This is a genomic window from Streptomyces cinerochromogenes, assembly GCF_014648635.1.
Lineage (GTDB): Bacteria > Actinomycetota > Actinomycetes > Streptomycetales > Streptomycetaceae > Streptomyces > Streptomyces cinerochromogenes.
The window spans coordinates 1-226,159 of record NZ_BMRM01000012.1; the positions used below are offsets into that span (position 1 = coordinate 1).

Consider the following 226,159-nt stretch of genomic DNA (forward strand, 5'->3'; position numbering starts at 1 on the left):
TGCCGGCGACCAGGGGGGCGCCGGCGCGCTGGGCGATGTGCCGGGCGGCGACCTTGTCACCCAGGTCGCGGATGGCCTGCGGGGGCGGGCCGATCCAGATCAGGCCCGCGTCCAGCACCGCCTGGGCGAAGTCGGCGTTCTCCGAGAGGAAGCCGTAACCCGGATGGACGGCGTCCGCACCGGACTCGCGTGCGGCGTTCAGGATCTTGTCGATGACCAGGTAACTGGTCGCCGGGGTGTCACCGCCCAGAGCGAACGCCTCATCCGCGGCGCGGACATGCAGAGCGTCCCGGTCCGGGTCGGCGTAGACGGCCACGCTCGCGATCCCGGCGTCCCGGCAGGCCCGGGCCACGCGGACAGCGATTTCGCCACGGTTGGCGATGAGCACCTTGCGCACGATTGAGGCTCCCTCCTTGAAACAAGCCGAGTTTAGGGACTGCCGACACGGCACTTCGACCCGTCCCCAGTGGTGAGCTTGCCCACACGGAGCGTGATACGAGGCTCGCTCGACCCGCGAAAGCCCATGTCGCACCTCGGTACGCAGGACTCCTTCGGAAAACCCTAGCCCTGCCATGTGGCCAAGGTCTCTGTGAGGGCGTGCTGCGGCCCACTCTGTTTCTTTGTCGAGTCCCTACGAATGGCCCAACGATTCTTTGCTGCCGCACGAACCCTTGTCCCCCGGTTTACCCGTTAGTAGCGTTCGCGCTGTCCGGAACGTACCTGAGGTAACAGGCTGTCGGTGTGAGAGTGGGTGGGCCCGGTGGTGCGCAGACCGGTGGCATGGGTCGTGGCGGTCGTCCTCCTGGCGGAGGCCGTCTTCATCGCTGCGCTGAACTGGTTCCTCGGCATGGTCGTGGACCGGCAGGGCATGTCCCTGGCCGGCCTCGATCCGGACGTTATGGCGAGGACCTCGAAGATTGCTGGAGTGGTCTTCGGCCTGTACTTCGCGGTGTGCGCGCTGGTGGCCGTGCTCGTCGCGGTCCGCGACCGCGCCCCGGCCGGCCTCGGCCGCGTCCTGCTGATCAGCGCCGCCGTCGTGCACGGCCTGCTCGGCGCGTTCGCCTGGGGCCCGGTCGGCTGGAGGGCGTTCCTGTTCATGATGGTCGTCCTCGCACTGATCGTGCTGCTCCTGGTGACGTACGACCGTGTGGGTGGCGTGGACGGCGGGGTGCCCGGCCGTGGTGTGCCGAGGCAGGGGGGCGACCCGGCCGCGGAGCCGGAGCCGGGCGCGGCGCCCGCCGGCGTGGGTGCGCCGACGAGCCGCGGGGACGAGCCGCAGGACGGGGACGAGGAGCCGCAGGACTCCGTCCCCGCCCAGATCACCGTTCCGGCGCCCACAACTCCGTGATGCCGACGCCCAGTTCGGCGAGGAGCCTGCGGATCAGGGGCAGGCTGATGCCGATCACGTTGCCGTGGTCGCCGTCGATGCCCTCGATGAACGGCGCCGAGCGGCCGTCCAGGGTGAACGCGCCGGCGACGTGCAGCGGCTCACCGGAGGCCACGTAGGCGGCGATCTCCTCGTCGCTGGGCTCGCCGAACCGGACGACGGTGGACGCGGTCCCCGACACGTACCGCTTCGCCTCCGTGTCCCACACGCAGTGACCCGTCTGGAGGACACCGGCCCGCCCGCGCATGCTCTTCCAGCGGGCGGTGGCCTCCTCGGCGTCGGCCGGCTTGCCGAGCGCCTGCCCGTCCAGCTCCAGCACCGAGTCACAGCCGATCACCAGGGCGCCCTGCACCTCCGGCTTCGCCGCCACGACGCTCGCCTTGGCCTCGGCCAGGGCCAGCGCGAGCTCCGCCGGGGTGGGGGCGGTGACGGCGTCCTCGTCGACCCCGCTCACGATCACCTCGGGGGTGAGACCGGCCTGCCGGAGCAGGGCCAGCCGGGCGGGGGACTGGGAGGCGAGCACGAGTCGCCTGCGGTGTGTGGCAGTCATGCGGTCAGGTTAGTCAGGGTGCGCCGTGCGGCTCACCTCAGACCGCTGACGATCATGAACAGCACCATGGCCAGGGCCATCAGGAAGCCGAGCCGCCGAAGCATGTTCTGCGCGTCGCGCAGCTCCTTCGGCGGCTCGTTCTCCGGGTCTGACCACAGCATTCCACCAGCGTGCGGCCTCGGCCGGGGGGGACGCCTGAGTAGGGGTACTCAAGTTCGCGCCCTGAGCCGTCCTCCTGTGCGCCCACGCGGCGGAGCCGCACGTCGATGCGGCCCGCCGCCCCTGTGTTCCGCCTAGCTCGGCCAGTACGTCCGGGTCCAGGATGCCGGGCCCGGGGCCGGGACGCGGGCCGTCGCGATCCTCGACGGGTCGGACCACGCGTCCTTCGGGGGCTCCGCGCCGGACGGCGTCGCCGCTGCCGCCGCGGCGCGGGCGCGGACCACCGCCAGGGCGGCGGCCAGCTCCTCCGGAGTCGGGTTGCCTCGTACGACCTTGATGTTCATGACCGCTCCCGGGGTCCGCGGGGCCTAGAGGGGGATGTTGCCGTGCTTCTTCGGAGGCAGGGATTCCCGCTTGGTGCGCAGCTGACGCAGCCCGCGGACGATGTGCGCGCGGGTGTCGGACGGCATGATCACCGCGTCGATGTAGCCGCGCTCGGCCGCGACGTAGGGGTTGAGGAGGGTGTCCTCGTACTCCTGGATCAGCCGGGCGCGCACCGCCTCGACGTCCTCGCCGTTCGCCTCCGCCTCCGCGATGGTGCGGCGGTGCAGGATGTTGACCGCGCCCTGGGCGCCCATCACGGCGATCTGGGCGGTGGGCCAGGCGAGGTTGAGGTCGGCACCCAGGTGCTTGGAGCCCATGACGTCGTAGGCGCCGCCGAAGGCCTTGCGGGTGATCACGGTGATCAGCGGGACGGTGGCCTCGGCGTAGGCGTAGATCAGCTTGGCGCCGCGGCGGATGATGCCGGTGTGCTCCTGGTCGACACCGGGCAGGAAGCCGGGCACGTCCACGAAGGTCAGCACCGGGACGTTGAAGGCGTCGCAGGTGCGCACGAAGCGGGCGGCCTTCTCGGAGGCGTCGATGTCGAGGCAGCCGGCGAACTGCATCGGCTGGTTGGCGACGACACCGACCGGGCGGCCCTCGACCCGGCCGAAGCCGGTGACGATGTTCGGCGCGAACAGCGCCTGCGTCTCGAAGAACTCGGCGTCGTCCAGGACGTGCTCGACCACCGTGCGGATGTCGTACGGCTGGTTCGCGCTGTCCGGGACGAGCGTGTCCAGCTCGCGGTCCTCGTCGCTGACGGCGAGGTCCGCCTCCTCCGGGAAGACCGGGGGCTCGGAGAGGTTGTTGGACGGCAGGTACGACAGCAGCTGCTTGACGTATTCGATGGCGTCCTTCTCGTCACCGGCCATGTGGTGGGCCACGCCGGAGGCGGAGTTGTGGGTGCGGGCGCCGCCCAGCTCCTCGAAGCCGACGTCCTCGCCGGTGACGGTCTTGATGACGTCCGGTCCGGTGATGAACATGTGCGAGGTCTGGTCCACCATGACCGTGAAGTCGGTGATGGCCGGTGAGTACACCGCGCCGCCCGCGCAGGGGCCGACGACCAGGCTGATCTGCGGGATCACACCGGAGGCGTGGGTGTTGCGGCGGAAGATCTCGCCGTAGGCGCCGAGCGAGGCCACGCCCTCCTGGATGCGGGCACCGCCGGAGTCGTTGATGCCGATGACCGGGCAGCCGGTCTTCAGCGCGAAGTCCATCACCTTGGCGATCTTCTGGCCGTACACCTCGCCGAGGGCGCCGCCGAAGACGGTGAAGTCCTGGGAGAAGACGGCGACCGGGCGGCCGTCGACGGTGCCGTAGCCGGTCACGACGCCGTCCCCGTACGGGCGGTTCTTGTCCAGGCCGAAGTGGGTGGACCGGTGCCGGGCGAACTCGTCCAGCTCGACGAACGACCCCTCGTCCAGGAGGAGTTCGATGCGCTCACGGGCCGTCAGCTTGCCCTTGGCGTGCTGCTTCTCGACGGCGCGCTCCGAGCCGGCGTGCGTCGCCTCGTGGATGCGGCGCTGGAGATCCGCGAGCTTTCCCGCGGTCGTGTGGATGTCGGTCTCGTGGATCTCGTGACGCTCTTCCGGCTCGGACATCGGGATGCGGCTCCCTGCCTGCTCAAAAGGGGGGACGGTTACTCATCCGTAGGGTAGTGGCGGGCCTGCGGATCAGCAGTGCGTCGTTTACCACACCTAGGGTGGCTTGCATGACGCCGCAGAATCCATCAGACGACAGCCGCTGGTCCGACCTGGACCGTCCGCCCCTGAACGCCATGGCGCTGCGGCGCGGGCTGGTCCGGGAGGGGGGTCTGTACCGCGACGTCCAGGTCGTGCAGCGGACCGGGTCCACCAACTCCGACCTCGCCGCGCTGGCCGCCGCCGGGAAGGCCGGTGAGGGCGCGGTGCTGGTGGCGGAGGAGCAGACGGCCGGCCGGGGGCGCCTGGACCGCCGCTGGACGGCACCGCCGCGCTCGGGTCTCTTCTTCTCCGTGGTGCTGAAGCCCGCCGAGGTGCCGGTGGCCCGCTGGGGGTGGCTGCCGCTGCTGACGGGTGTGGCGGTGGCGACCGGGCTGGCGCGGGCGGCGGGGGTCGACACGGCGCTCAAGTGGCCGAACGACCTGCTGGTGACCGTGGGCGGCCAGGAGCGCAAGGCCGGGGGCATCCTCGCCGAGCGGGCCGGGGACGACGGGGTCGTCATCGGCGTGGGCGTCAACGTCACCCTGCGGGAGGAGGAGCTTCCCGTCCCGCAGGCGGGGTCGCTGGCGCTGGCCGGGGCGCGGGGGACGGACCGGGACCCGCTGCTGCGGGCCGTGCTGCGGTCGCTGGAGGAGTGGTACGGGCGCTGGCGGGCGGCGGGCGGCGATCCCGCGGCGAGCGGGCTCCAGGAGACCTACACGGCGGGCTGCGCGACGCTCGGGCGCGTGGTGCGGGCCGAGTTGCCCGGGGACCGGGCGGTGGTGGGGGAGGCCGTGGCGCTGGACGGGGACGGGCGCCTGATCATCGCCACGGAGGAGGGGGTTCAGGAGCCGGTGGGGGCGGGGGACATCGTCCATCTGCGGCCGGCCTGAGGGAAGCCCGCGCTGCCGCTGCCGCTGCCGGTGAGCGAGGGGGCGGGGAACCGCGCGACCAGCCACCGGGGGACCGTCGGCCGGGGACGGCGGGGCGCCCCGGACCTGCCCCGATGCGGGGGCCCGGGGGCGCGGACCCGGGGTGGTCGGCGCCGATGCCGCTCCGCGTACCCGGTGCCGGGAAGCGACCCGTCGGCCGAACCCTACGGAGTGAGCTGGCGCACACCTGCCGTAGAGTTGAGGCCGGTCGATACCTGACCGCGGCAGATCGGAAGGGCAGCAGGCGTGACCGTCGACGACACGGGCTCCGGCGCTGGCGGGGACGGCCGGGTGGACCCCCACGCCCCCGACACCGGCGAGGACCCGCTGGCCCTGCGGCTCGAACAGCTCATCCTGGGCGCCGAGCGCCGCTACACCCCGTTCCAGGCCGCCCGCAGCGCCGGTGTCTCCATGGAGCTGGCGTCCCGGTTCTGGCGGGCCATGGGCTTCGCGGACATCGGGCAGGCGAAGGCCCTCACCGAGGCCGACGTGCTGGCGCTGCGCCGCCTCGCCGGTCTGGTGGAGGCGGGGCTGCTCAGCGAGGCCATGGCGGTGCAGGTGGCCCGGTCCACCGGGCAGACCACCGCCCGTTTGGCGGAGTGGCAGATCGATTCCTTCCTGGAGGGGCTGACCGAGCCGCCGGAGCCGGGCATGACCCGGACCGAGGTGACGTACCCGATCGTCGAACTGCTCCTGCCCGAGCTGGAGGAGTTCCTCGTCTACGTCTGGCGCCGCCAGCTCGCGGCCTCCGCCGGACGGGTCGTGCAGACCGGGGACGACGAGGAGATGGTCGACCGTCGGCTCGCCGTCGGCTTCGCCGACCTCGTCGGCTTCACCCGGCTCACCCGCCGTATGGAGGAGGAGGAGCTCGGCGAGCTGGTCGAGGCGTTCGAGACCACCGCGGCCGACCTGGTGGCCGCGCGCGGCGGCCGGCTCATCAAGACCCTCGGCGACGAGGTGCTGTACGCCGCGGACGACGCGGGCACGGCCGCGGACATCGCGCTGCGGCTGGTGGAGACGCTGTCGAACGACGAGACCATGCCGGAGCTGCGGGTCGGCATGGCGTTCGGCACGGTGACCACCCGCATGGGCGATGTGTTCGGTACGACGGTGAACCTGGCCTCCCGGCTGACCTCCATAGCCCCGCGCGACGCCGTCCTCGTCGACAGTGCCTTCGCCGAGGAGCTGATCCGCACCGGCGAGGCGCCCGCCTCGGAGGCGGAGGCCGCGGAGGCCGCGGCGGCCGCCGAGAAGGAGGGCGAGGACCCGCCGGTCTACCGCTTCGCGCTCCAGCCGATGTGGCAGCGCCCGGTGCGCGGGCTCGGCGTGGTCGAGCCGTGGCTCCTCACGCGCCGCGACGACCGGCCCTCGTAGGACCTCTCTTCCGGATCATGCCGGGGTCGCGAAAGAGAGGCCCTGGACGCCGGTCCCGGACGGCCGCTCCCAGGGGGTTTCCCTTCGGATCAGCCGCGTCCGCGCTGATCCGGGAGCCCCCTCAGCCGCCGTCGGGCACGTCCACGCACAGGCCGATCACCGGGACGCACACCCCGCCCGGTTCCGGTTCGACCGGGGTGCGGCTCGGGGTGGGGGTCCGGGCCGGTGTGGGGGCCGGGCGTGGGGCGGACGCCGTGGGACCGGGCCGCGGTGTGCCGTGGGTGTCCGGGGTCTCGGCCGGTGCGGCCGTCGGTACGGCGCTGTGGCCGGGCGTCGGCGGGGCCGTGTGCGGTGCCGTGCGGGCCGCCGGGGATCCGGCCGGCGCCGGCACGAGACTCCGGCCGCCCATGACCGAGGTCGCCGAGGGCAGCGCGGTGGGGGCGGCGGCGAGGGTGGCCGAGGTGTTCCCGGAGTGGTCCGGGGCCGTGCCGCCCGCTTCGAGGCGGGGCTCGGCCTCCGCGGTGCCGGGTCCGCCGGCCCCCGGCTCCGGGGTGACCCGGACCAGACCGAGCACCCCGGCGGCCAGGGCCAGGCCGCCGGCCGCGAACAGCACCTTGCGGGGACGGGGCTTGCGGTGCCGCCCGCGCCGTCCTCCCGGCGTGCGCTCCGGCGCGGGGTGCTGCTCCGCGCCGGACCGTGCAGGTATCGGTGTCATGGGTTCCCTCCCCGCCGCGCGCCGGGGGCGCGCCGTGGCGGAGCGCACGCTATGCGCTCCTGTGGGCGATGTGCGGGGAGACGGTCGGGTTGTCACTCGAACGGGCGAACGGGCGTAGACCCCCGGGCTTCCCGGGACGGGGTGCGGCTGCGATGATCGGGCCGACGGTCAGTTAACCCGCGTTAACCGGAGGGGTGTCATGAGCGAGGAGCGGTTCGGGGAGTTCGTGCTGGTGCGGCGGCACGGGTACGTCGCGGAGCTGGTGCTGGACCGGCCCAAGGCGATGAACGCCGTCTCCACGGAGATGGCCCGCTCCCTCGCGGGCGCGTGTTCCGCGCTGGCCGGCGACCGGGACGCCCGGGTGGTCGTGCTCACCTCGTCGCACGAGCGGGCGTTCTGTGTGGGCGCGGACCTGAAGGAGCGGAACTCCTTCACCGACGCCGACCTGGTACGGCAGCGGCCGGTGGCGCGGGCCGCCTACACCGGGGTGCTGGAGCTGCCGATGCCGACGATCGCGGCCGTGCACGGCTTCGCGCTGGGCGGCGGGTTCGAGCTGGCGCTGTCCTGCGACCTGATCGTGGCCGACGGTACGGCCGTGGTGGGGCTGCCGGAGGTCTCCGTGGGCGTCATCCCGGGCGGCGGCGGTACCCAGCTGCTGCCCCGGCGGGTCGGCGCGGCGCGCGCGGCCGAGCTGGTCTTCTCGGCGCGGCGGGTGGAGGCCGCGGAGGCGGCCGAGCTGGGTCTGGTGGACCGGGTGGTGGACGCCGGCCGCGACCGCGAGGAGGCGCTGGCGCTCGCTGAGCGGATCGCGGCGAACTCGCCGGTGGGCCTGCGCGCCGCCAAGCGGGCCCTGCGGCTGGGGCACGGCCTGGACCTCCGGGCCGGCCTCGAGGTCGAGGACGCGGCGTGGCGGTCGGTGGCGTTCTCCGGGGACCGGGCGGAGGGTGTCGCCGCGTTCAACGAGAAGCGCAAGCCGCAGTGGCCGGGGGAGTAGGGCACCGTGCGCCGTGGCCCGGTGCGAGTGCCCCGGGGGCGCGGTCAGCCGCGTGGCCGGCACCCTGCACCCGCACCCGGGGACGCGCCGGAACCCGCCACCTGATCGCCGCACCAATGCCCCGTACCGGCACATTCCTCCCTAACCTGGAGTAATGGCTGAGGACAAGCGGCTAGCCGCAGTCGTGGCGCTGGCGCAGGGCATGGCGGCGGCGCACACCCCGCGGGAGTGCTGGCAGGCCGCCGCCCGAGGCGCCTGCCGCGCGCTGGACGGCAGCTTCGCCGCGCTGTCGGTGTGGGAGCGGGAGCTGGGCCGGCTGCGCGTCCTGGCGAACGTCGGGGACCGCGCCCCGGACGAGGAGGAGTTCCCCGAGTCGGAGACCTACCCGGTGCACCAGTTCCCGGAGATCACCGAGTTCCTGCACGAGCGGTGGGCCGGCGGCGGGGGTCCCAACGCCTGGGTGGAGACGGCCGCGGGTACGGCGAAGGGCACCCCCGGCTACTTCCACCAGCGCGTCGCCGCCCTGCGCCGCCGGGGCCGCGGCTGCTGCGTCGTCGCCCCCGTCGTCCTGCACGGCCGGGCCTGGGGCGAGCTGTACGTGGCGCGTGCGGTCGGCGAGCCGCTCTTCGCGCGGGCCGACGCCGACTTCGCCACCGTGCTCGCCGCCGTCGTCGCCGCGGGCATCGCGCAGACCGAGCGGCTGGAGGAGGCCCGCCGGCTCGCGTACACCGACGCCCTGACCGGACTCGCCAACCGCCGGGCCGTGGACGTGCGCCTGGGCGAGGCGGTGGAACGGCACCGCGCCGAGGGCGTGGTCGTCAGTCTCGTCGTGTGCGATCTGAACGGGCTCAAGCGGGTCAACGACACCCTGGGGCACGCCGTCGGCGACCGCCTCCTCGAACGCTTCGGTTCGGTGCTGTCGCTGTGCGGCGCGATGGTGCCGGGCGCGCTGGCCGCCCGGCTCGGCGGGGACGAGTTCTGTCTGCTCGCGGTCGGGCCGCCCGCCGACGAGGTGGTGAAGGCCGCGGACGAGCTGTGCCGGCGGGCCGGGGAGCTGGAGCCGGGGGAGGGCGTCGCGTGCGGGGTCGCCTCGACCGAGGACCCGATCGGCGAGGTGCGCGACGCCCGCCGGCTGTTCCGGCTCGCGGACGCCGCCCAGTACCGGGCGAAGGCGATGCGCCTGGATCGGCCGGTGGTGGCCGGCCGGGAGGGGCCGGACGACCCGGTCGTACGGCTGGCCGACGAGCCGCCGCCCTCGCGGGCCGAGCGGCGGCGGTTCCGCGGGCGCCGGCCGTGAGGCGAAGCCCACACCGGACGGTAAGGGTCACCCCCGGTCCCCACTAGTGACATCCTCGCATTCAATGCGTACGCTCCTGAATATGGATATGCACACTGTGGTGGTGGGGACGTCCGGTGTCACGGCGTCCGACGTTCTCGCCGTGGCGCGCGGCGGTGCCCGCATCGAACTGTCGGCTGAGGCGGTGGCGGCCCTCGCGGCGGCCCGGGAGATCGTGGACGCGCTGGCGGCCAAGCCGGACCCGGTCTACGGCGTCTCCACCGGCTTCGGCGCCCTGGCGACCCGGCACATCAGCCAGGAACTCCGCGCCCAGCTGCAGCGCAACATCGTCCGCTCGCACGCCGCCGGCATGGGGCCGCGCGTGGAGCGCGAGGTCGTCCGGGCCCTGATGTTCCTGCGGCTGAAGACCGTCTGCTCCGGGCACACCGGTGTGCGGCCCGAGGTCGCGCAGACCATGGCCGACGTGCTGAACGCCGGGATCACCCCGGTGGTGCACGAGTACGGCTCGCTCGGCTGCTCCGGCGACCTGGCCCCGCTCTCCCACTGCGCCCTCACCCTCATGGGGGAGGGGGACGCCGAGGGCCCCGACGGTGTCGTCCGGCCCGCCGGCGAGCTGCTCGCCGAGCACGGGATCGCCCCCGTCGAGCTGCGCGAGAAGGAGGGTCTCGCCCTCCTCAACGGCACCGACGGCATGCTCGGCATGCTGGTGATGGCCCTCGCCGACCTGGACACCCTGTACAAGTCCGCCGACGTCACCGCCGCCCTCAGCCTGGAGGCGCTGCTCGGCACGGACAAGGTCCTCGCACCCGAGCTGCACGCCATCCGGCCCCACCCGGGCCAGGGCGCCTCCGCCGCCAACATGCTGGCCGTCCTGAAGGGTTCACAGCTCACCGGGCACCACCAGGACGACGCGCCGCGCGTCCAGGACGCCTACTCCGTGCGCTGCGCGCCGCAGGTCGCCGGCGCCGGCCGCGACACCCTCGCGCACGCCCGCCTGGTCGCCGAGCGGGAACTGGCCTCCGCCGTCGACAACCCGGTGGTTCTGCCCGACGGCCGCGTGGAGTCCAACGGCAACTTCCACGGCGCGCCCGTGGCCTACGTCCTGGACTTCCTCGCCATCGCCGCCGCCGACCTCGGCTCCATCGCCGAGCGCCGCACCGACCGGCTGCTGGACAAGAACCGCAGCCACGGGCTCCCGCCCTTCCTCGCCGACGACGCGGGCGTGGACTCCGGCCTGATGATCGCCCAGTACACGCAGGCCGCGCTGGTCAGCGAGATGAAGCGGCTCGCCGTACCGGCCTCCGCGGACTCCATCCCGTCCTCCGCCATGCAGGAGGACCACGTCTCCATGGGCTGGTCGGCCGCGCGCAAGCTGCGCACCGCCGTCGACAACCTCACCCGGATCGTCGCCATCGAGCTGTACGCGGCCACCCGGGCGATCGAACTGCGCGAGGGCCTCACCCCGGCGCCCGCCAGCCAGGCGGTCATCGAGGCCGTACGGGCCGCGGGCGTACAGGGCCCGGGCCCGGACCGGTTCCTGGCCCCGGACCTGGCCGCCGCCGACGCGTTCGTGCGCGGCGGCGACCTCGTGGCGGCCGTGGAGAAGGTCACCGGTCCGCTCCGGTGAACCGCCCGTGAAGCACGCAGGGGCCCCGGCAGTCGCCGGGGCCCCTCCACGTTCACGGACGAAACGTCACTTCAGCTTGGCGGCCTGCGCCTTCACGACCGGAGCGGAGACCGTGTAGGCCTTCTTGCTCATCATCGCGCCGATGTTGATCGTCGTGTACACGGCCAGGTTGTTCCCGTGCCGCACGACCTCGGCGTGCAGCGGCAGGGAGCCGTCCTTGCCCGCGTCGTCGACCGCGGTGAAGGCGACGGACGCGTCACCGGTGCCGGAGGACTTCTCCTCGGAGACCTTGGTGAACTTGCCCTTCTCGCCGTCCTGCTCGCCGGAGAAGCCGCCCGCGCAGGCCTTGACCGCGTCGGAGACCGACTTCAGGCCCTGCTCGGCGCCGTCGCCGTCGTACGAGGCCAGGGTGACCACGGTGACGTCGAGGTCCATGGACTTGTTGATCGCGTCCTCGAACTTGCCGCTCTCCAGGTCGCCCATGGAGGTGGCGTCGTCCGTGGGGTCCTTCTTGTCCTCGGTGGCCATCTTGCTGGTGTTGGCCGCCGGGGAGCCGGGCGCGATGCCGGTGAACGCGCGCAGCACGGGGTCGCACTGGGCGTTGTCGGCCTTCACCTTGTCCGCGTCGGGGACCCCGCCCTCGACCGCGCCGACCTTCTGCCCGGGCACGTCGCCCTGGGTGATGATCAGCTTCTTCAACTCCGCGGCGCCCAGCGCCTTCGCGGCAGGCTTCGCCCCGTCCTTGTCCGAGGTGGCGCCGGAGTCCTTCGCGTCTCCCTTGCCACAACCCGTGATGAGGGCGAGCGACAGCGCGCTCACAGCTGCGGTGGCGCACAGCCGCACGCCCGATGATCTCTTCATGGGCGAACTATGTGTCCGCTGTCAAGGGTTCGTCAAGACAGATTAAAAACCCAGACGTTCCCGACGTACCGAATACACCACGAACCCGGCGCCCACGGCGAGGAAGAGGCTGCCGCCGATGACGTACGGGGTGGTGTCGAAGGCCCCCGTGTCGGCCAGCTCGGTCTCCTGCGCCGCCCGGTCCACGGTCTCGGTGGCCGCAGCCGTCACCGCTCTTGCTTGCGTCACCTGTGTGACCCGGGTCGGGACGGAGTCGGTCGCCGCCTCTCTCGCCGGGGCGTCCTGCGAGGCGTTCGCGGACGGGACGAACCACAGCGCGCAGAGCAGGGTGCCCGCGGCGGTGGCGGTCAGCAGCGGACGGCGAGCGGATGACACGGAATATCGATCCCCCTTGTGACGCTGGCGAATTGGCCGTGTGGGGCGATGTTAGTGAAAGGCGCGGGTCACAGGAAAGTCACGGGAGGTTTCGGCCGTACGCTCCCGCCATGAGTGCAGAAGACACATCACGTTTTGTACGGCTTCGCGTGGAGCTGGTGCTGGAAGTGCAGGACGACGACGAGGTGACCAAGGCCGCGCTGCGCCGGGTCGCCGAGGACCCCGAGCTGCCCGAGGCGGAACGGACCCACGCCGAGAGCGCTGTGACGGAGGACACCGCGGAGGCCCTGGCCTATCTCGTGGACCCGTTCGACCTGGTCGACGGGGTGCCCGGGGTGGAACTCCAGCAGGCCTCCTGGTCCAGCGAGCGGATCGACTTCGACCCCGATTCGCCCGAGTGGGACCTGGGCGAGGATGATGGGGCGGACGACGAGGAAGAGGACGGCATCGGCTGAGCGTCGCGGGGCACCCATGACCCCGGACGGCAACCGCCGTCCGGGGTTTCGTCGTCCCAGGGGGCGCACGGACCGGAACCCGCACCGCCCGCGACCGCGCCGCGCGGACGTGGGATGCCCCACAGACCCGCGGTCTGTGGAACGGGGAGGGGCGGCCGTAGCGTTGAAGGTTCTTGACGGGGACTCTCGGGGTTATCGCGACTCGGCAACGATGGAGAAGCTTGTGATGACGGACAGTATGCGGCGCAGGGGCCTGGCGGCCGCGTCCGCTCTGCTCGGCGGTGTGCTGGTGCTCACGGCGTGTTCCGGCGGCGACGACAAGGCCTCCGGCGGCGACACCTCGCAGGCCAAGGTCGACGAGGCGGCGGCCAAGAAGTCGTCCGAGGCGCAGATCACGATCACGCCCAAGGACGGCTCCAACAACGCCTCGATCAACAACTCCGCCGCCGTCACCGTGGCCAAGGGCACCCTCACCGGTGTCACGATGACGACCCAGGACGGCAAGACCGTCGCCGGCCAGCTGTCCGCCGACAAGAAGAGCTGGAAGCCCAGCGTCCAGCTGGAGCGCTCCACCACCTACAAGCTCGCCGCCGAGGCCAAGGACTCCGAGGGCCGCATAGCCCACGAGAACGCCTCCTTCACCACGGTCTCCCCGGCCAACAGCTTCATCGGCAGCTTCACCCCGGACAACGGCTCGACGGTCGGCGTCGGCATGCCGGTGTCGATCAACTTCGACAAGGCGATCACCAACAAGGCCGCCGTGCAGAAGGGCATCACGGTCAGCTCCAGCAGCGGCCAGGAGGTCGCCTGCCACTGGTTCAACGCCAACCGCATGGACTGCCGCCCGGAGGAGTACTGGAAGGAGGGCTCCACCGTCACCCTGAAGCTCGCGCTCGACGGCGTCCAGGGCGCCAGCGGCGTCTACGGCGTCCAGCAGAAGACGGTCACCTTCCACATCGGCCGCAACCAGGTCTCCTACGTCGACGCGAAGACCAAGCAGATGAAGATCACGCACGACGGCAAGGTCGTCAAGACCATCCCCATCTCCGCCGGCTCGCCCGACAACAAGACGTACGAAGGCCGGATGGTGATCTCCGAGAAGTTCAAGGAGACCCGGATGAACGGCGCGACGGTCGGCTTCACCGACGACGACGGCAAGGGCGAGTACGACATCAAGGACGTGCCGCACGCCATGCGCCTGACCACCTCCGGCACCTTCATCCACGGCAACTACTGGGGCGCCCCCTCGGTGTTCGGCAACGTCAACACCAGCCACGGCTGCGTGGGCCTGCAGGACAAGAAGGGCGCGAACGACCCCAGCACGCCGGCGGCCTGGTTCTACAACAACTCGCTGATCGGTGACGTCGTCGTCGTCCAGAACACCGGCGACAAGACCGTCTCCCCGGACAACGGCCTCAACGGCTGGAACATGGACTGGGCGCAGTGGAAGGCCGGCTCGGCCGTCTGACACAGCGTCGACCACAGCTCCGGTGCCGCCCTCAGGGGCGGCACCGGTGTTTTCGGGCCCGGCCGCGGCCTTCTCATGCTCCTCTTATGCCGGCCTTATGGTGGCATCACGGTCCGTCCCTAGCTTGCGGCCATGTTCTTCACCTACCTGAGGCGCGAACTGCGCCGCCGCAGAAAGGCGGCCCTCGTCGTCGCCTCCGGGCTCGCACTGGGCATCGCCCTGGTCATCGTGGTCGACTCCGTGTCCAACGGCATGAGCCGGGCCCAGGACAAGGTCCTCCAGTCGCTGTACGGGCTGGGGACGGACATGACGGTCACCAAGGCGGCGTCGGCGTCCACCGGCGACGCCCAGCGGCCCCGCTTCCGGTTCGACGCGCAGGGCGACGACGACTCCGAGCAGAGCAGCGACCGGGTCATGGTGCAGGGCTTCCAGACGCTGCCGGCCTCCACGGTCACCGAGGTCGGCTCGCAGTCCGGGGTCTCCGGCGCGGTCGGCGGACTGAGCCTTCAGGTCCTCAAGGTCAGCGGCCAGTTCACGCGCGGCCAATTCCAGCAGAGCGAGGGCGGCGGCGGGTTCCAGCGCGGCGGGGACGGCCGGCCGCAGGGCGAGGTGAAGGGCGGCGGCGCCGACTTCGACGTCAACACCTACTCCGTCTACGGCACCGACGTCACCGAGCCGGCGCTGGGCCCGCTGACCTCCTCGAAGATCACCAGCGGCCGTACCTTCAAGGCGACGGAGACCAACGCGAAGGTCGCCGTGGCGGACTCCGCCTACGCCGAGCAGAAGAAGTACAAGGTCGGCTCCACCGTCACCATCAAGGGCGTCACGTTCGAGGTGATCGGCATCGCCACCGCCGACAGCGGTGACGCGGCGGCCGACCTGTACATCCCGCTGCAGCGGGCGCAGACCCTCGGCGACGCGAAGAACAAGGTCACCACGGTCTACGTCAAGGCGGCCGACTCGCAGAAGATCGACGGCGTCAAGTCGACGATCCGGAAGAACGTCCCGGGGACGACGGTCACCACCTCCGCCGACCTCGCGGACACCGTCTCCGGCTCCCTGTCCACCGCCTCCTCCCTCGCGAGCGACGTCGGCACGTGGCTGTCCCTCGCCGTGCTGGCGGCCGCGTTCCTGGTGGCGGGACTGCTCACCTCCTCGGCGGTCTCCCGCCGGGTCCGCGAGTTCGGCACGCTGAAGGCACTGGGCTGGAAGTCCGGCCGGGTGACCCGGCAGGTGGTCGGCGAGGCCGTCGTCAACGGCCTGGTCGGCGGCGTCCTCGGCATCGCCCTCGGACTGGCGGGCGCCTACGCCGTCACGGCGATCAGCCCCAGCCTCCAGGCCCAGCTGGGCGGCGGCACGGGCGGCGGCTTCGGCGGCGGTGGCGGCGGTGGCCTCCCGGGCGGGCCCGGCCGTCGGACGGCGAAGACCCTGGAAGTGGCCCTCACGGCCCCGGTGAGCGTGACGACGATCGTCCTCGCGGTGGGCCTCGCGGTGGCGGGCGGCCTGATCGCGGGCGCGTTCGGCGGCTGGCGGGCGTCCCGGCTGCGCCCGGCGGACGCGCTGAGGCGGGTGGAGTAGCCCGGTCCACCGGTGAAGGCCGTCCGGCCCGGCCAAGGGGCGCGGGGAACCGCGCGCCCAGCCCCCACGGACCGGCGGCCGAACACGAGCGCGCGCCCACCCCGAACAGATCGCGGAGCCACCATGTACGAACTGAGAAACGTCACCAAGCGCTACACCCGGGGCAAGGAAACCGTCCACGCCCTCGACGGGATCGACCTCACCATCGCCGACGGAGACAGGCTCGTCATCCAGGGCCCCACCGGCGGCGGCAAATCCACCCTTCTGCAGATGCTCGGCGCCCTCGACCGCCCGACCTCCGGTGAAGTCGTCCTCGACGGCACGGATCTGGCCACGCTGACCGAAGCACGGCTGACGAAATTCCGCAGCGAGAACATCGGCTTCGTCTTCCAGTCGTTCAACCTCATCCCCACCCTCACCGCCCAGGAGAACGTGGAAACCGCCCTCGTACCCCTCGGCGTCAAGGCGAGGGAACGGCGGGAACTGGCCGCCGAGGCACTCCGGTCGGTCGGTCTCGGCGAACGCCTCGGTCATCTCCCCGGCGAGATGTCCGGCGGACAGCAGCAGCGCGTCGCCATCGCCCGGGCCGTGGTGAAGAAGCCCAAGGTGCTGCTGGCCGACGAGCCGACCGGCAACCTGGACGAGGGCATGCGGGACGAGATCATGGACGTACTGGAACGCCTGTGGAAGGAACACGGGCTGACCTTCGTCATGGTCACCCACGACTCCGCGCTGGCGAAGAAGGCCCCGCGCCTGGCCACCCTGCGCAAGGGCAGGATCACCGTGAAGGAGAACGCGGGGACCTGACGGCGTATAACACCGTGGTCCCACAGAGCACTTCGCGGTTCTGTAACGGTGTTCCGGCCGCCGCGTAACAGTTTCCGTACGCGCTTTCTCACCCTCCTCTCATCTATTGAGCCGTCTGATCACCCCCCGGCATACTGCGTGATCCGGGGGGTTGGCGTTCATACATGCGAGTCCACCCCCGGCCGGGTGAACGGCGAATTCGCCCGGTACTCCATCTCCAGGGGGAGAACTTGCGCAGACAAGTGAAAAGAGCAGCTGCAGCCACCGTGGCAACGGCCGCAGCGGTCGCCCTCGCAGCGGGTATGACCAGCCCCGCGTCGGCGAAGCCCGCAGGTGCCTCGGTGGCCGCAGCCCCGAAGGGCACCGCCCGGCACCACGTCACCCTGATCACCGGTGACCGAGTCGCCCTCGACGCCAAGGGCCGCATCGTCGGCCTGGAGCGGGCCAAGGGGCGCGAGCACATACCCTTCCAGGTTCGCAAGGCCGCCGGACACACCCTGGTCGTCCCGGCCGACGCGGCCCGCCTGGTCGCCTCCGGCACGCTGGACCAGCGCCTGTTCGACGTCACCGAGCTGAACAAGGCCGCCACCCGCAAGGCCCAGAAGAACGGCCTGAAGGTCATCGTCGGCTACCGCGGCGCCGCCACCGCCGCCAAGGCCGACGTCCGGGACGCGGGCACCCTGCGCCGCAGCCTGAAGGCGCTCAACGCGGACGCCGTGCAGACCCCGGCCAAGGCCACCGCCGAGCTGTGGGACGCCGTCACCAACGGCGACAGGACCGCCTCCGGCATCGCGCACGTCTGGCTCGACGGCGTCCGCAAGGCCTCGCTCGACCAGTCCGTGCCGCAGATCGGCGCTCCCACCGCCTGGGCCGCCGGCTACACCGGCAAGGGCGTCAAGGTCGCGGTCCTGGACACCGGCGTCGACACCAGCCACCCGGACCTGAAGAACCAGGTGCTGGAGTCCAAGAACTTCACCGCCGCCGCCGACGCCACCGACCACTTCGGGCACGGCACGCACGTCGCCTCCATCGTGGCGGGCACCGGCGCCAAGTCGGGCGGCAAGTACAAGGGTGTGGCCCCCGACGCCAAGCTCCTCAACGGCAAGGTCCTGGACGACTCCGGCTCCGGTGACGACTCCGGCATCCTCGCCGGCATGGAGTGGGCGGCCGCGCAGGGCGCCGACGTCATCAACCTCAGCCTCGGCGGCTACGACACCCCCGAGGTCGACCCGCTCGAAGCCGAGGTCAACAAGCTCTCCGCCGAGAAGGGCGTCCTGTTCGCGATCGCCGCGGGCAACGACGGCCCCCAGTCGATCGGCTCCCCGGGCAGCGCGGACGCCGCGCTCACCGTCGGCGCCGTCGACAAGAAGGACAAGCTCGCGGACTTCTCCTCCACCGGCCCGCGCACCGGCGACGGCGCCATCAAGCCGGACGTCACCGCGCCCGGCGTGGACATCACCGCCGCGGCGGCCAAGGGCAGCGTCATCGACCAGGAGGTCGGCGAGAAGCCCGAGGGCTACCTGACCATCTCCGGCACCTCGATGGCCACCCCGCACGTCGCGGGAGCCGCCGCCATCCTCAAGCAGGAGCACCCCGACTGGGGGTACGCCGAGCTGAAGGGCGCCCTGACCGGCTCCACCAAGGGCGGCAAGTACACCCCGTTCCAGCAGGGCTCGGGCCGCATCCAGGTCGACAAGGCCATCAAGCAGTCGATCGTCGCCGACCCGGTGTCCGTGAGCTTCGGCGTGCAGCAGTGGCCGCACACCGACGACAAGCCGGCCACCAAGAAGCTGACGTACCGCAACCTCGGCGACAAGGACGTCACGCTCACCCTGAGCAGCACCGCCACCAACCCCAAGGGCGCGGCTGCCCCGACGGGCTTCTTCAAGCTCGGCGCGACGAAGGTGACCGTCCCGGCGCACGGCAGCGCCGCGGTCGACCTCACCGTCGACACCAAGCTGGGCGGCACCGTCGACGGCGCCTACTCCGCGTACGTGACGGCGACGGGTGACGGCCAGACCGTCCGCACGGCCGCCGCGGTGCAGCGCGAGGTGGAGTCGTACGACCTCACCCTGAAGTTCATCGGCCGTGACGGCAGGCCCACCCCGAACTACGGCGCCGACCTCAGCGGCGTCGCGGGCCTGGCCGGCGGTATCTGGCTGAACCCGTACGACAAGTCCGGCACGGTGAAGGTGCGCGCGCCCAAGGGCACGTACATCCTCAACACCTCCGTCTACGCGGACCCGCAGGACGCCACCAAGGGCATCGACTGGATCGCGCAGCCGAAGCTGACCGTCGGCAAGAAGCAGACGATCACCATCGACGCGCGCAAGGCCAAGCCGGTGGACATCACCGTCCCGGCCACGGGCGTGAAGTCGCGGTTCGCCTCGCCCGAGTTCGACGTCACGCTCGGGGACGGCCAGTACGGCTACGGCTGGTTCCTGGACACGTACAAGAACTTCCGCACCGCCCACCTGGGCCCGCAGCTGCCCGCCGGCTCGCTGCGCCAGCAGTGGGACGGCCACTGGACCAAGGGCGCGACCGAGCAGTACGACGTCACCTCCGGCGGCGCCGTCAAGCAGCTCGCCACCGGCTACACCAAGCACTACAAGGCGAGCGACCTGGCCACGGTGAAGGCCCGGCTCGGCGCCGCGGCCAAGGGCAAGAAGGGCTCGATCGGCGCGGTGGGCTGGCTGCCCGGCAGCTCCAGCGGTTCCTCCATCAGCATCCCGCAGAACCTGCCCGGCACCCGCACCCTGCACCTGTCCGCCACCGGTGGCGCGCAGTGGCAGCTGGAGTTCGAGCAGGACGGCGGCGTCGACCAGGACGGCTTCCCGGTCACCGAGGCCGGCTACACCCTCGGCCAGTCCGCCTTCAAGGCCGGCCGGACCTACACCAGGACGGTCAACACCGCGGTCTTCGGCCCGCACGTGGGCACGGGCCTCGGTCTCTTCCGGGACGGCAACGAGATCTTCGGTTCGCTGCCGCTGTTCGCCGACTCCGGCAAGCACGCCGGGTACTCGCAGTTCACCTCGGCGAACACCACCCTGTACCGCAACGGCACCAAGGTCGGCTCCAACAGCGACCCGCTGTTCGGCGGGAAGACCTTCAAGGTCCCGGCCGGTGACGCGGCGTACCGGCTGACCACCTCGGTCAAGCGGTCCGCGAAGGTGGCGGAGGCCTCGACGCGCATCGACGCGGCCTGGACCTTCCGCTCCAAGAAGCCGGCCGACTTCACCCAGCTGCCCGCCTCCGCGCTGCACTTCGGCGCCACGACCGGCCTCGACAGCCGGGTCACGGCCGGCAGGACGGTCACCTTCCCGGTCACCGTCGAGGGCTCGGCCGCGGGCCGCAACCTGAAGTCCCTCGCCGTCTACGTCTCCTACGACGGCAAGAACTTCAAGAAGGTCACCGTCAAGAACGGCAAGATCACCGTCAAGAACCCGGCGAAGAACAAGGCGATCTCGTTCCGCGCCAAGATCACCGACAAGAAGGGCAACACGTCGGAGATCACGATCTACAACGCGTACTTCGGCAAGTAGGCCGTAGCGCTCCCAGGTGAGGGGCACACCGGAGGACAGCCTCCGGTGTGCCCCTCACCGCGTCGCCGCGCGGGTCGCGTCCGCGCCCCAGCTGGCCAGCAGACGCAGGGACTCGGCGGAGGGGGAACCAGGCTCGGCGTGGTAGGTCACCAGCGACTGGTCCGAGCCGTCCGTCATGCGGAAGCTCTCGAAGTGCAGGTCCAGGTCGCCCACCAGCGGATGGTGCAGCTGCTTGACGCCGTGGCTCTTCTCCTTGACGTCGTGCGTGGCCCACAGCCGGCGGAACTCCTCGCTCTTCACGGACAGCTCGCCCACCAGCGCCGACAGCCGGGGATCGTCCGGATGACAGCCCGCGTCCATCCGCAGCGCGCACACGACGTCGATCGCCTTCTGCTCCCAGTCGACGAACAGGTCCCGGTAGTCCGGCTGCAGGAACACCAGCCGCGCCCAGTTCCGCTCACCCGGCGGCAGCTGCGCCCAGTCACCGAAGACGGCCGCCGCCATCCGGTTCCAGGCGAGGATCTCCGCCCGCCGGCCCACCACGTACGCCGGTACGCCGTCCATCGTGTCCAGCAGCTGCCGCAGCGCCCCCCGCACCTGCTGCTGCCGTGCCACCGGCTTCTTCTTGTGCGCCTTCGGCTTCGCCAGATGGGTCAGGTGCGCGTGCTCGGCCTCCGTCAGCCGCAGCGCCCGCGCGATCGAGGCCAGCACCTCCGCCGACACGTTCCGCCCGTTGCCCTGTTCGAGCCGGGTGTAGTACGCCACCGACACCCCGGCCAGCTGCGCCAGCTCCTCCCGGCGCAGCCCCGGCACCCTGCGCTGCCGCCCGAAGCCGGCCAGCCCGACGTCCTCCGGCTTCAGCCGGGCCCGCCGGCTGCGCAGGAACTCGCTCAGCTCCGCCCGCCGGTCCAGGGTCCGGCCGGCGGTGACCGCTGCGTCCGGCTGCTCGTCCCTGCTCTCCATGCGTCCAGTATTCCTGGTCGTACGCATACGAGCCTGACCCCGCCAGTGGTACGCACAGCCGTCGTACGCAAAGCCGTGGTCTGGGTGGCCGCCCCGCCGCGCTGCAGGCTGGAGACCGTGCCCGGCGGAAGAGAGCCGGGCGCGACCCCCCTCGCTAGGAGATCCCCGGCATGACCACTGTTGCCGCATACGCCGCGCCCGCCGCGAAGGCCCCGCTGGAGCGGACGACCATCGAGCGACGCGCGGTCGGCGAGTCCGACGTCCTGATCGACATCAAGTTCGCCGGTATCTGCCACTCCGACATCCACCAGGCCCGGGAGGGCTGGGGCGAGGCGATCTTCCCGATGGTCCCCGGCCACGAGATCGCCGGCGTCGTCTCCGAGGTCGGCCCCGGCGTGACGAAGTTCCAGGTCGGCGACCGGGTGGGGGTCGGCTGCATGGTCGACTCCTGCCGCGAGTGCGAGAACTGCCTGCGCGGTGAGGAGCAGTACTGCCTCAAGGGCATGGTCGGCACCTACAACGCCGTCGGCAAGGACGGCGAGCCCACCTACGGCGGCTACTCCGAGAAGATCGTCGTCGACGAGAACTACGTCGTCCGCATCCCCGACGGGCTGTCCCTGGACGTCGCCGCGCCGCTGCTGTGCGCGGGCATCACCACGTACTCCCCGCTGCACCACTGGAACGCGGGCCCCGGCAAGAAGGTCGCCGTCGTCGGCCTCGGCGGCCTCGGCCACATGGCCGTCAAGATCGCGCACGCCATGGGCGCCGAGGTGACCGTCCTCTCCCAGTCCCTGCGCAAGAAGGACGACGGCCTGAAGCTGGGCGCCGACCACTACCACGCCACCAGCGACCCGAAGACCTTGGAGGAGCTGGCCGGCACCTTCGACCTGATCGTCTCGACGGTGTCCGCGCCGATGGACTTCGGCGCGCTGCTGTCCCTGCTGAAGGTCGACGGCGCCTTGGTGAACGTGGGCGCGCCCGAGGAGCCCATCGCGCTCAACCTGTTCTCGGTGATCGGCGGCCGCAAGACCCTCGCCGGTTCCATGATCGGCGGCATCCGCGAGACCCAGGAGATGCTGGACTTCTGCGCGGAGCACGGGATCGGCGCCGAGATCGAGCTGATCAGCGCGGCCGAGATCAACGAGGCGTACGAGCGGGTGCTGGCGAGCGACGTCCGCTACCGCTTCGTCATCGACACCGCGACGATCTGACCTGCGGCCCTGCCGGGCCGTGGCTCTGCCGGGCCGTGGCTCTGCCGGGCCGTGGGCCTGCCCGCCGTGGCTCTGCCGGCCGTGGTCCGGCCGGGCTGCGGCCGGCGGCGGATCGTCTGCCTGCTGCGGAGGTCCGCCGCCTGCGGGCCGTCGTGGTCGTTGGCGCACTTCCCCGCGCCCCTTCGGGGCACTCCCCAGCCCCACTAGCCCAGAGCGAAGCCCTCGCCGGCGCCGTACGCCCGCACCACCGCGCCCCCGTCCGGCGCGGGCCGCACCACATGCACCCGCCCGGCCCCGGACACCCGGGCCCCGTCGTCCCCGACCGCGAGCAGCGTGTTCTCGTCCACGGCGACCCCGTACGGCACCTCGCCCCGCGCGACCGCCGCGACCAGCCGCGGCAGCGTGCCCCACTGGGCCGCGTGCACGTCCACCGCGAACGGGACCAGCCCGAGCCCCGGCCGTACCGCGACCTCCGCCAGGTCCTCCCCGGTCTCCTCCGGGCACACCGGCACCCCGTCCACCAGCCACCCGCCGACCACGGCCCGCCGCGCGGCCACGGCGGCACCGGCGGAGAAACCGGCGTACGGCAGACAGCGCGCCGCCAGCAGTTCCGGCAGCCGCTCCAGACACCCCGAGAGGGCGTCCTGGTAGGCCGGCGTCAGCCCGCCGCAGACCAGCAGCCCGTCGATCCCGTCCAGCGCGGCCTCCGGCTCGAACCGGCCGCCGAGCGGCACCAGCAGCGGCACCGGCACGCACGCCGGGTCCGCCTTCCCCAGCGCCACCGCGTACCGCTCGAACTGCGCCGTCCCGTCCCCCTCGTCGAGGACCAGGCACCCGACGCGCCGCTTCCCGCGCACCTGGCGCAGGAACGGCTCGTACACCTCGGCGCGGTCCCAGCCACCACCGATCAGAAACACGGGACTGCCCATGCCCTCCCCTTCACCAGACGTAAGGGGCGAATGTACGGGGCGGAAGCGGGAACCGTCGCCCGAATTACGCTCAGCGGGGCAAGCGGAACACCTCGGCCGCGGTGCCGCCGAGCACCCGGTCGCGGATCTCGCCGGAGGCCGTGGCCCGCTCCACCATCACGCGGGCCACGACGGGGTCGCCGTAGGGGGCGTCGGAGCCGAAGAGGGTCCGCTCGGGAAGTTCGCGGACGGCCAGCCGTACGGCGATGACGAGGAACGCCGTCGACAGCTCCAGGTACATGCCGGGGGTGTCCCGCACCAGTTCCACGGCCTCCATCCAGTGCAGGCCGCCGAGCTGGCTGACGATGAGCGGGACGCCGGGGTGGCGGCGGGAGAGCGCGGCGAGCGTGCGCAGGTCCTCCGCGGTGGTGGGAGCGAAGCCGTGCACGACCACGGGCAGCCCGCCATGGTCGGCGGCGGCCCTCAGCACGGGCTCCAGCCGGCCGGCCCGCCCCGGCGCCGGCGTCAGTTCCCCGATCCCGCACAGTCCCCGGCCGACCACGTCCTCGGCGACGGCCCGCTCGACCTCCTCCGCCGGCAGCTCCAGCGGCACGGACCCGAACCCCACGAACCGCTCGGGATGCGCGGCGACCGCCGCGGTGACCTCGTCCAGCGCACCGGCGAAGGCCTCCCGGGTACCGCCGCGCCCGCCGAGCGCACCGTCCAGCACCGCGAACTCCCGCCGCAGCGACGGAAGGTCACCGGCGCGTTCGGGATGCGGCCGGGTCGGGAACAGGACGGCCCTGTCGACACCGGCGGCGTCCAGAGCGTCCAGGTGGAGGCCGACGGGGTCGTGCACGTGCCCGTGCGCATCGATGATCACTGTCTCTCCCTCGGTTCGCGGAATCCCGCTCTCCGGGGGAGCGTTGCAGCCTGACACAGTGACAGGGTCAAGCACGACAGGGAAAGACGGGACGGTACATGAGGAGCACACCGTGCTGATCGGCGAACTGGCGGCCCGCACCGGCACCAGCCCCCGCCTCCTGCGCCACTACGAGAGCACCGGCCTGCTCACCCCGCACCGCCGCCCCAACGGCTACCGCACGTACGAGGAGGCGGACGTCCAGCGCGTCCACCGCATCCGCACCCTCCTCGCCGCGGGCCTGCCCACCCGCCTGGTCGCCACGCTGCTGCCGTGCACGGCGGACACCGGGACGGGCCCCACCCTGACCGCCTGCCCCGGAGTCCCCGAAACCCTGCGCCGCCGCCTGTCCGAACTGGACGAGAAGGCCCGGCGCCTGGAGGCGGAACGAACGGAACTACGCCGCCTGCTCACCGCCCTGACCACGGGGCACGCCGCAGCGCGGCACTGATCACCTGCCGGACGCGCCCGCCTCCGCGGCATACGTGAGCAGGGTGGCGAAGCGCAGCCACACCAGCAGGTACGTGTTCAGGGGCGCGTAGCCCGGGTGGACGAGGCTTTGGAGGGTGCCGACCGCTTCGGCCAGCGCCTGGCGGGTCGGGCCGTCCGTTCGTCCGAGGTTCGTGAGGTAGGACCTCGCGCAGGCGTCGAGGCGGGCGTGCAGGTCCGCGAGCCGGCGCGCCTGGCCGACGGTGCAGAGCGTCGGGTCGGGGAAGGGGAAGCGGGTGAAGGACGCGTGGCGGTTCGCCACGGCGGCGACGAGGCCCAGCCGCGACGGTGCCGTGGCACCGGGCCAGCACGGTCCGCGCAGGAACGCCGTGTCGGCGGGCCGGGGAGTCCGCCGGCCGGATGCCTTCTCCGTGCGGCGGCGGGCGGCGAAGGCGCCCACCTCCGCGAGCCGGACCGCACGGCCGGCCTCCAGGGTGTCCAGCGCGCGCAGCATGGCCGCCGGGTCCCTGCGCAGGTCGGGGGAGGGGCACGACGTCGCGGCGAGGTAGGCCCAGGTCGCGTGGAAGCCGAGCGGACAGAAGTGCCCGACGGCGCACCTCAGGGCGGTGTGCCGCCGGGCGAGGGGCAGTTGCTCGTCCCGGACTCTGCGGGCGTGGGTCGTGAAGCCCATCCGGTACGTCAGCCCCGGGCCACCCCGACCGGGCAGGACACCCCGGTCCCGCCCAGGCCGCAGTAGCCCGCCGGGTTCCTGTCGAGGTACTGCTGGTGGTACGCCTCGGCCGGATAGAAGGGGCGGCCCTCGGCCGGGAGGAGTTCCGTGGTGATCGTGCCGTGGCCGGAGGCGGTCAGGACCTTCTGGTAGGCCTCGCGGGAGGCCTGCGCGGTGGCGGCCTGCTCGGGGGTGTGCGTATAGATCGCCGAACGGTACTGGGTGCCCACGTCGTTGCCCTGGCGGAAGCCCTGGGTCGGGTCGTGCGACTCCCAGAAGGTCTTCAGCAGGCGCTCGTACGAGATCCGCTCCGGGTCGTACACCACCCGGACGGCCTCCGTGTGGCCCGTCAGGCCGGAGCAGACCTCCTCGTACAGCGGGTACTCCGTGTAGCCGCCCTGATAGCCCACCAGGGTCGTGTACACGCCCGCCGGAAGCTGCCAGAACTTCCGTTCCGCGCCCCAGAAGCAGCCCAGGCCGAAGTCGGCGATCTCCAGGCCCTCCGGGTACGGGCCGAGCAGCGGGGTGCCGAGGACGGTGTGGCGGTCGGGGACCTCGAAGGCGAGTGCCGGGCGGCCCCCCAGCGCCTGCTCGGGGGTGGGCAGCCGGGGCGTGCGGCCGAAGAGCATGGGGTCTCCCTGTCGGTGCGGGGACGGGATGCCCGCCGCCTCGGCGGCGGGCACCCCCTGCAACGCCCGGACGGCCCCGCGCATTCCGGTCAGGCGGCCGCCGGCGCGGCCTGCGCCGCCACCTCGCCCACCACGGTGTTGCGGACCCGGCAGTAGTACCCGGCCTTGTCGTTCCGGTAGCGCCACGGCAGCGCGTGCACATACCCGTCGACCAGCTTGAACTGCTCCAGTGCCGCCTCGTTGCGGTCCTGCAGGTGGAGGTAGAACGCCAGCAGGTGACGCAGCTCCGGCAGCCGCGGGTGGGACGGGTCGGCCGCCGCCGCGTCCGCGAGGGCCGCCTCGACCCGGGCCAGCATCTGCGGGGTGTTGTCGGCCGCGGTGTCCTCCGAGTCGTCGTGCTCGAAGTGCGCGATGAGCGGCAGCGCCGTCAGCAGGCTGCCCAGCGGCGCGCCGGCCGCCGCCCGCTCGGCGAACTCCATGGCCTGCCGCGCCGAGCCCCGCCACTTCGCGCACCAGTACTGAAGCGCCGAGAAGTGGGCCTCGTAGTGGTGCGGGGCGCGGGCGGTCAGTTCCTCCCACAACGTGTCCATCCGGGCGTTCGGGTAGCCGAGGCCCAGCGCCACCCAGATCTCCGCCACGTACGGCGTCGGGTCGTCCGGGTTCAGCGCCGCCGCCCTGGCGACCTCCTCACGGGCACCGGCCAGCGTGCGGTGGAAGGCGTCGAACTGCTCCCCGGTCGTGTACTGGGCCCGCTGGCCGCCCCGCAGCTTCCAGGCCAGGATGACCGTGCTGCGTGCCCGGACCACGGCCGCGTCCGGATCGTCGCGCCGCACGGCCTCCCACGCCAGCAGCCAGGCGTCCTCCTCGGCCGCGCACTCGGCCAGCAGGTACGCGGCCCACGACCGGCGCTCCCAGTCCCGGCCTATCGACGCGAGCAGGTCGGCGGCCGGCAGCCAGTCACCGCCGCGCACCGCGGCGAGCACACCGGCCCACTCGGCGGGCAGGGGCGCGGCGAGGTCCGTGTTCTGCCGCTCGGCGGGCAGCAGGCCGAGCTTCTCCGCGGCCTGCGCGGCCTGCGCGGCTTCCGCGGCCTCCGCGTCCTCGTCGGGGCTCGGGTTGAACAGCTCCTTGAGGAACACCCAGGCCAGCCACAGCACGAAGAGGAGCGTCGGGACGGCCAGGACGCCCAGGATCCAGAACAGGACGGTCATCGGGGGTCGGTCCGTTTCCTTCTTGGGAGAGTTCTCGGGGGAGTTTCAGGGGGCGAGGGGGGGGGAGAGGGGGCGGGGGTGCCGGTGGCCGGGGTCGTCAGGCGTTCTGGGTGGCCGGCGGCAGCAGTGCCCGCAGCCGCGTGGTGTCGGGGTGGTCGGCGAGGGCCGCTTCGAGGGCCGCCTCCAGCTCGGCCTCCGGGCCGCCCTCCCCCGTCTCCGAGCCCCAGCCGGGCAGCCGCAGCGACGCCGGCCGGGACCAGGAGAACTCCCAGTGCAGCAGGGAACGGGAGCTGAACTCGGCCAGCACCATCGTGCGCAGCGAGCGGCGCAGCACCGGCCGTACGAACTCGCGGAACGCCCGCCCCTTCGCGGCGGCCGCCTCCTCCGACAGCGGCAGCTTCTCCGCCAGCCGCCACAGCCGGCCGTCGTCGATGACGTCCAGCAGCGCGGGCAGCGTCGCCGGCTGCCCGGTGTACCCGGCCAGCGCCCGGTGCAGCGGGGTCTGGGCGGTCGTCAGGCCCGCGGCCATCGAGGCGTCCAGCAGCTCCTCCCAGCCGGCCGCGCGCGGGTAGCGCAGCAGCTCGTCGGCGAGGGCGGCGTCCTCCAGCGCGGCCAGCGTGCGCGCGGGCTCGGACAGCAGGGCCAGGGCCGCCCCCCTGGCCTCGTCGGTGCGGCCGTCGGCGGGCAGCGCCTCGATCCGGCGGACGCGCTCGGCGATCGGCGGGTGGGAGTCGTACGGCCCGGCGGGCTCCTCCGGCAGCTGAGAGCGGAGGTCCGCCAGCTCCAGCTCACGGGCCGTCAGCAGCCGGCCGAAGCCGCCGAAGAACTCGCCGCGCGGCGGCAGCAGCCGGGCCTGGAGGCCGAGGGTGGCGTACGACTCCAGGTAGAAGTCGTGGGAGGCGGACAGGACCGGGATCTCCCGCAGCGCCGACGCGGTCGCGTCCCGCCCGGCGATCCGGGCGGCGGTCAGGTCGGCGGCGAACTCCTGGCCGCGCGCGGTGGAGAGGGAGGCGCGCAGGTAGAACTTGCCGTACGCGGTGTAGATCCGCGCCATCGTCCGGTACGTCGCTCCGACGCCGGTCGTGTCGACCTGCTTGGCCTTCTTGCCCCTGGCGACCCGCTCGGCGGACTTCCGCTCCTGCCGGGCACGGTCGGCGGCCACCTTGTCGTCCGCCTTCTCGTGGAACTGGCCGATGACCCGGCCGATCTGCACGCGCCCGCGCACGACGAGCGCGGACAGCCGGGTGTCACCGCCGGTGAAGTGCCCGAACTCGTGAACGAGTACGGAGCGCAGCTGAGCCTCGGTCAGGCCGGTCAGCAGCGGGACGCCGAGGTAGAGACGGCGCGGGCCGGGGAGCAGGCCGAGCAGCCGCGGATTCTCGCTGACGGCCGCGTTGACCTCGCCGGTGAGCACGATCCGGTCGGGGGCGCGGGTGCCGGCCGCCGCGGCGATGTCGCGGACCAGCGCCCACAGCCGGGGCTCGTCGGCCTCGGCGACCGGGATGCCGGGGCCGTCCTCGCCCTTGGGCGTGCGCAGCATCAGCATGCCGCGGACGACGGGGATGGCGAGCAGTACGGTGACGAAGCCGACCTTCGCCGTGAGCGGGCCGTGTCCCCAGCTGAAGACGAGGACATCGAGGCCGATCAGCGCGGCGAGCAGGACGAGGCTCAGCAGATAGAAGCCGAGCAGCAGGACAAGAGCGCGCAGCGCGCGCAGAGTTGCGCCCATCGGGCAGATCCCCCCACAGGACCTCAAAAAAGGGACATGACAAGGCCGCCGGGCCGTCGGGCCCGGTCGGTACCGGTGGTGCTTGCGGTGTCGTGCGGTGCTGCTGATGCTGCTGCAGCACGGGTGACGCCTGTGGTGTGGGGGGATGCGGAGTATGCCCTACCGCAGGTCAGAAGGGCAACGCCGGTCAGCCGGGGAGGCCGGCCGGGCTGCCGCCGTTGGCCTCGTAACCGGCCACCGCCAGCGCGCGGGCCACGGCGAACTCCGCGGCCGGGTCGGTGAACAGGGTCCACGGCAGCGCCCCCACGTGACCGTCGACGTGTATCAGCTGCTCCATGGCCTCCGCCCAGCGCTCGGCGCGGACCAGGAAGAACACCAGCAGATGCCGGACGTGCGGGAGCACCGGGTCGTCGGGGCGGGCCCCGCGGACCGCGTGCAGCGCGCCGTGGATCGCCCGGGTGATGACCTCGCTCTGCCAGAAGCTCCTGACCGTGGTCACCTCCGGGAGGTGCTCGAACACCGCGAACAGCGGCAGCGCGGCGAGCAGCGAGCCCTCCGGGGCGCGGGCGGCGGCGGTCTCGGCGAAGGAGTACGCCTGCTCGCGCGAGCCGTGCCACTTCTCGCACCAGTAGTGCAGGGCGGCGAGGTGGGCGCCCATGTGCTGCGGGGCGCGGTCGATGATCTTCAGCCACAGCTGCTCGAACTCGGCCCGCGGGTAGGCCAGTCCGCGCGCGACGGACAGCTCCGTGACGTACGGCACCGGATCGCCGGGGGCCAGCAGCGCCGCCTGCGCGCAGGCCTCCCGCGCCTCCTCCATGATGATCCGGAAGTCCTCCGTGCCCGGTGTCGCCGTCCGCCAGGCCTGCTGCACCAGGAACTCCGCGTGGACGGCGGCACCGCCCGCGTCCTTGGGCTGCTCGGCCCGCCACACCCGCAGCCACTGGCCGCCCGGCGTCTCGTGCATCCCGCCGGGCCGCTGCCGCAGTTCCAGCGAGGCGGCGCCGGCGAAGGCCTGCACCCGCTGCCAGCGCAGCTCGCCCTCGGACTCGGTGCCGGCCAGCAGCTGGGCCGCGGCCCGGTAGTCCCGGGTGCGCTGCACCAGCTCCAGGACCGCCAGCAGGTCCTGGTCCGGGCCGGGCAGGCGCACGTCCAGCTCCTCCTGGCGCACGAAGCCGTAGTCCGCCGGGTCGGCGGCGTCCGGGTGTCCCGGGAGGACCTGCTGGATCACCCCGCGCCTGCGCCGCATGACCGGGAGCAGCACGAGGCTCAGCATGAGCAGCGCCATCAGCAGCCAGAGAATCGCCATGCCCCAAGCGAACCAGACGCCGCCGACACTTGGCGAACCCCGCCCCGCGCCTGTGGAAAACTCCCGACTGGACCATGACAACGCCGGGCAGCGGCACGGGCGGGCTGGAGAGCGACGTGCGGCGCCGGGAGGGCAGCGGGCGGCACCGGAGGGGACAAGGCGGGGCAGAACGGGCTTGGCGGGCGTCGGGAGCGGGCCGGGCGGACTACGCTCGGTGCACATGAGCGACAGGCATATCAGTCAGCACTTCGAGACCCTCGCGATCCACGCGGGCAACACCGCGGATCCCCTCACCGGCGCGGTCGTACCGCCGATCTACCAGGTGTCGACCTACAAGCAGGACGGCGTCGGCGGACTGCGCGGCGGCTACGAGTACAGCCGCAGCGCCAACCCCACCCGCACCGCCCTGGAGGAGAACCTCGCCGCGCTGGAGGGCGGTCGCCGCGGCCTCGCCTTCGCGTCCGGCCTGGCGGCCGAGGACACCCTGCTGCGTACGCTCCTCAGCCCCGGCGACCACGTGGTGATCCCGAACGACGCCTACGGCGGCACCTTCCGGCTCTTCGCCAAGGTCGCCACCCGCTGGGGCGTGGAGTGGTCGGTCGCCGACACCAGCGACCCTGCCGCCGTCCGTGCCGCGATCACCCCGAAGACCAAGGCGGTCTGGGTGGAGACCCCCTCCAACCCGCTGCTCGGCATCACCGACATCGCCGCCGTCGCGACGGTCGCCCACGACGCGGGCGCGAAGCTCGTCGTGGACAACACCTTCGCCACCCCCTACCTCCAGCAGCCGCTCTCGCTCGGCGCCGACGTCGTCGTGCACTCCCTGACGAAGTACATGGGCGGCCACTCGGACGTGGTCGGCGGTGCGCTGATCGTCTCCGACCCGGCCCTCGGCGAGGAACTGGCCTACCACCAGAACGCGATGGGCGCCGTCGCCGGCCCCTTCGACTCCTGGCTGGTGCTGCGCGGCACCAAGACCCTCGCGGTGCGCATGGACCGGCACAGCGAGAACGCCGCGAAGATCGCCGACATGCTGACCCGGCACCCCAAGGTGAGCAGCGTGTGCTACCCCGGGCTGCCCGAGCACCCCGGCCACGACATCGCCGTCAAGCAGATGAAGGCGTTCGGCGGCATGGTGTCGTTCCGCGTCGAGGGCGGCGAGCAGGCCGCGATCGACGTGTGCAACCGCGCACAGGTCTTCACCCTCGGCGAGTCCCTCGGCGGTGTGGAGTCCCTCATCGAGCACCCCGGCCGGATGACGCACGCCTCCGTGGCCGGCTCCGCCCTGGAGGTCCCGGCCGACCTGGTCCGCCTGTCCGTCGGCATCGAGAACGTCGACGACCTGCTGGAGGACCTGCAGCAGGCCCTCGGCTGACGGCCCGGCGTCACCAGCCGGTGAGCGGCGGAGTCGTCTGCGCGGGCGGCTCCGCCCACGGCTGCGCCTCGGCCGCCCACACCGTGAACGCGACGGCCGCGGCGAACGCCAGCAGCCACAGCACACGGCGGACGAGCTGCCGCTGCCGCAGCAGACGGTCCCCGCGGCGCACCGCCTCCCCGTACAGGTCCGGCGGCAGGACCGCGCCGCCCCGCTCCATGATCCGCCGCACGGCGGCCTCCCGCTCACCCCGGTTCATCCCGGCCTCCCCGGCCGTCGGCGGCGTTCATGACGGTGCCACCTCCGTGTTCGCCGTGCGCGGGGCCGCCGGGCGGTCCGGGTGCAGCACCGAGGCCGTCGCCCGGTCGCAGAGGGCGTGGACGCGTTCCGCGGGCAGGCCGAGCAGTGCCGCCGTCTGTTCCTCGGCCACACCCTCGTACAACCGCAGGACGAGGACGAGCCGTTCCCGCGGTGTGAGCGCGGCGAGCGGACTGCGCGGGTCCGGCCGGGCCCGGCCGAGGACGCCGTACCGGTGCCAGGTGGTGCGGGCGAAGCGGGTGGCGAGGTACTGGCGGGCGCAGTCGTACGGGTCCTCGCCGCGCAGCCGGTCCCAGCGGGCGTAGGTGTGCGCGAGCGCGAGCGTCAGCAGGCGCCGCGCGCGCGGGCTGGCGTCCGGCGCCTCCGCGGTGAGCAGCACGGCGGCGTGCAGCAGGCGCCCGGCCGCGCCCGCGACGAACGCCTCGAACTCCCGGGCCCGGCGGGCATCACGGGCCACTTGCCGATCGCGCACCACGCCTCCCCCTGACGGGGTCCTGGTCGGGACCCGGTCTCATATGAGGCCAGCGGCGGCCCGGGGTCAAGAGGTGCGGACGCCTGCGGTGGGGTGTGCGCTCAGGAGACCGGCGGCTGCTCCGCCGCCGCGACGCCCTGCACCGACATCCGGGTGGAGAGCGCGACATTGAAGCGAGTGAGGAGCGTGCAGAACTGCTCGCGCTCCTCCGGCGCCCAGTCGTGTGTCAGCTCGGCCATGAGCTGACGCCGGGACGAGCGCACCTCCTCCAGCCGGGCGGCGCCCCGCGGCGACAGCTGGAGCACCACCGCGCGCCCGTCCTCCGGGTGCGAGGTGCGCTTGACGAGCCCGGTGTCGACCAGCGGCGCCACCTGGCGGGTGACCGTGGAGGAGTCGATGCCCATGCTGGCGGCGAGCGCCTTGACCCCCATCGGGCCTTCGTTGTCCAGGCGGTTGAGCAGCAGGTACGCAGCGCGGTCCATGGAGTTGCGCACCTGTCCGACGCCGCCGAGCCGCGTCTGTTCGGCGCGGCGGGCGAACACCGCCACCTCGTGCTGGAGGGTGTCGAGGAGACCGGTGTCACCGACGGTCGTCATGTCCATCGACATTTCAGGTGTTGTGGGCATGGCCGGAGGCTCGCTTCATGAAGGGCTGCTGGTTGGGGGACAGGGTACGCGGCCCGGCGCCGGGCCGTACCGGCGCTGCGCAAACCGGTCTCGCTGCTTGGTCACACCCGTCGTGCGCAAACGTGAACTGCGATGCTGGAGTCATGAGCTACCGCACGGCCGACTCCTTGCGCTCCGTCACCCTGGACGACGTGCGCGGCGCCCAGAAGATGCTCTCGGGCGTGGCCCGCGTGACCGCGATGGAGGGCAGTCGGCACCTGACCCAGCTGGTGGGCGCGCCGGTGCACCTGAAGTGCGAGAACCTCCAGCGGACCGGCTCGTTCAAGCTGCGCGGCGCCTACGTGCGGATCGCCGGGCTGCTGCCGGAGGAGCGGGCGGCCGGCGTGGTGGCCGCGAGCGCCGGCAACCACGCGCAGGGCGTGGCGCTGGCCTCCTCGCTGCTGGGTGTGCACTCCACGGTGTTCATGCCCAAGGGCGCGCCCCTGCCGAAGATCAGCGCGACCCGGGACTACGGCGCCGAGGTGCGCCTGCACGGCCAGGTGGTCGACGAGACGCTGGCCGCCGCCCAGGAGTACGCGGCCGAGACCGGCGCGGTCTTCATCCACCCCTTCGACCACCCGGACGTGATCGCCGGCCAGGGCACGGTCGGCCTGGAGATCCTGGAGCAGTGCCCGGAGGTCCGCACGGTCGTCGTCGGCATGGGCGGTGGCGGACTCGCGGCCGGTATCGCGGTGGCGGTGAAGGCGCTCAGGCCGGACGTCCGGATCATCGGCGTCCAGGCGGAGGGCGCCGCCTGCTACCCGCCCTCGCTGGCCGCCGGGCGCCCGGTGTCCCTGCGGAACCCGGCGACGATGGCCGACGGCATCAAGGTGGGGCGGCCCGGCGCGGTGCCGTTCGGGATCGTCGGCGAACTGGTGGACGAGGTGCGCACGGTCAGCGAGGACCAGCTGTCCGCGGCGCTGCTGCTCTGCCTGGAGCGGGCCAAGCTGGTCGTGGAGCCGGCCGGGGCCAGCCCGGTCGCCGCACTGCTGGCGGCGCCGGACACCTTCGAGGGCCCGGTCGTCGCGGTGCTCTCCGGCGGCAACGTCGACCCGGTGCTGATGCAGCGGGTGCTGCGGCACGGCATGGCCGCCCAGGGCCGCTACCTGGCCGTACGGCTGCGGCTGACGGACCGGCCGGGCGCGCTCGCCACGCTCCTCGGGGTGCTGTCGGCGGTCGACGCCAACGTCCTGGACGTCAGCCACGTCCGCACCGATCCCAGGCTCGGGCTGAGCGAGGCCGAGGTGGAGCTGCACCTGGAGACGAAGGGCCCGGTCCACTGCACCGAGGTCGGCCAGGCCCTGCGCGACGCCGGCTACACCGTCACCGACTGAGCCGGCGGCACCGCACCCGGACCCGTTCGCCGGTCATGACGAAGCCCCCGGACGCCCTGAGGGCGCCGGGGGCCGGAAGCGCGGCCGAAGCGGGCCGGGGCCGGAAGCGGGCCGCGGACCTGGCTCAGGCCGTGTACGGCTTGGCCTCCAGGATCCGCACCGAGGCCTTCTTGCCGTTCGGCAGCTCGTACTCCGCGTCCTCGCCGACCTTGTGGCCGATGACGCCCGCGCCGAGCGGGGACTGCGGGGAGTACGTCTCGATGTCGGCGCTCGCGTACTCGCGCGAGGCGAGCAGGAACGTCAGCGTGTCGTCCTCGTCACCGTCGAAGGCGATCGTGACGACCATGCCGGGGGCGACGGCACCGTCCGCGGCGGGCGCCTCGCCGACCTTGGCGTTCTCGAGGAGCTGGGTCAGCTGGCGCACGCGCAGCTCCTGCTTGCCCTGCTCCTCCTTGGCCGCGTGGTACCCGCCGTTCTCGCGCAGGTCGCCCTCCTCGCGCGCAGCCGCGATCTTGGCGGCGATCTCCGTGCGCGCAGGACCAGTAAGGTACTCAAGCTCTTCCTTGAGCTTGTCGTACGCCTCCTGGGTCAGCCAGGTGACGTTCTCGCTGGTCTGGGTCACAGGGTGCTCCTCGTCGGTACTGGGGATACAAAGCATCGCCCTACCCAGAAGAATGTTCCCTCTCGGGTGGGCGAAACCACGAGCCTAACAATTCAACGGCCCAAGGGGGAGGACATAAGCCACCAGAATTACATCAACGCAGGTCAGCGCCTACGCATTCCGGGTGAACCCGGGAGGTGTCACCCCCGGCCCGCACCGCACCTCAGTCGGTGTGGCAGCCCAGCAGCTCGGCCGTCGTCCCCTTGGCCGTCGTACGCAGCGTGACCACCTTGTCGATCCGCGTGGCCTGCCCGGAGAAGCGGAAGTCGGCCCGGCCCACCTCGGCGCCGTCGGCCGCCTGGGACCGCACGGTGCAGTAGCCCGAGGCGCCGGCGTCCTTGTGGACCTCCAGGTGCACCCGGACGGCGTCGTCGGACGCCTCGAAGGAGATGACCGCGGCGCTGATCTCGCTCTTCGCGACGTAGTGGTAGAAGAAGAAGCCGATCAGCGCGAGCAGGGCCGCGCCCAGCACCGCGCCGGCGATCCTGAGCCTGCGGTCGGCGCGCCGGTCCGAGGAACGGCCGTAGCGGCCCTCGGGCAGCCGCGTGCTCGCGGTACTCATGATCGTCCTCTCCGCGGAATTATTCGCCCCCCGATTCGGTCACTATAGAAGCCGCCCGCCCGCCACCCGACCACCGCCCCGCCACGACGTCCCTCCGGGACGACGCCGGTTTCATCGCAACCCGGAGGCACGGGGGCGCCGACTTACTGAGGATTGAGTCTTGACTGACCAGTTGCGACTGATGGCTGTTCACGCGCACCCCGACGACGAGTCGAGCAAGGGCGCGGCCACCATGGCGAAGTACGTGTCCGAGGGGGTGGACGTGCTGGTGGTGACCTGCACCGGCGGAGAGCGCGGATCCATCCTCAACCCGAAGCTGCAGGGCGACACCTACATCGAGGAGCACATCCACGAGGTCCGCCGCAAGGAGATGGACGAGGCCCGGGAGATCCTCGGCGTCAAGCAGGAGTGGCTCGGCTTCGTCGACTCCGGCCTGCCGGAGGGCGACCCGCTGCCGCCGCTGCCCGAGGGCTGCTTCGCCCTGGAGGACGTCGACAAGGCGGCCGGCGAGCTGGTGAAGCAGATCCGCTCCTTCCGTCCGCAGGTGATCACCACCTACGACGAGAACGGCGGCTACCCGCACCCCGACCACATCATGACCCACAAGATCTCCATGGTGGCGTTCGAGGGCGCGGCGGACACCGAGAAGTACCCCGAGGCCGAGTTCGGCCCCGCCTACCAGCCGCTGAAGCTCTACTACAACCAGGGCTTCAACCGCCCCCGCACCGAGGCGCTGCACCAGGCGATGCTCGACCGCGGCCTGGAGTCGCCGTACGGCGAATGGCTCAAGCGGTGGAACGAGATGGAGCGCACCGAGCGCACCCTGACCACGCACATCCCCTGCGCGGACTTCTTCGAGATCCGCGACAAGGCGCTGATCGCGCACGCCACCCAGATCGACCCGGACGGCGGCTGGTTCAAGGTGCCGCTGGAACTCCAGCGGGAGGTCTGGCCCACCGAGGAGTACGAGCTGGCGAAGTCTCTCGTGGACACCTCCATCCCCGAGGACGACCTCTTCGCGGGCATCCGGGACAATGCCTGACATGAGCGCAAGCGTGAGCCTCGCAGTGACGCACCTGGTCCCCCTCGCCAAGGAGGTCGACCAGAACAAGGTCACCCCCGGAGTCCTCGGCTTCATCGTCTTCGCGGTGATGGCCCTGGCCGTGTGGGGCCTGATGAAGTCGATGAGCAAGCACATGCAGAAGGTCGACTTCAAGGAGGCCCCGGACACCGAGGGCGAGAAGGCCGGGCAGAAGGCCGGCCCCTCGGCCCAGCGGGGCTGACCCGCGGCGGGTCAGCCCCCCGCCGGCACCGCCACCCCCATCACCTCCCGGGCGTGGCGGTCCGGAGTCATGCGCAGACGCCAGGCCTGCCAGCCGGCCTCCAGCTGGACGCCCCGCTCCAGCAGCAGGGCGTACGCCGGCACGTAGTCGCCCAGCTTCTCGTCCCGCAGCGGATGCGTGGCACGGGCCAGCTGGGCCAGCTCCTCCTGTGCGACCGCCGTGCCCACCTCCACCCCGCCCGGCGCCGCGTACGGCAGCAGGGTGCAGCGCAGGAAGCGGGCCCAGTCCTCGCCGCGCCGGTCGCCGTACGACGAGAACAGGGTGAGCGCCTCGTCGCACAGCGTCAGCGCCTGCTGCGTGCGCGCGTTGCCCGCGTCCACCACCGCCAGCTCCAGGCAGGTCCAGGCCTCGCCATGGGCGACGCCGATCCGCTGGAAGTCGGCCCGCGCGTCGACCAGGAGCTGACGGGCGAACCCCGAGTTGCGCAGCGATCCGGTCTGCGCGGCCCGCTGGTCCCGGGTCGCCCGCGCCGAGTGGTGCCGGGCGCAGGCCAGGCCGTAGACGTCCCGCATCCGGGAGAACATCGTCCGGGACCGCTCCAGCTCGCGCACCGCCTGGTCCAGCTCGCCGGTCTCCTCCAGCGCCTGCCCCAGGTAGTACAGCGTCCACGCCTCCCCGCGCGCGTCCTCGTTGTCCCGGTGCCGGGTCACCGCCCGGCGCAGCCCCTCCACGGCCGCCGGGGCGTCGCCGGCCACCAGCCGGGCCCGGGCCAGCTGGGTCAGCGCCCAGGCCTCACCGCGGGCGTCCTGCGTCCTGCCGTACCGCTCCAGGGCCGCCCGCAGCTCCGTCTCCGCGCGCGGTACGTCCCCCAGCCGCAGCGCCAGCTGCCCCAGCTGGAAGTGGGCCCAGGCCTCGCCGTGCACCGAGCCGCCCTCGCGGTGCAGGACCAGGGAGCGGGTGAGCAGGTCCAGCGCCTCCGCCAGCCGCGCCCGGTCCCGCTGCACGGCCGCCAGCGCGTGCATCGTCCACGCCCGGTCCGTCGCCAGCTCCGGCGCCTGCTGCAGGTCCAGCGACTCCTGGAGCCTGGCCGCGGCCTCGGTGAGGTTGCCCTGGTGGTGCAGCGTGATCCCGAGCGAGGTCAGGGCGCGGGCCGCACCCGCCTCGTGATGGGCCTCCCGGTACAGGTCCACCACCGAGGCCAGCGTGGTACGCGCCTTGTCCAGCTCGCCCAGCTGCCGGGCCGCGATACCGGTACGCCACTGCACCGAGCGCACCAGCAGGCCCTGGTCCACCGACTGCGCCAGCTCGCTGATCTCACCCAGCCGGTACAGGTCCCCGCGCAGCAGGCAGTAGTCGCACAGCGCGCCCAGCAGGTTCAGCACCGCCGCCTGGTCCACGCCCTCGGCGTGCCGCAGGGCCGCCGTGATGAAGCTGGACTCGTCGTCCAGCCAGCGCAGCGCCTCGTCGAGCGAGGGGAAGCCGTGCGAGCCGAACTGGTTCGACCGTGTCGACATGTTCCCGTCGACCAGGCGCAGCACCGCGTCGGCCAGCTCGGCGTAGTTCACGATCAGCCGTTCCTGCGCCGCCGCCCGCTCGGCCGGGTCCTCCTCGTCCAGCAGGCGGGCGTGCGCGAAGGCCCGCACCAGGTCGTGCAGCCGGTACCGGCTGCCGCGTACGTGGTCGATCAGGCCCGCCCGGGCGAGCGCCACCAGATGCCGGGTGGCCTCGGCCTCGTCGGTGGAGAGCAGCGCGGCCGCCGCGGCCGCGCCCAGCGACGCCCGGCCCGCCAGCGCGAGCCTCCGCAGCAGCCGGCGGGTGGGCTCCGGCTGGTCGGAGTAGCGCAGCCACAGCGCCCGCTCCACCGGCTCCACCGGGCCGTACGCTCCCAGGTCCGCGGCCAGCTGCCGGGGCGAGCGCGGGCCCAGCGCGGAGCCCGCGACCCGCAACGCCAGCGGCAGCCCCCCGCACAGCTCACGGACCTGCTCGGCCGACTCCGCGTCGTACGGCCCCGACGCGTCCTGTGCCGCCGCGCCCAGCAGCTCCTCGGCGCCCGCCGCGTCCAGCGCCGGCACCGGCAGCTCGTGCACCCAGGCCGGCAGGTCGGCGGGCAGGTCGAGCGGGGCCCGTGCGGTGACCAGGACCAGGCTGTCGGACCGCTCCGGCACCAGGACGCGCACCTGCTCCGGGTCCGAGGCGTCGTCCAGCACGATCGTGACCGGCAGCCCGGTCAGATGCCGGTGGTACAGCTCGCCGAGCCGCTTGAGCTGCTGGTCGGGGGAGGACCGCTCCCGGAACAGCAGCTGCTCGCGGGGTGCGCCCAGCCGGTTGAGCAGGTGCAGCAGCGCGTCCCGGGTGGACAGCGGCGCCTCGTCCCGGCTGCCGCCGCGCAGATCGACCACGACCGCGCCCCGGAAGTGGTCCCGCAGCTCGTGCGCCGCGCGCACCGCGAGGGTGGTCCGGCCGGAGCCGGGCTCGCCGTGCAGCACGACCACCGTCGGCCGCGTCTCGGTGGCCGCACGGGCCGCCTGCGCCCACTGCCTGATCCGTCCCAGCTCCGCCCGACGCCCCGCGAAGAGGCCGTCGGCCGCCGGGAGCTGGCCGAACGACTGCTCCAGCACCGAACGCCTGCGGGCCGCCGCGCTCTTGTCCGCACCGCGCAGCGCCGGGCCGCCGCCGGTCTTCTTCGCGCCCGTGGAGGCGCTGAGGACCCGCTGCTGGTCGAGGAACGGGCGGATGCCCCGCACCTCCAGCGCCGTCAGCCACTGGAGCCGCAGCTGCTCCGGGCCGCCGGGCTGGCCGGCCGCGCCCGCGCGGTGGTGGGCGGCGGGCAGATGCGCACCGGCCACCTTCACCACCGTGGCCGCGGCGCCCACCACGGCGGCGGTGGCACCCGCACCGAGGGCCGTACCGGTACCGGTGCCCAGGGACAGGTCGGCCACGGCGGCGGCGACGGCGGCAACGGCCGCCACCAGCAGGGCCGTTCCGGCCCCCGCACGCGCGTACCGCTGGCCGAAGGTCAGCCGGCCGGCCTCCGCCTCGTCCAGCGCGCGGACGTAGGTCTCGTACTCCTCGCCGGCCGCCCCCGCCATCGCCTCCAGCGCACCGCGCGCCCGTGACAGCAGCACCTGGCCGTCGACCCGCCCGCCCGACCGCCGCACCTCCTCCTCGACGGCCCGCACCAGCAACCGCTCGGCTTCCGCCCGATGACCGTCCCGCATGTCCCGTCCCCCTCCGGCGGCAACTCCGTTGCCTACGAGTGTCCTTCGGGGGAGGCGGGAGCGCGAGGGGGTGACGACCCGGGGGATGTGGGGGAAGTGTGCCGGGACCGCGCCCATGGGGACTCCACGCGTCCGGCCCCCTTCGCCAGGGCCAGCGCCACGCACACCCCCGCCACCGCCCCCTCCGCCACCGCGCAGGCGAGGGCCTGGAGGAGGGCGGTGGTCGTGTGGGCGGTGGTGATGTCGAACCAGGCGTCCAGGACCGCGACGCTGGCCGTCGCCGAGGCGGTGAGGCGGGAGCGGGGGTCGCCACGCAGGCCCAGGACGGCCGTGGCGGCGCAGCCGGCCGCCAGGAGGACGTCCAGGCCGATCCAGGCCAGGGACCAGTGGTGCACCCGGGTGCTGCCGGGCAGGGTCACGGCCAGCACCGCCATCCACGGCACCAGCAGGACCGCTGCCGCTCCCAGCAGGATCAGCGTCCACTTCCTCGTCCCCTTCACCCCGGGCCCCCTCATCGCCGTCACGAACCGCCGCGTACCCAACCCGACTGCCCCCACCGTAGACTGCAGAGAAAACTCTGCAAAGAAAATTCGGCGGATCTCAGGGATGTCTCAGGGTGGCTCAGGGATGTCAGGGGTGCGCGCGTTACCGTGAGCCCATGACCGACGGCCTGCCCGAGATGACCAGCCTGGAGCGCACCGCTCTCTACAAGTCCCTCGGCAATCCGCTGCGCCGCCGAATCCTCGACTACCTCGGCCGGCACGGCGAGGCGAACTCGACCGTGCTCGCCCGCGAACTCGGCGAGAGTTCCGGTACCACCAGCTACCACCTGCGCAAACTCGCCGAGCAGCGGCTCATCGAGGAGATCCCGGAGAAGTCCGGCGGGCGGGAGCGGTGGTGGCGGGTACTGCCCTTCCGGCACACCACGCCCGACCCGGCCACCATGGCCCCGGAGGAGTACACGGCGGCCGTCGAGCTGGCCCACCTGAAGATCGAGTTCGACACCGCGCTGTACCGCCGGGCCCATCTGGAGTACCGGGGTCCCGAGGGCTGGGCGCAGGTGCAGCGTCACGGCGCCTGGATGACCAGGGAGGAACTGCTCGCCTTCATGCGGGAGTACCACGCCCTGCTGGAGCGGTACAGCCACGCGCGTGACGAGGCGCCGGACGGGGCGCGCTCGGTCCTCATGCGCTTCTACGCCGTCCCCGAACTCGCGGACGAGCGGGTGGACGAGAAGAGCCGGCAGGCGGTCCTGCGGCAGGATGGGGTTCATGGCGAACCGACTGGCCCATGAGACGTCCCCGTACCTGCTCCAGCACGCGGACAACCCCGTCGACTGGTGGCCGTGGTCCGGTGAGGCCTTCGAGGAGGCCCGCAGGACCGGGCGGCCCGTGCTGCTGAGCGTCGGATACAGCAGCTGTCACTGGTGCCATGTCATGGCGCACGAGTCCTTCGAGGACCAGGCCACCGCCGACTACCTCAACGAGCACTTCGTCAGCGTCAAGGTCGACCGCGAGGAGCGGCCGGACGTGGACGCCGTCTACATGGAGGCCGTACAGGCCGCCACCGGACAGGGCGGCTGGCCCATGACCGTCTTCCTCACCCCGGATGCCGAGCCGTTCTACTTCGGCACCTACTTCCCGCCCGCCCCCCGGCACGGCATGCCGTCCTTCCGGCAGGTGCTGGAAGGGGTGCAGCAGGCCTGGACCACCCGTCACGACGAGGTCGCCGAGGTCGCCGGGAAGATCGTCCGGGACCTGTCCCAGCGGGAGATGGTCCGGCATGCCGCCGAGGCGCCCGGTGAGGCGGAACTCGTGCAGGCGCTGCTCGGGCTCACCCGTGAGTACGACCCGCAGCGCGGCGGATTCGGCGGCGCGCCGAAGTTCCCGCCGTCCATGGTGCTGGAGTTCCTGCTGCGGCACCACGCGCGAACCGGTGCCGAGGGCGCCCTCCAGATGGCGCAGGACACCTGCGAGCGGATGGCCCGGGGCGGGATCTACGACCAGCTCGGCGGCGGGTTCGCCCGGTACTCCGTCGACCGTGACTGGATCGTGCCCCATTTCGAGAAGATGCTGTACGACAACGCCCTTCTGTGCCGGGTGTACGCCCACCTGTGGCGGGCCACGGGGTCGGATCTCGCCCGGCGGGTCGCGCTGGAGACGGCCGACTTCCTCGTGCGGGAACTGCGCACGGCGGAAGGAGGGTTCGCCTCCGCGCTCGATGCCGACAGCGACGACGGCAGCGGGCGGCACGTGGAGGGGGCGTACTACGTCTGGACGCCCGCACAGCTTCGGGAGGTGCTCGGCGACGACGCCGAACTCGCCGCCCAGTACTTCGGCGTGACCGAGGAGGGCACCTTCGAGCACGGGCAGTCCGTCCTCCAGCTCCCGCAGACGGAAGGTGTGTTCGACGCCGAGAAGGTCGCGTCCGTCAGGCAGAGGCTGCTCGACGCGCGCACGCGGCGGCCCGCGCCCGGCCGGGACGACAAGGTCGTCGCCGCCTGGAACGGACTCGCCGTCGCCGCGCTCGCCGAGACCGGTGCCTACTTCGACCGGCCCGACCTGACCGAGGCCGCCCTCGGCGCCGCCGACCTGCTCGTCCGCGTCCACCTGGACGAACATGCCCGGCTCGCCCGCACCAGCAAGGACGGCCGGGTCGGCCCCAACGCCGGTGTGCTGGAGGACTACGCCGACGTCGCCGAGGGCTTCCTCGCGCTCGCCTCGGTGACCGGCGAGGGCGTCTGGCTCGACTTCGCCGGACTCCTCCTCGACCAGGTCCTCGCCCGCTTCACCGACCCCGCGACCGGCGCGCTGTACGACACCGCGTCCGACGCCGAGCCGCTCATCCGCCGCCCCCAGGACCCCACCGACAACGCCGTACCCTCCGGCTGGACCGCCGCGGCGGGAGCGCTGCTGGGCTATGCCGCCCACACCGGCTCCGAGACCCACCGGACCGCCGCCGAGCGGGCGCTCGGGGTCGTGAAGACGCTCGGACCGCGGGTGCCCCGGTTCATCGGGTGGGGGCTCGCCGTCGCCGAGGCGCTGCACGACGGGCCGCGCGAGGTGGCGGTCGTCGGACCCGCCCCGACCGACGGGCGGACGGCCGCCCTGCACCGTACGGCGCTGCTGGGCACCGCCCCGGGCGCCGTCGTCGCCTGCGGCACTCCGGACAGCGACGAGTTCCCGCTGCTCGCCGACCGCGCCCTCATCGACGGCGCCCCCGCCGCGTACGTCTGCCGGGGCTTCGTCTGCGACCTGCCGACCACGGACCCGGCGGCCCTGAGGACACGGCTGGCCAGGCCCTGACCGGGCCCCCGGCCGCGACGGGGACGGCACCGCCTGCGGGAAGGGGGACGTCAGGCGTAGCTGAGGATCAGCGCGGCCAGCAGCAGCTGGGCGCCCCACTGGACCAGTACGGCCCCGACCCTGGCGCCCGCCCACCGGGTTCGGGGCCACGCCAGCACGGCCGCACCGGCCACGAGCGAGGTCCAGAAACTGCCGTACAGCAGCTGGTCGGGCACCGGGGAGCAGTCCTGGCCGTAGGCGAGGCACCTGCCGGCCCGCTCGCTGGTGAAGGCCACGAGCGCGCAGAAGACCACCACCGGCAGGAGCAGCCCGAGCCCCCACCCCGCTGCCACGCGGACGTCGTCCCGCACCCGGTCGTCGGTCGTCCGAGCCGTGTTCATGCCCCCAGCAAACCCGCGGGCCGGGTCCTGCGGATCGGCCGGCGTACTCAACCGCCCTGGGTACGCATGCTCAGTGCCCGTTCCACGACCGCCTCCAGCTGGTCGTGGTGGGCGCCCTTCCAGTAGGCCCGGCCGCAGTCCGTGCACTGGGCGAAGACGTCGTACGAGCGCTGGGTGCCGTCCTTGAGCTGGTCGGCGACCTCCGCCTTGGTGGCCTCCTTCAGCAGGCCGTTGCAGGCGGTGCAGCGGGTCCAGGGGCACAGGTCGGGGGCGAAGCGGTCGAGGACGTCCTGGAGCTGGTCGTCGGGGCGGGTGCTGTAGACGAAGGCGCCGGCCCACAGTTCCCGGCGGCGCAGCAGGCCCCGGTCCCGGCTGAGCATGACCCGCTTCTCGGCCGCGGAGCGGGCGGCGAGCGCCGGGTCGCCGATGTCCGTCGACTCGTACGCCGTGTCCACGCCGAGGAGGCGCAGCCGGCGGGCCAGCGTGCCGAGGTGGACGTCGAGGAGGAAGCGGAGCGGTGCGCCGGGCACCCGCTGGGGCCGCTCCACCGGCCGGACGGCGACGCGCTCGGCCGGTCCCGGGATGTGCGAGGGCGGGACCGTGCGGCCGTCGACGACCAGCGCGCCGACCTCGGTGAGGGGGACCCCGAGGGACTCGATGACGTGCCCGAGCGTGGAGACGCCGTCGGTGACGAGCGTCCGGCGCGGCTCGCGCGGGACGAACAGGGACAGCTCGGGGGCGAACTCGACGTGGATCTCGGGACCGTTCACCCGGTCAGGATGCCACGGGAGCGGGCCGTGGCCTCAGGGTTTTCCGGCGGGGAGGCCGTGCTCCAGGACGTCGAGGGCGCGGTCCAGCAGGGCGCGCAGGTCGTCCGTGAAGCCGTTCTCCGCCCAGGACATGGTGGCCTCCATGAGGCCGGCGACGAGGGCCGTCGCGCAGACGCGCACTTCCAGGCCGTCCGGGGCGAGGGCGAAGCGCTCGGCGAGGGCCGTCCGGAGCAGGCGCCCGGTCTCCGACATGCTCTCGATCATCCGGGAGCGGACGGCGGGGACCTGGACCGCGAGGTGCGCCCGCATCCGGGCCACCTCCGCGTCCTCCGCCATCATCGCGTCGATGGCCCTGTGCATCACGTGCCGCACCGAGTCCGTCCACGGCTCCGCCGCGGGCCGGGCGCGCAACTCCTCCAGCATCAGGGGGTCGTACTCGTCCGTGAGGACGATGTCCTCCTTGGTCGGGAAGTACCGGAAGACGGTCGACGGCGACACCTCGGCCCGGTCGGCGATCTGCTCGATCGTCGTGGCGTCGTACCCCTGTTCCCTGATCAGCGCGTAGGTCGCGACGCGGATCGCCTCGCGGGTCTTGATCTTCTTGCGTTCACGCAGTCCCGGCTGGGGGCGGTCGGCGGAGGAGAGGGGGGAACGTGCGGCCGTCATGCCGGTCATTGTCCGGCATCCGCCGTGACCGGGACCACGGGCCGAGGGTCCTCCCCTTCCGTCCCGGCGGCGATCGCAAAGTGCTACGGAAGCGGCCACGGCTCGGGTGAGCCGTGGCCGCGGAGAGCGGGTCGGGCGGGGTCACGCGTGCTGGTACGCCACCAGCGAGATCCCGACGTAGTGGACGGCGAACGCGGCGAGGGTGAAGGAGTGGAAGACCTCGTGGAAGCCGAACCAGCGCGGTGACGGGTTCGGGCGCTTGATGCCGTAGATCACGCCGCCGGCGCTGTAGAGCAGGCCGCCGACGACCACCAGGACCAGGACGGCGACGCCGCCGGTGCGCAGGAAGTCCGGCAGGAAGAAGACCGCCGCCCAGCCCATCGCGATGTAGCAGGGCGTGTAGAGCCAGCGCGGGGCGCCGACCCAGAAGACGCGGAAGACGATGCCCGCCGCGGCGGCGGCCCAGATCCCCCACAGCAGCCACCGGCCCTTCCCGCCGGGCAGGAGCAGCAGGGCCAGCGGGGTGTAGGTGCCCGCGATGATCAGGAAGATGTTGGCGTGGTCCAGGCGGCGCAGCACGCCGTCCATGCGCGGGCTCCAGTTGCCCCGGTGGTACAGCGCGCTGACGCCGAACAGCAGGCAGGCCGTCAGGGCGTAGATCCCGCAGGCGACGCGGCCTCTGGTCGAGTCGGCGAGGGCGGTGAGCACGAGGCCCGCGATGAGTACGGCCGGAAACATGCCGAGGTGCAGCCAGCCGCGGAGCCTCGGCTTGACCGGATGCGGCAGGGAGAGCGCGACGGGACCGCGGCCGGCGGCCGGCGTGTCCGTGGGCGCGTCGGGAACGGGCGCAGTCATGCGCCGCATGGTACCGACGTCGCCGTGAGTCGTTCATTAGCGCACGGTGATTTACCGCGTCCCGGGCCGCTCGGGCAAAAAGTCCTTCACCTGAACCCAACGTGGACGCAAAGAGTCGAGGAAATCGTGTGATTCCTCACGCCGCTCACCTGTGATGCCCCCTGGACAGATGGGCACTAGACTCGGATGATCAAATGAGTGCGGTCGGCACCGGATGAGCGGGCTACGAAGCATCCGGGTCGCGGCCCCCACGGGGCGGACAAACACAAAAACCCTCACTTAGGAGCAATCGTGGCGCGCGACATCGCGGCTCCCACCGTCGTCCCCACCAACCACCAGGAACTGATCTCGTGGGTCAACGAGATCGCCGAACTGACGCAGCCGGACAGCGTGGTCTGGTGTGACGGCTCCGAGGCCGAGTACGAGCGGCTGTGCGAGGAACTGGTCGCCAAGGGAACGTTCAAGAAGCTCGACCCGGTCAAGCGCCCCCACTCCTACTACGCCGCCTCCGATCCGACCGACGTCGCGCGCGTCGAGGACCGGACCTTCATCTGCTCCGAGAAGGAGGAGGACGCCGGCCCGACCAACCACTGGAAGGCCCCCGCCGAGATGCGGGAGATCTTCGCCGGCGAGAAGGGCCTGTTCCGCGGCTCCATGCGGGGCCGCACCATGTACGTCGTCCCCTTCTGCATGGGCCCCCTCGGCTCCCCGCTCGCGGCGCTGGGCGTGGAGATCACCGACTCCGCGTACGTCGCCGTCTCCATGCGCACCATGACGCGCATGGGCCAGGCCGTCCTGGACGAGCTGGGCGACGACGGCTTCTTCGTCAAGGCCGTCCACACCCTCGGCGCCCCGCTGGAGGAAGGCCAGGAGGACGTCCCCTGGCCCTGCAACTCCACCAAGTACATCTCGCACTTCCCCGAGTCCCGCGAGATCTGGTCCTACGGCTCCGGCTACGGCGGCAACGCCCTGCTCGGCAAGAAGTGCTACGCCCTGCGCATCGCCTCGGTCATGGCCCGGGACGAGGGCTGGCTGGCCGAGCACATGCTCGTCCTGAAGCTGACCCCGCCGCAGGGCGAGTCCAAGTACGTCGCCGCCGCCTTCCCCTCCGCCTGCGGCAAGACCAACCTCGCCATGCTGGAGCCCACGATCTCCGGCTGGACCGTGGAGACCATCGGCGACGACATCGCCTGGATGCGGTTCGGGGAGGACGGCCGCCTCTACGCGATCAACCCCGAGGCCGGCTTCTTCGGTGTCGCGCCCGGCACCGGTGAGCACACCAACGCCAACGCGATGAAGACCCTGTGGGGCAACGCGGTCTTCACCAACGTCGCGCTCACCGACGACGGCGACGTGTGGTGGGAGGGCATGACCGAGGAGCCCCCGGCCCACCTGACCGACTGGAAGGGCAACGACTGGACGCCGGCCTCCGGGACGCCGGCCGCCCACCCCAACGCCCGCTTCACCGTGCCGGCCTCGCAGTGCCCGATCATCGCGCCCGAGTGGGAGGACCCCAAGGGCGTGCCGATCTCCGCGATCCTCTTCGGCGGCCGCCGCGCCAGCGCCGTCCCGCTGGTGACGGAGTCCTTCGACTGGAACCACGGTGTCTTCCTCGGCGCCAACGTCGCCTCCGAGAAGACCGCCGCCGCCGAGGGCAAGGTCGGCGAGCTGCGCCGCGACCCCTTCGCGATGCTGCCGTTCTGCGGCTACAACATGGGCGACTACATGGCCCACTGGATCGACGTCGCCAAGGACAAGGACCAGTCCAAGCTGCCGAAGATCTACTACGTCAACTGGTTCCGCAAGAACGACGAGGGCAAGTTCGTCTGGCCCGGCTTCGGCGAGAACTCCCGCGTCCTGAAGTGGATCGTGGAGCGGCTGGAGGGCAGGGCCGAGGGCGTCGAGACCCCGATCGGCATCCTGCCGACGAAGGAGGCGCTGGACACGAACGGCCTCGAACTGGCCGAGTCCGACCTGGACTTCCTGCTCACCGTCGACAAGGAGATCTGGCGCGAGGAGGCCGCCCTGGTCCCCGAGCACCTCAACACCTTCGGTGACCACACCCCGAAGGAGCTGTGGGACCAGTACCGGGCGCTGGTGGAGCGCCTGGGCTGACCGGTCCCGCCGCAAGACCCCACGGCCGGCCAGGATGTGCCCTGACCAGCGATCGTCACGACCGGCCGTGGAACACCCCGGGAAGGGCCCCGCACAACGGCGTGCGGGGCCCTTCCCGTGCGCGCCCCCTTGCTCACCGGATCTTCACAGCTGTTTCATGGCTGCACAGGTGTCTCACCGATGACGTGGGGCGCCGAACTCAGCCTGTGGGGGGCACAGTTGAATACAGCACAGCGATCCAGACGCCTCGCGGCCACGCTGCTCGCCGCCGCACTCGCCGGGACCGGACTCACCGTCGCCGTCGCGCCCGCGGCCCACGCGGCGGCGTCCGACGCCGTGGCCAAGCTGCCGATCTCGTCGTACTCCGGCCTGGCCGTCGACTCGGTGCACCGGCGCGTCTACATCGCCGACCAGCGCGACACCAACACCGACGGCACCGTGCTGGTCTACGACTTCCAGGGCCAGAAGGTCGGCACGCTCCCGCACGAGAACGCGGTCTCGGGCGTGGCGCTCAGCGACGACTCCGCGACGCTGTACGTGGGCGAGCGCGGCCGTGTCGTCGGCTACGACACCGGCACGCTCCAGCAGAGCGGCGCGTACGGCGCCGCCTACGACAGCTGCGGCCGGCAGCTGGCCTTCGCCGGGGGCACGGTGTGGAGCACGGACGCCTACGTCTACCAGGCCTACCAGTGCGCCACGGCCTCCACGGGCCTGGACATGCTCACCGGCGGCACGGTCGACCGGACCGGCTGGAACGACGTCGGCCGGCTCCAGCTGGCCCCGGGGGCCCGCGGCAAGAACCGTCTGCTCATGGGCCAGCCCAAGGAGAGCGGTGCCGCGAACCCGTTCCTCGCCTCGTTCGACGTCAGCGGCGCCACCCCGGTGCGGGAGGCTTCCCGCCGGTTCGCCGACGGCGACGGCAAGGGCGCCCTGGACCTGCAGGACATGGCGATGAGCCCGGACGGCGGCAAGGTCGCCGTGGCCGACGCGGGTGCGGGCACCCGGCTGCTGAACGCCGACCTGTCGGACGCGTCCGGACAGTACCGGGCGCTGCCCGCCGGAGCGACCGCCACCGCGGTCGCCTTCAGCGGCGACGGCACGTACATCGCCCGCGGTGCCCAGGCCCCCGGCAGCACGCCCGACCTGCTGGTGCAGAGCGCCGACCCGGCCGACGCCACACCGCCGCTGGAGTTCGCCTTCGAGGGCAGCCTCGACGGCAACGCGGTCGCCCCGCGGGGCCTGGCCTGGTCCCAGGACGGCTCCCGGCTCTTCGCGGTCACCCGGGGCGGCACCGGCCAGGAGTTCTGGCTGCACGTCATCCAGCCGCCGGCCGTCCAGTACGACACCCGCTTCGCCGGCGACCTCACCCACAGCCCCGCCGGGGCGGTGGCGGGCGAGCCGCTGGCCGTGCGCGGCCGGCTGGAGTGGGACGGGCCCGCGCCCGCCGAGCCGCTGAAGGTGAGCGCCGTCCGCAAGGACGCCACCGGCACCCACCAGCTCGGCACGGCGACCGTCAAGGACGACGGCACCTTCACCGTCCTGGACGAGCCCGGCCTGGTCGGCGAGGCCACCTACAGCGTGTCCTTCCTCGGCGACCTCACCCACCGCCCCGCCACCGACGTCACCCACACCGTGACCGTCGGCAAGGCGCCCAGCGCGATCGCGCTGACCGCACCGGACGAGGCCACGATGGGCGGCGGCGTCCACATCACCGGCACCTTCACCGCCCAGGGCAAGGCCCTGCCCGAGCGGGCCGTGCTCACCGTGAAGCGCACGGACCGGCTCGGCACCGGCACCCTGTCGTCGGTGACCGTCGCCGCCGACGGCACCTTCACCGTCGACGACCTGCCGCGCACCCGGCGCGAGGTGACCTACGCGGTCAGCTGGCCGGGCGACGACCTGCACACCGGCGCGACGGCGTCGGCCACGGTGTTCGTCAGGCGCTGAGCCCCGCCGCCGGCCGCTCGGCCCCCCTGCCCGGCAGCTCGGGCTGCCGGGCGGGCGGCCCGTGCCCGGTGGCCGGTGTGTGGCGCCCGGTCCGCGCGTCGCTGCGGGTGCACGCGGACCGGGGCCGTTCGAGGGGATCCCCGGAGGGATCAGCGGGCGGTGCTGTACGCCTTCGGCCCGGACAGTGCGGCGGTGTGCGCGTCCATCCGCTGGGCCGCGAGGATCGCCGCCGCCGTGTCGGCGCGCGACGCGGCGACCACGAGGGCGCGGCCGGCGAGGGTGTGCGCCCGCCGGTGCAGGGCGGCGGGGTCACCGGCCGGGGCCGGCGCCGCACGCAGCGGCGTACGTCCTCCCCGCAGCCTGGACACCTGTGCCGCGAGGCGCTCCGCCGCCGTGTCCAGGTCGGCGGACGGACTCAGGGCCCGCAGCTCGTCGGTGACCGCGAGCAGCGCGGCGAGGTGTCCGGCGAGCTGGATGTCCAGCTCCTCCTCGCGCGAGCGGTGCGGGAAGTCGGAGGGGGTGCCGGCCATCGTGCTGTGGACCGACTTGGTGCGGATCGGTTCGTACATGGGTGATGGCCTCCTGTGCTCTGACAGGAAGCCATCCTAGCTTGGATTTCGTCTAAAGTTGAGTCGGGTCACGGAACGAGGTCCGTCGACTACCGCTGGCTGTACCCGTCCAGGAAGTTCCCGATCCGGGTCACCGCGTCCCGCAGGTCCCCGACCGACGGCAGGGTCACCACGCGGAAGTGGTCCTGCTCGGGCCAGTTGAAGCCGGTGCCCTGGACGACCATGATCTTCTCCTGCCGCAGCAGGTCCAGGACCAGTTGCCGGTCGTCCCTGATCCGGTAGACCTCCGGGTCCAGCCGCGGGAACAGGTACAGCGCGCCCTTCGGCCGTACGCAGCTCACGCCCGGGATCTGGGTCAGCAGCTCGTACGCCGTGTCCATCTGCTCCTTCAGCCGCCCGCCCGGCAGCACCAGGTCCTTGATCGTCTGGCGCCCGCTGAGCGCGGCGACCACTCCGTGCTGCCCCGGCATGTTGGCGCACAGCCGCATGTTGGCCAGGATCGTCAGGCCCTCGATGTAGGAGTCGGCGTGCGCGCGGGGGCCGGAGATCGACATCCAGCCGACGCGGTAGCCGGCCACCCGGTAGGCCTTCGACATGCCGTTGAACGTCAGCGTCAGCAGGTCCGGCGCGACCGCGGCCGTCGGGGTGTGCGTGGCGCCGTCGTAGAGGATCTTGTCGTAGATCTCGTCGGAGCAGACCAGCAGGTTGTGCCGGCGGGCGATGTCGGTCAGCCCCCGCAGGACCGCCTCGTCGTACACCGCGCCCGTGGGGTTGTTCGGGTTGATGATGACGATCGCCTTGGTGCGGTCGGTCACCTTGCGCTCGATGTCGGCGAGGTCGGGCATCCAGTCCGACTGCTCGTCGCAGCGGTAGTGCACCGCCGTGCCGCCGGAGAGGGAGACGGCGGCCGTCCACAGGGGGTAGTCCGGGCTCGGAACGAGCACCTCGTCGCCGTCGTCCAGCAGGCCCTGCATCGCCATCACGATCAGCTCGGAGACGCCGTTGCCGACGAAGACGTGCTCGACGTCCGTCTCGATCCCGATGGTCTGGTTGTGCATCACGACCGCGCGGCGCGCGGCGAGCAGGCCCTTGGCGTCGCCGTAGCCGTGCGCGGTGGAGACGTTGCGGAGGATGTCCTCCAGGATCTCCGGGGGGCACTCGAAGCCGAAGGCGGCCGGGTTGCCGGTGTTGAGCTTGAGGATGCGGTGGCCCGCCGCCTCAAGCCGCATGGCCTCTTCGAGTACCGGGCCCCGGATCTCGTAACAGACGTTGGCGAGCTTGGTCGACTGGATCACCTGCATGTCCGTGAGCTTACGGCCCGGTAACGCCTCATGGCCCGTGTTTTCCGCCACGTGAGACTCGGAGGTTTGCCCGGATATCGATGCCGGCTGTCTCGGGAGTCACTTGCATCCCTAGAATCCGCTGGCATGTCCACGGAACGGGAGTACGAGGCGGGGGCGTACGGCATGCAGGCGGCGGGCGGCGCGTCCGGCGTCCAGCCGAACGTGTACCACCCGCAGCCGGCTCCGGCCCCCGCGTACGAGCAGTACGCCGACCCCGCCGCCGCGCACGGCTGGCAGAACGCCTACGACGACACGCGCGCACTCGTCCCTCCGGCCGAGTCGCCGGAGTGGGCCGACCAGGCCGAGCAGGCCGAGCAGGCCGAGCAGGCGGGGCCGCCGGAGCGGGCCGGGGTGCCGGCCGTGGCCGCCCCCGCGGGCTCGCGTGAGCCCGGCCGGGCCGGCCGGCGGCGGGCCGCGCGACGTTCGGGCGGCCGGCGCCGGATGGCGGTGGCCGCCGGCGCCCTCGGCGTGGCCGGTGCGGTCGCGGCGTTCGTCGCGCTGGGCGGTTCCGACACCCCGGACGGCGCGCGTCCCGGCGCCGGCCGGAGCGCGGGCGCCGAGTCGGCGTCCACGGGCCCGGACGGCGAGACCCCCTCGCAGGACACGGCGTCCCCGGCCGGCGTCGGCTCCGACGGCTCCTCGCCGTCCCTCGCCGCCTCCTCCCCGGACCCCGCCGCCCCCGCCACCGCCGGCACCCGGGACGCGACCGGCCCGACGGACGGCGGCCCCGGCCCGGCGACCTCGGCTCCGGCCCCCTCGGCGTCCGGTACCGCGAGCCCGACGGCGACGACCGCCGCGCCGACGGTGTCGCCGTCCGCCACGGCCGTCGGCAGGGGCCGCGGACGCGGCCACGGCACCACGAAACACCCGTAGGGTCGGGCGCCGGTGACGACGTGTTCCGTGCCGCGGGCGGTCGCGCCGCCGCCCGCGCGCACAGGGAAACCCCTATGACCTGACGCCGCGTCTTGTCCCCGCACCCCTCTGCTGCTGAGAATGCGCATGACAACCGATGGGCGACCGGAAGCAACTCCGGTCGCCCCAGTCGTAAGAGGGGACCCCCACGTGAACAAGCCTCTCCTTGCCGCGCTCTCCGCCCTGGCGATAGCCGGGCTGGGCGCGACCCCGGCGGTCGCCGCACCGCACACGGCCGCCAAGACCACCACCCCGCACACCACGAAGGCCGTCAAGGCGACCGTCACCTTCGCCGGCACCGTCTCGCTCAGCAACTGCTCCGGCTCCGTCATCCGTTTCCCGGGCTCGGCCGACACCGACCCGGCGCTGGTCCTGACCAACGGCCACTGCCTGGAGACCGGCATGCCGGGCCCCGGCGACGTCATCACCGGCCAGTCGTCCAGCCGTTCCTTCGGTCTGCTGAACTCCTCCGGCACCAAGATCGGCACGCTCCGCGCCAACCAGGTCGTCTACTCGACCATGACGGACACGGACGTCACGATCTACCGCACCACCACCACGTACGCGGCCATCAAGAGCACGTACGGCATCAGCCCGCTCACCGTGCAGGACACGCACCCGGTCGCCGGCACCTCCATCAAGGTGGTCTCCGGCTACTGGAAGCGCACCTACAGCTGCAACATCGACGGATTCGTGTACCGGTTGAAGGAGGGCGACTGGACCTTCAAGGACTCGGTCCGCTACACGTCCTCCTGCAACACCATCGGCGGCACCTCCGGCTCCCCGGTCATCGACACCACCACCGGCAAGGTCGTCGCCGTCAACAACACCGGCAACGAGGACGGCGAGCAGTGCACGGTGAACAACCCGTGCGAGGTCGACGCGAACGGCAACGTCACCGTCCGACAGGGCATCAACTACGCCCAGGAGATCTACAACATCCCGGCCTGCTTCACCACCGGCAACAAGCTCGACCTGAGCGCGGCCGGCTGCACCCTGCCCAAGCCGTAGGCGCGGTTCACAGCGGCGTACGGCGGACGGAACGCCCCGCGAGGACGTCCGTCCGCCGGCCGTCCTCGACGGCGAACCGTCCGTCGACCAGCACGTACGGGATCCCGGCCGGCAGCGTGCGCGGCTCGGCGAAGGTGGCGCCGGGCGCGACCGTCTCCGGGTCGAACAGCACCAGGTCGGCCCGGTAGCCCTCGCGCACCAGCCCGCGGTCCGGCAGCCGCAGCCGCGCCGCGGGCCGGGAGGTGAGGTGGGCGACGCACTCCTCCAGGCTCAGCACCCCCAACTCCCGCACGTAGTGCCCGAGATAGCGCGGGAAGGTGCCGTACGCCCGCGGATGCGGCTTGCTGCCCTGGAGGATGCCGTCGGAACCGCCGGTGTGCGCGCGGTGCCGCATGATCGCGCGGACGTTCTCCTCGTGGCCGACGTGCTGGAGGACCGTCGTACCGAGCCGGTCGTCCACCAGCAGCCGGCGCGCCGTCGTCCACGGCTCCTCGCCGCGCAGTCGTGCCGCCTCCCGCACGGTACGGCCCACCAGGCCGGCCAGGGCCGGATCGGTGACGCCGGAGATCTCGATCGTCTCCCACTCCACCGGCACCCCGTGGCAGCCGTCCGAGCCGGTGACCTCCAGGCCGTACCGGATCCGCTCGGCCGTCCCCGGGTCGGCGAGCCGGGCCAGGACCTCCTCGGGGCCGCCCTCGCTCGCCCAGCTCGGCAGCAGCGCGGCGAGGGTGGTGCAGCCGGGGGTGTAGGGATAGGTGTCCAGCGTGATGTCCGCGCCCGCGTCCAGGGCCCGGTCGAGCAGCGCGAGCAGCTCCGGAGCCCGGCCCCGGTTCACGCCGAAGTTCATCGTCGCGTGCGCGAGGTGCAGCGGACAGCCCGCCTCCCGGGCCAGGTCCACCATCTCCGCGTACGCCTCCAGGGCGCCGGCGCCGTAGGAGCGGTGGTGCGGGCAGTAGTAGCCGCCGTAGGACGCCACCACCCGGCACAGCTCGGCCAGTTCGCCGTTCCCGGCGTACATCCCGGGCGTGTACGTCAGCCCGGAGGACAGCCCGACCGCGCCCTGCTCCAGCCCCTCGGCCACCAGCCGCCGCATCCGGTCCAGCTCCTTGGGGGTGGCCGGGCGGTCCTCCCAGCCGACGACGAGCGCCCGGACCGTGCCCTGCGGGACCAGATAGGCCGCGTTCACGGCGATCCCCCGGTCCAGCCGGTCGAGGTACTCGCCGACGCTGCGCCAGTCGGCCTCGACGTCGTCGCCGTACCCGTTCCAGCCGGTGATCGCCCGCCGCACCTCCTCCAGCGTGCGGTCGTCCACGGGGGCGTACGACAGCCCGTCCTGCCCGAGGACCTCCAGCGTGACCCCCTGCGCGACCTTGGCGCTGTGGTCCGGGTCGCGCAGCAGGGCCAGGTCGGAGTGGGCGTGCATGTCGATGAAGCCGGGGGAGAGGACCAGGCCCTCGGCGTCGATCTCCCGCACGGCGCGCGGACGCTGGCAGCCCGCCGCCGCGGCCTCCTTGACGATCGAGACGATCCGTCCGGCGTCGATCACGACATCGGCGCGGTACGACGGCTCACCGCTGCCGTCGACCACCTCGGCGTCCCGGACGACCAGGTCCTCCACGCGGGCCTCCTAGAAGAAGGTACGGATGTAGTCGACCACCGTGCCGTCCGCCTCGGCCACCGGGATCAGCTGCCACTTGTCGAAGGACGTGCACGGGTGGGAGAGGCCGAAGCCGACCCAGTCGCCGACCTCGACATCCGCGCCGGGCCCGGTGCGCAGCCACAGGTGCTGGTCGGACAGGGCGGTCACCTCGATCCCGGTCGCCGCGTGCTCGCCGCCGTCCCGGCGTACCACGTGCGCCACCGGGAGGTCGAGGTCGTAGGCGGCGTCCCGCTTGCCCGCGTTGACGAACGCCTCGGCCGGGGACGGCCGGGACACCACCTGCGCCCACAACCGGAACGCGGGCTCCAGCGCCCCCTCCTCCGGCACCCGGTTGAACGGGGTCAGCCTGCTGTAGTGCACGTCGTCGTGCGAGACGTACGCCCCCGAGCGCAGCAGCTTCAGCACGGGCCGGGAGAGCCCCGGAACACCGGCGAAGACATCGGCGACGGCGTCGAACCACTCGCTGCCGCCGGCGCTCACCACGATCTCGTCCGCCTCGGCGAACCGCCCGTCCCGGTCGAACTCCACGGCGAGCGCCACCAGCCGCTCCAGCCATGCCCGCACCCGCTCCGGGGAGGCGTCCGGCACCTGCGCCTCGTACCCCGCCACGCCGACGAGCCGCAGCGTCCCGGTGGCGGCCACCGCGTCGGCGACCGCCCGGGCCTCCGCCTCCGACCGCACGCCGGTCCGGGCGCCCTCGCCCGCGCCGACCTCCACCACCACGTCCACCGGGCGGGCGGTACCGCCGAGGGCCGCGTCCATCAGCTCCACCCCGCGCACGGAGTCGACGTAGCAGACGAACCGGAACTCCGGGTCGGCGGCCAGCTCGCCGGCGATCCAGCGCAGGGCGGAGGCGTCCACCAGCTCGTTGGCGAGGAACACGCGCGGGACGCCGAACGCCCGGGCCACCCGCACCTGGTGGGGCAGGGCCAGCGTGATCCCCCAGGCGCCGTGCTCGATCTGGCGGTGGAAGAGCTGCGGGGCCATGGAGGTCTTGCCGTGCGGCGCGAAGGCCAGGCCGTGCCGGGCGGTGTACGTCTCCATCAGCGCGAGGTTGTGCTCCAGGCGCTCGGCGGAGAGGGCGAGGACGGGGGTGGTGAAGCCGTCGCCGTCCCGGAAGAGGTTGCGCCGCTGGGCGGTCAGTTCGGCGACGGTGAGGCCGTCGGCGTCCGGCGGCAGGCCCTTGAAGCGGTGGTCGACACGTTCCTCGGCAAGGCGGGTGAGCGCTTCGGTGCCCATGGAGCCCCTCTCTCGGCCGTTGCAATATGCGCAACGGCCATTGCGTGTACTGCTAATGGTGTCTAGCATCTCGCCGAACACCGGGTCAACGGAGCCGTCACCCGGACCTCGACCGGAGTCTCGACAGGAGTCATCATCGACGACGCTGCTTACGCCCCGGCCGTTGCGCAGCCGTGGAAGACCGCGGACGTGGCGACGCTCGGCGAGACCATGGTCGCCTTCCTGCCCACCCGCCCCGGCCGCCTGGCCGACGTCCCCGCCTTCGACCGGGCCGTCGGCGGCGCCGAGTCCAACGTCGCCTGCGCCCTGGCCGCCTTCGGACACACGGCACGCTGGGTCAGCCGGGTCGGCGCGGACGGCTTCGGCGACCATCTCGTGGAGCGGATCGCCGGGTACGGCGTCGACGTCCGCGCCGTCCACCGCGACCCGGACCGGCCCACCGGGGTGTACTTCCGCACCGCCGGGGACCGGGGCACGGGTGCGCACGAGGTGGCGTACTACCGGGCGGGCTCGGCGGCGTCGGCGATGTCCCCGGCCACCGTGGACCTGACGGCACTGCGCGCGGCCCGCATCCTGCACCTGTCCGGCATCACGGCGGCACTGTCGCGGGACTGCCTGGAGCTGCTGCACGAGCTGACGGCCCCCGCCCCGGGCCGCCCGCCGGTGTCCTTCGACGTCAACCACCGGCCGGGGCTGTGGCGCGACCGCGAGGGCGGCCGGCTGCTGCGGGAACTGGCACGGCGCGCGGACATCGTGTTCGTGGGGGAGGACGAGGCCGAGGAGGCCTGGGGCGTCACGGGCGGCCCCGACGCGATCCGGAGGGAACTGCCGGAACCGGGGGTGCTGGTGGTCAAGCAGGGGGAGAGGGGGGCGACGGCGTTCGTGCGACCGTGCACGGGCGAGCGCGGTGCCGGCACCTTCGAACCGGCCCTGCGCACCGCCGTCGTGGCCACCACCGGCGCCGGGGACGCCTTCGCCGCCGGATTCCTCTCCGCGACCCTGCGCGGCCTCCCCGTGCGGCATCGCCTGCGCCACGGCCACCTCTTCGCCGCGGCCGTCCTCACCGCCCCCGGAGACCTCGCCGCGCCCCCCGCCCGCGACCACGCCGACCGCCTCGCCGCCCTGGACGACGGCGCATGGGGGAGACTGCGACTCGGCCCCGGCTGGACGCAGGCCGATCGGGCCCCGGAGGAGGCGAACATCCCATGAGTCAGACCGTCGACCGCGCCCTGAGCATCCTGCCGCTGCTCGCCGAGGGCCCCGCCGACCTGGGCCGGGTCGCCGAGCGCCTCGGCGTCCACAAGTCCACGGCCCTCCGGCTCCTGCGCACCCTGCACGAACACGGCCTGGTCTACCGCCAGTCCGACCAGCGCTACCGCCTCGGCGCCCGCCTCTTCGCCCTCGCCCAGGAGGCGATGGAGAACCTGGACATCCGCGAGATCGCCCACCCCCACCTCGTACGGCTCAACGAGCAGTGCGGGCACACCGTCCACCTCGCCGTCCACGAGGAGAACGAGGTTCTCTACATCGACAAGGTGGACAGCCGCTACCCGGTCCGCATGTACTCCCGGATCGGCAAGCCGGTCGCCATCACCGTCGCCGCCGTGGCCAAACTGCTCCTCGCCGACCTGCCCGAACCCGAGCGCCGCGCCCTCGCCGAGCGGCTCGACTACCCCCTGTACACGCCCCGTTCGACCCCGAACGCCGACGCCTTCCTGAAGGAACTGGCCACGGTGCGCGAACAGGGCTGGGCCACCGACCTCGGTGGCCACGAGGAGTCCATCAACTGCGTCGCCGCCCCCATCCGCGGCGCCGACGGCCGGGTGGTCGCCGCGATGTCGGTGTCCGCGCCGAACGTGGTCGTCACCGCCGAGGAACTCCTCGCCCTCCTGCCGCTGGTACGCCGTACGGCGGACGCGATCAGCGGCGAGTACTCCGGACGAACCCCAGTGAAGGACCCCACCGTATGACCGACAAGACCGCGCTCACCCCGAAGACCCACACCACCCCGCCCGCGAAGTTCTCGCACGGCGTGAAGAAGGGCAACATCCTCCAGGTCGCCGGCCAGGTCGGCTTCCTGCCCGCCGAGGAGGGCAAGCCCCCCACGCCCGCCGGCCCCACCCTGCGCGAGCAGACCCTGCAGACCCTCGCCAACGTCAAGGCGATCCTGGAGGAGGGCGGCGCCGGCTGGGACGACGTGATGATGATCCGCGTCTACCTCACCGACACGGCCCACTTCGCCGAGATGAACGAGATCTACAACGCCTACTTCGAGGAGCAGGCCCTCACCCAGCCGCCCGCCGCCCGCACGACGGTCTACGTCGGCCTGCCGGCCGGCCTCCTCATCGAGATCGACGCGCTCGCCGTACTGGGCTGACGACCTCCACCGGACTCCACCGGACTCCCGCGGACTCCCGCAGCACTCCCGCACGCACGCCGTCCCCGGCGCGGCGCCCCCTGGCGCCGTGCCGCGATCCCCCCTGCCCGAAAGCAGCATGCACGTACGCAGAGGACCCCCGTATGTCCTACCCGATCGCTGCCCCCGTCCCCGCCCCCGCCACCCCACCCCACACCGGAGGCCTGCTCCTCCTCGTCGACGGCACGGCCGGACTGCTCACGGTCGCCGCCGTGGGCGTCGCCCTGCTCCTCTTCCTGATCATCAAGGCCAGGCTCCAGCCGTTCGTCGCCCTGCTCGCCGTCTCCATAGCCGTCGGCCTGCTGGCCGGCCTGTCGGTCACCGAACTCTTCGGCACGGTCCAGCGCTCGGACGCGGTGTCCACCATCGAGTCCGGCATGGGCGGCATCCTCGGCCACGTAGCGATCATCATCGGCCTGGGGACGATGCTCGGCGCGATCCTCGAGGTCAGCGGCGGCGCCGAGGTGCTGGCCGCGCGCCTGCTGGCCCTGTTCGGCGAGCGCCGGGCCCCTCTCGCGATGGGCCTGACCGGCCTGGTCTTCGGCATCCCGGTCTTCTTCGACGTCGGCATCTTCGTCCTGGCCCCGATCGTCTACGCGGCGGCGAAGCTCCCCCAAGAGCCTCCGACAGGCTCCGGTTCAGGGGGTACCCCCACCGGCAAGTCGATCCTCCTGTACTGCCTGCCCCTGCTGGCCGGCCTGTCGATGACCCACGCCTTCCTGCCCCCGCACCCGGGCCCGGTGGCCGCGGCCGGACTGCTCCACGTCCAGCTGGGCTGGGTGATCCTCATGGGCGTCGTCTGCGGCGTCCCGGCCGTCCTGGCCGCCTGGGCGTACTCCGCGTGGATCGGCAGGCGGATCTTCGTCGCCGTACCGCAGGACATGGCGGAGGCCGCCCAGGAGGCGCGGCGCGCGGTGCTGGAGGAGCAGCGTGCCCAGGGCCTGGCCTCGCGGGAAGAACCGGTACCGCTCGGTACGGTCCTCGCCGTCATCGGTACGCCCCTGCTGCTGATCCTCGCCGCGACGTTCTCCTCGATCGCCCTGGACCCGTCCCCCGCCCGCGCGGTGATCGAGTTCTTCGGCCACCCCTTCGTGGCCCTGACGATCGCCCTGCTCCTCGCCTACTACGTCCTCGGCATCCGGCGCGGCTGGTCCCGCGCCTCGCTGGAGAAGGTGTCCACGGCGTCACTGAAACCGGTGGGCAACATCCTGCTGGTCGTCGGCGCGGGCGGGGTCTTCGGGGCCGTACTGAAGGCGAGCGGGGTCGCCCAGGCGCTGTCGGACACCTTCCACGACGTGGGCCTGCCGGTGATCGTCCTGTCGTACCTGATCTCGCTCGTGCTGCGCGTCGCCCAGGGCTCGGCGACGGTGGCGATCGTGACGACGGCGGGCATCGTGGCCCCGCTGCTGACGCAGGATCAGCACTCCCCGGCCTTCACCGCCCTCGTCATCATGGCCATCTCCGCGGGCTCCATCTTCGCCTCGCACGTCAACGACGGCGGATTCTGGATGGTGGCCAAGTACTTCGGCATCAGCGAGCGCGACACGCTGCGGACCTGGACGGTCCTGGAGTCGGTGCTGTCACTGGCGGGGTTCGCGGTGGCGGCGGTGGTCAGCGTGTTCGTGAGCTGACTGGTTCCGGCACAGGGAAGTCGTCCATACTGCCGCCGTGGAGCAGCGCATAGGATCGAGCAGCAAGCCGTCGAAGGCCGAGCCGTTGAAGGCGGAGCCTGTCACGGGCGCCGGTTTCGACCCGGCGTACATCCCGGGGATCACGGGTCCGACGCCCAGGGAGCCGGTGTCGAAGGAGCCGGGTCCCGCTCAGGCGACGGCTGAGGAGCTGAAGGCCGAGACGGCGGTGGCCGAGAAGCCGGCACGGCCCGCCGACGAACGGGAGGCGGATGCGGACGGCCCGGCCGACGGCCTGACCGACGCCCCGGCCGACGAACCGGTGACCGACGGCCCGGTCTTCGAGGCCTCCGACCGCCGGGCGCGGATAGTGGCCGACCGCCGGGGTGTCCGCCTCAGCCTGGACGAGGAGGCCTGCGAGTTCCGCTGGGACGAGATCGCCGCCGTCGAGACGGAGTCGCCCCGCTTCGGCAAGCGCTACACGATCACCGTGCACACGCCTGACCGCCGCTGGTACCCGATCGAGATCGAGGCGGCGGCCAGGTCGCGGTTCAAGGAGTGGGACGAGCAGCTGGACGCGGTGCTCGACGCCTACTTCGAGGAGGCGTGACCCCTAGCTGCAGTACTGGTCGGCCTTCCCGATCGACCGGTACATACAGTCGGCGTTCTCCAGCAGCTGCAACACGGCGTCCTTGTTCCGGGAGGTCTCCCGCTCGATGACTTCGTCGGGCGGGTAGAACCCCCCGTCCCAGCTGGACGTCGGGTACATCTCGAAGGTGTAGTCGAAGATCCTGTGCACACCCCACAGGTAGTCGTCGATCGACCCGTCGGTGATGTACAGGTCGCTGGACTGCTCCGCGGTGTACCCGTTGCTGGCGGCCATCTTCTGTCCGACGGCCTTGAAGGCGGCGGCGTCGTCCGCGGTCATCCCGGTGGCGGTGTCGTTGTACGTCCACCCGAACGGCCACAGCACCAGCTCGCTGTAGGTGTGGAAGTCGATCCCGGCCTTGATCTGCTGCTTGCCCCCGACGACCCGGCTGCGCACGAAGTCGGAGACGACCTTCACCTCGGGCGCGGACTCGGCGGCGGACCCGCGGTAGGTCTCGGAGGACGCCGACCCCGACGACCCGCCGCAGCAGCCCCACTTGTAGTTCCAGTTCCGGTTGAGGTCCGTGCCGACGTACGAGGACCCGGAATTGGGCTGCCGGTTCTTCCGCCAGGAGCGGTACGACCCGCTGGCGATGTCGTACTCGCCCCCGTCCGGATTCAGATCGGGAACGATCCAGAGCTCGCGGCTGTTGACGATGTTGGTGATCCTCGGATCGCTCCCGTACCCCGCACCGAGTTCGCGCAGCAGGTACAGCGCCATCTCCACGGTCAGGTGCTCGCGCGCGTGCTGGTGGGCGGTGAACAGCACCTCGGGCTCGTCCTCGTCCGTCCCGACGTTGTCACTGACCTTGATGGCGACGATGTCCCGCCCCTGGTACGACTTCCCGATCACCCGCTTGCTCATGATGCCCGGGTAGGCGGCGAGCCGCTGGTCGATCTCGGCGTTCATCTCGGCGTAGTTGTGGTACTTCGCGTCGGCGCTCGGGAAGTCGTAGAGCCGCGCTCCGCCCCGCTGCGGCACGTCCCCCAACGGCTGTACGTCGTACCCCATCCGGCGCAGCCTGCTGATCTGCTCGGCCCGCCCGGAGACGACGACACTCTCCTCGTCGGCTTCGTCGACGGTGACACCGGTCGCCTGAATGGCCGTACGGGTGACGGCGGTCGTGCCCCGGTGAATCTCGTACTGCCGGACGTCGTCGTCGGCGGACCCGGCCCTGCGCACGCTGTCGGCACGGGCATGGCCGAGACCGGCCGAGACCGGAGCGGCGAGGGCGAGGGCCAGCAGCGCACCGAGCGCGGCGGTACGTCTGCCGCCGCGCGCGCCGGAGCCGCGGATGCGAAGTCGCATGAACTCTCCTTGTGGGGTGGAGGTGGGGATGTTCCCGTGCGACGTGCGGATGTGAACCTGGAGGGGCCTTCTTGGGGGGTCCCTGTGGGTTCGCCGTGCGGGTGGCGCTCATGGTGCGCCCTTGACATGATCAGGTCAAGTACATGTCAAGGCGCCCGACGGAAACCGGACGGAGCCGGTGGGGCGGGTAGGGCCAGGCCAGCCAGACGTCCTGCCCCACGTCCTGGACCTCGGCGAGCAGGACGCCTCTCAGCTCGTCCACGCCGAAGCCCGCGACATCGACGCGCCTCTCGGCCCGCCGGACCAACGCGGCGAGCCTGTCCGGCGATCCGCCCAACACGTCGAGAAAGCCGTCGTACGTGCTCTCGTACGCCCCGATGGTGCCCAGCACACCCCTCAGCCGGGGAGGCACCCGACCGCTCCGGCGGAGGGCATGGGCGCCTTCAGGGCGTCGAGGAAGGTGACGAAGGCGGGGGCGGGGAAGGTGAGGGTGGAGCGGGCGGGGGCCTTGGAGTCGCGGACGGATATGTGGGTGTCGAGGTGGGCGACTTCGACGCAGCTGTTGCCCTCACCTCCGCCGGAGAAGGACGACTTGCGCCAGTGCACGGCCAGGGTCATCGGGCGCCTCACAGTTCCTTGATCATGTGGTGGACGAAGTCCCGCATCATCTCGATGCCGGCTCCGGCGAACCCGTCAGCCGACCGAAGTCCCCCGGACGGGCCCCACCGGTGGTGATTGGCAGATCCATTCCAGGCAGCGCCTGGAAACGTACAGGTGGCGCTGTCGGCGCGGCTTGTGGAGTGGAACAGATCTGCCAATGCCTGCTGGCCGTCACCGGAACGGGATGGTGAGCCAGGGGCTGCCGGGGTCGGACACGAGGATGTGATGGGCCTTGACCATGTCCTGGTACCAGTCGCCGAACTCCTCGTCGTCGAAGTGGAGGCACCGTCCGAGGATGTAGCCGGCGGAGAAGTCCTGCCAGGACTTGTAGGACAGGGCGGCGGCCCGGCCGGCCTGGAGGACGGCCGCCTCGGCCTCTTGGAGGGTGCCGAGGCGGGCGCCCAGTCCCCACCGGGCCATCTTCGAAGCGCGGCCGAGATCCCAGGCGTCGACGGACGAGACGTACCGGTTGCCGTCGAGCACACCGTCGGCGCGCATCCGGGCCTCGTAGCGGGTGATCCGCCCGATGAGCCGCTGTACCCCCTCGACGTGCGCCTCCACCTCGGACTGGGGCCGGGGCTCGGTCTTGGTCACACCGTCCTCGCCGACGACGACCGAACCCTCGGACCTGGCACGGATGACCTCGGCGGCGGCCTGGCGCCAGTAGCCCGCGTCGACGTGTCCGCCGAAGTCCCGGGCGATGGTACGGCGCAGGCCGAGGGCGAAGTCCCAGACAGAGCTGTGCTGTTCGCAGGCGAGGAGGTCGCGGAGGTAGTACTGCCACTGCTCGCGGGTGGTGATTCCCCACCACTCGCGAAGCCGCTTCCGCTCACCCGGATAGCCGGTGCCGTGCCACGCCATGGCGTTCCAGAAGGAGCCGTTGTTCACACACAGGAGCGCGCCGCAGGCGAGACTGTGGGCCACCGGGCCGTGCAGGGGGCCACCGACGCGGAGGGTACGGAGCCGCATCGACCGGTTCTGCGGCGGGGCCTGCTCTCCGTACCGGGCCCAGGCCGCCGAGTGCGGTGGCGCGGAGGGCAGGAACGCCTCACAGGGGCTTCCCGGATTGACGACGATCATCGGTGGGTCCGTCGGCTGCCATACCTTGGCGAACCATTCCAGGTAGTTCCAGCCGAACACCCGGTGAGGCTCCGGCGCGGGCAGCATGCCCTCGGTGTACACGGCCCAGATCCGCCCGCCGGCGACGCGGGGGTCGTACCCGAAGACGGCGTACGTCGCGCTGGGTGTGGCATCCGCCTTGTCCTTCTGTATCTCGAAGAACAGCCTGCTCTGCGCGAGCGTTCCGAAGTACGCCGCCCAGTCCTCACGCAACTTGGCCTCGAACAGCGCCTGCTCGACCTCTGACGGAGGGGTCCAGGCGGCGGGCGGGGGAGGAGGAAAACCACCAGGTGGCGGACCGAACGACATGAGATTCCTGTCTTACGTCGGATCAGTTTTTCCAGAGGCTGGGTTCTGCTGGAGATGCCGAATGATCAGCTCCGAATCGGTGAACGGGATGTCCAGGCACACCAGACACGGCGAGATCAGCTGACCGGTGACCAGCAGTACGGGACAACCCTTAGCGAAGTCTCACCCGGCGGGATCTGGGCAAGGGCGAGCGAGAACAACGACGGCGCTAAGAGCTCCATCGCCTGCCAGGTGGATTTCGACATTTTCGCAGGTAAGTACGCGTGCGGTTTGATTCGCCGTGAATAGCAGCGTTGCTGTGTCGTCTCCTTTGAGGAAGGATACGGCCTCGCTGGATGTTATGACCCTGGATCGGAAATCTGAATAGTCCGGCTTCGTGGAATCGCCCCAAGGGGAGCAATCGAATACGGGGATTCCCGTGCCGGCCTCGTGGGGCAATTGAGGTAGCCCTGTGTCAACCGTTCTGGGGGGCTCATCGATGACGACCAGCTCCCGGATCGCTCCAGACTGTGGGTCTACCTTGATCTCCAGTTCGCCGCCAGCTTCCCCGGTGATCCGCCAGTAGAGGGGCTGCAGCCTGCTCTCATTGATCCAAGTGACAGTCAGGGGGATGTAGGGATCGCTCTCCGTTTCGACCGCCGTGCAATTTGTGACGCCGATAGCCTTGATCAAGTAACTTTCCCTTCACCCTTTGTATAGCGCGTGTACCAGCGCTGGAAGTGGATCCTCTGGTCGTTTATTGAACTTCAACTCCCAATCTCCCACCTCTGTCATCTTACCCAAGGGAATGCCGTCCCTTGTGGCTGCCGTCACTGCTTGTTGGAGGCTCTTGAGTTGGACTTGGTTGATGAGCCCGATCTTGTCATGGGTTGCTAGCTCGGCTATTCTCCCCTGGGCGTATTCGTTCAAATGCTTCGTTGCGTTGGCGTGCACCCATACGCGTTGCTCGCCTGCCTGCATCTCGAAAGACCTCGGAATCTCGGTCCCTGGATAGTTCGGCTGTGTGGGTTTGATGTCCTCCCAGACGGTCTTTTGGTTGCACCCTGGAGCGAGGCCAAGCAGGTCCGTCCATGTGTGAGGGTTGTGCACATATGTTGCCGGATTCGGGGCTGGCGTCAGCCCAAGAGGATCCAGGGTGAGGTATCTGGCAATTTCGGAATCGTAGTGGCGGAAGTAGTTGTAGTGGAGGCCGGTTTCGGGGTCGTAGTACTGGCCGGGGAAGCGGAGGGGAGTGTAGGTGGTGCCGTTCGTTGACCATGCCGTGGTTCCCCAAAGGGTGCTGCGAGTGCGCCAGGCGATCTCGCCTTGTTCGTCCACCAGCTCGGTGGGAGTCCCGACCAGGTCCGTGACGATTCCGAAGAAGCGAGAGTCAATTTCCCCTTGAGTGGCGTCTGTTGCGGTGATGCGTTCCGTTTGAGTAAGCGGGTGAATGCCCTGGTGGTCCCAGGTGAGGGTGACCGGGTTGGGCAGGCCGAGGGATGTCGTGGTCTGTTCGCAGAGCGTTGTGCCGTCCCAGGTGAAGTCCACCCTCTCTACGGCCGTCTCGCCGTCGTCCGCGAGTCGGAGTTTTGCCGTGCGACGGCCCAGCGGGTCGTAGGTGTAGCGCCAGCGGGTGCCGTCGGGGGTTACCACTGAGGTCAGGCGATCCTCGGTGTCCCATTCGTAGCGCCAGATGTCCGGTTTGCGGGACAAGCGGGTTTTCTGGCGGAGGGTGATGCGGCCGAGGGCGTCGTGTTCGTAACGGACGTTGCCGGCTCGGGTGATGCGGGTGCCCGTGTAGGTGCGGGGGCCGGTCGCCTCATGGCCCGGGTGGCTCCTCGCCCAGAACGCCTCAGTCTGGTTGCCTGCCTCGTCGTAGGCGTACCGCTCCGTCCAGTCGGCCGCGTGGACCGCTGTGACCCTGCCCGTCGCGTCCAGGTCGAAGCGTCGGGTGCCGGACAGGTGGTCGTCTATGCCGATCAGGTTGCCGTCGGCTCGGTAGGTGTAGCTCCGGTGTTGGATCCTGTGGCCCGCGGCGCCGGTCACCGCCTGGGTCGTCAGGCGGCCCATGGAGTCGAAGGTGTGTTCCAGGGTGATCGTTCTGCCGATGTGGCGGGTTAGTTCGCGGCCCGCTTCGTCGTACGTGAAGTTGATCGCCCGGCCTGAAGCCATCATGCGCGTGCGGCGGCCCGCTGCGTCGTACGACCAGGTCGTCCTGGCCCCGGTCGGGGTGGTGCGGCCGGCGCGGCGGCCGAGGGCATCGTAGGTGTACGTCACGGTGCGGCCGTCGACCGATTCCGAGCGCAGGCGGCCGTACCGGTCGCGCAGCAGCGTCAGTGTCGTACCGTCAGGGCCCGTTGCCTGGGCCAGCTGGTCGGTGAGGTCGTAGGCGTACGTCGTGATGCGGCCCGCCGCGTCCTTGCGGAGTACCTGGCCGAGTTCGTTCCGCTCGAAGGACGTCACCTCGCCGAGTGCGTTGCGTCGGGAGATCAGGTGGCCCGCCGCGTCGTACTCGTATGTCAGGGTGCGGTCGTCGAAGTCCGTCTCCGATACCAGACGGCCGGCCGGGTCGTACGCGTAGTCCCACGTCAGACCCTGCGGGTTCGTGACCTTTGTCAGGCGCAGTTCCGTGTCGTGCGCGAATTCGTAGCGGACTCCGTCCGGGCCCCTGCGGGCCGCCAGCAGGTCGAAGTGGGTGTACTCGAAGTGGGAGACGCCGCCCAGCGGATCGGTGTGACTGGTGCAGTTGCCTTCGCCGTCGTACGTCCACGTCTCCGTCGTGCCGTCGGGAGCCGTGCGGCGGGTCAGGTGGCCCTTGATCGACCACTCCAGGCGAGTTGTCGCGCCGGTGGGGTCCGTGATGGTGGTGGGACGGCCGAGGGCGTCCCGTTCGTAGCGGGTCACCGCTTCGAGCGGGTCCGTGACCTCCAGCGGTAGGCCCGCGCCGTCGCAGACGACCGTCGTGGTAGCGCCCAGCGGATCCGTCACCGACGTGAGATGGCCGGCCTCCGTGTACGTGAAGCGGGTCGTCTGGCCCGTCGGGTCCGTCACGGAGGTGCGGTTGCCCCTCTCGTCGTAGGTCTGGCGGATCACCGTGCCGTCCGGGTTCACCACCTTCACCGGCAGGCCCAGGTCGTCGTACTCCGCCCGTGCCTCGCGGCCGTCCGGGCGGACCACCCGCGTCAGGTTGCCTGCGTCGTTGTATTCGAACGTCGTCGTGTGGCCCAAGGCGTCTGTCGTGGACAGCAGGCGGTTGTAGCGGTCGCGGGCGTAGCGCGTGGTCGCGCCCACCGCGTCCGTCTCGGCGATGACCTGGCAGCGGCGGTTGATCCGGTAGTGGGTGCTGTGGCCGTGCGAGTCGGTGATCGTCGTGGTGTGCTCGCCGGTGTCCGCGTCCACCAGTCCGTAGGTGAAGGTCGAGGCCAGGTGGCCGGCTGCGCCGGACTGGTGGGTGCAGCGGTCCTGGGCGTCGTAGGCGTAGGTGAAGCGGCTGTCGTTGGTGTCCGTCCAGGAGACGATGCGTCCCTCGGCGTCGTACGCGAAGCGCAGGGGACGGCCGGAGGAGTTGACGACCTCGCTCAGGTGGCCGTCGGTGTAGCCGTAGCGGACCAGTTCCTGGTCGGTGCCGTCCGGCGCGGCTCCGGCCAGGTGCAGGGCGGTGACCCGGCCGTCGGCGGTCGACAGCAGCAGGCGGTAGCCGCCGCTGTGGGTGAGGGCGCGCGGGGCGCCCGCCGTGTCGTACTCGAACGCGATCCAGTTGCCGTTGCGGTCGTCGATCTGTTCCAGCACCGCCAGGTTCTCGGAGCGGTCGGCGAAATGCCGTACGTGGCCGGACTCGGGGTCGGTGAGGGTGTAGCCGTCGTCCGTGCGGTCCAGCGGCCAGCGGGGGCCGTGACCGGGGAGCGTCGGCACGCCGGGCGCCGGGTGGGGGTAGGCCAGTATCAGGCCGTCCTCGCCGACGAAGACCACGCCTTGCGCGTCGATCTCCAGGCGTTGGTCGAGCGTGGAGGACCAGGTCGTGCCGAACCAGCCGCCGAGCCGGTACGACGACTCGAACTGTCGCTTGAGGACCAGGGGAGGGGCGCCGGGGAGGGAGACGTCGGTCTGCGGCAGCACCATCCGGCCGGTCGCGACGTCGACCGGGTCCTTCTCACAGACCTTTTCGAGCGGTCGTCGGGAGACGTCCTCGGGTCCCCTTTCCACCGCGTTCCGGGCGGCGCTGCGCAGGCCCTGCTCGGCGCCCTCTTCCGCCGCCTTCCGGGCCAGTCCCGCTTCCAGCCCGGCGCCGTCGCCGAGGAGGAACTGGGGGGCCATGCGCCCACTGAACTCGGACGGGTCCTTGCGGAACTCCTCCCACATGGTCTTGGCGGTGCGTTCGGGGTGGGCGGCGGTGGAGGTCAGGCCGGAGAGCGTCATGCTGACGTTCTGCATGTAGGCGGCCGGGTGGGTGAGGTTGTAGGGGTCCGTCGGGTCCAGACCGCGGACGAAGTTGACCAGGCCGGCCGTGCCCTTGGCGACGCCGCCCGCGAAGTGGGTGAGTTCGATGCCGGTGGACAGCGCGCCGTCCTTCAGGTCGCCCTTGAGGCGGTCCAGGGGCGGGGGCTCGGCGGGGGCGTGGGCGAGCGCCGCCTTGACCTTGCCCTGGGCCTCGGAGGCGGCGGTGTTGCGCTGCTTGCGGGCCTCGGCCAGCTTGTGCTGGGCGGCCTGGACGGTGGCCTTGCCCGGGTCGTGGAACTTCCCCGGATCCGGGCCGGGGTCCTCGCCCGCCTTCGCCTTCGCGTTGTACGTCTCGACCTTGTCCTTGTACGTCTCGAACGCGGTCTTGGACGCCTTCACGCCCTTCTTGTAGAGCTCTACGGCTTCCTTGGCCTGGCCTTGCGCCCACTTCACGGTGTCGGCGTACGAGTCCAGCGCCTCCGCCGCCGACTTGCACGCCTCTGCCGCCTGGGCCCATCTGGCGGGGTGGACGCCGAACTTCTTGCGGAAGGCGTCGCCGCCCTCGCCCTTCCAGCCGGAGGAGTCGACCTTCTTCAGGCCCTGGCCGACCTTGTCGAACGCGTCGTGGAAGTCCCGCAGGTGCTTGGCGCTGTCCCGGATCTTCGCCGGGTCGCCGTGGACGAGTTCGTTGGCCTCCTCGGTCTGGCCGAGCTGCTGCTCGCCCGGGGTGGCGCCGAGGTCGGAGGCGATCCCGTCGCCCCAGTCCTCCACCACGTCGGCCCACTTGTGCAGGCCGACCTCGTCCAGCTTGTCGCCGACCTTGTCCGTGGCCCAGTCGACGCCCTCGCCGAGCTTCTTCTTGCCCTTGTCGTAGAGGTTCTCGGCACCGCCCAGCAGGGCGTTGGTCACATCCCCGATGCCCATCAGCCCTCACCGCCCGGCTCGTCACCAACCAGGTCACCCACGCCCACGCCCGGCACCGGTCCGATGGTGTGCGAGGTCGTCACGTCGTCCGCGGCCTGCTTCCAGCCCCGCTTGCTGTTGGCCCACGCCTTCTCGAACGACTCCTCGCTGTAGTCGACGTCGCCGCCGTAGGCACCGGATGTCGCGATGTCGCCGTAGCCCATCTTCTCGACGTCCTTCTCGGAGGCGTACGGGTTGCCGACGGCCGCGTTCTCCACGACCTTCACCGTGCCCTCGACGTACTTGTCGGTCTCGTAGTACGTGCCGGCCGCCAGGCCCGTCTTCTCCGCGAAGCCATTGCCCTCGGCGATCAGCGACCGCACCCCCCACTCCCAGCGCTCGCAGAACGACTTGAACTCGTCCGTCAGGCCCTCATGGCCCAGCTCCAGGCCCGACAGCGCGATCTCGGCGAAGCCGCGCCCGGCCCCGGACGTGCCGAAGCCGCCCAGCTCCTTCAGCTCACCCAGCGCATCGGTCAGCCCCTTGGCGATCAGGCCCAGCCCCTCGGTCGCCAGATCCTTACCGGTCACCGCTCATCCCCCGTCACACCCTCCACGTCCACCGCCACCGCATCCGGCACGATCCCCCGCACCGGAGGAAAGACCATGCCGTCCTCCCCGTCGGCGCAGTCCAGCGCCACCCCGCACGGCATCCCCACCGCCGGAACCGCCGCGTCCAGCAGGCGTGCGCCCAGCCACCGCTGGTAGGCCCAGTCCCGCGCACCCTCGCCCCGCGCCACCGCGAAACGCGCCAACGCCCCTTCGTCCGAGAACGCGTAGATCCAGCGGACACCGCCGAAGTCGGCCGTCAGAGGTGCCTCGTCCTCGTCCACCGGCACCAGTACGGCCGTGCGCCGGAACTCGCCCAGCAGGACGGCGAACTCCCGGCGCCTGTGGTCGGGATCGCCCGTGGTCTCCGGCCGCCGGTCCGGCACCGCGACGTCCGCGTAGTCGTACAGCCGTGACCTGCGGACATTCCCCGTCGAGTTGGCGTCGCCCCCGTGTTCAGCCATGTCCGGGATCATCACACCGACCTGCGACCAGGGGCAAAAGGGATAACGGCGGACCGCTCAAGTTCGGCCGCCGTACACACGGAAGCGCCCGGACCGCAAGGCCCGGGCGCCACGAACGTCTGTCCGTACAGGTCAGGTCACGGCAGCGCGTGCACGTGCGCCCCCACCGGACCCGACCAGGCGTTCCCCGACGCCGCGTCCCAGTTCGTGGACCACGTCATCGCGCCGCGCAGGCCGGGGTAGGTCTTGGACGGCTTGAAGGTGCCGCAGTTGGTGGCGGCGGTAAGGCAGTCCAGGGCGTTGTTCACGACCGTGGGGGAGACGTAGCCGCTGCCCGCCGCGCGGGTGGAGGACGGGAGGCCGAGGCCGACCTGGGAGGGGGAGAGGCCGCCTTCCAGCTGGATGCAGGCGAGGGCGGTGAGGAAGTCGACGGTGCCCTGGCTGTACACCTTGCCGTCGCAGCCCAGCATGGAGCCGCTGTTGTAGTACTGCATGTTGACGACCGTGAGGATGTCCTTCACGTTCAGCGCGGTCTGGAAGTAGGCGTTCGACGTCGACTGCATGTCGATCGTCTGTGGGGCCATGGTGATGACCAGGGACGAGCCGGTCTTCGCCGACAGGGCGCGCAGGGCCTGCGTCATGTAGGTCGCGTTGAGGCCGTTCTCCAGGTCGATGTCGACGCCGTCGAAGCCGTAGGTCTGCATCAGGGAGGAGACGGAGTCGGCGAAGTTGGTGGCCGAGGTCGCGTCGTTCACCGACACCGAGCCCTTCTCGCCGCCGACCGAGATGATGACCTTCTTGCCGGCCGCCTGCTTGGCCTTGATGTCCGCCTTGAACTGGTCGACCGTGTAGCCGCCCAGGCCGGCGGAGTCGAGGGAGAAGCTCACCGCTCCCGGTGTCGACGTCGCGTCGGCGAAGGCCACCGCGATGATGTCGTAGGCGGAGGGGACGTCGGACAGCTTCTGGACCGTCGCGCCGTTGTTGAAGTTCTGCCAGTAGCCGGTCACCGCGTGCTTGGGGAGGGAGCCGCCCCCGCCGCCGGTGCCGGAGGACGTCGTCCCGGTCACCGTCGCCGACTTCGCCGACTCGCCGGCCGCGTTGGTCGCCGTCACCTGGAAGGTGTACGACGTGGAGGCGGAGAGGCCGGTCACCGTCGCCGACGTGCCCGTGACCGCCGTGACCTTCGTGCCGTTGCGGTAGACGTTGTACCCGGTCGCGCCCGAGACCGGGGACCAGGACAGGGAGACCGAGGAGGAGGTCGTACCGGTGACGGAGAGGCCGGCCGGGGCCGCGGGGACCGTGGGGGCCGGGTCGCCGCCTCCGCCGCCGTCGGGGCCGTAGACCGAGAGGTCGTCGGCGTAGTAGGCGGCCTGGCCGTACCAGCCGTGGGTGTAGACCGTGACCGAGGTCGTGGAGGAGCCCGTGGTGAACGTCGTCGACAGCTGCTTCCAGGACGTCGAGTCGGGGGTCCACGTCGAGACGTCCGTCGTGCCCGTGCCCGTGACGCCCAGGTACGCGTATCCGCCCTGCACCCATGCGCTCAGCGTGTACGTCGAGTTGGGCTTGACCGCCACCGACTGGGTGCACTGGGCGTTGTCCTGGCCGGCCGGGGTCGCCTTCAGGGCCCCGGTGCCGCCGTGGACCGGGGACGTGACCGTCGTACCGCTGCCGGCCGTGCACGTCCAGTTGGTCAGGCCCGACTCGAAGCCCGCGTTCCGCACGTTGTTGACGTCCGCGGCGGACGCCGGGGCGGCCGTGGCGAGGCCCGCGGCCGAGAGGGCCAGGGCGCCGGCGGCGGACCATGCCGCGAGCCGCCGTCTGCGGGGTCCGGGTATGCCTGGGGCACGGTCCACTGAAGCCTCCGGAAGGGGAGAGGGGGAGGGGAGCCACGTCTTCGCTGCGCGTCCCAAGTTGGTCCAGACCAATCCGGGTGTCAAGAGGTCCAGACCGACAAGAGCGAAGGGTGGTCGCTCAACCTGTCCGGGTTTGGCGGGACTTGTGGCTGGAGAGTTCCACACCGGCTTCACGAACGCTGTTCTCCGGCCACAGGGCCGTGGTTACAGTGCTCAGGTAGTCACGCAATGAAGTCGTCCTGGCGCATTGGAGTTACACCGGTGGGCCGGCGGGTGTGAAGAGCGGGGAGCTGCGCGTGCCAACTGCCATTGCCGTGACCAGCGCCGACATGGCGCTGCCGGCGCAGGACGAGCGGACCATGCCCGCCGTCGTGCTCGCCGAGATCGACCGCAGGCCGCTGGACCAGGCGCTCACCGAACTCAACGCCCTGGTCGAGCAGTACGGGTACGTGGTCGTCGTCTGCTCCCAGGCCGCCCCCGAGCCGGTCGTGCGGCGGCTGTACACCCTGCGCTCACTGCTGGAGAGCGACCGGATCGCCCTGTTCCGGCCCGCGCTGCCGCCCCTCGGCATCGCCGTGCTGGCCCGGCAGCTCCGGCAGCTCGCCTCCTGCGACCTGAGCCCGGGCGTGCTCGCCTCCGCCGGACGGCTGCTCACCCACTACCTCCACGCCGGCGCCGTCCTCGGCTCCGTCGCCAGACTGGACCGGGTCCCGGTCGGGCTGAAGGCGCACGCCCGGTCCTGGGTGCCGGGCAGCCAGTTCGCCGTGCTCGCCCACCCCGAGCCCCAGCTGGTCAGGGCCGGCCCCGGGGTCACGCTCAAGGGGCCCGAGTTCAGCACCTGGCTGCTGGTCGCCAAAGGGCAGCTGCAGAGCGACTGGGCGGGCGGGCTCGGCGGCCAGTGGGGCGTGCACGGCGTGCGCGAGGTGCCGCTGCCCGCCGAGTCCCCGGTGTGGTGGGGGACCGGCCGCATGGTCGAGTTCTGCGGCTACCTCGCCGACCTGTCCGTCCTCTACCAACTGGTCACCTCCGTACGGCAGACCAGCTGTCACTGGTGCGGCCTCGACGTCATCGGCGACCGCTGCGTCTTCTGCTCCGCCACCCCGCCCGCCCCCGAACCGCCCCGCGCCCTGGAGCAGCGCACGCCCGCCTGACCCGACCGGACACCACCGCCCTCACAGCCCGCTCGACCGATTCCCCCAATGAGGTTGCACGGTTCATGAACTCCCGTCAGCGCCGCGGCGTGATACTCCTGATCCTGTCGGTCCTGTGCGCGCTGGGCGCGTTCGCCGGCGTGCTCTCCGTCATCCACGACGTGAACTCCAAGGTCGGGCCCGAGGTCGCCGCCTACCGGGTCAGGTCCGAGGTGAAGCCGTACACCGCGCTGGAGACGGACCAGTTCGAGAAGGTCGAGATGCCGCGGCGGTGGCTGTCCGGCAACGCCGTCACCGACCTCGGGCAGATCCGCGGCAAGATCGCCGTGACCACCCTGCACACCGGCTCCCTGCTCCAGACCGACATGATCGTGGACCAGCCCGCCCTCCAGCCCGGCCAGCAGGAGGTCGCCATCATGATCGACGCGGCGACCGGCGTGGCCGGGAAGATCACCCCCGGCTCGCGGGTCAACGTCTATGCCACCTTCGAGGGCAAGAAGGAGGGCGACCCCGACCAGTCGAAGATCATCGTGACCAACGCCCGGGTCCTCGACGTCGGCCAGATCACCGCCCTCGACCCGGACCGGGACAAGGACCAGCGGGCCACCGAGGCCGTCCCGATCACCTTCGCGCTGTCCACCATCGACGCCCAGCGCATCACCTACGCCGAGTCCTTCGCCCAGCGCGTCCGGCTCGCGCTCGTGGCCCCCGGCAGCGAGACCAGCGTCCCCGACAAGGACCGCACCTACGAACTCGCGACGGACAAGTGAGAGGCGGCCATGCCCACCAGGATCCTCCCGGCCGGCGCGGACCCGGACGCCGTCCGCTCCCTCACCACCCTCCTCAGCCAGCTCCCCGACGCCGAACCCCAGCCCCCGGTCACCGACTCCACCCAGCTGGTCGACGGCCTCGCCCGGCTCGCCGCCGAGTCCGTCGACGAACTGCCCGAGGTGGTGGTCGTCCACGAGCGGATCGGGCCCGTCCCGGCCCTGGAACTGATCCGCGAGGTCGCCCTGCGCTTCCCGGCCGTCGGCGTCATCCTCGTCACCACCGACGCGAGCCCCGGCCTGTTCGCCGCCGCCATGGACTCCGGCGCCCGCGGACTGGTCGCGCTCCCGCTGTCGTACGAGGAACTCGCCAGCCGGGTCCAGGCCGTCGCCCAGTGGTCGACAGGGGTACGACGGCACCTCGGGCACGGTGCCGAGCTGCTCGCCGGGGCCGGCGGCACCGTCGTCACGGTCAGCGGCGCCAAGGGAGGCGTCGGCGCGACCCTGACCGCCGTCCAGCTGGCCCTCGCCGCCCAGGCCTCCGGCCGCGCCACCGCCCTCGTCGACCTCGACCTCCAGACCGGCGACGTCGCCTCCTACCTGGACATCCAGTTCCGCCGCTCGGTGGCCGACCTGGCCGCCATCACCGACATCTCCCCCCGCGTCCTCGCCGACGCCGTCTTCCGCCACGACACCGGCCTCGCCCTGCTGCTCGCACCCGGCGAGGGCGAACGCGGCGAGGAGGTCACCGACCGCGCCGCCCGCCAGATGGTCAGCGCCCTGCGCTCGCGCTACGAGGTCGTCGTCATCGACTGCGGCGCCCAGCTCGGCGGGGCCGGCGCGGCCGCCGTCGAGATGGCCGACACCGCGCTGCTGGTCACCACCCCGGACGTCATCGCCGTACGCGCCGCCAAACGGACCGTACGGATGTGGGACCGGCTCCAGGTCCGCAAGGCCGAGGAGACCACGGTGGTCGTCAACCGGCACACGCGCAGCACCGAGATCCAGCCCGCGCTCGTGCAGCGCATCACCGGGACGGCGCTGGCGCGTACGGCCGTACCCGCCAACTTCAGGGAGCTGCAAGGGGTCGTGGACGCCGGGCGGCTCCACGAACTCGACGCGAAGAGCACGGTCAAACAGGCGCTGTGGGCGCTCGCGGGGGAGCTGGGGCTGGTGAAGGCGGCGGAGGGAGCCTCCCACCGCGGGAGCGGGCGGGGCCCGGTGGGTCTGCGGCGGCGGAAGGAGTGAACCTGCCATGAGAAGGCCGGACGGGGACCGGGGGCAGGTGAGCATCGAGTTCCTGGGCATGACCCCGCTGATCGTTCTGACCCTGGTGCTCATGTGGCAGGCCGTGCTGGTGGGATACGCCTTCACGCTCGCGGGGAACGCCGCGGACGAGGGCGTACGGGCGGGGACGGCGGCACCTCCGGGGGAGCGGTTCGGCGTGTGCGAACAGGCCGCGCTGCGGCATCTGTCGGGGGCGTGGCGGGAGGGTGCCGGCGTGGACCACTGCGGCGGGAGCGGCTATGTGACGGCCGACGTGGCCATCAAGGTCCCCGTCCTCTTCCCCGGCTTCGTCGACTTCCCCGTCACCGTGCACGGCCACGCCGGAGCCGTCGAGGAGGCGAAGCACTGACATGCCGTACCGCCATCCGGGACGCGACCGGGGCCAGGTCGCCGTCGAGTACCTGGGGTTCATCCCCGTCCTGCTCGTCGTCGGCCTGGCCGGCTTCCAGATCGGCGCCGTCGCCTACGCCGCCGAGCAGGCCGGTACGGCGGCCAGGGCGGGGGCGCGGGCGGCGTCACTGGGGCAGTCGTACGGCCAGGCGTGCGCCGACGCCGTGAGCGGCGGTCTCACGGTGTCCTGCGCGGCCGCCCCGGGAGACGACTCGGTCACCGTCACCGCGACCGTCCACATCCCCACCATCGTCTGGGACCTCGGCTCCGCCACCAAGTCCGCCACCATGCCGCTCGACCACTGACCGAGGAGAAGCGACCCCATGAGTCTGCGGGCACGCATCAGCACCCCGGAGGAGCACGGCAGCCGGGGCGAGGACGGGCATCTGGTCGCCTCCTACCGGGCCAAGCTGCTGGAGGAGATCGACCTCGCCGAGATGAGCTCGCTCGCCGCCGCCGACCGCCGGGCCCGGCTGGAACGGGTGCTCGGGCACATCATCAGCCGCGAGGGCCCGGTCCTGTCGACGGTCGAGCGGTCCCAGCTGATCCGCCGGGTGGTGGACGAGGCGCTCGGCCTCGGCATCCTGGAGCCGCTGCTGGAGGACGCGTCCATCACCGAGATCATGGTCAACGGCCCGGACGCGATCTTCGTGGAGCGCGGCGGCCGGGTGGAGCAGCTCCCCCTCCGCTTCGTCTCCGCCGACCAGCTGATGCAGACCATCGAGCGGATCGTGTCGACGGTCAACCGCCGCGTCGACGAGTCCAACCCCATGGTCGACGCCCGCCTGCCCTCCGGCGAACGCGTCAACGTCATCATCCCGCCGCTGTCCCTGACCGGCCCCATCCTCACCATCCGCCGCTTCCCGCGCTCCTTCACCCTCCAGGAGCTGATCGCCTTCGGCTCGCTGGACGAGCACATGGTGTACCTGCTGGCGGGCCTGGTGCAGGCCAAGTTCAACATCATCGTCTCCGGCGCCACCGGCACCGGTAAGACCACCCTCCTGAACGCCCTGTCCGGCCTGATCCCCGCCCACGAACGCATCATCACCATCGAGGACTCCGCCGAACTCCAGCTCCAGCAGACCCACGTGGTCCGTCTGGAGTCACGCCCGCCGAACGTCGAGGGCAAGGGCCAGGTCACCATCCGCGACCTGGTCCGCAACTCCCTGCGCATGCGCCCCGACCGGATCGTGGTCGGCGAGGTCCGCGGCGGCGAGTCCCTCGACATGCTCCAGGCGATGTCCACGGGCCACGACGGCTCCCTGGCCACCGTGCACGCCAACAGCGCCGAAGACGCCCTGACCCGCCTGCAGACCCTCGCCTCCATGTCCGACGTCGAGGTCCCCTTCGTCGCCCTGCACGACCAGATCAACAGCGCCGTCGACGTCATCGTCCAGCTCACCCGGTTCGCCGACGGCGCCCGCCGCATCACCGAGATCGCCCTGCTCGACAGCCACGGCTCGGAGCCGTACCGGCTGGCGACCGCCGCCCGCTTCGAAGCACAGCCCATGACCCCCGACGGCCGCGTCCACGGCACCTTCCGCTACTTCCCCCTGCCCCGCCGCACCGCCGACCGCCTCTACATGGCGAGCCAGCCCCTCCCGCAGGCCTTCGGCGTAGCCCGCTCCGCCGACCAGCTAGCCACCCGAGAAGCCAGGTAGGACCCCCGACCATGGAACTCCACACCCTCGTCCGGCTCACCACCGGAGTGACGCTGCTGACCTGCGTCCTGGCGGTGGCCGGCGTCCACGCCTACGCCTCCGGCCGGGCCCGGCGCGCCGCCCTCGTGGACCGCCTCGCCCACACCGGCCCACCACCCGCGACCGGCCGCACCCGCCGCTTCCGCGACCTGGACCGGCGGCTGCGCCGCACCCGCCTCGGCCGCTGGCTGGAGCGGCGCCTGGCGGCGACCGGCCTGGACGTCACACCGGGGGAGTTCTTCGCCGCCGTGCTCGCGGCCGTGGCCGCTCTCTGGCTGATCGGCCAGGCCACCCTGGCCCCCTTCTTCGGCCCGCTCGCCGGACTCCTCGGCGTCGGGGCGGCGGTCCAGTTCCTCAACTGGCAGCGCCAGAAACGCATCGAACGCTTCATCAACCAGCTCCCCGAACTGGCCCGCATCCTGGCCAACGCCACCCAGGCCGGCCTCGCCCTGCGCACCGCGATCGGCATGGCGGCGGAGGAACTGGAGGCCCCGGCCGGCGAGGAACTCGCCAAGGTCGCCGACCAGCTCTCCATCGGCCACTCCCTGGAGGACGCGCTCGGCGAGCTGGCCGGCCGCCTCCCCTCCCGCGAACTGGTCGTCCTCGTCACGACACTGGTCCTGTCGAACAGGGCGGGCGGCCAGGTGGTGTCGGCACTGCGCAACCTCACCGAGACCCTGGAGGAGCGCAAGGAGACCCGGCGCGAGATCCGCACCCAGCTCTCCCAGGTGACCATGACGTCGTACGCCGTACCCGTCCTCGGGATCGGCGCGTTGTTCCTGATGAACGGCGTCAAGGACGGAGCGCTGGACCGCATGACCGGCTCCCCGGTCGGCCAGGCCTGCGTGATCATCGCGTTCGCCATGTACGCCGTCGGCTTCGTCCTCATCCGCCGCCTGAGCCGGATCGACGTCTGAGGAAGGTGACCCGATGGCATACCTGCTCGCCCTGCTGATGGGCGTCGGCGTCTGGGGCGTCTTCGCCGGCATCCGCATGTACCGCGCGGACGCCAAGCTCCCCGGTGACCTCGCCGTCGCCCTGGAGGTCGGCGCCACCCGCACCGGCGCGGTCGGCTCGGTCGTCGACCGCCTCGGCATGCGCTACGCCCCCGCCGTGCTGCGCCTGATGGGCCCGCGCCTGGTCGCCAGGTACCGCCGCAGGATCGACCTCGCGGGCAACCCCGGCGGCCTGACCATCGACCGCTACGCGGCCCGCCGCGCGGTCTACGGCGCCCTGGGAGCCGTCGGCTTCCTGGTCTTCCTCCTGCGCGGCCAGTGGTTCGTGGCCGTACTCCTCCTCCTGTTCGGCGCCTTCTGGACGGAGGTCGGCCTCTGGTCGGCGATCCGGGTCCGCAAGGACGTCATCGAACGCACCCTGCCCGACTTCCTGGACGTCCTCGCGGTCGTGGTCAGCGCGGGCCTCGGCTTCCGCCAGGCCCTGGACCGGGTCGCCTCCCGCTACGAGGGTCCCTGGGCCGACGAACTCCGCATCACCCTGCGCCAGATGGACCTCGGCATGAGCCGCCGCCAGGCCTTCGCGGAGCTGAGGCGGAGAAACGACTCCGAGCAGGTGGCGATGTTCGTCACGGCCCTGCAGCAGGGCGAGGAACTGGGCGCGCCGATCGTCGACACCCTTGTCTCCCTGGCGAAGGACATGCGCCGCACCGACGCCCAGAACGCCCGCCGCAAGGCCGCGCGCGCGGTGCCCAAGGCCACGCTGATGATCACCACGTTCATGGTCCCGGCGACGATGCTCCTGCTGGGCGCGGGCCTCCTCCTGGGCTCCGGCGTGAACTTCGGCTCGCTCACGGGGGAGTGAGGGACGGGGTGGCGGTGACGGGGCTCGCGGGGCGTGGGACGTGGAGGGGAGGGGTGCGTCTTGGGGGGTGGCTGCGGGGGAGGGCCGGAGGGGGCGTCGGGGGTGGGGCGGCTGGTGTCGAGGCGGGGAGGGACGAGTCGGGCGCCGGTGGGGTGGGGGGTGGTGTCGGGCCGGCGGACGGTAGGGGCTCGGCGGACGGCGCCGACCCGGAAGCCGCGCCCGCCCCGGCCGTCCTCCCCCCGGCCGAGCCGTCCGAGAAGCTCCAGATCAGCGCGCTCCAGGCGATGTGCCGCCAGGTCTTCGGCTTCCGCCTGGCGATGATCGTGGTGTCGGCCCCGGCGGCCCTCCTCAACGCGGCGCCCGGCCTGGGAGCCCGCCTGGTCGGCGCGGCCGTGGTCGTCACCTTCATGGTGTCCTACGTCCTCTTCCGCGACTGGGAACGCTTCGGCCCCCTCCTCCTGCGCCACCCCAGCCTGCTGGCCGCGGACACCGTCTTCGGCTCCTTCCTCCTCGTCTCGGCGGGCCCGGACACCACCCTCGCCTACGTCAGCGTCTGCACCCCCCTGCTGGCCGGTCTGGTCTACAGCTGGCGCGGCGCGGCCTGCTTCGCCTCGCTGCAGTCCCTGATCCTGCTCCTGGTCCAGGCCACCCTGAAGGCCGACCGGCACGCACCCGTCGCCGAGGCCCTGCTGCTGCCCGGCCTGTGCGTCATCGCCGGCGCCATGGGCTCGACCCTGCGCAACCTGATGCTCCGCTTCGGTGCCGCGACCCAGGCCCTGACGACGGTCCAGGCCCGCCTCGCGGCGGCGGAGGCGGTGAGCGCGGAACGCGCCCGCCTGGCCCGCGAGATGCACGACTCGGTGGCCAAGACCCTCTACGGCGTCGCCCTGGCGGCGGACGGCCTGGCGGCCACGGCCTCGACCGGGACCCCCGACCCGGCCCGCCTCAGAGAACAGGCGGAACTGGTCTCCCGCTCGGCCCGCAGGGCGGCGGCGGAGTCCCGGGAACTGCTGACGGACCTCCGCCGGAACGGACCGCAGACACCGGACCACGCCTCCCCGCTGTGGCAGGAACTGGAGCGGGAGGCCATGAACCTCACAAGCCGAACCGGCCTCCAGGTGACGTGCCACTGGGCTTGGGGGGAGGCGGACGGGTCCGGGAGGGAGACGAACGGGCGCGAGAGGGAGGCGAACGGGTCCGGGAGGGAGACGAACGGGCGCGAGAGGGAGGCGAACGGGGACTGGGGCGAGGCCGGAGGGACAGTGCCCGACGGGGCTCCGCCTGTCGGGGCCGTGTCCGAGGGGGCCGCGTCTGAGGGGGCCGTATCCGAAGAGGCCGTATCCGAGGGGGCCGCGTCCCACGGAGCTGCATCCGACGTCGCTGCATCCGACGGCGCCCCGCCCCTCGCACCCCCGCCCCTCGCACCCCCGCCCCTCGCACCCCCGCCCCTCGCACCCCCGCCCCTCGCACCCCCGCCCCTCGCACCCGCCTTGACCCGTCACATCCTCGCCATCGCCACGGAGGCACTGGAGAACGCCCACCGCCACGCGTCGGCGACCCGCGTGGACGTACGGGCGTCGGTCGACGGTCACCTGCTCCGCCTGACCATCCACGACGACGGCATCGGCCTCCCACCCGGCACCACCCTGGAAAGGCTCCGCGGGTCCGGTCACTTCGGCCTGCTCGGCATGGCCGAACGCGCCGCGCAGGCGGGGGCCCGTATCCGTATCGGAAGGGGTACGCACGAGCGCGGTACGGAGGTACGCCTGGACATCCCCCTCCCCGCCCGCCACCCGTCGCCCCCGTACACCGGAAGCTCCTGAGAGGAGGCACCATGCGGCCCTCACGCGCCCCAAGGCCGTCCCACCGCGAACTCGACGTCGAGAGCAAGCCGTTCCCACCCTCGGCGCCGGCCGCGCCCCCGTTGCGGCTCCTGGTCGCCGACGACAATCCCGTGGTCCGCGCCGGCCTGACGGCCCTGCTGTCGGGACGCCCGGACACCACGGTGGTGGCGGAGGCACGGGACGGCCGGGAGGCGTACGAGGCGGCGGTGCGGCACCGGCCCGACGTCATCCTCCTCGACGTCCGCATGCCGGGAGTCGACGGAATCTCGGCGTTGCCCCACCTGGTGGGGCTGGCCCCCGTCATGATGCTCACCTACAGCCATGAGACGGAGACCGTGCGGGAGGCGCTGCGGCTGGGGGCGGGGGGATACCTGGTGCACGGCGAGTTCACGACGGAGCAGTTGGTGCGGGCGGTGCGGGATGTCCGGGAGGGGAGACCGCATGTGACGCCGGGGGCGGCAAGGGCGTTGCTGGATGATCTCCGAAGGGATGCACCTGCACATGCTGCGACTCAACACCCGGTAATTTCGGCGGATTCACCCCCCTCTAATCTTTCGCATCTGCAACCATCTGTGGGACAGTCGTTCCGGTCGCGGTTCCGGCTGAGTACGAGGGAGGCGGAGATCATGGACCTCATCGCGTCCGGCATGACCAACCAGCAGATCGCCGCCGCCTGCTTCATCAGCGAGAAGACGGTCAAGAACCACATCAACCGCATCTTCGCCAAGCTCCACAGCACCACGAGGTCCCAGGCGACGGCGAAGTGGCTGGGGGTGGCTTGAAATGCGGCGGCCGGGGAGGAACCCGGGGAGGAAATGGGCCTGGGGTTGGGTCCTTGGGCCCTCTGGCGCGAGTCGGCCCGGGCTTTACGTTGCCGGAGTCCGCAGCGAAGCCGGAGGGGAGCGCCATGAGCGACTGGATGCTGAAGTTGATGGTTGCGATGCAGCGTCGCACCGACGACAGGGGGCAGACCGCCGTCGAGTACCTCGGGATCATCGCGGTGGTGGTGGCGATTGTGCTGGCGGTCACGGGTACCAGCATCGGATCGGCGATCCTCGACAAGATCATGTCGCAGATCAACAAGATCGTGTGAGGCGCCTTCGCCGTCACGGCGATGCCGGGCAGGCCTTCCCCATCTACATCACGGTGGTGGCGGGCCTGCTCTTTCTTGCGTTCGCCTATCTCGCGGTGGGCCAGGCCGCGGTGAACCGCGGTGGCGCTCAGACGGCGGCCGACGCAGCGGTGCTGGCGGCGGCCCAGAACGGGCGTGACCAACTGGCGGCCGCATGGGCCACCGACCTGCTCGACCCGGACAAGTGGCAGGACGTCTTCGAGGGCAAGGTGCCTCTGGACAACCCGTGCGGGCGCGCGGAGCAACTTGCAGCCCAGAACGACGCGACACTGCAAGACTGCAATTGGCAGCTCCTGCGGTACACGGTCGATGTCGAAACCAACAAGTCGGTCGGAGACTCCGTCGTCCCGGGTACGGAGGACATCCACTCCACGGCTTCTGCCGCGGCCGTCATCGAACCGCGCTGTACTTTCGACCTCCCAGGTGAGCCCGATGAGGACGAAAAGCTGCCCCAACTCACGTGCGACGGCAAGCCCTGGGAGCTGGATCCGGAAGACGGAGCGACCCTGCCCGCGCCCGAGGACCTCTTCGATGTTCACCTGGCCGACGGACAAGCTCACGATGATTGATGAAGGAAACGGAGCGATGATCATGCGGTTCACTGCGAAGGCCCGCAGGGGGATGGTCGCGCTGACCGTTGCTGCTGGGCTGGCCGTTGTCGTTTCCGGTTGCGGCGGCGGAGGGAACGACGACAAAAAGCCGGAGACCTCTGCGACAGCTTCCAGGACCGATGGCTCCCAGCCGACTGCCCAGGAGGGACAGTCGGAGGAGCCGTTGGCGGAACTCAAGGGGCAGGACGGCCTCCTGCTCCAAATCACCGCCGCCCAGCGGGACTCCGGCGGATTCATCACTGTGAATGGAAACCTGAAGAACGAGGGCGCGCAGTCGGTGGTCATTCCGTCCGCACTTCGTGGTGACGAGACAGAAATCGTCCAGCACGGGACGTCTCTGGGTGGCGCGACCCTTGTGGACGCCAAGGGCAAGAAGCGGTACTACGTGTTGCGGGACACGGACGGGCGGCCCCTCACCACTACCGGTCTGACCACGATCCAACCGGGACAAACCATTCCGGTGTTCATGCAATTCCCCTCGCCACCCACGAACACCACCGAGGTGATCCTCCAGCTGCCCACCTTTTCCAGCGCCGGCATCCAGATCTCCGGGTGAGGCCCCAGTGACCACCACACCCCGCCTCGCCCTCACCTCCGCCGCCCTGCTGCTCATCGCGTACCTGCCCGCCACCCCCGCGACGGCCGACGACACCGGCCCCAGCGAACCCCCCGGCACCGAACCCTCCGCCGCCGCCCCGGTGAAGGTCGACCCCACGGATCCGGACCTGAAGCTTCCGGAGGGCGCCACGCTGGCCGAGGCCAAGGTGCTGGACATCAAGTCGGTCGTGGAGGAACAGAGCGGGGACGAGCGACGTGAGGACACCAACGCCGATGTGACGTTCGCCCTCCAGGCGGAGGTGCTGTTCGGCAAGGACAGCGCGAAGATCAGCCCGGAGGCCACATCGCGCATCGCCGGTATCGCCGAGGAGATCAGGAAGCAGAACGCCACCCGGGTCCGCGTCTTCGGCTTCACCGACAACCTTGGCTCCTCCGCCCACGGCGACACCCTCTCCAAGCAGCGTGCCAACGCTGTACAGGCCGTGCTGGACCAGGACCTGAACAGCCCGACGATCACCTTCGACGTCCGCGGCTACGGCGAGCAGTACCCGATCGCCGACAACGCGACCGAGGAGGGCCGCCGGAAGAACCGACGCGTGGAGGTGACGTTCCCCCGCACCCAGCAGTGACCGCAAGCATCGGTCAGGGACGCTTTCCAGCCGACTGTGCTCCGTAGCAGCGTCAGGAGTCCGTGACGCCTCGACGCCTCGGCTATCGTGCCGGTGTTGTCCGTGTTACGGACAGAGACATCATGGACACTGTGCGCAAGCGTCGAGGTGCTGACTGCATGGGAGAGGGCGGAGTGACCGAGGGCGCGGGGGCCCTGTCGGCGACCGCCGCAGCCGTGGAAGCCGCGGGCACGGGAAACACCGTTCTCATCGGCGCGAGGGCCGCCCCTACGGCAGTCCGCACACGTCGGCGTCGCGCCGAACCCGCCGGCCGACAGCTGGCTGCGCCGAACGGGCCGGTGCCCGGGAGCCGGCGGCCGCACGGAAACAGCAACCACGGGGAGAGGCCCTGACATGGCGTGGGACGAGTGGGAGCAGCTCAAAACCGGTGCGAAGGAACGCGGCTCCACACGCATGCAGCTCAACCACCTCGCCGACCCGATCGACACGGGCAGCAGTACCTACGGCGACCTCAAGGTCAGCAACAGCGATCTCGTGGCCATCGGCAAAGAGGCCCACTCCCTCTACGACCAGCTGTGGAACAAGGCCCGGGTGGCGCAGTCGACGAGCGAGTCCGCGGCCGGTGATCTGGCGAAGCAGGGCTTCACCCTGGGCAAGGGGCTGAAACACGTCGCCCAGCGCTGGGACGACCAGCTCAGGTCGCTGCTGGACGCGTGCGCACAGATCTCCAACCACATGCACGTCACCAAGAAGATCCACTCCGGCGACGACGGCTACATCGGTCGGCAGATGAGCAGCATCGACGCCCTGGACGCCGGTTTCGACGACCGCGCGGGCGAGCCGGGCAGGAAGAACCCGGTCTACTACCCCGAGAAGAAGCACTGAGCGAGGCCGCCGAGTGAAGTTCTCAGACCTCTATCAAGCCAACTTCCAGCAGCTCGACGACGCGGTGCACGACTGGGGCCTGCTCGTCCGCAACCTGACGGACCTGCAGAAGCAGGCACGGGACGGACTGCACGACAAGGCGGTCAAGGCGGACTGGCACGGCGTCAACGCCTCCGTCTCCAAGGAGTTCATCGGCAAGACCGCCGGCGAGTTCGAGGACGCCACCAAGGAGGCGTCCTCCATCCACAAGATCCTTCAGGACACGCGGGACGAGCTGAAGCAGTACAAGGAGCAACTGCACCAGGTCATCGAGGACGGCCGCAAGAAGAACCTCACCGTGGTGCCGTCCGGCGACGGCGGCTTCACCGTCACCATGGCCGTCCATCCGGACCGCGCCGGACACGGGACCGAGGTCTCCGATCACAGCGTCGCGGACGAGGAGCACCTGCGCGACGAGGTGCAGAGGATCCTCGGCAACGCAGCCAGGAGCGACAGCACGGCCACCGACGTCCTCATGGCGCTCGTCGACGAGAGCACGTACGGCTTCTCCGGAGCCGTCTACCAGAACCGGGACGCGGCTGCGAGAGCCGTCCGGGAGGCCGACGAGCTGGCGGAACTGGCGCGGAAGGACCCGTCGAAGCTCACATCGGCCGACTTCGACAAGATCAACGCCGGTTTGAAGCAGTACCACGACGACCCTCTGTTCGCCGAGGAGTTCGCCGAGCGGCTCGGCGCCCGGGGGACGGAGAGGTTCTGGCTCGGCCTCAACGACAACCGCGAGGGCGCGCACCTGGCCTACGACCGCGGATACAAGTACGCCGAGCTGCAGAAGAACCTGAGCCTGACCCTGGCCACCGCGAGCCAGTCGGACAGCGCGGGCATGGAGGCGTGGAAACAGCAGGTCATCACCTCCGGCAACAAGGCCGTCGGTACCCACGGCGACGTGCTGGGCTTCCAGGTGATGAGCAACCTCATGCGCAACGGTGACTTCGACGACCGGTTCATGACCGATTACGGCCGCGCGCTGATGAAGACCGAGCGGTTCTATACGCACGACGGCGAGGACACGGCCTGGCAGGCGAACATCTGCCCCCGGCTCAACCACCAGGGATCCGACGGCGGCTGGGACCCGCTCAACGGGTACCTGAAGGGCCTGGCGAACAACCCCGCAGCCGCCACGGACTTCTTCAACGACGACTTCGTCCCGCAGGACGGCGACCACAAGAAGGCCGTCTCCAACTTCGACTACCTCTTCAAGCAGCGTCAGTGGCCCATGGACATCCACGACACCCACGATGTCCACAGCATCGCCGGCCAGAACTACCTCGCCCAGGCCCTGGAGGCGGCGACCACCGGCCACCCGGCGGGCGAGATCCCCACGGCCGACACCCCGGCACACACCAGTGCCCAGACCAAACTGTTCGAGGAGATCGTCTCCGCCACAGCGGACAAACAGGAACTCCTCACCGACCGCGGCTACATGTCCGACAGCATGGGCCAGATCGCCTCGGAATATCTGCCGGACATCAACCGGGCCAACAGCGACTTGCCGCACACGGACCTGCTCTATCCCATCGATGGTGCTGCGGCCGATCTCGATGGGCGGAACGTGAACAAGTTCCTGTTCGCCGTGGGGCAGAACCCCGAGGGGTACGCTGCCGTCGAAGTCGGCCAGAAGGCCTACATGTCGAATCTGCTGCAGCACCACTTGAACCCCGACCTGCCGGCCGACCACCGTTTCACCAGCGACCACAAACTCCTCGTTCAGACCGTCGCCGAGAGGAGCGGCGAGGTCTCCGGGATCCTCAGCCAGGCCCGCATGGAGGCCATCGGCAGCGTGGCGAAGGGAAAGGACGACTCCTTCGACCACGCTGTCGCCCAATATCAGAACCTGGCCTCTGGCGGCGTCGGTACGGTCGTCGGCGTAGGCACGTCATTCATCGGCTCCCCCGCGGCCGGCGCGGTTGTCGGCGGCGCGGCAGGCACCGCGACAGGCGCGGCCTTGCAGTGGCTGTTCCAGGATGTCCAGGGCAGCGCGGCGGATGATGCTCAGGACGACGAAGGAAAACTCTGGGACCGTGGCCTGCATGGGAACTCTGCGTACGCGCAAAAGGCGACGGAACAAGCCGTGAAGCGATACCACTTGAGTTCAGACCTAGTGACATACGCGGCAAATTCGGCCCATCAGGGCTATCAGAACTCGTGGGCTGTTGTTCACGGTCAGACGCCGGGCAGTGCCTCGGACATCCCGGGGTGAACGAAGGAGAGTCATTGAACGCCTTCTGCTTTCGATCGAGAAGCGTCTTCGGTGTCGCTGTCATCGCGGTCGCCGTGCTTCTGGTCGCTGTTTCCGGGTGCGGCAGCCCTAAGAAGCAGCGTGAGTACGCGGTTCCGCACTCATTGTGTGGCATTCCGGTCAACCATAATGAACTCGCGCCTTTCATGCCTGCTGGTAAAAAATTGACCATCCGGAAGAAGGTCCCCGACTCTCTGTCGTGGGTTTGCCAGGTTCGCATCGACTCTCGTGTAGCGGTGGAGATCAGGCAGATGTGGTTGACGAGCAGCAGCACCGCGTACTTCGTGGGGGGACAGGCGGACTCACGGCTCGACCGCGAAGCTGAGGGCGGAAGGTTTCTCTATTCCGGCTGGGAGGCATTCGGGAAGACGAGGCGGTGTACGCACAGAAAGCTCCCAGGAAGTCACATCTTCACCGCATTTCAGATGCGGTCGTCCGACCACCGGGACGCCGATGCGATGAGGCACCTCATCATCGGGTACACAAATGCCGTCGAAGACACGGCCATCTGCAAAGAAGGTAGATCCTTCGCCTGAAGGATCTAGACCTGCACTTCGGCCTCGATCTCGATTCGAACACCCGCATCCAGCCCCCACCCCGCCATCGCCCCCGCCCCCGCCTCCAGTACATGCCGTGCCCGCAGGCGGGGCAGGCCCAGGCGGCCCGGGGGCATGGTGTGGACGGCGATGACGGTGAGGTGGCGGTCCAGGTAGGCGACGTCGATCGGGATGCGCATGCCGAAGGTGTGCACCCCGCTCGCCGGCGACAGCAACAGCGCCCCCTCGACACAGTCCCGGCCCAGGAGACCCTTGGTCCGGGCCCGGTAGGAGGCGGCGATCTCCAGGGGAACCCGTGCGGCGGGCGTCGCCGCCCCGGAACCCGTCCGCACGATCAGGTGCCCACGGCCGTCCCGCCAGCGTCCCATGTCCTGCCCTCCCCTTCCCCCGGCCGCGAACTCGCCGTCCGCGTAAATGTGTTGTACTTCCCCGTTCTCCCCACTAGGAAGAGCACCATGACTGGACTCGGTGTCGTGTTCCGCCCCCAGCTTCCTCCCGAGCGGCTGCGGGACATCGCACGCCTCGCGGACTCGACGGGACTCGACGAGCTGTGGCTGTGGGAGGACTGCTTCCTGGAGGGCGGGGTGTCCACGGCCGCCGCCGCGCTGGCCTGGACCGAGCGGGTGCGGGTCGGGATCGGGCTGTTGCCCGTGCCGCTCAGGAATGTCGCCGTCACCGCCATGGAGGCCGCCTCGCTGGAGCGGATGTTCCCCGGCCGGGCCATCCTGACCGTGGGACACGGGGTGCAGGACTGGATGGGGCAGGTCGGCGCCCGCGCCGCGTCCCCGCTCGGCCTGCTCGGCGAGCATCTCGACGCCCTGCGGGCCCTGCTGCGCGGCGAGCGGCTCAGCGTACGCGGGCGGTACGTCCAGTTGGACGACGTAGCCCTCGACTGGCCCCCGCAGCGTCCGGTCGACATCCTCGCGGGCGGCACCGGACCCCGTACGCTCCGGCTCTCCGGCGAGAAGGCCGACGGCACCCTCCTCACCGCCGCCACCTCGGCGGACGGTGTACGGCGGGCCCGGGAGCTGGTGGCGGAGGGGCGGCGGGCGGCCGGACGCGGCGGCTCGCACCGGATCGTCGTCTACCTCCTGGCCGCCACGGGCACCGGCGCCGAGGACCGGCTGCGCGCCGAACTCCTCGCCGAGGGGCTGGAGTCCGGGGACGCGGGGGTCGCCGGGGACGCGGGCGCGGTGGCCGAGGCGGTACGGGGGCTGGCCGAGGCCGGTGCGGACACCGTCGTACTGCAGCCGACGGCGGACGAGCCCGACCCGGAGGGGTTCGTGCGCTTCGCCGCGGAGGAGGTCCGGCCGCTGCTGCCCTGACGGGGACGAGGGCGGGGTCGGGCTGGGCGTCGCCGCTGGTCAGGGGGCGTTGTCAGTGGCGGGTGTCACACTGCCCGGCATGACTGGGAAGAGCGACGCCGACATCCGCGAGGCCGTGTCCCTGCGGCCCGTCACCGACGACGACCTGGAGGCCTTTTTCGCCTACGAGCACGACCCCGAGGCCGTCAGGCGGTCGAGGTTCACGCCCCGGCCGCGCGAACGCTTCTTCCCGCACTGGCGGAACCGGGTGCTCGGCGACCCCGACTGTCTGGTGCGGACGGTCGCCGTCGGCGGGGAGGCCGCCGGGAGCGTCGTGTCCTGGACGCAGGACGGACGGCGGTTCGTCGGTTACTGGCTCGGGCGGCCGTACTGGGGCCGTGGCATCGGCACCCGCGCACTCGGCCTCTTCCTGCGGCTGGACCCGGTCCGCCCCCTGTACGCCGACCCCTTCTCCGGCAACACCGCCTCCGTACGGCTCCTGGAGAGACACGGCTTCGAGCGCTCCGGCACGGTCCGTCACGGCACGGACGAGCATGTGCTGCTGGTCCTCAGGGGAGCCGCCGGGGATGGTCGTGAGGAGCCGGGGGGAGAGAAGGAGAAGGGGTGACGGACGGACCGCGCCGGCAGGGCGCCCACGCGGACGCCGCCTTCCTCGAGCCATGAGGCTTCGCCCGCCCCTGGAGGTGCCATGCCCCGCCGGGCTGACCCGCCTCCCGCGGGGCACCCCGCGGCCCCCATACCCCCCTCGTCCCCACAGCACCTCCGCCCCAAGCACCCCCCTCGTCCCCACAGCACCCCCGCCCCACAGCACCCGCCCCCACAGCCCACCCCCGCCGGCGGTCCCTCGACCGTGGAAATCGGCAGGAAACGGCGGTCCTCCCCTGAGATCATGGCCGTATGACGCCGCACCGCTCGTTCGAAGACCTCCTGGCCGAGGGCGCCGACGTGCCGACCGACGGCTGGGACTTCTCGTGGTTCGAGGGCCGGGCCACCGAGGCGCGGCCGTCGTGGGGGTATGCGCGGTCGGCGGGGGAGCGGCTGGCCGGGGCCGAGGCCGTGCTGGACATCCAGACCGGCGGCGGGGAGGTGCTGGACTTCGCGCTGGGCCGGGCGGAGCCGGACCGGCCGCTGCTGGTCGCGGCGACGGAGGGATGGCCGCCGAACGTGGCCAAGGCCACGGCGCTGCTGCGGCCCCGCGGGGTCGTCGTGGTCGCCGCCCCCGACGACGCACCGTTGCCGTTCGCGGACGAGGCGTTCGACCTGGTGCTCAGCCGGCATCCGGTGCGCCCGCACTGGGAGGAGATCGCCAGGGTGCTGCGGCCCGGCGGGACGTACTTCGCCCAGCATGTGGGTCCCAGCAGCGTCTTCGAGCTGGTCGAGTACTTCCTCGGGCCGCAGCCGGAGGAGGTGCGCCGTGCCCGCGACCCCGAGGGCGAGCGGGCCGACGCCGAGGCGGCGGGTCTTGAGGTGGCCGGGCTGCGGGCGGAGCGGCTGCGGATGGAGTTCCACGACATCGCCGCGGTCGTCCACTTCCTGCGGAAGGTCGTCTGGATGGTCCCGGGCTTCACGGTCCAGGCGTACGAGCCGCAACTCCGGGCGCTGCACGAGCGGATCGAGAAAGAGGGGCCGTTCGTCGCGCACAGCGCCCGGCACCTCTTCGACGTACGCAAGCCGGCTCGTTGACGGCGTGCGCAACCGGTCCTCCGTCGGAAGTTCGACGGGAGTTCTCTCAGGGTTTCCACATTGTTATCAGCCCAGGTTTCACATGAGCCTCACCGGTCACGTAAGTTCAGACCAAGGTTATTCGCGTGAGCAAAGCTGCGCGGCCGGTACCGCGCAGTGGAGGGGGCTGCGCGGTGCCGTGGGGCCGGGTGATCTTCCTTCGGCCGGGAGAGCGGAATCGTCAAGTCCACCATTCGCTGACGCCGTAGCCCGTCGGAGGGACTCCGGGCAACTCGCCGATGCACCCCCAAGGTGGCCTAATCCCTGCGAATCTCAACGCATCGAGCGGATTTACCTCTGGTTCCGCTGTGAATAGGCCCGGAAACGCCGCTGAATCTCACGTTCCGCGACCAGCGGCGCGTTGCCGGATGATTCCGGAGAGTAGTTGTGGCGCGCCGATGCACCCACCATCCCTTACGAAGGGTTATGGTGGAAACCCCCCCTCGGGCCGGTCCGTCTCCCCCCCACGGACCGGCCCGTTTTTCGTCCGTCGGGAACCTCCGGGCCCCCCGGGCCCCGGAACCCCCCCGCCCCCGGTTCCCCCGCCCGGGACCCCCCGAACGGCCTCCCCCCGGGAACCGGTCGGCACCCGGCCCCGTCCCCCTCAGGGGCGGGCCGTGACCAACCCCCGATCAGCGGTAGGCTCAACGGCTCCGGCACCCCATACCCCGCGCCCACCCCCGCGCCCAACCCCCGGAGGGTCACGTGAACCTGCGCGACAAGCTGCGCGGCCTGCTCGTCAGGCTCTACGCACGCCGGGTGGAAGGCCACCTGGACCACGCTCAGGTGCCCAAGCACATCGGCGTCATCATGGACGGCAACCGCCGCTGGGCGAAGGCGTCCGGCTCCAGCACCGTCCACGGACACCGGGCCGGTGCCGAGAAGATCGAGGAGTTCCTCGGCTGGTGCAGCGAGACCGACGTCGAGGTCGTCACCCTGTGGCTGCTGTCCACCGACAACTTCGACCGGCCGCAGGAGGAACTCGTCCCCCTGCTCGGCATCATCGAGGACGTCGTCCGCACCCTCGCCGCGGACGGCCGCTGGCGCGTCCACCATGTCGGCACCATGGACCTGCTGCCCGCGCAGATGCAGACGGCGCTGAAGGAGGCCGAGGAGGCCACCGCCCACATCGACGGGATACTCGTCAACGTCGCCATCGGCTACGGCGGCCGGCAGGAGATCGCCGACGCCGTGCGCTCCATGCTGCACGACGCGCACGACAAGGGCGTGTCGATGGAGGAGCTCGCCGACTCCGTCGACATCGACATGATCGGCCGTCACCTGTACACCGGCGCCCAGCCCGACCCGGACCTGGTGATCCGCACCAGCGGCGAGCAGCGGCTGTCCGGATTCATGCTCTGGCAGACCGCTCACTCGGAGTACTACTTCTGCGAGGTCTTCTGGCCGGCGTTCCGGAAGGTCGACTTCCTGCGCGCCCTGCGCGACTACGCCGCACGTCACCGCCGCTACGGCGGCTGACCGCCCGCGCCGCCCCGTCCCGCCCCGTCGCCGCCCGGTGACGGGGCGTCGTCGTTCACCCGGATCACCGGGCGCGTAACGAGGAGTTCACCGGCGCGCTGTTGGCCACATTTGCATGGCAGCGCATGTTCGAGGGCATAGACCAAACAGGTCGACACCCGAACCACGGGCGTCGGATCTCAGCGGACGGCAGGGAGCCGTCCGCCCGGGAGGCCCTTTGCACCAGCCCGACCGTGCGGTCTCTGCACGGAAGCAGCCGCGGAGGGCCGGTTCACGGCCCGCCGTGCGCGAGGGCCAGACACCGGTCCAGCATCACTTCGTCGCTCCCCGACCTCATCCGAGGGGGTACGTTCTTCCGTGGTGACCAGCACAAAGCGCCACAAGCCCGACCGGCGCACGTATGTTCTCGACACCAGCGTCCTGCTGGCCGACCCGAACGCCCTGGCCCGCTTCGACGAGCACGAGGTCGTGCTCCCCATCGTGGTGGTCACGGAGCTGGAGGCCAAGCGGCACCACCCCGAGCTCGGCTACTTCGCCCGGCAGGCCCTGCGCCTGCTCGACGAGTACCGGGTGAGGCACGGCCGTCTCGACGCCCCCATCCCGATCGGGGACCTCGGCGGCACGATCCGTGTCGAGCTCAACCACTCGGACCCCAGCGTGCTGCCCACCGGCTACCGCCTGGGGGACAACGACTCCCGCATCCTCGCGGTGGCCCGCAACCTGCAGGCCGAGGGGTTCGACGTCACCGTCGTGTCGAAGGACCTGCCGCTCAGGATCAAGGCGTCCTCGGTCGGCCTCCTCGCCGAGGAGTACCGGGCCGAACTCGCCATCACGGAGAACTCCGGCTGGACCGGGATGACCGAACTCACCCTGCCGGGCGAGCAGGTGGACATCCTCTTCGAGGAAGGACACGTGTACGTCCCGGAGGCGGCCGGTCTCCCCGTGCACACCGGTCTGACCATCCAGTCCGAGCGCGGCAGGGCCCTCGGCCGGGTCACCGCCGAGGGCAACGTCCGGCTGGTGCGCGGCGACCGGGAGGCGTTCGGCATCAAGGGCCGCAGCGCCGAGCAGCGCATCGCGCTCGACCTGCTGCTCGACCCGGACATCGGCATCGTCTCGATGGGCGGCCGCGCCGGCACCGGAAAGTCGGCGCTGGCGCTGTGCGCGGGCCTGGAGGCGGTCCTGGAGCGCCGCCAGCACCAGAAGGTGATGGTCTTCCGGCCGCTGTACGCCGTCGGCGGGCAGGAGCTGGGCTATCTGCCGGGCACCGAGGCGGAGAAGATGAGCCCGTGGGCGCAGGCCGTCTTCGACACCCTCTCGGCGGTCACCAGCCGTGAGGTCATCGAGGAGGTCACCGCGCGCGGGATGCTGGAGGTGCTCCCGCTCACCCACATCCGCGGGCGCTCGCTGCACGACGCGTTCGTGATCGTGGACGAGGCCCAGTCGCTGGAGAAGAACGTCCTGCTGACCGTGCTGTCGCGGATCGGCGCCAACTCGCGGGTCGTTCTCACCCATGACGTGGCACAGCGGGACAATCTGCGCGTAGGCCGTTATGACGGAGTCGTCGCCGTCGTGGAGAAACTGAAGGGACATCCCCTCTTCGCCCACGTCACGCTGACTCGGTCCGAGAGGTCCCAGATTGCCGCGCTTGTGACCGAAATGCTGGAGGACGGCCACATCTGACCTCTCCTGCCCGGCAGTTGGCGCCGTCCGGCAAAAGGCCAAGAGCCTAGCCGGGCGGCGCCTTCGTGCGTGGGGCTTTCCTGAAATCCCCGGGGCCAAACGGGATGTGAGCTTTCACACGCAACACAGAATTGCCACGCGGCGTCCGGTTACGGCAGAGTCTCACTCCTGTCAGGCCCCGCATACGACACACCTGTACCCCCAGCGGTACAGCACCACCCAAGCACCGCCAACTCCATAGAGTTCGTCGTATGCCGCCCGAGCACCACGCGGCGCTCCCTTCGGGGGAGTTGCCCACCGGGCCCGCGCCTCCCGTGACCCCGCAGTTGGGAGGCCAGTGTCAGGGGCACGATTGCGTCCGCCAGGGTCACCGAAGCGGGCGATGCTGGAAGGAAACCGTGTGAGCCGGATTTCGGTCCGGGGATTCGCAGTGGCCTCGGCCACCGCGGTCACCGCTGTCGGAAGCGTCGTCGGCGTTGCCTCGGGCAGCACCGCGCAGACCAACGACGCCGAGGCTACGGCAGCCGACACCACGCTCCTCGCGGACATACCCGCGGGTCAGCAGGCGCAGGTGCAGGCCGCTTCCCTGACGCAGCAGGCCGACGCCCAGGCCATCGCCGCGGACGTGAGCGCCAAGAAGGACGCCGAGGAAGCCGCCCGCAAGGCAGCCGCCGAGACGGCGATCGCCAAGAAGGAGGCCGCCGAGAAGGCAGCCGCCAAGGCCGCCAAGGAGGCCAAGGAGCGCGCCGAGGCGAAGACCGCGGCCAGCCGTGGCACCGACGTCCGCGACTCCTCCAGCTTCCCGACCCAGAGCAGCTACACGGTGGCGCAGATCCAGGCGATGGCGCGTCAGATGGTGGCCGGCGGGCAGTACCAGTGCTTCAGCAACATCGTGGACCACGAGTCCAGCTGGAACTACCGCGCGGTGAACGCCTCCTCCGGTGCCTACGGTCTCTTCCAGGCCCTGCCCGGCTCCAAGATGGCCTCCGCCGGCGCCGACTGGCAGACCAACCCGGCCACGCAGATCAAGTGGGGCCTCAACTACATGAACAGCCGCTACGGCAGCCCGTGCCAGGCCTGGTCCTTCTGGCAGGCCAACCACTGGTACTAGGCGCCGCGCCGGATCCGGTCGGCCCCTCTCCACCTCGCGCAGCCCCTCCCCGTCCTCAGGGGAGGGGCTTTCGCCCTGTACGGTCGTATCCGGACGACTCCCGGGGGGAGTGGTGGCGAGCACCCGGGGACGCGGGGGAAGAGGACGGATCATGTCGCGAGTGCCAGGGTGGCTCGGCCGGCTGGGAGCCGGTCTCACCGAGATGAGCGAGCGCCTGGACGAGCGCCGCGCCGAGGTGGAGAAGGAGCAGGGCGACTCCGCGGAGCCCGCCGGCGCCGAACCCGCCGGTCCGCCCGCCGACGCGGCCCCGCCCGTCCGCCGGTCCGCGGCGCCGCGCGGCCCCCGCCCCGACCCGGCCGAGGCCGTGCCCTGGGGCGTCCGGGTCGCCGCCGAGGCCGGCTGGCGGCTGCTGGTGCTGGCCGGCACCGTCTGGGTGCTGATGCGGGTCATCAGCGCCGTCCAGCTGGTGGTGTTCGCCTTCGTCATCGCCCTGCTGGTCACCGCGCTGCTCCAGCCGACGGTCGCCCGGCTCACCCGGCGCGGGGTGCCGCGCGGACCGGCCACCGCGCTCACCGCCATCAGCGGCTTCGTCGTCATCGGCCTGATGGGCTGGTTCGTGACCTGGCAGGTCATGGAGAACATCGACACGCTCTCCACCCAGATCCAGTCCGGCATCGACGACCTGCGCAACTGGCTGCTGAAGAGCCCGTTCCACGTCACCGACAAGCAGATCAACCAGATCGCCAAGAACCTCCGCGAGGCGATCGGCGCCAACGCCGACCAGATAACGTCCGCGGGCCTGGAGGGAGTCCAGGTCATCGTGGAGGCGCTCACCGGCATCCTGCTGGTGTTCTTCTCCACGCTGTTCCTGCTCTACGACGGCAAGCGGATCTGGGAGTGGTTCCTGAAGCTGGTGCCGTCCGCGGCCCGCCCGGGCGTGGCCGGGGCCGGCCCGCGCGCGTGGAGCACGCTGACCGCCTACGTCCGCGGCACGGTCCTGGTCGCCCTCATCGACGCCATCTTCATCGGCATCGGCATCTACTTCCTGGACGTGCCGATGGCCGTCCCGCTGGCCGTCTTCATCTTCCTGTTCTCGTTCATCCCGCTGGTCGGCGCGGTCGCCTCCGGGGCGCTGGCGGTGATCGTGGCCCTGGTGACGCAGGGTGTGTTCACCGCGGTCATGACCCTGGTCGTGGTCCTCGCGGTCCAGCAGATCGAGGGGCACGTCCTGCAGCCGTTCATCCTCGGCCGCGCGGTCCGCGTCCACCCGCTCGCGGTCGTGCTGACCGTGGCCGCCGGCGGCATGGTGGCCGGCATCGGCGGCGCGGTGGTGGCCGTACCGCTGGTGGCGGTGACGAACACGGTGGTGGGCTATCTGCGGCAGTACTCGCAGGAGGTCCACGGGCAGGCGTCCGCAGAGGCCGCCGGGGAGGCCGTGGCGGAGGAGTCGGAGGAGCACGCGGAGGACCCCGCCCACCAGGGGTGAGCGGGGTCCTCGTCGTACGGCTTGTCCAGCTCGTCGTACGGCTTACTCGGCCAGCACGGCCTCGGCGTCCAGGGTGACGCCGACGGCCTGCACCACGGAGGCGATCTTGAAGGCCTCCTGGACGGTCTCGCGCTCCACGCCGGCCTTGCGCAGCACCTGCTCGTGCGAGTCCAGGCACATGCCACAGCCGTTGATCGCGGAGACCGCGAACGACCACAGCTCGAAGTCGACCTTCTCCACGCCCGGGTTGCCGATGACGTTCATCCGCAGGCCCGCGCGCAGGGTGCCGTACTCGTGGTCGGACAGCAGGTGCCGGGTGCGGTAGAAGACGTTGTTCATCGCCATGATGGCGGCGGCCGACTTGGCGGCCTGGTACGCCTCCGGCGAGAGGTTCGCCTTCGCCTCCGGCTCCAGCTCACGCAGCACGATCGGGGAGCGGGAGGCGATGGCGGTCGCCAGCACCGTGCCCCACAGCTGCTGCGCCGGCAGCTCCGAGTTGCCGATGACCGAGCCCAGGTTGAGCTTCAGGTCCTTGGCGTAGTCCGGGATACGGGACTTCAGGGAGTCGAGCGACACGGGTCACTCACCAGCCAGCAGCGCGACCGGGTCGAGGGTCTGCTCGCCCTTGGTCCAGTTGCAGGGGCACAGCTCGTCGGTCTGCAGGGCGTCGAGGACCCGCAGGACCTCCTTGGGGTTGCGGCCCACGGAACCGGCGGTGACCATCGTGAACTGGATCTCGTGGTTCGGGTCCACGATGAAGACGGCGCGCTGGGCGTAGCCGTCCTCGCCCTCGATGCCGAGGTCGCGCATCAGCTCGTGCTTCGGGTCCGCCATCATCGGGAACGGCAGGTCGGTCAGGTCCGGGTGGTCCTTGCGCCAGGCGTGGTGCACGAACTCGGAGTCACCGGAGAAGCCGAGGATCTGGGCGTCGCGGTCGGCGAACTCGTCGTTCAGCTTCCCGAACGCGGCGATCTCGGTCGGGCACACGAACGTGAAGTCCTTGGGCCAGGCGAAGACCACGAGCCACTTGCCCTCGTAGGACTTGTGGTTGAGCTGCTCGAACTCCTTGCCCTTCTCCAGCGAGACGCAGGCGGTCAGGTCGAACTCGGGGAACTTGTCACCGACAGTGAGCACAGGCTCTCCTTGCAGCGAAGAAAGACCCCTTTTGGGGATCTTTCCCATGGGTTGGACTTTCTCGATGTTGGCACAGGGTGCATTGATTAGGGAAATAGCTACACTCGGTCGTGTTGATCGGAGGGAGCTATCAGTGACCATGAGTAACGGCAAGCGGAAGCAGCCGAGCCTGTCGCAGCTGCGCGCCTTCGCCGCCGTGGCCGAGCACCTGCACTTCCGCGACGCGGCGGCGGCCATCGGGATGAGCCAGCCCGCCCTGTCCGGCGCGGTCTCGGCGCTGGAGGAGACCCTCGGCGTGACCCTCCTCGAGCGTACGACCCGCAAGGTGCTGCTCTCGCCCGCGGGGGAGCGGCTGGCCGTACGCGCCAAGGCGGTGCTGGACGCGGTCGGGGCGCTGCTGGAGGAGGCCGAGGCGGTCCGGGCGCCCTTCACGGGCGTCCTGCGCCTCGGTGTGATCCCCACCGTCGCGCCGTACCTGCTGCCGGCCGTCCTGCGGCTCGTCCACGAGCGCTACCCGCACCTCGACCTCCAGGTGCACGAGGAACAGACCGCCAGCCTGATCGACGGGCTGAACTCCGGCCGGCTCGACCTGCTGCTGCTGGCCGTGCCGCTCGGCGTCCCCGGGGTGGTCGAACTCCCCCTCTTCGACGAGGACTTCGTGCTCGTCACCCCGCTCGACCACTGGCTCGGCGGCCGGGAGGGCATCCCGCGCGAGGCGCTGAAGGAGCTGAACCTGCTGCTCCTGGACGAGGGCCACTGCCTGCGCGACCAGGCCCTGGACATCTGCCGGGAGGCCGGCCGCGAGGACGCGCCGGTCACCACGACCGCGGCCGGCCTGTCGACCCTGGTCCAGCTGGTGGCCGGCGGCCTCGGCTGCACACTGCTGCCGCGTACCGCGTTGAAGCTGGAGACCGCCCGCAGCAGCCAGCTGCTCACCGGCTACTTCGCCGACCCGGCCCCCAGTCGCCGGGTCGCCTTCGCGATGCGCGCGGGGGCGGCGCGGGCCGCGGAGTACGAGGAGCTGGCGGGGGCCCTGCGGGAGGCGCTACGGCTGCTGCCCGTACGGGTGCTGGACGCCTGAGCGCACCCCCCCCGCGGGCGCGGGGAGCGGTGCGGCCGGCCGCGGCGGCGCCGCGCCCGGCCGCCGACGCCGGTCACTCCGTCCGCAGCCCCTCCGGCCGCATCAGCCGCACCAGCGGCGGCAGACTCAGCAGCGTCACCACGAGGACCACCGCCGCGCCGGCGCCGGTCAGTGCGACGACGCTCATCCAGTCGACGCTCACCGCGGTGTCCGTCATCTTCAGCAGGACCGCCCCGAGGGTCAGGCCCACCGTCGAGGCGAGCAGCAGCCCCAGCGCGATCGGTACCGCCGTCTGCCACAGCACCGACAGGCCCAGCGTGCGGCGCCGGGTGCCGAAGGCGAGCAGGGACGACAGCAGCTTGCGCCGCTCGCGCAGCTGCTCCAGCTGGGAGACCAGCAGGCTCGCCCCGATCAGCGCCAGCACGCAGACCGCGCCGATGAACAGGCCGGTGCGCAGGGAGGTGTACCGGTTGGACTGTTCGGTGGCCGCCCAGGTCCAGGGGAAGGAGAGGGGGTCGACGCGGGCGGCGGTGGTGCGCACGTACTCCTCGGCGTCCGGCACCGACGCGTCCAGGCGCAGGAAGACCGAGCCGTGCAGCGTGGAGGCGGCCCCCGCGGGCAGGGCGGAGGGGGTGACCAGGAGGCCGGTCGGGTCGCTCTGCAACGAGTCCTTGCGCGCGGGGACCGCGCGGACCGTGGCCGGCAGGGTCCAGCGGATCTCCCGGCCGTGCACCTCGCCCTCGGTCGGGTCGATCCACAACCGCGAGCCCGGCCGCATGAAGGGCCGGATCGTGGCCATGTAACCGGGGTCGTAGCCCGGGGTGTCCACGGCGAAGACGTCGCCGTCGTGGCAGCTGGGCAGGTGGGCGATCTCCCGGAGCGAGGCGCAGTCGCCGACGGTGAAGCCGAGCGTGCTCTCCGGGTCCCGGCGCGTGCCGCCGACCTGCCCGGTGGACAGCGTCACCGACGTCCGTACGCCCGTGGTCCGGGCCAGCTCCGTGCGGGCGGTGTCCAGCGGGGCGTGGTCGGAGAGATTGATCTCCATCTGGGCCCGGCCGGGGTCCTTCCCGGTCTCCTTGGTGTACTGGCTCTCCACGCCCGCGAACAGCATCTGCAGCGCGATCGCACCGGCCACCGCCACCGCGATGCCGTTGACCATGCGGGCGGCCGTTCCGCTGCTCAGCTGCAACCGGCGTACGGCCAGCTGCCAGGAGACCGAGCCGCCGCCGAGCCGGCCGACGACCGCTTCCACGAGCCACGGCAGCAGCGCGGTCACGCCGACGAGCAGCAGCAGCACACCGCCGACCACCAGGTACTCGTTGAAGTCGCCGCCGCCGCGGCCCTGGCCCGTCATCGGGTACAGCATCCCCAGGCCCGCCAGCGGCAGCAGCAGGCGCCACCACAGGCGCCGCCGGGCCTGCTTGGCCGTGCGCACCACACCGAGCGGCTCGACCACCACCCCGCGCATGGCGAGCAGCGTCACCAGCACGGCGGACGCCGGAACCGCCACCGCGACCAGCGCGGCCAGCGCCGGGGAGGGGTCCAGGTAGCTCGGGAAGAAGCTCTCGCCCATGACCTCGGCGGAGCCCGCCACCTGGCGTCCGATCAGGAAGAACACCGTACCGACGGCCAGTCCGAGCAACGCCCCGGCCAGCGCCTCGCCGGCCGCGATCCGCCGGGTCATCCGGCTGTCGGAACCGACCAGCCGCAGCGCGGCCAGCCGGCGGTCGCGCCGCTCCCCGCCGAACCGCACGGCCGCGGCGATGAACACGGCGACCGGCATCAGCAGCACCACGAAGACGACCAGCGTCATCATGATGAGCACCGGGTCGGTCTTCTCCGGCGTCGGATCGGGATTGCCGAACGCCTTCAGCCGGTCGACCCGCGTGCCGCCGGCGTGCGGCACGAGACCCTCGCCGCCCGCGTAGTAGGCGAGTTCGTGCGAGCCGATCAGCCCGCTGTCAGCGATGCTGCCGACGATCCGGTACGGGATCCGCTCGCGCAGCAGCTTCGCCCCGTCCGAGTCCAGCAGCCTCTTCAACGCGGGCGAGACCACCATCTCGCCCTTCGCCGGGAAGCGGCCGACGCCGGGCGGCAGCGGGGCCTTCGCACCCTCCGGTTCCAGCAGCCGGCCGCGGATGTCCTTGTCGTGCCACGACGTGTCGGTGACCCCGACCAGCACGGTGTCGTCCGCCTTGGCGACGGTGTAGGCGGCCGAGTAGTCCTGGCGTGCGTCCTCCACCCGGTGCCGGGCGGTCAGGATGTTCGGCAGCGCCGTCGTCAGCAGCAGCAGCGCCACGCCCAGGCCGACGCCGACCGCCGTGAGCACCATCCGGACCCAGCCCTCGCGCCCGCCGGTGAAGGCGAACCGGATGCCCAGGCCCAGGTCCCTGCTCCACTGCCGGACGTTCATACGGCCCGCTCCATGTCGCGGGACCTGCCGTCGCGTACGACGATCTCCCGGTCGGAGTAGGCGGCCACCCGGGCCTCGTGGGTGACGAGGACGACGGCGGCGTTGGCGGAGCGGGCCGCGTCGGTCAGCAGCTCCATCACGCGTTCGCCGTTGAGGGAGTCGAGCGCGCCGGTCGGCTCGTCGGCGAACACCACGCGGGGCTCGGTGACCAGCGCCCGCGCCACGGCGACCCGCTGGCCCTGGCCGCCGGAGACCTCGCCGGGCCGCTTGCCCCTGAGGTCGTCCACCTCCAGCCGCTCCATCCAGGCCAGCGCGGCCCGCTCGGCCTCCTTGCGGGGGCGGCCGTTCAGCCGGAGCGGCAGCGCCACGTTCTCCACGCAGGTCAGCTCCGGGACCAGCTGGCCGAACTGGAAGACGAAACCGAACTCGCTGCGGCGCAGCGCGCTGCGCTCGGCGTCGCTCATGCCGGCCAGTTCCCGGCCGGCGTAGGTGATGGAGCCGGAGTCGGGCGGCACGATGCCGGCGAGGCAGTGCAGCAGCGTCGACTTGCCGGAGCCGGAGGGGCCCATCACGGCGACGACCTCGCCGGGGTGGATGGAGAACTCGGCGCCGTCGAGCGCGACCGTGGGGCCGTAGGACTTGCGCAGGTTCTCGGCGGCGAGCAGGGAGCCGGGGGGAGGGGTCATCGGGCCACCGCCTCACGGAGCTTGTCGAGGCGCGCGGCGGTCAGCTCCAGCCAGCGCAGGTCCGCCTCCAGGTGGAACAGGGCGTGGTCGCAGATCAGCTGGTCCGCGAGGTCGCCCTTGCGCTTGCGGTCGGTCAGGATCCGCATGCTGCGCAGGTGTTCGGCGCGCTGCGTGTCGAGGATGTCGGACGCGTCGCGGTGGGTGAGGAGCGCGAGGACGACCTTGGTGTACAGGGTCGACTGGAGGTACTCCTCCGGCTTCTCCGGGGTGGCGAGCCAGCGCTCGACGTCGGTGACGCCGGCGTCGGTGATCGCGTACCGCTTGCGCTCGGGGCCGCCGCCCGCCTCGATGCCGTCGACTTCCACGAGGCCGTGCTTCAGCAGCCGGGACATCGTGGAGTAGACCTGGCCGTAGTGCAGCGGCCGGTCGTGACCGAACTTCTCGTCGAAGGCCCGCTTGAGGTCGTAGCCGTGGCGCGGGCCGGACTCCAGGAGCCCTAGGAGGGTGTGACCGATGGACATGGCAGCACTCTACACACGGTGTATACGCACGATGTATACGCGGAGTGTGCAGGGGATGGCTGCCGGTACGGCCCCGCAGGTGGGGGCCGATTGTCACGGTTCTGACACGGGCGGCGCGGGTGGTCCGGGCGGCCGGCCCCGGCGTGGCAGCGGTCCCGTGTCCTTCGGCAGGCGGCCCGCCTCCGCCAGCGCCCTGCGCAGCAGGAACTCGATCTGCGCGTTGGCGGAGCGCAGCTCGTCCCCGGCCCAGCGGGCCAGCGCCTCGTACACCGCCGGGTCCAGCCGCAGCAGCACCTGCTTGCGCTGCTGCGGCCGGCGCTTCGGTGTCTCCGAAGAGTCGGTCACTGGTAGAGGGTCCCGGTGTTGAGGACCGGCTGCGGGGCGCGGTCCCCGCACAGCACCACCATCAGGTTCGACACCATCGCCGCCTTCCGTTCCTCGTCCAGGTCCACGATGTCCGCCTCCGCGATCCGGGCCAGCGCCGCCTCGACCATCCCCACGGCACCGTCCACGATCTGGCGCCGGGCCGCGACGACCGCCCCCGCCTGCTGCCGCTGGAGCATCGCCGAGGCGATCTCGGGAGCGTACGCGAGGTGCGTGAAGCGCGACTCCACGATCTGTACACCGGCCGCCTCGACCCGCACCTGGAGTTCCCTGGCCAGCTTCTCGGTGATTTCCTCGGCGTTGCCGCGCAGCGACAGGCCGTCCTCCTCGTGGGCGTCGTAGGGGTACTCGATCGCGATGTGCCGTACGGCCGTCTCGGTCTGCGTGGCGACGAACTCGGCGAAGTCGTCCACCTCGAAGGTGGCCTGCGCGGTGTCCCGGACCTTCCAGACGACGACCGCGGCCAGCTCGATCGGGTTGCCGTAGGCGTCGTTGACCTTCAGGACGGCGGTCTCGTGGTTGCGCACCCGGGTGGAGACCCTGGTCCGGGAGGTGAAGGGGTTCACCCAGCGCAGGCCGTCCTGCCGGATCGTGCCCCGGTAGCGGCCGAAGAGCTGCACGACCCGGGCCTCGCCGGGCGCGACCGTGTTCAGGCCGCGCAGGGAGACCAGGGACGCGAGCAGGACGACGACACCGGCGGCGACGAGCCCGCCCTCGGCGCCGGGCGAGTGGGGCGCCCCGGAGGCCGCGAACAGCGCGATCGAGGCGCCGAGCCCGATGAGGCCGAGCAGCAGGGCGAGTCCGCCGCCGATGCTGTGGGCGGTGAACTCCCGCACGCGCGGAGCGGGCATCTCGGGTATCTCGGACATGGGTGATCCCCCCGTTCTCGTGGCGCCCGGGCGGGCGCGTGGTCAGAGCATAGCTCGGTCCTAGCTAAGTGATATCACTTTATGCCGTCGAGCAACCTTGGGCCAGTGGCAGCCGTCGGTTCCGGTGGGGTGGGTGCTGATTGTCACGTCCGTAAAAGAACGGATCGGGCGCCCTTTGTCATATAGAGGGGTGTTAGCTTTCGGAGCTGACCCCGAGACGGAAGCGAGCGTAGGGACCGATGGGACGAGCGGAAGAGAGACGAGCGCGACAGCGCGGTGGCCGCCGCGCGGCGCCCAAGCGCCGCCGCCCCGCGCCCACGGCGGGCGGCGGGTCCGCGCCCACGGCCGGCGGCAAGTCCGCACCCGCGGCGGGCGGCAAGCCCGCCAAGAGCCTCATACGCCGGATGTTCACGTGGAAGAAGATCCTCGGGACCTTCTTCGGGGTGTGCCTGCTCGGCATCCTGGGCTTCATCGGCCTGTACCTCTACGTGGACGTCCCCGAGGGCAACGCCGCCGCCCAGCAGCAGAGCAACGTCTACAAGTTCAGCGACGGAACGATTCTGGCCCGCAAGGGCGAGGTCAACCGCGAGATCGTCGACCTGTCCAAGGTCCCCCGCAAGGTCCAGCTGACCTTCGTCGCCGCCGAGAACAAGAGCTTCTACCACGACTCCGGCGTCGACTTCCGCGGCACCGCCCGCGGTCTGCTCAACACGCTGTCCGGCAAGGGCAAGCAGGGCGGCTCCACGATCACCCAGCAGTACGTCAAGAACTTCTACCTCAACCAGGACCAGACCGTCACGCGCAAGCTGAAGGAGCTGGTCATCTCGCTGAAGGTGGACCGCGAGAAGTCCAAGGACGACATCCTCGCCGGCTACATCAACACCAGCTACTACGGCCGCAACGCCTACGGCATCCAGGCCGCCGCCCAGGCCTACTACCACGTCGACGCGGAGGACCTCGACGTCGCGCAGGGCGCCTACCTGGCCGCGCTGCTCCAGGCCCCCAGCCAGTACGACTGGGCGGTGGCGACCAAGACCGGCAAGCATCTGGTCACCCAGCGCTGGAACTACGTCCTGGACAACATGGTCGAGGAAGGCTGGCTCTCCAAGTCCAAGCGGGACGAACTGCACTTCCCCTACCCCAAGGAGCCCAAGGGCGCCCCCGGCCTCGGCGGGCAGAAGGGCTACCTGGTCGAACTCGCCAACCAGCAGCTGGAGCAGCGGCTCATGGCGCAGGAGGGCCTGACCCCGTCCCAGGCGGAGAACGCCGTGGTCGACAAGGGCTGGACCATCACCCTCAACGTCGACCGGAAGAAGCAGGCCGCGCTGGAGAAGGCCGTCAAGGCCCAGCTGACCAGCAAGCTCGACGCGAAGAAGCGCAAGGTCGACGGCGACATCCAGGCCGGCGCCGTCTCCGTCGACCCCAGGACGGGCAAGGTCGTCGCGCTGTACGGCGGCCAGGACTACTACCGGCACTACTTCGACAACGCCACCCGCCGGGACTACCAGCCCGCCTCCACCTTCAAGCCGGTGATCCTCGCCGCCGCGCTGGAGCAGAACGCCACCACGCAGGACGGCAAGCCCATCACGGCGAGCACCCTCTACGACGGCACCAGCCGCCGCCCGGTCGTGGACCACGGCGCCAAGGTCGGCTTCGCCCCGCCGAACGAGGACGACGCCGACTACGACGACATCACCGTCCAGGAGGCCATGAACAAGTCCGTCAACTCCGTCTTCGCGCAGATGGGCGTGGACGTCGGGATGGGCAAGGTCATGAGCACGGCGAACAAGCTCGGCATGGACACCAAGGGCATGCAGGCGGTGCCCGCCCAGACCCTCGGCTCCATGGGCGCCAGCCCCCTGGAGATGGCCGGGATCTACGCCACCTTCGCCAACCACGGCTACAAGGTCACCCCGACGATCCTGAAGTCGGCCGAGAACAAGGGCCGTTCGGTGGACGTACCGAACCCGGTCGGCGGCTCGGTGATCAGCCGCACCGCCGCCGACACGGTCACCTCGGTGCTCACCGGCGTGGTGGACGACGGTACGGCCAGTGACTCCGTGGCGCGGAACCCGCTGCGCGGCGGCCAGCAGGTGGCGGGCAAGACCGGTACCTCCGACGAGAACAAGTCGGCCTGGTTCACCGGCTACACCCCCACCCTGGTCACCTCCGTCGGCCTGTTCGGCGAGGACCCGAAGACCAAGGCCCATGTGTCCATGAAGGGCGCGACCGGCCTCCTGAGGCCGCCCGGCCGGATCAACGGCGGCGGCTACCCGGCGAAGATCTGGGCCGCGTACACCTTCGGCGTCACCCACAGGGCCGAGTTCGACCTGAACACCACGCAGGGCGCGGCGGTCGAGCCGACCGAGACGCCGACGTTCACGCACACCCCGACCCAGACGCCGTCGCAGACGCCGAGCAGCGCGCCGCCCACGTCGCAGTCGCCGTCCGAGACGCCCTCGCAGACCCCGTCGCAGACGCCGTCGCAGACCCCGTCCCAGACGCCGTCCCACACGCCCACCACCGGGCCGCCGACGGAGCCCACCACGGAGGGCCCGCTCGACCCCGACGGTGGCCTCACCCCGTAGGCGCGCACACGTGAAGGGCGCCCGGAGCCGGTGCTCCGGGCGCCCTTCACGCGTCACCAGGGGGAGTCAGCCCCGGTTCAGCTCGAACCACACCACCTTGCCGGTGCTCAGCCGGGTCGCGCCCCAGCGCCGGGCCAGCTTGTTGACCAGGTACAGGCCGCGCCCGCCCTCGTCCGTGGCCCGCGCCTGCCGCAGGCGCGGCAGCTGCGGCACGTCGTCGCCGACCTCGCAGCGCAGCACGTCGGTCCGCAGCAGCCGCAGCGTCACCGGCCGGGACGCGTACCGTACGGCGTTCGTCACGACCTCGCTGACCAGCAGCTCGACCGAGTCCGTCAGCTCCTCCAGGTCCCAGCGGGCGAGCGCCTGACGGGCCATCCGGCGGGCCTGGCCGGGGGCGGAGTCCTCCGGTTCCAGCGACCAGTAGGCGACGTCGCTCGGCGCGATCCCGTCGAACCGGGCGGCGAGCAGCGCGATGTCGTCGTCCCGGTCGCCCGGGCCGAGCATGTCCAGCACCTCGTCGCACAGCGCTTCCAGCGGCGGCGGATGGTCCGGGCCGGTCAGCTGGGCGGTCGCCGCCAGCTTCTCCCGCAGCTGCTCTATGCCGGTCCACACGTCCCGCAGCCGGGACTCCACGAGGCCGTCGGTGTACAGCAGCAGGGTGCCCCCGGCGGGCGCGTCCAGCTCGACCGCCTCGAAGTCGACCCCGCCGACGCCGATCGGCGCGCCCGGCGGCACCCGCAGCACCTCGGCCCGGCCGCCCAGGTGCAGCAGCACGGGCGGCGGATGGCCGGCGTTGGCGATCGTGATGCGGTGCGTCACCGGGTCGTAGACGGCGTACAGGCAGGTCGCCATGCGGTCCGTGCCGAGGCGCTGGGCCTGTTCGTCCAGGTGGTGCAGGACCTCCTGCGGCGGCAGGTCGAGGCCGGCCAGCGTCTGGGCCGTGGTCCGCAGCTGGCCCATGATGGCCGCCGAGGTCATCGAGTGGCCCATCACATCGCCGACGACCAGCGCGACCCGGCTGCCGGGCAGCGGGATCGCGTCGTACCAGTCGCCGCCGACCCGCGCGGTCTCCGCCGCCGGCAGGTAGCGGGAGGCCAGCCGGACGCCGGTCGGGCGGGGCAGGGTCTCGGGCAGCATGGTGCGCTGCAGCTCGTCGGCGATGTACGCCTCCCGGCCGTACAGCACCGCCTTGTCGATGCCGAGCGCGCTGTGCGTGGCCAGCTGCGCGGCGACCAGCAGGTCGTCCCCGTCGAACGCGAGCCGGTCCGGGCGGCGCAGGAACAGGGCCGCGCCGATCACCCGGCGCCGCCCGCGCAGCGGCGCCAGGATCGCCCGCTGCCCGCCCGGTACGACCGTCTCACCGCCCTCGCCGAGCAGCTCCGGCAGCGCGGCCCGGGCGGCGGGCGCGTCGGCGAACACCGGCCGCACCCCGCGCAGCACCTCGTTCAGCGCGCCGCCCGGCCGCACCTCGCACAGCTCGGTGGTGAGCGACGACAGGTCCGCCAGCACGGACGTCTCCGGTTCCGGTTCGAACGCCGGCGGCAGCAGGACGCCGTCGGTGTCCCGCTCCTGGGGTATCCGGTCGGTGCGGCGCAGCCGCAGCACCACCGGCCCGCTCGGCCGCTCGTCGCCGACCGGCAGCGGCTCGCGCAGATAGACCAGGATCGCGTCGGAGAACGTCGGCACGGTGGCCCGGCACAGCCCCATCACGATCTCGTCCAGGTCGAGCCCGCGGGCGATCCGCCGGGTGGCCGCGCCCACGAACCTCAGCCGGTCCCCGTCGCGCCGCATGGGCATCGGCCGTCCGGGCGGCAGTCCCCGCCCGGTACGGCGCTCCTGACCGCCCGGGGTCCGCTCCTGGTCGGCGCCGGGCTGGGCCGGGATGGCCTCCGGCGCGGGGCGCGGGCGGTGGGCGCCGGGTTCGGTGGCGGCGGGCTGGGAGTGCTCGGGGCCGTTGACGGGTAGCTCCTTCCCGTTGCCGTCCGTTCCCTTGCCGCAGGGTGTGGCCGTGCCGGGGCCGGAGAGCGGTCCGTCGGCCCGGGCCTGCGCGGGTAAGGCGGAGGTGCCGAGCTGCTGCGCGGCCTGTTTCTGGGTACGAAGGAGCGCCCCGCGGGCCTCCGCGGGGTCCACGCCCGACTGCGGGCGTTCGAAGGAGGTGGGCTGCTCCGTCACGCGTGTCGCATCCATCCGTCCGGGGCTGAGCGCCGGGTACGCCGGGCGCGCAGTTGGTCCCGCCGACATGCCGATACCCGCAATACGTGCCCCGGGAACGGAATTCCCGTGGGGTCGGCCTTCGTGGTCGTGCCCTGGTACCCCTCGTTCACGTCCTGCCGCCCCTCGGTGACGATCGGTCAAGCCCGGCGAGTGATCCGGAAGTTGCCTTGGTGTGCCCTTGCGGAGGACGATCCTACGTTTCTTGCCCTGGGGCGCATCAAGGGTCTCACGAGGACATGTGCGCGGGGGTGCGGTCCCAGTCCTCGGGGAGAGAAGGTACCGTCCAGGACGGGTCCGGTCGCCAGTGCGGCCAGCCGTCCGCGAACGGGGTGCCCCACGCCCGGATCACCTCCACCGCCTCCCGGCCGGCCGCCCGCACCCGCTCGGCGGTCGCCGCGTCCATCAGCCCGTCCCGCTGGGCCTGTGCGAACTCGTCCTCGTCCCGCCAGTGCCAACTGCGGTCCGGGTGTACCGAGATGTCCAGGAAGTGGTCCTCGGAGTCCACCCCGCCCGCCCAACGGGCCAGCGGCTGCTCCAGGTTGACGTACCAGTTCTTGAACCGCCAGCCCGGATCCCAGAACAGCCACACCGACCAGGGCCGGCCGGGCTGGGCCACCTTCAGCACACCGGTGCCGAACCAGCGGTCCCGCTGGACCGTACGCGGCTTGGTGTAACGGGACTCCAGCGGCTCCAGGTGCACGGGCGTGCCGTCGGCCAGCACCGGCTTCACGCACTCGGTGCCGGGGGCGAGCCACACCGCCAGCAGCTCCGCGTCGTCGCGTACGACGGTGACGGGCCGGGCGATGTGGAAGTGCTCGCCGCCGTTCTCCCGGTAGCGCCACAGGATCTGCGTCCCCGGGGTCCAGTACGCCGCAGGTCCCGCCGTCACTCGTGTCATCGCTCCGTCGTCCGTCATGCACAGATATTAGGTGCCGCGGGCATACGACGCTGCGGTGCACGTCACGGTGGTCCGGCGGTGGCCGGAAAGGTTCGCCGCCGGTTACGGGCGCGTCATCCGCAGGACATCCAGCGCCTCGTCGAGCTGCTCCAGCGTCAGGTCGCCGCGCTCCACGTAGCCGCTCTCCAGGACGACTTCGCGGATCGTCCTCCGCTCGGCGAGGGACTTCTTGGCGACCTTCGCGGCCTCCTCGTATCCGATGTACTTGTTCAGCGGGGTCACCACGGACGGGGACGACTCGGCGTACTCGCGGGTGCGTTCGCGGTCCGCGGTGATGCCGTCGATCGTCCGGTCGGCCAGCAGCCGCGACACGGCCGCGAGCAACCGCACCGACTCCAGCACGTTCTTGGCGATGACCGGGAGCATGACGTTCAGTTCGAAGTTGCCCGCGGCACCGGCGGTGGTGATGGTGGCGTCGTTGCCGATGACCTGGGCGGCGACCATCAGCACGGCCTCCGGGACCACCGGGTTGACCTTGCCCGGCATGATCGAGGAGCCGGGCTGCAGGTCGGGCAGCCGGATCTCGGCGAGGCCGGTGCGCGGCCCGGAGGACATCCAGCGCAGATCGTTGGCGATCTTCGTCAGGCCGACCGCGATGGTCCGCAGCTGCCCGCTGGTCTCCACGATGCCGTCCCGGGCGCCCTGCGCCTCGAAGTGGTCGCGGGCCTCGGTGAGCGGCAGCCCGGTGGTCCGGGCGACCTCGGCGATGACGGCGGCGGAGAACCCGGGCGGTGTGTTGATGCCGGTGCCCACCGCGGTGCCGCCCAGCGGCAGCTCGGCCAGGCGCGGGAGGGAGGCCCTCAGCCGCTCGACGCCGTACCGCACCTGGGCCGCGTACCCGCCGAACTCCTGCCCCAGCGTCACCGGGGTGGCGTCCATCAGATGGGTCCGCCCCGACTTCACCACGTCCGCGAACTCCTCGGACTTGCGCTCCAGGGAGGCGGCGAGGTGCTCCAGGGCCGGGATCAGGTCGTGGGTGACGGCTCCGGTGGCCGCGATGTGGATCGAGGACGGGAAGACGTCGTTGGACGACTGCGAGGCGTTGACGTGGTCGTTGGGATGCACGTCCCGGCCCAGCCGCTCGGTGGCGAGGGTGGCGATGACCTCGTTGGTGTTCATGTTGGACGAGGTGCCGGAGCCCGTCTGGAACACGTCCACCGGGAAGTGCTCGTCCCACTTCCCCTCGGCGACCTCACCGGCCGCCTCCTGGATCGCCTCCGCCGTGTCCTTGTCCAGCACGCCCAGCTCGGCGTTGACCTTCGCCGCCGCGGCCTTGATCCGGGCCAGTGCCTCGATGTGGGCCCGCTCGATGCGCTGCCCGGAGACCGGGAAGTTCTCCACCGCGCGCTGCGTCTGCGCCCGCCACTTGGCGTGGGCCGGGACCCGGACCTCGCCCATCGAGTCGTGTTCGATGCGGTATTCGCTCATGCCGGGTACAGCGATCTGTGCGCCGGGGATGTTCCGGACGCCGGGCCGTACGGGTGGGGGCGGGGCCGTGAGGGCGGGGGCGGAGCCGTACCGGGTGCGGATCGGTGCGGATCGGAGCCGTAGGGGTGCGGGGGCCGGCCGCCCGGCTGCTGCAACGGCATGACCGCGTCACCGGGTCGGGGGAGTGCGCCTCCGGCCGCCGCGCCGGACGTCCGGGATCAGGGTGACCATCACCTCAAGGTGACTTGGCGACTCCCGGCCGTCACCACAGCTGGCAGGAGGACAACCGGTGAACCCCACTCTCAGGCGACTGCTCGGTGTCACCGCGGCCGCGGCCACGGGCGCCGCGGCCCTGCTCGGCACCGGCGTCGGCGCGGCCGACGCCGCCGGCCGCGCACACCACGCGTACTGCGACCGCTCCGTACGGCCCGTGTGGACCGGCGGCGACCCCAGCCGCAACATGACCGCCCACGGCTGCGACCTGCCGGACGACGGGCGCCGCTGGTACACCGTCGAGGTCGACGACCTCGTGGAGCCCCACTACCGGACGGACTACCTGGACGGAGGGGTCGAGCGGACCGAGACCACGCACGACAGGACCATCAGGTGCATGGGCTACATCTCCCACGGCGACACCGTGGACTGGTTCGGCTGCGTGCCCCACTGACACGTCCCGGCCGCCCTGCGGGGCGGGGTCCGCGGGACGGACCCCGCCCCGGGCGGTCAGGCCAGCCCGGGACCGCGCACCGGGATGCTCGTGAACGTCGGCTGCGGAGCCGGGTCCTGGAAGAAGTCGTTGCCCTTGTCGTCCACCACGATGAACGCCGGGAAGTCCTCGACCTCGATCTTCCAGACCGCCTCCATGCCCAGCTCCTCGTACTCCAGGACCTCCACCTTCTTGATGCAGTCCTGGGCGAGCCGGGCGGCCGGACCGCCGATGGAGCCGAGGTAGAAACCGCCGTGGGCGTTGCACGCGTCGGTGACCTGCTTGCTGCGGTTGCCCTTGGCGAGCATCACCTTGGAGCCGCCCGCGGCCTGGAACTGCTCCACGTAGGAGTCCATGCGGCCGGCCGTGGTCGGGCCGAAGGAACCGGAGGCGTACCCCTCGGGGGTCTTCGCGGGACCGGCGTAGTACACCGGGTGGTCCTTCAGGTACTGCGGCATCTCCTCGCCCGCGTCCAGCCGCTCCTTGATCTTGGCGTGCGCGATGTCACGGGCCACGACCAGCGGGCCGGTCAGCGACAGCCGCGTCTTGACCGGGTACTTGGTCAGCTCGGCGAGGATCGTGTCCATCGGCTGGTTGAGGTCGATCCTCACCACGTCGGACGCCTCGTCGAGGCCCGCGGCGGAGCCGCCGTCCAGCTCGGCGTCGGTGGTGTCCGGCAGGAAGCGCGCCGGGTCGGTCTCCAGCTGCTCCAGGAAGACGCCCTCGGCGGTGATCTTCGCGACGGCCTGCCGGTCGGCCGAGCAGGAGACGGCGATGGCGACGGGGCAGGACGCGCCGTGCCGCGGCAGCCGGATCACGCGGACGTCGTGGCAGAAGTACTTGCCGCCGAACTGCGCGCCGATGCCGATCTTCTGGGTCAGCTCGAAGACCTTCTCCTCCAGCTCCTTGTCCCGGAAGCCGTGGCCGAGCGGCGAACCCTCGGTCGGGGCGTTGTCCAGGTAGTGCGCGGAGGCGTACTTCGCGGTCTTCAGCGCGTACTCGGCGCTGGTGCCGCCGACGACGATCGCCAGGTGGTACGGCGGGCAGGCGGCCGTGCCGAGCGAGCGGATCTTCTCCTCCAGGAACTTCATCATGGAGGCCTCGTTCAGGACGGCCTTGGTCTCCTGGTACAGGAAGGACTTGTTGGCGCTGCCGCCGCCCTTCGCCATGAACAGGAACTTGTAGGCGCCGCCGTCGGTGGCGTACAGCTCGATCTGCGCGGGCAGGTTCGAGCCGGTGTTCTTCTCCTCCCACATGGTGAGGGGAGCCATCTGCGAGTAGCGCAGGTTCAGCCTGGTGTAGGCGTCGTAGATGCCGTGGGACAGGTGCTTCTCGTCCTCGCCGGCCGTGAGCACGTTCTGGCCGCGCTTGCCCATGACGATCGCCGTGCCGGTGTCCTGGCACATCGGCAGTACGCCCGCGGCCGCGATGTTGGCGTTCTTCAGCAGGTCCAGCGCGACGAACTTGTCGTTGGCCGACGCCTCGGGGTCGTCGATGATGCGGCGCAGCTGGGCGAGGTGGGCCGGGCGCAGGTAGTGCTGGATGTCGTGGACGGCCTCCTCGGCCAGCTTGCGCAGCGCCTCCGGCTCGACCTTGAGGAACGTCCGTCCGTCGGGCCCCTCGACCGTGGAGACGCCCTCGGAGGTCACCAGCCGGTACGGGGTGGTGTCCTCGCCCTGGGGGAGCAGATCGGTGTACGCGAACTCAGGCATCTCAGCCCATTCCTCACTCTGACGGACGGCGGCCCGCCGACGCTGGCGGGCCCGTCCAGCCTAGAACCTGCCGCCGACGGCGAACCTGTGAGGTAAGGCTCAGTCGGGGGTGTCGCGATCTATCGTGTGTGGGTACGCTGCCGACGTGGACCTTCACAAGCAGAGCGCACCCCCGCCGCCGGCCGAACTGCGCGCCTCCGACGCCGACCGCGACCGGATCGCCGACATCCTCCGCGAGGCCCTCGCCGAGGGCCGGCTGACCGCCGAGGAGCACGCCGAGCGCGTGGCCGGGGCACTGGCCGCCAAGACGGTGGGGGAGCTGGAGGTCCTCATCCGCGACCTGCCCGCCGCCCACCAGCGCCCCGCCGGCCCCGCCTACACACCCGTCCCGCCCCGCCCCACCCCGGGCGCGGTCCCGGCGGAGGCGGACGCCAGCGTGGTGGCGGTGTTCAGCAGCGCCATGCGCCGGGGCCGCTGGCGGGCCGGGCGCCGGCTGCACGCGTACGCGGTCTTCGGCAGTGTCGAGATCGACCTCAGTGAGGCGATCTTCGAGTACCAGCAGGTGGTCATCAAGGCGGTCTCCGTCTTCGGCGACGTCCAGATCCGCGTGCCGGAGAACATCTCGCTGCGCGGCACCGGCGGCGGGGTGCTCGGCAGCTTCGAGGTGAGCCCGCTGGACTCGGTCGACTCCGACGCGCCGGTGGTCTACGTCGACGGCTGGGCCGTCCTCGGCAATGTGGAGGCGCGGCCCAAGCGGGGCAGGCGCGTGGCGGACATCCTGGACCGGGTCCAGGACAAGGTCGACCGCAAGCTCCGCAGACACCTGGGTCACTGACGGTCCCGACGGCGGCCGGGGGCGTGAACGGGCCGCCGCGCGCCCGCCGGTGGGAACTCTGTGCATAGGCCCGCGCACAGCGGGTAGGCCTTGCTGCATCGTCTCTCGCTCGCGAAGCCGTCGTCAGGAGTAGACCGTGCTGCAACCGCCGCATTCGTCCCTGCAGGTCGCTGCCGTTCCGGCCCAGCGGGTGCCAGCGCGAGACAGGGACCAAGACGCCCCCTGGCACACCGAGGCGGTGTGCCGGCGCGACGAGGCCGGCCTGTTCTTCGCCCCGTCGAAGGAACCGACCGCCGCCCGGCTGTCCCGCGAGGAGGCGGCCAAGCGCGTCTGCTCCCGCTGCCCGGTCATGGTCGAGTGCCGCGAACACGCCCTGCTGCAGCCCGAGCCCTACGGCGTCTGGGGCGGCCTCACCGCGGCCGAGCGCCGGGTGGTCCTGGCGAGGCGCCGCCGCAGGGACCTGGAGCTGAAGAAGGCGGCACGCGCGGCGGCGGACCGCATGGCGGGCTAGCGGACGGAAAAGGGAAGCGGGGACTGCGCGGCCCTCACCGGCGACCGCACTCGCCGGCGGGCGCGCAGCCCCCTCCCGTGGGTGTTACTTGGCCCGGTCGAAGTCGATCGCGCTGTAGGCCCGCAGCTTGCTGAGCCGGTGCTCGGAGAAGATCTTCCGCACCGTCCCCGACTTCGACCGCATCACGATCGACTCGGTCAGCGCGGTCTCGGACCGGTACCGGACACCCCGCAGCAGCTCACCGTCGGTGATGCCGGTCGCGACGAAGAACACGTTCTCCCCGGAGACCAGGTCGTCGGTCGTGAGCACGCGGTCCAGGTCGTGCCCCGCGTCGATGGCCCGCTGCCGCTCCGCGTCGTCCTTGGGCCACAGCTTGCCCTGGATGGTCCCGCCCAGGCACTTCACGGCGCAGGCCGAGATGATGCCCTCCGGCGTACCGCCGATGCCGAGCAGCAGGTCGACGCCGGTGCCCTCGCGCAGCGCGTACACCGAGCCGGCCACGTCGCCGTCGGAGATCAGCTTGATGCGCGCGCCGGCCTCCCGGACCTCCCGGATCAGGCCCTCGTGCCGCGGCCGGTCCAGGATGACGACGGTGACGTCCTCCGGCGAGGACCGCTTGGCCTTGGCGATCCGGCGGATGTTCACCGCCACCGGCGCGTTGATGTCGACGAAGTCCGCCGCCTCGGGGCCGGTGACCAGCTTGTCCATGTAGAACACGGCGGACGGGTCGAACATCGCGCCGCGCTCGGCGGCGGCGAGGACGGCGATCGCGTTCGGCATGCCCTTGGCCGTCAGGGTGGTGCCGTCGATCGGGTCGACGGCGATGTCCACCTCCGGACCGGTGCCGTCGCCCACGTGCTCCCCGTTGAAGAGCATCGGGGCCTCGTCCTTCTCGCCCTCGCCGATGACGACCACGCCGTTCATCGACACGGTGGAGACGAGGGTCCGCATGGCGCGCACCGCGGCACCGTCGGCGCCGTTCTTGTCACCGCGCCCCACCCAGCGGCCCGCGGCCATCGCGGCGGCTTCGGTCACCCGGACGAGCTCCAGGGCGAGGTTGCGGTCGGGAGCTTCGGAGGGAACGTCGAGCTCGGACGGCAGATGATGATTTTCGGTCATCGGAGCGCACCTTTCTGATACGACGACGGCCGGATGAGGGTATTGAACCCTGACTCTATCGTCGGACAGACAAAATGAGCAGGGGACCCCACGGATGAGCGCATGGGGCACCTGCGACGATAGGGGGCGTGGCAGGTTCGAACGGCAAGCAGAAGACGGCCCGGGACATGGTGATCTCCCTGGTCCTGATCGGTATCGCGGCGTTGGTCGTCTACTTCCTCGCCATCCCGCACGACGATCACTCTCCCGACCTCAAGCGGGTCGACTACCGGGTCGAACTGCTCACGGCCCGCCGGGCGGCGAGCTACCCGGTGGCGGCGCCGGAGGGCCTGCCGAGTACCTGGAAGGCGACCTCCGTACGCTTCCAGGGCGAGAACTCCGATCGCTGGCACCTCGGCTTCCAGACCCCGGGTGGCCAGTACGTGCAGGTCGAGCAGTCCACGCAGAAGCCCTCCGACTTCATCGACCAGGCCAGTCAGGGCGGCTCGGCGACGAAGCGGACCGAGACGATCGACGGCCGCACCTGGACCCGCTACACCGGCGGCCGGTACGACGCCCTGGTCCTCGACGGCACGCCCGGCTCCACCACGGTGGTCGCCGGCACCGGCTCCTTCGAGGAGCTGAGGACGATGGCGGCGGCGCTGAGGATGAAGTGAGCCGTGAGGTGGGCCGTACCACCTCCGCTTACGCGAAGAGGCCCCCGGCGGTGCCGGGGGCCTCTTCGCGTACGCGGGCTGCTCAGACGGTCGTGACGACGTCCTCGTAGGCCAGGCGCGGGGAGCGCGGGTACCAGGCGTCCGGGCCCGGCTTGCCGATGTTGACGACCATCAGCGGGGTGTGGTCGTCGTCCAGGAACTCCTTGCGGACGCCCTCGAAGTCGAAGCCGGTCATCGGGCCGGCGGCGAGACCGGCGGCGCGGACGCCGACGATGAAGTAGGCGGCCTGGAGCGCGGCGTTCAGCGTGGCGGAGCCCTCACGGGCCGGGCGCTCGGCGAAGAAGACGTCCTTGGCCTGCGGGAAGGCCGGGAACAGGTTCGGCAGCTCCTCGTGGAACTCGTTGTCCGCGGAGAGGATCGCGACGAGCGGGGCGGCGGCGGTCTTCGCCTGGTTGCCCTCGGCCATGTGCTGCACCAGGCGCTCGCGGGCCTCGGGGGAGCGGACCAGCGTGATGCGCAGCGGGGTCTGGTTGAAGGCGGTGGGGCCGTACTTGACCAGGTCGTAGATCGCCTGGACCTGCTCCTCGGTCACCGGCTCGTCGGTGAAGGTGTTCGCGGTACGGGCCTCGCGGAACAGCAGGTCCTGGGCGGCGGGGTCAAGAACGAGAGACATGTGACTTCCTCGGATGCGCGTCCGGCCCGGAGCCCCGGACCGGCTGACGGCACGACCCTACGACAGGTGAGGTTTAACCTTCAACTAAAGCGGGGGTGTGGTGACCCGCCTCACAGCCCACGTGCTCCGCTCAGTCCTCGGCCTGCTCCGTCTCCTCCTCCTCGGCCAGCGCCGCGTCCAGCCGGGCCCGGGCCCCCTCCAGCCAGCGCCGGCACACCTTGGCCAGCTCCTCGCCGCGCTCCCACAGCGCCAGGGACTCCTCCAGCGTCGTGCCGCCCGCCTCCAGCCGCCGTACGACCTCGATCAGCTCGTCCCGCGCCTGCTCGTACGAGAGCGCCTCGTCCACCTTGCTCGTCATTCGCTCACCTTCACTGTGAATTCACCCTCGGCGACGCGGGCCCGCAGCGCCTCGCCCGCCGTCACCTCGTCCGGACCGCGCACCACGTGCCCGTCGGCCCGCTGCAGCACCGCGTAACCGCGCTGGAGCGTCGCCGCGGGGGAGAGGGCCACCACGCGCGCGTGCGTGTGCGTCAGCTCCGACTCCGCGCGGTCCAGCAGATGCCCCACGGTCCGCCGGCCGCGGTCGAGCAGCGCGGCCACGTGGTCGGCGCGCTCGTCGACCATCCGGTGCGGATCCTCGACGGACGGCCGCGCCAGCGCGTGCGCCAGCCCGCGCTGCTCGCGCTCCAGGAACGCCGCCGTGCAGCGCCGCGCCCGGTCCCGCAGCATCCGCACCCGCTCCAGCTCCTCGCCGACGTCCGGCACGACCTTCTTCGCCGCGTCCGTCGGCGTGGAGGCGCGCAGGTCGGCGACGTGATCCAGCAGCGGGTTGTCCGGCTCGTGCCCGATCGCGGACACCACGGGCGTACGGCACTCCGCCACGGCCCGCACCAGCTGCTCGTCGGAGAACGGCAGCAGGTCCTCCACGCTGCCGCCGCCGCGCGCGACGATGATCACGTCCACCTCGTCGATCGCGTCGAGCTCCTTGACCGCCTGCACGACCTGGGGAACGGCGTGCACGCCCTGCACGGGGACGTTGCGCACCTCGAAGCGGACGGCGGGCCAGCGGTGCCGGGCGTTCTCCAGCACGTCCCGCTCCGCGGCGGAGGCCCGGCCGCACACCAGCCCGATCAGCTGCGGCAGGAACGGCAGCGGTTTCTTCCGCTCCGGCGCGAACAGGCCCTCGGCCGCGAGCGTCTTCTTCAGCTGCTCCAGCCGGGCCAGCAGCTCGCCGACGCCGACCGGCCTTATCTCGGCGGCCCGCAGGGAGAGCTGGCCCCGCGGCGCGTACCACTCCGGCTTCGCCAGGACGACCACGCGGGCGCCCTCGCCGACGACGTCCGCGACCGCGTCGAAGACCTGGCGGTAGCAGGTCACGCTGACGGAGATGTCGTACGACGGGTCGCGCAGCGTCAGGAACACGACGCCGGCGCCCGGCCGGCGCGACAGCTGCGTGATCTGCCCCTCGACCCACACCGCGCCGAGCCGGTCGATCCACCCCCCGATCAGCCGCGACACCTCGCCGACGGGCAGGGGGGACTCCGGGGACGTGTTCACAGCCATGCGGCGAGCCTAACGGCCGCCACCGACAGCGGGGCCGCGCGCCGTGGGAAGGGCGATGCGTCGTCGGGCGCGGGCGCCCGGCGGGCCGCTCGCGCGGTTCCCCCCGCCCCTTTGGGCCCGCGCCTACCGAGGGGCCTCCCGGCGCCCCCGCTGACCCGCCGGCACCAGCAACCCGGCCGCCAGCCAAGCCGCCCCCACCGCCTGCGCCGCCCCGGACGCCTCCACGATGACCGTCACCGTGACCACCGCCCCCGCCACCGGCACCAGCACATGCCGCCACCAGCTCAGCTCCCCCCGCCGCCGCACGAAATACCCCACCACGCTCGCGTGCAGCAGCGTGAACGCGGACAGCGCCCCGATGTCGACCACCGAGACGAGCCGGTCCAGACCGTCGTCCCGCCGTGCCGCCCACCCCGCGGCGACCAGCGTGACTCCCGGAAGCCGAGGCCGCGTCGCAGCCCGTCGCGCGCGCCGGTCGTGGAAGCTGTCGTTCCGGTGTCGGACATACGCCTCAGTCTTCCCCGCGGCGGCGCGCGGAAGCGATCCCGGCGCCGCCGAACGCACCCTTACGATGGGACGCATGACCGCTTCCTCTGGCCGCCGTGTCCTGCTCGCCGCCCCCCGTGGCTACTGCGCCGGTGTGGACCGCGCCGTGATCGCCGTCGAGAAGGCCCTGGAGCAGTACGGGGCCCCGATCTACGTCCGGCACGAGATCGTCCACAACAAGTACGTCGTGCAGACCCTGGAGAAGAAGGGCGCGATCTTCGTCGAGCGCACGGAGGAGGTGCCGCCCGGCAACATCGTCATGTTCTCGGCGCACGGCGTCGCCCCCGCGGTGCACGAGGAGGCCCGGCAGGGCCGGCTCGCCACCATCGACGCCACCTGCCCCCTGGTCACCAAGGTCCACAAGGAAGCCGTCCGGTACGCCAATGAGGACTACGACATCCTCCTGATCGGTCACGAGGGCCACGAGGAGGTCATCGGCACCTCCGGCGAGGCGCCCGACCACATCCAGCTGGTCGACGGCCCCGGGGACGTCGAGAAGGTCGAGGTCCGCGACCCGTCCAAGGTCGTCTGGCTCTCCCAGACCACCCTCTCCGTGGACGAGACCATGGAGACCGTCGACGCCCTGAAGACGAAGTTCCCCGGGCTCGTCTCCCCGCCCAGCGACGACATCTGCTACGCCACGCAGAACCGGCAGCTCGCCGTGAAGCAGATGGGCGCCGAGGCCGAACTGGTCATCGTCGTCGGCTCGCGCAACTCCTCCAACTCCAAGCGGCTGGTCGAGGTCGCCAAGCTCGCCGGCGCCCGCGAGGCCTACCTGGTGGACTTCGCCAGCGAGATCGACGAGGCCTGGCTGGAGGGCGTGAGCACCGTCGGCGTCACCTCCGGGGCCTCCGTGCCGGAGGTGCTGGTCGAGGAGGTCCTCGGGTGGCTCTCCGAGCGCGGCTACGCGGACGTGGAGCTGGTCAAGGCCGCCGAGGAATCCATCACCTTCTCGCTGCCCAAGGAACTCCGCCGTGACCTGCGCGAGGAGGCGGCGACCCTGGTCGCCGAGCGCGGCGGAAGCGGTACGCCCGGGGCATGACCGTCCGTGGTCCGTCGTAACGTGGAGCCATGCAGATCTTCGGCGTGGACATCGGCGGATCCGGCATCAAGGGCGCCCCTGTGGATCTGGACCGGGGCGACCTGGCCCAGGAGCGCTGCAAGGTGCTCACCCCGCACCCGGCGACGCCCGACGGCGTGGCCGACGGGGTCAGGCAGGTCGTGGACCACTTCGGCTGGACCGGCCCGGTCGGCCTGACCTTCCCCGGGGTGGTCACCGGCGGCGCCACGGTCCGTACGGCGGCGAACGTCGACAAGAGCTGGATCGACACGGACGCGCGCGCGTTGTTCAGCGACCGGCTCGGCGGCCTCCCGGTGACCGTGGTCAACGACGCGGACGCGGCCGGTGTCGCCGAGATGGAGTTCGGCGCCGGCCGGGGCCGCCGGGGCACGGTGATCCTGCTCACCTTCGGCACCGGCATCGGCAGCGCCGTCTTCGTGGACGGCGCCCTCCTGCCCAACACCGAGCTGGGCCACCTGGAGCTGAACGGCCACGACGCCGAGAGGCGCGCCTCCAGCAAGGCCAAGGAGGACCACGACCTCAGCTGGGAGCAGTGGGCGCACCGCGTCCAGAAGTACCTGGCGCACGTGGAGATGCTGTTCTCCCCGGAGCTGTTCATCATCGGCGGCGGGGTCAGCCGCAAGGCGCAGAAGTTCCTGCACCTCATCGAGGACATCCAGGCCGAGATCGTGCCCGCGCAGCTGCAGAACAACGCGGGGATCGTGGGCGCGGCGATGAGAGCGGCCCAGCACGCCTGACCGCCCGGGGCGGGTACGGCGGACGGCGCGCGGCGTGCGGCGTGCGGGGGCGGACGGGCGGCGTCCAGGGTCGGACGCGCCGCCGGCGCCACCGCACCCGTCGCGCGGCCTCCAGGGTCAGCCGCGCCGCCGGCGCGCCCGTACCCACCGCACCCGGCGCACGAGCACGATCACCCCGGCGGCGAGCGTCCCCCCGTACAGCCAGCCCGCCTGCGTGGCCAGCCCGGTGACCAGCCCCATCAGGCGGCCGGGCAGCCCCCCGCCGCCCTCGGCGACCGGAAGCAGCCCCACGGCGAACGCGATCGGCGCGACGACGGGCGCGCTCAGCACGTCCCCCGCGCGCACCCACAGCGCGGTCAGCACACACACCGGCAGGAACAGCACGCCGTAGACCGCCGGGGAGGCGCCGAACAGCAGCTCGTCCAGGCAGCCGAGCAGGAACATCCCCGCGACGCAGAACAGCCCGCTGCCGAGCCCGGTCAGCCGGGGGTTCGGCAGGTGCCGGGCACCTGGCGCGGACCGTGGCTCCCCGGCGGGCCTGCGCCGGGCCTGCGCCGGCAGCGGAGGTGACGAGGGCACGCCACGTCGCGGTCCGTCGTTCGGGCGATGCGTTCTGTGTTGCTCCACAGGGACCAACCTAGGTCTGTTTATGTGCCGAATCGCCGTCCAGACACGCCGGTGGGCGGAGCTTGGCCGGGGGTTCGCCGCGTCCGTGAGGCGGGCGCGCGGGACGCCGTAAACTGGTGGATCGGCCAGTGTCGGTCTCTGGCCCCTGGCAGCCCCTGGCCCACTCAACAACGGGAAGTCGCAACGTGTCGCTCACGATCGGAATCGTCGGCCTGCCCAATGTCGGCAAGTCGACCCTGTTCAACGCCCTGACCAAGAACGACGTGCTGGCGGCCAACTACCCGTTCGCCACGATCGAGCCGAACGTCGGCGTGGTCGGGGTGCCCGACGCCCGCCTCGCCCAGCTGGCCTCGATCTTCAAGTCGGAGCGCATCCTCCCGGCCACGGTCGACTTCGTGGACATCGCCGGCATCGTGCGCGGCGCCTCCGAGGGCGAGGGCCTGGGCAACAAGTTCCTCGCGAACATCCGCGAGTCCGACGCCATCTGCCAGGTCATCCGCGCCTTCAAGGACGAGAACGTCGTCCACGTCGACGGCAAGGTCTCGCCCAAGAACGACATCGAGACGATCAACACCGAGCTGATCCTCGCCGACCTCCAGACCATCGAGAAGGTCCTCCCGCGCCTCCAGAAGGAGTCCCGGATCAAGAAGGACCTCGCCCCCAAGGTCAAGGCGGTCGAGGAGGCCAAGGAGATCCTGGAGAAGGGCGACACCCTCTTCTCCCAGGGCATCGTCCAGGGCACCGAGCGCGCGGAACTCCTCCACGACCTGCACCTGCTCACCACCAAGCCCTTCCTCTACGTCTTCAACGTGGACGAGGAGGAACTGGTCGACGAGGACTTCAAGAACGAGCAGCGCGCCCTGGTCGCCCCCGCCGAGGCGATCTTCCTCAACGCCAAGCTGGAGGCCGACCTCGCCGAGCTGGACGAGGAGGAGGCCCTGGAGCTGCTGGAGTCCGTCGGCCAGAACGAGCCCGGCCTCGCCACCCTCGCCCGCGTCGGCTTCGACACCCTCGGCCTCCAGACCTACCTGACGGCCGGCCCCAAGGAATCCCGCGCCTGGACCATCAAGAAGGGCGCCACGGCCCCCGAGGCGGCCGGTGTCATCCACACCGACTTCCAGAAGGGCTTCATCAAGGCCGAGGTCATCTCCTTCCAGGACCTCCTGGAGGCCGGCTCGGTCGCGGAGGCCCGCGCGAAGGGCAAGGCGCGCATGGAGGGCAAGGACTACGTGATGCAGGACGGGGACGTGGTGGAGTTCCGCTTCAACGTCTGACGTTTCGTCGAGAACTGTGCCCGACCCGCTTGCCGGTGGGTCGGGCACAAGCTTTTGTCCCAGGGAGTTCTCGCCCCCGTGATGAGGGGCAGTGGCAGGTCTGGTCGGCGTGAGACCGCCTCAGACCTTGATGACCTCGACGGAAGGGCCGCACAGGAGTGTCAGATCCTCGGGGTCGGACGTGAGGACCGTGACCGGCCGGGGTGCGTTGCGGGCGATGACGGCGAAGGCGGCATCGATGGCGTACTTGTGGCCGTGGAGGTGATGGGCGCGCAGAAGCGCGGCGGCCTGGTCGGTGATCTCCTTGGTGACGTCGTGAACGTCGACGCGGGAGAGGATCCACTTGATACGGGCCGGGTGGATGCGTTCGTAGTCGGCCTCAAGCGTGGTCATGGCGCTGGTGGCGACGCGGATGCCCTCTTCCGAGGCCGCCTGGACCAGGGCCACGACGGTACGGTCCTTGAGGTAGAGCTTCGAGAGGCCTTCGCTGTCGAGCAGGAGGGTGCCGGGCATCAGGCGGCGGCCCCGCCGGCCTGCCGGTGGTCGTGGCGCAGCAGCGCCCGGGCGGCCTCGACCTCCTCGCGGGTGAGAGCTTCGTTGTCGGTCTCGAAGTCGGCGACGATCTCCCGCAGCTTGTCCATGGCGACCCTCTGTTCGAGAGCCTCGGCGACATAGGCGGAGAAACCGCCGGGCCCGACATGGGCGCGTACGGCCTCGGCGAGATCCTCGGGCAGGCTGATCGAGTACTTCTTACTACCGCTCATGGTGCTGATCCTACCGGCGGTCGTAAGTCTGGGGTGTGAATGACTACCCCGCGACCGCACCGACCTGTGCGGGTGGCGTCGCCCGTTCCAGGCAGACGCGGTAGGCGCGGCGTACGGGCTCGACCGCGCCGTCGATCTTCAGGCTCGCCAGGGCCATCGCCGCCCATTCCCGGACGGTGGAGTCGTCGCTGTCCAGGAGGGCGATCAGGGCGCGGCCGCAGCGTGGGTCCGCCACCTCTTCGAAGACCTCGATGGCGGTCAGCTGACCGAACCCGCCGAGGGAGGGCAGTCCCTCGATGAGGGCGGGGATGGCGTCGGAGCCGATGCCGATCAGTTCCGCGCGGGCGTCGTAGGACGGGCCGGTCGAGTCGTCGAGCTGCTGGATGAGTCTCTCGATGTGGGCGGTCATGGGTGGTCCCGGCGCCAGAAGGTGGGCAGCCACCAGCAGAGCACCGAGCGGTCGTCGGGCCACGGGGCGCGGTCCTCGGCCGCCCAGTCCTCGAAGGAGTCCCGCGTCAGATCGATGGGGCGCCAGGCGGGGTCGAGCGGCTCGTCCTCGGCCGGCGGGCGGACGTACCGTCGGCCGTGCTGGTCGCAGGCGCCGAAGTCCTGGTAGTTCCGCTGGGCCTCGATCAGGGAGACCTTGTTCGCCCCTCCGGCCATGGTCGGCCAGCGGAACTGGACCCCGTCGTCCTCCCAGAAGCAGATGGGGCAGATCTCGTACGAGCCGGGCATCGCGTCCAGCACGCGGTGCCCGCAGCACGGGCAGGGGTAGGAGTCGCTCACCCCCGCAGTCTCCTTGGAGGTCCCGCCGGGGTGCCATGGGTTTCTCTGCCTCGGCCCCCCGGCCAGTCCGCAGCCGGTCCGCAGGACACCCGTGAACGGCCGTCGGGAGTCAACGCATGCCAACGAGGAACCCCAGGTCAGGGTCCTGCACGGCGCTCCGCCGCAGGTCGGAATCGGACCGCAGACATTCCGCTTCAACGTCTGAGCGGACGAACGACTGCTCAAGGCGTATGAGAACGCATTGGCGCGGCACCCGGCACCCGTCACCCGACAGTCATGCCGGCGTCCGGAAGGGAATTCAGGGCAGGAGCGGAATGGCCGGGAACCATCGGTGCGGGCGGGACGTGGTTTCTGTGGGAGCACGTTGTCGACGATGTCGGGGGAGGCATGGACGTGCGTGACGGGACTGCGCTCGCCGAGCAGATCGCCGCGCGGCGGGCCGGGACGGGAGATCCGCGGGCACTCCTTGGGGAGTTGAGGCGGGCCGGCATGCTCGTCCCGCTGGACCGGGGCCGGTTGTGGACGGGGCGGTTCGGCGGGGTGCGCTGGGTGTTCGCGTTCACCGGCGAGGAGGCCCTCGCCCGCTTCGCGCAGGAGCGGGCACGGGAGTCGGGAAACGCGCAGGACAGCGCACGGCCCTGGGAGTTCGCCGAACTGCTCGGCGCCCGGCTGCTGGACGAGGTCATCCCGGCGATGGGCGAGCCCGCGGGCCTCGCCGTCGACGTCGCCGACCCCTACGGGGCCATGCTCTTCCCGCCCGCCCTGGGCATCGTTCCGGAGGAAGCCGCCGTCGACGCGCCGGCCCGGCCCGTCGGCGGGACCGAGACGACCGGCGCGACCGCGGGGGGTGCCGTCTGATGGGCGACGGGGCGAAGGATCTCCATGTCGACGACTACACCGTCCAGCGGCTCACCCAGGGCCTGCGCGACGCGGTCGGTGAGCTGAAGGAGATCGGTACGAGCACCGGAGCGGTGCTCGGCAAGGGTTTCTCCGAACTGGCGATGACCGGCATGGAGGCCGGGCACCACGGCCTGTCCGTGGACTTCGAGGACTTCTGCGAGCGGTGGGAGTGGGGCGTCCGCGCGCTGATCCACGACGCCAACGCCATCGCGGCGAAGCTCGGCCTGGCCGCGGGCGTGCTGTGGGAGGAGGACCAGTACGTCGAGAGCGCGCTGAAGTACGGCGTCAACTCGGTCGCCGGCGGCAGCCCGTACGCCTCCGAGGAGGAGATCGCCAGGCAGGGCTGGGGCGAGGTGTTCACACCGGACGCGCTGAACCCGGACTGGAGCGCCGAGTCGTGGGACCGCGCCGGTGACGAGATGGCCCAGACCTGGAAGGACACCGGGCGCGCGCTGCTCACCGAGGGGCAGGGCGGCGAGCGGACGCGGAGGCTCAACGACCTCCTCGGCATCGACCAGGACCAGTTCGACAAGGCCGTGGACGACACCTTCGGGCCGTCGCCCGAGGAGCGCGCCGGACAGCAACAGCAGCAGCACGACGGCGGGGGGAACTGACGTATGGGCATCGGGGATTTCGTCAGTGACATCACCCCGGATGTCGTGGAGGACGCGGTCGAGGACGGCGTCGAGTGGGTCGGCAACCGGGTCGAGGACGCCGGTAACTGGACGGCGGACCGGCTCGACGACGTCGGCTGGGAGTCCGGTGCGGACTGGGTGCGCGAGAAGTCGCGGTCCCTGGCGAACCGGATGGGCGCCGAGGTGGACGAGTTGGACCTCGGGCAGACCGAGGACAAGACCAAACTCGTCTACGGCTCGCCGGGCAAGCTGCGCTCCACCGCGTCCCACCTGCGGCACTTCACGAACTCCTTCAACGACGTCGGGCTCGGTCTCGAAGGGCTCGACTCGGACTCCCTGCGGGGCCGGGCGGCGGACGCGTTCCGCACGACGGTGAAGCTGGAGCCGCCCAGGTGGTACAAGGGCGCGGACGCGTTCGAGGAGGCGGCGAAGGCCCTGGAGTCGTTCGCGGACACGGTGACCTGGGCGCAGGGCCAGGCGCAGCTCGCCATCGACAAGTGGAAGGAAGGCACGAAGGCCTCGGCGGACGCCCTGGACGCGCACAAGAAGAAGGTCGAGACCTACAACAGCGCCGTCGAGAAGTACAACGCGACGCCCGCCGACAAGCGTGACCCCGCCACACTGCCGCCGAAGCCGGGCGAGTTCTCCGACCCCGGCAAGGCGAAGATGCAGGAGGCGCAGGACATCCTGGCCGAGGCGCGCAAGCAGCGGAACTCCGCCGCCGAGACCGCCCGCAAAGCCGTGCAGAAGGCCCGGGACGCGGCCCCGCCCAAGCCCTCCTACGCCGAACAGCTCAACGACGGTCTCGACGAGGCCGAACTGATGAAGACCCACTTCGGCATGGGTGTGGTCAAGGGCACCGCGGGCATCGTGAACTTCGTCCGGAGCCTCAACCCGACGGACCCGTACAACATCACGCATCCGGCCGAGTACGTCACCAACCTCAACAGCACCGTCGCCGGTCTCGTCCAGGTCGCCAACGACCCCTGGGGCACCGGCAAGCAGATGCTGGACAACTTCATGAAGGACCCGGCGGAAGGCCTCGGCACGCTGGTGCCGGACGCGCTCCTCACCGCCGCGACGGGTGGCGCCGGAGCCGCCGCGAAGGGAGCGCGGCTCGCGGAGGACCTCTCGGACGCCGCCAAGGCGCGCCGCGCCCGCAGGCTCAGGGAGACCGTCCGCAGGCCCGACGGCAAGCGGTGCGGCCGTGAGCCCGTCGACTTCGCGACCGGCCGCATGTTCCTGCCGCAGCAGGACGTGTTGCTGCCGGGCAGCCTGCCGCTGCTGTTCCGCAGGGACTTCGAGTCCTCGTACCGGGCGGGCCGCTGGTTCGGCGAGAGCTGGTCGTCCACGATCGACCAGCGGCTGACCGTCGACCCGATCGGTGTCGTCTTCCACGGCGAGGACAACCTGCTCGTCCCCTATCCGCACCCCGCCCCCGGCACCCCGGTGCTCCCCGAGGCGGGGCCGCGCTGGCCGCTGGAACGGCACACCGACGGCAGTTACACGCTCACCGACCCGGACACGGGCATCGTCCGGCACTTCCTCGCCCCGCCCGGCGCCGAGCCGGGAGACAACGGCTCCGCGCCGCTCGCCGAGATCGCCGACCGCAACGGCCGGACGATCACCGTCGAGTACGACGAGGAGGGCGCCCCGCTGGCCCTCACCCACTCGGGGGGCTACCGCCTCACGTTCACCACGGAGAACCGCCGGATCACCTCGCTCAGCCTCGGCGGCACCGAGATCGCCCGGTACGGCTACAGCGAGGAAGGCCACCTCACCGAGGTCACCAGGTCCTCCGGCGTCCCCACCCGGTTCGACTACGACACCGAGGGCCGCATCGTCGCCTGGACCGACACCAACGGCTCCCGCTACAGCTTCGTGTACGACGACAGGGACCGGTGCGTGTCCCAGACCGGCGCCGAGGGGCATCTGCGCTCGGAGTTCCACTACAGCCACCCGCACCCCGACACCGGCCTGACCACCACCACGGTCACCGACTCCCTCGGCCACACCTGGCGCTACACGGTCAACAGCCACCTCCAGGTGGTCGCCGAGACCTGGCCCACGGGCGCGACGGTCCGGTACGCCTACGACCGCGACGACCGGCTGCTGTCCCGTACCGACCCCCTCGGCGGGCGCACCGAGTTCCGCTGGGACGACCAGGGCCGGCTGGTCTCCACGACCCGCCCCGACGGCAGCGTCCAGACGGCGGCCTACAGCAGCGACGGCCGCCCCGTCGAGCTGGTCCAGCCGGGCGGGCTGCGCTGGAAGCAGGAGTTCGACGAACGCGGCAACCGGGTCGCGGTCACCAACCCCGCCGGGCGCACCACCCGCTACACCCACGACGCGCTCGGCCACGTCACCTCGGTCACCGACCCCCTCGGCGCCACGACCCTGCTGCGCCACAACGCCGCCGGCCTGCTCGTCGCCGAGACGACCCCGGACGGCGCCACGACGACATACGTGCGGGACGCCTTCGGCCGGATCACCGAGCGCACCGGGCCGAGCGGCGGAACCGCCCGCTTCGAGTGGACCCCCGAGGGCCGGCTCGCGCGGTTCACGGCCGCGGACGGCGCCGTGGAGTCGTGGACGTACGACGGCGAGGGCAACTGCCTCGGCCACACCGACCCCGAGGGCGGCACCACGACCTTCGAGTACACCCATTTCGACCTGCTCACGGCCCGCACCGACCCCGACGGCACCCGCCACGAGTTCACGCACGACACCGAGCTGCGCCTCACCGAGGTCCGCAACCCTTTGGGGCTGCGCTGGAGTTACACCTACGACCCGGCCGGCCACCTCGTCGCCGAGACCGACTTCGACGGCCGCACCGTCACCTACGACGTCGATCCGCTCGGCCGGGTGCTGACCCGTACCAGCCCGCTCGGCACGGCCGTCCGCTACGAGCGGGACGCGCTCGGCCAGGTCGTCCGCAAGGACGCCGACGGCGCCGTGACGACGTACGAGTACGACCCCGCGGGCCGGCTGCTGCGGGCGAGCGGGCCCGACGCGGAGCTGATGTACGCGTACGACCGCCGGGGCCACGTCAAGAGCGAGCTGGTCGACGGGCGGGTGCTGTCCTTCTCGTACGACGCGGCCGGGCGCCGCACCCGGCGGATCACCCCGAGCGGCCATGTCACCTCGTACACGCACGACAGCGTGGGCCGTGCCGCCGCGCTGAACGTCGCGGGCCACGACATCGTGTTCACACGCGACGCCGCGGGACGCGAGCTGACCCGCAGCGTCGGGGAGACGCTGACGCTGACGTCGGACTGGGACGCCGCGGGCCGGCTCACCGCCCAGGAGGTCGCGCGCGGCGGTCACCGGCTGAACCTGCGGACGTACGCGTACCGTGAGGACGGCCATCTCGTCGCGATGGACGACGCCCTGCGCGGCCCGCGCCGCTTCGGCCTGGACTCCACGGGCCGGGTCACCGCCGTCACGGCCGGCCGGTGGAGCGAGTCCTACGCGTACGACAGCGGCGGCAACACCGTCTCCGCCGCCTGGCCGGACCGGCACGCCGGCGGCGACGCGCGCGGCAACCGCTCCTACACCGGCACCCGGATCACGGAGGCCGGGGCCAACCGCTACGTGTACGACGACGCCGGCCGGCTGGTCCGCCGTTCGAAGACCCGGCTGTCGAAGAAGCGTGACGTGTGGACGTACGCGTACGACGCCGAGGACCGGCTCACCGAGGTCACCACCCCGGACGGCACGCTGTGGCGCTACCGGTACGACCCGCTCGGCCGGCGCATCGCCAAGGAGCGCATGGCGGCCGACGGCCGGACGGTGGCCGAGCGCACCCGCTTCGTCTGGGACGGGCCCGTGCTCGCGGAGCAGACCACGGAGATCCCCGGCGAGCTGCCCCACCACACCACGCTGACCTGGGACCACGAGGGCATGACCCCGGTCGCCCAGACCGAACGGCTCACCGACGCGGCCACCCGGCAGGAGATCGACAGGCGGTTCTTCGCCATCGCGACGGACCTCATCGGCAGCCCGACCGAGCTGATCGACGAGGACGGCCGCATCGCCTGGCAGAGCCGCACCACGCTGTGGGGCATCACGACGTGGAACGCCGACGCGTCCGCGTACACACCACTGCGGTTCCCCGGCCAGTACTTCGACCCGGAGACCGGTCTCCACTACAACCACCACCGCTACTACGACCCGCAGACCGCCCGGTACACCACGCCCGACCCGTTGGGCCTGGCGCCCGCGCCCAACCCGACGGCGTACGTGCACAACCCGCACCGGTTCAGCGATCCGCTGGGCCTCGCGCCGTACGAGGACAACGGGGGACTCGGCGACCTCATCGAGGTCAACAAGCCCGACCCGGACGCGGACAAGCTGGCCGAGAAGCTCGGCGGAGCGCCCCGCAGGAGGTTCGCCAACGACCCGGACGGACGGGAGTTCGACGCGATCAGCGACGATTACGTGGCCCAGGCGAAGCCCAAGGACTTCACCCTGAACAAGAAGTTCCGCAAGCAGGCGCAGGCCACGTTCGAGGCGGCGATCCAGAGCGGTCGCACGCCGTACTTCCACTTCGACGGACCGCCCGGACCAGGCGTGATCGATAAGCTCCAGGAATACGGACGCCGCTACGGCGTCGAGCCGGTGATCGACACGACTCCGCTGGAGTGAGGACATGTACGAGTTCCATGGCTGGTTCGGTATCTCCGAGGACCCGTACGAGGACGACTCGCGGTCTCTGAAAGCGGGTGTCGAGGAGCTGCGTGCGCGGATCGACGCGGTCCGGTGGGGCTCCAGCTGCAAGGTCGCGCTCGACGTCTTCAACGGGCTGGACGTCGTCACGGCCACCGGCCACACCAACCACGTCGGTTACGAGGCCGGGCAGCTGGACGAACTGCTGGCGTACATCGCGCGCCGGTTCCCCGGCTCCTGGGGGATGCTCTACGACCGCTCGGACGACGGCGACATCCCGAACGCCGACAACGCGTTCCGGGTGCGCGTGATGCGCAGGGGGATGATCGAGGAGCGCCTGGATCCGTTCCTCTCGCCGTGCAGTCCGGTGATCGAGGACTGAGCCCGGGCGGGGGCCGGCTGCCTCAGCTCCGGGCGGTCTCGGGGAAAGCGCTCGGCATGGCCGTACGGAAGCACAGGGGCGGTGCCCACAGGGCACGTCAGGCCGGTGGACCACGGAAGTTAGAGTGGCCGCAGTCATGATCGCGGATACGGGGGCGTGTGGTGTTCGGAGGGCGTGGGCGGGCGGCTCGGCGTGAGCGGTACGAGGAGGAGGGGCGCTCGGACGAACGCTACGTCGTCGGTGAGCTGGACGACCACGACGAGGCGCTGCCGGACATCCCGGTGCCCGAGGAGCCCGGTGCCTGGCAGGCGCCCGATGTGCTCGAACAGCACCTGTACGAGCTGGTCACCCGGCACGCGGCGGGCGAGTGGGAGGACGAGGAGGCGCGGGAGGAGGCCCGGGGCGAGCTGACCCTCGCCTTCCTGCGGGCGCTCGCCGGTGACCTCGTGTACGTGCCGTTCCGCCGGGAGGAGACCTCGCCCGACCCCGGCCGGCGTACGTTCCACGTCTACGACACCCCTGTCGGACGGCTCGTCGCCGTGTACACCCGGGGGCTGCTCCCGCGCCCCCATCCGTTCCTGGTCTTCGAGTCGTACACGCTGCGCGACCTGGCCGACGACCTGCCCGGCGACGTCGACGGCATCGCCGTCAACAACCGGACCCCGATCCCGATGCTCATGGCGGCCGACGCGGAGGAGCGTCAGGTGTGGCGGGCGCTGCACAACGAGCACTGGGACGAGGACGGCCGCGCCGAGCGGCTCGTCACCCTGCGCTCCGGGGCGCCCTCGCCCGGGCCGCTCCTGCACGGGCTGGCCCTCGGTGCGCACATGTGCTTCGTCAACGGCGAGGCCTGGAACAACCCGCACTACCACGGTCTGGGCCTGTCCATCGAGCACGAGCGGCTCGCCAAGTGGTGGGGCGTCACCGGCCGGGACGAGTGGCTGGACGTCCAGCGGCGGCTGCTGGACCGGGAAGTCACCCCCTGGTACTGGGAGTTCGTCCTGGACGCGCGTACCGCGCTCGCCGAGCGGCACGCCGACGGACGGCTGCAGGCCGTCGACGCCACCGCGTGGCGCGCGTACGTCGAGACGGCCTTGCGGGAGCGTGCCGAGCAGGTGCCGGACCAGATCGGGCCGGACTGGGAGGAGTTCGTCGCCCACGTGGTGGGCCTGGTCGGCAAGGTGCTGCGCTACGAGGGCAGGTTCCGCGCCGACGGCCTGCTCGCGCCGGACGCCGCCGTGCGTTCCGTCGCCGCCTGGGACATCGGGCGTGCCTCGATGATGGCCCGCTGGGGCTACGGCGCCCGGTTCGCCACCCGCGCCGAGATGCGCGAGGCCGTCGTGGAGGCCGGCGGGGCCGCGCAGGCCGCGCACACCTCCTGGCGGGACTTCTCCGCCGGCTACGCGCTGGGCCGCTGCCTGCACTTCGACGAGGAGGAGTTCGGCGGCTGGTACCAGGAGATGCTCGCCGCCCACCAGACCCTGGCCACCCACCCGGACAGCCCCTGGCAGACCGTCCCCTTCCGCCTGCCCCACGGAGCGGGACTGGGCGCCTAGCCGCTCGATCGGCCTCGCCCGACGCCGGACGCCCGACGCCCGACGGCCGACGCCGGACGCCCGACGTCGGACGGCCGACGCGGCGCGGGGTCGGAAGCGCGTCAGGCGGGGACGGCGGGGGCGTGTGCGGCGTCGTACACCGCGTGGGCGCGGGCGATGTCGCCGCTGTGCCGCCTGGCCCAGTCGACGAGGGAGAGCAGGGTCTCGTACAGCTCCAGCGCCATCTCGGTGCACTCGTACTCGACCCTGGGCGGAACGGTCGGGTAGACGGTGCGCACCAGCAGGCCCTCGCGTTCCAGCTTGCGCAGGTTGAGGGTGAGCATGCGACGGCTGATGCCCTCGATGCCGCGCTCCAGCTCGCTGAAGCGCACCGGGCCCTTCGCCGCCGCGACGAGGATCCCGATGGCCCACTTGCCGGCCACCCGGTCCAGGACCTCGCTGACCGGGCACGCCGGGTTGTCGGCCTGCTCCGTCACATCCATGTGACCCCGAGACATAAAAGTGCCTCCTTCCGCAGGTAGTTGACGTTACACAAGATGGACTCCGTAACAAAGTGAAACCACGGAGGGGGAGTTCCATGTCCGCTCACGTCCCGCCCGTACGAGCGGGCGCCGGCGCGTCCCGCCGGCTCGCGCTGGCGGTCCTCTGCGCCGGCCAGCTGATGGTGATCCTCGACGGCACCATCGTGAACGTGGCGCTGCCGTCCATCCAGGAGAGCCTGGGCTTCTCCCCGTCGGGCCTCGGCTGGGTGGTGAACGCGTACCTGATCCCCTTCGGCGGTCTGCTGCTGCTCTCCGGCCGGTTCGGTGACCTCTTCGGCCGCAGGCGTGTCTTCACCACCGGCCTGGCCGTGTTCACCGCGGCCTCCCTGCTGTGCGGCGTGGCGCAGAGTCCGGCCGTGCTGCTCGTGTCCCGCTTCGCCCAGGGAGTGGGCGGCGCCATCACGTCCTCGGTCACGCTGGCCATGGTCGTCACCCTGTTCACCGAGCCCCGGGAGCGGGCCGGGGCGATCGGTGTCTACAGCTTCGTGCAGTCCGCGGGCGGCACGCTCGGCCTGCTGCTGGGCGGTGTGCTGACGCAGACCGTCGGCTGGCACTGGATCTTCTTCGTCAACGTGCCGATCGGTGCCGTGGCCGTCTTCATGGCCCGGCGCACCCTGCGCGCCGAGGAGGGCGCGGGCAGGGGCAAGAGCGCCGACGCGCTCGGCGCCTGCCTGGTCACGGCCGCGCTCATGCTCGCCGTCTACACCATCGTCGAGGCGGCCGGCCACGGCTTCGGTTCCCCGCGCACCCTCGGCCTCGGCCTCGCCGCGCTGGTCCTGCTCGCGCTGTTCGTGGTCCGCCAGGCGAAGGCCGCGGACCCGCTGCTGCCGCCCCGGATGTTCGCGTTCCGCAATGTCTCCGGCGCCCTGGGCACGCACACCCTGATGATCTCCGGCATGTTCGGCTTCCAGTTCCTGGCCGTGCTGTACATGCAGAAGGTGCTGGGCTTCGACGCGGTGCAGACCGGTTTCGGCGTGGTCCCGGTCTCGCTGCTCATCGGCCTGATGTCGCTGTTCCTCGCCCCGCGCCTCATCGCCAGGGCGGGCCACCGGACCGTGCTGCTCGGCGCCCTGGTCCTGATCGCCGGGGGCCTCGCGCTCCTCGGTCGGATCCCGGCCGACGGCGCCTACCTCACCGACGTGTTCCCCGCCACCGTGCCGCTCGGGACCGGCTTCGGGCTGGCGATGCCGGCCCTGGCCGGGCTGGCCATGTCGGGAGCGGACCCGGGGGACTCGGGACTGGCCTCGGGCATGTTCAACACGATGCAGCAGGTGGGTGCCTCCCTCGGCCTCGCGGTCCTGAGCACGCTGGCCGCCTCCCGCACCAGCACCGCGCTGGCTGACGGAACCGCCCGCGCGGAGGCGCTGACCGAGGGGTACCAGCTGGCCTTCCGGGTCGGTTCCTGCTTCGTCCTGGGCGCCCTGGTGGTCGCCGCGACGGTCCTGCGCAACCCGCCCCGTCCCGGCCCCGCTCCGGCCGCCCGCCCTGGCACTGCTTCGGCCGCCCGCTCTGGCACTGCTTCGGCCGTCCGCCCTGGCACTGCTCCGGTCGACCGTCCCGGCACCGCTCCGGCCGCCCGCCCTGGCACCGCTCCGGCCGACCGCCCCGCCGCCGCCCGGTCGACGGAGACGGGCACCACCTCTCCGTGACGCACGACGGGCATGCGAAAGGGGGCCGGACCCCGCGGGGTCCGGCCCCCTTTCGCATGCGGTCCCGCCGGTCACCGCACCGGCGGGGCCCCCGGAACACCCGGGACGGGGTAGGGCGCCGGTTCCGTCACCCAGCCCGCCGCCAGCACCAGGCGGGATTCGCGGTCGACGGCGAGGAAGGCGAAGGGACGGTCGAAGGTGACCCGGACGACCGTCGTCTCGTAGCGGTACTGCGGCATCGCACCGGCCGGCACCGGCATGACCGCCGTCACCGCCGCCGCCCGGAAGCCGAGCGCGCCGAACTGGGCCACGGCCGACTGGCGGGCCTCCCCGACGGCCAGCGGGTAGGGGCTCACCCCCGGGAAGTGCCCGGCGTCGGTGTCCATGGCCGCCGTGAGGCCGAAGAGGCCCGCCAGGGCGAGCAGGTCGTGGTCGGCCCGTACCTCGTACGCCACCGTCGTCACGTCCAGCGTCCTCGGCTCCGGCGCGGTGGCCGGCTGCTGCTCCACGTGCAGACCGGGGCCCACGTGCCCGTGCGGCAGCGCGCCGCCCGCGGTCAGCGGCAGGCCGCGCTCCACGACGCCGACACCGGCCGCGAGCACCTGACCCGGCGTCATGCGCTCCTCGCCGAGGACCAGGTGGACGTCGACGCCGTTGTCCCCGGGGACGGTCAGCGCGGTGACGAAGCCGTCGGGGGTGCCCGTCACCCCCACCCGGTCCGGCCGCACACTGCGCCGGTGCAGTCCGCGCAGGGTACGTCCCTGCCAGGGGCCGGTGCCGGGCCGCAGCGGCTGCTCCGTGAAGGGCTGGCGCCAGGTCGTGCGCAGCGCGAGAGCGGTGGCCAGCACCATCCGCGCCTCCCGGGTCAGCGTCACCGGCATCCGCTCGACCAGCCCGCCGGTCCGCTCGGCCGCCCAGGCGTCCAGCCGTTCCTGCGCGGTGACGAGGTCGTCCCCGAAGACCCCGTGGGTCCCGGCGGGCAGCCCGGCCCGCCACTCCTCGCGCAGGGCCAGCCCGTGGTGCGTCCACAGCCCGAGCGCCGCGTCCAGGCCGGACACCGACGCCAGCCCCGCCAGCAACTCCCGCCCGGCCGAGGCCGCCCGCTCGGCCGGTACGCCCAGCGCGCCGGCCAGCTCCGCGCGGGCCGGACCGGCCGCGCCGTCGGCGAGGAAGGCCAGCAGGGGCCACACGCCCGGCGCGGAGAACACCGTGCCCTCGGCCAGGGCCCCGGCCCAGCGGGCGGTCAGCCCGTTCACACACCGGACCGTCTCCTCGGTCACCTTGCTCACTCGTCGCTCCCCCACGGCGCTGCTCATTCCTGCTTCCCCCTTGTACACGTACGTCCTCACACCCCGGCCCGCTCACCGGGCCGGCTCACCTGCGGCTCCGCTCCCGCCCCGCCGTCCTGCCCCGCCCCCCACCCGCATTCCGCCCCCGCTCGTGTGCCGCTTACCATGCGGCCAGTCGTACGTCAGTCCAGCCGCCGGACGGCCGCCCGGTCCCGTGCTGCCGCCGCCCGATCCAGGAGCACGGTACCGGTGTCCCTCCCTCCGCCTCCCGGCCCCCGCCAGCCGGAAGGGCCCGTTCCGCCCCCGGCGTCGCAGCCGCACGGGCCGTACGGTCCGCCGCCGTACCCGCAACCGGCGGGCTACCAGCCGTGGACGCAGGGCTACAGCCCGTACAACCACCCGGCGCCCGTCAACGGCCTCGCCATCGCCTCCCTGGTGCTCGGGCTGCTGTGCTTCCTGCCCGGAGTGGGGCTGGTCCTCGGGCTGGTGGCGCTGCGGCAGATCCGCCGGCGCGGCGAGCGCGGGACGGGGCTGGCCGTTGGCGGTGCGGTGCTGTCCGGGGTCGGGCTCGCGCTGTGGGCGCTGCTGATCGCCACGGGCGGCGCGGCGGCGATGTGGCACGGGTTCAAGGAGGGCGCACGCGAGGGCGCGACGATCTCGCTCGCGGAGGGCGAGTGCTTCGACGCGCCGGACGGTGCGCTGACCGGCGACACCTACGACGTGGACACGGTGTCGTGCGCCGGCGCGCACGACGGGGAGGTGTTCGCCTCCTTCCGGCTGCCGGGCGGCGCCTACCCCGGGGACGACGCGGTCGCCGACACCGCCGAGGAACGCTGCCGGAACCTCCAGGACGGCTACGCGATGGACCGCTGGGCGGTCCCGGAGGACGTCGCCGTCTCCTACCTGTCGCCGACCGAGGAGAGCTGGTCGGCCGGGGACCGCGAGGTCACCTGCGTGTTCGGCGACACCGACGAGGGAGCGGACCTCACCGGGTCGCTGCGCAACGACGAGACCGTCCTCGACGCCCACCAGGTCGCCTACCTGAAGGCCGCGCACGTCCTCGACGCGGCCCTGGACACCGCCCCGGACGAGGAGTACGTGGAGGACGACCTGCCCGGACACAAGGCGTGGGCGGGCCGGGTGGCGACCGCGCTCGGCGAGCAGGCCGGGATGCTGCGCGCGCACGACCGGCCGGGCGGCGCCCGCAAGCCGGTCGCCGCGCGCACGGCCCTGGGGCTCGCCACCACCGTCCCGCCGGGCGACGACGGAGCCGGCACGAGCGTCCAGGTGTGAGAGCACGCCTATACGGGGGAGAAACCGCCTGGGTAAAGCCCTCCCCGGCCTTTTGTCATCACATCGAGTGATTCTCTGGCCTTTGCTTGCATGGCACAACCCACGGTTGCCAGGCTGTTGCTGTCTGTACAACCTGAGGGGAGCGGCCAGTGACTTTCGGTGAGCAGCCGGCGTACCTGCGCGTCGCGGGTGATCTCCGCAAGAAGATCGTCGACGGTTCACTCCCGCCCCACACCCGTCTCCCCTCCCAGGCCCGCATCCGCGAGGAGTACGGCGTCTCGGACACGGTCGCGCTCGAAGCCCGCAAGGTGCTGATGGCCGAGGGTCTGGTGGAGGGCCGCTCCGGCTCGGGGACGTACGTGCGCGAGCGGCCCGTGCCCCGCAGGGTGGCCCGCTCCGGATACCGCCCGGCGGGCGGCGCCACCCCGTTCCGGCAGGAGCAGGCCGACGCCTCGGTGCGCGGCACCTGGGAGTCCAGCAGCGAGCAGGCCGAGGCCGGCGCGGCCATCGCCGAGCGGCTCGCCATCCAGACCGGCGACCGGGTCATGCGCACCAAGTACCTCTTCCGGGAGGCCGGCGAGCCGATGATGCTCTCCACCTCCTGGGAGCCCCTCGCCGTCACCGGCCGCACCCCCGTGATGCTGCCCGAGGAGGGGCCGCTCGGCGGGATGGGCGTGGTCGAGCGCATGCGGGCCATCGACGTCATCGTGGACAACGTCACCGAGGAGGTCGGCGCCCGCCCCGGCCTCGCCGAGGAGCTGCACCTGCTCGGCGGCGTCCCCGGTCATGTGGTCCTGGTCGTCCAGCGCACGTACTTCGCCTCCGGCCGCCCGGTCGAGACCGCCGACGTCGTCATCCCCGCCGACCGCTACCGCGTCGCCTACCACCTGCCCGTCAAGTGACCGCGTTGCGCCCGGTGACCCGGCCCGTCAGCGGCCGTGTTCCGCCCGGTGGTCCTGCCCGACGAGGGACTGCGTCCGCCCGGTGTCCCCGCCCGTCGCGTGACCCCGTCCGCCAAGTGACCGCGCCCGCCCGGGCGGTGCGCCGGGACCCCCTCGGCGTGAGGTAGCGCACACCCCCGTGCGCCTCACGCGCGGTCACCCCCGCCGTCCGGTACCCCACGGGCCCCTTCCGCGTCGCAGCGATCCGGCCGTTTTCGCAGGTGGTCAGCGGTTCCCCGGATATGCCCCCGACCCGAGCCGACGGAGTTCAGGGCGGCGCATTCGGTCCCGTGCGCCCCCGGCGTTCTGGCTGGTTGCGTACCTCTTTGTGAAAAGCCGTATTCGCAGCGTGAAGGTTGGGCGTACGCTCGGGCATATGCGGATTGGGGTTTCCTTAGGCGGGGCACTGCGGGGGCCCGGGACGGGAAGCAGGTGGGGTGGTGCGAGAAGGAACGCGGGCGGTGGGGGCCATGAGTGAGGGCACGGTCTCCCTTCCCTGGATCGTGATACGGCAGGACGACAACGGCAATCGCTACCGCGTCGGCCGGTACGCGACCCGCGCGGAGGCGCAGAAGATCGCCGACAGCCTCGACGACCGGGGACACAAGCAGCTCTACTGGGTCGAGCGCATCGGCCAGAACCGGGACGGCGCGCAGAACTGACCGGGCGCGCACTCCCGTAGGCTCCGCTCCATGACGCGCATGACCCCCGGAGCGGAACGGATCGTGGTGGTGGGAGCCGCCCTGCTCGACGGCGGCCGGCTGCTGGCCGCACGCCGCAGCGCGCCCGCCGACCTGGCCGGGCGCTGGGAGCTGCCCGGCGGCAAGGTCGAGGCGGGGGAGCGGCCCGAGGACGCGCTGGTGCGCGAACTGCGCGAGGAACTGGGCGTCGACGCCGAGCCGCTCGGCCGCGTGCCCGGGGAGTGGCCCCTGCGCACGCCGTACGTCCTCCAGGTGTGGACCGCCCGCCTGCGCCCGGGCTCACCCGGCCCCCGCCCCCTCGAGGACCACGACGAGCTGCGCTGGCTGACGCGGGCCGAGCTGTGGGACGTGCCGTGGCTGGACCAGGACGTGCCGGCGGTGCGCGAGGTGACGGCCCGATGGCGAGGCGGGGTGTAGCGCGCGAGGGCGTCGTGCGGGGAGCGGCTTTGGCCCCGACCGTGGGCGCGGGGCGCAGCCCGGGAGGGGTGCGGGCCCGCGCCGGATCCGAGGCTGTCGCCGCGTGACCGCGACGGCCGCGACGAACCCGCGGTCGCCGCACCACCACACCCCCCGAGCCGGGAGGCGCCTCCCCATACGCCGGAGGTGCCACCGTGCGCCCTCTCGCGCGGTACTGCCGCCTCGATATCGGGTATGTGCCCATTAACCCCATGAAACCGGACATGGGTGGGCTCCCTGGCCTGGGAAGTGATCGGCGTGATCCACACCGATGGCGGCTGCGCCGAGTGGACTTTTCCGGCGGAACCCGGCGCCGTGCGCGCCGCCCGCGCGGCGGTCCGGGACCAGTTGTACGGCTGGCACCTCGACTGCCTCGCCGATCTCGCCGAGCTGCTGGTCAGCGAGCTGGTCACCAACGCGCTGCGGCACGCCGCCGGCCCCATCGGCGTACGGCTGGTCCGCCCGGCCGGGATCGGTGACACGCTGCGGGTGGAGGTCTCCGACCCGCTCCCCGACCCGCCGCGGGAACGTGTCGCGCACCCCGAGGACGAGAGCGGACGCGGCCTCCAGCTGGTCGCCGGCTCCTCCCGCCGCTGGGGCACCAGTCCCGGCGAGAGCGGAAAGACCGTCTGGTTCGAACTGGCGGTGCCCGGGTGACGCCGCGGCAGCCGCGGGGGCACGGGGGTGTACAGCCGTCAGCGTGCCGTCCATCGTGCGCGCCGGGGGCGCACACGGCCCGGCGGTGGGTGGTTCGGCGGTGTGTTCCCTGGTTAGAAGAGTGGAAGTGTTGTCACGGACCGGTCCGAAAAAGACCTGGACCGAGCTGTGATCGTGAACACCGTGTCGTGCGGCGCCGTAGTGCTGGATACTGCGGGCAGCCGCCCCCGGTGACCGGTGCCGGACGCGGTGAGCTGGAGGGGACGGTTCGCGTGAGCGAGATACCAGCGAAGGCCACGGAGTCCGAGGACCCGTCGGACGGCGCGAGGAGTCAGACCGCGGAGGCTGCCGCGGCACCCGGTGACGCCATGTGGCAGAGCAGTCCGCCCGGTTCGATCTATGACTACATCAAGGTCGCGTCCTTCTCCATCAGCCCCGGCGGACTGGTCGACCAGTGGAGCCTGCGTGCCGAGCAGCTCTTCGGGATCCCCGCCGAACGCGCCGTCGGCATGGACCCGATAGAGGCCTTCATCGACCCCGACCTGCGCGATCGCGGCCAGCGGAAGATGGCCGAAATCCTCGACGGGCGCGAGTGGACCGGGGTGGTGCCGTTCCGGATGCCGGACCGGCCGGACGGCACGCGCGGCGAGGAGGGGCTGGCCGAGGTCTACGTCATGCCGACGCGGACCGCCGAGGGCGAGAAGGCCGCCGTCTGCATCGTCGTGGACGTCCGCACGCTGCGCAGCATCGAGACCGATCTCGCCGCCTCGCAGGCGATTTTCGGTCAATCCCCTTTCGGATTCCTGCTGATCGACGCCGAGTTGCGGGTCCGCCGGGCCAACATGCGCTTCGCCTCCGTCTTCGGCGGAACCCCGGACGACCACCGGGGCAAGGGGGTTCACGACTATCTGCTGCGCGGTGAGGCCGAGCGGGTTTCGGCCACCCTGCGGCGGGTGCTGGAGACCGGCGAGTCCATCACCGACATGCACATCACCGGCTTCGTCCCGGGCTCGGAGGAACGCCGGCACTGGTCGGTCAACCTCTACCGCGTGCACAGCGGCACCGGCCGGCCCATCGGCATCGCCTGGCTCGGCACCGACATCACCGCCCGCCGGGCCGCCGCCCGCGAGGCCGCCGCCGCCCGCCGCAACCTGGCGCTGCTCAACGAGGCCGGCGCCCGCATAGGGAACTCCCTGGACCTGGAGACCACGGCCCGCGAACTCCTCGACGTCGTCGTCCCCGGCTTCTGCGACCTCGCCACCGTCGACCTCTACCAGGGCCTGCTGGCCGGCGACGAGACCCCGCCCGGACTCGCCGACGGCAGCGCCGAACTGCGCCGGGTCGCCTTCGCCAGCGCCGTCTCCGGGGCGCCCTTCAGCGGTTCCGGGAAAGCCGTCGAGGTCGGCGCGGTCCACCACTTCCCGTTCAACTCGCCCTGCGCGGACGCCCTGCGCACCGCCCGGCCGCAGCACGTGCCCGCCGAGGAGGGTGGCCTCGTGCAGTCCACGCTGGCCGTGCCGATGGTCGCCCACGACACCGTCGTGGGGCTCGCCCAGTTCGCCCGTACCAAGGGCAGCGAGCCGTTCGGGGACCGCGACCGGGACCTGGCCGTCGAACTGGCGGCGCGGGCCGCGGTCTGCATCGACAACGCGCGTCTGTACCGCCGCGAGCACGAACGGGCGTTGATACTGCAGCGGTCCCTGCTCCCGCCCGGTGATCCCGAGGCCTCCGGTCTGGACATCGCCTGCCGCTACCTGCCGGGCAACGCGGCGACCGAGGTGGGCGGCGACTGGTTCGACGTCATCGAACTCCCCGGGCACCGTACGGCGCTGGTGGTCGGGGACGTCATGGGGCGGGGTCTGCGGGCGGCGGTCGCGATGGGCGAACTCCGCACGGCCGTACGCACGCTGGCCCTGCTGGACCTGGAACCGGCGGAGGTCCTCTCGGCGCTGGACGAGATCGCACGCGGGCTCGGCACGCCGGGCGGTGTCCAGCAGGCGACCCGGGCGGCCCGTCAGCCCCGGGACGCCGACCTCTCGGAGGTGTACCTGGCGACCTGCGTGTACGCCGTGTACGACTCCGTCACCAGACGCTGTACGTTCGCCAACGCCGGCCATCTGCCGCCGGTCCTGGTCGAGCCCGGCGAGGCGGCGCTCATGCTCGACGTACCACCCGGGATGCCGCTCGGGGTGGGCGGCGAGCCGTTCGAGGAGGTGGAGGTCGAACTCCCGGAGGGCGCACTGCTCGCGCTCTACACGGACGGCCTGGTCGAGTCCCGCGACCACCCCCTGGACGAGGGCCTCCAGGCGTTCATCGGCGCGCTCACGGACCCCTCCCGCCCGCTGGAGGACGTCTGCGACCACGTCCTCAACACCCTGGACACCCACCACGGCGAGGACGACATCGCGCTGCTGATGGCCCGGGTGCAGGGGCTGCCCGCCGACTCGGTCGGCGACTGGACCCTGCCGCGGGAGCCGCGCAGCGTGGGCCGGGCCCGGGAGTACGCTCGCGGGCAGTTGCTGTCCTGGGACCTGGAGCCGCTGGTCGACACGACGGAACTGCTGGTCAGCGAGCTGGTGACGAACGCGCTCCGGTACGGCGAGGGGGACATCAGGCTGCGGCTGCTGCTCGACCGCACGCTGGTCTGCGAGGTCTGGGACTCCGGACTGGTCCAGCCGAGGCGCCGACGGGCCCGGGACACCGACGAGGGCGGACGGGGCCTGCAACTGGTCGGTCTCCTCAGCGCGGCCTGGGGCTCCCGCCGGACACCCCGCGGCAAGACGGTGTGGTTCGAACTGCCGCTGCCGGGCGGGGACGGAACCCTCACCGACCCGGCGGAGGCACTGCTGAGCCTCTTCTGACCGGACATCGCCCACCCGTCGGGCCCGGCGGCGGCGATCGCTGAGCCCCTTCCGGCCTGCACCGCCCACCCACCCGGCTCGGTGGGTGGGCTGCGGTGGCGGTGCCGAGGGGCCGTCGGAAGCGGGTCACGCGGCGTGGCGCGCACGGGTCCGCGGTCCGCCGAAAGCGGCGGGACGGTCGGGCTCCGGGGCCTCCCGGACATCCGGGGCCTCCGGGGCATCCCGGGCCTCCGGGGCATCCGGGAGGAGGATTCCGCCGAGGAGGGCGCCGGTGAGTCCGGCCGCGTGGGCCTCGGTGCGGGGGGTGCCGTAGGACCGCACGTCCCGTTCGGCCCGGTCCCGTGCCTCCCGGGCCACGGCGTCGGCCCGGGCGGTGTCGCCCGCGCCCAGCTCCCGGACCGCCTCCGCCAGCAGGGCCCGGGCCTCCGTGCCCACGGCCCCCCGGTGCACCGCGACGTACTCCTCCGCCCCGGCCACGGAACTGCGCGCCACGAGCAGCGCCGCCGTGTCCAGCACCCCGCTCCGCGCCGCCCCGGCCGGCCGCTCGGCGGCCCGGGTGATCCGGCGCAGCGCGTCCAGCGGATCGTACGGACCCTCCGTCAGCTCCTCGCGGACCGCCGCCAGCACCCCGTCGGCGTAGGACAGCCGGGGGTGCGGCGCACCCGTGGTCAGCGAGGTCCCGGTGCCGTTCCGGACCGCCGCCAGCTCCGCCTCCGCGCCGGTCAGCGCCGCCGGTACCAGCCCGGCCGCCTCCCGCAGCCGCGCCGCGAGCCGCTCCACCCCGCCGACCAGCACCCCCGCCTGGACCACCGCACCCTCTCCGGCGCGCAGCCGCCGGGCGGCCCGACGCGGCTCGCCCGCGTCGACGGCCTGGCGGGCCTCGTTGAGCCGGAGGGTGGCGAACACCAGCCGGTCCTTGGCCTGTTCGACGTACCCGCTGACGGGGCCGACCGCCGAGGGCGGGTACCGCTCCCGCAGATCCGCCAGGATGCCCTGCGCGGTCACCGCCCGCGCCGCCAGCTCCCGGAACCGCTCCTCGGCCACCACCAGCGCCGCCGCCACCCCCCGTTCCCCGCCCTCCTGCTCCTCGCCGAGCCCCCGCAACCGGTCCAGCGCCTCCGCCTCCGCGTCCAGCCGGCGCCCGGCCTCCGCACAGCGGCCGATCACCCCGACCAGCGCCTGGCGCCGCGCGCTCGCCTCCTCCGGGACGCCCTCCTCGTACCGCCGCCAGATCGCGAACGCGGCCGACAGCTCCGTCTCGGCGGCCCGCAGCGCGTGCGTGAACGGCTCCGTCTGCTTCTCCGGGAACAGCTCCCGTACGAAGGACAGTTCCTCCCCGCTGGTCCGTACGCAGTCGTCGGCCAGCCGCAGTGCCGCCCGCGCCTGGCGCTCGGAGTCGGCCGGGGCGGGCACGGCCGGGTGTGCGGGGACGGTGCCCGGAGTCGTCCGGGTCCGGGCCCGGCGGGTGCGCCGCAGGTAGCCGTACCCGGCCAGGGACACGGCCGCGACCCCGGCGACCAGCGGCAGCACGAGGTCGGCCGCCGACGTCCCGTCCTCCTGCGGGGCGGAGGCGCTCGCCACGGGAACCGGATCATGGTCCGCGACCGTCATCACCGGCAGCACCAGCCACCCGGCTCCCACCAGAGCACCCAGCACGGCATGCGCCACCCGCGCCCGTATGTGCGGTGGGGAGGCACGCCGGGGCCGGCCCCGTTCCAGGGAGGACGTCACATTTCGGAGCGTATGGGCAGGTCGGCGGCTCCGCGAGCGGTACGGATACGGGTGGGGGACCAGGCGGACAGGGGGACGGGATGGACGGAAACCCGACAGGCGAAAGCCGGCCGGCCGGGAAGCCGACGGACGGGAGCCCGACGGACGGGAGCCCGACGGACGGGAGCCCGACGGACGGGAACCTGGCGGGCGGAAGCCAGAGGGGCGGAGACCCGGCGGGCGGAAGCCAGAGGGGCGGAGACCCGGCGGGCGAGAGTCCGGCGGACGAGAACCCGACCGGCGAGGAGCCCGCGGGCGACAACCCGACCGGCGTCACCCCCACCGCCGACAGCCCGGCCGACGGGAACCCGACCGGCGAGGGGCAGGCGGACGACAAGCCGTCGGCTGCGGGCGAGCGGCCGGAGGGGGTGCCGGCCCGCAAGCGCCGTCGCCGCATCCTCCGTGTCACCTCCGTCGTCCTCGCCCTCCTCCTGCTCCCGCTCCTCACCGCCGAGACGGCCCTCCGGCTCAACTACACCGGCGATCCGGCCCCCGGCACCCGCACCCGCCACCAGGACGCCCTCTGGCTGGGGCACGCCTGGGTGGACGGACGGAAGACCGGCAAGGACGTCAAGGCCCTCGCCCGGCGTCTGAGCGACACCGGGATCCGGGATCTGTACGTGCACGCGGGGCCGCTGGAGCACGACGGCACACTCCCCGCGTCCGCGTACCCGAAGGCCCGCTGGCTGACGGCGGCCGTCCACCGGGAGCTGCCCGGGGTGCGGGTCCAGGCCTGGCTCGGGGACAAGCTGGCCAGTGAGGGTCCGGAGGGGCTGCGGCTCGACCGACCGGCCACCCGCGCGGCGGTCCTCGACTCGACCCGCTCCGTCCTCGCCGCCGGCTTCCAGGGCGCCCACTTCGACCTCGAACCCCTGCACTCCGGCGACCGCGACTACCTCGGCCTCCTCGACGACCTGCGCGAGCTGACCCACGCCCGGGGCGCCGTGCTCTCCGTCGCCGCCCACCAGATCGACCCGCTGCCCGCCTTCCACTCCTTCTGGGGTGCCACCACCGGCCACCCCAAGTGGTGGTCGCAGGCGTACTTCGGGCAGGTGGCCCGCCGGGTGGACCAGATCGCCGTCATGTCGTACGACACCATGCAGCCGCTGCAGAGCCTGTACGGCGGCTATGTGGCCCAGCAGACCAGCCTCGCCCTGGAGGTCACCCCGGAGGGCACCGACCTGCTGATGGGCCTGCCCTTCTACCACGAGAACCGGTTCGGCCACTGGGCGCACGCCGAGACCGTCCCGGCGGCCGTGCGGGGCGTCCGGCTGGGCCTGTCCCGGACCGACGCGGACCGTGCCCGCTTCGGCGTCGCCCTGTACGTCGACTTCGCCGCCACGGAGGATGACTGGACCGCCTATCGGAAGGACTGGGTCCGTACGCCATGACGTCCGCCCGCGCCCCCCTCACCCGTGACGCCCGCGCCCCCCTCACCCGTGACGGCCTCGCCCCGCTCGCCCGCGCGGCCCTCGGCCGTGCCCCCGCCGCCGTGCACCGGCTGCGCGGCGGCTCCAAGAAGGGCGTCTACCGGCTCGTCCTCGACGACGGCAGCACCGCGATCGCGTACGTCTGGTCCCCGGAGGAGGACTACTGGGGGCCGTCCGGCACCGACATCCGCGACACCTTCTCGCACGCCTCCGGCATCGGTCTGTTCCTGGCCGCCCACCACCGGCTCACCGAGCTGGGCGTCCGCGTGCCGCGGCTGCTCCTCGCCGACGAGGACGCCGTCCACCTGCCCGCGCCCGCGGCGGTCGTGGAGGACATCCGCGGCCCGAGCCTGGAGCGGCTGCTGCGCGACGAGCCGGACGCGGCCCGGGTGCCGCTGGAGCGGCTGGCCGGGGTGCTCGGGGCGCTGCGGGAGTGCACGGCCGCCGGGCACGGCAAGGCCCTCCTGGTGGCGGAGGGCGGCACCGCGCTCGGCGGCTCCTGCGCGCGGGTCGTCACCGACCGGGCGGTCCGGGACATCGCGGACGCCGCCGAGCGGGACCCCCGCGTCCGCGCGGCGCGCGAGGCGCTGACGGAGCGGGTGCGGGACCTCGCGGGTGCCGTCGGACCGCGCGGCCACACCTCCCTCGTGCACGGCGAACTCGGCCCGGACCACGTCCTGGTGACCCCGGACGGCGATCCCGCGCTCATCGACGTCGAAGGCCTGATGTACTTCGACGCCGAGTGGGAGCACGTCTTCCTCCAGCTCCGCTTCGGGCCCGCCTACGACGTGCTGCGCGCCCCCGGCCTCGACCCCGACCGGATGGCCCTGTACCGGCTCGCGACACACCTGAGCCTGGTCGCCGGGCCGCTGCGGCTGCTCGACGGCGACTTCCCGGAGCGGGACGCGATGCAGGGGATCGCGGAGTTCAATCTCCGGCGGGCGCTCGGCCTTCTGCGGGACGCCTCCTGATCTTCGCCCCGAGCCACACCAGCGGGTCGTACTTGCGGTCGACCGCCCGTTCCTTCAGCGGGATCAGCGCGTTGTCGGTGATCCTGATGCCCTCGGGGCAGACCTCCGTGCAGCACTTGGTGATGTTGCAGTAGCCGAGGCCGTGGTCGTCCTGGGCGGTGCGGCTGCGCTCCAGGCCGGTTTCGGCCGCCGCGTCCAGCGGGTGCATGTCGAGTTCGGCGACCCGCATCAGGTAGCGGGGACCGGCGAACGCCTGTTTGTTCTCCTCGTGGTCACGCACCACATGACAGGTGTTCTGGCACAGGAAGCACTCGATGCACTTGCGGAACTCCTGCGCGCGGTCCACGTCCTCCTGGAACATGCGGTACTCGCCGGGGCCCAGCCCGGACGGCGGCACGAAGGCCGGGACCTCCCGGGCCTTCTCGTAGTTGAAGCCGACGTCCGTCACCAGGTCCCGGATCACCGGGAAGGCGCGCAGCGGGGTGATCGTGACGGTCTCGGCACGGTCGAAGACCGACATGCGGGTCATGCACATCAGCCGCGGCCGGCCGTTGATCTCCGCCGAGCACGAACCGCACTTGCCCGCCTTGCAGTTCCAGCGCACGGCGAGGTCGGGCGCCTGGGTGGCCTGGAGGCGGTGGACGATGTCCAGGACCACCTCGCCGTCGTTCACCTCGACCGTGAAGTCCTCCAGGCCGCCGCCCTGTTCGTCGCCCCGCCACACCTGGAAGCGGGCCTCGTAGCTGCTCACTCGTACAGCTCCTCTTCGGCGAGGTACTTGACCAGCTCCTCCTTCTCGAAGAGGGCGAGCAGGTCCGGGCGGATGGGCTCGGTGGTCTCGCGGGCGAGACGGATCTGGCCCCGGGCCGGGTCGGCCGCGGCGAGGCCCCCGGCGGGGTCGGCGAGGGTGCACAGCAGGTTCACGTTGCGCCAGGCGCGGTCCATCGCCGGATGGTCCTCGCGGGTGTGCCCGCCGCGTGACTCGGTGCGCTCCAGCGCCGCCCGGGCCACGCACTCGCTGACCAGCAGCATGTTCCTGAGGTCCAGGGCGAGGTGCCAGCCGGGGTTGAACTGGCGGTGGCCCTCGACCCCGGCCCGCCGGGCCCGGGCCCGCAGCTCGGCCAGCTTGTGCAGGGCCTGCTCCATCTCGCCCTCGCGGCGGATGATGCCGACCAGGTCGTTCATCGCCTGCTGGAGTTCCTGGTGCAGGGTGTACGGGTTCTCCGGCGACACCGTCTCGCCGTCCCCTCCCGCCTCCGCGGAGAAGGGCCGCAGCGCCTCGGCCGCGGCCGCGTCGACCTGGACGTCGTCCACCGGCGGGCGCCGGCCGGCCAGTGCCCGCGCGTACTCCGCCGCGTGCCAGCCCGCCCGGCGGCCGAAGACCAGCAGGTCGGAGAGGGAGTTGCCGCCGAGCCGGTTGGAGCCGTGCATACCGCCGGCCACCTCACCGGCCGCGTACAGCCCCGGCACCCCGCGGGCCGCCGCGGTGTCGGAGTCGACCGCGACGCCGCCCATCACGTAGTGGCAGGTCGGGCCGACCTCCATCGCCTCCGCGGTGATGTCGACGTCCGCCAGCTCCTTGAACTGGTGGTACATGGACGGCAGCCGGCGCCGGATCACCTCGGCGGGCATCCGGGTCGACACGTCCAGGAAGACCCCGCCGTGCGGGGAGCCACGGCCCGCCTTCACCTCGGCGTTGATCGCGCGGGCCACCTCGTCGCGGGGGAGCAGCTCGGGGGGCCGCCGGTTGCGGTCCGGATCCTCGTACCACCGGTCGGCCTCCTCCTCCGACTCGGCGTACTTCTCCTTGAAGACGTCCGGGACGTAGTCGAACATGAACCGCTTGCCCTCGGAGTTCCTGAGGACCCCGCCGTCGCCGCGCACCGACTCGGTGACGAGGATGCCCTTCACCGACGGCGGCCAGACCATGCCGGTCGGGTGGAACTGCACGAACTCCATGTTCAGCAGGGGCGCGCCCGCGAGCAGCGCCAGCGCGTGACCGTCGCCGGTGTACTCCCACGAGTTCGACGTGACCTTGAAGGACTTGCCGATGCCGCCGGTGGCGAGGACCACGGCGGGCGCCTCCAGGACGAAGAAGCGGCCGGTCTCGCGGTCGTAGGCGAAGACCCCCGAGACCCGGCCCGCGGCGGAGCCGCTGTCGGATGCCGTGTCCTTGAGGATCCTGGTGACCGTGCACTCCTGGAAGACCTTCAGCCGGGACTCGTAGTCCCCGGTCTCGCGGAAGTCCTCCTGCTGGAGGGCGACGGTCTTCTGCTGGAGCGTGCGGATCAGCTCCAGACCGGTGCGGTCACCGACGTGGGCGAGGCGCGGGTACTCGTGGCCGCCGAAGTTGCGCTGCGAGATCCGGCCGTCCTTCGTCCGGTCGAACAGAGCGCCCCAGGTCTCCAGCTCCCACACCCGGTCCGGGGCCTCCTGCGCGTGCAGCTCGGCCATCCGCCACTGGTTGAGGAACTTGCCGCCGCGCAGGGTGTCGCGGAAGTGGACCTGCCAGGTGTCGTGCTCGTTGGCGTTGGCCATCGCCGCCGCGATGCCGCCCTCGGCCATCACCGTGTGCGCCTTGCCGAACAGCGACTTGCAGATCACCGCCGTACGGGCGCCGCGCTCGCGTGCCTCGATCGCCGCGCGCAGCCCGGCGCCGCCCGCGCCGACGACCACGACGTCCCACTGCTGCCGTTCCACCGCTGCCATCAGAAGAACCTCGGATCGTCGAGGACGCCGGACGCGACCAGGTACACGTAGAAGTCGGCGAACGCCACGCTGAGCAGCGAGGCCCAGGCCAGCTGCATGTGCCGGGCGTTGAGCCGCCCGACGAACCGCCAGGCCCGGTAGCGCACGGGATGCCGGGAGAAGTGCTTGAGCTTGCCGCCGACGATGTGCCGGCAGGAGTGGCAGGAGAGGGTGTACGCCCAGATCAGCACGATGTTGGCGAGGAAGACCAGGCTGCCGAGGCCCATGTGTCCCCACCGGTAGTGCTCGTCCCGGAAGGCCAGCACGGTGTCGTACGTCAGCACGCCGGCCACGAGCAGGGCGGCGTAGAAGAAGTACCGGTGGACGTTCTGCAGGATCAGCGGGAAGCGGGTCTCGCCGGTGTAGGTGCGGTGCGGCTCGGCGACCGCGCAGGCGGGCGGGGACGCCCAGAACGCGCGGTAGTAGGCCTTGCGGTAGTAGTAGCAGGTCAGCCGGAAGCCGAGCGGGAAGATCAGGATGATGATCGCGGGGGAGATGCCCCACCAGGAGCCGAAGAGGTCGGCGTTGGGCCCGGCGCGCATGGTCCGGCAGTTCTCCGCCAGGCAGGGGGAGTAGAACGGCGAGACGTACGGCGCCGCGTAGTAGTCGGCGCCCGCGAAGGCCCGCCACGTCGAGTACACGACGAACGCCAGCAGACCGGCCGCGGTGACGGCGGGCGCCAGCCACCAGCGGTCGGTCCGCAGGTGCGGGGCGGCGATCGCGGCGCGCGTACGGGCGCGTACGCCGCCGCTGTTCTGTTGGGGTTCCGTACCAGTAGCCAAGTCGGGACTCCGGTCGGTAGCGGTTGATCAGGGGGCGCGGCGGTCGCGGGCGCCCAGTCCCTCGTCGTCCGTGTCCGTCCACAGGCTGATGTCGTAGGGCGCGTCGGAGATGGTGACGAGGTCGGGCCGGCGCTGCGTGGCCGGGGCCGCGGCGGCGTCCCGGAGCAGGGCCACGCTCTCGCGCAGGTGGTCGGCGTCCAGACGGACCCGGCGTATCTCCAGGCCGCCGCTGCCGAGCTGGTGTTCCAGGCGGCCCAGCGACCGGTGGAGGTCGTCGAGGCAGCGCTGGACGGCGTTGATGTCGTCGTGCACGGACATGACTTGCCCTCGCTTCCGCGGGTCCGGCGGGCCATGGACGGCAACGTTCATGCGCCTTGGAGTGTTGCGCCTCACGCCTGCCGGTGTGAAGGGATGTGCAGCGATTGGCCGGGGCGTACGGGTGCATCGCCCGGTGTGTTGCGCCGCACGGGTGGGCTTACCGGCTGTCGTCGCCGTGTCGCCCGCTGTTGCCGGATCCTTTCCTCTTCAGTGGCCGCATAGATCTGATCAGCTCCATATACCGCCAAACGTGATCAGCTCCACATACCGACAAATGTGAGCATAAGGCCCGCGGCTTCCTGGAGGTAGCAGAGATGTCCTACGACGGCGTTGGGCAGCGTCCTGAAGGGGCGCGCGGCCGCACCGACCGGCGGCTCCGCCGCGGGGCGCCGGGTGCCACGACGCACCCGCAGACGACCGAAGGACGGTCCCGGCGTCTCCAGCGGACCCTCGTCTTCCTCAGCGCGAGCGCCCTGGCCGTCCCCCTGCTCGCCGGCTGCGGTGACGACGACGAGGTCAGCAGCCCGCTCGCGCCGCAGGACATCGCCCCGGTCGCCCGGGACCTGGTCGCCGACGGCGGCACCCTGAAGTGGGCCGTGGACGCCGTACCGGAGACCCTGAACACCTTCCAGGCCGACGCCGACACCGGCACCAGCCGCATCGCCCAGGCCGTGCTGCCCTCCATGTTCCGGCTGGACTCCGCCGGCCGGCCGGTGGCCAACCCGGCCTATCTGGAGTCGGCCAAGGTCATCGAGACCGAGCCGCGCCAGGTCGTGCTGTACAAGCTCAACCAGCAGGCCGTCTGGAGCGACGGCCGGGAGATCGGCGCCGCCGACTTCGTCGCCCAGTGGCGCGCCCTGTCCGGGAAGAACAGCGCCTACTGGACCGCCCGCAACGCCGGCTACGACCGCATCGCCAAGATCGAGCGCGGCGCCAACGACCTCCAGGTCCGGGTCACCTTCTCCCGCCCCTACGCCGACTGGAAGTCCCTGTTCTCACCGCTGTACCCGAAGGACGTCATGGGCACCCCGGACGCCTTCAACGACGGCGCCCGCCGCAAGCTCAAGGTCACCGCCGGGCCCTTCAAGGTGGAGAAGGTCGACACCGCCAAGAAGGACGTCGTCCTCACCCGCAACCCGCGCTGGTGGGGCAAGCCCGCCAAGCTGAACCAGATCGTGCTGCACGCCGTCCCCCGCGACAAGCGGGCCACCGCGCTCGCCGACGGCAGCGTGGACCTGGCCGAGATCGACCCCGCCGACGCCCAGCGGATCGGCCTCGCCCACCGGGAGAAGGGCACCGGCACCCCGCTCCAGGGCGCCGGGGGCAGGACCTCCGTGAAGAAGCTGCGCGCGTGGGCGGTCGCGCACGGCCTCGACTCCGAGCAGGTACAGGCCGGGAAGAAGAAGCTCCGCGAGGCCGTCACCCGCTACCTGGAGCAGCAGCAGGCGCTGCGCGACATCGAGGTCCGCAAGTCCCTGGAACCCGTCTACACCCAGCTCGCCCTCAACGGCTCCACCGGCCCCCTCACCGACGAACGGGTCCGCCGGGCCGTCGCCCGCGCCCTGGACCGCACCGAGCTGGCCCGCCTGGTGCTCACCCCGCTGGGGCTGCCCGCCGTACCCGTCGGCAGCCACCTCGCGCTGTCCGGGCAGGCCGCGTACGCCGACAACAGCGGCGCGATCGGCGGGCAGGACGCCAAGGAGGCGCAGGCGCTGCTCGCCGACGCCGGCTGGGTGCGCGGCGGCCCGCTGAAGGAGGAGAAGAAGGGCGAGAAGGCGGCCGGCCCGCAGAAGCAGGAGAAGGACAAGCGGAGCAAGGAGGACGGGGACGTCTCGGACGGCGGCGACGACGGCGAGTACATCGTCGGGGAGGACGACAAGGGCCACGACGACCGGCACGGCGACGGCGGGGCGCACGGCGGCACCGGCGGCGGCAGGAGTCACGGGGGCACCGACGGCAAGGGCAAGCACCACGAGTCCCCCGGCGACGAGCACGAGCACCCCGACCGGCACCTCGCGCAGGAGGGCAAGCACGGCGGCGCGCCCGGCGCCTACGCCCCCAAGGGCACGGCCGCCCCGGCCGCCGCTCCGGCCGGGCCCCTCGCCAAGGACGGCAAGCCCCTCGCGCTCCGCTTCGTCCTGCCCTCCGGACCCGGCTCGCAGACCCTGAACTCGGTCGCCGAGCGGATCTCCGCGATGCTGGAGCAGGTCGGCATCCGCACGACGATCACCAAGGTGTCGGACGAGAGCTACTTCAAGGACCACATCGCCGCCGGCGACTACGACCTCGCCCTGTACTCCTGGCCGTCCTCCGCCTTCCCGGCGACCGACGCCCGGCCCGTCTACGCCAAGCCCGTCCCGGCCGCGGACGGCTCGGTGAACGTCGAGCAGAACTACACCCGGGTCGGCACGGACCAGGTCGACCAGCTCTTCGACCAGGCCGCGACCACGCTGGACGAGGGCGAGGCGCGGGACCTGATCCGCAAGGCCGACGCCCGCATCTGGGCGGCGGCGGGCTCGATCCCGCTGTACCAGCGCCCGCAGCTGGTGGGGGCACGCAAGAACGTGGTCAACGCGGGGGCCTTCGGCTTCCAGACGCCCGTCTACGAGGACATGGGCTTCCTGAAGAAGGGAGCGAAGGTGTCGTCGCCGAGCCCCGGGAAATAGACCACCGCGAGCAGTCGTTCCGCGGGGCGGCGGAGGTCCCTCCCGAGCGGGCGGAGCCGAGCCCGGGAAGGGTGGGCACGGCCCTGCTCGCCGGGTGCGTCCGGGGCCGTGCCGGACCGCGCCGTCGGATCCCGGCGAGCCCCAGCGGCGGCGCACCCGTACCATGGGGTGAGGCCGTGGCGTGTCCAGCCCGGCAGGGCCCGCGCGACACGGACGTACGCGCAGGGCGATCCTCACACTTCCGGGAGTACGGCAGCTTATGGCCACGCGCCACGACATCCGCAACGTCGCCATCGTCGCTCACGTCGACCACGGCAAGACCACCATCGTCGACGGCATGCTGAAGCAGGCCGGCGCGTTCGCCGCCCACCAGCTCGACTCGGTCGACGACCGCATGATGGACTCGAACGACCTGGAGCGTGAGAAGGGCATCACGATCCTCGCCAAGAACACGGCGGTGAAGTACCACCCCAAGGACGGCGGGGACCCGATCACCATCAACATCATCGACACCCCCGGCCACGCCGACTTCGGCGGCGAGGTCGAGCGCGGTCTGTCGATGGTGGACGGTGTCGTCCTCCTCGTGGACGCCTCCGAGGGCCCCCTGCCCCAGACCCGCTTCGTGCTGCGCAAGGCGCTCCAGGCCCGGCTGCCCGTCATCCTGTGCATCAACAAGACGGACCGCCCCGACGCCCGCATCGACGAGGTCGTCAACGAGACCTACGACCTGTTCCTCGACCTGGACGCGGACGAGGAGCAGATCGAGTTCCCGATCGTCTACGCCTGCGGCCGTGACGGCATCGCCTCGCTGACCAAGCCGGACAACGGCACGGTCCCGGCCGACTCCACCAGCCTGGAGCCGTTCTTCTCCACGATCCTGGAGCACATCCCGGCCCCGACCTACGACGAGGACGCCCCGCTCCAGGCCCACGTCACCAACCTCGACGCCGACAACTTCCTCGGCCGTATCGCGCTGCTCCGCGTCGAGCAGGGCGAGCTGCGCAAGGGCCAGACGGTCGCCTGGATCAAGCGCGACGGCACCGTGAGCAACGTCCGCATCTCCGAGCTGATGATGACCGAGGCGCTCACCCGCAAGCCGGCCGAGAAGGCGGGCCCGGGTGACATCTGCGCGGTCGCCGGTATCCCGGAGATCATGATCGGCGAGACGCTGGCCGACCCGGAGAACCCGGTCGCGCTGCCGCTGATCACGGTGGACGAGCCGGCGATCTCCATGGTGATCGGCACGAACACCTCGCCGCTGGTCGGCCGGGGCGGCACCGGCAAGGGCGCGGACGCGAAGGCGGCCGTGAAGGACCGCAAGGTCACCGCCCGCCAGGTCAAGGACCGCCTGGACCGCGAGCTGATCGGCAACGTCTCGCTGCGCGTCCTGGAGACCGAGCGCCCGGACGCCTGGGAGGTGCAGGGCCGTGGTGAGCTGGCGCTCGCCATCCTGGTCGAGCAGATGCGCCGCGAGGGCTACGAGCTGACCGTCGGCAAGCCGCAGGTCGTCACCAAGGAGATCGACGGCAAGGTCCACGAGCCGGTCGAGCGCATGACGATCGACGTGCCCGAGGAGCACATGGGTGCCGTCACGCAGCTCATGGGCGTCCGCAAGGGCCGCATGGACAACATGTCGAACCACGGCTCCGGCTGGGTGCGCATGGAGTTCGTGGTGCCCTCGCGCGGTCTGATCGGGTTCCGTACCGAGTTCCTGACCCAGACCCGTGGCACGGGCATCGGCCACTCCATCCACGAGGGCTTCGAGCCCTGGTTCGGCAACCTGACGACCCGGAACAACGGCTCCCTCGTCGCCGACCGCTCCGGCGCCGTCACCGCGTTCGCGATGACGAACCTCCAGGAGCGCGGCGTGCTCTTCGTGGAGCCGGGCACCGAGGTGTACGAGGGCATGATCGTCGGCGAGAACTCCCGCTCCGACGACATGGACGTCAACATCACCAAGGAGAAGAAGCTCACGAACATGCGGTCGTCGTCGGCCGACTCGTTCGAGGCGATCGTGCCGCCGCGCAAGCTGTCGCTGGAGCAGTCGCTGGAGTTCTGCCGCGACGACGAGTGCGTCGAGGTGACCCCGGAGGCCGTTCGCATCCGCAAGGTCGTGCTCGACCAGCGGGAGCGGGCCCGCTCCGCGAGCCGCGCCAAGCACAGCTGACACACCGGCATTTGAGCCCGGGTGCCCCCCTGGTGGGGGCATCCGGGCTTTTTGCAACCCGTTTTCGGGGGCCGCATGTCCGACATGCGGAGATCAGTGCCCGATAGCCATGTAACAAGTCCGTTTCGCGCCTTCTTCCGACGAACAGTTTGTCCAGATTTTGGAAGATGTAGAGGCGAGCTGTGACTGAATTGAGATCTACGGGCAGTGGTCGGTAGTCGACCCATGGCAGATAGTTAGCCGCGTAGCGCTCGGGTCAATGGGTCTCGCACTGTGGGGACAGTGCCGACTCACGAGCACCAGGGGGTGTCTGCCCCTCCGTCAGGGGTGTCGGAGGGAAGACGGAAACCCCTTCCTGTTGGTGAACACGTGGAGTCACGAGGAGGGAACCCCAGTAACTACGCGCGTCCGGCTGCGGTCACGCGCGTCCTTGGAGTACGCGGGCACCTCCCATACTTATACCTGTGAAACGGACAAACCGTGACAAGTCCTATCGACATAGAGGGCGGCGGGGCTCCGCTCGTCGTCGACGGCGAACCAGGGCCAAAGACGAGGACGGAGGCCGTCAAGCTCACGGGCCGGTCCCCCGGCCAGCTGATGTGGCTGCGCTTCAAACGCGACCGTACGGGTGTCGTCTGCGCCCTGGTGGTGATCGGCTACTTCCTCGTCGCCCTGCTCGCCCCGCTGCTGGTCAAGCTGCCGGGCACCGATCCGTACACCCTGTACGGCCAGGACCCCACCTACGCCGACAAGCCCGTCCTCGACGAATTCGGGCTTCCGCTCGGCTACTTGGGAGGTGTCTCGGGAGACCACTGGTTCGGCGTCGAACCGCAGTACGGCCGCGACCTCTACGCCATGCTGCTGTACGGCATGCGCACCTCGCTGTACATGGCGCTCGGCATCACCGTCCTCATCATGGTCACCGGCGTCGTGATCGGCCTGATCGGCGGCTACTTCGGCGGACGCACGGACTACTGGATCGGCCGTGGCACCGACTTCTTCCTCTCCTTCCCGCAGCAGCTGTTCTTCATCGCCTTCATGCCCGTCGTGACGTCGTTCTTCGTGGACCCCCGCGAGGAGACGCCGACCTACTTCCGTGCCCTGGCCATGCTGATCGTGCTGTGGCTGCTGGGCTGGATGGGCATGGCCCGGCTGGTGCGGTCGACCGTACTGTCCCTGCGGGAACGGGAGTTCGTGGAGGCGGCCAAGGTCTCCGGGGCCTCGCCGTGGCGGATCGTACGCAAGGAGATCCTGCCCAACGTCGTCACCCCGATCCTGGTGCAGTTCACGTACCAGCTGCCCAGCACCATCCTCAGCATCGCCTTCCTGTCCTTCGCGGGCGTCGGGTTCGTCGAACCGACACCCGACTGGGGACGCCTCTTCGCCGCCGGCGCGCGGTACGCCGAGCAGGACCCGGCGTTCATGTTCTTCCCCGGGGTGGCGCTGGTGATCTTCGTCCTGTGCTTCAACCTCCTCGGGGACTCCGTACGGGACGCGTTCGACCCCAAGTCCGGGCGGTAGGTCGTCCGTTGGGTGGGGGGTGGCTGCCGCCCCCGCCGGCCCCAGCCGGCCGGCGCCCGGCAGAACTCACGGATAACAACCGACAGGTAGGTGGATTCGCCACATGATGTCTCATCGCGCCCGCGGAGCGCGTGCCGTCGTGATCGCCATCGCGGCCGGCTCCCTCGCTCTCACGGCCTGCTCCAAGAACGAGGGCGGCAAGTCCGGCAAGGACTCCAGGAAGGACCAGCAGGAAGCGGCGGTCCAGTCGAAGGCGGTCACCTATGCCGGCGCCGCGGGTTCGACCGGCCCCGCCAAGGAGGTGCCCGGCGCCAAACCCGGCGGCACGATCACGGTGTACCAGGAGGCGGGCCTGTCCCACCTGGACCCCGGCCAGATCTACGTCTCCGACGCCGGCCAGGTCGCCAACCTGCTCTTCCGCCGCCTGACCCAGTTCCAGGAGGACGACAAGGGCAACGTGTCCGTCGTCGGCGACCTCGCCACCGACTCCGGCAAGTCCTCCGACGGCGGCAAGACCTGGACCTTCACGCTGAAGGACGGGATCAAGGACGAGAACGGCAACCCGCTCACCTCGGCCGACGTCCGGCACAGCGTCGAGCGCCTCTACGCGAAGTTCATCTTCGACGGCCCGACCTACCTCCAGACCTGGCTGAGCGGCGCCGACTACCGCAAGGCCCTGCCCGGCGGCGGCTTCGACGGCAAGCACCTGCCCGCCTCGGTGCTGGACACCCCGGACGACAAGACCGTGGTCTTCCACTTCGACCAGCCGCGCCCCGACCTCCCGCAGACCCTCGCCATGGCCGGCTACGCCGTCGTCCCGGCGAAGGGCGACACCAAGGAGCGGTACGAGAAGAAGCCGGTCGCCACCGGCCCGTACAAGATCGCCGAGAACAAGCCCGGCAAGACCCTGAAGCTGGTGAAGAACACCGGCTGGGACCCGAAGACCGACTCCGTGCGCCACCAGTACGTCGACGGCTTCACCATCCAGTTCGGCGTCACCGAGTCCACCCAGACCAAGCGCCTGATCGCCGACGAGGGCGACAACAAGAACGCCATCCAGCTCACCAACGGCGTCGAGGCCACCCAGATCCAGGACGTCATCAACAACCCCGAGGCCAGCAAGCGCACGGTCAAGGGCTACCAGCCCTACGTCATGACGCTGACCTTCAACCTCGACCGGGTCAAGGACAAGAAGGTCCGCGAGGCCGTCACCTACGCGGTCAACTCCAAGTCCCTCATCGCCGGCGAGGGCGGCGCCTACGGCGGTGACGTCGCCCCGAACTACTTCGCGCCGACGCTGCCCGGCTACGAGGCGGGCTACGACCCCTACGGCCGGCTGAAGACCCCGCAGGGCAACATCGCCAAGGCCAAGGAGATCCTCAGCGGCGTCCCGGCCGGCGAGAGGAAGCTCGTCTTCGCCTACCCCAACAGCGAGGCCGGCCAGAAGCGCAAGGTCGCCGTCGAGGACGCGCTGCAGAAGGTCGGCATCGACGTCGTCGCCAAGGAGGTCGACTCGGCGAGCTACTACGAGCAGATCGGCAAGCTGAAGAACCCGTACGACATCTACATCACCGGCTGGGGCCAGGACTGGCCGTCCCCCGGCACGGTCGTCACCCCGATCTACGACGGCTCGCAGGTCGCCGACGGCTCCTCGAACTACTCGCACGTCAAGGACCCGAAGGTCGACGCCCTCATCAAGAAGGCGCTGACCCAGGAGCCGACCGAGGCCGCCAAGACCTGGAAGGAAGCCCAGCACTACCTGCTGGAGAACGTCATCCCGGCGGCCCCCCTCTGGTACACGAAGCAGTTCCAGATCTCCGGCTCCAACGTGGGCGGTACCCGGTACGGCTCGGTGTCCAGCCTCCTCGACATCAACCGGCTGTACCTGAAGTCGTGATCCGCGGCTGACGACGGGGGCGCGCCCCGCAGCGGGCGCGCCCCCGGTCCGACCGCACCCCACCCACCGTCTGTCGCAGAGAGCAGCCAGCCCGCCATGCTTCAGTTCATCATCCGGCGCACGGTCGGCGCCTTCGTCACGCTCTTCCTCATCGGGGCGGCGACCTTCTTCCTCTTCGTGGCCGCACCCTCCGACTACGCCTCCCTGGCCTGCGGCAAGGACTGTTCGCCCCAGCGACTGGCGGACATCCGCGAGGCCCTCGGCCTCAATCTGCCCCTCGCCCAGCAGTTCTGGGACTTCATGTCCGGCATCGTGACGGGCCGCGACTTCCCGACCGGACACTGCTCGGCCCCCTGCCTGGGCGTGTCGTTCTACTCGGGGGACATGGTCTGGAGCACCATCATGGACCGGTTCCCGCTGACCCTCACCCTGACCGCCGGCGGTGCCGTCGTCTTCCTGCTCATCGGCGTCGGCGCGGGCATGATCGCCGCCTACCGGCGCGGCACGCTGGTGGACAAGGCCGCCACCGGCGCGTCCATGGTGCTCAGCTCCTTCCAGATCTACTTCCTCGGCCCGGTCGTGCTGACCATCCTCGTCTACGGCACCGGCTGGATGGAGGACCCCAAGTACGTCCCCCTCACCCAGGACCCGGTCGGCTGGTTCGTCGGCATGTCGATCCCGGTGTGCGTGATGGCCACGATCTTCACCGCGCAGTACACCCGTATGGCGCGCTCCTCCATGATCGAACAGCTCGCCGAGGACCATGTGCGCACCGCCCGGGCCAAGGGCATGTCACGCAAGTACGTCTTCCTGCGCTACGCCTGGCGGGGGTCGCTCATCCCCATCGTCACCGTGCTCGGCATCGACGTCAGCTCCATGCTGGGCGGCGCCGTCGTCACCGAACTGACCTTCTCCCTCCAGGGGATCGGCCGGCTCGCGGTGGACGGTGCGGTCAACAAGGACCTGCCGCTGACGATGGGGGTCATGCTCTTCGGCGCCTTCTTCATCCTCATCATCAACATCCTGACCGACATCACCTACGCGTGGATCGACCCCCGCATCCGGCTCTCCTAGGAAGAACCAGCCAAGTGACCACAGTGACCAAGGCCGAGGGGGCACCGGCCCCGGCCGGGCCGGAGGGATTCCTCTCGGTGCGCGATCTCCAGGTGACGTTCTCCACCGAGGACGGCCCGGTCAAGGCCGTCGACGGGCTCTCCTTCGACCTGCACCGCGGGAAGACCCTCGGCATCGTCGGCGAGTCCGGCTCGGGCAAGTCGGTCACCAACCTGACGATCCTCGGGCTGCACGACCCGCTGTTCACCACGATCGACGGGGAGATCGTCCTCGACGGCAAGGAACTCATCACCGCCACCGAGAAGGAGATGGAGAAGCTCCGCGGCAACCGGGTGGCGATGATCTTCCAGGATCCGCTCACCGCGCTGTCGCCCTTCTACACGATCGGCCGGCAGATCGCCGAGCCGTACATGAAGCACACCGGCGCCTCGAAGAAGGCCGCCTGGGAACGGGCCGTGGAGATGCTCGCCAAGGTCGGCATCCCCCATCCCAAGGAACGCGCCCGTGACTACCCGCACCAGTTCTCCGGCGGTATGCGCCAGCGCGCGATGATCGCCATGGCGCTGGTCTGCGACCCCGACCTGCTGATCGCCGACGAGCCGACCACGGCCCTGGACGTGACCGTGCAGGCCCAGATCCTGGACCTGCTCAAGGACCTCCAGCGGGAGTTCGGCACGGCGATCGTCTTCATCACGCACGACCTCGGGGTCATCGCCGACATGGCCGACGACATCATGGTGATGTACGCGGGCCGGGCGGTGGAACGCGGCACGGTGGACGAGGTCCTGCGCTCACCGCAGCACCCCTACACCTGGGGCCTGCTCAACTCCATGCCCCGGCTGGACTCCGACCTCGGCACCCCGCTCTCCCCGATCCCCGGCTCCCCGCCCTCCCTGCTGACCCCGCCGCCCGGCTGCCGGTTCCACCCCCGGTGCACCTTCCGGGACCGCGTCGACGGCGACCGCTGCGTCACCGAACGTCCTCTCCTGGCACCGGACCGTTCCTCGGCGTGCCATCTGGGCGCGGAGCAGAAGCGAACCATCTTCATCGAAGAGATCAGGCCCCGACTGGGCTAGGAGGACAACCGTCATGAAAGAGGACCTGGTCCTCCCCGCCACCCGCGAGACCCGTGCGGACACGGCACCGGAGCCGCTGCTCGAGGTCTCGGGGCTGGTCAAGCACTTCCCGGTCAAGGGAGGCTTCCCCATCCGCCGTACGGTCGGCGCGGTCCAGGCCGTCGACGGCCTCGACCTGACCGTGCACGCGGGGGAGAGCTTCGGCCTGGTCGGCGAGTCGGGCTGCGGCAAGTCGACCACCGGCCGGCTCATCACCCGCCTGCTGGAGCCCACCAGCGGCACGATCACCTACCGCGGCCAGGACATCAGCCACGCCGGCCGCAGGCAACTCGCCCCCATCCGCTCCGAGATCCAGATGATCTTCCAGGACCCGTACTCGTCGCTGAACCCGCGGCAGACGGTCGGCAAGATCATCTCGGGCCCGATGGAGATCAACGGCATCAGCCCGGAGGGCGGCCGGGAGAAGCGCGTGCGCGAACTCCTGGAGACGGTCGGCCTGAACCCGGAGCACTACAACCGTTTCCCGCACGAGTTCTCCGGCGGCCAGCGCCAGCGCATCGGCGTGGCGAGGGCGCTGGCCCTGGAACCGAAGCTGATCGTCGCCGACGAGCCGGTCTCCGCCCTGGACGTCTCGATTCAGGCCCAGGTCGTCAACCTGCTCCAGCAGGTCCAGAAGGACCTGGGCATCGCGTTCGTCTTCATCGCCCACGACCTGGCGATCGTCCGCCACTTCTCCCAGCGTGTCGCGGTGATGTACCTCGGCAAGATCATCGAGGTGGGTGACCGCGACTCCATCTACGCCCGCCCGCGCCACCCCTACACCCACGCCCTGCTGTCCGCCGTCCCCGAGGTGACCCTCACGGAGGAGGACTCCCCCCAGCGCGAGCGCATCCGTCTCGCCGGCGACGTACCGTCCCCCATCTCCCCGCCCTCCGGCTGCCGCTTCCGCACCCGCTGCTGGAAAGCACAGGACAAGTGCGCGGCCGAGGAACCCCCGCTGATCCAGCTCTCCGGCAACCGGAACGGCCACCTGACGGCCTGCCACTTCCCGGAGGACCCGACGACGGAGGCCCGGGAGGAGGACATCGTGCTGGACCCGGCGTTGGCGGCGCTGGAGGAGGACCGGAACTAGACCGGCTCCGGCCGGGCCGGGACACGGCAAGGTGATCCGGCCCGGCGCACGCCACAACGGGGTGGCCTCACCCGTGACCCGCCACCAGCCTCGCCCCGCAGGAACCGACGGCGACGCAAGCTGCTCTCCCGGCGTCCTCCGCATCGCCGCGGGAGCGGCGACACCGGCGGTGTGAGCCTCACTCCCGCCGGGCCACCGGGGTTCCCCGTGCGTGAACCGGTGCCCTCCGAGGCGAAAGCACCGAGGCGCGGAGTTCGTAGAGGGGGTGGGGCGGGAGAGTCCTGCCGCCGACCTGCTGGGCCGGGGTGACACCGGTCGGCACGAAGCCCGCTTTCACCAGGACTCGTCCCGAGGCCGCGTTGTCGGGGTGGTGCTTGGCTTCCATGCGCTGCACCCCGTCGGCGAAGACGAGGGGGATGAACTGCCGTACGGCATCGGTGGCGTAGCCGTTGCCCCAGGTGTCTTCGCGGAGGAGATAGCTCAGGGCGGCGGCCCTGTCGGCTCGGAGGCGCGCCTTCACCAGGCCGATCAGGTCACCGTCACGTTCGATCCCGCGATTCCAGTGGGTACGCGGATCGTCCAGGTCGTGGTCGATGAATCTCCGCACGGTGGCCGCCGCCTCCTCGGCGGTCATGTCGTAGCCATGGGTGAATCGTGTGGTGCGACCCGAGACGATCCGCTGAAGTGCGGGAACGTCATCGAGGGTGAAGGGGCGCAGAGTCACCACGCGGCGATCTCCTCGGCGGTCGGGCGGTCGGCGAAGCCGGGTGCCATGCACGCGTTGATCAGCTCCTCCAGGGCCGGAAAGGGCCAGGGCCGGACATCGCGGAGGGCGTGAAGACGCTGGTCGGCCAGGGCGCGGAGTTTGTCCCGGCGGTCATCGCCGTCCTCGTACATGCCGGGACGGTGGCCGGTCCAGCACCAGAACAAGGAGGCCCCCAGGCTCCAGATGTCAGCTGGGGGACGGACGGGGATGTGGACGTCGTGTTCCGTGTCGAGGACGGCGGCGGCGACCTCAGGAGCGGTGGTGTGCGTGAGGGCGCCTCGGTAGGGCAGGCGTCGGCCGTCGTCGGGGCCGCACGACAGGGCGTAGTCGATGATCTCGGTCGTGCCGTCGTCGGTCACCAGGGTGTTCGTCGGCTGGACGTCGGCATGCGCCCAGCCTGCCGCATGTAGGGGGGCCAGGCGGGCAGCCCAGGTGCGGGCCACGGACAGCAGAAGCGTGCGGTGCGCCCGGGTGCCGCCCCCGGCCTCCCGGGTGGGCGAGAGGGCGTTCCACAGGCGTACGCCGTCGACCCACCGTACGGCGAGCCATCGGCCGCCCTCCCACGCACCGGCGCCGACCCGGTAGGCGGAGTCGATGGCATCTGCTCGGGACAGGCGGATCAGATGGTCGTTCTCCTGCGCCAGCTCAGCGGCTTTGTCGCGGGACTCCTCCGCTTCGGGCACGTTGGCCTTCAGCACCATCCCGTCATCGCCGGCGGTCATCCTCCACACCCGGGACCCGCGCCGGTCGCTGAGCAGACCGTACGACACCGGGCCGAAACGCGCTTCGAGTGTTGCTACCGCTTCAGCAGGAGGCGTTGCGCCCACAGTTTCACGTCCTTCCAGTCCTGCGGCATTCCTGCGAAGACGTCCCGGCCGTCGTCGACCGCGTTCGCCACGGCGTCGGCCAAGCCGGGTGTCGCCGCGAGGAAGCGCGGGTCTCGTGTCCGTACGGCGACCCGCACAGGCAGGAACGCCACCGGCGGCGGGGGGATACGCAGACCGTGCCGGTCCGTGTCCTCCTCGCCCCTGCGGAACTTCCCGAACATCAGACCGACCGGACCGTAGAGGTTCTTCAGTGCCCAGTGAGGCCAGGTCATGGTGTCGTCGTCCGCGTTCAGAAGGACGATGTTCTCGCAGACGAGCGAGCCGTGGCGGCAGGCGGCCGACGCCCTGACGCATTCCGCTGTCTGCACCCCGGCACGGAACACCGCCGCCTCGACAGCCTCGGCTTCGCCGACCGCTTCATAGACGGTCCAACGGGTCAGTCCCCGTTCGAGAGAGGGCGCGAGATAGGGGCAGTTGACCGTGACCGCCTGTGCGTACGAAGTGATGCCGACGGTTCTCGGATGCGTCGTACGAGCCTCGACCAGGCGGAGCGCCCCAGCGGCGGGCCGGAGCGCTCCGTCGGTGTGCGTGCTGGTCACCGCGTCGTGGCCTTCTCCGGCTCCCGCGGTACGACATCGTCGCCGTCTCCGCTGGTGGGGGAGCAGTCCCACTCCGCGACCACGACACCGGTCCGCCGGTAGCGGCCGAGGGCGCCGGTGTCGACCGTGCCGTCCGCGTCGGTGAACCAGATCTCCGGCAGCGTGCCGAACATCTCCTCGTAGGCGGCGACCCACGAGATCTCACCGGCGCCGGCCACGGCGGCGTGGCCGAGGACACCTCCGGCGTGGTCGGTGCAGAACGCGGTGTATCCCGGGTCGTCCAGGAAGCGGTGCCATTCGGCGTCGACGGCGCCGGAGAACATCTCCACGACCGTGTGCCCGGCAGCCAACCGCTCGGCGGCGACAGCGAGGAACCGCCCGAGTTCGATCCGCTCGGGGCGCAGGGTGCTGTTCATGGTGGTGCTCCTCTCGAACAGGTGCGAGTGCTGCTTGAGGACGGCGCGGGGGAGGCATGGGCGGCGTTGGTCCCCGGCCCGCTGCCGCTCGCGGCCGACTAGGGGTGCGTACGCGAGGGCAGGTCTTCGGGGCAGGCGGTCGGCTCGTGGCTGCGGAGCTCGGCCCAGACGAGCTTCCACGTGGGGTGCAGGTCGTACCCCCAGCGGTCGCTCAGGGCGTCGACCAGGACCAGGCCGCGACCGCCCTCGCAGTCCTCGTCCGGCATCCCGGCACCGGGGACTTCGCGGGAGGTGTCGGCGACGCCGATCCGTACCCGGTCCCGGGTCACGCGCCGGATCACCACCCGGACCGTGCGAGAGCGGGTGTGGTCGATCGCGTTCGTCACCAGCTCGTCCACGATCAGCGTTCCGGCGTCCAGCAGATCCCCGATCCCCCAGGTGCTGAGCGCGGTGGCGACCAGGCTCCGGGCTCGCTTCGCGGACTGCGGTTCACAGGGCATCGTCTCCGCATAGCCGGGATCGCCCTTCGGCATCGGTCTCGTGGCAGTCGTGATCACGTAGTCGTCTCCTTGGGGTGGGGCACCCGGCCCCGTCGGGCTGCCGCCGGACCGCTGAGCGGTGTTGCCGGCGGCTGATATCCATCCAACGGGGGTACGCCCGCAGTGAGAACGGTCCATGCTGGTAAGGCCGTTGAATGCGTTGAACGCCAGGGGAGCTGGACATGGGACGCACACCGAACACGGCCCTCGCCGCGCTGATGCGTGAGGCCGACTGGGGAAACGGGCAGCTGGCGCGAGCGGTGAACCGCACGGCGGCCGAGGGCGGGGTGGAACTGCACTACGACGCCAGCACGGTCACGCACTGGCTCAAGGGAAGCGTTCCGAAGGATGAAGCGCGGGCGGCTGTTCTCGAAGCACTCTCGCGGAGGGTCGGTCGCGTCGTAACGTTCGCGGAGGCCGGGTTCCCCGGCGAGGACGCGCACACGTCTGCCGCCCTGGTGGATCTCGTGAGGAGCGACATGGACCCGTCGCGACGCGGAGTACTTGCTACTGGGCTCTATTCTGCGGCCCTGATGGTCCCGAGCTTCTCCGACCTGGGCGACCGGCTCGACCGTGCCGACGACGACGCGAAAGCCGGGCGTACGGTGCGAGTCGGTGCGGGCGAGGTCGTCACGGTTCAGCGGATGACGGACCACATCGCGACGATTCTGGACGACCTCGGCGGCGGCCACGCCCGTCCCATGGCAGCGGCGTTCCTCGCGAACACCGTCCTGCCGTGGCTGGACGCCGATGCCACGGGCAGGGTGAAGCGCGATCTGCTCGCTGCGGCCAGCGACTTCGTGTACCTGACCGGCTGGATGGCCATGTACGAGCGGGCTCACGGTCTCGGACAGCGCTACTTCGTACAGGCCCTCGACCTGGCCAAGGAGGGCGACGACCAGATCACCTACTGCCGGACGCTCCGGGGAATGGCCTTGCAGGCGGCCAGCCTCAAACACGCTTCGAAGGCTCTCGAACTGGCCGACTCCGCCGCCGAAGCAGCACCGGCCGGCGGTCCGCGCCTGGTCGCGTTCCTGCGCGGGCAGCAGGCTCACGGCGCCGCTCTGGTCGGCGACCGGCAGCAGGCGTTCGACAGGCTACGGGAGACCGAGGAGGCCTTGTCGAAGGCCGACGGCCGTAACGATGCCGTCGGGGGCTACGACCAGGCCGCCTACCAGTTCCACGTCAGCAGCGTCCTCTACGCCCTGGGCGACCTGCCCGGCTCCATCAAGGCGATGCACCAGTCCAACCGGGCCCGACCCGCACACGAGCGTCAGGGCCGCGTCCATTCCAACGGCCTCCTCGCCTCCCGGCAGTGGGAGCTGGGCCATGTCGACGCCGCGTGCGCTACGTGGGAGCGGTTCCTGGACGACTACACCGCTCTGTCGACGTCCCGCGGAGACGAGCATTTCGACACCTTGAAGAAGCACGTCGCCACCCGCAAGAGCCGGACCGTGCGGCAACTCGGCGAGCGCGTGCGGGAGGTCGCCCGGCAGAAGGCCGCCGCGTAGCGGACCTGAACCGGTACCCGGCGAGACGCAGTCACTCCCGCCGGGCCACCGTGATGATCTCCGGGGACGTCGGGGTCAGCGGGCCCCGGTCCCAGTCGCCGTACTGCTCGGTCACGGTCAGGCCTGCCTCCGTGAGGAAGGAAGCCAGGGTGTCGGCGTCCAGGAAGCGGAGGACGCTGTGGTTGACCTGGGGGGCGGGCCAGACAGGGCCGGCGTAGGTCTCCGTGAAGTGGACCCGGCCGCGGTCCAGGCCCGTGCCCTGCACCTCGTGCCACACCCGCACCGGAGTGCCGTCGGCGGCGGTGATCTCGTGCACGCGGTCCGGGGTCCAGCGTTCCCAGGCCCGGGCGGCGGGGTTGCGGGTCTCGAAGACGAAGCGGCCGCCGCCGCGGAGGGCCGAGCGGGCGGCGTGCAGACAGGTCCGGATGTCGTCGTCCGTCAGCAGTTCCTGGAAGGCGTGCCCGGTCATGACGACGAGGTCGAAGTCGTGCTGCCACCGCCGGACCCGTACGTCGCCGAGGACCCACTCGATGTCGGGGCGAGCCCGCCGTGCCTGGACGAGCATCGCGGCGGCCGGATCGAGTCCCATCAGCCGCCCCCGGTGCCCCTCGGTCCGGGCCCGCCGCAGCAACTGCCCGGTGCCGCAGCCGATGTCCAGCACGGACCCGGCCTCCCGCAGCAGACCCAGGTAGAAGTCGTCCCCCGGTCCCCAGGGGTTGAGGCGGTCGTAGAGCGCGGCGAGCGAGAGATCGGCAAAGACGTGATCCACCACCGCGGCAGTCTGACACACGATGCTGAACGGTGTGTCAGGAAAACGGCACCCGGGCACAGAAGAGGGCCCGTGCCTTGGGGAGGCGCGGGCCCTCGTCCCCGGGACCGGACGTTCATGGGCTCGGGTCAATGGGCCGGTGAAAGTCCGCTCCGCAAGGGGGCGGCTGACGGAAAGGGGTGTGTCAGGCCGCCGCCTCGGGGTTCTTGGTGAGACCGTCCTTGGAGAGGCGCGGAGCGGGGACGGTGTCCGTCGTCTCGGGGTAGTGGCACGCCGTGAGGTGGCCCGGCTTGTTGCCCGCGGCCTCCACCAGCGGCGGCGCCTCCGTCGCGCACTTCTCGGTCGCCTTCCAGCACCGGGTGCGGAAGCGGCAGCCGGACGGCGGGTTGATCGGCGACGGCACGTCACCGGTCAGCCGGATGCGCTCGCGCGGCTCCTCGTCCACCGTCGCCTCGGGCACGGCGGACAGCAGGGCCCGCGTGTAGGGGTGGCGCGGGTTGTTGTAGAGGTCGTCGCGGTCGGCGATCTCCACGATCTTGCCGAGGTACATCACCGCGACGCGCTGGGAGAAGTGGCGGACGATCGCCAGGTCGTGGGCGATGAAGACGAATGCGATGCCCAGGTCCTTCTGGACCTGCTGGAGCAGGTTGACCACCTGCGCCTGGATCGAGACGTCGAGCGCCGAGACCGGCTCGTCGGCGACGATCAGCTTCGGTTCCAGGGCGAGGGCCCGGGCGACACCGATGCGCTGGCGCTGGCCGCCGGAGAACTCGTGCGGGAAGCGGTTGTAGTGCTCCGGGTTCAGGCCGACCGTCTCCAGCAGCTCGCGCACGCGCTTCTCGTGGCCGCCGGGCGGGTTGATGCCGTTGATCTCCATCGGACCGGAGATGATCTTGCCGACCGTCTGCCGCGGGTTCAGCGAGGCGTACGGGTCCTGGAAGATCATCTGGATCTCGGACCGGATCGGCGCCAGCTGCTTGCGGCCGGCGTGCGTGATGTCCTGCCCGCGGTAGGTGATCCGGCCGCCGGTCGGCTCCAGCAGGCGCGTGATGAGCCGGCCGGTGGTCGACTTGCCGCAGCCCGACTCGCCGACGAGGCCCAGGCTCTCGCCCTCGGCGACCTGGAAGTCCAGGCCGTCGACGGCCTGCACGGCGCCGACCGTCCGCTTGATGGGGAAGCCGCCCTTGATCGGGAAGTGCTTGGTGAGCCCGGAGACGTCCAGGAGGGGGGTGGTGCTGCTCATGGTGGTGAAGTCCCGTCTGAAATCCGTCAGTGGGTGCGGGCGGCGGCGTAGTCGGTGAACAACTCGCGCTTCTGCTCCGGCGTCAGGTGGCAGGCCGCACCCCGCCCGTCCACGACCTCCAGCGCGGGCCGCTCGCTGGAGCACCGCCCGCCGGACACCTTGTCGGCGAACGCGCAGCGGGGGTGGAAGCGGCAGCCGGACGGCGGGTTGAGCAGGGAGGGCGGCGAGCCGGGGATCGGCGACAGGGGGACGTCGACCGGCCCGTCCAGCGCCGGCATCGAACCGAGCAGGCCGAGGGTGTACGGGTGCTGCGGGTCCCGCAGGACTTCCTTCTTCGTCCCGCGCTCCACGCACCGGCCGCCGTACATCACCAGCACGTCGTCCGCGATGTCCGCGATGACACCCAGGTCGTGCGTGATGAAGATGATCGCGGTGCCGAACTCCTGCTGGAGGTCCTTCAGCAGGTCCATGATCTGCGCCTGGACCGTCACGTCGAGGGCCGTGGTCGGCTCGTCGGCGATGAGCAGCTCGGGGTCGCAGACCAGCGCCATGGCGATCATCGCGCGCTGGCGCATACCGCCGGAGAACTGGTGCGGGTAGTCGTCCACCCGGACGTCCGGCTGCGGGATGCCGACGCGGCGCAGCATCTCGATCGCGCGGACCCGGGCCTCGCGCTTGCTGCAGCCGGTGTGCTTCCGGTACGTCTCGCTGATCTGCGCGCCGATCGTGTGGTACGGCGACAGGGAGGCCAGCGCGTCCTGGAAGATCATCGACATCTTGTTGCCGCGGAGCTGCTCCAGCTCCTTCTCGGTGGCGGTGATCAGCTCCTTGTCGTCGAGCAGGATCTCGCCGTCGAGGGCGGTGTTGCGCGGGTCGTGCAGGCCCAGGATCGCCATGTTGGTGACGGACTTGCCGGAGCCGGACTCGCCGACGATGCCGAGGGTCTTGCCCTTCTCCAGGTCGAAGGAGAGCCCGTCGACGGCCTTGACGATGCCGTCCTCGGTGGAGAAGTGCACCTTGAGGTCGCGGACGGAGAGGAAGGGGGTGCTCATGGGTCTCTCCTTAAGCGAGGCGCACGCGCGGGTCGATCAGGGCGTACACGGCGTCCACGATGATGTTGAAGACGACGATCGCGCCGGCGGCGACGAGGACGACACCGAGCAGCACCGGCAGGTCGTTGTTCTGGACCGCCTTCACCGAGAGCATGCCGAGGCCCTGGAGGCTGAAGGTCGACTCGGTGATGATCGCGCCGCCGAGCAGCACACCGAGGTCGAGGCCGAAGATGGTGATGATCGGGCCCATGGCGCCGCGCCAGGCGAACCGGAAGAACACTGTGCGGCGGGACAGGCCCTTGGCGCGGGCGGTGCGCACGTAGTCCTGCGTGAGCGACTCGACCATCTGGGAGCGCGTCATACGCGTGTAGTTGGCGGTGAAGATCAGCGACAGCACCAGCCACGGCACGAGCAGGCCCGAGAACCACTTGCCCGGGTTGTCCGTGAACGGTGTGTAGCTCGCCCGGTCGAGCAGGTGCATCTGGTCGACCAGGAGGTAGGTGGCGAAGACACCGACGACGTAGATCTGCATCGAGGACGCGACCAGCGAGGCGGAGCTGGCGATCTTGTCCAGGGGCTTGCCCTGCTTGACGGCGGCCAGCATGCCGGTGCCGACACCGAAGATCAGGAAGATGACGGCGGCACCCAGGGACAGGGAGACCGTGGTGGGGAAGCGGTCCAGGATGGTGTCCAGCACCGGCTCGCGGCTCTGGAAGGAGAAGCCCAGGCAGGGAGCGTCGCAGTGTCCGAACGAGCTGTAGTCCCGCCCCACGAACAGGCCCTTGAGCCATTCCCAGTACTGCACGGGGAGCGGGTCGGAAATCGCCAGGTTCTTCCGCACCAGGGCCAGCGTCTCTGGGGTGCAGACCTTGCCGCACGCGATGCGGGCGGGGTCGCGCGGAGCGGCGTAGAACAGGACGAACACCAGGGCACTGATGATCAGCAGGATCACCGCGGCGCCGAGGATCCGGCGGACGAGGAAGCGGAACATGGCAGTTGGGATTTCCTGACGGATGCCGTAGGGGGGTCAGACGGCGGGGCGGCACCGGGCCGCCCCGCCTAGGGGGCCGTACGTCAGGCCTTGACGAAGGTCTTGTACAGCAGGGTCGCGGAGAAGTTCGGGTCGAACTGGGCGCCGCCGACCTTGTTGCCGTAGACGTAGAAGCGACGCTGGTACGTCTCGGGGATCATCGGGGCGACCTCCTCCATGATCCGCTTGTCGAGCGCGGCCCAGGCCTTGCCGGCCTCCTGCTGGTCCGGGATGACCGCGTTCTTCTTGATGGCCTCGTTGATCCAGTCGACGTTGGTCTGCGAGACGTTGTTCTTGCCGTTGCCGATCGCGTCGCCGTCGAGCAGCGGCTGGATCATCGTGTAGGCGGTCGGCCAGTCCGGGGACCAGCCGCCCCACATCACGTCGTAGGTGTTGTCGATCTGCTGGACCTGGTCGTAGTACGCCGTGGACTCCAGCGGCTTGATGACCGGGGTGAAGCCGGCCGCCTTCAGGGCGTTCTCGATGACGACCTTGGTCTTGTTGTAGGTCGGGTCGTTCGGGAAGGCGTAGACGATCTTCTGGCCGAGCGCGTTGGCCTCCTTCAGCAGCTTCTTCGCGGCCTCCGGGTCGCCCTGCGGCTTCTTCAGCTTGTTGTACACATCGGTCTTCTGGTAGCCGATGATGTCGGGGCTGAGGACCGAGGTCGCGAAGTCACCGGCGGACGGGCCGCCGTAGATCTGCCGGATCTGCTGCAGCGGCCAGGCGTGGATGAGGGCCTGGCGGACCTTGAGGTCCGTGACGCGCTTGGTGTTGATCCAGTAGAAGTAGGTGCCGGTCAGCAGACCGTTGAAGGTGCGCTTCTTCAGGTCCGGGTCGGTGAGGACCTTCTGGATGCGCTCGGCGGGCACGCCCTTGTAGATGGAGACGCCGTAGGCGTCGTTGCCCTGGGAGGAGATGAGGCGGTCCACGCCGTCCAGCGTCTCGACACCGAAGGTGAACTCGAAGCCGTCCGGGTAGGCGTTGCGGATCGAGTCGGTCTTCGGGTCCCAGTGCTTGTTGCGGATCAGCACCATCGACTTGTCGGTGGTGTGGGCCTTGATCTTGTACGGGCCGGCGGCGACCGGCTTCTTGTCGTACTTCTCCTTGGTGTCCAGCTTCACCGGCACCGCGGCGTAGGAGTGCATGGCCAGGGTGAAGTTGAAGTCGGGCTTCGACTCGGCCAGCTTGAAGGTGATCGTCCGCTTCGCCTTGTCGATGGTGATCGCGTCGAGGTGCTTGCCCTTGTACGGGCCCTCGTACGCGTCACGCCACTTGCCGCCCTTGCCGGTCAGCGCACGCTGGGCGTAGTCGGCACCCTCGGTCACGAACGGCGCCCAGGCGCGCTCGAAGCCGTGGCGGACGTCCTCGACGGTCAGCTCGCTGCCGTCCTCCCACTTCAGACCCTCCTTCAGCGTGAAGGTCCAGGTCTTGTTGTCGTCCGAGGCCTTGCCGGTGTCGGTGGCCAGGTCGCCGACCAGCTTCTGCTTGCCCGAGGCGTCGATCTTGTAGCCGGTCAGGCAGCGGTGCAGCAGCAGCGCGACGGTGGAGTTGTACGCGAAGTAGATGCGCTGCGGGTCCAGGTGCGAGAAGTCGTCCGGGGCCAGGCCGTAGATCGTGCCGCCCGTCTTCGCGCCGGGGATCTCCGGGGCCGGGCCGGTGGAGTCGGCCGCGGTGCCGACGGTGACCTTGGCACCGGTGTACTCCGTGGCGCCGGCACTCGGGGTGCCGCCGCTGCCGCCCGCGTCACCGCTGCTGCACGCGGACAGCACCGTCGTGCCCGCGGCCGCGACAGAGGTGGCGATCAGGAAGTTTCTGCGGGAAAAGGACATGGCTGGCCTGTTCTGCTGGAGGAACGAAGTGGTGCTGGACCCCGGCCGGGCCCCGTCGCCGTGGCCGGGGATGACGCATCAGCGCTTGGTCTTGGGGTCCAGGGCGTCGCGGACCGAGTCGCCGAGGAGGTTGAAGGCGACGACGAAGATCACCATCGACAGACCCGGGAAGAGCATGAAGGTGATGTCGTCCTGGTAGTACTTGGCACCGTTCTGGATCATCACGCCCCAGTCGGGGGTGGGATCCGTGAGGCCGACGCCGACGAAGGCGAGGCCCGCTTCCGCCGTGACGTACGTGGGGAGCAGAAGCGTGGACTGGATCAGGATCGGCGTCCACAGGTTGGGCAGCAGTTCCTTGAAGATGATGCGGGCCGGGGAGGCACCGGTCACCTTGGCCGCCTCGACGAACTCCCGCTCGCGCAGGGCGAGGACCTCGCCGCGCAGCAGACGGGCGATGGAGGCCCAGCCGAAGGCCGTCATCACGAGGATGAGGCTGGTGACGGTCAGCCAGACCGGCGTGTTCTCCTCGGAGGAGACGAAGATCGCCATGACCACCGGCCAGAAGGCGATGAAGAACAAGGTCTGCGGGAAGGCCAGCAGGATGTCGATCACGCGGCCGACGAGGTAGTCCGTCTTGCCGCCCAGGTAGCCGGCGGTGATGCCGATGACGACGCCGAGCAGGGTCGTCAGCAGGGCGGCCACCGCCGCGATCAGCAGCGAGTTGCGGATGCCGTAGAGCAGGAACGTGAAGACGTCCCGCCCGAGCTGCGGCTCGATGCCGAACCAGAAGTCGGAGCTGATGCCGCCGTTCGGCTTGACCGGGAAGTTGAACTCGTTCAGCAGGCCCGGGGTGTTCATGCCGTAGGTGGTGTACGGGTCCTTGCCGTACACCTTGGCTATGAGCGGCGCGAGGATGCCGACGGCGAAGAAGAAGATCACCACAAAGGCGGATATGACGCCCGTCCGGTCCCGCTTGAAGCGGGTCCAGGCCAGCCGTCCCGGAGAGCGGCTTTCGCTGCCCTTGGGGGCGCCGGGCTTCGCCGATGCGGCGCTGTCCTTGTCGGTCACCTCAAGAGGGGCGGCCGGGGAAGGGGTTGCGGGGGTCATGATGCTCCGTGCCTTGTGGGTCAAGGCTCCGCAGGGCGCTCCCCTACGGGCTACGCCGGACTTTTTCAACGCAATTCATTCAAGGTCAATAAATTCTCGACCGCCTTGGTTGTCTCTTTACCTTCTTTGCTCGCGCTTGATCATTCCGTAGCTACGCGGGTAGCGCGCCGTAATCAATCCGTGCTTCACATCGGACCAATCGGGCCAAACGGGCAAGGAGTTCGATATGCGGACGGTGGAGTGTCGAAATGCGTACATCACCGCCTCTCAATCCAACGTTTCAGCATCGTTACGTGACGATCTATTGCGCTCGGCGCCCAAGATCATCAGAGCGGCGGGCGGGCCGTGCCTGCATTCGGATGACGTGTCCCTCTAAAGATGGCTCAATCCGGCGGTGTGCATGAAGTATGCGCGGTATGTGTCTATATGACCGATAGTCGGTCCCGGCTCAGGGACGCAGGCCGGTCCCGGCTCAAGGAGGAGGCACGCCATGCGGCGCAGCGCGCACGCCCGATGGGCCGTCGGCGCGGTGGTGACGGCGCTCGCGGCCACCGCCTGCGGGAGCGCGGGCTGGAGCGGGGGCGGCAACGGCGGCGCCGTGCTCACCTCCTCCTGGGGGGATCCGCAGAACCCGCTGGAGCCGGCCAACACCAACGAGGTGCAGGGCGGCAAGGTCCTCGACATGATCTTCCGCGGGCTGAAGAAGTACGACCCCAGGACCGGCCGGGCCCGGGACTGGCTCGCCCGGTCCATCGAGACCCGGGACTCGCGGAACTTCACCATCCGGATCAGGCGGGGCTGGACCTTCTCCAACGGTGAGAAGGTGACCGCCCGGTCCTTCGTGGACGCCTGGAACTACGGGGCGAGCCTGCGCAACAACCAGAAGAACGCCTATTTCTTCGGTTACATCGACGGGTACGACCGGGTCCACCCCGACAGTGGCGGGCAGCGCGCCGACACGCTCTCCGGACTGAGGGTCGTCGACGACCACACCTTCACCGTCCGGCTCAACCAGAAGTTCTCAGGCTTCCCCGACACCCTCGGCTACGCCGCCTTCGCCCCGCTGCCCCGGCTGTTCTTCACCGACCACGCGGCCTGGGTGCGCAAGCCGGTCGGCAACGGGCCGTACGCCATCGCGTCCTACACGAAGGGCGCCCAGATGTACCTGAGGAAGTGGGACGGCTACCCGGGCCCCGACAAGGCGCGCAACGACGGCGTGACCCTCCTGGTCTACACCGACAGCAACACCGCCTACACCGACCTCCTGGCCGGCAACCTCGACCTCGCGGACGACATCCCCGCCGCCCAGCTGAAGAACGTCAAGGGGGACCTCGGCGACCGCTACATCAACACCCCGGCCGGCATCATCCAGACCCTCGCCTTCCCCTTCTACGACAGGGCCTGGAACCGGCCCGGCATGGAGAAGGTCCGCACCGGTCTGTCCATGGCGATCAACCGCAGGCAGATCACCGACACCATCTTCCGGAAGACGCGGACCCCGGCCACCGACTGGACCTCCCCGGTCCTCGGCGCGGCCGGCGGCTACAAGGCGGGGCTGTGCGGCAGGGCCTGCGACTACGACCCCGCCCGGGCGAAGCAGCTGATCAAGGAGGGCGGCGGGATCCCCGGCGGCCGGCTGAGGATCACGTACAACGCGGACTCCGGCTCGCACAAGGAATGGATCGACGCGGTGTGCAACTCCGTCAACAACGCGCTCGGCGACGACAAGGCCTGCGTCGGCAACCCCGTCGGCACCTTCGCCGACTTCCGCAACCAGCTCGGGCGGCACAAGATGACCGGCCCGTTCCGCGCGGGCTGGCAGATGGACTACCCGCTCATCCAGAACTTCCTCCAGCCGCTCTACTACACGGGCGCGTCCTCCAACGACGGCAGGTGGTCCGACGAGGACTTCGACCGGCTGGTGGACCGGGCCAACGCCGAGACGGACACCGCCAGGGCGGTCGCCCTCTTCCAGAAGGCCGAGGAGGTGGTGCGCGACCACATGGCCGCCATCCCGCTCTGGTACCAGAACGGCAACGCCGGCTACTCCGACCGGCTGTCCCACGTGGCGCTCAACCCGTTCAGTGTGCCCGTCTACAACGAGATCAAGGTCGGCTGAGCCGCGATGGGACGCTATGTCGCCCGGCGGCTGCTCCAGATGGTCCCGGTGTTCGTCGGGGCCACGCTGCTGATCTTCCTGATGGTGAACGTGATGGGCGACCCCGTCGCCGGGCTGTGCGGGGAGCAGGGCTGCGACCCGGCGACGGCCGCCCAGCTGCGCAGGGAGTTGGGCCTCGACAAGCCGCTGTGGCAGCAGTACCTGACCTACATGGGGAACGTCTTCACCGGAGACTTCGGTACGGCGTTCAACGGCCAGCCGGTCACCGAGCTGATGGCGACGGCGTTCCCGGTCACCGTCCGGCTGACGGTCGTGGCCGTCCTCCTCGAGATCGCCGTCGGTATCACGCTGGGCGTCGTGACCGGGCTCCGGCGCGGCCGGCCGGTCGACACCGGGGTGCTGCTGGCGACGCTGGTCGTGATCTCCGTACCGACCTTCGTCACCGGTCTGCTGCTCCAGCTGCTGCTCGGCATCCGATGGCAGTGGATCAAGCCGTCGGTCCGCAGCGGCACCTTCGACGAGCTGATCGTGCCCGGCCTGGTCCTCGCCTCCGTCTCGCTCGCCTACGTCACCCGGCTGACCCGCACCTCCATCGCCGAGAACAAGCGGTCCGACTACGTCCGCACGGCCGTCGCCAAGGGCCTGCCCCGGCGCCGGATCATCACCCGGCACCTGCTGCGCAACTCCCTCATCCCCGTGGTCACCTTCATCGGCACCGACATCGGCGCGCTGATGGGCGGCGCGATCGTCACCGAGCGGATCTTCAACATCCACGGCGTCGGCTACCAGCTCTACCAGGGCATCCTGCGCCAGAACACCCAGACGGTCGTCGGTTTCGTGACCGTGCTCGTCCTCGTCTTCCTGGTCGCCAACCTGCTCGTGGACCTGCTGTACGCCGTACTCGACCCGAGGATCCGCTATGCATGAGCAGCCGTACGAGCCCGAGCGTGCGATCGCCGGCACCGGCATGGGCGGCGCGATGGACCTCGCGGCGAGCGAGGCGACCACGCTGGAGGGTCGTCCGTCAGCCGCCTCCGGCGGGCGGGCACCGGGCGGACCGGCCGGCAAGCCGCGCTCGCTGTGGTCCGACGCCTGGCGGGACCTGCTCCGCAACCCGGTCTTCCTCCTCTCCGCCCTGGTCATCGTCTTCCTCGTCCTCATCTCCCTGTGGCCCTCGGCGATCGCCTCCGGCAGCCCCCTGACGTGCGACCTGGCCAAGGCCCAGGACGGTCCGGGCCCGGGCGCGCCCTTCGGGTACGACGGCCAGGGCTGCAACGTCTACACGCGGACCGTGTACGGCGCCCGTACGTCCGTCACGGTCGGCCTGTGCGCCACGCTCGGGGTGGCACTGCTCGGATCGGTGCTCGGTGGCCTCGCGGGCTACTTCGGCGGCGTCTGGGACGCGGTGCTCTCCCGGATCACCGACATCGTCTTCGCCATCCCGGTCGTCCTCGGCGGTCTCGTCCTCCTCTCCGTGGTGACCTCTACTACGGTCTGGCCGGTCATCGGGTTCATGGTGCTGCTCGGCTGGCCCCAGATCTCCCGCATCGCGCGCGGCTCGGTCATCACCGTCAAGCAGCACGACTACGTCCAGGCCGCCCGCGCCCTCGGCGCCTCCGACACCCGGATCCTGCTGCGGCACATCGCCCCGAACGCCGTGGCCCCGGTCATCGTCGTCGCGACCATCGCGCTCGGCACCTACATCGCCCTGGAGGCGACCCTGTCCTACCTCGGCGTCGGCCTCAAACCGCCCAGCGTCTCCTGGGGCATCGACATCTCCGCCGCCTCCCCGTACATCCGCAACGCCCCGCACGCCCTGCTGTGGCCCTCCGGCGCCCTCGCGGTGACCGTCCTGGCCTTCATCATGCTCGGCGACGCGGTCCGCGACGCCCTCGACCCGAAGCTGAGGTGACGGCGGCCATGCTGCTCGACGTGCGGGACCTGCGGGTGGAGTTCCGGACCCGGGACGGTGTGGCGCGCGCCGTCGACGGGGTCGGCTTCGCGGTGGACGCGGGGGAGACACTGGCCGTGCTCGGGGAGTCCGGGTCGGGGAAGTCCGTCACCGCGCAGGCCGTGATGGGCATCCTGGACACGCCTCCGGCGCGGATCACGGGCGGGCGGATCCTGTTCCAGGGGCGGGACCTGCTGACGCTGAAGGGGGAGGAGCGGCGGAGGATCCGGGGCACCGGGATGGCGATGATCTTCCAGGACGCGCTGTCCGCCCTCAACCCCGTCATGACCGTCGGGGACCAGCTGGGCGAGATGTTCGTCGTCCACCGGGGCATGTCACGCAAGGGCGCCCGGGCCAGGGCCGTGGAGCTGATGGAGCGGGTGCGCATCCCGGCCGCCGCCCAGCGGGTGCGGGACTATCCCCACCAGTTCTCCGGCGGCATGCGCCAGCGCATCATGATCGCGATGGCGCTGGCCCTGGAACCGGCGCTCGTCATCGCGGACGAGCCGACCACCGCCCTTGACGTCACGGTCCAGGCCCAGGTCATGGACCTGCTCGCGGAGTTGCAGCGGGAGTACCGCATGGGGCTGATCCTCATCACCCACGACCTCGGCGTCGTCGCGGACGTCGCCGACCGGATCGCGGTGATGTACGCGGGGCGGATCGTCGAGTCCGCCCCGGTGCACGACATCTACAAGGCCCCGGCCCACCCCTACACCCGCGGCCTGCTGGACTCCATCCCCCGCCTGGACCAGAAGGGACGGCAGCTCTACGCCATCCAGGGCCTCCCGCCGAACCTCACGCACATCCCGCCCGGCTGCTCCTTCCACCCCCGCTGCCCGCTCGCCCGGGACGTGTGCCGCACCGACGAGCCCCCGCTGTACGCGGTGGACGAGGACCGGGGCAGCGCCTGCCACTTCTGGAGGGAGTGCCTGCATGACCGCGACCACTGAGCCGATCCTGGAGGTCAGCGGCCTGGTCAAGCACTACCCCCTGACCCGGGGCGTCCTCTTCAGGAAGCAGATCGGCGCGGTGAAGGCCGTGGACGGCGTCGACTTCACCCTCGGCCGGGGCGAGACCCTGGGCATCGTCGGCGAGTCGGGCTGCGGCAAGTCGACGGTGGCGAGGCTGCTGTGCCACCTGGAGCGTCCGACGGCCGGCTCCATCCGGTTCAGGGGCGAGGACATCACCCGGCTGTCCGGCCGCGCCCTGAAGGCCGTACGCCGGAACATCCAGATGGTCTTCCAGGACCCGTACACCTCGCTCAACCCGCGCATGACGGTGGGCGACATCGTCGGCGAGCCCTACGACATCCACCCCGAGGCGGCCCCCAAGGGCGACCGGCGGCGCCGGGTGCGGGAACTGCTCGACGTCGTCGGCCTCGACCCGGAGTACGTCAACCGCTACCCGCACCAGTTCTCCGGCGGCCAGCGCCAGCGCATCGGCATCGCCCGGGGCCTCGCGCTGCGCCCGGAGGTCATCGTCGCCGACGAGCCGGTCTCCGCGCTGGACGTCTCGGTCCAGGCCCAGGTGGTCAACCTGCTCGGCCGACTCCAGTCGGAGTTCGAGCTGTCGTACGTCTTCATCGCGCACGACCTGTCGATCGTGCGGCACATCTCGGACCGGGTCGCGGTGATGTACCTGGGCCGGATCGTGGAGACCGGCAGCCACGGCGAGATCTACGACCATCCGACCCACCCCTACACCCAGGCCCTGCTCTCCGCCGTGCCCGTGCCCGACCCCGAGGCCCGCGACCGCCGGGAGCGGATCATCCTCACCGGTGACGTGCCCTCCCCGGCGGACATCCCCTCCGGCTGCCGCTTCCGCACCCGCTGCTGGAAGGCGCAGGAGCGCTGCGTCCGGGAGGTCCCGGCGCTCGCCGTCCCCGAGGCCTTCCGCGGCACCTCCGGCCCGGCGGCGCACGCCTCGGCGTGCCACTTCGCCGAGGAGAGGCAGGCGGTCCTGCCCAAGGCGCCGCGGCCGAACGGCAACGGGCCGGGATGACATGGCGTCACCCCGGCCCGTTCACGGCACCCGCACGGCCGTACGCTGATCAGCCTCCCGTGTCCGTATATCGGTACGGCTTCCGTGAAGTTGCCTGTGTGTTAAAGCGGTTGTGCGGTGACGCCGGTCACGCCCGGTCGTCCGGCCGGGGCAGGGAACGCCGGAGGAAGTCCAGCTGGAGCCGGAGCAGGTTCGCCCCGACCGTCTCCTGCGGGGTCATGTGGGTCACCCCCGACAGGGGCAGCACCTCGTGCGGGCGGCCGGCGGCCAGCAGGGCGGAGGACAGGCGCAGCGAGTGGGCGACGACCACGTTGTCGTCCGCCAGCCCGTGGATGACCATCATCGGGCGGTGCGGCTCGGCCGGGTCGACCAGGCCCGCGTCGTCGATCACCGAGTTGCGGCGGTAGACCTCCGGCTGCTCGTTCGGGTCGCCGAGGTAGCGCTCCTGGTAGTGGGTGTCGTACAGCCGGAGGTCGGTGACCGGCGCGCCGACCACGGCGGCGTGGAAGACGTCCGGGCGGCGCAGCACCGCCAGCGCCGCCAGGTAGCCGCCGAAGGACCAGCCCCGGATCGCCACCCGGCCGAGGTCCAGCGGGTACCGCTCGGCGAGCGCGTGCAGGGCGTCGACCTGGTCCTGGAGCACGACGTCCGCCAGGTCGTCCCGGACCGCCTTCTCCCACGCCGGCGAGCGGCCCGGGGTGCCCCGGCCGTCGGCGACGACCACCGCGAAGCCCTGGTCGGCGAACCACTGCGAGGTCAGGTGGGCGTTGTGGGCGGCGGCCACCCGCTGGCCGTGCGGGCCGCCGTAGGGGTCCATGAGGACCGGCAGGGGAGTGTCACCGGGGTAGTCCCGTGGCATAAGCACGGCGCACGGAATTCGGCGTGCGCCCCCCTGGGTCAGGGTCACCCGCGGGGACAAACCGGGATCTTCGGCGTACGAACGGACAGTCGTCGTCGGTTTCCCGTCACGCAGCACCTGGGCTCGGGCGCCCGGCCGGTCCAGTGCGGAGGACACCAGGACGGTCACGTTCCCGGAACGGACCGCCGAGTGCACACCGGGCTCCTGCGACAGGCGTTCCACGCCCAGTTCGTTCACCCGGTACACATGGACTTCGCCAATTTCCGGCGCCTCGGCCTCCGGACCGGAAGAGGCGGAAACCAGTACGTCCTCCGGACCCACGTCCAGAACGGCACGAATGTGCAACTGACCGCTGGTCAAGGGCCGTTCGCCGACCGTCAGCACCCGTGCGCCGGCCTCGTCCGCGATGCGGACAAGCTGCCCGGAGGGGCTCCAGCAGGGCACACCGGCGAACAGTTCCAGCCAACTTGGATCTTCATCGGCGTGCACCATCCGGGTGGCCCCGGAATCCGGGTCCACGGCCAGGAAAAGCTGGCTTCGCTGGTCCCGCGCCTGGACCAGCAGCAGCGGCGCACCCGCCTCTGACCAGTGCACACGCGCCAGATACGGATAGCGCGCACGGTCCCAGACCACCTCGGTGCGGGTCCCGTCCAGCCCTTGTACGTACAGACGGACGTCCGCGTTCGGAGTGCCCGCCGCCGGGTACCGGATGTTGAGTGGCTCACGCTCCGGGTGGGCCGGATCCGCGATCCACCACCGCCGTACCGGCGTGTCGTCCACGCGCGCCACGAGCAGCCGGTCCGATCCCGGCGCCCACCAGAACCCCCGCGAACGCCCCATCTCCTCGGCCGCGACGAACTCCGCGAGACCGTAGGAGACGTCCTCCGACTCCGGCTCCGCCAGCGCCCGGTCGCCGTCCCCCTCGGCGCCCACCACCCTGAGCGCGCCCCGCGCCACATACGCGACGTGCCGCCCGTCGGGGGACGGACGCGGGTCGATCACCGGCCCGGGGACGGGGAGTTCACGCGCCGTGCCGGCCCGCAGCTCCGCCGTGAAAAGCCGCCCTGACAAGGTGAAAGACGCCAACTCCACGGCGCTGTCGGTGGCGAGGCCGACGATGCCGGCCCCGCCCTCGCGACTGCGCTCACGGCGCGCCCGCTCCTCGGCCGACAGCTCTTCGGAGGTGCCCTGGAGCAGCGCGCGCGGGTCGGCCGCGAGCCGCTCCGTGCCCTCCGGAAGATCCATGACCCACAGGGAGTTGGCCCGGTCGGTGCCGGAGCCGGAACGCAGGAACACGACACGCGAACCGTCGGGCGCCACGGTGAACGCACGCGGCGCGCCGAGCGTGAACCGCAGGGTCCGGGCGTACCGGCGGGGGAAGGTGTCAGCCTCGGTCGTCATACCCCGACCATATTGGCCATGCGCCCCCTTGTGCGGCTGTGCGCCGACCGATGCGCGAGTACGGATAGTTATGATCACTACCGCAGAGTGGGTATGAACCTGCTGGCGTCTGCATGGATTTGCTCAACTGATCTAGAACCCGCGTCCCTGGGATCTTTGGAGGTGAGCCGCCGTGGCACTCTCGATTTCGGCGGTTGTGCTGCTGGCGATCATCGTCTTCCTGCTGATCAAGAAGTCAGGGCTGAAGGGCGGCCACGCGGTCGTCTGCATGCTGCTCGGCTTCTATCTCGCCTCCTCGACGGTCGCTCCCACGATCAGCGAGCTGACGACCAACGTCGCCAGCATGATCGGCAGCATCAAGTTCTGACGGCCGCCGTCCCGGGGACTGTCGTGGGGACCTCGTAGGGTGGTCCCCATGACGGAACTGTCCTCCCGGCGCCTTCTCCTGGTGCACGCGCATCCGGACGACGAGTCGATCAACAACGGCGCCACCATGGCCAGGTACGCGGCCGAGGGTGCCCAGGTGACGCTGGTCACCTGCACCCTGGGGGAGCGGGGCGAGGTCATCCCGCCGGAGCTGCGGCACCTGACGGGCCCGGCGCTGGGCGCCCACCGGCGCGGTGAGCTGGCCGCGGCCGCCGCCGCGCTGGGGGTCCGGGACGTCCGGCTGCTCGGCGGCGCCGGGCGGTACGGCGACTCCGGGATGATGGGCCTGGCCGACAACGACGACCCCGGCTGCTTCTGGCAGGCCGACCTCGACGAGGCCGCCGGTCTGCTCGCCGAGGTGATCCTGGAGGTCCGCCCGCAGGTCCTCGTGACCTACGACGACCACGGCGGCTACGGCCATCCGGACCACATCCAGGCCCACCGCGTCGCCATGCGCGCGGTCGACCTCGCGGCCGAACGCGGCCACCGGATCGCCAAGGTGTACTGGAACCGCGTCCCGCACTCCGTCGCGGAGGCGGCCTTCGCCCGCCTCCAGGACGAGCTGCCCGCATTGCCGTTCGACAAGAGCGCCGACCTGGACGACGTACCCGGCGTGGTGGACGACGAGCGGATCACCACCGCGGTCGACGGCACCGCCCACGCCGCCGCCAAGGCCGCCGCGATGCGCGCCCACGCCACCCAGATCGAGGTGGCCGAACCGTACTTCGCGCTCTCCAACGCACTCGCCCAGCCCCTGTTCACCACCGAGTACTACGAGCTGGTGCGCGGCCCGGGGCAGCGCGGGGAGACCGACCTGTTCGCCGGCCTGGGCCTCGGCCCCGGGGAGGCGTCGTGAGCGGCGGCGGAAACGGTCCCCTGCTGGCCCAGCCGCTCCGCCCGCCCTCCGCCGGCCGGGCCCTCGCCTACCTCGGCCTGTTCCTGCTCGGCGCGGTCACGGGCCTCGCCGGGGCCCTGGTGCAGGCCGCCTGGTTCCCCGGCGGGCTGCTGCTCGCGCTCGCGGGCGCCGCCGGGCTGTTCCTCGGCGGGGGGTACGCCACCGCGAGCCGGGGCGGCGCGGTCGCGCCGGCGGCGGGCTGGATCGTCGCCGTCATCCTGCTCACCACCACACGCCCGGAGGGAGACTTCCTGTTCGGCGCGGGCGGGGGCTCCTATCTCTTCCTGCTCGGCGGCATGGCCCTCGCTGTGATCTGCGCCACCATCGGCGTGGTGCGGCAACCTCGCGGCGACTCCGCCCGACTTGGCAAGTGACGTACCACTTCGCCGTGCGGCGCACGTGCGAGTCCGGTGCGGGTTTCCTCGGCGGTCATGGGATAAGCGCCATAAGTGGCCAGTATGGTGGTGCGCGCCGCCGAGCTGCCCGCGTGAGGTCGTGACGGGCGGCGGAGCCAACCGGGAGAACCTGCCTTGAGTCGTGAAACTGACACTCCGTCCTCCGGGCCCAACGGGCGCGGCGGAGCCGCATACCCCTCCGGCACGCCGCCGTACGGGACCCCCTTGGCTTCCGACGACGGTACGGGCGCGGGCCGTTCGGGCGCGCGTCCGGAGGAGAAGAAGACCGAGACCACGCTGACGACCCGGATCCGGATCAACATCCCCGGGTCCCGGCCCATCCCGCCGGTCGTCGTGCGCAAGCCCGTCGGGGACGGCGAGGGCTCCGCGGACGAGGCGCCCGCCGACGAGCCGCGGCCCGCGGCCGACCGGGCGCCCGCCGCCGCGGCCTCCGAGGCCCCGGCCGAGTCCGGCGCCCAGGCGGAGGAGAAGACCAGCGACTGGTTCGCGCCCCGCAAGTCCTCGGCCCCCAAGGGCGGGCCGGGCGGCGGCGGCACGAACGGTGCCGGGATCCCCGGCGGTTCCGCCGCGTCCGCCGCACCCTCGGGAGCCGCCGGATCCGCCGCGTCGTCCGGCGTGCCGGGCGGCCGTACGGGTGGTCCGGGAGCCTCCAAGGCCGCCGGTACCACCGGCGCGCGCCCCGGCGGCGGCCGTCCCGGCGGTGTGGTCGGCTCCATGAGCGTGCCGGGCGGCCCCCGCTCCGGCGGTTCGAACGGCAAGGGCCTGCCCGGCGCCACCGGCGGCCCCGTCGCCCCGGGACACGGCGGCGGCACCGGCTCCTTCGACGTGACCGAGGCGCTGACCGCGGGCCCGCTGGCCGGCGGCTCCCGCCCCGGCTCCGCGGGCTCCGGCGAGCCCCGCCGGGACGACCTGCCGTACTTCGCGGAAGGCCACCCGGACGGCACGGGCCAGGACGGCTTCGGCACCGGCGCGTCGGGCACCGGCGGCCAGGACGGCTTCGGCGGCGGCTTCGGCGGTCAGGACGGTCTCGGCGGCGGTGCGGCCGCCGCGCACGGGCGCGACGGCTTCGCCGGTGCCGCGGGCGGTGCCCAGGGGCACGGCGGCCCGGGCGGCGCCAGCGGCTTCAACGGACCCGGCGGCCCCGGCGGCGCCGGCGGCCCGCAGCAGGGCCCGGCCGGTCCCACCGGCGGCCCGGTCACCGGCGACGGCACCCTCGTCCCGCGGGCCGCCGGCGGCGGCCTCGGCATGGGGCCGGGCGAGCCCTTCGACGGCCCCGCGGCCGCCGGCTTCCCCGGCCGGAGCACCCCGCCGGCCCGCAGCGCCCTCACCGACATCGCCGACCTCGAAGGCACCGGCGGCCAGGGCGGTCCCGGCGCAGGTCCCGCGGGCCGCGGTCCCGGCGCCGGGCTCAGCGACGACACCGCGATCCTCACCCCGCAGAAGCCGGCCCCGGAGCCGGGCACGCCCGGCTACCGCTCCCCGGCCGCCGACAACGTGTCCGGACACACCGTCACCAGCGGCATCCCGGTCGTCCCGAACGCGGGCAAGCCCCCGTTCGGCACCCACCCCGGCGGCCCGGCCGCGCCCGCCGCGCCGGCGCCGCAGCGGGCCTCCGCGCCCAAGGCGGCGGCCAAGCCCAAGAAGAAGGGCCGCAGCAAGCTGATGCTGCTCGCCGTCGGCGTGGTCGTCGTCGCGGGCGGTGCCTACGGCGCCGGGCTGCTGATGAACCGCACCGACGTGCCCAAGGGCACCACCGTGCTCGGCGTCGACATCGGCGGCGGCACCCGCGACGACGCCGTCAAGAAGCTGGACGACGCCTTCGGCAGCCGGGTGAACAAGCCGCTGAAGCTGTCCGTGGGCGGCAGGACGGTCACCCTCGCGCCGGGGAACGCGGGCCTCCAGTTCGACTACCAGGCCACGGTGAGCGAGGCCGCCAAGAGCGACTACAACCCGGTGCACGTCGTCGGTTCGCTCTTCGGGCAGAAGCGCGTGGTCGAGCCGGTCATGCCGGTGGACGAGGAGAAGCTGCAGGCCGCCCTCCAGCAGGCCGGCGGCGGCTCCGGCTCGGTCACCGACGGCACCATCACGTTCCGCTCCGGCAAGGCCGTGGCCGTCTACGGCAAGGCGGGCCGGGCCATCGACGCCGGCCGCGCGACCGACGCGGTCGAACAGGCCTACCGCAGGCTGGTGGAGACGGACGCCGCGGCCCCGGTCACCGTGCCGACCACCACCAAGCAGCCCACGGTGTCGAACGCCGAGGTCGACCGGATGATGAACGACTTCGCGAAGCCCGCGATGTCCGGCCTCGTCCGGGTGCAGACCGACGCGGTGCACAGCATCCCGTTCGGCCCGCTGTCCCTGCCGAAGATCATCAGTTTCAAGGCGGTCGACGGCAAGCTCGTGGACACGTACGACCTGAAGGCGCTCAAGCAGGCCTACGGCAGCACCTTCGACGGTGTGCAGATCCAGACCGCCACCGGGAAGCGCGGTGTGCTGCCGCAGGACGTCGTCGCCGCCCTGCGGAAGGCGCTGGTCGGCAAGACGACGGCCGAGCGGGTCGGGGTCATCGACACCAACCCCAGCTAGCCGGCCCGGTCCAGGGGGCGCCCTCCTCAAGGGGGGCGCCCCCTCTGCACGTCCGTCATCCGACCCGCATGACATCTGTCATCCGGCACCGAGGACCCCCGACACTGCCGGCCCCCGGGCCCTGACGGCCAGCATGGACCCATGACGACGACAGCGGCACCGGCCACCACCCCGGTGGTCGGGTTCGACCAGGTGACCAAGACGTACGGGAGCGTGCGGGCCGTCGACGGCCTCTCGCTCCGGCTGTACCCGGGCGAGACCGTCGCCCTCCTCGGCCCGAACGGAGCGGGCAAGTCCACCACCCTCGACCTGCTCCTCGGGCTCAAGCACGCCGACAGCGGCTCGGTGAGCCTGTTCGGCACCGGCCCGCGCGAGGCGATCGTCGCCGGCCGGGTCGGCGCCATGCTGCAGAGCGGCGGGCTGATGGACGGGGTCACCGTCGCCGAACTGGTCAAGCTGGCCTGCTCGCTGCACCCGCGGCCGTACCCGGTGTCCGAGGTGCTGGCCCGCGCGGGCATCGCCCAGATCGCCGACCGCAAGGTGGACAAGCTCTCCGGCGGCCAGGCCCAGCGGGTCCGGTTCGCCCTGGCCACCGCCGGCGACAGCGACCTGATCATCCTGGACGAGCCGACCACCGGCATGGACGTCTCCGCCCGCCAGGCCTTCTGGGCCACCATGCGGGAACAGGCCGACCGGGGCCGTACGGTCCTCTTCGCCACCCACTACCTGGAGGAGGCCGACGCCATCGCCGACCGGGTGCTGGTGCTGCACCGCGGGCGGCTCCTCGCCGACGGCACGGCCGCCGAGATCAAGGCGAAGGCGGGCGCGCGGCGGATCTCCTTCGACCTGGAGGGCGGTATCGAGCAGGACGCCCTGCGCGGACTGCCCTTCCTCACCTCGCTCGACGTGTCCGGCCAGACCGTGCGCATTCAGTCCGCCGACGCCGACGCGACCGTGCACGCCCTGTACGGCCTCGGCCTCTACCCCCGCAATCTCGAAGTCGCCGGGCTCGGTCTGGAGCAGGCCTTCGTCGCCATCACGGAGGCCGAGGAGGCCCGGCAGTCATGAACGCCCTCATCAAGCTCGAACTGGCCCGCGCCCTGCGGAACAAGAAGTTCCTGTTCTTCTCGGTGCTCTACCCCTCGATCATCTACCTGATCTTCTCCAGCAGCGCCGGCTCGTCCGGGAAGGTCTACGGCACCGACCTGACCGTGGCCACCTACCTGATGGTCTCCATGGCCTCCTTCGGCGCCCTGACCGCCGTCCTGATGGGCAACAGCGAGCGCATCGCCAAGGAACGCGAGAGCGGCTGGGTGCGGCAGCTGCGGCTGACCCCGCTGCCCGGGCGCGGCTACGTCCTCGCCAAGACCGCGAGCGCCGCCGTGGTGAGCCTGCCGGCCATCGTCATGGTGTTCGCCGTCGCCGCCGGCATCAAGGACGTACGCCTGGACGCCTGGCAGTGGCTCGCGCTCACCGGGGTCATCTGGGCCGGCAGCCTCGTCTTCGCCGCGCTCGGCGTCGCCATCGGCTACCTCGCCTCCGGGGACGCGGTGCGCCCGATCACGATGATCGTCTACTTCGGCCTGTCGCTTCTCGGCGGCCTGTGGATGCCGTCCGCGGGCTTCCCGCAGTGGCTCCAGGACATCGCCCAGTGGCTGCCCACCCACGCGTACGCTGCCCTCGGACGCGCGATCGAACAGAGCCAGGCACCGCACACCCAGGACATCGCCGTCCTCGCCGTCTCCTTCGTCCTCTTCGCGGGCGGCGCGGCCTGGCTGTACCGGAAGGACACGCTGAAGGCGTGAGCACGATGAGGGAAGACCCGCACACCGGAACACCGACCCACGCGCCCGTGGGCTGGCCGCCCCGCAACCGGCGCGAGCTGCTGGTCAAGACGCTGTGGATCGGTGTCTGGCTGGTCTTCCTCAGCTCACCGGTCGAGGACCTGGTCGGCGGCGGGCACTCCACCGGCGCCACCGTGGCCGGGGCGGCCGGCCTCACCGTCTTCGTCGGGGTCTATCTGACGCTGGTCTTCCGCAACATGGGCCGGCCGTTCGCCCCCCGCGTGGTGCTCACCCTGGGCGGTGTCCTGGGTGTGCTCGCCCCCGTCCTGGCGTACACCCTCGGCAGCGCCTGGCTGGGCCTGTTCGTCTACCTGTCGGTCGCGTGGGGGGCCACCCTGCCGCTGCGGGCGGCGTACTGGGCCATCCCGGCGTCCGCCGTGGCGATGTACCTGATCGGCCTGCGCACCGACGAGAACGAGGCGCGGGGCCTGGTCGTGCTGGTCCTCCTCATCGGGTTCGCGATGACGGGGGTCGGCCAACTCGTCCGCACCACCATCGCGTTGCGCAAGGCCCGGGCCACCGTCGCCCAGCTGGCCGCCAACGAGGAACGCCTCCGCCTCGCCCGCGACCTGCACGACCTGCTCGGCCACTCGCTGTCGCTGATCACGCTGAAGAGCGAGCTGGCCGGCCGGATGCTGCCCGACCACCCCGACAAGGCGGCCCAGCAGGTCGCCGACATCGAACAGGTCAGCCGGCAGGCCCTGGTCGACGTCCGGGAGGCCGTCACCGGCTACCGGCGGCCCCGGCTCGCCGCCGAACTCGCCGGCGCCCAGGTCGCCCTGACCGCCGCAGGTGTCGAAGCCGAGGCACCCGCCGAACCCGACCTCGACGGTGTCGGGGAGGACGCCGAGTCCGCGCTCGCCTGGGCGCTGCGCGAGGCGATCACCAACGTGGTCCGGCACAGCGGCGCCGACCGCTGCGTCATCCGGCTGCTGCGCCGCCAGACCCTGGACGGGCCGGTGCTCGAACTCTCCGTCGAGGACAACGGATCCGGCGGTTCCGGTACGGGCCCCGGCAACGGCCTGACGGGGCTGACCGAGCGGCTGGAGAAGGCCGGCGGCGCCCTGGAGGCGGGCCGGTCCCGGCACGGGTTCCGGCTGCTCGCCCGCGTGCCCGCGAAGTCCGCGGCCGACGTAGGATCCGGGGCATGACGAGCACGATCAAGGTCCTTCTCGCCGAGGACCAGTCGATGGTCCGCGAGGCGCTGGCCGCGCTGCTCGGCCTGGAGGACGACATCGAGGTCGTCGCCCAGGTCGCGCGCGGCGACGAGGTGCTCGCGGCCGTCGGCGCGCACGGCGTGGACGTCGCGCTGCTCGACATCGAGATGCCCGGCTGCACCGGCATCGAGGCCTGCGCCCGGGTGCACCGGGAGTACCCGCGGGTCAAGCTGGTCGTGCTCACCACCTTCGGCCGGCCCGGCTATCTGCGCAGCGCGATGGAGGCGGGCGCCGACGCCTTCCTCGTCAAGGACGCGCCGGCCGCCCAGCTCGCCGAGGCGATCCGCAAGGTGCTGGCCGGCGAGCGGGTCATCGACCCCACGCTGGCCGCCGCCGCGCTCGCCGAGGGCGCGAACCCGCTCACCGAGCGCGAGCGCGAGGTCCTCCGTGCGGCGGCCGACGGCTCCACCAACGCCGAACTGGCCCGCGCCCTCCACCTCTCCCAGGGCACGGTCCGCAACTACCTGTCCACCGCCATCCAGAAACTGGCGGTACGCAACCGGGCGGAGGCGGTACGGATCGCCCGGGACAAGGGATGGCTCTGAGACGTCTCCTCAGTTGAGCTTCGCCCGCGCCGTCCCCGCCTCCTGCCGCACCTTCCGCGCCGCCGACTCGTCCACCACCTCGATCAGGTCGGCGTAGTACTCCAGTTCCTCGGCGCCCGCCACGAACTCCCCGCGCTGCACCAGCAGCTGCCCGCGCTCGTAGCGCAGCCGGGCCGGGTGGGAGGGGATGAGCAGCGCCAGCTCCACGGCCCGCAGCGCGACGTCCGACCGCTCCGGCCGCGCCGCCGCCCAGGCCCGGATGTTGTTCAGGATGCGCTGGACGACCTCCAGCGGGGGTGCCGGCTCCAGCATCGAGGGGTCCAGCGGCGCGCCCGTGGCACCCACCACCAGCAGCTCGGCGTCCGTCCCGGTCAGCACCCGGCCCGCGTCGAACGGGTCGGCCAGCACCTGCTCGGCCGCCGTGCCGAACCCGACCACGAAGTGCCCCGGCAGCGCGACCCCGTACACCGGGGCCCCCGCGCGGCGCGCGACCTCCAGCCACACCACCGACAGCAGGATCGGCAGCCCGCGCCGCCGCCGCAGCACCTCGTGCAGCAGGGAGGACTCCAGGCGCTGGTAGTCGCCCGGTGTGCCGTGGAAGCCGTAGCGGGCGCCGAGCAGCCGGCTCACGGCCTGAGCCCACGCGCGCGGCCCGCCCGGCCGGTACGGCAGCTCGCCCGCCAGCCGGTCCAGCTCCGCCTGCGCGGAGTCGATGCCGGCCTCGTCCAGCGAGCCGTCCGTCTCCGCGCCGATCAGCAGGCACAACGCCGACAGGTCCGGCCGCTCGGACCGGGCCTCCTCGGCGAAGCGCTGCCGCAGCTCGGCGGAGCGCTCCGGCGGGGGCGGATACGGGGGCGGCAGATAGGGGTGACGCATGCCAGGCTCATGCCCTTCCACGGCGGGTTCTACGGGCGTCCGGGGCCGGCGGTCTCCTCCGGCCCCCGCGCTGCCCCGGGCCGGCGGCCGGACGCGGGCTCCTCGGCCGCCCGGTAGTGGTGGTAGGCGTGGTGCGGCAGGAAGCCGAGCGCCCGGTACAGCGCCCGGCCGCCCTCGTTGTCCGTCTCCACCTGGAGCCAGGCCGCCGAGGCGCCCTCGTCCAGGGCGCGCCGGGCCAGCGCGGCCATCACCTCGGTGGCCAGCCCCTGCCGGCGCCGGCCGGGGTCCACCTCGACGGCGGCGAAACCGGCCCAGCGCCCGTCCACGACACACCGCCCGATCGCCGCCGGAGGCTCGCCCTCCGCCGCACCGGGCACGGAGGCGAACCACACCGACGGCCCGGACCCGAGCACCCGCAGGGCCACCTCGCTCATCCCCTTGCGCCGGTACCGCGCGAGCCACGCCTCGTCCGCGGTCCGGGACAGGACCACTCCCGCGCCCCCGGCCCGGTCCGCGACCGGCGCGAGAGCCGCGGTCCACAGCTCCGCGGTCACCTCCCGCACCCAGCCGCGCCGCTCCAGCTCCGCGCACAGCAGCTCCTGCGTGCCCTCGGCGCCGGTCGCGGTCTGCACGTAGGCGGGCAGGCCACGCTCGCCGTACCAGCGTCGTACGGCCGCCAGGGCCGCGTCGAGCGGAAGGCCGGGGTCGCCGAGCGGCAGCACGCTGTTGGCCCGCCGGGTGAACCCTCCGGCGGCCCGCAGCTCCCACTCCCCGAGCCGCTCGCTCTCCACCGGCCGCCAGGCGCGCGCGGCGATGTGCGCCAGCTCCGGGTAGGTGGCGGCGGGGCCCCTCCGCCGCGCCGGAGCCGCCGGCACCACTTTGCCCGCGACCAGCGTGGTTTCCGGGATTCGCACCCGTTCCCCGTCCCGGCGTGTGATCATGAGCACGCCACCGTCCCATGATGTGAGAACACCCACCGTGTCAGTGAACTTCTCCGATCCGGAACCGGTTTCCCCCAAGCGTCGTACAGAGACCCGTTTCCCCACGTCAGCTGGGGTGATTCGGACCTCCAGGCGTCCTTTCGCCGAGATTTCCACTGGTCAGTTCACCCCTCCTGTTCGGATCATGCTCCGGAACGGAGATACTAGGGGCGGGCATCGACGACGCCGCGCTCCCGCGCGCCAGGCGGCGGAGCCTGAGGAGGCCCGCCAGCGCCCTATCGAGGAGGAACGACAGCGTGACCTACGTCATCGCGCAGCCTTGTGTCGACGTCAAGGACAAGGCGTGCATCGAGGAGTGCCCGGTCGACTGCATCTACGAGGGCCAGCGGTCCTTGTACATCCACCCGGACGAATGCGTCGACTGTGGTGCCTGTGAGCCGGTCTGCCCGGTCGAGGCGATCTTCTACGAGGACGACGTCCCGGAGGAGTGGAAGGACTACTACAAGGCGAACGTCGAGTTCTTCGACGAGCTGGGCTCGCCCGGCGGTGCCAGCAAGCTGGGGCTGATCGAGCGCGACCACCCCTTCGTCGCCGCGCTGCCGCCGCAGGGCGAGTGACCGTCTAAGCGCCAAGCGGCCGCCCGCAACAGCGCCGCCTCGGTCCCGTACGGCCCGATCACCCCGATCACCGCCGCACGGGACCGAGGCGTTTGCCGCACCGTACGAAAGTGAGCCTGATTCCCGTGTCCGCAGTCTCCGACCGGCTTCCCGCCTTCCCCTGGGACAAGCTGGCCCCGTACAAGAAGACGGCCGCGGCCCACCCGGACGGCATCGTCGACCTCTCCGTGGGCACCCCGGTCGACCCGGTCCCCGATCTCGTGCAGAAGGCCCTGATCGACGCGGCCGACTCCCCGGGCTACCCGACCGTCTGGGGCACCCCCGCCCTGCGCGACGCGATCACCGGCTGGCTGGAGCGCCGCCTCGGCGCCCGCGGGATCACCCACCACCACGTCCTGCCGGTCGTCGGCTCCAAGGAACTGGTCGCCTGGCTGCCGACCCAGCTCGGCCTCGGCCCCGGCGACAGGGTGGCCTACCCGCGCCTGGCCTACCCCACCTACGAGGTCGGCGCCCGCCTGGCCCGCGCGGACCACGAGGTCTACGACGACCCGCGCGAGCTGGACCCGTCGAACCTGAAGCTGCTCTGGCTGAACTCCCCGTCCAACCCGACGGGCAAGGTGCTGTCGAAGCAGGAGCTGACCGACATCGTCGCCTGGGCCCGCGCCCACGGCGTCCTCGTCCTCTCCGACGAGTGCTACCTGGAGCTGGGCTGGGAGGCCGACCCGGTCTCGGTCCTGCACCCGGACGTCAACGGCGGCTCCTACGACGGCATCGTGGCCGTCCACTCCCTGTCCAAGCGCTCCAACCTGGCGGGCTACCGCGCGGCCTTCGTCGCCGGCGACCCGGCGGTCCTCGGCCCGCTGCTGGAGATCCGCAAGCACGGCGGCATGATGACCTCCGCGCCGACCCAGGCGGCGGTCGTCGCCGCGCTGTCCGACGACACCCACGTCCACGAGCAGCGCGCGCGCTACGCGGCCCGGCGCGAGGCCCTCCGTTCGGCCCTCCTCGCGTGCGGCTTCCGCATCGAGCACAGCGAGGCCAGCCTCTACCTGTGGGCCACCCGGGACGAGTCCTGCTGGACCACGGTCGCCCGCCTCGCCGAGCGGGGCGTCCTCGTGGCACCGGGCGACTTCTACGGCACCGCCGGCGAGAACCACGTACGCGTGGCCTTCACGGCGACGGACGAGCGCGTACGAGCGGCGGTCGCCCGCCTGACGGCGTAACCGCCCCGGCGCGGCACCGGCGCGGGACCGGCGCGGGACCGCGGCAGCGGGCGCCCGCCGGAACGCCGAGGTACTGCCGGCGTGACACAAAGGCCGACGGGGCCCAGGAGACTCCCTGGGCCCCGTCGGCGTGTGCGGCGGGGGTCAGCCGCCCAGCGGCAGCCCCTTGGCCGGCAGGGAGTCCGTCGGCAGGCCGCCCTTGGTGAGGGAGTCCGTCGGCAGCCCGCCCTTCGTGGCGCCGGAGGCGGCGTCCCCCAGGACACCGCCCGCCGTCCCGGCCGCGTCCCCCGCGGCCTTCTGCGCCACGGGCGCCGTCTTCTTCACGGCGCCGCCGCCGGTCTTGCCCGCGGCCGGCACCGTCTGCTCGACCGCCTTGCCGCCCGCGTGGCCCGCGAGCGAGGTGGCGCCCTGCGCGACACCGTCGACGGTGTTGGCGGCGTGCGCGCCGTCCAGGGCGGTCAGGCCGCCCAGGTTCGGGGTGGCCGCCGGCAGATTCGTGGCCGCTCCGGCGGAGCCGGCCGCACCGACCCCGGCAGCCGCTCCCGCTGCGACGAGCAGCGCGGCACGGGCGATCCGGCGGGTCAGAGGGAGGGACATGATGCTCCATTCGACGGGAGAGAACGGTGTAGGTGTCCGGGACCGTGTCCGGCTCGGACGCCGTGACTACCGCTCGAAGCCCGCGAAGGTTGCGGACGCCCCAGGTAAAGAATGGATAACGCATCGCATTATCAGGTGTGGATAAAAACGGGCAAAGAACGTCCGCCCGTCGGTCGTGCAGAATCCTTCCGGCCCTGTACTGCCAAGGAGTTCCGCGCTTCGTACCGCACCCGCCCGGACGGCCGGGCGCCGTCGCGCCGCGCAACCCGCCGGAGTGATCGGCCGTACTACTGTGCGGTGACGATCCGGACCGAGCCCAGGGACTGCTCCGCCCCGCCGGCCCCCTCGGAACCGGCCGTCCGCCACGCGTCGCTCTCGCTCCCCGCGGTCCACACCCGCCCCGCGTACGACACCCGCTCGATGTGCAGGGCCGAGGAGTTGGCGACCGCCCACTGCGCCAGCTGCCAGCCCCGCGCCCGCTCGCCACGCCCGGCCGCTGCCGTCTTCGCACCGCCCTGCCGCACCGGAACCGTCACCGTCCGCCCGTGCGCGGTCGCCGTCACGCTCGGCGACGGGGACGGCGACGGCACGGGCGTCCCGCCCACCACCGCACCGGTCTCCTGCAGCGCGTCCCGCCCGAAGTCCCGCACCAGCGCGTTCCGTACCGCGTCCGGACCGGTCGCCGACGCCGTGCGCTGCGGGCGCCCGTCGCAGGTCAGCGTGGCCGCCGCCCGCCCGGTCAGGGCCGCCGCGAGCAGCGTGGCGTCCCGCTCGTGCTTGGCGTACGCCTCCGGGTAGCCGCTGCGCTGCACCCGCTGCGCGGCCACCGTCAGCGGCAGACCGGTGTAGTCCGGCACCTTGGCCAGGTGCGCGTAGAAGATGCCCGCCGCGTACGACGGGTCCATGATCTGCCGTTCGGTGCCCCAGCCCTGCGAGGGCCGCTGCTGGAACAGGCCCAGCGAGTCCCGGTCGCCGTGCTCGATGTTCCGCAGCCCGGACTCCTGCAGGGCGGTCGCCAGCGCGATCGTCACGGCCCGCTCGGGCATCCCGCGCCCGGTGCCGACGGCGGCGATCGTCGCCGCGTTCACCGCCTGCTCGGGCGTGAACTCGTACGACGCCCCGTCGCCGGAGGCCGAGACCACCTTGCAGCCGCGCGCTCCGCCGCCTCCGGTGACGTACTGCACCACGAGGTACGCGGCGACACCGCACAGGACCAACAGGGCCGCGCAGACACGGAAGAGGCGACCGCGGCGCTTGGGACGGGTGGGGGACGGCTCTGACACGCGTACAAGGTACTGGAGCCCCGCCCGCCCCTCGCGGGGGGTTCCGCGGCGCGCTGCGTCCCCTCCGGCCCCGGGGGCGGCGCGCTAGGGTCGAGGCCATGGCCGACACCTCGCTTGACCTCACGCTGGACGCCGCGGCGCTCACCGCGCAGCTCGTGGACTTCCCCTCCGAGAGCGGCACCGAGAAGCCGCTCGCGGACGCCATCGAGACCGCCCTGCGCGCCCTGCCGCACCTGACCGTCGACCGCCACGGCAACAACGTGATCGCCCGGACGAACCTGGGCCGCGCCGAGCGCGTGATCCTGGCCGGTCACATCGACACCGTGCCCATCGCGGACAACGTGCCCTCGCGGCTCGACGCGGACGGCGTGCTGTGGGGCTGCGGCACCTGCGACATGAAGTCGGGCGTGGCGGTGCAGCTGCGCATCGCGGCCACGGTCCCCGCCCCCAACCGGGACCTGACCTTCGTCTTCTACGACAACGAGGAGGTCGCCGCCCACCTCAACGGTCTCAGGCATGTCGCCGAGGCCCACCCCGAGTGGCTGGCGGGCGACTTCGCGGTGCTGCTGGAGCCCTCCGACGGCGAGGTGGAGGGCGGCTGCCAGGGCACGCTGCGGGTGCTGCTGAAGACGAAGGGCGAGCGGGCCCACTCCGCGCGCGGCTGGATGGGCTCCAACGCCGTCCACGCCGCGGCCCCCGTCCTGGCCCGCCTGGCCTCCTACGAGGCGCGCCGGCCGGTCATCGACGGCCTGGAGTACCGCGAGGGCCTGAACGCGGTGCGGATCGGCGGGGGAGTGGCCGGGAACGTCATCCCGGACGAGTGCGTCGTGACGGTCAACTTCCGCTACGCCCCCGACCGCACCGAGGAGGAGGCGATCGCGCACGTCCGCGAGGTGTTCGCGGACTGCGGCGTGGAGGAGTTCACGGTCGACGACCACAGCCCCGGCGCGCTGCCCGGTCTCTCCCACCCGGCCGCCGTGGCCTTCATCGAGGCGGTCGGCGGCACCCCGAAGCCCAAGTACGGCTGGACGGACGTGTCCCGTTTCTCCGCGCTCGGCATCCCCGCGGTCAACTACGGCCCCGGCAACCCCCACTTGGCCCACAAGCGCGACGAGCGGGTGGACACCGCGAAGATCCTCGCGGGCGAGGAGCGGCTGCGGAACTGGCTCACCGCCTAGGGTCCCGGGCGGCGCCGGTGCATGTCGGACACGCGCAGGTCCCCCCTCCGTAACCCGGGTGGATCTAGTCTGAGATCGAACTGCCCGCAAGCGGAGGGAGCGCACATGGCTACCGGCAACCCCGAGGGGAAGAAGCAGCCGCCGGACGAGCAGCGGCTCGGACCGGTCCTCCGGCGGCGGGGCCAGGTGACGGCCAGCACGACCGACCAGCGCCTGCTGGACGAGCGCGCCCCCACGGACTGGGTCCACACCGACCCCTGGCGGGTCCTGCGTATCCAGTCGGAGTTCATCGAGGGCTTCGGCACCCTCGCCGAACTCCCCCCCGCCATCAGCGTCTTCGGCTCGGCGCGGACACCGGTGGACTCACCGGAGTACGACGCGGGGGTGCGGCTCGGCCGCGGGCTGGTGCAGGCCGGCTGGGCGGTCATCACCGGCGGCGGCCCGGGAGCCATGGAGGCGGCCAACAAGGGGGCGTGCGAGGCGGGCGGCATCTCGGTCGGCCTCGGCATCGAGCTGCCCTTCGAGCAGGGCCTGAACCCGTACGTCGACATCGGGCTGAACTTTCGCTACTTCTTCGTGCGAAAAATGATGTTCGTGAAATATGCCCAAGGCTTCGTGGTCCTGCCCGGCGGCCTCGGCACCCTCGACGAACTCTTCGAGGCCCTGACCCTCGTCCAGACCCAGAAGGTCACCCGCTTCCCGATCGTCCTGTTCGGCACCGAGTACTGGGGCGGCCTGGTGGACTGGCTGCGGAACACCCTGGTGGCCCAGGGCAAGGCGGCGGAGAAGGACCTGCTGCTCTTCCACGTGACGGACGACGTGGAGGAGGCGGTGGCCCTGGTCTCGAAGGAGGCGGGCCGCTAGCACGGCGCTTCACCCCGGGGGCCCGTCCCCCCGGGGCTCGTCCTCCGGCGGCCGTCCCCCGGGATTCGTCCGCCGGGTCAGGCCAGACCCCGCCGGGCCACCGCAGGGGGCCGGTGACCGGCGATGGACGCCACCATGTCCAGCACCTGGCGGGTCTCCGCCACCTCGTGCACCCGGTACACCTGCGCCCCGAGCCACGCGGAGACCGCGGTCGTCGCGAGCGTACCGATCAGCCGTTCCTTCACCGGCCGGTCCAGCGTCTCGCCGACGAAGTCCTTGTTGGACAGCGAGACCAGCACCGGCCAGCCCGTTGCCGCCATCTCGTCCAGCCGCCGCGTCGCCTCCAGGCTGTGCCGGGTGTTCTTCCCGAAGTCGTGCCCGGGATCGATCAGCACGGACTCCCGCGGCACACCGAGCGCCACCGCCCGCTCGGCCAGCCCCACGGTCACCGCGAGGATGTCGGCCATGACGTCGTCGTACGTCACCCGGTGCGGACGCGTACGCGGCTCCACACCCCCGGCATGCGTGCACACCAGCCCCACCCCGTACCGCGCCGCGACCTCCGCGAGCCCGGGGTCGACCCCGCCCCACGCGTCGTTCAGCAGATCAGCGCCGGCCTCGCACACGGCCTCGCCGACCTCGGCCCGCCAGGTGTCCACACTGATGATCACATCGGGGAACCGGCGCCGTACCTCCGCGACGAAACCGACCGTCCGGCGCGCCTCCTCCTCGGCCGTGACCTCCTCGCCGGGGCCGGCCTTCACCCCGCCGATGTCGATGATCGCGGCGCCCTCGGCCACCGCCTGCTCCACCCGGGCGAGGGCCGGCTCGTCGCGGAAGGTGGCTCCCTGGTCGTAGAAGGAGTCCGGCGTCCGGTTGACGATCGCCATGATCACCGGCTCGTGCGGGCCGAATTCCCGCCTGCCCAGCCTGAGCATCCGCTGTGACCTCTCCTAGTACGTTCCGCAGTACGGCCGCCTGTGACCCTAACTGTCAGAGTCGCATGGCACGATCGGACCCTGACAGATTCGGCATCCGGCACAGTGTCCGGTACGAGCGTGGGGACCCCGAGGCGATGATGATGTTCTTGTTCCTGGTCGTCGCGCTGGCCGTCGTGGTCGGCGGGGTGACCCTGGCCGTGGTGGGCGGCGGCGAGAGCGCCCCGCTCCCCGAGGTGGCACCGGAGCGCCTGAGGGACCCGCTGCCCGTCGACCGCCCGGTGGGCGCCGCGGACGTGGAGAGCCTGCGCTTCCCGGTCGCCCCGCGCGGCTACCGCATGGCCGACGTGGACGACGCCCTCGGCCGGCTCGGCGCGGAACTGGCGGAGCGGGACGCCCGCATCGCCGACCTGGAGTCCGCGCTGGCCGGTGCCAGAGCCGCCGCCACGCACGCGCCCCCCGCACCGCACGCCCGGCCCGGGACGGGCGAGGGCCCGGAGGGCGGACGATGACCACCGGAGCGGCCGCCGTCGGGCCGGACGGGGCCCTGCGCTGCCCCTGGGCCCTGTCCACCGACGACTACGTGACGTACCACGACGAGGAGTGGGGCCGCCCGGTCCACGGCGACGACGCCCTCTTCGAGCGGCTCAGCCTGGAGGCCTTCCAGTCCGGGCTGTCCTGGATCACCATCCTGCGCCGCCGCCCGGGCTTCCGCGCGGCCTTCGCCGGCTTCCGTATCGAGAAGGTCGCCGCCTTCACCGACACCGACCGCGAACGCCTCCTGGCCGACCCGGGCATCATCCGTAACCGCGCCAAGATCGACGCCACCCTCGCCAACGCCCGCGTCCTCGCCGACTGGGCCGAGGGCGACCTGGACGAGCTGATCTGGTCCCACGCCCCCGACCCGGCGACCCGCCCGGCCCCCAGGACGCTCGCGGACGTCCCGGCGGTCACTCCGGAGTCGACCGCGCTGTCCACGGCCCTGAAGAAACGGGGCCTGAGATTCGTCGGCCCGACCACGGCGTACGCGCTGATGCAGGCCTGCGGTCTGGTCGACGACCACCTGGAGGCCTGCGTGGCCCGCGGCGCCGGGTAGGCAAGGGGCGGGCTACCGCCCCAGGTACTTGGGCCGCTCCTTGTTCACGAACGCCTGGACGGCGATGGCGTGGTCCTCGGACTGCCCGGCCCGGGTCTGCAGCTCGTCCTCCTTCTCCAGCGTCTCCGCGAGCGAGTGCGTCAGCCCGTAGGCCACCGCCTCCTTGATCGCCGCGTACGCCACCGTCGGCCCCTCGGCCAGCGCCCGCGCCACCTTCTCGGCCTCGGCGCGCAGCTCCGCGGCGGGGACGACCCGGTTGGCGATGCCCAGCTCCAGCGCGTCCTGGGCGCTGATGCTGCGCGGGAAGAGCAGCAGGTCGGCGGCGCGGCTCGGGCCGATCACGCGGGGCAGCGTCCAGGAGATGCCGGAGTCGGCGGTGAGGGCCACGCCGGCGAAGGACGTGTTGAACGAGGCGGTGTCGGCGACGACGCGGTAGTCCGCGGTGAGCGCGAAGCCGAAGCCGGCCCCGGCCGCGACGCCGTTCACCGCGGCGACCACCGGCTTCGCCGCCCCGGCGAGGGCCCGCACGATCGGGTTGTAGTGCTCCTTGACCGTGCTCATCGTCTGCCCCGACCCGGTCTCCCGGTCCTGGGCGAGCAGCCCGATGTGCTCCTTGAGGTCCTGGCCCACGCAGAACGCCCGCTCCCCGGCCGCGGTCAGCAGAATCGCCCGTACGGCCGTGTCGGCGGCCGCCGATTCCGCCGCCTCGCGGAGGGCGACCTTGGTCGCGATGTTCAGCGCGTTCATCGCCTCGGGGCGGTTCAGCGTGATCGTCGCGAGCCCGTCGCTCACCTCGTAGAGCACGGTGTCGGCCATGGCGCATCCCCTCCGGTCCAGCGGCTGGTGACGTACCGCTCAGTACGTCCATCTATGAGGACAGCATGGCGGAGATCGCCGTCCAAGAGCCGGACCGGACGTGTGACCTGCGTCAAAGAAAACCGGAGCGGAGTCCGTCGGCGGACCTTCGTGCGGCGGCGCAGTATCGCAGCCACATCGCCGAATTGGGTGGTTTTGCTCGCGCGCGTTGCCCAAGCGATGCCGACCGATGTTGGTCATCGGGTCGTGCGATGCGGGATAATGGCTGGGAAGCAATGTGTTCGATGCCGGTGTCGCGTGTCCGTTTCGGATGGCGGGTGCCCTTCCGGGGCCGTCGGCAGACGATGAGCTGGTTTCAGGAAGGGGAACGAGCATGGCGGCCATGAAGCCGCGGACGGGTGATGGCCCGCTCGAGGTGACCAAGGAGGGGCGGGGCATCGTCATGCGCGTTCCGCTCGAAGGCGGCGGTCGACTCGTCGTCGAGCTGACCCCTGACGAGGCCGAGGCGCTTGGCGACGCCCTCAAGAAGGTCGTCGCCTGACGTCCCAGCGATCAGTCCTTCCGGCTGCCCCGGCATCGTACGCGGTGCCGGGGCAGCCGCGTTCGGCCGCCTCCGGCCGCGGGGTCACCGTTTGACGGCGCACAGCAGGCCGTCGCCCACCGGCAGCAGCGAGGAGACCAGCTCCTGGCTCTCGCGGACCGTGCGCAGCAGCTCGCGCAGCCGCAGCACCTCGGTCGGCTGCGGCCCCGAGTCGACCGTACGGCCGCCCGCGAAGACGCCCTCGAAGACCACCAGGCCGCCCGGCCGCAGCAGACGCAACGATTCCGCGAGGTAGTCCGGGTACTCGAGGCGGTCCCCGTCGCAGAAGACGAGGTCGTAGCCGGCGTCCGCGAGACGCGGGAGCACGTCCAGGGCGCCGCCCGGGATGAACCGGGCCCGGTTGCTGGCGAAGCCGCAGAGCCGGAAGGCCTGCCGGGCGAACTGCTGGTGCTCCGGCTCCGGGTCCACCGTGGTGAGCACCCCGTCCGGCCGCATCCCGTGCAGCAGATGGATCCCGGACACACCGCAGCCCGTGCCGATCTCCGCGACCGCCTTCGCGTCCACGGAGGCGGCGAGCAGGCGCAGCGCGGCGCCCGTGCTGGGCGACACCGAGCGCAGCCCCGCCTCGCGGGCCCGGTCGCGGGCCCAGTGCAGCGCTTCGTCCTCGGCGACAAAGGCGTCGGCGAACGCCCAGCTCGTCTGCCGGTTGCCGGTAATGACCCTCTCCTGTCCCCGTGGTTGCCTGGGCGTGACTGTATCCGTTGGCGACGGGAACCCGCAGATGGGACCGGGCGTTTAAAGGGAAGGGCCGGTGGTCGGAGACGCGACGGGGGGGGCGAGAGGTGGAGCAGGGCACCGAGCAACTGCTGACGCAGCGGCATGAGCCGTATCAGCGTGTATCAAATTCTCGTAAAACCGCTTATCCGGAGCTAACGGGCGAGGTGGCTATGGTAGGGGCTCCACTGGACACCACCAGAGCCGACAGGGGAGGTGCGGCTGCGCCCGGGGACCGGGGCGGAGTGCTGCGGCGCTTCCTCGGGTCGGCGGGCAGGCCGAAATCCGTGACCGACACCGCTGCTGACAGCCACGCCGGCGGTCCCGCCGCAGGCGAGACCCAGACCGCGACCTTCGCCACCGACGCGGACGGGCAGGCGTGGACTCCGCCCACGTGGGACGAGATCGTCAGCACGCACAGCGGCCGCGTCTACCGGCTCGCCTACCGTCTGACGGGCAACCAGCACGACGCCGAGGACCTCACCCAGGAGGTCTTCGTCCGCGTCTTCCGCTCCCTGTCCACGTACTCGCCGGGCACCTTCGAGGGCTGGCTGCACCGCATCACCACGAACCTCTTCCTGGACATGGTCCGGCGCAAGCAGCGCATCCGCTTCGACGCCCTCGGCGAGGACGCGGCCGAGCGCCTGCCCAGCCGCGAGCCCACCCCGCAACAGCTGTTCAACGACGCCCACTTCGACGCCGACGTCCAGCAGGCCCTCGACACCCTCGCGCCCGAGTTCCGCGCCGCCGTCGTCCTGTGCGACATCGAAGGACTGTCGTACGAGGAGATCGCCGCGACCCTCGGCGTGAAGCTCGGCACCGTCCGCTCCCGTATCCACCGCGGCCGGTCCCAGCTCCGCAAGGCCCTCGCGCACCGCTCCCCGGAGGCCCGCGCGGCCGAGCGGCGCTCCTTCCTGGCCCGGGTCCCCGCTCTGGGAGGAGGGGGCGCGACCGCGTGAGTGGATCTCGGCCGAAACCTGTCGAGGCACGCCTCGCAGAGCAGCACCTGGGAGACCGGCTCTCCGCCCTGGTGGACGGAGAGCTGGGTCATGAGACGCGTGAGCGTGTCCTCGCGCACCTGGCCACCTGCGCCCGGTGCAAGGCGGAGGCGGACGCCCAGCGCGCACTGAAGAACGTCTTCGCGGAGGCGGCCCCGCCGTCGCCCTCGGCGAGCTTCCTGGCCCGCCTCCAGGGCCTCCCCGGGGGAGGTGACCTGGACGGCGGCGGCACGCCGTCGCCCGGGGGCGGACTCCTCGGCGCCGGACCCGCCGGATCCTCCGGACCGTCGGGATCCTCCGGACCCTCCGGGGCGTTCGGGGTGAGGCGCGGCGAGCGACTCCCGTTCGGGTACGCCGCCGCCCGCGCCCACGGCTTCGCCCCGGCCGGTGCGGACCGTCCGGCGGCCCCGGAGGACCGCGGCTTCCGCATCCACCCCGTCGGCCGCCCGGACGACGGCCGCCCTGGCTCGCGCGGGCTGCGCTTCGCGTTCGCCGCCGCCGGTGCGGTGTCGCTGGCCGCGGTCGCCCTCGGCGGCGTGACCACCGCCATCCCCGGCGACCTGACCACCGACGCCCGGGGCGGCTCCGGCGCGGGCAGCAATGTGACCCCGGTCCGCTCGGCGGGCACCGGCTCCGGCGGGGGCGCGGCCACGCCGGACAGCCAGCGCCGCCGCCCGGTGGGACCTCTGCTGGCCCAGGGCGGCATGCTCGCCGGCCCGGCCCCGGTGGCACCGACCAGCCTGTCCGCGCCGCTGCTGCCCGGGGTGCCGGACCCCGCCGCCGGGCAGGGCCGCACCGAGGCGGTGCGCGGCCTGACGGCGCCGCTGCTGGCCGGTGCGGCGGCCGTCTCCCCGCTGATACGCCGGCTGGACGAGGCCGTGCCCCTTCCGCTCACCGACTGGTCCACCACCCCCGGAGTCGCCGGCTCCGGTCTGCTGTCCGCCCTCGTCCCCGACACCACGCCCGGCACCGCCCCCGCTCCCTCCGCCTCGCCGGCCGCTCCCGCCGCGCCCCGGCCGTCGCCCTGACCGGTCACTGCGCCACGGCCCGCGAACCTGGTTGAATCCTGGGAGGCCGTGCCCGCGGCGACGACCCGGGGCGGCAGTCGATGTTCCATGACCGCCGCAGCGCGCGGTCGCGGCCCAGCCGTGGGGAGAGCATGAACGAGGGGAACCGTGTCCCGCCGGTGGACGGACCGGAGGGAGCGGCGGGAGCGGCACCGGCCGACCGGACCGCGGGCGTGGCGGGCGCCGAGGGCGACTTCGAACTGGCCAAGCCCACGCCGGTTCCGGTGCCACCGGCCGACGGCGCCGCGGGCGGGACGCCCGTGGCGGACGAGTCACCTGCGGCGGTCGGGACGCCCGCGGTGGACGAGTCAGCTGCGGCGGTCGGGACGCCCGCAAGTGCTGGGGAGACCCCGGCGGCCGGGGACACGGCTTGGACGGCGTCCGCCGAGCGGCCCAGGCCGCTGCACGACCCCGACCCGTACAGCACCCCGCCGTACGGCGAACCCGGCCCCTGGGCACCCGCGCCCCCGGTGCAGCACCCGGCGGCCACCCCGGCGCACGGCACGGCCGCACCGGCGCCCGCGGGCCCGCCGACACCCGTGCCGACGGCACCCGCACCCATGCCGACGGCACCCGCGCCCGGGCCCACGGTCCCCGCCCAGGCCCCGGCGCCCCACGTACCCGGGGCCGTGGTTCCCGCACCCGTACCCTCACCCGCACCCACGGTCGCCGCGCCGGGCGCCCCGGCCGGTGACTCCGGGCCGCGGGCCGCCGATCCCTGGGGGCGCTACGACCCCTGGGCCGCCGGTTCCGCCACGGAGCAGGCGCTGGCCCGGGAGCCGCTGCAGCAGACCGGTGAGGGCGTGCGGACGGAGCAGCAGCGCAAGAAGAGCGCGCGGCGGATCCTGCTCGCGTGGACCCTGGTCGTCGCCGTGGTCGCCGCGGGCATCGGCGGAGCCGTCGGCGCCTATGTGGAGCGCGAGGGCCTCGGCGACGACGTACGGTTGCCGCAGGCCGGGAGCGTGCCGGCCGGGCGGGCGCCGGACAGCGTGGCCGGGATCGCCGCCCGTGCCCTGCCCAGCGTGGTCACACTGCACGTCAGAGGGGCCGACGAGGCGGGCACCGGCACCGGCTTCGTGCTCGACGCCGAGGGGCACATCCTCACCAACAACCACGTGGTCGAGCCCGCCGGGTCGGGCGGCGAGATATCCGTGACCTTCAGCAGCGGCGACACCGTCAAGGCGAAGGTCGTCGGCCGGGACAGCGGCTACGACCTCGCCGTGGTCCAGGTGCACGGCGTCCACGGCCTCACCCCGCTGCCGCTCGGCAACTCTGACGACGTCAGGGTCGGCGACCCGGTCGTGGCCATCGGCGCCCCCTTCGACCTCGCCAACACGGTCACCTCCGGCATCATCAGCGCCAAGGAGCGGCCCATCACGGCCGGCGGGGAGAAGAGCGACGGCAGCGACGTGTCGTACGTCGACGCCCTCCAGACCGACGCCCCCATCAACCCGGGCAACTCCGGCGGTCCGCTGCTCGACTCCCGGGCCCAGGTCATCGGCATCAACTCCGCCATCCGCTCGGCCGGCAGCGGCACCGACTCCGACGGCGGCCAGGCCGGTTCCATCGGCCTCGGCTTCGCCATACCCGTCAACCAGGCCAGACGCGTCGCCGAGGAGCTGATCAACGACGGCCGCGCCACCCACCCGGTGATCGGCGTCACCCTCGACATGGGCTACACCGGCGACGGCGCCCGGATCGACAGCAAGAGCGCGGGCGGCGGCCCCGCCGTCCTCAGGGGCGGCCCCGGCGAGCGGGCCGGTCTCAAGGCGGGCGACGTCATCAGGGAGGTCGGCGGGGAGCGCGTCCACACCGGCGAGGAACTGATCGTCAAGATCCGCGCGCACCGGCCCGGCGACCGGCTGCGGCTGACGGTCGACCGCGACGGAACCGAGCGGGAGGTGTCACTCGTGCTGGGCGCCTCGGAGCAGAACTGACACAAGTCTCACCTCGGGACGGTACCGGTCGGACAGGAACGCCGGGTACCGTTGAGCGACCGAGGACATCGCAAGGAGCGTCAGGTGTTCAATGACATAGGGCCACTGGAGCTGGTGACCATCATCGTGCTCGCCGTGCTCGTCTTCGGTCCGGACAAGCTCCCCAAGGTCATCCAGGACGTGATGCGCACGATCCGGAAGATCCGCGAGTTCTCGGAGAGTGCGAAGCAGGACATTCGCAACGAACTGGGTCCCGAGTTCAAGGACTTCGAGTTCGAGGACCTCAACCCCAAGGCGTTCATCCGCAAGCAGCTGGACAACGACGACCTGGGGCTGAAGGAGATCCGCAACGGATTCGACCTGAAGAAGGAGATGGCCGAGGTCACGGACGCGGTCCACGGCCGCGACGGTAGCGCGTCCTCCTCGCCCTCCTCCTCGACCTCCTCCTCGCCCTCCGGCGGCGGGCGCGTCGACATGACCAAGAAGCCCGAGACGCCGGGCGACGACGACCGCCCGCCCTTCGACGCGGACGCGACATAGGCGCTCCCGACGGCGCCCCTCCCCGCCGACACGCGCGCGGGCGCACGCCGCGCACGTGACGCGTTTCATACCGTGCGCCGGTCGCGTACGGCCTGAACGGGCCGTTCGCGCGACCCACGCATCCAGCACCTGCCCTGCCGCTCTCAGCGGTGTGGATATGCTGCCGAGTTGTTGTGCGGACCGGACGCGTACGCCCGAAGGGGGGCGGGCCACCCCGGTCCGACGAGAGCGAGGAGGCGTCCGGGCAGATGGAGACGACGAGTCGGGTGGGCGCGCAGGCGCCGGCCGCGGAGGGCGGACAGCAACTCCCCTCCGTCCGGCGTACGGTCGACGGCTACCTGCGGGCGCCCTTCCCCTGGTACGGGCTCGACGAGGCGTTCACAGGGCCGCGCTGGCTGATGCAGGTCGGCACGGCGGCCGACGGCGCCGTCGAGCACGGGTCGATCGGGCACGGTGACGAGCCGTCGGTGCGGGTCGAGTCCGGCGCCGCCGGTGAGCCGCGGGAGAAGTTCGCGGTCGTGGTGACCGTCGCCGCGCAGCCGTCCCGGCGCAGCGCCGACGGCACGGGACTGCTGGAGGCGACCTCGGTGTCCTCGGCGGCATGGCTGGCCGGGGTCGGGCTGCTGTCGTTCACCTGGCCCGGCCAGATGGACCACAGCCTGCGGGACGACTGGCTGGAGCAGCAGACCGAGACGGCGTGGGCGCTCGCCGACGATCTCGACGGCCCGGAGTGGACCCGGCTGTCCCTCCCCGTCGACGGGGTCGCGGCATCCTTCCACTACCGGGAGTCCGAGTACGGCTGGGTGCTGGCCGGCACGACCGAGGCGGGCGTGCACCTGGGCGCGTACGGGCGGGGGATGAGCGCGTACGGGCTCGGCTTCGCCGCGGTCAAGGACATCGCCGCGTACGCCTAGCCGGCGGCCTCAGAGGGCCGCCGCGGCTGTGCGGCGGTCCGGGGTCGGCCTACTGACGGACCATGAATTGCCAGAGCGTTGTGGCCGCCACCAGCTGGGTGAGGAGCCAGCCGAAGAGCACGGCGGCGCCCCGGACCCGATAGATGGACACCAGCAACGCCAGACGCCCGTGCGCGTATTGCTGGTCCTGGTCGAACGTCGAGGTGTCCATCCACATACCGGTGCCCGTCAGGATGACGGCCATGAACAGGGAGTAGAGCAGCAGTTCCCGGAAGCTCCCACCGATGAAGATGTCGAGCAGCACAGCCAGACATGCGGGCACGGCATAGGCAATCACCAGGCTCCATGCCCTGAGCGGGCTGAGGCGGCCGGGGAGCAGGCGCCAGAGCGCGCCGAGGACGAAACCGGCAGCGGCCCACGCCGCCTGGTAGGTGAAGAACTTCACGATGAGCTCAGGAATCGCGGTGGGCTCATGGCTGAGTCTCATGACGTTCCAGATGTTCCGCAGCTCCAGCCATAGCAGGCCGACGCTGGCCGGGATTCCCAGCCACAAGGCCGGACGCACGGCGTGTACACCGTTGTCCCACCAATGACCTTCCGGCCCCCAGGCCAGGGCGATGTCCATGACGGAGATGTTCTCCGGGGGCGGATTCGTCTTGCCGCATCCGGCCACCATCCAGTGCCGCAAGTCCCGCTGATGCGCCGCCAGCTGATCCAAGGTCATGCTCGCGGAGCGCCCCTGGTCGATCAGGCGCGTCTGCTGGTCGAGATTCTGGAACTCGTGAGCCTTTACCCTCATTTCATGGCGCCGCTTTCCGCTTCTCAGCCTCTTCCGTCGAAAACAGTCGCCGACTCGGCTCAGTACCGACCACCGTCGTCCTGCGGCAACAACCGCGAACAGTGAGCCGATGTTCAGGAGAATCCAGATCGGGTACTGACCGGCGTTCCCGGTGAATGCAGCGCCCTGTAGCCCTGCGGTGAAAGCGAACACCGCCGCCGTGAGTATCACGTCGGGTCCTTCCGGGCCCAAAGCGGATTTCTCATGCTTGGCGTCAGATTCCTGGCGCGTCTTGATGCGGAAATGCAGGAGAGCCAGGAGCGCGATGCCTGTCAAGATCCAGCTGTAGGAGAAGATGAAGGTCAGGTGAGTGAACGAGAACCCCGAGAGGTAGTCACTGATGTATTTTCCGTGTCCTTGTCCGGCGCTTTCACCGATTGGCCAGGAAGCCCTGGCCCACTGTCTTTCTTGTACCCACCAGAAACATCCGAGCAGGCCGCCGGCGACCACTCCGAGCAGTACGGATACCACGGCGACACAGAGAACCGGCGCCCTGTCCCACCTGCCGGTCCAGGAGGCGGGCACCAGTTGCCCCTCACGCGCGAAGCGCCATGCCCAGGCGGTCATGGCCGCAAGCCACAACCACACGATCGCAAGGCCCACGACCACGTAGCCGATCTTGCCGGAGACGCTCGGCTCCCCCTTCGACACCAGGTTCGGCGGCAGGGAGAACACTTCGGGCGCCAGGACCACGAGCAGTCCCACTGCCGCCACGGTGAGCGTCGCACCTTTCACGGCCCGGGCCTGAAGAGGCGCGCCACCGAGCCAGGGTTGGGCGACAAGGGTCATGGCCAGGCCGGCGGGGATCCAGATGAAAGCGTTCCAGGGTGGACCGATAGGTTTTTCCTGGGCCCTGATCAGAAGCAGCGTCACGGCGAACGACCCGCTGAGCACAGCCCACTGCAGCACGGCCCGCACGACGCTGTCTTTGCGACCGTCGGCCCCGGAGGACGGGTGCGCCTGCCGTCCGCGCAGTGCTGCCAGTGCGATCACGAGGGAAGCGCACACCCACCAGGCTGCGACGCCGACCTTGCTCCAGAACGACTGGCCGTAGCTCAGGAGCCACCAGCGTTTCCACGGAAGGCGGAACCGGAAGCTGACCTCGCTGGGCGAGACCCCTTTCCATTGGGGCGCATCAGTAAGTGAGGCAGATTTCGACGCGCGAACAAGCTTCAAGCCGCCCAAATCCGCCTCGACATCCCAGAGGGAGCTCCTCAGCGTCATCGAATTAAGGGAGGCGTTCCAGGTGTGGCCTGGCTTCGATTCGATCGACCACGGGCCGAGCCGGATGGGCCCGTAATTACTGATCAATGCGAAACAGTCGTAGCTCACCCGCACGTCGTCGCCCTGGCCGTTCACCTTCGGGCCGTCGATGCGCCACTCCGTTTTGTGGGAGGTTTTATCCCCGCCTCGCAGCAGACAGCGCATGGCCTGAAGGTATTCCTTGGAGTTCTCGTCGTAGCGTAGCTTCTTGGCTTGGGGCCACTCAACCCCAGGGATCTCGACCGTCATGACCGAGTGGATCTCGACGTAGTTACCGTCATGCTGGTCGAAATGGATCGCGGCATGCACGTGGCTGCTTGCGAGCTGCCTTTCCTCGCATTTACTGCTATCGTTCTGATGCGCCTCCGCAGACGGGCATCCCCACCACATCGCGGCCGCAATAATCAGTGGCAGAAGCCGCCACCACCGGATACCCTTCATCGCCCCGACACCTCCTCCTGGAGGAATTTATATGCTCTCGCTGCGTGATGCTTCCGGACACGCGGAGGCGAGTTGCGGGAAAAAAGTCGGTGGCTGATAATTGAATCCGATGACCGTCAACTAATTGACGGAGGGATTATGCCCGACATAAACGTTTCCGCTCCGAGGTCCCCGCTTCCCCGCTTCGAGGAAGCCGAAGGGCTGGGCCCCCAGGACGCGGAGTTCGTCCGGGACCTGGTGGAGGTGCTGGCCAGGCACGGGAATCTCGACCGCTTCGGCCTGTGTCTGCTGCACGACCACTTCCCGCTCGCCGCCGACGAGGTGCTGGTGGAGACGAACGACCCCGCCGCCCGCACCCTCCAGGTCCACGTGGAGAAAGCGGACCGGACCGGGCACGCCAAGGCGTCGCAGTGGCGGTTCGTGCCCCATGCCGACCGGGAGCCGGGCGGCGGGCCCGCGGGAGGCGCCTACCAGGAGATCCTGCTGTGCACGAAGCTCGACCTCTGCCCGGGGCGCGCGGACGCGAACGACGGCCGTCGAACACGGCGAGACGACCGTTGAACACGGCGAAGGGGCGCCGTCGGCGAAGGACGGCGCCCCTGTGACGCAGGGCCGGAAGCCGGCCCGGCGCCTGTGCTCAGAACTTGTTCTTCGGCGTGATCCCCAGCGACAGCCCCGACAGCCCCCGCTGCCGCCCGCCCAGCTTGCCGGCGATCGCGCGCAGCGCCGAGCCCGCCGGGGAGTCCGGGTCGGTCAGGACCACCGGCTTGCCCTCGTCGCCGCCCTCGCGGAGGCGGACGTCGATCGGGATGCTGCCGAGGACCGGGACCGTCGCACCCGTGGTGCGGGTGAGGCCGTCGGCGACCAGCTGTCCGCCGCCCGTGCCGAAGACGTCGACCATCTCGCCGCAGTGCGGGCAGGGCAGGCCGGACATGTTCTCGACCACACCGACGATCTTCTGGTGGGTCTGGACCGCGATGGACCCGGCGCGCTCGGCGACCTCGGCCGCCGCCTGCTGCGGGGTGGTCACGACCAGGATCTCGGCGTTCGGGACCAGCTGGGCCACGGAGATGGCGATGTCACCCGTGCCGGGCGGGAGGTCCAGCAGGAGGACGTCGAGGTCGCCCCAGTAGACGTCGGCGAGGAACTGCTGGAGCGCGCGGTGCAGCATCGGGCCGCGCCAGACGACCGGCGCGTTGCCCGGGGTGAACATGCCGATGGAGATGACCTTCACGCCGTTCGCGGACGGCGGCATGATCATGTTCTCGACCTGGGTGGGCCGGCCGTCGGCGCCCAGCATGCGCGGCACGCTGTGACCGTAGATGTCGGCGTCCACGACACCGACCTTCAGGCCGTCGGCGGCCATCGCGGCCGCCAGGTTCACCGTCACCGAGGACTTGCCGACGCCGCCCTTGCCGGAGGCGACCGCGTAGACCCGGGTGAGGTTGCCCGGCTTGGCGAAGGGGACCTCGCGCTCGGCCTGGCCGCCGCGCAGGGCCGCCGCCAGCTCCTTGCGCTGCTCGTCGCTCATCACGTCCAGGGTGACGTCGACGCGGGTGACACCCTCGACCCGGGAGACCGCCTCGGTGACGCGCTGCGTGATGGTGTCGCGCATCGGGCAGCCGGACACCGTCAGGTACACGGTGACGGCGACCGCTCCGTCCGCGCCGATCTCCACCGATTTGACCATCCCGAGTTCGGTGATCGGGCGGTTGATCTCGGGGTCGTTCACCGTCGCCAGTGCCTCGCGCACCGCGTCTTCCGTAGCCATAAGGACGATGGTACGGCGCGCCGAGGGGCGTCCGGGATGCCCCTCAGCGGTCGTCTGTGTCACGTCCCGGCGGGCGTTCTGCCCGTTCCGCCGGGAATACGACGTGAGCGGGGTGCCCGTCGTGACGGCGGAGCTCCTCCAGCTCCTTGACCAGGTCCTGGAGTTCCGAGCGGATCCAGTCCCGGGTGGCCACCTCGCCCAGTCCCGTGCGCAGCGCGGCGACCTCCCGGGTCAGGTACTCCGTGTCGGCGATGGACCGCTCGTTCTGCTTGCGGTCCTGCTCCAGGTTGACCCGGTCCCGGTCGTCCTGCCTGTTCTGCGCGAGCAGGATCAGCGGGGCCGCGTAGGACGCCTGGAGGGACAGCATCAGGGTGAGGAAGATGAAGGGGTACTCGTCGAAGCGCAGGTGGCGGGGCGCGGCGACGTTCCACAGCACCCACATGATGATGACGACCGTCATCCAGACGATGAAGCGTCCCGTCCCCAGGAACCGGGCGATCTTCTCCGACAGCCGGCCGAAGGCCTCCGGATCCCACTCGGGCAGGAGCCGGCGGCGCGGCGCACGCGGCTGGTCCAGCCGGGCGGTCCGGGGCCGGCCGGCGGCCGTGGCACCCGCCGGATGACGCTCGCGGGTCGCGGTCTCGCGCTCAGGAGCCATGCGTGGCCGCCCCCTCTCCGTGGTCGATCCCCTCTTCCAGGTGGAACTCCGTCTCCCGCCAGTCGTCGGGGAGCATGTGGTCCAGTACGTCGTCCACGGTCACCGCGCCGAGCAGCGACCCGGACTCGTCCACGACGGGCGCCGCCACCATGTCGTACGTGGCGAAGAACCCGGCGATGATCGGCAGCGACGCGTCCGGGGACAGCGGTTGCAGATCGTCGTCCACCAGCGAGCTGACCAGCGTGTACGGGGGGTCGCGCAGCAGCCGCTGGAAGTGGACGGTGCCCAGGTACTTGCCGGTCGGGGTCTCGTCGGGCGGGCGGCAGACGTAGACCTGGGCGGCGAGCGCGGGGGACAGGTCGGGGTTGCGGACCCGGGCGAGCGCGTCGGCGACGGTGGCGTCGGGCCGCAGCACGATCGGCTCCGTCGTCATCAGACCGCCGGCGGTGTGCTCCTCGTAGGACATCAGACGGCGCATGTCGGCGGCGTCGGCGGGCTGCATCAGGCTCAGCAGCCGCTCCTTGTCCTCCTCGGGTAGCTCGGCGAGCAGGTCGGCGGCGTCGTCCGGGTCCATCGCCTCCAGCACGTCCGCCGCGCGCTCCTCCTTCAGCTTGCCGAGGATCTCGATCTGGTCGTCCTCCGGCAGCTCCTCCAGTACGTCGGCGAGCCGGTCGTCGTCCAGGGCGGCGGCCACCTCCGCCCGTCGCTTCGGGGAGAGGTGGTGCAGGACGTTGGCGAGGTCGGCGGGGCGCAGCTGCTCGAAGGTGGCGAGCAGGCTCTCGGCGCCCTGTCCGTGCTCCTCCAGGGAGAACCCGGTGACGGCCGACCACTCGGCGGTCAGCGTCTCCCCCTTCGCCCGCCGGAAGGCGCCGCCCTTCCGGCCCTTGCGGACGAAGACGCGGTCGACCTCCCAGTCCCGCCGGGCGGGCAGCTGCTGCACCGACACGTCGAGCACGGTGACCTCCTCACCGGTCTCCACGAGGGTCACGCGCCGGTCCAGCAGCTCGCCGAAGACCAGCCGCTCGGTGGGCCGCTGCTCGAAGCGCCGGACGTTGACCACGCCGGTGGTGATGACCTGGCCGGACTCGATACCGGTGACCCGGGTCATGGGCAGGAAGATGCGCCGCCGGTTGGAGAGTTCGACGACCAGCCCGAGGACGCGCGGGGGCTTGCGGCCCACGCGCAGCATGACGACCAGATCGCGTACGCGGCCCACCTGGTCGCCGGTCGGATCGAAGACGGGGACCCCGGCGAGGTGCGAGACGAAGATCCGGGGGGCGCCGGCTGCCATGACTGTGCTTCCTTTGCGTGGGGATCGTGTGAGTTGCTCAGATATGCCCGCACGGGTGCGCTTCAGGCTAGCCCGTCCTGATCGGATACGCCCTGGTGGGCGGTCCGGACGGACTGGCTCCGCCGGGCGGGCAGGGCACCGGTACCCTGCGGTACGCCGCTCAGGAACCGTCAGAAAGGCGACCCCACCTGTGACTGCGATTCCCCCGGGCCGTAGCCGCCGGACCGCGCTGGTGACCGCGAGCTGCGCGCTGGCCGTGACGGGAGCGATGGTGCTGTCGGGGTGCGGCGGCGACGATCCGGACGCGGGGACCAACGGGGTGGGCAAGCTGCCCGCCGCGAAGATCCAGGCGAAGACCCGGGCCGCGGCGGACGCGGCCTCCGCCGTACGGCTCTCCGGGACCGTGGTCACCAGCGGCCGTACGTACCGGCTGGACATGCAGCTCAAGGCCGACGGCGGCACCGGGTCGGTGACCTCCGAGGGGGCGACGTTCAAGCTGCTGCGCATCGGGCGGGAGCTGTACCTCAAGGCCGACGCGGACTTCTGGAACCACGCCGACGGCACCCACGCCGACGGCAGCGACGGCACCACCGGCAAGCTGGACGGCAAGTACGTGAAGGTGCCGCAGGGCGATCCCGCGTACAAGAAGTTCAGCGGCTTCACGGACAAGGACGTCCTCCTCGACGGTCTGCTGACGCTGCACGGCACGCTGGCGACGGAAGGCCACCACGCCGAGGCGGGTACCCGCACGATCCGCATCACCGGCGACGAGGGCTCCGGCGGCACGCTGGACGTCTCCCTCCAGGGCACCCCCTACCCCCTCCGCCTGGTCCGCGCCGGCCACGCGGGGACGCTCGTCTTCTCGGACTGGGGCAAGAGCTTCACCGTCCGGGAACCGGCCAGGTCGGACACGGTGGACTACGGCAAGCAGCTGCCGACGTCGTAGGACGACCGCGCCGCTCCCGTCCCTACTTCCTCTTGCGGCGCTTGAGCAGCAGCTTCGGCAGGCCTGCCGGGACCGGTCTGCGCGTGGTCGCGGGGCTCGGCACGGGGGACTCGGCGAGGTTGCCGGTGGGCAGCGGGGCCACCGGCCCCGTCGGTACCAGGCGGAGCACCCGGCACTCGCGGGCCCAGCGGGCCGGCATCCGCTCACCGTCGGGGGCGTTCAGCCGCTTGCCCTTCAGCTCGGCGACGGCCGCCTCCCACTGCTCGGAGCCGGCCGCCAGCTCGGACACGGTCACCGGGAAGGTCACCAGCCGGCCGCCCTTGTCCTTGCTGCGCACGCTCACCTCGGCGGAGCCGCCGTCGGCCAGCCCCTCCAGCGGCTGCTCACCGGGGCCGTCACCGACCACGCACACGGCGCCCTCGTGCCACACGTGCCACAGCGCACGCGCGGCCGGCGCGCCGGCGCCCCTGACCCAGATCAGGCCGGACTTCTTCGAGGCCTCCTCGATGAGGGCCCGGTCGAGCAGCTCGCTTGTCATGCGCCCCAGCCTAACCAGGCCGCGGCGGCCCGCTCACAGCCAGCCGTTGCGCTTCAGCGTGCGGTGGATGCCCAGACACAGGGCGACCGTGATGCCCATGATCACGGGGTAGCCGTACTTCCAGTGCAGTTCGGGCATGTGGTCGAAGTTCATGCCGTAGACCCCGCACACCATCGTCGGTACGGCGATGATGGCCGCCCACGCGGTGATCTTGCGCATGTCCTCGTTCTGCGCGACGGACGCCTGGGCGAGGTTGGCCTGGAGGATGGAGTTGAGGAGTTCGTCGAAGCCCATGACCTGCTCCTGGACCCGGGCCAGGTGGTCGGCGACGTCCCGGAAGTACTTCTGGATGTCCGGGTCGATCAGCCGCATCGGCCGCTCGCTCAGCAGCTGCATCGGCCGCAGCAGCGGAGCCACCGCGCGCTTGAACTCCAGTACCTCGCGCTTGAGTTGGTAGATCCGTGCCGAGTCCACACCGCGCGAGACGCCGCCCTTGCGGCCGGGTGAGAAGACCTCGGTCTCCACCTCGTCGATGTCGTCCTGGACCGCGTCGGCGACCGCGATGTAGCCGTCCACGACGTGGTCGGCGATGGCGTGCAGTACCGCCGAGGGGCCCTTGGCGAGCAGCTCCGGGTCGTCCTGGAGGCGGTGCCGCAGGGCGCGCAGCGAGCCCTGGCCGCCGTGCCGGACGGTGATGAAGAAGTCCCGGCCGGTGAAGCACATGACCTCGCCGGTCTCCACGACCTCGCTGTTGGCGGTGAGCCGGTCGTGCTCGACGTAGTGGATGGTCTTGAAGACGGTGAAGAGGGAGTCGTCGTAGCGCTCCAGCTTCGGGCGCTGGTGGGCCTGCACCGCGTCCTCCACGGCCAGCGGGTGCAGCCCGAACTCGCTCGCGATACCGGCGAATTCGGCCTCGGTCGGCTCGTGCAGCCCGATCCACACGAAGCCGCCGTCGCGGCGGACCAGCCGCATCGCCTCCTGCGGGGTGAGCGGCCCGGTGCTCTGCACGCGGGCGCCGTCGCGGTAGACGGCGCAGTCGACGACGGCCGAGGGCGTGCCGGGGGCGCGGGTGGTGTCGTACGACGGGGTGGTGTCCTTGCGCAGCGAGACACGGGACGACGGGCGGACCACGGCGCGCAGGTCGCGGATCATCGACATGGGCAGGCTCCTTCGCGGGCGGGCAGCGACTGCGCGCGGCAACGGGTGGAACTACCCGGAATGGGGACGTCCTGTGTGCGTACGTTTGGCACGTCCACAAAGCGGGGAGCACCGCACCGTTGCGGTGGCGACTTCGCTGCTGATGCAGAACTGATGCAGATCAGGCAGATCAGGCAAGGCGAAACGAAGTGCTCTTCGTGCTCTTCCGCACGACGATGCGCAAAGGAAGGCGGCGGCCAGCCGGTAACTACGTCAGCAGCCGGAAGAGCGAGTGGTACTGCACGGTCGACTTCGATCCATGACAGCCCCACCTCCTCCGGCCGGTCCCTCGTAAGGGAGTCTCATCGGCGTCGGGACCCGATAGCGACGCTTCGCGTGCTGCCCCGAACCACCGGCTCAGAGTACCAGCCGCCCGTACTGTCAAGGCGCCGCTTTGCCCGCTACTGACGAGTTCTATGCTCGGCGCATGGCTGATGTTCTTCCTCTGGTCGAGGCCCGGTTGACCACCGCCCTGGGCGAACCGGACGCCCGTGCCGCGGTGACCTTCCTCGGCACGGACCGCATCGAGGTGCTCCGCTTCCAGGAGGGGGACGTCGTCCGGTACGCCACCCTCGGCATGTCGCAGCACCCCATGGCGGACCCCACGGCGATGCTCGCCGACCCGGTCAAGGGCCCCCGCGCCGAACTGGTCCTGTCCGTCCGGGCGGGCCTCGCCGACACCGACAAGGTGCTGCGTCCGCTCGCCGTGCTGGCCGCGACGCCCCAGGTGGAGGGGCTGGTGGTGACCCCGGGCGCCTCGCTGGACGTGGGCGAGCCGTTGTGGCCCGAAGCCCCCTTCACCTCGGTGCTGGTGGGCGAGCCCGGCGGGCTGGTGGAGGACCTGGAGCTGGACGCCCCGATGGACCCCGTACGGTTCCTGCCGCTGCTGCCGATGACCCCGAACGAGGCCGCCTGGAAGCGGGTGCACGGCGCCCAGGCCCTCCAGGAGCGCTGGCTGGCGAACGGGACGGACCTGAGGGACCCGGCCCGCCGGTCCGTCCCGCTGGACTGACACCCACGTGACCGATCTCACCAACACAAGGCGTGATCCGGCCAGTTGAGGGTTCGGCCGGTTGAGGATCCGGTGGGTTCGCGATCCGGTCGGTTGGTGATCCGGGTCGGTCGGCGCCGTGGTCGGCTGGGTGCTCCGGCCGACCGGGTGCTCCGGTCGGTTGGGTGATCCGGCCGACCGGTGTTCCGGTCGACCGGGTGCTCCGGTCGGCCGGGTTTTTCGGTCGGTTGGGTGATCCGGTCAGTTGGCGAAGACGCCGACCCCGTCCTCGGTGGCGTGCCCCGGCCGCAGCTCCTCCGCCTCGTGGGTGAGGGCCTTCCGCCGTACGACGACCACGAGTGCGCCCAGCACCGCCGTGACGGCCGCGACCACGAACGGGATGTGGAGGTCGGTCCACTCCTCGATCTTGGGCGCGAAGTAGGGCGCGGCGGCGGCGGCGAACCAGCGGACGAAGTTGTAGCCCGCGCTCGCCACCGGGCGCGGGGCGTCGGACACGCCGAGGGCCAGTTCGGTGTACACGGTGTTGTTCACGCCGATGAACGCGCCGGACAGGATCGTGCAGACGACGGCCGTGGTGTGGTCGCCGTAGCCGAGCACGAGCACGTCCGCGGCGAGCAGCACCAGCGACCCGCCGAGCACCTTCAGCGAGCCGAAGCGGGCCTGCATGCGCGGCGCCACGATCACCGAGAAGACGGCGAGCAGCACACCCCAGGCGAAGAAGACCGCGCCCGAGCGGTACGGCGTCATGTCCAGCACGAACGGCGTGAAGGCCAGCACGGTGAAGAACGTGTAGTTGTAGAAGAACGCCGAGACCGCCGCCGAGGCCAGGCCGCCGTGGCCGAGGGCCTTCAGGGGGTCCAGGACCGAGATCCTGCGGGCCGGCTTCGGCTGCTCCTTCAGGAACGCCGTGATGCACAGGAAGCCGATCGCCATCAGCGTGGCCGTGCCGAAGAAGGGGTAGCGCCAGCTGACGTTGCCGAGGACCGCGCCGAGCAGCGGGCCGCAGGCCATGCCGAGGCCGAGCGCGGACTCGTACAGCAGGATCGCCGCCGCGCTGCCCCCGGCCGCCGCGCCGACGATCACCGCGAGGGCGGTCGACACGAACAGCGCGTTGCCGAGTCCCCAGCCCGCCCGGAAGCCGACGAGCTGGCCGACCGTGTCCGACGTTCCGGCGAGGCCCGCGAAGACGACCACGAAGGCGAGGCCGAGCAGCAGGGTCTTCCGGCCGCCGATGCGGCTGGAGACGAAGCCGGTCAGCAGCATCGCGACGGCGGTGATCAGGAAGTACGAGGTGAAGAGGAGGGACACCTGGCTGGCGGTGGCGTGCAGGCCCTGGGCGATCGACGGCAGGATCGGGTCGACGAGGCCGATGCCCATGAAGGCGACGACGGAGGCGCCGGCCGTGGCCCAGACCGCCTTGGGCTGTCGCAGGATGCTGCCGGTTCCCGCGTCGAAGGGGTCCATGTGCTTCTCCCATCCTCACGTGGTGGTTCGCCGGAGATAGTTGGGTTATGCACATAGTAAGTTAGCGCATCTAATTAATGCAAGATGCATCTAGTGTGGTGTGCGGGGGGTCCGGTAGGGCATATGGTCGGGTCTTCCGTCCGGACGGGTGATCGTCCTTGACGCGAGCGGGCAGGGGTAGGACCGTGGAGCCCTATGAGGGGCGAACCCAGTTGCCCGAGGTGCGGTGGCCGGGTCAGGGCTCCCGGACTCTTCGCCGATGCGTGGCAGTGCGATGTGCACGGCACGGTGTATCCGCTGCAGCCCGTGATCCCGCCCAGCGTCGAGGCGCTCAACGTCGTGGTGCACCGCACGCAGGTGCCGGTGTGGATGCCGTGGCCCCTGCCGGTCGGCTGGCTGTTCACGGGCGTGGCGTACGCCGGCGACGACCGCAGCGGCGGCCGGGCGACCGCGGTGGCCTGCTCGGGCCCCGGACCGCTCGGCGGCCCCGGCGAGATGATCCTGATCGCCGAGGAACTGGGCGTGGGCCTCGGCGCGCGCTACGCCGGCATCGACGGCCCCGACCCGGGGTCGTACATGAACGTCGAGAAGCCGCCGCAGGCCAAGGTGCTGGCCGCGGGCCGTCCGACCCCGCTCTGGCACGTCTACCGCGCCCCCGACGACCGTGCCGTCTTCGCCGGCGAGGCGCTCGGGATGTGGCTGTGGGCGGTGATGTGGCCGGAGCAGTCGGGCTTGCTCATGTACGACGAGCTCGTGCTGACCGATCTGCGGGACGCGGGGGCGGAGATAGACCTGGTGCCCTGCGGGGCGTTGTCGCCGCGCCTGCTTCGGCCGTAGCGCTCCGGCCGTAGCGGCCGCCGAGGTGCCGGGTTCTGTGGGTCGGCGCCCACCGGGACGCCGGGTTCTGTGCGTCCGAGGCTGCGGGCGCGTTGTGGTTCGTCGCGCGGTTCCCCGCGCCCCTTGGCCGGCCGTCGTAGGGGGTGCTCCGGGGTTGTGGGTGTGACAGGCGGGGTGGAAAACACCGCTATCCTTGGGTGTCCCCTTCTTCCGTCGTCCCGCCTGGAGTTCGTGTGCGTATCGATCTGCACTGTCACTCCACGGCGTCCGACGGTACGGACACCCCGGCCGAGCTGGTGCGGAAGGCCTCTGCCGCGGGGCTGGACGTGGTCGCGCTGACCGATCACGACACCACCCGTGGGTACGGCGAGGCGATCGCCGCGTTGCCCGAGGGGCTGACGCTGGTCACCGGTGCCGAGCTGTCGTGCCGGATCGACGGTGTGTCGATGCACATGCTGGCGTACCTGTTCGATCCGGAGGAGCCCGCTCTGCTCGCCGAGCGCGAGCTGGTGCGCGACGACCGGGTGCCGCGGGCCAAGGGCATGGTCGCCAAGCTGAACGCGCTGGGCGTGCCGGTCACCTGGGAGCAGGTCGAGCGGATCGCCGCCGGCGGCTCGGTGGGACGCCCGCACGTCGCCTCGGCGCTGGTCGAGCTGGGTGTCGTACCGACGGTGAGTGACGCGTTCACCGAGGAGTGGCTGGCCGACGGCGGGCGGGCCTTCGTGGAGAAGCACGAGACCGACCCCTTCGAGGCGATCCGGCTGGTCAAGGCCGCGGGCGGGGTCTGCGTGTTCGCGCACCCGGCCGCCGCCAAGCGTGGCCGCACCGTGCCGGAGTTCCGTATCGCGGAGATGGCCGAGGCCGGTCTCGACGGCGTCGAGGTCGACCACATGGACCACGACCCCGACGCCCGGGACCGCCTGCGGGGTCTCGCGAAGGAGCTGGGTCTGCTGGTCACGGGCTCCTCGGACTACCACGGCAGCCGCAAGACCGTGGCGCTGGGCGCGTACACGACCGACCCCGAGGTGTACGGGGAGATCATCCGGCGGGCGACGGGCGCGTTCCCGGTGCCGGGCACCGGCGGAGCCTGAGGCCCGCCCGGACCACGGACCACCGGATCGGGATCACCGGATCACCGGATCACGGATCACGGATCAGCGGATCGCGGATCACCGGATCAATCGCCGGCTCACCGGCTCGCCGGCTCGCCGGCTCACCTTCTCACGCCCGTATTTCCTCTTCCTGCAAGGCCTGTTCTTCCCTCATGTTCGACATCGCCGTCTTCGGCTCTCTGTTCCTGACCCTTTTTGTCATCATGGATCCCCCCGGGATCACCCCGATCTTCCTCGCCCTGACCGCCGGACGACCGGCCAAGGTGCAGAAGCGGATGGCCTTCCAGGCCGTCTGCGTGGCGGGCGGGGTCATCGCCGTCTTCGGTGTCCTGGGCCACCAGATCCTCAACTACCTGCACGTGTCCGTGCCCGCCCTGATGATCGCGGGCGGACTGCTGCTCCTGCTGATCGCGCTGGACCTGCTCACCGGCAAGACCGACGAGCCGAAGCAGACCAAGGACGTCAACGTCGCACTCGTCCCGCTGGGCATGCCGCTGCTGGCGGGGCCCGGTGCGATCGTGTCCGTGATCCTCGCCGTGCAGAAGGCCGACAGCGTGTCCACGCAGCTCTCGGTGTGGTCCGCGATCCTCGCGATCCACGTCGTGCTGTGGCTGGTGATGCGTTACTCGCTGCTGATCATCCGGGTCATCAAGGACGGCGGTGTCGTCCTGGTGACGCGGCTCGCGGGCATGATGCTCTCCGCGATCGCCGTGCAGCAGATCATCAACGGGGTCACTCAGGTGATCCGGGGGAGCTGAGCCGGCGACGGCTCGGCTCCCCCGGAAAGCTTGAGTGGCGTGTGCCCGTGCGGGCTACGAGGCCGGGGTCTCGGCCGGGCGGATCCACAGGCGCTGCCCGATGGCGGCGGCCTGTTGAACGATCCGGTTGACGGAGGCGGCGTCCACGACGGTGCTGTCCACGGCGGTGCCGTCGACCTCGTCGAGTCGCATGATTTCGAAGCGCATGGGCTTCTCCCTTCGTCTGGTCATCCTCCTGCGGAGAACTACTTGGTGTGACGTCCGGTGTATCCAGCGTCGTACGTAGTCAACACGCGGCTTGTTACAAACATTCCCTACGCTAAAGAAATTTTTCGAACGGCTAATTACTGACCGGTAAGCAGCCGGGTGGTCGTTGACGGAGCGAGACCGGCTGATGGCGAGCCGTAGCGGCCGGGAGCGGCCCGGACCGACTGGGACCGATCGGGACCGGTTGTGTTCGGAATGTGACCACCGGGACAATGGAGGCAATGAACGACGACGACCTGGCCGCCCTCGGCGCCCGTATCGACCGCACGAACGAGCTGCTGGAACGCATGCTCGCCGAGGTGGCGAAGACGCCCTCCACCCACGCGATCTTCGTCGACGCGGGCTACCTGTACGCGGCCGCCGGCCGGCTGGTCGCCGGAACCGAGGACCGACGCGCCTTCGACCTCGACGCCGAGGGCCTGATCGACGCACTGATCGACAAGGCCCGCACGATCTTCGCGGACAGCCGGCTGCTGCGCGTGTACTGGTACGACGGCGCCCGGCGCCGCATCCACACCGCCGAACAGCAGGTCATCGCCGAACTGCCCGACGTCAAGGTCCGCCTCGGCAACCTCAACGCCAACAACCAGCAGAAGGGCGTCGACTCGCTGATCCGCACCGACCTGGAGTCACTCGCCCGCCACCGCGCGATCAGCGACGCGGCCCTCCTCGGCGGCGACGAGGACCTGGTCTCGGCGGTCGAGGCGGCCCAGGGCTACGGCGCCCGCGTCCACCTGTGGGGCATCGAGGCACCCGAGGGCCGCAACCAGGCCGAGCCGCTGCTCTGGGAGGTCGACAGCCAGCGCACCTTCGACCTGGAGTTCTTCAAGCCGTACGTCTCCCGGCGCACGGCCGCCGCGTACGACACGGCCGGCGGCAACCGCCCCACCCGCGAGGACGTCCGCTTCGTCGGCGCCCAGATCGCGGCGCGCTGGCTCGCCTCCCGGGGCCGTGAGGCGCTGGTCGAACTCTTCCCCGGCCACCCCTACCTGCCCGGCTCCGTCGACCAGGACCTGCTGGTCGAGGCCGAGGCACTGCTCCAGTACTCCCTGCGCGGCCAGGCGGACCTGCGGCGGGCCCTACGGGACGGGTTCTGGGAGCATCTGCGGGCGCAGTACTAGGCCGCCCGCCCGGCCACGCCGTCCCAGAAGCCGGCGAGGGCGCGGGCCGTCTCTGCGGGGCGGTCGGTGTTGGGCGAGTGCTCGGCACCCTCGACGACCGTCCGGTGCGCCTTCAGCCGTACGGCCATCTCGTCGAGCAGCGGCAGCGGCCAGGTGTCGTCCAGCGCGCCCGACAGCACGTGGAACGGCAGCGGTACGGCCGCCAGTTCGGCGACCCGGTCCGGTTCCGCGCACAACTGGCGTCCGGTGGCGAGGAGTTGGGCAGGCTTGGTGGCCAGCCAGCGGCGTCGCAGGTCGTCCCGGTCGTCCAGCCCGGCGTCGAGCGCGGGTGTGTCCGTCTCCTCCGGTGGCTCCATCGCCTGGATCGCCGCCCACACCTCCGCCATGCCCATCACCGCGAGCGCGTCCCGGAGCAGTTTCACGCGCTCCTGCTGGGACGTCGAGATCTGCGCCGGACCGGAGGACATCAGGGTGAACGACACGAAGGGCGTGTGGTCGAGCAGGACGGCCGCGCGCGCGATCTGTCCGCCGAGGGAGTGCCCCAGCAGGTGCACCGGGCCGCCGATCGCCTCCACCTGCGCGAGTACGTCCCGCGCCAACTCCTCCTGCGCGTAGGCGGACTCGTCCGCCGCGGGGCCGTCCGACTCGAACTGGCCCCTCCCGTCCACGGCGACGGTCCGGTATCCGCGCTCGGCGAGCGGCACGTGCAGCGGGTTGAAGTCCTCCTTGCTCCCGGTGAACCCCGGCAGCAGCAGCGCAACGCCCCTGGGCTCCACACCGGGGGCCACGGGAGCGTCCACCACGGCGAATTCACCGCGAGCCGTTCGAAGCGGGTACGCACGGGCACCGGGAGGCGGGAGGAAGGTGGGCGGCCTGCTCATGGGGAGAGGTTATCGGCAGGGGGCGCGTGTACGGGGGGTGGGTGGTGAGGGAGGGGCGGGGTGAGCTGCGGGTTCGGGGCGGGGTGCGGGTTCGGGGTGTTGAGCGGGCCCCGGGGGCGTGCAGGGAGTGGGCTCCGGGGGGTGTCGAGCGGGCTCCGGGGCGTGGAGCGGGCTCTGGGGGCGGAGCGGGCTTTGGGGGGCCGGGAAACGCCGATGGCCGGGTCCACTGTCGTGAACCCGGCCATCGGACCGGTTGACGTCGTCACCGCGCACGCGGCGCCGGGTCAGGCCTCGGAGGCCTCCACTGCGGCCGTCGCCTTACGGGTCCGGCGACGCGGCTTGACCTCCGGCTCCTCGGTGGCCTGCGCCGGAATCTCCGGAACAGCCGCCTCGGCAACGGCCTTGCGGGTCCGCCGTGCCCGGGGAGCGGCGACCGCTTCACCGTCGACGGCGTCCACGGCGGCGGCTGCCGTCTTCCGGGTGCGGCGCGGCTTGACCTCGGCCTCGGCCGCGGGCGCTTCCGGCGCGGCAGCGGCGGTCTTGCGGGTGCGGCGGGGCTTGGTCGCGGTTTCGCCCTCGGCCTCGGCCGTCTCCGGTGCGGCCGTGGTGGCCTTGCGGGTGCGGCGGGGCTTGGCTTCCGTGCCTTCCGCGGTGTCCGTGGCGGTCTCGGCGGCTGCCGCGGTCTTGCGGGTGCGGCGCGGCTTGGCCTCGACGCTGGCCTCGGCCTCGGCCTCGGCCTCGGCCGCGGGGGCGTCGGGCGTGGCCGGTTCCGCAGCCTTGCGGGTGCGGCGGCGCGGCTTGGCCTCGGTGGCCTCGGCGGTGTCCGTGGCGGTCTCGGAGGCTGCCGCGGTCTTGCGGGTGCGGCGGGGCTTGGTCGCGGTTTCGCCCTCGGCCTCGGCCGTCTCCGGTGCGGCCGTGGTGGCCTTGCGGGTGCGGCGGGGCTTGGCTTCCGTGCCTTCCGCGGTGTCCGCGGCGGCCTCGGAGGCTGCCGCGGTCTTGCGGGTGCGGCGCGGCTTGGCCTC

The 226,159-nt window shown here is 71.5% G+C and carries 212 protein-coding genes and 1 pseudogene (1 of these 213 cut by a window edge); 115 read left to right on the plus strand and 98 right to left on the minus strand.

The window, feature by feature from the left end; genetic code table 11:
• Positions 1-397 (minus strand): biotin carboxylase N-terminal domain-containing protein (locus IEZ20_RS22845; protein WP_308434683.1); only part of this gene is annotated, 397 nt, incomplete at its 3' end.
• Positions 398-775: 378 nt separating this feature from the next.
• On the opposite strand from IEZ20_RS22845, the gene IEZ20_RS22850 reads away from it, so the two are divergent.
• On the plus strand, positions 776-1,348 hold the full coding sequence (locus IEZ20_RS22850; RefSeq protein ID WP_229896214.1) for a hypothetical protein: 573 nt from the start codon (positions 776-778) through the stop codon (positions 1,346-1,348).
• On the opposite strand, the gene IEZ20_RS22855 is transcribed toward IEZ20_RS22850, so the two are convergent.
• From IEZ20_RS22855 to IEZ20_RS22865, 4 genes are all read right to left on the minus strand, one after another.
• Positions 1,320-1,937 carry a Maf family protein gene (locus IEZ20_RS22855; RefSeq protein ID WP_189301746.1) on the minus strand — a complete coding sequence of 206 codons (618 nt, stop codon included), beginning with the start codon at positions 1,935-1,937 and terminating at the stop codon, positions 1,320-1,322. The two genes, IEZ20_RS22850 and IEZ20_RS22855, sit on opposite strands and share 29 nt — an antisense overlap.
• A gap of 32 nt (positions 1,938-1,969) precedes the next feature.
• Positions 1,970-2,098: a morphogenic membrane protein MmpB gene (mmpB, locus tag IEZ20_RS40445; protein WP_256464680.1), complete on the minus strand. Its 129-nt coding sequence runs from the start codon at positions 2,096-2,098 to the stop codon at positions 1,970-1,972.
• A gap of 132 nt (positions 2,099-2,230) precedes the next feature.
• Positions 2,231-2,440 (minus strand): acyl-CoA carboxylase epsilon subunit, encoded by a 210-nt coding sequence (locus IEZ20_RS22860; protein ID WP_189301749.1) that lies wholly within the window; start codon positions 2,438-2,440, stop codon positions 2,231-2,233.
• 24 nt (positions 2,441-2,464) lie between these two features.
• Positions 2,465-4,078 (minus strand): acyl-CoA carboxylase subunit beta, encoded by a 1,614-nt coding sequence (locus IEZ20_RS22865; RefSeq protein ID WP_189301751.1) that lies wholly within the window; start codon positions 4,076-4,078, stop codon positions 2,465-2,467.
• Positions 4,079-4,188: 110 nt separating this feature from the next.
• Here IEZ20_RS22865 and IEZ20_RS22870 point away from each other — a divergent pair, with 110 nt between their 5' ends.
• Entirely contained in the window at positions 4,189-5,049 is an 861-nt protein-coding gene (locus tag IEZ20_RS22870; protein ID WP_189301753.1) for a biotin--[acetyl-CoA-carboxylase] ligase, read from the plus strand.
• A gap of 285 nt (positions 5,050-5,334) precedes the next feature.
• The gene (locus IEZ20_RS22875) at positions 5,335-6,462 is read left to right on the plus strand and encodes an adenylate/guanylate cyclase domain-containing protein (RefSeq protein WP_189301755.1); all 1,128 of its coding nucleotides are present in this window, start codon (positions 5,335-5,337) and stop codon (positions 6,460-6,462) included.
• A gap of 121 nt (positions 6,463-6,583) precedes the next feature.
• Here IEZ20_RS22875 and IEZ20_RS22880 read toward each other — a convergent pair whose 3' ends face one another.
• The gene (locus IEZ20_RS22880) at positions 6,584-7,177 is read right to left on the minus strand and encodes a hypothetical protein (protein ID WP_229896215.1); all 594 of its coding nucleotides are present in this window, start codon (positions 7,175-7,177) and stop codon (positions 6,584-6,586) included.
• A 199-nt stretch (positions 7,178-7,376) separates the two neighbouring features.
• Here IEZ20_RS22880 and IEZ20_RS22885 point away from each other — a divergent pair, with 199 nt between their 5' ends.
• The 3 genes from IEZ20_RS22885 to hutH all read left to right on the plus strand — a co-directional run bounded on the left by IEZ20_RS22885 (position 7,377) and on the right by hutH (position 11,095).
• The gene (locus IEZ20_RS22885; protein ID WP_189301757.1) at positions 7,377-8,171 is read left to right on the plus strand and encodes an enoyl-CoA hydratase/isomerase family protein; all 795 of its coding nucleotides are present in this window, start codon (positions 7,377-7,379) and stop codon (positions 8,169-8,171) included.
• 154 nt (positions 8,172-8,325) lie between these two features.
• Positions 8,326-9,468, plus strand: a complete 1,143-nt coding sequence (locus IEZ20_RS22890; protein WP_189301759.1) for a GGDEF domain-containing protein — start codon at positions 8,326-8,328, stop codon at positions 9,466-9,468.
• Positions 9,469-9,556: 88 nt separating this feature from the next.
• On the plus strand, positions 9,557-11,095 hold the full coding sequence (gene hutH / locus IEZ20_RS22895) for a histidine ammonia-lyase (RefSeq protein WP_189302225.1): 1,539 nt from the start codon (positions 9,557-9,559) through the stop codon (positions 11,093-11,095).
• A gap of 66 nt (positions 11,096-11,161) precedes the next feature.
• On the opposite strand, the gene IEZ20_RS22900 is transcribed toward hutH, so the two are convergent.
• Positions 11,162-11,956 (minus strand): hypothetical protein, encoded by a 795-nt coding sequence (locus tag IEZ20_RS22900; RefSeq protein WP_229896216.1) that lies wholly within the window; start codon positions 11,954-11,956, stop codon positions 11,162-11,164.
• A gap of 42 nt (positions 11,957-11,998) precedes the next feature.
• Positions 11,999-12,331 (minus strand): hypothetical protein, encoded by a 333-nt coding sequence (locus tag IEZ20_RS22905; RefSeq protein WP_189301762.1) that lies wholly within the window; start codon positions 12,329-12,331, stop codon positions 11,999-12,001.
• 158 nt (positions 12,332-12,489) lie between these two features.
• On the opposite strand from IEZ20_RS22905, the gene IEZ20_RS22910 reads away from it, so the two are divergent.
• The 5 genes from IEZ20_RS22910 to IEZ20_RS22930 all read left to right on the plus strand — a co-directional run bounded on the left by IEZ20_RS22910 (position 12,490) and on the right by IEZ20_RS22930 (position 20,181).
• Positions 12,490-12,786, plus strand: a complete 297-nt coding sequence (locus IEZ20_RS22910; RefSeq protein ID WP_229896217.1) for a hypothetical protein — start codon at positions 12,490-12,492, stop codon at positions 12,784-12,786.
• Between the two features lie 226 nt (positions 12,787-13,012).
• Positions 13,013-14,254 (plus strand): L,D-transpeptidase, encoded by a 1,242-nt coding sequence (locus IEZ20_RS22915; RefSeq protein WP_189301765.1) that lies wholly within the window; start codon positions 13,013-13,015, stop codon positions 14,252-14,254.
• A 132-nt stretch (positions 14,255-14,386) separates the two neighbouring features.
• Positions 14,387-15,832, plus strand: a complete 1,446-nt coding sequence (locus IEZ20_RS22920; protein WP_189301767.1) for an ABC transporter permease — start codon at positions 14,387-14,389, stop codon at positions 15,830-15,832.
• Between the two features lie 123 nt (positions 15,833-15,955).
• Entirely contained in the window at positions 15,956-16,639 is a 684-nt protein-coding gene (locus IEZ20_RS22925; protein WP_189301769.1) for an ABC transporter ATP-binding protein, read from the plus strand.
• Between the two features lie 242 nt (positions 16,640-16,881).
• Positions 16,882-20,181 (plus strand): S8 family peptidase, encoded by a 3,300-nt coding sequence (locus tag IEZ20_RS22930; protein WP_189301771.1) that lies wholly within the window; start codon positions 16,882-16,884, stop codon positions 20,179-20,181.
• Between the two features lie 54 nt (positions 20,182-20,235).
• On the opposite strand, the gene IEZ20_RS22935 is transcribed toward IEZ20_RS22930, so the two are convergent.
• Positions 20,236-21,144, minus strand: a complete 909-nt coding sequence (locus tag IEZ20_RS22935; protein ID WP_189301773.1) for a helix-turn-helix domain-containing protein — start codon at positions 21,142-21,144, stop codon at positions 20,236-20,238.
• Positions 21,145-21,314: 170 nt separating this feature from the next.
• Between IEZ20_RS22935 and IEZ20_RS22940 the strand changes: the two genes are divergently transcribed.
• Entirely contained in the window at positions 21,315-22,355 is a 1,041-nt protein-coding gene (locus IEZ20_RS22940) for an NAD(P)-dependent alcohol dehydrogenase (protein WP_189301775.1), read from the plus strand.
• A 203-nt stretch (positions 22,356-22,558) separates the two neighbouring features.
• Here IEZ20_RS22940 and IEZ20_RS22945 read toward each other — a convergent pair whose 3' ends face one another.
• Both IEZ20_RS22945 and IEZ20_RS22950 read right to left on the minus strand, forming a co-directional pair.
• Positions 22,559-23,284, minus strand: coding sequence for a type 1 glutamine amidotransferase family protein (locus IEZ20_RS22945; protein WP_189301777.1), 726 nt, complete (start codon positions 23,282-23,284; stop codon positions 22,559-22,561).
• A 70-nt stretch (positions 23,285-23,354) separates the two neighbouring features.
• Positions 23,355-24,146 (minus strand): amidohydrolase family protein, encoded by a 792-nt coding sequence (locus tag IEZ20_RS22950; protein WP_189301779.1) that lies wholly within the window; start codon positions 24,144-24,146, stop codon positions 23,355-23,357.
• Between the two features lie 112 nt (positions 24,147-24,258).
• Between IEZ20_RS22950 and IEZ20_RS22955 the strand changes: the two genes are divergently transcribed.
• Positions 24,259-24,636 (plus strand): MerR family transcriptional regulator, encoded by a 378-nt coding sequence (locus IEZ20_RS22955; RefSeq protein WP_189301781.1) that lies wholly within the window; start codon positions 24,259-24,261, stop codon positions 24,634-24,636.
• Here IEZ20_RS22955 and IEZ20_RS22960 read toward each other — a convergent pair whose 3' ends face one another.
• The 5 genes from IEZ20_RS22960 to IEZ20_RS22980 all read right to left on the minus strand — a co-directional run bounded on the left by IEZ20_RS22960 (position 24,637) and on the right by IEZ20_RS22980 (position 30,219).
• Positions 24,637-25,305 (minus strand): hypothetical protein, encoded by a 669-nt coding sequence (locus IEZ20_RS22960; protein ID WP_189301783.1) that lies wholly within the window; start codon positions 25,303-25,305, stop codon positions 24,637-24,639.
• 8 nt (positions 25,306-25,313) lie between these two features.
• Positions 25,314-25,973 carry a peptide-methionine (S)-S-oxide reductase MsrA gene (gene msrA, locus IEZ20_RS22965; protein WP_189301785.1) on the minus strand — a complete coding sequence of 220 codons (660 nt, stop codon included), beginning with the start codon at positions 25,971-25,973 and terminating at the stop codon, positions 25,314-25,316.
• An 89-nt stretch (positions 25,974-26,062) separates the two neighbouring features.
• A complete protein-coding gene (locus IEZ20_RS22970; RefSeq protein ID WP_189301787.1) occupies positions 26,063-27,184 on the minus strand; it encodes a hypothetical protein in 1,122 nt (373 codons plus the stop codon).
• Positions 27,185-27,281: 97 nt separating this feature from the next.
• Positions 27,282-28,913 (minus strand): M48 family metalloprotease, encoded by a 1,632-nt coding sequence (locus IEZ20_RS22975; protein ID WP_189301788.1) that lies wholly within the window; start codon positions 28,911-28,913, stop codon positions 27,282-27,284.
• Between the two features lie 187 nt (positions 28,914-29,100).
• Positions 29,101-30,219, minus strand: a complete 1,119-nt coding sequence (locus IEZ20_RS22980; protein ID WP_189301791.1) for a hypothetical protein — start codon at positions 30,217-30,219, stop codon at positions 29,101-29,103.
• Positions 30,220-30,439: 220 nt separating this feature from the next.
• Between IEZ20_RS22980 and IEZ20_RS22985 the strand changes: the two genes are divergently transcribed.
• Entirely contained in the window at positions 30,440-31,594 is a 1,155-nt protein-coding gene (locus IEZ20_RS22985; RefSeq protein WP_189301793.1) for a cystathionine gamma-synthase, read from the plus strand.
• A gap of 10 nt (positions 31,595-31,604) precedes the next feature.
• On the opposite strand, the gene IEZ20_RS22990 is transcribed toward IEZ20_RS22985, so the two are convergent.
• The 3 genes from IEZ20_RS22990 to IEZ20_RS23000 all read right to left on the minus strand — a co-directional run bounded on the left by IEZ20_RS22990 (position 31,605) and on the right by IEZ20_RS23000 (position 32,992).
• Entirely contained in the window at positions 31,605-31,853 is a 249-nt protein-coding gene (locus IEZ20_RS22990) for a hypothetical protein (RefSeq protein WP_189301795.1), read from the minus strand.
• Between the two features lie 27 nt (positions 31,854-31,880).
• Positions 31,881-32,384 (minus strand): sigma factor-like helix-turn-helix DNA-binding protein, encoded by a 504-nt coding sequence (locus IEZ20_RS22995; protein ID WP_189301797.1) that lies wholly within the window; start codon positions 32,382-32,384, stop codon positions 31,881-31,883.
• Positions 32,385-32,485: 101 nt separating this feature from the next.
• Positions 32,486-32,992, minus strand: coding sequence for a MarR family winged helix-turn-helix transcriptional regulator (locus IEZ20_RS23000; protein WP_189302229.1), 507 nt, complete (start codon positions 32,990-32,992; stop codon positions 32,486-32,488).
• 161 nt (positions 32,993-33,153) lie between these two features.
• Here IEZ20_RS23000 and ilvA point away from each other — a divergent pair, with 161 nt between their 5' ends.
• Positions 33,154-34,383, plus strand: a complete 1,230-nt coding sequence (gene ilvA, locus IEZ20_RS23005) for a threonine ammonia-lyase (RefSeq protein WP_189301799.1) — start codon at positions 33,154-33,156, stop codon at positions 34,381-34,383.
• Between the two features lie 124 nt (positions 34,384-34,507).
• On the opposite strand, the gene greA is transcribed toward ilvA, so the two are convergent.
• Both greA and IEZ20_RS23015 read right to left on the minus strand, forming a co-directional pair.
• Positions 34,508-35,005: a transcription elongation factor GreA gene (greA, locus tag IEZ20_RS23010; RefSeq protein ID WP_189301801.1), complete on the minus strand. Its 498-nt coding sequence runs from the start codon at positions 35,003-35,005 to the stop codon at positions 34,508-34,510.
• A gap of 202 nt (positions 35,006-35,207) precedes the next feature.
• Positions 35,208-35,606: a DUF4307 domain-containing protein gene (locus IEZ20_RS23015; RefSeq protein WP_189301803.1), complete on the minus strand. Its 399-nt coding sequence runs from the start codon at positions 35,604-35,606 to the stop codon at positions 35,208-35,210.
• 160 nt (positions 35,607-35,766) lie between these two features.
• Between IEZ20_RS23015 and mca the strand changes: the two genes are divergently transcribed.
• Positions 35,767-36,648, plus strand: a complete 882-nt coding sequence (gene mca, locus IEZ20_RS23020; protein WP_189301806.1) for a mycothiol conjugate amidase Mca — start codon at positions 35,767-35,769, stop codon at positions 36,646-36,648.
• Complete coding sequence (locus tag IEZ20_RS23025; RefSeq protein WP_189301808.1) at positions 36,641-36,889, plus strand: hypothetical protein; 249 nt, start codon at positions 36,641-36,643, stop codon at positions 36,887-36,889. Before mca ends, IEZ20_RS23025 begins: the two co-directional genes overlap by 8 nt.
• An 11-nt stretch (positions 36,890-36,900) precedes the next feature.
• Here the strand turns inward: IEZ20_RS23025 and IEZ20_RS23030 are convergent, their stop codons facing one another.
• Complete coding sequence (locus tag IEZ20_RS23030; protein WP_189301810.1) at positions 36,901-40,107, minus strand: tetratricopeptide repeat protein; 3,207 nt, start codon at positions 40,105-40,107, stop codon at positions 36,901-36,903.
• A gap of 32 nt (positions 40,108-40,139) precedes the next feature.
• The gene (locus IEZ20_RS23035) at positions 40,140-40,607 is read right to left on the minus strand and encodes a hypothetical protein (RefSeq protein WP_189301812.1); all 468 of its coding nucleotides are present in this window, start codon (positions 40,605-40,607) and stop codon (positions 40,140-40,142) included.
• A 158-nt stretch (positions 40,608-40,765) separates the two neighbouring features.
• On the opposite strand from IEZ20_RS23035, the gene IEZ20_RS23040 reads away from it, so the two are divergent.
• Both IEZ20_RS23040 and IEZ20_RS23045 read left to right on the plus strand, forming a co-directional pair.
• A complete protein-coding gene (locus IEZ20_RS23040; protein ID WP_189301814.1) occupies positions 40,766-41,401 on the plus strand; it encodes an ArsR/SmtB family transcription factor in 636 nt (211 codons plus the stop codon).
• Positions 41,379-43,412, plus strand: a complete 2,034-nt coding sequence (locus tag IEZ20_RS23045; RefSeq protein ID WP_189301816.1) for a thioredoxin domain-containing protein — start codon at positions 41,379-41,381, stop codon at positions 43,410-43,412. Before IEZ20_RS23040 ends, IEZ20_RS23045 begins: the two co-directional genes overlap by 23 nt.
• A 50-nt stretch (positions 43,413-43,462) precedes the next feature.
• Here IEZ20_RS23045 and IEZ20_RS23050 read toward each other — a convergent pair whose 3' ends face one another.
• From IEZ20_RS23050 to trhA, 4 genes are all read right to left on the minus strand, one after another.
• Entirely contained in the window at positions 43,463-43,792 is a 330-nt protein-coding gene (locus tag IEZ20_RS23050) for a hypothetical protein (protein ID WP_189301818.1), read from the minus strand.
• Between the two features lie 47 nt (positions 43,793-43,839).
• Positions 43,840-44,562 (minus strand): Mut7-C RNAse domain-containing protein, encoded by a 723-nt coding sequence (locus tag IEZ20_RS23055; RefSeq protein ID WP_189301820.1) that lies wholly within the window; start codon positions 44,560-44,562, stop codon positions 43,840-43,842.
• A 33-nt stretch (positions 44,563-44,595) separates the two neighbouring features.
• Positions 44,596-45,228, minus strand: a complete 633-nt coding sequence (locus IEZ20_RS23060) for a TetR/AcrR family transcriptional regulator (RefSeq protein WP_189301822.1) — start codon at positions 45,226-45,228, stop codon at positions 44,596-44,598.
• Between the two features lie 141 nt (positions 45,229-45,369).
• Positions 45,370-46,083 carry a PAQR family membrane homeostasis protein TrhA gene (gene trhA / locus IEZ20_RS23065; RefSeq protein WP_189301824.1) on the minus strand — a complete coding sequence of 238 codons (714 nt, stop codon included), beginning with the start codon at positions 46,081-46,083 and terminating at the stop codon, positions 45,370-45,372.
• Positions 46,084-46,374: 291 nt separating this feature from the next.
• Here trhA and IEZ20_RS23070 point away from each other — a divergent pair, with 291 nt between their 5' ends.
• Both IEZ20_RS23070 and IEZ20_RS23075 read left to right on the plus strand, forming a co-directional pair.
• Positions 46,375-48,198: a phosphoenolpyruvate carboxykinase (GTP) gene (locus IEZ20_RS23070; RefSeq protein ID WP_189301826.1), complete on the plus strand. Its 1,824-nt coding sequence runs from the start codon at positions 46,375-46,377 to the stop codon at positions 48,196-48,198.
• Positions 48,199-48,378: 180 nt separating this feature from the next.
• Entirely contained in the window at positions 48,379-50,145 is a 1,767-nt protein-coding gene (locus IEZ20_RS23075) for a WD40 repeat domain-containing protein (protein WP_229896218.1), read from the plus strand.
• A 149-nt stretch (positions 50,146-50,294) separates the two neighbouring features.
• On the opposite strand, the gene IEZ20_RS23080 is transcribed toward IEZ20_RS23075, so the two are convergent.
• Both IEZ20_RS23080 and IEZ20_RS23085 read right to left on the minus strand, forming a co-directional pair.
• Positions 50,295-50,714: an SCO4983 family protein gene (locus IEZ20_RS23080; protein ID WP_189301828.1), complete on the minus strand. Its 420-nt coding sequence runs from the start codon at positions 50,712-50,714 to the stop codon at positions 50,295-50,297.
• 89 nt (positions 50,715-50,803) lie between these two features.
• Positions 50,804-52,015, minus strand: a complete 1,212-nt coding sequence (locus IEZ20_RS23085) for a pyridoxal phosphate-dependent aminotransferase (protein WP_189301830.1) — start codon at positions 52,013-52,015, stop codon at positions 50,804-50,806.
• Between the two features lie 126 nt (positions 52,016-52,141).
• Between IEZ20_RS23085 and IEZ20_RS23090 the strand changes: the two genes are divergently transcribed.
• Entirely contained in the window at positions 52,142-52,930 is a 789-nt protein-coding gene (locus tag IEZ20_RS23090; protein ID WP_229896219.1) for a hypothetical protein, read from the plus strand.
• Between the two features lie 189 nt (positions 52,931-53,119).
• Positions 53,120-53,980: a S1 family peptidase gene (locus IEZ20_RS23095; protein ID WP_189301832.1), complete on the plus strand. Its 861-nt coding sequence runs from the start codon at positions 53,120-53,122 to the stop codon at positions 53,978-53,980.
• Between the two features lie 7 nt (positions 53,981-53,987).
• Here the strand turns inward: IEZ20_RS23095 and IEZ20_RS23100 are convergent, their stop codons facing one another.
• Both IEZ20_RS23100 and IEZ20_RS23105 read right to left on the minus strand, forming a co-directional pair.
• Complete coding sequence (locus IEZ20_RS23100) at positions 53,988-55,598, minus strand: N-acyl-D-amino-acid deacylase family protein (protein ID WP_189301834.1); 1,611 nt, start codon at positions 55,596-55,598, stop codon at positions 53,988-53,990.
• A gap of 9 nt (positions 55,599-55,607) precedes the next feature.
• Positions 55,608-56,879 (minus strand): amino acid deaminase, encoded by a 1,272-nt coding sequence (locus IEZ20_RS23105; RefSeq protein WP_189301836.1) that lies wholly within the window; start codon positions 56,877-56,879, stop codon positions 55,608-55,610.
• A gap of 210 nt (positions 56,880-57,089) precedes the next feature.
• Here IEZ20_RS23105 and IEZ20_RS23110 point away from each other — a divergent pair, with 210 nt between their 5' ends.
• The 5 genes from IEZ20_RS23110 (at position 57,090) to IEZ20_RS23130 (ending at position 61,533) form a co-directional block, all read left to right on the plus strand.
• Entirely contained in the window at positions 57,090-58,088 is a 999-nt protein-coding gene (locus IEZ20_RS23110) for a sugar kinase (RefSeq protein WP_189302235.1), read from the plus strand.
• Positions 58,085-58,849 carry an IclR family transcriptional regulator gene (locus tag IEZ20_RS23115; RefSeq protein WP_189301838.1) on the plus strand — a complete coding sequence of 255 codons (765 nt, stop codon included), beginning with the start codon at positions 58,085-58,087 and terminating at the stop codon, positions 58,847-58,849. The genes IEZ20_RS23110 and IEZ20_RS23115 overlap by 4 nt, the downstream gene beginning before the upstream one ends.
• Positions 58,846-59,256, plus strand: coding sequence for a RidA family protein (locus IEZ20_RS23120; protein WP_189301840.1), 411 nt, complete (start codon positions 58,846-58,848; stop codon positions 59,254-59,256). The genes IEZ20_RS23115 and IEZ20_RS23120 overlap by 4 nt, the downstream gene beginning before the upstream one ends.
• Before the next feature lie 143 nt (positions 59,257-59,399).
• A complete protein-coding gene (locus tag IEZ20_RS23125; RefSeq protein WP_189301842.1) occupies positions 59,400-60,926 on the plus strand; it encodes a GntP family permease in 1,527 nt (508 codons plus the stop codon).
• Positions 60,927-60,963: 37 nt separating this feature from the next.
• Positions 60,964-61,533, plus strand: a complete 570-nt coding sequence (locus tag IEZ20_RS23130; RefSeq protein WP_229896220.1) for a hypothetical protein — start codon at positions 60,964-60,966, stop codon at positions 61,531-61,533.
• Between the two features lie 3 nt (positions 61,534-61,536).
• On the opposite strand, the gene IEZ20_RS23135 is transcribed toward IEZ20_RS23130, so the two are convergent.
• The 9 genes from IEZ20_RS23135 to IEZ20_RS23175 form a co-directional block, all read right to left on the minus strand.
• Positions 61,537-62,880 carry a M14 family metallopeptidase gene (locus tag IEZ20_RS23135; protein WP_189301844.1) on the minus strand — a complete coding sequence of 448 codons (1,344 nt, stop codon included), beginning with the start codon at positions 62,878-62,880 and terminating at the stop codon, positions 61,537-61,539.
• Between the two features lie 130 nt (positions 62,881-63,010).
• Positions 63,011-63,271, minus strand: a complete 261-nt coding sequence (locus tag IEZ20_RS23140) for a hypothetical protein (RefSeq protein ID WP_189301846.1) — start codon at positions 63,269-63,271, stop codon at positions 63,011-63,013.
• Between the two features lie 5 nt (positions 63,272-63,276).
• Positions 63,277-63,498 (minus strand): DUF397 domain-containing protein, encoded by a 222-nt coding sequence (locus tag IEZ20_RS23145; RefSeq protein ID WP_189301848.1) that lies wholly within the window; start codon positions 63,496-63,498, stop codon positions 63,277-63,279.
• Between the two features lie 213 nt (positions 63,499-63,711).
• Positions 63,712-64,968, minus strand: a complete 1,257-nt coding sequence (locus IEZ20_RS23150; protein WP_189301850.1) for a DUF1266 domain-containing protein — start codon at positions 64,966-64,968, stop codon at positions 63,712-63,714.
• Between the two features lie 162 nt (positions 64,969-65,130).
• Positions 65,131-65,640, minus strand: coding sequence for a hypothetical protein (locus IEZ20_RS23155; RefSeq protein WP_189301853.1), 510 nt, complete (start codon positions 65,638-65,640; stop codon positions 65,131-65,133).
• A gap of 12 nt (positions 65,641-65,652) precedes the next feature.
• Positions 65,653-70,308: a putative T7SS-secreted protein gene (locus IEZ20_RS23160; protein WP_189301855.1), complete on the minus strand. Its 4,656-nt coding sequence runs from the start codon at positions 70,306-70,308 to the stop codon at positions 65,653-65,655.
• Complete coding sequence (locus IEZ20_RS23165; protein WP_229896221.1) at positions 70,308-70,877, minus strand: hypothetical protein; 570 nt, start codon at positions 70,875-70,877, stop codon at positions 70,308-70,310. Before IEZ20_RS23165 ends, IEZ20_RS23160 begins: the two co-directional genes overlap by 1 nt.
• Positions 70,874-71,359, minus strand: coding sequence for a hypothetical protein (locus IEZ20_RS23170; protein ID WP_189301858.1), 486 nt, complete (start codon positions 71,357-71,359; stop codon positions 70,874-70,876). The genes IEZ20_RS23165 and IEZ20_RS23170 overlap by 4 nt, the downstream gene beginning before the upstream one ends.
• Positions 71,360-71,496: 137 nt before the next feature.
• The gene (locus IEZ20_RS23175; RefSeq protein WP_229896222.1) at positions 71,497-73,212 is read right to left on the minus strand and encodes a chitinase; all 1,716 of its coding nucleotides are present in this window, start codon (positions 73,210-73,212) and stop codon (positions 71,497-71,499) included.
• Between the two features lie 296 nt (positions 73,213-73,508).
• On the opposite strand from IEZ20_RS23175, the gene IEZ20_RS23180 reads away from it, so the two are divergent.
• From IEZ20_RS23180 to IEZ20_RS23265, 17 genes are all read left to right on the plus strand, one after another.
• On the plus strand, positions 73,509-74,363 hold the full coding sequence (locus tag IEZ20_RS23180; protein ID WP_373303961.1) for a hypothetical protein: 855 nt from the start codon (positions 73,509-73,511) through the stop codon (positions 74,361-74,363).
• 65 nt (positions 74,364-74,428) lie between these two features.
• Positions 74,429-75,133, plus strand: a complete 705-nt coding sequence (gene cpaB, locus IEZ20_RS23185) for a Flp pilus assembly protein CpaB (RefSeq protein WP_189301860.1) — start codon at positions 74,429-74,431, stop codon at positions 75,131-75,133.
• A gap of 9 nt (positions 75,134-75,142) precedes the next feature.
• The gene (locus IEZ20_RS23190) at positions 75,143-76,378 is read left to right on the plus strand and encodes a CpaE/TadZ family protein (protein WP_189301862.1); all 1,236 of its coding nucleotides are present in this window, start codon (positions 75,143-75,145) and stop codon (positions 76,376-76,378) included.
• A 7-nt stretch (positions 76,379-76,385) separates the two neighbouring features.
• A complete protein-coding gene (locus IEZ20_RS23195) occupies positions 76,386-76,766 on the plus strand; it encodes a TadE family protein (protein WP_189301864.1) in 381 nt (126 codons plus the stop codon).
• Position 76,767: 1 nt separating this feature from the next.
• Complete coding sequence (locus tag IEZ20_RS23200) at positions 76,768-77,112, plus strand: TadE/TadG family type IV pilus assembly protein (protein ID WP_189301867.1); 345 nt, start codon at positions 76,768-76,770, stop codon at positions 77,110-77,112.
• Between the two features lie 18 nt (positions 77,113-77,130).
• Positions 77,131-78,468: a TadA family conjugal transfer-associated ATPase gene (locus IEZ20_RS23205; protein WP_189301869.1), complete on the plus strand. Its 1,338-nt coding sequence runs from the start codon at positions 77,131-77,133 to the stop codon at positions 78,466-78,468.
• An 11-nt stretch (positions 78,469-78,479) separates the two neighbouring features.
• Complete coding sequence (locus tag IEZ20_RS23210; RefSeq protein ID WP_189301871.1) at positions 78,480-79,424, plus strand: type II secretion system F family protein; 945 nt, start codon at positions 78,480-78,482, stop codon at positions 79,422-79,424.
• A 13-nt stretch (positions 79,425-79,437) separates the two neighbouring features.
• Positions 79,438-80,325 carry a DUF5936 domain-containing protein gene (locus IEZ20_RS23215; RefSeq protein WP_189301873.1) on the plus strand — a complete coding sequence of 296 codons (888 nt, stop codon included), beginning with the start codon at positions 79,438-79,440 and terminating at the stop codon, positions 80,323-80,325.
• Positions 80,326-80,609: 284 nt separating this feature from the next.
• Complete coding sequence (locus IEZ20_RS39815) at positions 80,610-82,148, plus strand: sensor histidine kinase (protein ID WP_308434686.1); 1,539 nt, start codon at positions 80,610-80,612, stop codon at positions 82,146-82,148.
• An 11-nt stretch (positions 82,149-82,159) separates the two neighbouring features.
• Entirely contained in the window at positions 82,160-82,951 is a 792-nt protein-coding gene (locus tag IEZ20_RS23230; RefSeq protein ID WP_189301876.1) for a response regulator, read from the plus strand.
• Between the two features lie 125 nt (positions 82,952-83,076).
• Positions 83,077-83,262 (plus strand): hypothetical protein, encoded by a 186-nt coding sequence (locus IEZ20_RS23235; protein WP_189301878.1) that lies wholly within the window; start codon positions 83,077-83,079, stop codon positions 83,260-83,262.
• Positions 83,259-83,870: a pilus assembly protein TadG-related protein gene (locus IEZ20_RS23240; RefSeq protein ID WP_189301880.1), complete on the plus strand. Its 612-nt coding sequence runs from the start codon at positions 83,259-83,261 to the stop codon at positions 83,868-83,870. The genes IEZ20_RS23235 and IEZ20_RS23240 overlap by 4 nt, the downstream gene beginning before the upstream one ends.
• Positions 83,871-83,886: 16 nt before the next feature.
• Positions 83,887-84,468, plus strand: coding sequence for a hypothetical protein (locus IEZ20_RS23245; RefSeq protein WP_189302244.1), 582 nt, complete (start codon positions 83,887-83,889; stop codon positions 84,466-84,468).
• Positions 84,469-84,475: 7 nt separating this feature from the next.
• Entirely contained in the window at positions 84,476-85,099 is a 624-nt protein-coding gene (locus IEZ20_RS23250) for an OmpA family protein (RefSeq protein ID WP_189301882.1), read from the plus strand.
• 393 nt (positions 85,100-85,492) lie between these two features.
• A complete protein-coding gene (locus IEZ20_RS23255; protein WP_189301884.1) occupies positions 85,493-85,984 on the plus strand; it encodes a hypothetical protein in 492 nt (163 codons plus the stop codon).
• 13 nt (positions 85,985-85,997) lie between these two features.
• Positions 85,998-88,241, plus strand: coding sequence for a hypothetical protein (locus IEZ20_RS23260; RefSeq protein ID WP_189301886.1), 2,244 nt, complete (start codon positions 85,998-86,000; stop codon positions 88,239-88,241).
• Positions 88,242-88,255: 14 nt separating this feature from the next.
• Entirely contained in the window at positions 88,256-88,816 is a 561-nt protein-coding gene (locus IEZ20_RS23265; RefSeq protein ID WP_189301888.1) for a hypothetical protein, read from the plus strand.
• 5 nt (positions 88,817-88,821) lie between these two features.
• On the opposite strand, the gene IEZ20_RS23270 is transcribed toward IEZ20_RS23265, so the two are convergent.
• On the minus strand, positions 88,822-89,205 hold the full coding sequence (locus IEZ20_RS23270) for a DUF192 domain-containing protein (RefSeq protein ID WP_189301890.1): 384 nt from the start codon (positions 89,203-89,205) through the stop codon (positions 88,822-88,824).
• A gap of 48 nt (positions 89,206-89,253) precedes the next feature.
• Between IEZ20_RS23270 and IEZ20_RS23275 the strand changes: the two genes are divergently transcribed.
• From IEZ20_RS23275 to IEZ20_RS23305, 7 genes are all read left to right on the plus strand, one after another.
• On the plus strand, positions 89,254-90,162 hold the full coding sequence (locus IEZ20_RS23275) for an LLM class flavin-dependent oxidoreductase (RefSeq protein ID WP_268253079.1): 909 nt from the start codon (positions 89,254-89,256) through the stop codon (positions 90,160-90,162).
• Positions 90,163-90,241: 79 nt separating this feature from the next.
• Positions 90,242-90,769, plus strand: a complete 528-nt coding sequence (locus IEZ20_RS23280) for a GNAT family N-acetyltransferase (protein ID WP_189301894.1) — start codon at positions 90,242-90,244, stop codon at positions 90,767-90,769.
• A 290-nt stretch (positions 90,770-91,059) separates the two neighbouring features.
• Positions 91,060-91,845, plus strand: a complete 786-nt coding sequence (locus IEZ20_RS23285; RefSeq protein WP_189301896.1) for a class I SAM-dependent methyltransferase — start codon at positions 91,060-91,062, stop codon at positions 91,843-91,845.
• A 744-nt stretch (positions 91,846-92,589) separates the two neighbouring features.
• A complete protein-coding gene (locus IEZ20_RS23290) occupies positions 92,590-93,363 on the plus strand; it encodes an isoprenyl transferase (RefSeq protein ID WP_189301898.1) in 774 nt (257 codons plus the stop codon).
• Between the two features lie 357 nt (positions 93,364-93,720).
• Positions 93,721-95,046: an RNA 5'-3' helicase PhoH2 gene (gene phoH2, locus IEZ20_RS23295; protein WP_189301900.1), complete on the plus strand. Its 1,326-nt coding sequence runs from the start codon at positions 93,721-93,723 to the stop codon at positions 95,044-95,046.
• A 400-nt stretch (positions 95,047-95,446) separates the two neighbouring features.
• On the plus strand, positions 95,447-96,157 hold the full coding sequence (locus tag IEZ20_RS23300) for a lysozyme family protein (protein ID WP_506004959.1): 711 nt from the start codon (positions 95,447-95,449) through the stop codon (positions 96,155-96,157).
• Positions 96,158-96,308: 151 nt separating this feature from the next.
• Positions 96,309-97,643, plus strand: coding sequence for an AI-2E family transporter (locus IEZ20_RS23305; RefSeq protein ID WP_189301904.1), 1,335 nt, complete (start codon positions 96,309-96,311; stop codon positions 97,641-97,643).
• Between the two features lie 42 nt (positions 97,644-97,685).
• On the opposite strand, the gene IEZ20_RS23310 is transcribed toward IEZ20_RS23305, so the two are convergent.
• Positions 97,686-98,219, minus strand: a complete 534-nt coding sequence (locus IEZ20_RS23310) for an alkyl hydroperoxide reductase (RefSeq protein ID WP_014674689.1) — start codon at positions 98,217-98,219, stop codon at positions 97,686-97,688.
• Positions 98,220-98,222: 3 nt separating this feature from the next.
• Complete coding sequence (locus IEZ20_RS23315; RefSeq protein WP_189301906.1) at positions 98,223-98,777, minus strand: peroxiredoxin; 555 nt, start codon at positions 98,775-98,777, stop codon at positions 98,223-98,225.
• Between the two features lie 139 nt (positions 98,778-98,916).
• Here IEZ20_RS23315 and IEZ20_RS23320 point away from each other — a divergent pair, with 139 nt between their 5' ends.
• The gene (locus IEZ20_RS23320) at positions 98,917-99,858 is read left to right on the plus strand and encodes a LysR substrate-binding domain-containing protein (protein ID WP_189302246.1); all 942 of its coding nucleotides are present in this window, start codon (positions 98,917-98,919) and stop codon (positions 99,856-99,858) included.
• Between the two features lie 73 nt (positions 99,859-99,931).
• Here the strand turns inward: IEZ20_RS23320 and IEZ20_RS23325 are convergent, their stop codons facing one another.
• The 5 genes from IEZ20_RS23325 to IEZ20_RS23345 all read right to left on the minus strand — a co-directional run bounded on the left by IEZ20_RS23325 (position 99,932) and on the right by IEZ20_RS23345 (position 104,731).
• Positions 99,932-102,271, minus strand: coding sequence for an ABC transporter permease (locus tag IEZ20_RS23325; RefSeq protein ID WP_189301908.1), 2,340 nt, complete (start codon positions 102,269-102,271; stop codon positions 99,932-99,934).
• Positions 102,268-102,957 (minus strand): ABC transporter ATP-binding protein, encoded by a 690-nt coding sequence (locus tag IEZ20_RS23330; protein ID WP_189301911.1) that lies wholly within the window; start codon positions 102,955-102,957, stop codon positions 102,268-102,270. The genes IEZ20_RS23325 and IEZ20_RS23330 overlap by 4 nt, the downstream gene beginning before the upstream one ends.
• Positions 102,954-103,478 (minus strand): PadR family transcriptional regulator, encoded by a 525-nt coding sequence (locus IEZ20_RS23335; protein ID WP_189301913.1) that lies wholly within the window; start codon positions 103,476-103,478, stop codon positions 102,954-102,956. The genes IEZ20_RS23330 and IEZ20_RS23335 overlap by 4 nt, the downstream gene beginning before the upstream one ends.
• 93 nt (positions 103,479-103,571) lie before the next feature.
• Complete coding sequence (locus tag IEZ20_RS23340; RefSeq protein ID WP_189301915.1) at positions 103,572-103,823, minus strand: type II toxin-antitoxin system antitoxin; 252 nt, start codon at positions 103,821-103,823, stop codon at positions 103,572-103,574.
• Entirely contained in the window at positions 103,820-104,731 is a 912-nt protein-coding gene (locus IEZ20_RS23345; protein ID WP_189301917.1) for an SPFH domain-containing protein, read from the minus strand. Before IEZ20_RS23345 ends, IEZ20_RS23340 begins: the two co-directional genes overlap by 4 nt.
• Before the next feature lie 239 nt (positions 104,732-104,970).
• Between IEZ20_RS23345 and IEZ20_RS23350 the strand changes: the two genes are divergently transcribed.
• On the plus strand, positions 104,971-107,319 hold the full coding sequence (locus IEZ20_RS23350) for a transglycosylase domain-containing protein (RefSeq protein ID WP_189301919.1): 2,349 nt from the start codon (positions 104,971-104,973) through the stop codon (positions 107,317-107,319).
• Positions 107,320-107,385: 66 nt separating this feature from the next.
• Here IEZ20_RS23350 and IEZ20_RS23355 read toward each other — a convergent pair whose 3' ends face one another.
• The 3 genes from IEZ20_RS23355 to IEZ20_RS23365 all read right to left on the minus strand — a co-directional run bounded on the left by IEZ20_RS23355 (position 107,386) and on the right by IEZ20_RS23365 (position 111,919).
• A complete protein-coding gene (locus tag IEZ20_RS23355; protein ID WP_373303962.1) occupies positions 107,386-109,506 on the minus strand; it encodes an ATP-binding SpoIIE family protein phosphatase in 2,121 nt (706 codons plus the stop codon).
• Positions 109,507-109,759: 253 nt separating this feature from the next.
• Positions 109,760-110,449, minus strand: coding sequence for a cytidylyl-2-hydroxypropylphosphonate hydrolase (gene fomD, locus IEZ20_RS23360; RefSeq protein WP_189301924.1), 690 nt, complete (start codon positions 110,447-110,449; stop codon positions 109,760-109,762).
• 84 nt (positions 110,450-110,533) lie between these two features.
• Positions 110,534-111,919, minus strand: coding sequence for a class II fumarate hydratase (locus tag IEZ20_RS23365; protein ID WP_189301926.1), 1,386 nt, complete (start codon positions 111,917-111,919; stop codon positions 110,534-110,536).
• 289 nt (positions 111,920-112,208) lie between these two features.
• On the opposite strand from IEZ20_RS23365, the gene IEZ20_RS23370 reads away from it, so the two are divergent.
• Complete coding sequence (locus IEZ20_RS23370; RefSeq protein ID WP_189301928.1) at positions 112,209-112,586, plus strand: hypothetical protein; 378 nt, start codon at positions 112,209-112,211, stop codon at positions 112,584-112,586.
• A 56-nt stretch (positions 112,587-112,642) separates the two neighbouring features.
• Here the strand turns inward: IEZ20_RS23370 and IEZ20_RS23375 are convergent, their stop codons facing one another.
• On the minus strand, positions 112,643-114,337 hold the full coding sequence (locus IEZ20_RS23375) for a fumarate hydratase (protein ID WP_189301930.1): 1,695 nt from the start codon (positions 114,335-114,337) through the stop codon (positions 112,643-112,645).
• A gap of 145 nt (positions 114,338-114,482) precedes the next feature.
• Between IEZ20_RS23375 and IEZ20_RS23380 the strand changes: the two genes are divergently transcribed.
• Together IEZ20_RS23380 and IEZ20_RS23385 are read left to right on the plus strand one after the other, a co-directional pair.
• Positions 114,483-115,172 carry a DUF1707 SHOCT-like domain-containing protein gene (locus IEZ20_RS23380; protein ID WP_189301932.1) on the plus strand — a complete coding sequence of 230 codons (690 nt, stop codon included), beginning with the start codon at positions 114,483-114,485 and terminating at the stop codon, positions 115,170-115,172.
• 136 nt (positions 115,173-115,308) lie between these two features.
• Positions 115,309-115,683, plus strand: coding sequence for a WhiB family transcriptional regulator (locus tag IEZ20_RS23385; protein WP_189301934.1), 375 nt, complete (start codon positions 115,309-115,311; stop codon positions 115,681-115,683).
• 84 nt (positions 115,684-115,767) lie between these two features.
• On the opposite strand, the gene glpX is transcribed toward IEZ20_RS23385, so the two are convergent.
• The gene (gene glpX / locus IEZ20_RS23390) at positions 115,768-116,802 is read right to left on the minus strand and encodes a class II fructose-bisphosphatase (protein WP_189301935.1); all 1,035 of its coding nucleotides are present in this window, start codon (positions 116,800-116,802) and stop codon (positions 115,768-115,770) included.
• Positions 116,803-116,930: 128 nt separating this feature from the next.
• Between glpX and IEZ20_RS23395 the strand changes: the two genes are divergently transcribed.
• Entirely contained in the window at positions 116,931-117,458 is a 528-nt protein-coding gene (locus tag IEZ20_RS23395; protein WP_189301938.1) for a DUF4245 domain-containing protein, read from the plus strand.
• 82 nt (positions 117,459-117,540) lie between these two features.
• On the opposite strand, the gene IEZ20_RS23400 is transcribed toward IEZ20_RS23395, so the two are convergent.
• The 4 genes and pseudogenes from IEZ20_RS23400 to IEZ20_RS23415 all read right to left on the minus strand — a co-directional run.
• Complete coding sequence (locus IEZ20_RS23400) at positions 117,541-118,131, minus strand: malonic semialdehyde reductase (protein WP_189301940.1); 591 nt, start codon at positions 118,129-118,131, stop codon at positions 117,541-117,543.
• A 130-nt stretch (positions 118,132-118,261) separates the two neighbouring features.
• On the minus strand, positions 118,262-118,489 hold the full coding sequence (locus IEZ20_RS23405; RefSeq protein ID WP_189301942.1) for an exodeoxyribonuclease VII small subunit: 228 nt from the start codon (positions 118,487-118,489) through the stop codon (positions 118,262-118,264).
• Complete coding sequence (gene xseA, locus IEZ20_RS23410; protein ID WP_189301944.1) at positions 118,486-119,694, minus strand: exodeoxyribonuclease VII large subunit; 1,209 nt, start codon at positions 119,692-119,694, stop codon at positions 118,486-118,488. The genes IEZ20_RS23405 and xseA overlap by 4 nt, the downstream gene beginning before the upstream one ends.
• Before the next feature lie 123 nt (positions 119,695-119,817).
• Positions 119,818-120,126, minus strand: a pseudogene (locus IEZ20_RS23415) (amino acid permease); the annotation flags it as partial.
• 139 nt (positions 120,127-120,265) lie between these two features.
• On the opposite strand from IEZ20_RS23415, the gene IEZ20_RS23420 reads away from it, so the two are divergent.
• Positions 120,266-121,282, plus strand: coding sequence for a 4-hydroxy-3-methylbut-2-enyl diphosphate reductase (locus tag IEZ20_RS23420; protein ID WP_189301946.1), 1,017 nt, complete (start codon positions 120,266-120,268; stop codon positions 121,280-121,282).
• A gap of 29 nt (positions 121,283-121,311) precedes the next feature.
• Positions 121,312-122,058, plus strand: a complete 747-nt coding sequence (ppgK, locus tag IEZ20_RS23425) for a polyphosphate--glucose phosphotransferase (protein WP_189301947.1) — start codon at positions 121,312-121,314, stop codon at positions 122,056-122,058.
• A gap of 117 nt (positions 122,059-122,175) precedes the next feature.
• Here ppgK and IEZ20_RS23430 read toward each other — a convergent pair whose 3' ends face one another.
• Entirely contained in the window at positions 122,176-122,637 is a 462-nt protein-coding gene (locus tag IEZ20_RS23430; RefSeq protein ID WP_373303963.1) for a DUF6542 domain-containing protein, read from the minus strand.
• A 233-nt stretch (positions 122,638-122,870) separates the two neighbouring features.
• On the opposite strand from IEZ20_RS23430, the gene ychF reads away from it, so the two are divergent.
• A complete protein-coding gene (gene ychF / locus IEZ20_RS23435) occupies positions 122,871-123,959 on the plus strand; it encodes a redox-regulated ATPase YchF (RefSeq protein ID WP_189301966.1) in 1,089 nt (362 codons plus the stop codon).
• A gap of 120 nt (positions 123,960-124,079) precedes the next feature.
• Here ychF and IEZ20_RS23440 read toward each other — a convergent pair whose 3' ends face one another.
• The 4 genes from IEZ20_RS23440 to IEZ20_RS23455 are packed head-to-tail and all read right to left on the minus strand — an operon-like array spanning position 124,080 to position 125,509.
• Entirely contained in the window at positions 124,080-124,472 is a 393-nt protein-coding gene (locus IEZ20_RS23440) for a DNA-binding protein (RefSeq protein WP_189301968.1), read from the minus strand.
• Positions 124,472-124,723, minus strand: a complete 252-nt coding sequence (locus IEZ20_RS23445) for a hypothetical protein (protein WP_189301970.1) — start codon at positions 124,721-124,723, stop codon at positions 124,472-124,474. Before IEZ20_RS23445 ends, IEZ20_RS23440 begins: the two co-directional genes overlap by 1 nt.
• A gap of 43 nt (positions 124,724-124,766) precedes the next feature.
• Positions 124,767-125,132 carry a HEAT repeat domain-containing protein gene (locus tag IEZ20_RS23450; protein ID WP_229896224.1) on the minus strand — a complete coding sequence of 122 codons (366 nt, stop codon included), beginning with the start codon at positions 125,130-125,132 and terminating at the stop codon, positions 124,767-124,769.
• Positions 125,129-125,509, minus strand: coding sequence for a CPCC family cysteine-rich protein (locus tag IEZ20_RS23455; RefSeq protein WP_189301972.1), 381 nt, complete (start codon positions 125,507-125,509; stop codon positions 125,129-125,131). The genes IEZ20_RS23450 and IEZ20_RS23455 overlap by 4 nt, the downstream gene beginning before the upstream one ends.
• A 387-nt stretch (positions 125,510-125,896) precedes the next feature.
• Here IEZ20_RS23455 and IEZ20_RS23460 point away from each other — a divergent pair, with 387 nt between their 5' ends.
• The 5 genes from IEZ20_RS23460 to IEZ20_RS23480 all read left to right on the plus strand — a co-directional run bounded on the left by IEZ20_RS23460 (position 125,897) and on the right by IEZ20_RS23480 (position 133,650).
• Positions 125,897-126,367: an SseB family protein gene (locus IEZ20_RS23460; RefSeq protein ID WP_189301981.1), complete on the plus strand. Its 471-nt coding sequence runs from the start codon at positions 125,897-125,899 to the stop codon at positions 126,365-126,367.
• On the plus strand, positions 126,364-127,023 hold the full coding sequence (locus IEZ20_RS23465; protein ID WP_189302248.1) for a hypothetical protein: 660 nt from the start codon (positions 126,364-126,366) through the stop codon (positions 127,021-127,023). Before IEZ20_RS23460 ends, IEZ20_RS23465 begins: the two co-directional genes overlap by 4 nt.
• A gap of 3 nt (positions 127,024-127,026) precedes the next feature.
• A complete protein-coding gene (locus IEZ20_RS23470) occupies positions 127,027-131,691 on the plus strand; it encodes a putative T7SS-secreted protein (protein WP_189301983.1) in 4,665 nt (1,554 codons plus the stop codon).
• Positions 131,692-131,695: 4 nt separating this feature from the next.
• Complete coding sequence (locus tag IEZ20_RS23475) at positions 131,696-132,094, plus strand: Imm7 family immunity protein (protein ID WP_189301985.1); 399 nt, start codon at positions 131,696-131,698, stop codon at positions 132,092-132,094.
• Between the two features lie 161 nt (positions 132,095-132,255).
• A complete protein-coding gene (locus IEZ20_RS23480) occupies positions 132,256-133,650 on the plus strand; it encodes a DUF1266 domain-containing protein (RefSeq protein WP_189301987.1) in 1,395 nt (464 codons plus the stop codon).
• Between the two features lie 101 nt (positions 133,651-133,751).
• On the opposite strand, the gene IEZ20_RS23485 is transcribed toward IEZ20_RS23480, so the two are convergent.
• Entirely contained in the window at positions 133,752-134,147 is a 396-nt protein-coding gene (locus IEZ20_RS23485) for a winged helix-turn-helix transcriptional regulator (RefSeq protein ID WP_189301989.1), read from the minus strand.
• A gap of 80 nt (positions 134,148-134,227) precedes the next feature.
• On the opposite strand from IEZ20_RS23485, the gene IEZ20_RS23490 reads away from it, so the two are divergent.
• Complete coding sequence (locus IEZ20_RS23490; protein WP_229896225.1) at positions 134,228-135,841, plus strand: MFS transporter; 1,614 nt, start codon at positions 134,228-134,230, stop codon at positions 135,839-135,841.
• Positions 135,842-135,912: 71 nt separating this feature from the next.
• Here the strand turns inward: IEZ20_RS23490 and IEZ20_RS23495 are convergent, their stop codons facing one another.
• Positions 135,913-137,130, minus strand: a complete 1,218-nt coding sequence (locus IEZ20_RS23495; RefSeq protein WP_229896226.1) for a serpin family protein — start codon at positions 137,128-137,130, stop codon at positions 135,913-135,915.
• A gap of 249 nt (positions 137,131-137,379) precedes the next feature.
• Between IEZ20_RS23495 and IEZ20_RS23500 the strand changes: the two genes are divergently transcribed.
• From IEZ20_RS23500 to IEZ20_RS23525, 6 genes are all read left to right on the plus strand, one after another.
• Entirely contained in the window at positions 137,380-138,423 is a 1,044-nt protein-coding gene (locus tag IEZ20_RS23500; protein WP_189301994.1) for a DUF4190 domain-containing protein, read from the plus strand.
• A gap of 149 nt (positions 138,424-138,572) precedes the next feature.
• Positions 138,573-139,325 carry a GntR family transcriptional regulator gene (locus IEZ20_RS23505; RefSeq protein WP_189301995.1) on the plus strand — a complete coding sequence of 251 codons (753 nt, stop codon included), beginning with the start codon at positions 138,573-138,575 and terminating at the stop codon, positions 139,323-139,325.
• 509 nt (positions 139,326-139,834) lie between these two features.
• Entirely contained in the window at positions 139,835-140,026 is a 192-nt protein-coding gene (locus IEZ20_RS23510) for an SPOR domain-containing protein (protein WP_189301997.1), read from the plus strand.
• 30 nt (positions 140,027-140,056) lie between these two features.
• Positions 140,057-140,482 carry a (deoxy)nucleoside triphosphate pyrophosphohydrolase gene (locus tag IEZ20_RS23515; protein WP_189301999.1) on the plus strand — a complete coding sequence of 142 codons (426 nt, stop codon included), beginning with the start codon at positions 140,057-140,059 and terminating at the stop codon, positions 140,480-140,482.
• 267 nt (positions 140,483-140,749) lie between these two features.
• Positions 140,750-141,178 (plus strand): ATP-binding protein, encoded by a 429-nt coding sequence (locus IEZ20_RS23520; protein ID WP_189302001.1) that lies wholly within the window; start codon positions 140,750-140,752, stop codon positions 141,176-141,178.
• Between the two features lie 272 nt (positions 141,179-141,450).
• Complete coding sequence (locus tag IEZ20_RS23525; RefSeq protein WP_189302003.1) at positions 141,451-144,039, plus strand: SpoIIE family protein phosphatase; 2,589 nt, start codon at positions 141,451-141,453, stop codon at positions 144,037-144,039.
• 126 nt (positions 144,040-144,165) lie between these two features.
• Here IEZ20_RS23525 and IEZ20_RS23530 read toward each other — a convergent pair whose 3' ends face one another.
• Positions 144,166-145,770: a hypothetical protein gene (locus IEZ20_RS23530; protein WP_189302005.1), complete on the minus strand. Its 1,605-nt coding sequence runs from the start codon at positions 145,768-145,770 to the stop codon at positions 144,166-144,168.
• An 80-nt stretch (positions 145,771-145,850) separates the two neighbouring features.
• Here IEZ20_RS23530 and IEZ20_RS23535 point away from each other — a divergent pair, with 80 nt between their 5' ends.
• Together IEZ20_RS23535 and IEZ20_RS23540 are read left to right on the plus strand one after the other, a co-directional pair.
• A complete protein-coding gene (locus IEZ20_RS23535; RefSeq protein WP_229896227.1) occupies positions 145,851-147,200 on the plus strand; it encodes a glycoside hydrolase family 18 protein in 1,350 nt (449 codons plus the stop codon).
• Positions 147,197-148,210 (plus strand): phosphotransferase family protein, encoded by a 1,014-nt coding sequence (locus tag IEZ20_RS23540; protein ID WP_189302007.1) that lies wholly within the window; start codon positions 147,197-147,199, stop codon positions 148,208-148,210. Before IEZ20_RS23535 ends, IEZ20_RS23540 begins: the two co-directional genes overlap by 4 nt.
• Here IEZ20_RS23540 and IEZ20_RS23545 read toward each other — a convergent pair.
• From IEZ20_RS23545 to IEZ20_RS23560, 4 genes are read right to left on the minus strand one after another with little or no spacing between them, the layout of a single operon-like run.
• Positions 148,167-148,961, minus strand: a complete 795-nt coding sequence (locus IEZ20_RS23545; RefSeq protein ID WP_189302009.1) for a succinate dehydrogenase/fumarate reductase iron-sulfur subunit — start codon at positions 148,959-148,961, stop codon at positions 148,167-148,169. The two genes, IEZ20_RS23540 and IEZ20_RS23545, sit on opposite strands and share 44 nt — an antisense overlap.
• A complete protein-coding gene (locus IEZ20_RS23550; protein WP_189302011.1) occupies positions 148,958-150,919 on the minus strand; it encodes a fumarate reductase/succinate dehydrogenase flavoprotein subunit in 1,962 nt (653 codons plus the stop codon). The genes IEZ20_RS23545 and IEZ20_RS23550 overlap by 4 nt, the downstream gene beginning before the upstream one ends.
• Entirely contained in the window at positions 150,919-151,740 is an 822-nt protein-coding gene (gene sdhC / locus IEZ20_RS23555; RefSeq protein ID WP_189302014.1) for a succinate dehydrogenase subunit SdhC, read from the minus strand. Before sdhC ends, IEZ20_RS23550 begins: the two co-directional genes overlap by 1 nt.
• A gap of 27 nt (positions 151,741-151,767) precedes the next feature.
• On the minus strand, positions 151,768-152,058 hold the full coding sequence (locus tag IEZ20_RS23560; protein WP_189302016.1) for an Rv0250c family protein: 291 nt from the start codon (positions 152,056-152,058) through the stop codon (positions 151,768-151,770).
• Positions 152,059-152,372: 314 nt separating this feature from the next.
• Here IEZ20_RS23560 and IEZ20_RS23565 point away from each other — a divergent pair, with 314 nt between their 5' ends.
• The 7 genes from IEZ20_RS23565 to IEZ20_RS23595 all read left to right on the plus strand — a co-directional run bounded on the left by IEZ20_RS23565 (position 152,373) and on the right by IEZ20_RS23595 (position 163,591).
• Positions 152,373-154,724: an ABC transporter family substrate-binding protein gene (locus tag IEZ20_RS23565; protein ID WP_189302017.1), complete on the plus strand. Its 2,352-nt coding sequence runs from the start codon at positions 152,373-152,375 to the stop codon at positions 154,722-154,724.
• A 259-nt stretch (positions 154,725-154,983) separates the two neighbouring features.
• On the plus strand, positions 154,984-156,891 hold the full coding sequence (gene typA, locus IEZ20_RS23570) for a translational GTPase TypA (protein ID WP_189302018.1): 1,908 nt from the start codon (positions 154,984-154,986) through the stop codon (positions 156,889-156,891).
• A 480-nt stretch (positions 156,892-157,371) separates the two neighbouring features.
• Complete coding sequence (locus IEZ20_RS23575; protein WP_189302019.1) at positions 157,372-158,412, plus strand: ABC transporter permease; 1,041 nt, start codon at positions 157,372-157,374, stop codon at positions 158,410-158,412.
• Positions 158,413-158,515: 103 nt separating this feature from the next.
• Positions 158,516-160,309 carry an ABC transporter substrate-binding protein gene (locus IEZ20_RS23580; RefSeq protein ID WP_189302020.1) on the plus strand — a complete coding sequence of 598 codons (1,794 nt, stop codon included), beginning with the start codon at positions 158,516-158,518 and terminating at the stop codon, positions 160,307-160,309.
• 96 nt (positions 160,310-160,405) lie between these two features.
• Positions 160,406-161,383 carry an ABC transporter permease gene (locus IEZ20_RS23585; protein ID WP_189302021.1) on the plus strand — a complete coding sequence of 326 codons (978 nt, stop codon included), beginning with the start codon at positions 160,406-160,408 and terminating at the stop codon, positions 161,381-161,383.
• A 14-nt stretch (positions 161,384-161,397) separates the two neighbouring features.
• The gene (locus IEZ20_RS23590) at positions 161,398-162,459 is read left to right on the plus strand and encodes an ABC transporter ATP-binding protein (protein WP_189302022.1); all 1,062 of its coding nucleotides are present in this window, start codon (positions 161,398-161,400) and stop codon (positions 162,457-162,459) included.
• Positions 162,460-162,472: 13 nt separating this feature from the next.
• On the plus strand, positions 162,473-163,591 hold the full coding sequence (locus tag IEZ20_RS23595; RefSeq protein ID WP_189302023.1) for an ABC transporter ATP-binding protein: 1,119 nt from the start codon (positions 162,473-162,475) through the stop codon (positions 163,589-163,591).
• A 178-nt stretch (positions 163,592-163,769) separates the two neighbouring features.
• Here IEZ20_RS23595 and IEZ20_RS23600 read toward each other — a convergent pair whose 3' ends face one another.
• The 5 genes from IEZ20_RS23600 to IEZ20_RS23615 form a co-directional block, all read right to left on the minus strand.
• Entirely contained in the window at positions 163,770-164,318 is a 549-nt protein-coding gene (locus IEZ20_RS23600) for a GNAT family N-acetyltransferase (RefSeq protein ID WP_189302024.1), read from the minus strand.
• Positions 164,312-165,079, minus strand: coding sequence for a protein kinase domain-containing protein (locus tag IEZ20_RS39820; RefSeq protein ID WP_229896228.1), 768 nt, complete (start codon positions 165,077-165,079; stop codon positions 164,312-164,314). The genes IEZ20_RS23600 and IEZ20_RS39820 overlap by 7 nt, the downstream gene beginning before the upstream one ends.
• Before the next feature lie 74 nt (positions 165,080-165,153).
• Positions 165,154-165,783: a hypothetical protein gene (locus IEZ20_RS39825; protein ID WP_229896229.1), complete on the minus strand. Its 630-nt coding sequence runs from the start codon at positions 165,781-165,783 to the stop codon at positions 165,154-165,156.
• Entirely contained in the window at positions 165,780-166,199 is a 420-nt protein-coding gene (locus IEZ20_RS23610; RefSeq protein WP_189302026.1) for a hypothetical protein, read from the minus strand. Before IEZ20_RS23610 ends, IEZ20_RS39825 begins: the two co-directional genes overlap by 4 nt.
• 98 nt (positions 166,200-166,297) lie before the next feature.
• Entirely contained in the window at positions 166,298-166,756 is a 459-nt protein-coding gene (locus IEZ20_RS23615; protein ID WP_229896230.1) for an ATP-binding protein, read from the minus strand.
• A gap of 164 nt (positions 166,757-166,920) precedes the next feature.
• Between IEZ20_RS23615 and IEZ20_RS23620 the strand changes: the two genes are divergently transcribed.
• Positions 166,921-168,249: an NsdA family TPR-like regulatory protein gene (locus IEZ20_RS23620; RefSeq protein WP_189302027.1), complete on the plus strand. Its 1,329-nt coding sequence runs from the start codon at positions 166,921-166,923 to the stop codon at positions 168,247-168,249.
• Between the two features lie 31 nt (positions 168,250-168,280).
• Here the strand turns inward: IEZ20_RS23620 and IEZ20_RS23625 are convergent, their stop codons facing one another.
• From IEZ20_RS23625 to IEZ20_RS23650, 6 genes are all read right to left on the minus strand, one after another.
• A complete protein-coding gene (locus IEZ20_RS23625) occupies positions 168,281-169,021 on the minus strand; it encodes a class I SAM-dependent methyltransferase (RefSeq protein WP_189302028.1) in 741 nt (246 codons plus the stop codon).
• Positions 169,022-169,202: 181 nt separating this feature from the next.
• Positions 169,203-170,261: an ABC transporter ATP-binding protein gene (locus tag IEZ20_RS23630; protein ID WP_189302029.1), complete on the minus strand. Its 1,059-nt coding sequence runs from the start codon at positions 170,259-170,261 to the stop codon at positions 169,203-169,205.
• A gap of 26 nt (positions 170,262-170,287) precedes the next feature.
• Positions 170,288-171,313, minus strand: a complete 1,026-nt coding sequence (locus IEZ20_RS23635) for an ABC transporter ATP-binding protein (protein WP_189302030.1) — start codon at positions 171,311-171,313, stop codon at positions 170,288-170,290.
• A 10-nt stretch (positions 171,314-171,323) separates the two neighbouring features.
• Positions 171,324-172,304: an ABC transporter permease gene (locus tag IEZ20_RS23640; protein ID WP_189302031.1), complete on the minus strand. Its 981-nt coding sequence runs from the start codon at positions 172,302-172,304 to the stop codon at positions 171,324-171,326.
• A gap of 83 nt (positions 172,305-172,387) precedes the next feature.
• Entirely contained in the window at positions 172,388-174,172 is a 1,785-nt protein-coding gene (locus tag IEZ20_RS23645) for an ABC transporter substrate-binding protein (protein WP_189302032.1), read from the minus strand.
• A gap of 78 nt (positions 174,173-174,250) precedes the next feature.
• Entirely contained in the window at positions 174,251-175,279 is a 1,029-nt protein-coding gene (locus IEZ20_RS23650) for an ABC transporter permease (protein WP_229896231.1), read from the minus strand.
• Between the two features lie 490 nt (positions 175,280-175,769).
• On the opposite strand from IEZ20_RS23650, the gene IEZ20_RS23655 reads away from it, so the two are divergent.
• From IEZ20_RS23655 to IEZ20_RS23675, 5 genes are read left to right on the plus strand one after another with little or no spacing between them, the layout of a single operon-like run.
• The gene (locus IEZ20_RS23655; protein WP_189302033.1) at positions 175,770-177,398 is read left to right on the plus strand and encodes a peptide ABC transporter substrate-binding protein; all 1,629 of its coding nucleotides are present in this window, start codon (positions 175,770-175,772) and stop codon (positions 177,396-177,398) included.
• 6 nt (positions 177,399-177,404) lie between these two features.
• The gene (locus IEZ20_RS23660) at positions 177,405-178,325 is read left to right on the plus strand and encodes an ABC transporter permease (protein ID WP_189302034.1); all 921 of its coding nucleotides are present in this window, start codon (positions 177,405-177,407) and stop codon (positions 178,323-178,325) included.
• Positions 178,318-179,310 carry an ABC transporter permease gene (locus tag IEZ20_RS23665; RefSeq protein ID WP_189302035.1) on the plus strand — a complete coding sequence of 331 codons (993 nt, stop codon included), beginning with the start codon at positions 178,318-178,320 and terminating at the stop codon, positions 179,308-179,310. The genes IEZ20_RS23660 and IEZ20_RS23665 overlap by 8 nt, the downstream gene beginning before the upstream one ends.
• 8 nt (positions 179,311-179,318) lie before the next feature.
• Entirely contained in the window at positions 179,319-180,302 is a 984-nt protein-coding gene (locus IEZ20_RS23670) for an ABC transporter ATP-binding protein (protein WP_189302036.1), read from the plus strand.
• Positions 180,286-181,353: an ABC transporter ATP-binding protein gene (locus tag IEZ20_RS23675; RefSeq protein ID WP_189302038.1), complete on the plus strand. Its 1,068-nt coding sequence runs from the start codon at positions 180,286-180,288 to the stop codon at positions 181,351-181,353. The genes IEZ20_RS23670 and IEZ20_RS23675 overlap by 17 nt, the downstream gene beginning before the upstream one ends.
• Positions 181,354-181,480: 127 nt before the next feature.
• Here the strand turns inward: IEZ20_RS23675 and IEZ20_RS23680 are convergent, their stop codons facing one another.
• Positions 181,481-183,613: a S9 family peptidase gene (locus IEZ20_RS23680; RefSeq protein WP_189302040.1), complete on the minus strand. Its 2,133-nt coding sequence runs from the start codon at positions 183,611-183,613 to the stop codon at positions 181,481-181,483.
• 172 nt (positions 183,614-183,785) lie between these two features.
• Between IEZ20_RS23680 and IEZ20_RS23685 the strand changes: the two genes are divergently transcribed.
• The 8 genes from IEZ20_RS23685 to IEZ20_RS23720 all read left to right on the plus strand — a co-directional run bounded on the left by IEZ20_RS23685 (position 183,786) and on the right by IEZ20_RS23720 (position 191,542).
• On the plus strand, positions 183,786-183,980 hold the full coding sequence (locus tag IEZ20_RS23685) for a hypothetical protein (protein WP_030346161.1): 195 nt from the start codon (positions 183,786-183,788) through the stop codon (positions 183,978-183,980).
• Positions 183,981-184,028: 48 nt separating this feature from the next.
• Positions 184,029-184,895, plus strand: a complete 867-nt coding sequence (gene mshB / locus IEZ20_RS23690) for an N-acetyl-1-D-myo-inositol-2-amino-2-deoxy-alpha-D-glucopyranoside deacetylase (protein WP_189302042.1) — start codon at positions 184,029-184,031, stop codon at positions 184,893-184,895.
• A complete protein-coding gene (locus IEZ20_RS23695) occupies positions 184,892-185,308 on the plus strand; it encodes a DUF6113 family protein (RefSeq protein ID WP_189302044.1) in 417 nt (138 codons plus the stop codon). Before mshB ends, IEZ20_RS23695 begins: the two co-directional genes overlap by 4 nt.
• 156 nt (positions 185,309-185,464) lie before the next feature.
• On the plus strand, positions 185,465-187,936 hold the full coding sequence (locus tag IEZ20_RS23700; RefSeq protein WP_189302046.1) for a hypothetical protein: 2,472 nt from the start codon (positions 185,465-185,467) through the stop codon (positions 187,934-187,936).
• A 141-nt stretch (positions 187,937-188,077) separates the two neighbouring features.
• Entirely contained in the window at positions 188,078-189,004 is a 927-nt protein-coding gene (locus IEZ20_RS23705; protein WP_189302048.1) for an ABC transporter ATP-binding protein, read from the plus strand.
• Positions 189,001-189,741 (plus strand): ABC transporter permease, encoded by a 741-nt coding sequence (locus tag IEZ20_RS23710; protein ID WP_189302050.1) that lies wholly within the window; start codon positions 189,001-189,003, stop codon positions 189,739-189,741. Before IEZ20_RS23705 ends, IEZ20_RS23710 begins: the two co-directional genes overlap by 4 nt.
• Before the next feature lie 5 nt (positions 189,742-189,746).
• Complete coding sequence (locus IEZ20_RS23715; protein ID WP_189302257.1) at positions 189,747-190,931, plus strand: sensor histidine kinase; 1,185 nt, start codon at positions 189,747-189,749, stop codon at positions 190,929-190,931.
• Positions 190,928-191,542, plus strand: a complete 615-nt coding sequence (locus tag IEZ20_RS23720) for a response regulator transcription factor (RefSeq protein WP_189302052.1) — start codon at positions 190,928-190,930, stop codon at positions 191,540-191,542. The genes IEZ20_RS23715 and IEZ20_RS23720 overlap by 4 nt, the downstream gene beginning before the upstream one ends.
• Before the next feature lie 9 nt (positions 191,543-191,551).
• Here the strand turns inward: IEZ20_RS23720 and IEZ20_RS23725 are convergent, their stop codons facing one another.
• Together IEZ20_RS23725 and IEZ20_RS23730 are read right to left on the minus strand one after the other, a co-directional pair.
• Positions 191,552-192,418, minus strand: a complete 867-nt coding sequence (locus tag IEZ20_RS23725) for a SirB1 family protein (RefSeq protein ID WP_189302054.1) — start codon at positions 192,416-192,418, stop codon at positions 191,552-191,554.
• Positions 192,419-192,447: 29 nt separating this feature from the next.
• Positions 192,448-193,515, minus strand: coding sequence for a GNAT family N-acetyltransferase (locus IEZ20_RS23730; RefSeq protein WP_189302056.1), 1,068 nt, complete (start codon positions 193,513-193,515; stop codon positions 192,448-192,450).
• 140 nt (positions 193,516-193,655) lie between these two features.
• Between IEZ20_RS23730 and fdxA the strand changes: the two genes are divergently transcribed.
• Together fdxA and IEZ20_RS23740 are read left to right on the plus strand one after the other, a co-directional pair.
• The gene (gene fdxA / locus IEZ20_RS23735) at positions 193,656-193,976 is read left to right on the plus strand and encodes a ferredoxin (RefSeq protein WP_014674796.1); all 321 of its coding nucleotides are present in this window, start codon (positions 193,656-193,658) and stop codon (positions 193,974-193,976) included.
• 125 nt (positions 193,977-194,101) lie between these two features.
• Positions 194,102-195,199 carry a bifunctional succinyldiaminopimelate transaminase/glutamate-prephenate aminotransferase gene (locus IEZ20_RS23740; RefSeq protein ID WP_189302058.1) on the plus strand — a complete coding sequence of 366 codons (1,098 nt, stop codon included), beginning with the start codon at positions 194,102-194,104 and terminating at the stop codon, positions 195,197-195,199.
• Positions 195,200-195,343: 144 nt separating this feature from the next.
• Here the strand turns inward: IEZ20_RS23740 and IEZ20_RS23745 are convergent, their stop codons facing one another.
• Positions 195,344-195,796: an ATP-binding protein gene (locus tag IEZ20_RS23745; RefSeq protein WP_189302060.1), complete on the minus strand. Its 453-nt coding sequence runs from the start codon at positions 195,794-195,796 to the stop codon at positions 195,344-195,346.
• Positions 195,797-196,083: 287 nt separating this feature from the next.
• The gene (locus tag IEZ20_RS23750) at positions 196,084-197,079 is read right to left on the minus strand and encodes a VldE C-terminal domain-containing protein (protein ID WP_189302062.1); all 996 of its coding nucleotides are present in this window, start codon (positions 197,077-197,079) and stop codon (positions 196,084-196,086) included.
• A 98-nt stretch (positions 197,080-197,177) separates the two neighbouring features.
• Between IEZ20_RS23750 and dapE the strand changes: the two genes are divergently transcribed.
• Both dapE and IEZ20_RS23760 read left to right on the plus strand, forming a co-directional pair.
• A complete protein-coding gene (gene dapE, locus IEZ20_RS23755) occupies positions 197,178-198,257 on the plus strand; it encodes a succinyl-diaminopimelate desuccinylase (protein ID WP_189302064.1) in 1,080 nt (359 codons plus the stop codon).
• Between the two features lie 105 nt (positions 198,258-198,362).
• Positions 198,363-199,121, plus strand: a complete 759-nt coding sequence (locus tag IEZ20_RS23760; RefSeq protein WP_189302066.1) for an LOG family protein — start codon at positions 198,363-198,365, stop codon at positions 199,119-199,121.
• A gap of 77 nt (positions 199,122-199,198) precedes the next feature.
• Here the strand turns inward: IEZ20_RS23760 and folP are convergent, their stop codons facing one another.
• Positions 199,199-200,059, minus strand: coding sequence for a dihydropteroate synthase (folP, locus tag IEZ20_RS23765; protein ID WP_189302068.1), 861 nt, complete (start codon positions 200,057-200,059; stop codon positions 199,199-199,201).
• Positions 200,060-200,196: 137 nt separating this feature from the next.
• Between folP and IEZ20_RS23770 the strand changes: the two genes are divergently transcribed.
• Positions 200,197-200,571 (plus strand): DivIVA domain-containing protein, encoded by a 375-nt coding sequence (locus IEZ20_RS23770; protein WP_189302071.1) that lies wholly within the window; start codon positions 200,197-200,199, stop codon positions 200,569-200,571.
• Positions 200,568-201,155, plus strand: coding sequence for a DNA-3-methyladenine glycosylase I (locus IEZ20_RS23775; protein ID WP_189302073.1), 588 nt, complete (start codon positions 200,568-200,570; stop codon positions 201,153-201,155). The genes IEZ20_RS23770 and IEZ20_RS23775 overlap by 4 nt, the downstream gene beginning before the upstream one ends.
• A gap of 12 nt (positions 201,156-201,167) precedes the next feature.
• Here IEZ20_RS23775 and chcB read toward each other — a convergent pair whose 3' ends face one another.
• Positions 201,168-201,971: a 2-cyclohexenylcarbonyl CoA isomerase gene (chcB, locus tag IEZ20_RS23780; protein ID WP_189302075.1), complete on the minus strand. Its 804-nt coding sequence runs from the start codon at positions 201,969-201,971 to the stop codon at positions 201,168-201,170.
• 373 nt (positions 201,972-202,344) lie between these two features.
• Here chcB and IEZ20_RS23785 point away from each other — a divergent pair, with 373 nt between their 5' ends.
• Positions 202,345-202,512 carry a DUF3117 domain-containing protein gene (locus tag IEZ20_RS23785; protein ID WP_107121748.1) on the plus strand — a complete coding sequence of 56 codons (168 nt, stop codon included), beginning with the start codon at positions 202,345-202,347 and terminating at the stop codon, positions 202,510-202,512.
• An 84-nt stretch (positions 202,513-202,596) separates the two neighbouring features.
• On the opposite strand, the gene IEZ20_RS23790 is transcribed toward IEZ20_RS23785, so the two are convergent.
• On the minus strand, positions 202,597-203,295 hold the full coding sequence (locus tag IEZ20_RS23790; RefSeq protein ID WP_305809433.1) for an O-methyltransferase: 699 nt from the start codon (positions 203,293-203,295) through the stop codon (positions 202,597-202,599).
• Positions 203,296-203,531: 236 nt separating this feature from the next.
• Here IEZ20_RS23790 and sigE point away from each other — a divergent pair, with 236 nt between their 5' ends.
• From sigE to IEZ20_RS23815, 5 genes are all read left to right on the plus strand, one after another.
• Positions 203,532-204,245 (plus strand): RNA polymerase sigma factor SigE, encoded by a 714-nt coding sequence (gene sigE / locus IEZ20_RS23795; protein ID WP_189302077.1) that lies wholly within the window; start codon positions 203,532-203,534, stop codon positions 204,243-204,245.
• Positions 204,242-205,312, plus strand: coding sequence for an anti-sigma factor (locus tag IEZ20_RS23800; protein WP_189302080.1), 1,071 nt, complete (start codon positions 204,242-204,244; stop codon positions 205,310-205,312). The genes sigE and IEZ20_RS23800 overlap by 4 nt, the downstream gene beginning before the upstream one ends.
• 131 nt (positions 205,313-205,443) lie before the next feature.
• Entirely contained in the window at positions 205,444-207,288 is a 1,845-nt protein-coding gene (locus tag IEZ20_RS23805) for a trypsin-like peptidase domain-containing protein (protein ID WP_229896232.1), read from the plus strand.
• Between the two features lie 84 nt (positions 207,289-207,372).
• On the plus strand, positions 207,373-207,828 hold the full coding sequence (locus tag IEZ20_RS23810) for a sec-independent translocase (protein ID WP_189302082.1): 456 nt from the start codon (positions 207,373-207,375) through the stop codon (positions 207,826-207,828).
• 248 nt (positions 207,829-208,076) lie between these two features.
• A complete protein-coding gene (locus tag IEZ20_RS23815) occupies positions 208,077-208,742 on the plus strand; it encodes a hypothetical protein (RefSeq protein WP_189302084.1) in 666 nt (221 codons plus the stop codon).
• A gap of 49 nt (positions 208,743-208,791) precedes the next feature.
• On the opposite strand, the gene IEZ20_RS23820 is transcribed toward IEZ20_RS23815, so the two are convergent.
• Positions 208,792-211,284, minus strand: coding sequence for a DUF6185 family protein (locus tag IEZ20_RS23820; protein WP_189302086.1), 2,493 nt, complete (start codon positions 211,282-211,284; stop codon positions 208,792-208,794).
• 138 nt (positions 211,285-211,422) lie between these two features.
• Between IEZ20_RS23820 and IEZ20_RS23825 the strand changes: the two genes are divergently transcribed.
• The gene (locus IEZ20_RS23825) at positions 211,423-211,845 is read left to right on the plus strand and encodes a hypothetical protein (protein ID WP_189302088.1); all 423 of its coding nucleotides are present in this window, start codon (positions 211,423-211,425) and stop codon (positions 211,843-211,845) included.
• A 76-nt stretch (positions 211,846-211,921) separates the two neighbouring features.
• Here the strand turns inward: IEZ20_RS23825 and IEZ20_RS23830 are convergent, their stop codons facing one another.
• Genes IEZ20_RS23830 through IEZ20_RS23840 form a run of 3 tightly spaced genes read right to left on the minus strand, consistent with a single transcriptional unit; the run spans position 211,922 to position 215,004 of the window.
• Positions 211,922-213,055 (minus strand): Mrp/NBP35 family ATP-binding protein, encoded by a 1,134-nt coding sequence (locus IEZ20_RS23830; RefSeq protein WP_189302090.1) that lies wholly within the window; start codon positions 213,053-213,055, stop codon positions 211,922-211,924.
• A gap of 43 nt (positions 213,056-213,098) precedes the next feature.
• Positions 213,099-213,713, minus strand: coding sequence for a DUF1003 domain-containing protein (locus IEZ20_RS23835; RefSeq protein WP_189302092.1), 615 nt, complete (start codon positions 213,711-213,713; stop codon positions 213,099-213,101).
• Positions 213,703-215,004: a magnesium transporter MgtE N-terminal domain-containing protein gene (locus tag IEZ20_RS23840; protein WP_189302095.1), complete on the minus strand. Its 1,302-nt coding sequence runs from the start codon at positions 215,002-215,004 to the stop codon at positions 213,703-213,705. Before IEZ20_RS23840 ends, IEZ20_RS23835 begins: the two co-directional genes overlap by 11 nt.
• 190 nt (positions 215,005-215,194) lie before the next feature.
• Here IEZ20_RS23840 and IEZ20_RS23845 point away from each other — a divergent pair, with 190 nt between their 5' ends.
• Positions 215,195-215,950: a hypothetical protein gene (locus IEZ20_RS23845; RefSeq protein ID WP_189302097.1), complete on the plus strand. Its 756-nt coding sequence runs from the start codon at positions 215,195-215,197 to the stop codon at positions 215,948-215,950.
• A 22-nt stretch (positions 215,951-215,972) separates the two neighbouring features.
• Here the strand turns inward: IEZ20_RS23845 and IEZ20_RS23850 are convergent, their stop codons facing one another.
• Both IEZ20_RS23850 and IEZ20_RS23855 read right to left on the minus strand, forming a co-directional pair.
• Positions 215,973-216,488 carry a hypothetical protein gene (locus IEZ20_RS23850; RefSeq protein ID WP_189302099.1) on the minus strand — a complete coding sequence of 172 codons (516 nt, stop codon included), beginning with the start codon at positions 216,486-216,488 and terminating at the stop codon, positions 215,973-215,975.
• A gap of 33 nt (positions 216,489-216,521) precedes the next feature.
• A complete protein-coding gene (locus tag IEZ20_RS23855) occupies positions 216,522-217,646 on the minus strand; it encodes a magnesium and cobalt transport protein CorA (RefSeq protein WP_189302101.1) in 1,125 nt (374 codons plus the stop codon).
• 466 nt (positions 217,647-218,112) lie between these two features.
• Between IEZ20_RS23855 and IEZ20_RS23860 the strand changes: the two genes are divergently transcribed.
• Entirely contained in the window at positions 218,113-218,697 is a 585-nt protein-coding gene (locus tag IEZ20_RS23860; protein ID WP_189302102.1) for a suppressor of fused domain protein, read from the plus strand.
• 240 nt (positions 218,698-218,937) lie between these two features.
• Here the strand turns inward: IEZ20_RS23860 and IEZ20_RS23865 are convergent, their stop codons facing one another.
• Complete coding sequence (locus tag IEZ20_RS23865) at positions 218,938-220,161, minus strand: MFS transporter (RefSeq protein ID WP_189302103.1); 1,224 nt, start codon at positions 220,159-220,161, stop codon at positions 218,938-218,940.
• Positions 220,162-220,356: 195 nt separating this feature from the next.
• On the opposite strand from IEZ20_RS23865, the gene IEZ20_RS23870 reads away from it, so the two are divergent.
• The 3 genes from IEZ20_RS23870 to IEZ20_RS23880 all read left to right on the plus strand — a co-directional run bounded on the left by IEZ20_RS23870 (position 220,357) and on the right by IEZ20_RS23880 (position 222,868).
• Positions 220,357-220,998, plus strand: coding sequence for a DUF6758 family protein (locus IEZ20_RS23870; protein ID WP_189302104.1), 642 nt, complete (start codon positions 220,357-220,359; stop codon positions 220,996-220,998).
• Between the two features lie 233 nt (positions 220,999-221,231).
• Positions 221,232-222,089, plus strand: coding sequence for a PHP domain-containing protein (locus IEZ20_RS23875; RefSeq protein ID WP_189302105.1), 858 nt, complete (start codon positions 221,232-221,234; stop codon positions 222,087-222,089).
• 173 nt (positions 222,090-222,262) lie between these two features.
• Positions 222,263-222,868: a MarC family protein gene (locus IEZ20_RS23880; RefSeq protein WP_189302106.1), complete on the plus strand. Its 606-nt coding sequence runs from the start codon at positions 222,263-222,265 to the stop codon at positions 222,866-222,868.
• Positions 222,869-222,922: 54 nt separating this feature from the next.
• On the opposite strand, the gene IEZ20_RS23885 is transcribed toward IEZ20_RS23880, so the two are convergent.
• Positions 222,923-223,075 carry a DUF8834 family protein gene (locus IEZ20_RS23885; RefSeq protein WP_014674826.1) on the minus strand — a complete coding sequence of 51 codons (153 nt, stop codon included), beginning with the start codon at positions 223,073-223,075 and terminating at the stop codon, positions 222,923-222,925.
• 272 nt (positions 223,076-223,347) lie between these two features.
• Here IEZ20_RS23885 and IEZ20_RS23890 point away from each other — a divergent pair, with 272 nt between their 5' ends.
• Complete coding sequence (locus IEZ20_RS23890) at positions 223,348-224,256, plus strand: NYN domain-containing protein (RefSeq protein ID WP_189302107.1); 909 nt, start codon at positions 223,348-223,350, stop codon at positions 224,254-224,256.
• Here IEZ20_RS23890 and IEZ20_RS23895 read toward each other — a convergent pair.
• Both IEZ20_RS23895 and IEZ20_RS23900 read right to left on the minus strand, forming a co-directional pair.
• Positions 224,253-225,137, minus strand: coding sequence for an alpha/beta fold hydrolase (locus IEZ20_RS23895; protein WP_189302108.1), 885 nt, complete (start codon positions 225,135-225,137; stop codon positions 224,253-224,255). The two genes, IEZ20_RS23890 and IEZ20_RS23895, sit on opposite strands and share 4 nt — an antisense overlap.
• Before the next feature lie 284 nt (positions 225,138-225,421).
• Positions 225,422-226,159, minus strand: the 3' end of a protein-coding gene (locus IEZ20_RS23900; RefSeq protein WP_189302262.1) for a DEAD/DEAH box helicase. 1,947 nt of this gene lie beyond the right edge of the window; only the last 738 of its 2,685 coding nucleotides appear in the window; its start codon lies off the right edge, out of view; its stop codon occupies positions 225,422-225,424.

Coding starts and splice junctions, on each gene's coding strand:
- IEZ20_RS22855 (WP_189301746.1), bottom strand. CDS start 1,937: ATGACTGCCACACACCGCAGGCGACTCGTGCTCGCCTCCCAGTCCCCC.
- mmpB (WP_256464680.1), bottom strand. CDS start 2,098: ATGCTGTGGTCAGACCCGGAGAACGAGCCGCCGAAGGAGCTGCGCGAC.
- IEZ20_RS22860 (WP_189301749.1), bottom strand. CDS start 2,440: ATGAACATCAAGGTCGTACGAGGCAACCCGACTCCGGAGGAGCTGGCC.
- IEZ20_RS22865 (WP_189301751.1), bottom strand. CDS start 4,078: ATGTCCGAGCCGGAAGAGCGTCACGAGATCCACGAGACCGACATCCAC.
- IEZ20_RS22870 (WP_189301753.1), top strand. CDS start 4,189: ATGACGCCGCAGAATCCATCAGACGACAGCCGCTGGTCCGACCTGGAC.
- IEZ20_RS22880 (WP_229896215.1), bottom strand. CDS start 7,177: ATGACACCGATACCTGCACGGTCCGGCGCGGAGCAGCACCCCGCGCCG.
- IEZ20_RS22885 (WP_189301757.1), top strand. CDS start 7,377: ATGAGCGAGGAGCGGTTCGGGGAGTTCGTGCTGGTGCGGCGGCACGGG.
- IEZ20_RS22890 (WP_189301759.1), top strand. CDS start 8,326: ATGGCTGAGGACAAGCGGCTAGCCGCAGTCGTGGCGCTGGCGCAGGGC.
- hutH (WP_189302225.1), top strand. CDS start 9,557: ATGCACACTGTGGTGGTGGGGACGTCCGGTGTCACGGCGTCCGACGTT.
- IEZ20_RS22900 (WP_229896216.1), bottom strand. CDS start 11,956: ATGAAGAGATCATCGGGCGTGCGGCTGTGCGCCACCGCAGCTGTGAGC.
- IEZ20_RS22915 (WP_189301765.1), top strand. CDS start 13,013: ATGACGGACAGTATGCGGCGCAGGGGCCTGGCGGCCGCGTCCGCTCTG.
- IEZ20_RS22920 (WP_189301767.1), top strand. CDS start 14,387: ATGTTCTTCACCTACCTGAGGCGCGAACTGCGCCGCCGCAGAAAGGCG.
- IEZ20_RS22925 (WP_189301769.1), top strand. CDS start 15,956: ATGTACGAACTGAGAAACGTCACCAAGCGCTACACCCGGGGCAAGGAA.
- IEZ20_RS22935 (WP_189301773.1), bottom strand. CDS start 21,144: ATGGAGAGCAGGGACGAGCAGCCGGACGCAGCGGTCACCGCCGGCCGG.
- IEZ20_RS22940 (WP_189301775.1), top strand. CDS start 21,315: ATGACCACTGTTGCCGCATACGCCGCGCCCGCCGCGAAGGCCCCGCTG.
- IEZ20_RS22945 (WP_189301777.1), bottom strand. CDS start 23,284: ATGGGCAGTCCCGTGTTTCTGATCGGTGGTGGCTGGGACCGCGCCGAG.
- IEZ20_RS22960 (WP_189301783.1), bottom strand. CDS start 25,305: ATGGGCTTCACGACCCACGCCCGCAGAGTCCGGGACGAGCAACTGCCC.
- msrA (WP_189301785.1), bottom strand. CDS start 25,973: ATGCTCTTCGGCCGCACGCCCCGGCTGCCCACCCCCGAGCAGGCGCTG.
- IEZ20_RS22970 (WP_189301787.1), bottom strand. CDS start 27,184: ATGACCGTCCTGTTCTGGATCCTGGGCGTCCTGGCCGTCCCGACGCTC.
- IEZ20_RS22975 (WP_189301788.1), bottom strand. CDS start 28,913: ATGGGCGCAACTCTGCGCGCGCTGCGCGCTCTTGTCCTGCTGCTCGGC.
- IEZ20_RS22980 (WP_189301791.1), bottom strand. CDS start 30,219: ATGGCGATTCTCTGGCTGCTGATGGCGCTGCTCATGCTGAGCCTCGTG.
- IEZ20_RS22985 (WP_189301793.1), top strand. CDS start 30,440: ATGAGCGACAGGCATATCAGTCAGCACTTCGAGACCCTCGCGATCCAC.
- IEZ20_RS22990 (WP_189301795.1), bottom strand. CDS start 31,853: ATGAACCGGGGTGAGCGGGAGGCCGCCGTGCGGCGGATCATGGAGCGG.
- IEZ20_RS23000 (WP_189302229.1), bottom strand. CDS start 32,992: ATGTCGATGGACATGACGACCGTCGGTGACACCGGTCTCCTCGACACC.
- ilvA (WP_189301799.1), top strand. CDS start 33,154: ATGAGCTACCGCACGGCCGACTCCTTGCGCTCCGTCACCCTGGACGAC.
- IEZ20_RS23015 (WP_189301803.1), bottom strand. CDS start 35,606: ATGAGTACCGCGAGCACGCGGCTGCCCGAGGGCCGCTACGGCCGTTCC.
- IEZ20_RS23025 (WP_189301808.1), top strand. CDS start 36,641: ATGCCTGACATGAGCGCAAGCGTGAGCCTCGCAGTGACGCACCTGGTC.
- IEZ20_RS23030 (WP_189301810.1), bottom strand. CDS start 40,107: ATGCGGGACGGTCATCGGGCGGAAGCCGAGCGGTTGCTGGTGCGGGCC.
- IEZ20_RS23040 (WP_189301814.1), top strand. CDS start 40,766: ATGACCGACGGCCTGCCCGAGATGACCAGCCTGGAGCGCACCGCTCTC.
- IEZ20_RS23045 (WP_189301816.1), top strand. CDS start 41,379: ATGGCGAACCGACTGGCCCATGAGACGTCCCCGTACCTGCTCCAGCAC.
- IEZ20_RS23050 (WP_189301818.1), bottom strand. CDS start 43,792: ATGAACACGGCTCGGACGACCGACGACCGGGTGCGGGACGACGTCCGC.
- IEZ20_RS23060 (WP_189301822.1), bottom strand. CDS start 45,228: ATGACGGCCGCACGTTCCCCCCTCTCCTCCGCCGACCGCCCCCAGCCG.
- trhA (WP_189301824.1), bottom strand. CDS start 46,083: ATGACTGCGCCCGTTCCCGACGCGCCCACGGACACGCCGGCCGCCGGC.
- IEZ20_RS23075 (WP_229896218.1), top strand. CDS start 48,379: ATGACGTGGGGCGCCGAACTCAGCCTGTGGGGGGCACAGTTGAATACA.
- IEZ20_RS23080 (WP_189301828.1), bottom strand. CDS start 50,714: ATGTACGAACCGATCCGCACCAAGTCGGTCCACAGCACGATGGCCGGC.
- IEZ20_RS23085 (WP_189301830.1), bottom strand. CDS start 52,015: ATGCAGGTGATCCAGTCGACCAAGCTCGCCAACGTCTGTTACGAGATC.
- IEZ20_RS23090 (WP_229896219.1), top strand. CDS start 52,142: ATGTCCACGGAACGGGAGTACGAGGCGGGGGCGTACGGCATGCAGGCG.
- IEZ20_RS23105 (WP_189301836.1), bottom strand. CDS start 56,879: ATGGGCACCGAAGCGCTCACCCGCCTTGCCGAGGAACGTGTCGACCAC.
- IEZ20_RS23110 (WP_189302235.1), top strand. CDS start 57,090: ATGGTCGCCTTCCTGCCCACCCGCCCCGGCCGCCTGGCCGACGTCCCC.
- IEZ20_RS23115 (WP_189301838.1), top strand. CDS start 58,085: ATGAGTCAGACCGTCGACCGCGCCCTGAGCATCCTGCCGCTGCTCGCC.
- IEZ20_RS23120 (WP_189301840.1), top strand. CDS start 58,846: ATGACCGACAAGACCGCGCTCACCCCGAAGACCCACACCACCCCGCCC.
- IEZ20_RS23125 (WP_189301842.1), top strand. CDS start 59,400: ATGTCCTACCCGATCGCTGCCCCCGTCCCCGCCCCCGCCACCCCACCC.
- IEZ20_RS23135 (WP_189301844.1), bottom strand. CDS start 62,880: ATGCGACTTCGCATCCGCGGCTCCGGCGCGCGCGGCGGCAGACGTACC.
- IEZ20_RS23145 (WP_189301848.1), bottom strand. CDS start 63,498: ATGACCCTGGCCGTGCACTGGCGCAAGTCGTCCTTCTCCGGCGGAGGT.
- IEZ20_RS23150 (WP_189301850.1), bottom strand. CDS start 64,968: ATGTCGTTCGGTCCGCCACCTGGTGGTTTTCCTCCTCCCCCGCCCGCC.
- IEZ20_RS23160 (WP_189301855.1), bottom strand. CDS start 70,308: ATGGGCATCGGGGATGTGACCAACGCCCTGCTGGGCGGTGCCGAGAAC.
- IEZ20_RS23170 (WP_189301858.1), bottom strand. CDS start 71,359: ATGGCTGAACACGGGGGCGACGCCAACTCGACGGGGAATGTCCGCAGG.
- cpaB (WP_189301860.1), top strand. CDS start 74,429: ATGAACTCCCGTCAGCGCCGCGGCGTGATACTCCTGATCCTGTCGGTC.
- IEZ20_RS23190 (WP_189301862.1), top strand. CDS start 75,143: ATGCCCACCAGGATCCTCCCGGCCGGCGCGGACCCGGACGCCGTCCGC.
- IEZ20_RS23195 (WP_189301864.1), top strand. CDS start 76,386: ATGAGAAGGCCGGACGGGGACCGGGGGCAGGTGAGCATCGAGTTCCTG.
- IEZ20_RS23200 (WP_189301867.1), top strand. CDS start 76,768: ATGCCGTACCGCCATCCGGGACGCGACCGGGGCCAGGTCGCCGTCGAG.
- IEZ20_RS23205 (WP_189301869.1), top strand. CDS start 77,131: ATGAGTCTGCGGGCACGCATCAGCACCCCGGAGGAGCACGGCAGCCGG.
- IEZ20_RS23210 (WP_189301871.1), top strand. CDS start 78,480: ATGGAACTCCACACCCTCGTCCGGCTCACCACCGGAGTGACGCTGCTG.
- IEZ20_RS23215 (WP_189301873.1), top strand. CDS start 79,438: ATGGCATACCTGCTCGCCCTGCTGATGGGCGTCGGCGTCTGGGGCGTC.
- IEZ20_RS39815 (WP_308434686.1), top strand. CDS start 80,610: ATGTGCCGCCAGGTCTTCGGCTTCCGCCTGGCGATGATCGTGGTGTCG.
- IEZ20_RS23230 (WP_189301876.1), top strand. CDS start 82,160: ATGCGGCCCTCACGCGCCCCAAGGCCGTCCCACCGCGAACTCGACGTC.
- IEZ20_RS23235 (WP_189301878.1), top strand. CDS start 83,077: ATGAGCGACTGGATGCTGAAGTTGATGGTTGCGATGCAGCGTCGCACC.
- IEZ20_RS23245 (WP_189302244.1), top strand. CDS start 83,887: ATGATCATGCGGTTCACTGCGAAGGCCCGCAGGGGGATGGTCGCGCTG.
- IEZ20_RS23255 (WP_189301884.1), top strand. CDS start 85,493: ATGGCGTGGGACGAGTGGGAGCAGCTCAAAACCGGTGCGAAGGAACGC.
- IEZ20_RS23270 (WP_189301890.1), bottom strand. CDS start 89,205: ATGGGACGCTGGCGGGACGGCCGTGGGCACCTGATCGTGCGGACGGGT.
- IEZ20_RS23280 (WP_189301894.1), top strand. CDS start 90,242: ATGACTGGGAAGAGCGACGCCGACATCCGCGAGGCCGTGTCCCTGCGG.
- IEZ20_RS23285 (WP_189301896.1), top strand. CDS start 91,060: ATGACGCCGCACCGCTCGTTCGAAGACCTCCTGGCCGAGGGCGCCGAC.
- IEZ20_RS23305 (WP_189301904.1), top strand. CDS start 96,309: ATGTCGCGAGTGCCAGGGTGGCTCGGCCGGCTGGGAGCCGGTCTCACC.
- IEZ20_RS23320 (WP_189302246.1), top strand. CDS start 98,917: ATGAGTAACGGCAAGCGGAAGCAGCCGAGCCTGTCGCAGCTGCGCGCC.
- IEZ20_RS23325 (WP_189301908.1), bottom strand. CDS start 102,271: ATGAACGTCCGGCAGTGGAGCAGGGACCTGGGCCTGGGCATCCGGTTC.
- IEZ20_RS23330 (WP_189301911.1), bottom strand. CDS start 102,957: ATGACCCCTCCCCCCGGCTCCCTGCTCGCCGCCGAGAACCTGCGCAAG.
- IEZ20_RS23335 (WP_189301913.1), bottom strand. CDS start 103,478: ATGTCCATCGGTCACACCCTCCTAGGGCTCCTGGAGTCCGGCCCGCGC.
- IEZ20_RS23345 (WP_189301917.1), bottom strand. CDS start 104,731: ATGTCCGAGATACCCGAGATGCCCGCTCCGCGCGTGCGGGAGTTCACC.
- IEZ20_RS23350 (WP_189301919.1), top strand. CDS start 104,971: ATGGGACGAGCGGAAGAGAGACGAGCGCGACAGCGCGGTGGCCGCCGC.
- IEZ20_RS23355 (WP_373303962.1), bottom strand. CDS start 109,506: ATGGATGCGACACGCGTGACGGAGCAGCCCACCTCCTTCGAACGCCCG.
- fomD (WP_189301924.1), bottom strand. CDS start 110,449: ATGACGGACGACGGAGCGATGACACGAGTGACGGCGGGACCTGCGGCG.
- IEZ20_RS23365 (WP_189301926.1), bottom strand. CDS start 111,919: ATGAGCGAATACCGCATCGAACACGACTCGATGGGCGAGGTCCGGGTC.
- IEZ20_RS23375 (WP_189301930.1), bottom strand. CDS start 114,337: ATGCCTGAGTTCGCGTACACCGATCTGCTCCCCCAGGGCGAGGACACC.
- glpX (WP_189301935.1), bottom strand. CDS start 116,802: ATGACCGAAAATCATCATCTGCCGTCCGAGCTCGACGTTCCCTCCGAA.
- IEZ20_RS23400 (WP_189301940.1), bottom strand. CDS start 118,131: ATGTCTCTCGTTCTTGACCCCGCCGCCCAGGACCTGCTGTTCCGCGAG.
- IEZ20_RS23405 (WP_189301942.1), bottom strand. CDS start 118,489: ATGACGAGCAAGGTGGACGAGGCGCTCTCGTACGAGCAGGCGCGGGAC.
- xseA (WP_189301944.1), bottom strand. CDS start 119,694: ATGGCTGTGAACACGTCCCCGGAGTCCCCCCTGCCCGTCGGCGAGGTG.
- IEZ20_RS23420 (WP_189301946.1), top strand. CDS start 120,266: ATGGGACGCATGACCGCTTCCTCTGGCCGCCGTGTCCTGCTCGCCGCC.
- ppgK (WP_189301947.1), top strand. CDS start 121,312: ATGCAGATCTTCGGCGTGGACATCGGCGGATCCGGCATCAAGGGCGCC.
- IEZ20_RS23440 (WP_189301968.1), bottom strand. CDS start 124,472: ATGCCCGGCACCCTCCTGCTCGACAGCGAAGGCCTCTCGAAGCTCTAC.
- IEZ20_RS23445 (WP_189301970.1), bottom strand. CDS start 124,723: ATGAGCGGTAGTAAGAAGTACTCGATCAGCCTGCCCGAGGATCTCGCC.
- IEZ20_RS23450 (WP_229896224.1), bottom strand. CDS start 125,132: ATGACCGCCCACATCGAGAGACTCATCCAGCAGCTCGACGACTCGACC.
- IEZ20_RS23460 (WP_189301981.1), top strand. CDS start 125,897: ATGGACGTGCGTGACGGGACTGCGCTCGCCGAGCAGATCGCCGCGCGG.
- IEZ20_RS23470 (WP_189301983.1), top strand. CDS start 127,027: ATGGGCATCGGGGATTTCGTCAGTGACATCACCCCGGATGTCGTGGAG.
- IEZ20_RS23475 (WP_189301985.1), top strand. CDS start 131,696: ATGTACGAGTTCCATGGCTGGTTCGGTATCTCCGAGGACCCGTACGAG.
- IEZ20_RS23485 (WP_189301989.1), bottom strand. CDS start 134,147: ATGTCTCGGGGTCACATGGATGTGACGGAGCAGGCCGACAACCCGGCG.
- IEZ20_RS23490 (WP_229896225.1), top strand. CDS start 134,228: ATGTCCGCTCACGTCCCGCCCGTACGAGCGGGCGCCGGCGCGTCCCGC.
- IEZ20_RS23510 (WP_189301997.1), top strand. CDS start 139,835: ATGAGTGAGGGCACGGTCTCCCTTCCCTGGATCGTGATACGGCAGGAC.
- IEZ20_RS23515 (WP_189301999.1), top strand. CDS start 140,057: ATGACGCGCATGACCCCCGGAGCGGAACGGATCGTGGTGGTGGGAGCC.
- IEZ20_RS23535 (WP_229896227.1), top strand. CDS start 145,851: ATGGACGGAAACCCGACAGGCGAAAGCCGGCCGGCCGGGAAGCCGACG.
- IEZ20_RS23540 (WP_189302007.1), top strand. CDS start 147,197: ATGACGTCCGCCCGCGCCCCCCTCACCCGTGACGCCCGCGCCCCCCTC.
- IEZ20_RS23550 (WP_189302011.1), bottom strand. CDS start 150,919: ATGGCAGCGGTGGAACGGCAGCAGTGGGACGTCGTGGTCGTCGGCGCG.
- IEZ20_RS23560 (WP_189302016.1), bottom strand. CDS start 152,058: ATGTCCGTGCACGACGACATCAACGCCGTCCAGCGCTGCCTCGACGAC.
- IEZ20_RS23565 (WP_189302017.1), top strand. CDS start 152,373: ATGTCCTACGACGGCGTTGGGCAGCGTCCTGAAGGGGCGCGCGGCCGC.
- typA (WP_189302018.1), top strand. CDS start 154,984: ATGGCCACGCGCCACGACATCCGCAACGTCGCCATCGTCGCTCACGTC.
- IEZ20_RS23580 (WP_189302020.1), top strand. CDS start 158,516: ATGATGTCTCATCGCGCCCGCGGAGCGCGTGCCGTCGTGATCGCCATC.
- IEZ20_RS23585 (WP_189302021.1), top strand. CDS start 160,406: ATGCTTCAGTTCATCATCCGGCGCACGGTCGGCGCCTTCGTCACGCTC.
- IEZ20_RS23595 (WP_189302023.1), top strand. CDS start 162,473: ATGAAAGAGGACCTGGTCCTCCCCGCCACCCGCGAGACCCGTGCGGAC.
- IEZ20_RS39820 (WP_229896228.1), bottom strand. CDS start 165,079: ATGACCGCCGGCGATGACGGGATGGTGCTGAAGGCCAACGTGCCCGAA.
- IEZ20_RS23610 (WP_189302026.1), bottom strand. CDS start 166,199: ATGAACAGCACCCTGCGCCCCGAGCGGATCGAACTCGGGCGGTTCCTC.
- IEZ20_RS23620 (WP_189302027.1), top strand. CDS start 166,921: ATGGGACGCACACCGAACACGGCCCTCGCCGCGCTGATGCGTGAGGCC.
- IEZ20_RS23630 (WP_189302029.1), bottom strand. CDS start 170,261: ATGAGCAGCACCACCCCCCTCCTGGACGTCTCCGGGCTCACCAAGCAC.
- IEZ20_RS23635 (WP_189302030.1), bottom strand. CDS start 171,313: ATGAGCACCCCCTTCCTCTCCGTCCGCGACCTCAAGGTGCACTTCTCC.
- IEZ20_RS23640 (WP_189302031.1), bottom strand. CDS start 172,304: ATGTTCCGCTTCCTCGTCCGCCGGATCCTCGGCGCCGCGGTGATCCTG.
- IEZ20_RS23645 (WP_189302032.1), bottom strand. CDS start 174,172: ATGTCCTTTTCCCGCAGAAACTTCCTGATCGCCACCTCTGTCGCGGCC.
- IEZ20_RS23650 (WP_229896231.1), bottom strand. CDS start 175,279: ATGACCCCCGCAACCCCTTCCCCGGCCGCCCCTCTTGAGGTGACCGAC.
- IEZ20_RS23655 (WP_189302033.1), top strand. CDS start 175,770: ATGCGGCGCAGCGCGCACGCCCGATGGGCCGTCGGCGCGGTGGTGACG.
- IEZ20_RS23660 (WP_189302034.1), top strand. CDS start 177,405: ATGGGACGCTATGTCGCCCGGCGGCTGCTCCAGATGGTCCCGGTGTTC.
- IEZ20_RS23665 (WP_189302035.1), top strand. CDS start 178,318: ATGCATGAGCAGCCGTACGAGCCCGAGCGTGCGATCGCCGGCACCGGC.
- IEZ20_RS23670 (WP_189302036.1), top strand. CDS start 179,319: ATGCTGCTCGACGTGCGGGACCTGCGGGTGGAGTTCCGGACCCGGGAC.
- IEZ20_RS23675 (WP_189302038.1), top strand. CDS start 180,286: ATGACCGCGACCACTGAGCCGATCCTGGAGGTCAGCGGCCTGGTCAAG.
- IEZ20_RS23680 (WP_189302040.1), bottom strand. CDS start 183,613: ATGACGACCGAGGCTGACACCTTCCCCCGCCGGTACGCCCGGACCCTG.
- mshB (WP_189302042.1), top strand. CDS start 184,029: ATGACGGAACTGTCCTCCCGGCGCCTTCTCCTGGTGCACGCGCATCCG.
- IEZ20_RS23705 (WP_189302048.1), top strand. CDS start 188,078: ATGACGACGACAGCGGCACCGGCCACCACCCCGGTGGTCGGGTTCGAC.
- IEZ20_RS23710 (WP_189302050.1), top strand. CDS start 189,001: ATGAACGCCCTCATCAAGCTCGAACTGGCCCGCGCCCTGCGGAACAAG.
- IEZ20_RS23715 (WP_189302257.1), top strand. CDS start 189,747: ATGAGGGAAGACCCGCACACCGGAACACCGACCCACGCGCCCGTGGGC.
- IEZ20_RS23720 (WP_189302052.1), top strand. CDS start 190,928: ATGACGAGCACGATCAAGGTCCTTCTCGCCGAGGACCAGTCGATGGTC.
- IEZ20_RS23725 (WP_189302054.1), bottom strand. CDS start 192,418: ATGCGTCACCCCTATCTGCCGCCCCCGTATCCGCCCCCGCCGGAGCGC.
- IEZ20_RS23745 (WP_189302060.1), bottom strand. CDS start 195,796: ATGTCCCTCCCTCTGACCCGCCGGATCGCCCGTGCCGCGCTGCTCGTC.
- dapE (WP_189302064.1), top strand. CDS start 197,178: ATGGCCGACACCTCGCTTGACCTCACGCTGGACGCCGCGGCGCTCACC.
- IEZ20_RS23760 (WP_189302066.1), top strand. CDS start 198,363: ATGGCTACCGGCAACCCCGAGGGGAAGAAGCAGCCGCCGGACGAGCAG.
- folP (WP_189302068.1), bottom strand. CDS start 200,059: ATGCTCAGGCTGGGCAGGCGGGAATTCGGCCCGCACGAGCCGGTGATC.
- IEZ20_RS23770 (WP_189302071.1), top strand. CDS start 200,197: ATGATGATGTTCTTGTTCCTGGTCGTCGCGCTGGCCGTCGTGGTCGGC.
- IEZ20_RS23775 (WP_189302073.1), top strand. CDS start 200,568: ATGACCACCGGAGCGGCCGCCGTCGGGCCGGACGGGGCCCTGCGCTGC.
- chcB (WP_189302075.1), bottom strand. CDS start 201,971: ATGGCCGACACCGTGCTCTACGAGGTGAGCGACGGGCTCGCGACGATC.
- IEZ20_RS23785 (WP_107121748.1), top strand. CDS start 202,345: ATGGCGGCCATGAAGCCGCGGACGGGTGATGGCCCGCTCGAGGTGACC.
- IEZ20_RS23805 (WP_229896232.1), top strand. CDS start 205,444: ATGAACGAGGGGAACCGTGTCCCGCCGGTGGACGGACCGGAGGGAGCG.
- IEZ20_RS23815 (WP_189302084.1), top strand. CDS start 208,077: ATGGAGACGACGAGTCGGGTGGGCGCGCAGGCGCCGGCCGCGGAGGGC.
- IEZ20_RS23820 (WP_189302086.1), bottom strand. CDS start 211,284: ATGAAGGGTATCCGGTGGTGGCGGCTTCTGCCACTGATTATTGCGGCC.
- IEZ20_RS23825 (WP_189302088.1), top strand. CDS start 211,423: ATGCCCGACATAAACGTTTCCGCTCCGAGGTCCCCGCTTCCCCGCTTC.
- IEZ20_RS23830 (WP_189302090.1), bottom strand. CDS start 213,055: ATGGCTACGGAAGACGCGGTGCGCGAGGCACTGGCGACGGTGAACGAC.
- IEZ20_RS23835 (WP_189302092.1), bottom strand. CDS start 213,713: ATGGCTCCTGAGCGCGAGACCGCGACCCGCGAGCGTCATCCGGCGGGT.
- IEZ20_RS23840 (WP_189302095.1), bottom strand. CDS start 215,004: ATGGCAGCCGGCGCCCCCCGGATCTTCGTCTCGCACCTCGCCGGGGTC.
- IEZ20_RS23850 (WP_189302099.1), bottom strand. CDS start 216,488: ATGACAAGCGAGCTGCTCGACCGGGCCCTCATCGAGGAGGCCTCGAAG.
- IEZ20_RS23855 (WP_189302101.1), bottom strand. CDS start 217,646: ATGTCGATGATCCGCGACCTGCGCGCCGTGGTCCGCCCGTCGTCCCGT.
- IEZ20_RS23860 (WP_189302102.1), top strand. CDS start 218,113: ATGGCTGATGTTCTTCCTCTGGTCGAGGCCCGGTTGACCACCGCCCTG.
- IEZ20_RS23865 (WP_189302103.1), bottom strand. CDS start 220,161: ATGGACCCCTTCGACGCGGGAACCGGCAGCATCCTGCGACAGCCCAAG.
- IEZ20_RS23870 (WP_189302104.1), top strand. CDS start 220,357: ATGAGGGGCGAACCCAGTTGCCCGAGGTGCGGTGGCCGGGTCAGGGCT.
- IEZ20_RS23880 (WP_189302106.1), top strand. CDS start 222,263: ATGTTCGACATCGCCGTCTTCGGCTCTCTGTTCCTGACCCTTTTTGTC.
- IEZ20_RS23885 (WP_014674826.1), bottom strand. CDS start 223,075: ATGCGCTTCGAAATCATGCGACTCGACGAGGTCGACGGCACCGCCGTG.
- IEZ20_RS23890 (WP_189302107.1), top strand. CDS start 223,348: ATGGAGGCAATGAACGACGACGACCTGGCCGCCCTCGGCGCCCGTATC.
- IEZ20_RS23895 (WP_189302108.1), bottom strand. CDS start 225,137: ATGAGCAGGCCGCCCACCTTCCTCCCGCCTCCCGGTGCCCGTGCGTAC.